Raw genomic sequence first — 222,278 nt, forward strand, 5'->3', positions numbered from 1 at the left:
TCAGCACGTAGTCGATATATTCGGCGGTACGATCGCCCGGGCGGATGCCGGGGATGAAGCCGCCATGCTTCTTCAGGTTATCGGCCGTGTCCTTCGGATTGAAGACGATAGCCGTATAGAAGAAGGCGAAGAAGGCGATGAGGCACGCATAGAGCACCATGTAGAGCGGCTGACCGTGGCCGAGGGCAGCAACAATCGATGTTGCCCAGGCAGGCATCGCCGTCGTGCTGGCAAAGCCTGCAACCGTCGCCGGCAGTAGCAGCAGCGAGGATGCGAAGATCGCCGGAATAACGCCCGAAGTGTTCAGCTTCAGCGGCAGGTGCGACGTGTCGCCCTGGAACATGCGGTTGCCGACCTGACGCTTTGGATACTGGATCAGCAGACGGCGCTGCGCACGTTCGACGAAGACGATGACGCCGATGACGGCGATCGCAACGACGATGACGGCCAGGATAAGCGTCGTCGACAGTGCACCGGTGCGGCCGAGTTCCAGCGTACCGGCAAGAGCGGTCGGCAGACCTGCCGCGATGCCGGCGAAGATGATCAGCGAGATGCCGTTGCCGATGCCGCGCGAGGTGATCTGCTCACCAAGCCACATCAGGAACATGGTGCCGCCGAGCAGCGTCAAAACGGTCGAAATGCGGAAGAACCAGCCCGGATCGACAACAAGGCCATTGCCACTCTCGAGACCGACGGCAATGCCGTAGGCCTGCAGCGCGCCGAGGATTACCGTGCCGTAGCGGGTATACTGGTTGATGATCTTGCGCCCCTGCTCGCCTTCCTTCTTCAGGTTTTCGAGCGCCGGCACGACCGAGGTCATGAGCTGCACGATGATCGAGGCGGAGATGTAGGGCATGATGCCGAGCGCGAAGATCGCCATGCGCTGCACGGCGCCGCCCGAGAACATGTTGAAGAGGCCGAGAATGCCGCCGGCCTGCCCCTGAAATGCCTGGGCATAGGCCTGCGGATTGAGGCCTGGAAGCGGGATATGGGTGCCCAGCCGGTAGACGAGGAGAGCTGCCAGTGTGAACCACAGGCGCTTCTTAAGATCCTCGGCTTTGGCGAAGGTAGAAAAATTGAGGTTTGAAGCCAGTTGTTCCGCTGCAGAAGCCATGCGTTTCTCCGCGCTACCAATTCCGGGCGCTCTCGAGTCGGCCGGCACCAGAATCAGTATGAATTTCTTTTAAAAACCGGGCTTCGGATGGATCGCTGGCGCAACCCGATGCCTCACCCTCGTTTCCAGTCTTACCGCCCCGACGCGGATGCGTTCAAGAAGGTTTTTGTGAGGCTCACATATGGGAGCAAAATCGCCCGGTGTGAAGCACCCCGGGCGATATATCATCAGTTTATTATTCTGCCGCTGCGGCAGAAAGAAGCGTTACCTTGCCGCCAGCCTTTTCGATCTTCTCGACGGCAGACTTGGAAGCGCCTGCAACTTCGAGCGTGATCTTGGCCTTGAGATCGCCATCGGCGAGAACGCGAACGCCGTCCTTGGCGCGGCGGATGACGCCGGCGGCCTTCAGAGCAGCTGCATCAACGGTCGCCTTCGCGTCGAGCTTTCCGGCATCGACGGCAGCCTGGATGCGTGCCAGCGATACGACAACGTAGTCGGCTGCGAAGATGTTGTTGAAGCCGCGCTTCGGCAGGCGACGGTAGATGGGCATCTGACCGCCTTCGAAGCCGTTGATGGCGACACCCGAACGGGACTTCTGACCCTTTACACCGCGACCGCCGGTCTTGCCGGAGCCCGAGCCGATACCGCGGCCGAGGCGCTTGCGGCTGTGGGTAGAGCCTTCGTTATCCTTGATTTCATTGAGTTTCATGAGCGTTACTCCGGTCTCACTTCTCGTCGACAACGCGAACGAGATGCTGGACTGCACGGATCATCCCGCGAACAGCCGGAGTATCTTCCAGCGTGCGACGACGGTGCATCTTGTTCAGTCCGAGACCGATCAGCGTGCGCTGCTGGACGTCCGGACGGCGAATCGGGCTGCCGATCTGTTCGATCGTGACAGTCTTCGCTTCAGCCTTCTTGGTAGCCTTGGCCATTGGTCAGCTCCTCTTATTCTTCAGAGGCGTTGCCAGAAGCGGCACGGCGAGCCTGGAGCGTAGCATACTTGATGCCGCGCTGTGCTGCGATGTCCTTCGGGTGAACCTGGTGCTTCAGAGCGTCGAAGGTGGCGCGAACCATGTTGTAGGGGTTCGACGAACCGGTCGACTTGGCGACGACGTCGTGGACGCCGAGCGTTTCGAAAACGGCGCGCATCGGACCACCGGCGATGATACCGGTACCGACCTTGGCCGAGCGCAGCAGAACCTTGCCCGCGCCATGACGGCCATGAACGTCGTGATGCAGCGTACGGCCGTCACGCAGCGGTACGAAGATCATGTCGCGCTTTGCGCTTTCCGTAGCCTTGCGGATAGCTTCCGGCACTTCGCGCGCCTTGCCATGACCGAAGCCTACGCGGCCCTTCTGGTCGCCAACGACGACGAGAGCGGCGAAACCGAAGCGACGGCCACCCTTGACGACCTTTGCGACGCGGTTGATCGCGACCAGCTTGTCGACGAATTCGCTATCGCGCTCTTCACGGCTCTGGCGGTCTTCCCGCTGCGGCCTTCTTTCCTGTGCCATTGTCCTCTTCCTTTTTCTTTTCCGGGTGCAATCGGCAAACAAAACGAGGACCGCATCGGCTTCCCAGAGGGAACGATCTGCGGTCCGTGAAATCCGGCCGAGGCTTTTTGAAAGTCTCGGCCGGAAACTGATTAGAAGGTCAGACCGCCTTCGCGGGCTGCTTCTGCCAGGGCCTTGATACGGCCGTGATAGATGAAGGCGCCACGGTCAAATACGACCTCGGTGACGCCTGCCTTGGAGGCGCGCTCTGCAACCAGCTTGCCGACGAGGGCAGCTGCTGCGGTGTCGGCACCGGTCTTCAGAGAACCGCGCAGATCCTTGTCGAGGGTCGATGCCGCGGCAAGCGTCTTGCCGGCAACATCGTCGATGACCTGTGCGTAGATGTTCTTCGACGAGCGATGAACCGACAGGCGCGGACGGCCATTGGCCACCGACTTGAGATGACGGCGCACGCGGTTGGCGCGACGTGCAAGTGCTTCTTTCCTGCTAGCCATTTCGCGTGATCCTTACTTCTTCTTGCCTTCTTTGCGGACAATCCGCTCTTCGGCATACTTGACGCCCTTGCCCTTGTAGGGTTCCGGACCGCGGTATTCGCGGATTTCGGCGGCAACTTGACCGACCTGCTGCTTATTGATGCCGGTGACGACGATTTCCGTCGGCTTCGGCACAGCGATCGTGATGCCCTGCGGCGGCTCATAGACCACGTCGTGGCTGAAGCCGAGAGCCAGTTGCAGGTTCTTGCCCTGCATAGCGGCGCGGTAACCAACGCCGTTGATTTCGAGCTTGCGCTCGTAGCCGTCCTTGACGCCCTTGAAGATGTTTTCGATCATCGTGCGGGACATGCCCCACTTCGAACGAGCATCCTTCGTCTGGGAAAGCGGCATTACGACGACCGCATTGTTTTCGAGCTTGACGCTGATTTCATCATTCGCGACGAAAAACAGCTCGCCCTTCGGGCCCTTAGCGGAAACCTTCTGGCCATCGACCGTAGCCGTGATCCCAGCAGGCACCTGAACGGGCTTCTTACCGATACGAGACATGTTTCTATCCTGTCTGTTCGCTATGGAGACCCTGCCCTGTCTTAGAAGACCGAGCAGAGAACCTCGCCACCAACGTTCTGTTCGCGAGCCTGGTGATCGGCCATCACGCCCTTCGGGGTCGAAAGGATGGTGATGCCGAGGCCGTTCGCGACCTGCGGAATGGACTTGACCGAGACATAAACCCGGCGGCCCGGCTTGGACACACGGCCGATCTCGCGGATCACCGATGCGCCTTCATAGTACTTGAGTTCGATGTTGAGCTCGGACTTGCCGTTGCCGAAATCGACGACGGAGTAGCCACGGATGTAGCCTTCGGCCTGGAGCACATCGAGAACACGCGCACGGAGCTTGGAAGCAGGTGTCGAAACCGACGACTTGCGACGCGAAGCACCGTTGCGGATGCGGGTGAGCATATCGCCCAACGGATCAGTCATTGTCATCTAACCTGCTCCTTACCAGCTCGACTTGACGATGCCCGGCACCTTGCCGAGATTGCCCAGTTCGCGCAGCGCGATACGCGACATACGCAGTTTACGGTAATAAGCGCGCGGACGACCGGACACTTCGCAACGGTTGCGAATGCGGGTCTTCGATCCGTCGCGCGGCAGGGATGCCAGCTTGATCGAGGCCTTGAACCGCTCTTCGATCGGAAGAGCCTGGTTCATGATGATCGCCTTCAGAGCTGCACGCTTGGCAGCCTGGTTTGCGACCGTATTACGGCGGCGCTTGTTCTTTTCAACTGCGCTTGTCTTCGCCATGTCAGGTTCCTTTTCTACGCTCGTCGTTACGGTTAGTGACGGAACGGGAAGCTGAACTCCGTGAGGAGCGTGCGAGCTTCGTCGTCGGTCTTGGCCGTCGTGCAAACGATGATGTCCATGCCCCACATCTGATCAACCTTGTCGTAGTTGATTTCAGGGAACACAATGTGCTCCTTGATGCCCATGGCGAAGTTGCCACGGCCGTCAAAGCTCTTCGGGTTCAGGCCGCGGAAGTCGCGAACGCGCGGAAGCGCGATGTTGACCAGGCGATCCAGGAACTCGTACATGCGGGCGCCGCGCAGGGTTACCTTTGCGCCGATCGGCATGTTTTCGCGGACCTTGAAGCCTGCGATGGAGTTGCGTGCACGGGTGATGACCGGCTTCTGGCCAGCGATGGCAGCCAGGTCGGCAGCAGCAACGCTCGGCTTCTTCGAGTCAGCCGTGGCTTCGCCAACACCCATGTTGATTACGATCTTGTCGAGCTTCGGGATCATCATCTCGTTCGTGTAGGAGTACTTCTCCTGCAGCGCCTTGCGGATCCGCTCAACATATTCCTTCTTGAGCCGCGGCTCGTACTTTGCCTCAGCCATCGATCACATCTCCCGAACGCTTGGCCACGCGGACCTTCTTGCCGTCAACAACCTTGAAACCGACGCGGGTCGGCTTGCCGTCCTTGTCGACGATTGCGACGTTGGACAGGTGGACCGGAGCTTCCTTGGAAATGATACCGGCTTCCTGGGTCTGCGTCTGGCGCTGGTGGCGCTTCACGACGTTAACGCCGCGAACGACGGCGCGATCTTCCTTCGGCAGAACCTGGAGCACTTCGCCAGTGCGGCCCTTGTCCTTGCCTGCGAGCATGACGACCTTGTCGCCCTTACGAATCTTCTGCATCGTTCTCGCTCCTTACAGTACTTCGGGAGCCAGCGAGATGATCTTCATGTGGTTCTTAGCGCGCAGTTCGCGCGGAACCGGTCCGAAGATACGGGTGCCGATCGGCTCTTTCTTGTTGTCGATGAGGACTGCTGCGTTGGTGTCGAAGCGGATGACGGAGCCATCCGGACGACGGATGTCCTTGGCGGTGCGAACGACAACCGCCTTCATCACGTCACCCTTCTTCACACGGCCGCGCGGAATAGCTTCCTTGATCGAAACGACGATGACGTCGCCGATCGAGGCATACTTGCGCTTCGAGCCGCCCAGCACCTTGATGCACATGACACGACGTGCGCCGGAATTATCCGCCACGTCGAGGTTTGTTTGCATCTGAATCATATCAGGTCGCCTTCTTGTTCTTACCGGAATGGTTGGGCAAAGCCCCCTCTTCCGGCTTATGAAAAATGTCTGCCGGCCGCTCGTCACAAGGACAGCGAAAACACGGCAATAGCTTGAATAGCGCGGGGTAGATCGTTGCCAGGGTGGTTTCCCAAACGGGACCTTCCGTGCGCTCAAAGCAAAAGAACGCCCGGCATTCGAGCGTTCCGACGCTGCTTCATACAGAAATTTCCGCGAGACGCAAGGCCTCGCGCGAAATTCTTACTTCACCTGGGCGGAAACGACCGTCCAGCGCTTGTCCTTGGAGATCGGTGCGCACTCCTCGATGGAGACGATATCGCCGATCTTGTACTGGTTGTTTTCGTCGTGAGCCTTGTACTTCTTGGAGCGACGAACGGTCTTCTGCAGCAGCGGATGAGCGAAACGACGCTCAACACGAACTACGACAGTCTTCTCGTTCTTGTCACCAACCACGACGCCCTGCAGAATGCGCTTCGGCATGTTTTTCTTCCTTTAAGCCTTTGCTTCTGCCGCCTTCTGGCGGGCAATGGTTTTGACGCGTGCGATGTCCTTGCGGACTTCGTTGATGCGCGAGGACTTTTCCAGCTGGCCGGTTGCCTTCTGGAAGCGCAGGTTGAACTGCTCCTTCTTCAGGTCAGCAAGCTTGTCCTTGAGCTGGTCGGCCGTGAGGCCGCGTACTTCTTCGGCTTTCATCGTGCCTTCTCCTTACTCTGCGATGCGCTGAACGAAGCGCGTCTTGACCGAGAGCTTGGCCGAGCCGAGGCGGAGCGCTTCACGCGCGATTTCCTCGGAGACACCGTCGATCTCGAACATCATACGACCGGGCTTGACCTTGCATGCCCAGTATTCCACGGAACCCTTACCCTTACCCATACGGACTTCGGTAGGCTTTGCGGTTACCGGTACGTCCGGGAACACGCGGATCCAAACACGGCCGGCGCGCTTCATGTAACGCGTGATCGCGCGGCGGGCCGCTTCGATCTCACGTGCGTTAACGCGGTTCGGCTCCTGAGCCTTCAGGCCGAATTCGCCGAAGGCCAGGTCAGAACCGCCCTTGGCTACGCCCTTGATGCGGCCCTTGAACTGCTTGCGATACTTAGTACGCTTTGGCTGCAACATTTTCTAACTTCTCCGAGCTTATCTTTCGCCAGCGCTAATTACGCGTTGTCGCGTTCGCGGCGACGATCGCCACGGTCGCGTTCGCGGCTTGCCGGGCCCTGTGCGTCGCCTTCCAGCGCGCGGCGTTCGGAAGCCATCGGATCGTGCTCAAGGATTTCGCCCTTGAAGATCCAGACCTTGATGCCGCAGATACCGAATGCGGTTTCGGCTTCAGCCGTACCGTAGTCGATGTCAGCGCGCAGGGTGTGCAGCGGAACGCGGCCTTCGCGGTACCATTCCGTACGAGCGATTTCTGCACCGCCGAGACGGCCGGCGCAGGTGATCTTGATGCCTTCGGCGCCAAGACGCATCGCAGACTGAACGGCGCGCTTCATGGCGCGGCGGAAAGCCACGCGGCGCTCGAGCTGCTGGGCGATCGACTGAGCAACGAGCGTTGCGTCGATTTCCGGCTTGCGCACTTCAACGATGTTGAGGTGCGTTTCGGAGTTCGTCATTTCCGACAGCTTCTTGCGGAGCTTGTCGATGTCGGCGCCCTTACGGCCAATGATCAGGCCCGGACGGGCCGAGTGGATCGTGACGCGGCACTTCTTGTGCGGACGTTCGATGACCACCTTTGCGATACCAGCCTGCTTCAGTTCGCTCATGATGAACTTACGCATCTTCAGGTCTTCGTGCAGGAGCTGGCCGTACTCGGCATTGTCCGCAAACCAGCGGCTATCCCAGGTACGGTTGATGCCAAGACGGAAACCAATCGGATTGATTTTCTGACCCATTATGCGGCCTCCTCTTGTGCCTGCACTTCACGAACGACGATCGTCAGGTGAGCGAACGGACGTTCGATACGCGATGCGCGGCCGCGGCCGCGAGCGTGGAAGCGCTTCATGACGATCGACTTGCCGACATAGGCTTCGGCGACGACGAGGGCGTCGACGTCGAGGTCATGGTTGTTCTCGGCGTTGGCGATCGCAGATTCGAGCGTCTTCTTGACGGCGCCTGCGATGCGCTTGCGGGAGAATTCCAGCTCGGCGAGTGCACGATCGACCTTCTTGCCGCGGATAGCCGCGGCAACCAGGTTGAGCTTCTGTGGGCTGACGCGGAGCGTACGGGCGACTGCTTGCGCCTCGTTGTCCTTCAGCCGGCGTTCGGCTTTTGCCTTGCCCATTGTTACTTCCTCTTTGCCTTCTTGTCCGCGCCGTGACCGTAGTAGGTACGGGTCGGAGAGAATTCACCGAATTTGTGGCCGACCATGTCTTCGTTGACGCTGACCGGAACATGCTTGCTGCCGTTGTAGACGCCGAAGGTGAGACCGACGAACTGCGGCAGGATCGTGGAGCGACGGCTCCAGATCTTGATTACTTCTGCACGTCCGCCTTCACGAACCTTCTCAGCCTTCTTGAGAAGATAGCCGTCAACAAACGGACCTTTCCATACTGAACGAGCCATTGAGGACTTCCTCTCTTACTTCTTGCGCTGATGACGCGAACGCATAATGAACTTGTCGGTCGACTTGTTCGACCGGGTGCGCTTGCCCTTGGTCGGCTTGCCCCAAGGGGTCACCGGATGGCGACCACCAGAGGTACGGCCTTCACCACCACCGTGCGGGTGGTCGACAGGGTTCATGACGACACCGCGGTTGTGCGGACGCTTGCCGCGCCAAACGGTACGACCGGCCTTGCCGTCGTTGATGTTGGCATGATCGGGGTTGGAAACGGCACCGATTGAAGCAAGGCAGATGCCATTCACGAGGCGCTGTTCGCCAGAGTTCAGGCGAAGGATAGCCATACCTGCGTCACGGCCGACGAGCTGTGCGTAGGAACCGGCGGAGCGAGCGATCTGGCCACCCTTGCCCGGCTTCATTTCCACGTTATGGATGATGGAGCCGACCGGAATGTACTGCAGCGGCATCGTGTTGCCAGGCTTGACGTCGACAGCCTTGTCGGAAGCGATGACCTTGTCGCCGGCAGCAAGACGCTGCGGAGCAATGATGTAGGCCTGCTCGCCATCGGCATAGCTGATGAGCGCGATGAATGCCGTACGGTTCGGGTCGTATTCGATACGCTCGACCGTGCCTTCAACGTCGAACTTGCGACGCTTGAAGTCGACCAGACGGTAGCTGCGCTTGTGACCGCCGCCGATGAAGCGGGCAGTGATGCGGCCGAGGTTGTTACGGCCGCCGCTCTTGGTCAGACCTTCGGTCAGTGCCTTAACCGGCTTGCCCTTGTAGAGCGAGGAGCGATCAACGATGACCAGCTGACGCTGGCTCGGGGTCGTCGGATTGAAAGTTTTCAATGCCATCTTTTTATTCCTCAGAGACCGGTGGAGACGTCGATCGACTGGCCTTCAGCCAACGTCACGACAGCCTTCTTCACGTCCTGCTGCTTGCCGACAAAACCGCGGAAACGACGGGTCTTGCCCTTGCGCAGCAGGGTGTTGACGGCCGTGACCTTGACGCCGAAGAGCGCCTCGACTGCAGCCTTGATTTCCGGCTTCGTCGCCTTCTTGGCGACATTGAAAACAACCTGGTTGTTTTCCGATACCAGCGTGGACTTTTCGGTGATCGCAGGAGAAACGATCACATCGTAGTGGCGAAGATCGGTCACTTGAATCGCTCCTCTAGCGCTTCAACGGCAGCCTTGGAAAGCACGAGCTTGCCGCGGCGGACGATGTCGTAAACGTTGATGCCCTGGATCGGCAGAACATCCACGTTCGGGATGTTCTGGGCCGCGAGCTTGAAGTTGCCGTCGAGCTCGGCGCCGCCAATGAAGAGGGCGTTGGTCAGGCCCAGCGACGCGAATACGCCGGCGAGAGCCTTGGTCTTTGCTTCCTTGGCGACGAGATCATCGATGATGATCAGTTCGTCAGCCTTGATCTTGGCAGAAAGCGCGTGGCGCAGGCCGAGTGCGCGAACCTTCTTCGGAAGGTCGTGCTCGTGGCTGCGAGCGACCGGGCCGTGGGCCTTACCACCGCCGCGGAACTGCGGAGCGCGAGCCGAATGGTGACGAGCGCGGCCCGTACCCTTCTGCTTGTACATCTTGGCGCCGGTGCGCGAAACGTCCGCGCGGCCCTTTGCCTGGTGCGTGCCCTGCTGCTTCTTCGCAAGCTGCCAGCGAACTACGCGGGCAAGGATGTCTTCGCGGGGCTCGAGACCGAAAATCGCATCAGAAAGGGAAACCTTCCCAGCGTCTTTTCCCTCGAGGGTCTTGACGTTCAATTCCATTGGTCTGGCTCCCTTACTTCGCTGCCGACTTGACGGCGTCGCGCACGATGATCCAGGCACCCTTGGAACCGGGTACTGCACCCTTGATCAGGATCAGACCGCGATCTTCGTCGGTCGAAACCACTTCAAGGTTCTGCGTCGTCACGCGCGTCTGGCCCATGTGACCAGCCATCTTCTTGTTCTTGAAAACCTTGCCCGGATCCTGGCGCGAACCCGTCGAACCATGCGAGCGGTGCGAAACAGACACACCGTGCGTGGCGCGCAGACCGCCGAAGCCGTGGCGCTTCATGGCGCCGGCAAAGCCCTTACCGATCGTCGTGCCGGTGACATCGACGAGCTGACCAGCAGCAAAGTGACCAGCCTTGAGCTCAGTGCCAATGTCGAGCAGGTTGTCTTCCGAAACACGGAATTCCTGCAGCTTGGCCTTCGGCTCAACGTTTGCGACGGCGAAGTTGCCGCGCATGGCCTTGGACGTGTTCTTTACCTTGGCCTGGCCAGCACCGAGCTGAAGCGCGGTATAGCCATTCTTTTCTACGGTGCGCTGGGCTACGACCTGGCAGCCATCCAAACGCAGTACCGTTACCGGGACATGCTCGCCGGCGTCGTTGTAGACGCGGGTCATTCCCACCTTCTGTGCAATCACACCTGAACGCATCGGTTCAATCCTTCCAACTCAGCTCGAGCAAGCTCAGAGCTTGATCTCAACATCGACACCGGCGGCGAGATCGAGCTTCATCAGCGCGTCTACCGTCTGCGGGGTCGGGTCTACGATGTCGAGCAGGCGCTTATGCGTGCGCATCTCGAACTGTTCGCGGCTCTTCTTGTCGATGTGCGGGGACCGGTTGACCGTAAACTTCTCGATGCGGGTCGGAAGCGGAACGGGGCCCCGGACGCTTGCACCGGTGCGCTTCGCCGTCGACACGATCTCGCGCGTGGAAGCATCGAGAATCCGGTGATCGAACGCCTTCAGGCGAATGCGGATATTTTGGCCGTTCATTCGACGTTATCCTTGTGTTTGTTTTCCTCATGTCTCTCAACAAGACACGGGTTGTTCTTTCTTCCTAAGGCGGACCACCGGTTTCAAAGATCGAGAGGGCGCCGACAGCGGCGTCCCTATCCAGTCTTCAGGGCCTTTTAGCCCACCTTATTGGTTGTTGTAGTCGCCGCCTCGTTATCCAAAGCGGTACGCAAATCGCGCTCGCGCGCCATTTGCAACATTTCTGTGTAATAAGCAAGCGGCTTGCGCCGCTTGCATCATAATAATGTCATCGAATCGGCTGCCCGCCGGAGCAGCCGAAGGAATTATTCGACGATAGCAGCGACGATGCCTGCACCGACGGTGCGGCCGCCTTCGCGGATGGCGAAGCGAAGCTTTTCTTCCATCGCGATCGGAACGATCAGCTCGACGTCAACCGTGACGTTGTCGCCAGGCATGACCATTTCCGTGCCTTCCGGAAGCGTCACGATGCCGGTGACGTCCGTCGTGCGGAAGTAGAACTGCGGACGGTAGTTCGTGAAGAACGGCGTATGACGGCCGCCTTCTTCCTTCGTCAGGATATAGGCTTCGGCCTTGAACTTCTTGTGCGGCTTGACAGAGCCCGGCTTGCACAGAATCTGGCCACGCTCGACGCCGTCACGGTTCACACCGCGAACCAGAGCACCGATGTTGTCGCCAGCCTGGCCCTGGTCGAGCAGCTTGCGGAACATTTCAACGCCGGTCACCGTCGTCTTCGACGTCGGACGGATGCCGACGATCTCGACTTCTTCACCAACCTTGATGATGCCACGCTCGACACGGCCCGTCACAACCGTACCACGGCCGGAGATCGAGAACACGTCTTCGATCGGCATCAGGAACGGCTGGTCGATCGGACGCTCAGGCGTCGGGATGTAGGCGTCAACCTGAGCCATCAGCTCGCGGATCGCGTCTTCGCCGATCTTCTTGTCGCTGTCTTCAAGAGCTGCAAGGGCCGAACCCTTGACGACCGGGATGTCGTCGCCCGGGAAGTCGTAGGACGACAGGAGTTCGCGAACTTCCAGTTCGACGAGCTCGAGCAGTTCGGCGTCGTCAACCTGGTCGACCTTGTTGAGGAACACGACAATCGCCGGAACGCCAACCTGGCGGGCAAGCAGGATGTGCTCGCGCGTCTGCGGCATCGGGCCGTCAGCAGCCGAGCAAACCAGGATCGCGCCGTCCATCTGCGCCGCACCCGTGATCATGTTCTTCACATAGTCAGCGTGGCCGGGGCAGTCGACGTGCGCATAGTGACGGTTGGCCGTCTCATACTCGACGTGAGCCGTCGAAATGGTGATGCCGCGTGCCTTTTCTTCCGGCGCTGCGTCGATCTGGTCATACGCCTTGAATTCACCGAAGTACTTCGTGATCGCTGCCGTCAGAGACGTCTTGCCGTGGTCAACGTGGCCGATCGTGCCAATGTTGACGTGCGGCTTGTTGCGCTCAAACTTACTCTTTGCCATTTTCGGCTCTCCATTCTTTGGCCCCGAGGGGCGCTAATTCTTGTTGTCGGTCAATTGGTATTCCGGTCACTTCTGACCGGAATACTTTGCCTGGATTTCGGTCGCGACGTTCGACGGGACCGGCGCGTAGTGGTCGAAGGTCATCGTGTACTGTGCGCGGCCCTGCGACATGGAGCGCAGGTTATCGACGTACTTGAACATGTTCGCCAGCGGAACGTTGGCGCTGATGACGATCGCGATGCCGCGCTGTTCCTGACCCTGGATCTGACCACGGCGCGAGTTCAGGTCGCCGATAACGTCACCGACGTAATCTTCCGGGGTGACGACTTCGACCTTCATCATCGGCTCGAGGAGCTGAGCGCCGGCCTTCTTTGCCGCTTCACGGAAGCAAGCGCGGGCTGCGATTTCGAACGCCAGGACCGACGAGTCAACGTCGTGGAAGGCGCCGTCGACGAGCGTCGCCTTGACGCCGAGCATCGGGAAGCCAGCCAGCGGACCGGAGGACAGAACGCTTTCGATACCCTTCTGAACGCCCGGGATGTATTCCTTCGGAACAGCACCACCGACGATCTTGGATTCGAACTTGAAATCTTCGCCATCCGGGTTCGGTTCGAAGATGATCTTGACGCGCGCGAACTGGCCGGTACCGCCGGTCTGCTTCTTGTGCGTGTAGTCTTCTTCGGTCTGGCGCGTGATGGTTTCGCGGTAAGCAACCTGCGGCGCACCGACGTTTGCTTCAACCTTGAACTCACGACGCATGCGGTCGACGATGATGTCGAGATGCAGTTCGCCCATGCCGGCGATGATCGTCTGACCTGATTCCTGGTCCGTCTTCACGCGGAAGGACGGATCTTCGGCTGCCAAGCGGTTGAGCGCGAGGCCCATCTTTTCCTGGTCGCCCTTGGACTTCGGCTCGATAGCGATCTGGATGACCGGCTCCGGGAACTCCATGCGCTCGAGGATAACCGGCTTCAGCGGGTCGCACAGCGTGTCACCCGTAGTGGTTTCCTTGAGGCCTGCGAGAGCAACGATGTCGCCTGCAAAGGCTTCTTCGATATCTTCACGCGAGTTGGAGTGCATCTGCAGCATGCGGCCGACACGCTCACGCTTGTCCTTGACAGTGTTCAGAACGGAAACGCCCTTTTCGAGCTTGCCCGAATAGATGCGGGCGAAGGTCAGCGAACCGACGAAGGGGTCGTTCATGATCTTGAACGCGAGCATGGAGAGCGGCTCGGAGTCATCTGCATGACGCTCGATTTCGGCTTCGGTCTTGAAGTCGATGCCCTTGATCGCGGGAATGTCGAGCGGCGATGGCAGGTAGTCGACAACGGCGTCGAGCAGCGGCTGAACGCCCTTGTTCTTGAAGGCGGTGCCGCAGAACATCGGATGGAACTTGACGTCGATCGTGCCGCGACGAACGAGTTCGCGGATCTTGTCGTTGTCCGGCATGACACCTTCGAGGTAGGCTTCCATCGCAGCTTCATCGATTTCGACAACCGTCTCGATCAGCTTTTCGCGATATTCTTCAGCCTTGGCCTTCAGGTCGTCCGGGATCTCAACGACGTCCCACTGGGCGCCGAGAGATTCGTCGCGCCAGATCAGAGCGTTCATCTCGACCAGATCGACAACGCCCTTGAAGTCGCTTTCAGCGCCGATCGGCAGCTGCATGACGACGGCGGTGGCGCCGAGACGGGTCTTGATCATTTCGACAGAGCGGTAGAAGTCCGCACCGGTCTTGTCCATCTTGTTGCAGAAGATCATGCGCGGAACATGATACTTCTCAGCCTGGCGCCAGACGGTTTCGGTCTGCGGCTCAACACCAGCGTTGGCATCGAGCAACGCGATGGCGCCGTCGAGAACGCGCAGCGAACGCTCGACTTCGATGGTGAAGTCGACGTGGCCGGGGGTGTCGATGATGTTGAAGCGGCGGGTCTTGCCGTCACGGCCCTTCCAGAAGGTCGTGGTCGCAGCGGACGTAATCGTGATGCCGCGTTCCTGCTCCTGCTCCATCCAGTCCATCGTGGCTGCGCCATCGTGGACTTCACCGATCTTGTGCGACTTGCCGGTGTAGTAAAGGATACGCTCGGTCGTCGTGGTCTTGCCGGCGTCGATGTGCGCCATGATACCGAAATTGCGGTAGTCTTCGATCTTATATTCGCGAGCCATAATGGACTGCCTTTCGATATCGTTCGGGATTACCAGCGATAATGCGAGAACGCGCGGTTGGCGTCTGCCATCTTGTGCGTGTCTTCGCGCTTCTTAACCGCGGAACCGCGATTGTTGGATGCGTCGAGAAGTTCGCCCGAAAGACGATCGATCATGGTGGTTTCATTGCGCTTGCGAGCGGCAGCGATCAGCCAGCGAATAGCAAGAGCCTGACGGCGCTCCGGACGAACGTCGACCGGAACCTGATAGGTCGCACCACCGACGCGGCGCGAACGGACTTCTACGTGCGGAGCAATGTTGTCGAGCGCGGAATGGAAAACCGTCAGCGGTTCCTGCTTCGACTTGTTCTGCACGGAGTCAAATGCGCCGTATACGATGCTTTCAGCGACAGACTTCTTGCCGTCCAGCATGATGGCATTCATGAACTTCGTAACAACGAGGTCACCGAACTTCGGGTCCGGATTGATCTCGCGCTTTTCTGCTTTATGACGTCGGGACATACTTCTCGTCTCTTCAACTGTTAAGGCGCTCTACCACGCGGAGGACCTCGCGCAGCGCCGGGATTTCACGTTCAAGCCTATCCGGGCGGTATCGCCCGGGGCGAAATTACTTCGGACGCTTCGCACCGTACTTGGAACGGCGCTGCTTGCGGTTCTTGACACCCTGGGTATCGAGAACGCCGCGGATGATGTGGTAACGGACACCCGGAAGGTCCTTGACGCGGCCGCCACGGATCATAACGACGGAGTGTTCCTGAAGGTTATGACCTTCGCCGGGAATGTAACCAATGACTTCGAAGCCATTGGTCAGGCGGATCTTTGCGACCTTACGCAGAGCCGAGTTCGGCTTTTTCGGCGTCGTGGTATAAACGCGGGTGCAAACACCGCGCTTCTGCGGGTTCTCCTGGAGAGCGGGAACCTTATTACGCTTTACGTTCGCCTGACGAGGCTTGCGGATCAGCTGGTTTACGGTAGGCATTCAACCATCCCTTACGTTTGTCTCAGTACCCTTGCGGGCTCGAACTTCGCCGTTTCCGGCATTGCCACACATATTTTCCCTCAATGCGCAAAATATGGCCCGATCCGCTTCCGCAGATGGACCACATAGAGCAGAGGACGCAAAAGGTGCGTCATGCGTGCAGCATCATGACTTCAACGTGCGTTTAGAACCTTGTTTGAGGCGATCTTCAGGGCGCGTCGCCCCGAACAGCCAAACCTCACATGGGATCCGATGGCGGGCGTACTACTGGTTTCCGCCCTGCTCGTCAAGGCCGGTTAAGAAATAATCTCCGGCACCAAGGCGCCAGAAGCCCTGGAAACGCGTTGTTTCGAGGCTCTCTAGTTGGATTGAGGCCGCCCGGCAAGATAAACTTGGGCATTGCGGCAAAAACAGATAGGAATCGGTGACTGCAGATATCAAGCCCCTATATGGATTCTGCATAGTGCGATTCTCAGAGAGCCGAAGGACAATAGGATGATCGGGACACCGGATAACGATAACAATTTCGACGGGCCGATGATCTTCATCATCATCGGTAAAGGCTACGAATCCGATACGAGCGAGGGTGTGGATCTGCACGTCATGTTGAAGGCCCCCGATGATGACAGCGCTGTGCGCGAGGCCTTGAACGCACTCGCCGAAGAGGGCTTCATCGAAGCCGATCTCGACCAGATCGGCATGCTGACCGAAGTGCCCTCCGAAGAACCGCATGCCTCAGCCTATCAGGGTGCACTCGAAGGCGAAGTCTCGATCATCCGCTTCAGTTAAGCCTGTATATAAAGAAGGGGGCCTGCGCACCGGCGCGGGGCCTCGCCCTCCTGCCCTCACCCCTCCATTCTGGTCGACATCAATGAGGGCGGCGAGCCCTTCATCTGCCTCGGCTATTTCGTCCCGACCACCATTGGGGCCATGCCACACAACTGCCTGACGTCCCACTCTCAGTGACATTCCCGGATAAGGAAAAGCCGCCCGGATTTCTCCGGACGGCTTCGTATGTCGAAATGCAGGGCTGCCTGTTATTCGGCAGCCGGGGCGTTTTCGTTTGCCATATCCTGCAACATCGGGGTTGCGGCGCCTGCACCCGAGCCCTTGCGGCGCTCTTCCAGGATTAGGTCGTCGCGAGCCGTCGCGATGCGGCGGATCTGGGTCATGGTGCCACCGGTACCGGCCGGGATCAGGCGGCCAACGATGACGTTTTCCTTCAGGCCCTGCAGGCCGTCGGTCTTGCCGGCGATCGCAGCTTCCGTCAGCACCTTGGTCGTTTCCTGGAAGGAAGCGGCCGAGATGAAGGACGGGGTCTGCAGCGATGCCTTGGTGATGCCGAGCAGAACCGGCTCGCCACGGGCAGGCTTCTTGCCTTCCTCGATGAGCTGGTCGTTGACGTCTTCCAGTTCGATGCGGTCGACATTGTCGCCGACGATATAAGTCGAGTCGCCTGCATCGGTGATTTCCACCTTCTGCAGCATCTGACGGACAATCACTTCGATGTGCTTGTCGTTGATGACAACGCCCTGGAGACGATAGACTTCCTGGATTTCGTTGACGAGGTAGGAAGCCAATGCTTCCACGCCCTTGATCGCCAGGATGTCGTGCGGAGCCGGGTTACCGTCGAGGATGTAATCACCCTTTTCGATATAGTCGCCGTCCTGAAGATGGAAGGGCTTGCCCTTCGGGATCAGGTACTCGACAGGCTCGACACCGTCTTCTGCCGGCTCGATGATGACGCGGCGCTTGTTCTTATAGTCGCGACCGAGGCGGATCGTACCATCGATCTCAGCGATGATGGCATGGTCCTTCGGACGACGGGCTTCGAACAGCTCTGCGACGCGCGGCAGACCACCGGTGATGTCCTTGGTCTTGGCGCTTTCCAGCGGAGAACGGGCAAGAACGTCACCCTGCGAGACCTTCTGGCCCGGCTCGACGGAGAGGATCGCATCGACCGAGAGCAGGAAGCGGGCTTCACCACCGCGGGACAGCTTCGCGACATTGCCGCTGGCATCCTTGATGACGATTGCCGGCTTCAGATCCGAACCGCGCGGGGTCGAGCGCCAGTCGATAACCTGACGCTTGGTGATGCCAGTGGATTCGTCGGTCGCTTCGAGAACCGAGAGACCGTCGATGACGTCTTCGAACTGAACCGTACCGGCCACTTCCGTCATCATCGGACGGGTGTAAGGATCCCACTCCGCCAGACGCTGACCGCGCTTGACCTTGTCGCCTTCGTCGACATGCAGCTTCGAACCGTAGGCGACACGCTGCGAAGAGCGTTCCACGCCACGCTCGTCCAGGATCTGGACGGTCATGTTGCGGCCCATGGCAACGAGGCTGCCTTCGGAGTTGCGCAATACGTTGCGGTTCTTGATCTGCACCGTACCTTCGTACGAGGCTTCCAGGAATGACTGGTCGACCACGGTTGCCGTACCACCAAGGTGGAACGTACGCATGGTAAGCTGCGTGCCCGGTTCGCCGATCGACTGAGCGGCGATAACGCCAACAGCTTCACCCATGTTGACCGGCGTACCGCGAGCAAGGTCGCGGCCGTAGCAGACCGAGCAAACGCCCGTCTGGATTTCGCAGGTCAGTGCCGAACGAATGCGGATCGACTGGATACCAGCCTTCTCGATCTCGGCGACATCGGGCTCGAGGATCATCTTGCCGGCATCGACGATACGTTCGCCGGTGACCGGATGGTCGATGTTGTCGAGAGCCGTACGGCCGAGGATGCGAGCGCCGAGCGAAGCAACGACCTGACCGGCATCGACGATGGCGGTCATGGTGAGGCCGGATTCGGTACCGCAATCGATGTGCGTGACGATGCAGTCCTGCGCGACGTCCACGAGACGGCGAGTCAGGTAACCGGAGTTTGCAGTCTTCAAGGCGGTGTCTGCCAGACCCTTACGGGCGCCGTGCGTCGAGTTGAAGTACTCGTTGACGGTCAGGCCTTCCTTGAAGTTCGAGATGATCGGCGTCTCGATGATTTCACCCGACGGCTTGGCCATGAGGCCGCGCATACCGCCCAGCTGACGCATCTGGTTCGGAGAACCACGCGCACCCGAGTGCGACATCATATAGATGGCGTTCATCGGCTTCTGGCGACCAGTCTTATCGTCGAACTCGACGGCCTTAATGCGGGCCATCATGTCTTCGGCGACCTTCTCCGTGGCCTTGCCCCAAGCGTCAACGACCTTGTTGTACTTTTCGCCCTGGGTGATCAGACCGTCGTTGTACTGCTGCTCGTATTCCTTCACCAGGTTTTCGGTGTCGGCAACGATCTTCGCCTTCGTTTCCGGAATGACCATGTCGTCCTTGCCGAACGAAATGCCGGCGCGGCAGGCATGGGTGAAACCGAGCTGCATGATGCGGTCGCAGAAGATGACCGTGTCCTTCTGGCCGCAGTGACGATAGACCGTGTCGATCATCCTGGAAATGTTCTTCTTAGTCATTTCCTGGTTGCAGATGTCGAAGGTCACCTTGCCATTCTTCGGCAGAAGTTCGCCGATGAGCAGGCGGCCCGGCGTCGTCTCATAGATCTTCGAGTAGGGCTTGCCGTCCTCACCGATCGACTTGAAGCGGCCGCGGATCTTGGTATGCAGCGTGACGACCTTGTTTTCGAGCGCATGATGCAACTCGCCGAGGTCTGAGAAGGCCATGCCTTCGCCCGGCTCGTTCTGGTTCACGATCGAGAGGTAGTAGAGGCCGAGAACCATGTCCTGCGACGGGACGATGATCGGCGCGCCGTTTGCCGGGTGCAGGATGTTGTTGGTCGACATCATCAGGACGCGGGCTTCGAGCTGGGCTTCGAGCGACAGCGGCACGTGAACGGCCATCTGGTCACCGTCGAAGTCGGCGTTGAAGGCGGTGCAGACGAGCGGGTGCAGCTGGATAGCCTTGCCTTCGACCAGGATGGGTTCGAAGGCCTGGATGCCTAGGCGGTGCAGCGTCGGCGCACGGTTCAGCAGAACCGGATGCTCGCGGATGACCTCGTCGAGGATATCCCAGACTTCTGGCTTTTCCTTTTCAACCAGCTTCTTGGCCTGCTTGACGGTCGAGGAGTAACCCTTGGCGTCGAGGCGGGCGTAGATAAACGGCTTGAAGAGCTCGAGCGCCATCTTCTTCGGCAGACCGCACTGATGCAGCTTCAGTTCCGGACCGGTCACGATGACCGAACGGCCGGAATAATCGACGCGCTTACCGAGCAGGTTCTGACGGAAGCGGCCCTGCTTGCCCTTGAGCATGTCGGACAGCGACTTCAGCGGACGCTTGTTGGCGCCGGTGATGACGCGACCACGACGGCCGTTGTCGAAGAGCGCATCGACAGATTCCTGCAGCATGCGCTTTTCGTTACGGATGATGATGCCCGGTGCGCGCAGTTCGATGAGGCGCTTCAGACGATTGTTACGGTTGATGACACGACGATAGAGATCGTTCAGATCAGACGTCGCGAAACGACCGCCGTCCAGCGGAACGAGCGGACGCAGATCCGGTGGGATCACCGGAACGACCTTCATGATCATCCATTCCGGACGATTGCCGGATTCCATGAAGTTCTCGACGATCTTCAGACGCTTCATCAGCTTCTTCTGCTTGAGATCCGACGTGGTGTCGGCAAGCTCGGAGCGCAAATCGCCAGCGATCTTTTCGAGATTCATCGATGCCAGCATCTCGTAGATGGCTTCCGCACCGATCATGGCCGTGAACTGGTCTTCACCATATTCGTCGACGGCGAGCATGTACTCTTCTTCCGTCAGGAGCTGGTGCTCCTTGAGAGCGGTGAGACCCGGCTCAGTGACGATGTAATGTTCGAAGTAGAGGACGCGCTCGACATCCTTCAGCGTCATGTCGAGCAGCGTGGAAATGCGTGATGGCAGCGACTTCAGGAACCAAATGTGGGCAACGGGAGCGGCGAGCTCGATATGGCCCATGCGCTCACGGCGAACGCGCGACAGCGTAACTTCGACGCCGCACTTTTCGCAGATGATGCCCTTGTACTTCATGCGCTTGTACTTGCCGCACAAGCACTCATAGTCCTTGATCGGTCCGAAGATGCGCGCGCAGAAGAGACCGTCGCGTTCCGGCTTGAACGTACGGTAGTTGATGGTTTCCGGCTTCTTGATCTCGCCGTAAGACCAGGAAAGAATCTTCTCCGGAGAAGCGATCGAAATCCGGATGGAATCGAAGTTCTGTGCAGGCACCTGCGGATTGAAAAGATTCATGACCTCTTGGTTCATGCCTGTCTCCTTCATGGGCGAAAGCGCCCTTAGCTTGCGAGGTTGGCGGCAAATTCCCGGGAGCCGCGCCATCGCTTAAACGACAATAACCGCAGAATGCGGCGGAGCGTTCCCTGCCCGGCCGACACGTTACGGGGCCATGGCGGGAACGGTGTGCGCTCTTCCAAAGAGCGCACACCCTATCAGTTGGTTATTCGGCAGCGTCCGGCAGCTGGCCCGCGGGCTGCACGTCCTCGACCTTGGAATTTTCGAGCTCGACCGAGAGACCCAGCGAGCGCATTTCCTTGACGAGAACGTTGAAGCTTTCCGGAATACCAGCCTCGAAGGTGTCGTCGCCACGGACGATCGCTTCGTAAACCTTGGTGCGGCCGGCCACGTCGTCCGACTTTACCGTCAGCATTTCCTGCAGCGTGTAAGCTGCGCCGTAGGCTTCAAGCGCCCAGACTTCCATTTCGCCGAAGCGCTGGCCGCCGAACTGTGCCTTGCCGCCCAGCGGCTGCTGGGTAACGAGCGAGTATGGGCCGATCGAACGAGCGTGGATCTTGTCGTCGACCAGGTGGTTCAGCTTGATCATATACATGTAGCCGACAGTAACCTTACGGTCGAAGGGCTCGCCGGTACGGCCGTCGTACAGAACCGACTGACCGGACTCGTGCAGACCTGCCTTCTTCAGCATCGAGGCAACGTCCGGCTCATGCGCACCGTCGAAGACCGGCGTTGCGATAGAGACGCCCTTGCGGGACTGTTCAGCCAGCTTGACGAGCGATGCATCATCGAAGTTGGCGACTTCGTCCTTGGCCTGGGAAGCATACACGTCCGTCAGCTCGCGCTTCAGGTCGGTGATGTCCATGGTCTTGCGATACTCTTCGAGCAGCTCGCCGATCTTCTTGCCCATGCCTGCGCAAGCCCATGCAAGATGGGTCTCGAGGATCTGGCCAACGTTCATGCGAGAAGGCACGCCGAGCGGGTTCAAGCAGATATCGACATGCGTGCCGTCTTCGAGGAACGGCATGTCTTCGACCGGAACGATGCGCGATACGACACCCTTATTACCGTGACGGCCTGCCATCTTGTCGCCAGGCTGGATCTTGCGCTTAACAGCGACGAAGACCTTGACCATCTTCATGACGCCCGGAGGCATTTCGTCGCCGCGCTGGACCTTTTCGACCTTGTCCATGAAGCGCTGTTCGAGGCGCGACTTGGATTCGTCGTACTGGCCGCGGAGTGCTTCGAGTTCGCTCTGGACCTTTTCGTCTTCGACGGCGAACATCCACCACTGCGAGCGGGGATATTCGGACACGACGGCGTTCGAGAGCTCGGTGCCCTTCTTGAAGCCCTTCGGGCCGGCAATGGAGGTCTGACCGCGCAGCATGTCGATCAGACGGCCGTAGACGTTACGGTCGAGGATCGCCTGTTCGTCGTCGCGGTCCTTTGCAAGACGCTCGATCTCTTCGCGCTCGATTGCCATCGCGCGCTCGTCCTTTTCAACACCGTGGCGGTTGAAGACGCGCACTTCGACGATCGTGCCGTACGTGCCGGGCGGCATGCGCATGGACGTGTCGCGTACGTCGGATGCCTTTTCACCGAAAATGGCGCGCAGGAGCTTTTCTTCCGGCGTCATCGGGCTTTCGCCCTTCGGCGTGATCTTGCCGACGAGGATATCGCCCGGCTGAACTTCGGCGCCGATATAGACAATACCGGCTTCGTCGAGATTCTTCAGCGCTTCTTCCGAAACGTTCGGAATGTCGCGCGTGATTTCTTCCGGACCAAGCTTGGTGTCGCGTGCCATCACTTCGAATTCTTCGATGTGGATGGAGGTGAACACGTCATCGGCAACGATCCGTTCCGACATCAGGATCGAGTCTTCGTAGTTGTAGCCGTTCCAAGGCATGAACGCGACGAGCGCGTTGCGGCCGAGAGCCAAGTCGCCCAGGTCCGTGGACGGACCGTCGGCGAGGATGTCGCCGCGGTTGACCACGTCACCGACGGTGACCAGCGGACGCTGGTTGACGCAGGTGTTCTGGTTCGAACGCTGGAACTTCTGCAGGCGGTAGATATCGACACCGGACTTGCCGGCTTCGAGGTCTTCCGTGGCGCGGATAACAATACGCGTCGCATCGACCTGGTCGACAACACCGCCGCGGCGTGCACCGATGGCAGCACCGGAGTCGCGGGCGACGACCGGTTCCATGCCGGTGCCGACGAACGGCGCTTCAGCGCGCAGCAGCGGAACGGCCTGACGCTGCATGTTCGAGCCCATGAGAGCGCGGTTGGCGTCGTCGTTTTCCAGGAACGGGATGAGGGCGGCAGCGACCGAAACGACCTGCTTCGGTGAGACGTCCATCAGGTTCATGCTGTCGCGCGGGGCGAGCATCACTTCGCCGGCGTGACGGCAGACGACAAATTCGTCGACGAAGGAGCCGTCCGAAGCCAATTCAGCGTTGGCCTGGGCAACGTAGTACTTCGCCTCTTCCATGGCGGAGAGGTAAAGCACGTCATTGGTCACTTTGCCATCGACGATGCGGCGGTACGGGCTTTCGATGAAGCCGTACTTGTTGACGCGTGCGAAGGTTGCCAGCGAGTTGATCAGGCCGATGTTCGGGCCTTCCGGCGTTTCAATCGGGCAAATACGGCCGTAGTGCGTCGGATGAACGTCGCGGACTTCGAAGCCGGCGCGCTCGCGGGTCAGACCACCCGGGCCAAGAGCCGAGAGACGGCGCTTGTGGGTGATTTCCGACAGCGGGTTCACCTGGTCCATGAACTGCGACAGCTGCGAGGAGCCAAAGAATTCGCGGACGGCCGCAGCAGCCGGCTTGGCGTTGATCAGGTCCTGCGGCATGACCGTGTCGATTTCGATCGAGGACATGCGTTCCTTGATCGCACGCTCCATGCGGAGCAGGCCGAGACGGTACTGGTTCTCCATCAGCTCGCCGACCGAGCGGACGCGGCGGTTGCCGAGGTTGTCGATGTCGTCGATCTCGCCCTTGCCGTCGCGCAGTTCGACGAGCATCTTGACCACGGCCAGGATGTCGTCCTTGCGCAGGATGCGAACGGTATCCTCGACGTTGAGGTCGAGGCGCATGTTCATCTTTACGCGGCCGACGGCGGAGAGGTCGTAACGCTCCGCATCGAAGAACAGCGAGTTGAACATGGCTTCGGCCGATTCCATGGTCGGCGGTTCACCCGGACGCATGACGCGGTAGATGTCGAACAGAGCGTCCTGGCGGTTCTCGTTCTTGTCTGCTGCGAGCGTATTGCGGATGTAGGCGCCGACATTGATGTGGTCGATGCCGAGAACCGGGATTTCGTCGAAGTGGTTGGCGAGGATGATAGCCAGCGTCTTCTCGTCGATTTCATCGCCGGCTTCGAGATAGATCTCACCCGTCTGGTAGTTGACGACGTCTTCGGCCAGGTAGTTGCCGTAGAGATCGTCGTCGGTCGCCTTGAGGGCCTTCAGACCCTTGTCGGAGAGCTGGCGGAGCAGACGCGGGGTCAGCTTCTTGCCGGCTTCGACAACGACCTCGCCGGTATCGGCGTCGACCATTTCGGTGATCGCCTTTGCACCCTTCAGCGTTTCCGGCTTGAAGGGAATGCGCCAGCCTTCGCCGTCGCGCTTGTAGAGCGACTTCGTGTAGAAGGTATCGAGGATTTCCTCGCCATCCATGCCGAGGGCCATCAGCAGCGACGTCACCGGAATCTTACGACGGCGGTCGATGCGGGCATAGACGATATCCTTGGCGTCGAATTCGATATCGAGCCAGGAACCGCGATACGGGATCACGCGGGCAGCAAACAGCAGCTTGCCGGAAGAATGACTCTTGCCCTTGTCATGATCGAAAAAGACGCCCGGCGAACGGTGCATCTGGGACACGATCACGCGCTCAGTGCCGTTCACGATGAACGTACCGTTGTTCGTCATAAGCGGCATGTCGCCCATGTAGACGGACTGTTCCTTGATGTCCTTGATCGACTTCGCGCCGGTATCCTCATCGATATCGAACACGATGAGACGGAGAGTAACCTTCAGCGGCGCGGCATAGGTCAGGTCGCGCTGACGGCATTCGTCGACGTCGAACTTCGGCGGTTCGAATTCATAGGACACGAACTCCAGCATGGAAGCGCCGGAGAAATCGGTGATCGGGAAAACGGACTTGAAAACAGCCTGAAGGCCCTCGTCGGGACGACCGCCCTTGGGCTCTTCAACCATTAGAAACTGATCGTAGGATGCCTTCTGAACCTCGATGAGGTTCGGCATTTCTGCGACTTCGGGGATTTTACCAAAAAACTTGCGTACGCGCCTGCGACCATTGAACGAAAGGGTCTGAGCCATCGTCGCTCCTTCAAAAATTGCATCCGGGCCTGCAACGGACGGGAACCGATGGCCAGTCGACCCCGTCAATCAATGAGTAGTTCAACCTCGTCCCACCTCCCGAGACGGCCAGGCCGGATTGCCTTGGCGCCTCGGTTCGAGACCATGCTCTTGAAGAACCCATTACCCAAAAGCCGTTTTCACGCGGCTTTTGGGTAATTCGTTCAGAAAAACGGCAAATGGGAGGCAGTAAATACCGCCTCCCAAGTGCAGTTCAAGATTACTTGACGTCGGCCTTTGCGCCAGCGTCTTCAAGCTTCTTCTTGATGTCAGCGGCTTCAGCCTTGGAAACGCCTTCCTTGACAGCCTTCGGAGCACCTTCGACGAGGTCCTTGGCTTCCTTGAGGCCGAGACCGGTGATGCCGCGGACTTCCTTGATGACGTTGATCTTGTTGGCGCCGGCATCCGTGAGGATGACGTCGAACTCGGTCTTTTCTTCTTCAGCCGGAGCAGCTGCACCGCCTGCACCACCGGCAACGGCAGCGACAGCTACCGGAGCAGCGGCGGAAACGCCCCACTTTTCTTCGAGCAGCTTGGAAAGCTCAGCAGCTTCCAGGACGGTCAGCGAGGAGAGGTCTTCAACGATCTTTGCGAGATCAGCCATTTTTCTAGTTCCTTTTGTTCGGTTCGAACTGTTGAGTATGTACAGCGAAAAACCGCCTTAAGCGGCTTCGTCCTTCTTGGCGTAGGCCGAGAACACGCGAGCAAGCTGGCTTGCCGGTGCTGCAACAACGCCTGCAATGCGGGTAGCCGGAGTCTGGATCATGCCCAGCAGCTTCGCACGCAGTTCGTCCAGCGAAGGCAGGGTCGCAAGCGACTTGACACCTTCGGCGTTCAGCGTTGTCGTGCCCATGGCGCCGCCGAGAACCACGATCTTGTCGTTGGTCTTGGCGAAATCCATGACGACCTTCGGAGCGGTGACCGGATCGGCGCTGTATGCAATGAGCGTCTGACCCTTGAAGAGATTGGACATCCCTTCCGCTTCCGTACCCTGAAGGGCAATTTTGGCCAGGCGGTTCTTCGCGACTTTGACGGTGCCGCCAGCAGCGCGCATCTTGGAACGAAAATCGTTCATCTGCGCGACTGTAGCACCAGCATAGTGGGCCACGACAACCGAGCCCGAAGCCTTGAAGACTTCGTTCAGTTCCGTGACGAATTCGCGTTTTTCCGCTCTTTCCACTGCCTATCTCCAGTTGGCGGGACCATTTGAACGGACCCGCCGGGTTGCCTTTTGCCTCCCGGGATCAGAAGCGATCCCAAGCGACGCTTGAGGATCCTGTCCCCTCGCGCTCCGCGCCACTTAAGGCAAGGAAGACACAAGGCATCCAAGGCTCGAACCGATTTCCTAGAAGCAGAACTTCATGCAATTCGGGTCTTACCCGTCTCATGCAGGCAAAAGTGATTAAGGGATAACCACCTGCAATCTCGGACAGGATTCCGGATTTCTCCGGAATATCCCGGCCCCTTACGAGGCCGGAATTCTTTACAATCGGACTGACGCCCGATGAAACTTAAGCAGCCGGCGCTGCGGTGACCGAGCCGACTTCGATCTTGACGCCCGGACCCATGGTCGAGGAGAGCGCTACGCGCTTGACGTAGTTGCCCTTGGCGCCAGCCGGCTTTGCCTTGATGACGGCGTCAGCGAAGGCGCGGATGTTTTCTTCCAGAGCCTTGGCATCGAAGGATGCCTTGCCGATGCCGGCGTGAACGATACCAGCCTTTTCGACGCGGAACTCGACGGCGCCGCCCTTGGAAGCCTTGACGGCACCAGCGACATCCATCGTAACCGTACCGACCTTCGGGTTCGGCATCATGCCGCGCGGGCCGAGAACCTTACCGAGGCGGCCGACGAGCGGCATCATGTCCGGGGTCGCGATGCAGCGATCGAAGTCGATCTTGCCGCCCTGGACGATTTCAACGAGATCTTCTGCGCCAACGACGTCTGCGCCGGCAGCCTTGGCTTCGTCAGCCTTGACGCCACGGGCGAAAACAGCGACGCGAACCGTACGGCCGGTGCCATTCGGCAGGTTGACGACGCCGCGGACCATCTGGTCTGCGTGACGCGGGTCAACACCGAGGTTCATCGAAATTTCTACGGTTTCGTCGAACTTCGCGACGGCACGTTCCTTGACCATGCCGATGGCGGTCGTCAGAGCGTAGAGCTTGGTCGGATCAACACCTTCGTTGATCTTCTGAGTGCGCTTGCCTGCCATGGTCTTAACCCACCACTTCCAGGCCCATGGCGCGGGCAGAGCCCTCGATCATCGCCATTGCACCTTCGATATCTGCTGCGTTCAGGTCCTTCATCTTGGCTTCGGCGATCGTCTTGATCTGAGCCTTGGTGAGGGAACCAGCCTTTGCGCCCTTGCCCGGCGTCTTGGAACCGGACTGGATCTTGGCTTCCTTCTTCAGGAAGTAGCTGACCGGCGGCTGCTTCATGACGAAGGTGAAGGACTTGTCCTGGTAATAGGTGATGACGACCGGGATCGGCATACCTTTTTCCATTTCCTGCGTAGCCGCGTTGAACGACTTGCAGAATTCCATGATGTTAATGCCACGCTGACCAAGTGCCGGGCCAATCGGCGGGGACGGGTTTGCCGATCCTGCCTTGACCTGCAGCTTGAGCTGGCCTGCAACTTTCTTAGCCATATCTCTCTGCCTTTCACTGACGGCCGGTCGCCCGGCCCTTGATGCCGGATCGCTCCGGCGGCTGCGGTTGCGTGGTTCGGATCCTTGAGGCCCGGCTAAGACCCCTCACCTTCCACGCGATGCGGCATTTGCCGCCCGGACATCAGCAAACACTTACCGATGCCCGATCTCGAAAAATCAAACCTTCTCGACCTGAGCGTATTCCAGTTCAACCGGGGTAGCGCGACCGAAGATCGACACTTCCACTTTCAGGCGGGAACGCTCTTCGTCCACATCCTGAACCGTGCCATTGAACGATGCGAACGGACCATCGGAAACGCGAACCTGCTCGCCGATTTCGAAGGTAACGGAAGCCTTCGGACGCTCGACACCTTCCTGAACCTGACCGAGGATGCGCTCGGCTTCAGAATCCGGAATCGGAACCGGCTTATTGTCAGAGCCAAGGAAGCCCGTGACCTTCGGCGTATTCTTGATCAGGTGATAGGCCTCATCCGTCAGGTTGGCGCGAACCATGACATAGCCCGGGAAGAACTTGCGCTCGGAATCGACCTTACGGCCACGGCGCACTTCCACCACCTTTTCGGTCGGCACGAGGATCTTTTCGAACAGATGCTCAAGCCCCTTCTGGCGAGCCTTGTTCTCGATGTCTTCAGCGACCTTCTTTTCAAAATTGGAATATGCGTGGACGATGTACCAACGTGCCGCCATTTTCATCTCCACCCGTATCAGTTGCCGGTATTGAGCACGTAGCTCAGCGCCCAGCCAATGAGCTGGTCGGCGGCAAAGAAAAACAGCGCAGCAAAAACAACCATAACAAGCACCATGACCGTCGAGATCATGGTCTCGCGGCGCGACGGCCAAGTAACTTTAGACGTCTCCGTGCGGACCTGCTGCAGAAACGCGAATGGATTGGATTTGGATGCCATCGACTGCCCACGCAATTACGGCGCGTAAAGCTGAAACTATCAGCCCCACGCACCGCGTGTCTGTTGAACCCTAAATAAACATCGATTTCCGAATACACAAGAGGGAAACCGCCGTTTAACGAAATTTGTTGCCATATACGCAATCCCCGCCGGAACGCTGCGTTCACGTCCGCGCTGTCCGTTCAAGGAAAATGGCAGGGGCAGAGGGGCTCGAACCCCCGACCTGCGGTTTTGGAGACCGCCGCTCTACCAACTGAGCTATACCCCTTTACGCTTTGCATTCAGCCGTTTGGCCTTGCGACCGTCAACCCCGTGTAAAGCATGGCGCTCCCTTTAAGACGGCGGCTCAGGATATGCAAGAGCGATTTTCGATTTTCAGAACCATTCTCCGCGAGCAATCGGAAGAAGCGGCTAACAATGGCGCATTTGGCGGTCTGACGCGAATTGAGCGCGTCAGGTCGCGACGCCTTTTCCAAGTGAAATCTCAAACTTTCACGTATTTGCGCCAGTCGTGCTCTTCCTTGAAGCCGAGCACTTCGCGAATCTTTCTATTAGACAGCAGGCCTTCATATTCGCCGATCTCGCGGGCGAAAGGCACGTTCGGGAAGAAGCGCTTGGCGAGTTCCTTCGATGGCGTGTTTGCAGAGACAGTGTCGTTGGCCGCGTTGAAAACCTGGAAACCCAACCCATCCTTCTGAATGCAGAGATGGACGATCTGGCCGAGATCGCGCGCATCGATATAGCTCCAGGCGATGCGCTTGCGCATTTCGGGATTGGCGAAATAGGTCGGGAACTTCTCGTACTCATGCGGCTCGATGACATTGCCGATGCGCAGAGCGTAGATATCAAAACCCGAACGTTCGGCAAAAGCGCGCGCCGTCTTCTCGTTCAAAACCTTGGAGAGACCGTAGGAATCCATCGGGTTGACATCATAATCTTCCTCGAGCGGGAACTGGTGGAAGTCCCGGTGACCTTCGGCAAAGCAGACACCGTAGGTAGTCTCGCTCGAGGCGACGATGATCTTCTTGATGCCGAGCTTCACCGCCGCCTCGATGACATTGTAAGTGCCCATCGTGTTGATGCGGAATGTCTCATTGTCGGGCCTGATGAGGATGCGCGGCACCGCAGCGAAATGCACGACGGCATCGAAGGGCTGCACGCCCTTCCCCGCATCCAGATCCGGAAAATCCCGATGCATGGAGAGCGCGTTGAACATCTGGCCGCTATCGGTGATGTCGGCGATGAGATTGGTGACGCCGGGGCTTTCCAGCGGCACGAGATCGACGTTGTGAACCTCGTAACCGGCATTGACGAGCCACGGCACGGCGTGGCGTCCGGCCTTGCCAGAACCGCCGGTGAATAGGATGCGCTTCTTCATGGAATATCCTCCGCGTCATGAAATCGGAGGCATAGATAAACTCTTCCGCGTGAAGAGCAAGCGAGCGTCTCGTCGGCAGGTTCAAACCTACCCCGGCCAGGCACTCCCACCGGAAGCACCTGTCCTGCCATTTCAATCATCGCCGGACGCCCCGGCGATTTGCTACGCAGTTACTTAATGACGCTTACTTCGTCTATCTGCGCGCCAGCTGCCTGAACTACTTCCTGTGGAATTGCAGCGATGAAAAACATCGTAAAAACATACATCGCGAAAATCGTCGCAACGAATGTGGCTTTGTGAATCATCCTACTCTCCTTTCTACAGGAAGGAGTCTGAACCAAAAATGCCGGATCACAAAACGCTTTCTGAACGTGAGATGAATAAATTGTCGCGTGAGCTAATTTTAACGATATTTTTACAACATCTCATGAACGGGCGGACAGTCATTAGAAACGAAAAAACCCCGCCGTTTCCAGCGAGGTTTTTCCTTAATCAGGGTTATCCCGAGATTACTCGACGATAGCAGCGACGATGCCTGCACCGACGGTGCGGCCGCCTTCGCGGATGGCGAAGCGAAGCTTTTCTTCCATCGCGATCGGAACGATCAGCTCGACGTCAACCGTGACGTTGTCGCCAGGCATGACCATTTCCGTGCCTTCCGGAAGCGTCACGATGCCGGTGACGTCCGTCGTGCGGAAGTAGAACTGCGGACGGTAGTTCGTGAAGAACGGCGTATGACGGCCGCCTTCTTCCTTCGTCAGGATATAGGCTTCGGCCTTGAACTTCTTGTGCGGCTTGACAGAGCCCGGCTTGCACAGAATCTGGCCACGCTCGACGCCGTCACGGTTCACACCGCGAACCAGAGCACCGATGTTGTCGCCAGCCTGGCCCTGGTCGAGCAGCTTGCGGAACATTTCAACGCCGGTCACCGTCGTCTTCGACGTCGGACGGATGCCGACGATCTCGACTTCTTCACCAACCTTGATGATGCCACGCTCGACACGGCCCGTCACAACCGTACCACGGCCGGAGATCGAGAACACGTCTTCGATCGGCATCAGGAACGGCTGGTCGATCGGACGCTCAGGCGTCGGGATGTAGGCGTCAACCTGAGCCATCAGCTCGCGGATCGCGTCTTCGCCGATCTTCTTGTCGCTGTCTTCAAGAGCTGCAAGGGCCGAACCCTTGACGACCGGGATGTCGTCGCCCGGGAAGTCGTAGGACGACAGGAGTTCGCGAACTTCCAGTTCGACGAGCTCGAGCAGTTCGGCGTCGTCAACCTGGTCGACCTTGTTGAGGAACACGACAATCGCCGGAACGCCAACCTGGCGGGCAAGCAGGATGTGCTCGCGCGTCTGCGGCATCGGGCCGTCAGCAGCCGAGCAAACCAGGATCGCGCCGTCCATCTGCGCCGCACCCGTGATCATGTTCTTCACATAGTCAGCGTGGCCGGGGCAGTCGACGTGCGCATAGTGACGGTTGGCCGTCTCATACTCGACGTGAGCCGTCGAAATGGTGATGCCGCGTGCCTTTTCTTCCGGCGCTGCGTCGATCTGGTCATACGCCTTGAATTCACCGAAGTACTTCGTGATCGCTGCCGTCAGAGACGTCTTGCCGTGGTCAACGTGGCCGATCGTGCCAATGTTGACGTGCGGCTTGTTGCGCTCAAACTTACTCTTTGCCATTTGAATGCTTCCTGTGGACGTAAATGGGTGACCCCGGCGAACCGGTTTAGTGCCGCCGTTTAAGGCTTTCGGCGAAATTGCGCAAGACTTAATTGCAGACGCCATTCTAGGCCTGTCAGCGCATATGGGCGATAATTCGCAACTCTCAAGGTGATTCGGCCGCGGCCTTCCCAAAACAACTGAAATCCCAAGGGAAATCGACAGAAGATCCGGGCTTGCATCTCATCCAAGCTCGAGCGGACGGTGCTCATTTTGGCTATCATCACGGGATGCCGGCAAAGCAAACCGTCCGGTTCGGGTGCGAACCGATACGATAAGTATTCGACGAGAGGGAAACAGATGGAGCGGGTAGCGGGAATCGAACCCGCGTATTCAGCTTGGAAGGCTGCTGCTCTACCATTGAGCTATACCCGCGGGATGGTCCGATCCAGTGACGAATGGTGGAGAGAGTTGGATTTGAACCAACGTAGGCTGAGCCAACGGATTTACAGTCCGTCCCCTTTAACCACTCGGGCATCTCTCCAGTCGTTTCGTCCGGATCGTGAGACCAAGTTCGTCAGACGTTGAAGCGTTGCCGCCCCGTCGTCTGCGCCGCGTATATGACCGGACGATTTCAGTCTGTCAACACGATGACAATGGAAAAGACAGGAAAAATTTCAACGCCTGTTGAAAGCCGGCATACGAAAGAGGGCCTATGCGGCAACAAGCGCCATCGTTATAAAGCCGCATGAGCAAAGATAACAAATCCGGCGGAAAGCCCGCCACCGACAAGTCCGCAAAGGACACGCATTACGCAACGCTCCGGCGCGCGCACCGCGACGCCAAGCGCGAGCGCGGTGAAATTCCGACCCCCGCACCACAGAAGCGCAAGCGCGGAGCGGACGACTGGAGGCCGCCGGCGCTCGCGCCCGATCAGGTTTTCCTTTACGGTCTTCATACCGTTCGCGCCGCGCTTGAAAACCCCGAGCGCAAGAACATCAAGCTGTCGGTGACACAAAACGCGCTTGCGCGACTGGAGATCAATCCGGACGCAATCGGCATTCCTGTCGAAGTGGTTTCGCCTCATGATATCGACAAGGTGCTCGACCCGGAGGCAATTCACCAGGGCGTGATGCTGGAAACGCGGCCGCTGCCCGTCCGGCGGCTGGAAGCGCTGAAGGACAGCCCGCTGCTTCTCGTGCTCGACCAGGTGACCGATCCGCACAATGTCGGCGCGATCATGCGCTCGGCAGTGGCGTTCAGTGCCGGCGCGGTTATCACCACCCAGAGACATAGTCCGACCGAATCCGGCGTGCTTGCAAAATCCGCATCCGGCGCCTTGGAACTCATACCTTATATACAGATCACCAATCTTTCCGATGCGCTCGGTGAGTTGCACAAGCTTGGCTTCTTTACCATCGGCCTCGATTCGGAAGGGCCGACGCCGCTTGAAGGCACTTTCTCGGGAGATCGGGTTGCCTTGGTGCTCGGTTCGGAAGGCAAGGGCCTGCGGCAGAAAACCCGCGAGACCGTCAATGCGCTCGCCCGTCTCGACATGCCTGGCGCCATCAAATCGCTGAACGTATCAAATGCCGCGGCGATAGCCCTCTATGCAGCACGCCTGCATCTGAAGGCATAGGTACAAGCGCCGGCTTTTCTCAGGCAGCGACCGCTAATATGTCGTGGAAACAGGCAAGGATTCCCGCGCTTGCGGTTGAACGCCTCTACTCATGGTCCATATTTGCCTTGGAAAAGCCGGCCGATCAATGCGCTCGGCGACACTTCTTTTCCAGGGGCGCAGGTAAGAAGGAAATCCGCATTATGGCACTTCGGCCGCTGATCTTCGGAGTTCTCTTCATCGCGGTCTTCGTCTTGATCATTCTGAGTATCATCTGGGTGGACAAATCGCACCCGATCCGGCAGCCGGACCCGCTGGCACCCACGGCGCCAGCAAATACCTCCCAGCCGGCCCAGTAGCCAACACGGAACCCTCAAAAGCCGTCCGACGTTTAATCCCCTCAAGACAAACAGGGATTTGAACGTTCATGCGTCTGATGATTGCCGTCGTTGCCGTCATGATAGTCTCGGTGCTCAGCATCGCGATCATGTCTCCGTCCGGTGCCGGACAGACCGGCAACGGCACCAAAATCGAATCGAGCGTGAACGAGGCCGCGCAGAAGTGAAACTTGATGTCAGATCGCTTTATCGAAAGAGGCGAAGGACGCGCAGGCTTTTGCCCCGATCGCTAGCTTGCCTTCCCAGTCACCGGAGTCCTGCTTGCCTACCTCTTTTACGATTCCGGCTCATTGGCTGACCACCAGTCAATAATATTTGCATACGGCAATTGGAGAACACGCGAAAATCCCGTCGCAAGACGTCAAGCTTGCGACGGGATTTGTTCGGATTCGAAAATGGCCAGTCTGCGTCAGCCCTCAGCCCCGATAGAGCCAATAGGGTCCACCCTGATGGCGCCGCCAATATTGACGTTCACGCCAGCGCTCTTCCTGCCACGGGCTCCAGCGGCGCTCATAGCCCCAGGCCGGGCGCCAGTAGCGACGTTCACGCCAATGGCGACGCTCGCCCCAGTCATAGCGATCATCCCAATCGCGATCATCACGATCGCGGCCTCCCCAATCCCGATCACCGCCGCGGGTCTGGATTACGTCGCCATGTAGCGAGATGGCTTGACGGTCGAGAGGGACAGCCGCAGCCGGGGCGACGGCGGAAAACAAAGTACCGGCCGAAAGGACGGCTGCTAGGAGAAAACTGGAGATCCTCATGGCTCACTTCCTCATTTCTGATGAAGTGAGAATGGCCGAGCGCGTCTGAATTGCCCCTGAATCGGCTCTTCAGTCTCTGTTCATATCATGAAGTTTGCCTGGAAAGATGGTGCCCCCGGCAGGGTTCGAACCCGCGACCCCCTGATTACAAATCAGGTGCTCTACCAACTGAGCTACAAGGGCAATGGCTGCGAAGTAGCAGATTCTGATCTTTTGTAAAGAAAATTTGGCTTATCCGGCGCCTCGATGAGGCTATCCACAGTCGGATATTAATTGGCGCTGCGGCCTGCTAAAACATGCCTCGCCCCACGCCGACCTGTTCCCGATCAAAATCGACGGCAGATTTATCCGCGCCTGGAGATCGTTCGAACTTCATCGCAACGCAAAACGTCTTGTCGTACAAGCCCTTTATCCTTTAGCTAGAGCAGCATAACAAAGGGCATTGCATGGGCCGTTCATTTCAGACGCTTTCTTTTATCGCCTCGCCGACCGCAGAAGCCCTCGCCGCGCGGGACGAACTGATTCGCCTCTATGGCGATGTCCCCGCCAATGAGGCCGATGTGATCGTCGCGCTCGGTGGAGACGGCTTCATGCTCCAGACGCTGCACAGCACGATGAACAGCGGTAAGCTCGTCTATGGCATGAATTGCGGCTCGGTCGGCTTTCTGATGAATGACTATAAGACGACAGATCTGCAGGACCGCATCTGTGCCGCTGTGGAAAATGCGTTTCATCCGCTGAAGATGACGACCACCAATGCCGACGGCAGCAAATCATCTGCGCTTGCGATCAACGAGGTCTATCTTTTCCGCCAGTCGTATCAGGCGGCGAAGCTCCGCGTGGAAATCGATGGACATGTGCGGCTGGAGGAGCTCATCTGCGACGGCCTGATGGTGGCAACCCCGGCCGGCTCCACCGCCTATAATCTTTCGGCCCATGGCCCGATTCTGCCGCTGGAGGCTCCCCTGCTTGCTATGACGCCGGTCAGCGCCTTCCGTCCGCGACGCTGGCGCGGAGCGTTGCTTCCCAACCGGGTGACTGTCGATATTGGCATATTGGAAGCCGACAAGCGGCCGGTAAATGCCGTGGCTGATAATACGGAGGTCAAATCCGTACTGCATGTGCGCATCGCCCAGTCCGAAGACATGACGGCGCGCATCCTTTCCGACCCCGACCGCTCCTGGTCGGACCGGATTCTGGCAGAACAATTCGAGGACTGAGACGATGGCGATGCGGCGAGCATTCATGGCGACGCTCATTCTGGCTGGTAGTATGACGGGAACGGCCGCAACTGCCGGGGCGCAGCCCGTTCACGACGACATCCTGCCGGCATCGATCATCTTTGCGACCAGCACCGGCTATTGGGAAGATGACGGGAACTCTCTGCCGGTGGAGCGCGCGCCGACAACCACGCAGAGCGTCAGCACCGAAGATGCCAAGCCGCAGCAGCGGCACGGCTACTACAAGCTCTTCGCCGTGCGCCAGCCTGACAAAACCTCCAAGGTCTATCTGCAACAGACCGAACTGAGTGAGGCCGGGCCTACTATCATCTCGACGGTCGAACTGCAGGAAATCAATGATCTCAAGCCCTACGTCACGGACATCCGGCCCGAGAATTCGAGCGGCATGATTAAGGAGCCGGGCCTTTTCGCCACAGTTTTCCTCAAGACTGATCCTGCAGCTGAATCCGACGGCTGGACGGTGCTGATCGATGAGTTCGGCGATATTACCGTGGAGAAAGCGACCAACTGAGCGTCGCGGGACGATCATCAAGGCCAGGCCATGAAACTCGGCTTTCGCGAAGGTGTTCTCCATGACGAGACACGCCCGGATTGGGAGGGGACCGGCCCGAGACCTGTCCGCTGGTCTCTCTGGTACCCGGCAGCCGAAGAGGCGGTTGAAACCGAGATTCCGGGACGAAGCTGGTTCCGGAGGGTTGCGGTCGCCCGTGATGCGCCCATTCGGCCGGCGGCAAAACCCTATCCGCTGGTCCTGCTGTCGCATGGGACCGGCGGCTCAGCCGCCGGGCTGGAGTGGCTTGCTCGCCGCCTGGTCAGGCAGGAGTTTATCGCGCTCGGCGTCAACCATCACGGCAATACCGGCGGCGAGCCTTATCGCGCCGAGGGTTTTGCCTGCCTCTGGGAGCGTGCGCCCGACTTGAGCCTCATGCTCAATCGCCAAAAAGACTGGCAGGATGATCTCGCCGGGCATTTCGACACCGACAGCGTGTTCGCCGCCGGATTTTCAGCTGGCGCCTATACGGTGATGCTGCTCCTCGGCGCTGTCGCGCAGTTCTCGCAATTCGAACAATCGAGGCTGAAGCCGGGAGGGCCGCGCGGTCCGATGGAGTTTCCCGACCTCGCGGATCATATTCCGTCGCTGCTTCGCACGAGCACGGTATTTCGCCAATCTTGGTCACGCATGTCGCAATCCTATCGCGACGACAGGATCAGGGGTGCGTTAGTCTGCGCGCCGGGTCGCTCCGTCCGCGGCTTCAGCGAGGAGAGCCTGAAAGCCATCCGTAGACCTCAGCTTATTCTGGTGGGCGATGCCGACAATACGGCCCCAGTGGAAGAATGTTCGTCGTGGCTGCATGCGCGCCTTCACCGAAGCGCCTTGAAAATCCTGCCGGGTGGCCTTGGACATTATGTCTTCCTGCCGGAAGGCACGGCATTGGGACTTTCCTTTGCGGAGCACTTGTTTACTGATCCGGCCGGGATAGAACGCGCCGATGTCCACGAGAAGATCGCCAATTTGGCGGGGGCGTTCTTTCACGACATCGATATTTCCGCAGACGCCTGAAAAAAGAAGAGCCCCGTCTCCGGGGCTCGCTGTGTCAGGCTGTCTCTGCTGCTCAGTCGATGTCATCCACGACGGCATCGGCTGCGCCGCTGATGCGGTGAGCGAGTGCTGCTTCCATAAATTCGTTCAGGTCGCCGTCGAGCACGTCGTCGGGAGCCGTGCTCGCAACGCCGGTGCGCAGGTCCTTGACGAGCTGATAGGGCTGCAGGACGTAGGAACGGATCTGATGACCCCAGCCGATGTCCGTCTTCGAGGCGGCTTCGGCATTGGCGGCCTCTTCGCGCTTCTTCAGCTCGGCTTCATACATACGCGCACGCAGCATTTCCCACGCCTTGGCGCGGTTCTTGTGCTGCGAACGCTCCTGCTGACAGGCTACGACGATACCGGTCGGAATATGCGTGATACGCACCGCCGAGTCCGTCGTGTTGACGTGCTGACCGCCGGCGCCTGACGAACGGTAGGTATCGATACGGCAATCGCTTTCGTTAATCTCGATATTGATCGAGTCGTCGACGACCGGATAGACCCAAATCGACGAGAAGGACGTATGGCGGCGCGCGTTGCTGTCGTAAGGCGAGATACGCACGAGGCGGTGTACGCCCGATTCCGTCTTCAGCCAACCATAGGCATTGTGACCCTTGATCAGCAGGGTCGCGGACTTGATGCCGGCTTCTTCGCCGTCATGCACTTCCATCAGTTCAACCTTGAAGCGCTGCCGCTCGGCCCAGCGGGTGTACATGCGCAGCAGCATGTTCGCCCAGTCCTGACTTTCCGTGCCACCCGCGCCGGAGTGAACTTCCAGATAGGTGTCGTTGCCATCGGCCTCGCCTGACAGCATCGCTTCGACCTGTCGGCGAGCAGCCTCGGCCTGCAGGCTTTTCAGTGTGTCCTCGGCTTCCTTGACGACGCTCTCATCGCCTTCCTCTTCCCCGAGTTCGATGAGCTCGATGTTGTCGGAGAGCTGCCGTTCCAACGTCCTGACGCCATTGATGCCGTCATCGAGCTGCTGGCGCTCGCGCATCAGCTTTTGAGCTTCCTGCGCATCGTTCCAGAGGTTGGGGTCCTCTGCCTTGTTGTTCAACCAGTCCAGTCGTCTTACCGCCTGGTCCCAGTCAAAGATGCCTCCTCAGCAGGGTGATAGCCTGCTTGGTTTCATCGACTACGTTCTGGATTTCCGCTCGCATTTTCCTGCTTCTTTGCCTCGGTATTCTGTCAGGCTGGTGACATAGAGACGCCAGCCACGGATGTAAAGAGCCGTGGCTGGCGCAATGGAGATCGGTCGTGATCAGAAAAGGCCGGGCGTGTTGGTCTGAACCGCCTGGTTTGCCTGCGGCGACGTGCGCAGGATTTCCTCCGGCGCCATCGTGCCATCCATTCCGATGACCGAGAGGCTGGTGGCGGGGCCGGTGCCGGGCTTGAAGGCTTCGATGATGGTGCCCGGTTCGCCGTCGACCGCGGCCATGCCGGTCTTGCGGTTGATCGCAACCATGTTCATGCCGGCCGGGACGACGAATTTCGATTCCGGCATGTCCTTGACGGCAGCCTGCATGAATTCGTTGAAGATCGGCGCCGAGAGGACGCCGCCGGTGCCGCCGCGACCGAGCGGAGCTGGCGTATCGAACCCCATGTAGAGGCCTGCGACCAAATCGGGCGTGAAGCCGACGAACCAGGCATCCTTCTCATCGTTGGTCGTGCCGGTCTTGCCGGCAACGTCACGGCCGTCGAGATTGACCTTGCCGGCAGCCGTACCGCGCTGGATGACGCCCTGCATCATCGAGGTGATCTGGTAAGAGGTCATCGGATCGAGAACCTGCTCACGGTTATCGACGATATTGGGTTCTTCCTGGCTCTGCCAGTCACCGGCATTGCAGCCTTCGCAAAGACGTTCTTCATGCCTGAAGATCGTCTTGCCGTAGCGGTCCTGAATGCGGTCGATCAGGGTCGGCTTGATCTGTTTGCCGCCATTGGCGATGACCGAGTAAGCCGAGACCATGCGCAGCACCGTCGTCTCGCCCGAGCCGAGCGACATGGCAAGCAGCGGCGGCATTTTATCGTAGATGCCGAAGCGTTCGGCATATTCGGCAACGATATTCATGCCGAGATCGTTGGCGAGGCGCACCGTCATCAGGTTGCGCGAATTTTCGATGCCCGAACGCAGTGTCGAGGGGCCGGCGACTTCGCCACCGTAGTTTTCCGGCTTCCAGACCTGGCCGCCCGAAACGATCTCGATCGGCGCGTCCATGATGACCGAGGCCGGCGTGTAGCCGTTGTCCATGGCGGCAGCGTAGACGAAGGGCTTGAAGGAGGAGCCCGGCTGACGCATGGCCTGCGTGGCACGGTTGAATTCCGACTGGGCGTAGGAGAAGCCGCCGACCATGGCAAGAACGCGGCCGGTCTTCGGGTCCATGGCGACGAGGCCGCCCTGCACCTTCGGCGGCTGGCGCAAACGATAGGAGCTCGAACCGTCACCACCGATCCGCTCGACATACACGACATCGCCTGCCGAGACGACGCCGACCGGCGATTTCGTCGTCTTGCGGTCGCCTGTGGCGGAGCGGAATGCCCATTGCATGTCCTTGGCGGCAATCGAGCCCCGCTCACGTACGTTCGAAACTTTGCCGCCGCCATCCTTTGGCGGCTGGAGGCCGATATCGACGCTATCGCTGGAGACGGCGAGTACGACCGCCAAGCGCCATTCAGGCACGTCGGAAAGGGCCGGGATGTCAGCGAGCGCCGGTCCCCAGTCACCCGACATGGCGATCTGCTTGATCGGGCCGTGGAAACCGCGACGCTCGTCATAATTGATCAGACCGTCCTGCAGCGCCTTTCGGGCCGCAAGCTGCATCTGCGGATCGAGCGAAGTTCGCACCGAAAGACCGCCCTCATAGAGCGCCTTCTCGCCATATTGGTCGATGAGCTGGCGACGGACGGCTTCGGCGAAGTAATCGGAGGCAAAAAGGGATGGGCCGCTGTTGCGGGCGGTGACGCCGAGCGGCTGCTTCTTGGCGTCCTCGCCGTCGCTCTGGCTGACATAGCCATTTTCGACCATGCGATCGATGACCCAGTTGCGGCGCGTGATGGCGGCATCGGGATGACGGAAGGGATGGTAATTCGCCGGCCCCTTCGGCAGCGAGGCGAGATAGGCTGCCTCGGCAATGCTCAGCTCGCTGACGGACTTATTGAAATAGGTGAGCGAAGCGCTGGCAACGCCGTAGGAATTCAGGCCAAAGAAAATCTCGTTTAGATAAAGCTCGAGAATCTTGTCCTTGCTGTATGCCTGTTCGATGCGGAAGGACAGGATCGCTTCCTTGGCCTTGCGCTCCATGGTCTGTTCGCTGGACAGAAGGAAGTTCTTGGCCACCTGCTGGGTGATGGTCGAGCCGCCTTGCGTCGGACCGCCGGTCAAATAGGCAACCACGGCGCGCATAAATCCGGTGATATCGATACCCGGATGCTGGTAGAAATTCTTGTCTTCGGCAGAAAGAAAGGCCGCCTTCACGCGGTCGGGCACGGCCTGGATTGGCAGGAACAGGCGCCGCTGCTTGGCATATTCGGCCATCAGCGCGCCGTTGCCGGCATGGACACGCGTGGTGACCGGCGGCTCGTAGCTGCTCAATACAGCATAATCCGGAAGATCCTTCGTGACGCCGGCAAGGTAAACGCCGACGACAGCCGCAGCGGCCAGGAAACCGACACACGCTATTCCGAAGAAATATCCAAGAAGTCTAACCATATTTTTTCAGCTACCGGTATTTCTAATCATTAGATCGGCGCAGCCGCACAATCGCACAGATCATATCTCTTTGCACGCTGCGCGGCTTACTCCATGCGCGTTGGCGCCACAAGCCGATTTCGTCTTGCTTGTGCGAAACATATAGACCGGAGTAACGGCGCGAATGTGAGCAAAATAGGGCTCGATCCGCCACTTTCCCCTTCCCTACCGGCGCGAGGTTCGGTTTCGGCCCGGGTGTCACTTCCGGGCCACGCCTGATCTAGCCGCCGTTAGCCATAAGGCCCGCGCGATAACGCTTCACTGCATCCGTCAACAGATCGGCCATCTTTCTGCGCCAGTTGTCGTCAAGCAGGAGCTTCTCGTCATCGACATTGGAGAGGAAGCCGAGTTCGAGCAGGATGGAAGGAACGTCCGGCGCCTGCAGCACACGAAAACCGGCATGACGATGTGGATTGTTGATCGTGCCCACCTGATCCTTGAAGGAAGCGAGTACATTTTCGGCGAGCGAGATCGAGAAGGCCTGCGTCTCCCGTCGCGTCAGGTCGAGAAGGATATCGGCGACTTCCGGCGGCTCGGCGACCGTTTCCTTGCCGGCGATCTGATCGGACAGGTTTTCACGTTCGGCAAGATCGGCGGCGAGCTTGTCCGAGGCCTTGTCGGAAATCGTGTAGACGGTCGAGCCGCGAATGTCCTTCTGTTTCAACGTATCGGCATGAAGGGAAATAAAGAGACCGGCGTGGTTTTGACGGGCGATCAGCACACGCTGCGAGAGCGAGAGGAACTCGTCGTCATCGCGCGTGAGGAAGGCCTTGATGCCCGGCTCCCTGTTCAAGCGATCGGCCAGGGCCTTGGCGAAAGCAAGCGTTACCTGCTTTTCTGCGGTCTTCGTATCGACGCCGATGGCGCCCGTGTCGATACCGCCGTGGCCGGCATCCACAGCAATGACGAAATCTCCAGGCGCGCTGTTTTCCGGCTGTGGAATGGCGCTCGTCGTCTGCGCCGCATCAGCCTCGTCGGTCCAGGACTGGGTTTTCACCAGTTCGGCGAACTTCTGTTTGTCGATCATCTCGGCATCGAGCACCAGCCGGTGGCTGTTGCCGTTCTCATCCGTCTGCACCTCGGCCATCGCGAGTTGAACCGGGCGCGCTGCCGTCAACACGATGCGCGCGCTTCCTTCTTCCATGGCGCCATAACGAATATCCTTGAACAGGCCGCGTGCTGCGAGGTCCTTGGCCGGAAAGCCGAAAGCTGTTGCCGGCAGGTCGACGACGATGCGCTCGGGATTGGCGATATAGTGGACGGAGAAACGCGGCTCACGGTCGAAATCAATGACGATACGGGTTCTGGCATCGTCGCCAACGATGCGCGCCCCGTAAGCCAGCAGGGGATCCTTTATATCGGCGGCACTGCCCGGAACTGCGCAAAGCGCCGCCAAAGCGAAAAGACACGCCGCAAAACTCAGTTTTCGCCCTGCGGACAATTCCGCCGCGATCCGCAACCTCTTAAACAATAGCCCGCCACACCCTATATATTTCCGCGATGGACTCGACATCGTCCCCGCCGACACCCGCTGAAGTCGAGCACGCATGCGCCGAGGCGCGAATCAGGGTCGCTTGTCCCCGAGCGTTTATGCGATGCGAAATCCATCAATATTATGGCACATTTGGCTTTTCCCTTGCTATTGTGACAGAGAAAACATACAACGAATTTTAGGGTAGAAGTGTTGACGGGATAGAGTCGCCGCGAGGCAGCCAGCCGCCCCCGGACCTGGCGCCACAACCGGTAATCGTCCGCCGTCTAATGCATTTCCGCCCGAGAACTGGATCCTGATTTTCCGGCTTCATGCTGGGATTTCATCGGTGGATCAGCCACCACGCTCTCAGGGAGCAAACTCATCGGACCCGAACTGGGTCTTCGTCATTGTCGATCACGCTTGGTTGTTGATGGTTTCGCAGCAGGTTTTATCTGAAGTGTACAGGCCCCGGAACGAAACGGTTCCGGCTGCTGTCTGGCTGCTGCCCTCCCCCTCGCACCAATCGCGACTTTCATTATCCGGCGCGGCCACGGCGGACCGCATTCTTCCTGTGTCAATAGCAGTCGGGAATGCGCTCTCGCGGCCTCGCCGAGGAGCTCAGCTTACATGGCAGACAAAATGCTTATCGATGCGTCTCACGAGGAAGAGACGCGCGTCGTTGTCGTTCGCGGGAACCGCATAGAAGAATTTGATTTCGAGTCGCAGCACAAGAAGCAAATCCGCGGCAACATTTATCTTGCAAAAGTGACGAGGGTCGAACCCTCGCTGCAGGCCGCCTTCGTCGATTACGGCGGCAACCGGCACGGTTTCCTGGCCTTCGCCGAAATTCATCCCGATTATTATCAGATTCCGCTAGCCGATCGTCAGGCCCTGCTTCGCGCCGAAGCCGAAGAGCATCGCCGCGACGAAGATGTCGAGCATGTCGAAACTGCTCCGCTGGTCGATCTGTCGACACAGGAACAGCCCGATATCGGTATCGTTCCAATCGAGCAGCCCGAAACAGCCGCTCCGGAAGTGGAAGCTGCCGCAGCTGAAGAACAAGCGCCCGTTGCTGAAGAAGCCCCTGCCAAGAAGCCCCGCGCCCGCCGCAGCCGCAAGAAGGTAGCCGAACCGGTCGCCGAAGAAGCAGCGGCACCGGAAGCATCCGAGGCATCTGTTGCTGACAATGACGACGAAGGTTCCTCCGGCGGCGAAATGGCCGCGATGGTCGAAACCGACTCCATTTCCGAAGACGTCGACGTCTCCAAGCGTCGTCACGATGATGACGACGACGATGATCACGACGACCATGGCGAAGAGGAAGTCATCGAATCGGTCGGCGCTGAAGATGCGATGGAAGAAGTTCCGGACCGGGTGCAGCGCAAGCCGCGCAAGCAGTACCGTATCCAGGAAGTCATCAAGCGCCGCCAGATCCTGCTGGTGCAGGTTGCCAAGGAAGAGCGCGGCAATAAGGGTGCTGCTCTCACCACTTATCTCTCGCTCGCCGGCCGTTACTCGGTCCTGATGCCGAACACGGCACGCGGCGGCGGCATTTCCCGCAAGATCACCAACCCGCAGGACCGCAAGCGGCTGAAGGAAATCGCCCGCATGCTGGAGGTGCCGCATGGCATGGGTGTGATCTTGCGCACCGCCGGTGCGAACCGCACCAAGGTTGAGGTCAAACGCGACTTCGAATACCTGATGCGCCTGTGGGAGAACGTCCGCACACTGACGCTCGCTTCCACCGCTCCTTGCCTCGTTTACGAGGAAGGCTCGCTCATCAAGCGCTCGATCCGCGATCTCTACAACAAGGATATCAGCGAGATCATCGTTGCCGGCGAAGAAGGCTATCGTGAAGCGAAAGACTTCATGAAGATGTTGATGCCGAGCCACGCCAAGGTGGTTCAGCCCTATCGCGACATCCATCCGATCTTTTCGCGCTCCGGCATCGAGGCTCAGCTCGACCGTATGCTGCAGCCACAGGTGACGTTGAAGTCGGGCGGCTACCTGATCATGAACCAGACGGAAGCTCTGGTTTCGATCGACGTCAACTCCGGCCGCTCAACCCGCGAGCATTCGATCGAGGATACGGCGCTCCAGACGAACCTTGAAGCAGCGGAAGAAATCGCCCGTCAGCTTCGCCTGCGCGACCTTGCAGGCCTGATCGTCATCGACTTCATCGACATGGAAGAAAAGCGCAACAACCGCGCTGTCGAGAAGAAGCTGAAGGAATGCCTGAAGAACGACCGTGCCCGTATCCAGGTCGGCCGCATCTCGCATTTCGGCCTTCTGGAAATGTCGCGCCAGCGCATCCGCGCTTCCGTTCTCGAATCGACGACGCAGGTCTGCTCGCATTGCGGCGGCACCGGTCACGTCCGTTCGCAGTCTTCTGTCGCCCTGCATGTGCTGCGCGGCATCGAGGAATATCTACTCAAGAACACGACGCACAATATCACCGTGCGCACGACGCCCGACATCGCGCTTTATCTGCTGAACCACAAGCGCCAGACGATCGTCGATTATGAAAGCCGCTTCGGTGTGGCGATCATCATCGATGCAGATGGCTCTGTCGGTGCGCAGCATTTCGCGATCGATCGCGGCGAGCCGGTGGAAAACCCGGTCAAGATCGAAAGCCTCTTCAATTTCGCAGCCATCCCGGATGACGATGACGACGATGTCGTTATCGAGCATGACGAGGAGGAAGACGAAGAACTGGAAGAAAAACCTGCCGTTGCCGAGCGCCCTGCTGCTCGTGCGGAGAGCGAAGGCGAAGGTGGACGCAAGCGCAAGCGCCGTCGTCGCCGCCGTGGCCGCAACGGCAATGCCGAACAGCAGATCGCCGCCGACGCCGTGTCCGGCGAGGCTGACGACAGCGATGAAGGCGAGGAAGACGGCAGCGAAGGTGATAGCGATGCCGTGGAAACACCGGCCGAGGCTCGCGCCGAAGGTGACGACTCCCAGCGCCGCAAGCGCCGCCGTCGCGGCAAGCGCGGTGGCCGCCGCAACCGCGGTGAAGAAGGCGCTGAAGCCGGCGCCGTTTCCGAAGGTGATCACGCTGACGAAGGCGACGACAGTGCAGCCGACGAGACTTCCGAGACCACGGTAGAAGTCATCGAAGCCGTCGCGGCCGAAGCGGTTGAAGATCAGCCGGCAATGGCCGCTGTCGAAGCTGGCGAAAGTGTCGTCGAAGAGGTCAAGCCAGCACGCGGCCGCGGCCGCCGCAAGGCTGCTGCTGCACCTTCACCGGTCGAAGAGCCCGTGATCGAAGTGCCGGTCGCCGAGACCACGACCGAAGCCGAGCCGGAAGCAGCGGAAGCGTCTGCAGATCTTGCAACCCCGGCACAGGAAGAGGCAAAGCCAGTCCGCGCCAACCGCGGATCCAATGTCTCGTCGTCCGAGCCGACCGTTACCTCGACCCGCACCGAGAGCGCGGAAGCGGAGGGCGAAGGCAAGCCGAAGAAGGCAGGCTGGTGGCAGCGCCGCGGCTTCTTCTGAAAGCTGTTTTTTGGCGATAAGTGACACGATCCGGCTGCGGCAACGCGGCCGGATTTTTTTGTCCATTGGAATGACGTGCCTTACCCTGGTAGCCGATCGGAAGAATGCCTGGGGCTAGAGTGTACGGCCGAACCAGACAGTGGTTTCGGATGGCGACACTAATGGCGGGACGAGACGCGTGAAGCCGCGCGAGGACCAGAAGCGGGCCGCCGTGATTTCCGTCATTAACCCCGAGATGAATGCCGCTCACGCCAGCCAGCATATCGGGCACGCAGAACTGGCCACCATTCGCGTTCCAGCCGTGCTTCGAAGGCGGCGTGTCATAGGCGCCAACGATATAGCCGGCAATGCCCTGCCCGTCCTCCACGACGACAGTCGCTTCGGGGCTCAACACCACCTAGGGCGCAGAATAGCTGTGGCCGATTAGCCTTGTGTCGCGATAGAGATGGCTCGATCCTGCCCGCCATCACCGGTCGCAAACGAGATGGCGTAGATCTGATCAGGATCGTCCTGCCGCGCGTTGCGGATCGGCAGCATTCACGCTGCCGGCGGATAGAGCAGGTCGACGATGTAGCTCGCGTCGAAACGGGAATCGAGCATGCCATAGGTGGAGCGCCAGCCACCCGCAAGACGGGTCTCAATGAAAGCGTCGGCGATGCGCCCTGCTCCAAGGCGATAAAGCTCGGCGGCGCCGGCAACGAGCGCCAGCTGCTCGACGAGAAGGCGAGCAGCGCCTTCATCCTGTTCACACAACGCGATTGCTGCGCGCAGCACATCGATCGTCTTCTTGCCGGCGGGGCCGAGATCACGCGCAAAGCCTGCAAAGACCGTCTCGAAGAGATCCTTGCCGCGGTTGAGTACGCGCAACACATCGAGCGCCATCACGTTGCCCGAGCCTTCCCAGATCGCATTGACCGGGGCCTCGCGATAATGGCGCGCGATCGGGCGCTCCTCGATATAGCCGCTACCCCCGATGCACTCCATCGCCTCATAGATCAGCGACGGGGCGATCTTGCAGCACCAATATTTGGCGACAGGCGTCATGACGCGGGCATAGGCGGCATCTTCCGCATTGCCGCGCGCCTTGTCGAAGGCATCGGCCAAGCGGAAGGAAAGAGCCGTGGCGGCAGCAACATCGAGCGCCATATCGGCGAGCACGCGGGTCATGATCGGCTGGTTGACCAGCATCTTTCCAAAGACGCTACGACCACGGGTATGGTGAACGGCCTCGGCGAGCGAAGCGCGCATGATGCCGGAAGAGGCCAGAGCGCAGTCGAGCCGTGTCAGCGTTACCATGTCGAGAATAGTGCGGATGCCGGCATCGGGACCACCGAGCAGGAAGCCGAACGTATCCGTGAACTCTACTTCGGAAGACGCGTTGGAGCGGTTGCCGACCTTGTCCTTCAGCCGCTGGAATTGCAGACCGTTGGCAGAACCGTCCTCGAGCAGACGCGGCACCAGGAAGCAACCCATGCCCTCCTTGGTCTGCGCCAGCATGATGAAGGCGTCGCTCATCGGCGCGGACATGAACCACTTGTGGCCGGAGAGCCGGTAAATGCCCTCGCTCACCTTCTCGGCCGCGGTCGTGTTGGCACGGACATCAGTGCCGCCCTGCTTTTCCGTCATGCCCATGCCGATCGTCACGGCGGATTTCTGCATGGCCGGACGGTTGGACGAGTCGTATTTGCGCGAGAGGATCTTCGGTGCCCAGTCCTTCTGGACTGCCGGTGAAGCCGAAAGGGCGGCAACGGATGCGCTCGTCATCGTCAGCGGGCAAAGATGGCCGGATTCGAGCTGCGCGGTCAGATAGAAACGGGCTGCGCGAATATGATGGGCCTGATCCTTGGCCTCCGTATCGGCCTGCGGGTCCCAGACCGAGGAATGCAGGCCCGACGCCATCGAACGGCGCATCAGCGCATGCCAGGCTGGGTGGAATTCGACGATGTCCAATCGCTCGCCGCGCGGGCCGTGAGTGCGCAGCTGCGGCGTGCCCTGGTTTGCCATGCGCGCCAGTTCCTGCGCTTCCGGCGAGGTGACGAAGCGGCCCATGTTTTCAAGGTCTTCACGGATGGCGCGCGGCAGCGAGGCGGTCAGGTCGACGATCAGCGGATCGGATCGATAGGCGTTGATTCCCGACCAGAGGCTCGGCTGGTTGAGTTCGGCGAGTTTATCTTCGGTCCGGTTTGCGGATGTCATTGTTCGCTTCTATTTCATGAGCCCGGCAAAGGGAAACCGGAAGTTCGTGATTCGCAGATTTCTGCTCTACAGCGCCGCGCGTCTTTTCAGACGCGTAGAGGACCCTGTAGCACTTTAAATTGCTGCATAGTTTTATCCTTAAATCGATTCCGATTTAAGGAATCATGCAGTAACGAGATTCGACGGAAAATGCATGGGGAACATAGGGATTTGTGTATAGGACGCGCTTGCCCCTTCCCCCCACACTCTTTATAGACCCCGCGAAGACAAGAAGAGGCAGGGTCATGGTCTTTTTCCCCCACCGCCACCTCATTGGCATCAAGGGCCTCACCGAGCAGGATATAACCTATCTTCTCGACAAGGCCGACGAAGCGGTCAAGATCAGCCGACAGCGAGAGAAGAAGACGTCGACCCTCCGGGGGCTGACGCAGATCAACCTCTTCTTCGAGGCGTCGACGCGCACGCAAGCTTCCTTCGAACTTGCCGGCAAGCGTCTTGGCGCCGACGTGATGAATATGTCGGTCGGCAACTCCTCGGTGAAGAAGGGCGAAACGCTGATCGATACGGCGATGACGCTGAATGCGATGCGGCCTGATGTGCTAATCATCCGCCACTCTAGCGCCGGTGCTGCTGCGCTTCTTGCCCAGAAGGTCTCCTGCTCCGTCGTCAATGCCGGCGATGGCCAGCATGAACATCCGACACAGGCGCTGCTCGATGCGCTGACGATCCGCCGCGCCAAGGGCCGGCTGTCGCGCATCATCGTGGCGATCTGCGGTGACGTGCTGCATTCGCGCGTGGCGCGCTCCAATATTCTGCTTTTGAATGCAATGGGCGCGCGTGTGCGTGTCGTTGCGCCGGCGACGCTGCTGCCGGCCGGCATCGCAGAAATGGGTGTCGAGGTCTTTCATTCGATGAAGGAAGGGCTGAAGGACGCCGACGTTGTCATGATGCTGCGGCTGCAGCGCGAGCGCATGTCGGGCGCCTTCGTGCCGTCGGTGCGCGAATACTATCACTTCTACGGCCTCGACGCGGAAACGCTGAAGGCAGCGAAGGAGGATGCGCTGGTCATGCATCCGGGACCGATGAACCGTGGCGTAGAAATCGCCTCCGAGGTCGCCGATGGTCCGCAGAGCGTAATCGCCGAACAGGTGGAGATGGGGGTCGCCGTGCGCATGGCCGTCATGGAAGCGCTGCTCGTTTCCCAAAACCAGGGACCCCGCACCGATGGAGTGGGCGCATGAGCAATCTCGTCCTCAAGAACGTCCGCATAATCGACCCCTCCCGCAATCTCGATGAGATCGGCACTGTCATCGTCAAGGACGGTCGCATCGTCGCGGCCGGCAAGGATGCACAAAACCAGGGCACTCCCTCAGGGGCTACCGTGCGCGATTGCACCGGCCTCGTCGCAACGCCCGGTCTCGTCGACGCCCGAGTCCATATCGGCGAACCGGGCGGTGAGTATCGCGAGACCATTGCCTCGGCAAGCCGCGCTGCGGCGGCGGGCGGTGTGACCTCGATCATTATGATGCCCGACACACACCCCGTTATCGACGACATTGCGCTCGTCGAGTTCGTCAAGAAGACAGCGCGGGATACGGCCGTCGTCAACGTCTATCCGGCAGCGGCCATCACCAAGGGGCTCGCCGGCGAAGAGATGACGGAAATCGGCCTATTGATGGAGGCTGGCGCCGTCGCCTTCACCGACGCGCAGGCCACCATATCCGATACACAGGTGCTGCGCCGGGTGATGACCTATGCACGCGAATTCGGCGCCGTCATTTCCTGCGCCACGCGTGACAAATATCTCGGCGCCAATGGCGTCATGCATGAAGGCCTGCTCGCAAGCTGGCTCGGCCTTTCGGGCATTCCGAAGGAAGCGGAGCTGATCCCGCTGGAGCGCGACCTGCGCATCGCCCAGTTGACCCGCGGCAACTATCACGCTGCGATGATCTCCGTTCCGGAATCGGTCGAGGCGATCGAACTTGCCCGCTCGCGCGGCGCGAAAGTAACCTGCGGTATATCGATCAACAACCTGGCGCTTAACGAGAACGACATCGGCGAATATCGGACCTTCTTCAAGCTCTATCCGCCGCTGCGCTCCGAGGATGACCGGGTGGCGATGGTGGATGCGCTGGCCAGGGGCGCGATCGATATCATCGTCTCCTCGCACGATCCGCAGGATGTCGATACCAAGCGACTGCCCTTCGGCGAGGCCGAAGATGGCGCAGTGGGCCTCGAAACCATGCTCGCCGCAGCCTTGCGGCTCTATCACAGCGAGCAGGTCAGCCTGATGCGGCTGATCGATGCGATGTCGACGCGGCCGGCGCAAATCTTCGGTCTCGATGCCGGCACCCTGAAACCTGGTGCCAGAGCCGATATCGCGCTGATTGATCTCGAAGAACCTTGGCTTGTCGCCAAGGACATGCTTCTTTCTCACTCGAAGAACACGCCGTTCGAGGATGCACGTTTCAGCGGGCGAGCCGTGGCAACCTATGTCAGTGGCAAGCTGGTTCACACATTGCAGGGCTGAGGGCCGCCCAGCGCTTGCAGGTGGCCTTTCGGCAGAGGATTGGGGAACAAAATGATATCTGATCTTGTCACCTGGCAGATAACGCTGCCACTGGCGCTTGCCGCGATCGTCGTGGGCTACCTGCTCGGCTCCATCCCGTTCGGCCTCATCCTGACGCGTGCCGCCGGCCTCGGCGATGTGCGAAGCATCGGCTCCGGCAATATCGGCGCCACAAATGTCCTGCGCACAGGCAACAAGAAGCTTGCGGCTGCAACGCTGCTGCTCGACGCGTTGAAGGCTGCCGTAGCCGCCTGGATCATGGCCTATTTCGCGGGTGAGGAAGCGGGCATCATCGCCGGTTTCTTCGCTTTCATCGGCCATCTCTTCCCCGTCTGGATCGGCTTCAAGGGCGGTAAGGGTGTCGCCACCTATATCGGCACACTTCTCGGTGTTGCACCGCTCATGGTCCTGCTCTTTGCCGCCGTCTGGCTGGGAACCGCCTTTATCACGCGCTACTCCTCGCTTTCCGCGCTGATCGCCATGCTTGTCATTCCGGTTGCATTGTGGATATTGGGCGACGAAAAGGTTGCGGCGATCATGGCGATCATGACCGTCATCTCCTATTGGAAGCACAAGGCCAATATTTCCCGCCTGATGAATGGCACGGAAAGCAAGATCGGGGCTAAGGGATAATGGACGCGCTCAGCGCAAAGCCAAAGGGAGTTGCGCTGACCGACAAGCAGAGGATCGCCTGGCTGCGGCTGATCCGTTCCGACAATGTCGGCCCTGCAACCTTTCGCGATCTCATCAATCATTTCGGCTCGGCGGAAGCGGCACTTTCCATGCTGCCGGAGCTTTCGGCGCGGGGCGGTGCCACACGCTCCATCCGCATCGCAACGGAAGCCGAGGCCTATCGCGAACTGGATGCGGCACAGCGCTTCGGCGCCCGTTTCGTCGGCATTGGCGAGCCTGAATATCCGCATGCTTTGCGCCAGATCGATGGCGCGCCGCCGCTCTTGGCGGTCAAGGGCGATCTTTCCGCGGCAAATCGGCCGGCCATCGGCATCGTCGGGTCGCGCAATGCCTCCATCAGCGGCTCGAAATTCGCGGCGATGATTGCGCGCGACTGCGGTCGGGCCGGCTACGTCATCGTCTCCGGGCTTGCCCGCGGCATCGATACGGCCGCCCATCGGGCAAGTCTTGGCACCGGCACCATAGCCGCCATGGCCGGCGGGCTGGATCAACCCTACCCACCTGAAAATGTCGGTTTGCTGGACGAGATATGGAATGGCAATGGCCTTGCCGTCAGCGAGATGCCTTTCGGCTGGGAACCGCGTGCCCGCGATTTCCCCCGTCGAAACCGCCTGATATCAGGCATTGCGCTTGGCGTCGTGATCGTGGAAGCAGCGGTTCGTTCCGGCTCGCTGATCACGGCACGAATGGCAGGCGAATTCGGGCGTCTGGTCTTTGCCGTGCCGGGCTCGCCGCTCGACCCGCGCTGTCAGGGCACGAACGGGCTTTTAAAAGACGGGGCAATGATCGTCACCTCACCCGAGGACGTCGTCGAGGCCTTGGCGCCGCTTTCCCAGCCCGATCTCTTCTCTCTGCCATCAGCCGAGGAACCAAGACGTGAGGGCGGCAAAATATCGCTTCCGCCCGATGAAACGGATCGCTCGCTCATCATCGATGCACTCGGTCCGACACCAGTGGAGGTCGACGACATCATCCGTCACACCGGTCTTTCGGCTTCCGCCGTCTATCTCGTTCTCCTGGAGCTGGATATGGCAGGCCGGCTTCACCGTCATGCCGGCGGATTGATTTCAATTTCCATGACCGACTGAGCCGCCATGCATGCGCGACTGCAGGTCCCCAGCCTCGACATAGGCCATTTCGATGAGATAACACAGCATCTCCGCCTGTTCGCGCTCTGCCATCTGGTGCAGTTCTCCAAGCATCTGACGGATGAAAGCAACGTTCTCGAGCGACGCCGCGCGATCGATGTCTTTTTCTGCAACGTTCAGCGCCATGATTGTCTCTGTGAAATCGGAGAAGGCTGCCTTACAAGGAGCCGAACCACCTTTCAAAAACGATAGCGCATCCATCCTGAATTGCAATAGTTTCAAAGTCTCTCATTGGTTGCGATGCCCGGCAAAGAGGTAAAATTGCAGCAAACCTCTTGACCACAGCGAATTCCCTGTCCATGTCGGAGGGCCGGTATTCATATTGCAGTACGTGTTGCGCCTGCCTGATTGCCGGATTGACATCTTTTTTAGAGAATCATCATGAATGTTGTAGTGGTGGAATCGCCTGCCAAGGCCAAGACGATCAACAAGTATCTGGGTCCAGGATACAAGGTGCTCGCCTCTTTCGGCCATGTGCGCGATCTGCCTGCCAAGGATGGATCAGTTCTTCCGGATCAGGATTTCGAGATGCTTTGGGAGGTGGATGGTGCCTCGTCAAAGCGCATGAAGGATATTGCCGACGCGGTGAAATCCTCCGACGGCCTCATCCTTGCGACCGACCCTGATCGCGAAGGCGAAGCGATCTCCTGGCATGTTCTCGACCTTCTGAACAAGAAGCGCGTCATCAATGGCAAGCCCGTCAAGCGCGTCGTCTTCAACGCCATCACCAAAAAGGCCGTGCTCGATGCGATGGCCGATCCGCGCGATATCGACGTCTCTCTGGTCGACGCCTATCTGGCGCGCCGCGCACTCGACTATCTCGTCGGTTTCAACCTCTCGCCAGTTCTTTGGCGCAAGCTGCCCGGCGCGCGTTCGGCCGGCCGCGTGCAGTCGGTGGCGCTGCGCCTCGTCTGCGACCGTGAATCCGAGATCGAGCGCTTCATTTCCGAAGAATACTGGAACCTCTCTGCGCTCCTGAAGACACCGCGCGGCGACGAGTTCGAAGCCAGGCTCGTTGCCGCCAACGGCAAGCGGCTGCAGCCGCGCTCGATCGGCAATGGCGAAGAAGCCGGCAAGCTGAAGGCTCTGCTAGAGGGCGCAAGCTATGTCGTCGAAAGCGTCGAGGCAAAGCCCGTCAAGCGCAATCCGGCACCGCCGTTTACGACTTCCACGCTGCAGCAGGCCGCCTCCTCCAAACTCGGCTTCTCGGCATCACGTACTATGCAGATCGCGCAGAAGCTCTACGAGGGCGTCGATATAGGCGGCGAAACTGTCGGTCTCATTACCTATATGCGTACGGACGGCGTGCAGATGGCACCCGAGGCGATTGATGCAGCGCGGCGCGCCATCGGCGAGCAGTTCGGCGATCGTTATCTGCCGGAAAAGGCCCGTTTCTACTCGACCAAGGCGAAGAACGCCCAGGAAGCACACGAAGCGATTCGTCCGACGGATTTCAACCGCTCACCCGATCGCGTGCGCAAATTCCTGGATGCCGACCAGATCCGCCTCTACGACCTGATCTGGAAGCGCGGCATCGCCAGCCAGATGGCATCGGCCGAGATCGAGCGTACGACGGCCGAAATCATCGCCGACAATAATGGTCAGAAGGCCGGCCTGCGTGCCGTTGGCTCCGTTATCCGCTTCGACGGCTTCATTGCCGCCTATACCGACCAGAAGGAGGATGGCGAGCAGAGCGACGACGCTGACGACGAGGATGGCCGCCTGCCGGAGATCAATGCGCGCGAGAACCTCGCGAAGCAGAAGATCAATTCCACGCAGCATTTCACCGAACCGCCGCCGCGTTACTCCGAAGCTTCGCTCATCAAGAAGATGGAAGAACTCGGTATCGGGCGTCCATCCACCTATGCCGCGACGCTCGCGACACTGCGCGACCGCGATTATGTGACGATCGACAAGCGCAAGCTGATCCCGCAAGCCAAGGGGCGTCTCGTCACCGCCTTCCTCGAAAGCTTCTTCACGAAGTACGTGGAGTACGACTTCACGGCAGATCTCGAAGAGAAGCTCGACCGGATTTCGGCTGGCGAACTCAATTGGAAGCAGGTTCTTCGCGACTTCTGGAAGGATTTCTTCTCGCAGATCGAAGATACCAAGGAACTGCGCGTCACCAACGTTCTGGACTCGCTCAACGAAGCGCTGGCGCCCCTCGTTTTTCCCAAGCGTGAAGACGGCAGCGATCCGCGCATCTGCCAGGTCTGCGGCACCGGCAACCTATCGCTGAAGCTCGGCAAATACGGCGCCTTCGTCGGCTGCTCGAATTACCCGGAATGCAATTACACCCGCCAGCTCTCCTCCGAGAATGGCGGCGAGGCCGAAGGGGTTGCACTGAACGAGCCAAAGAGCCTCGGCACCGATCCGACCACCGGCGAGGAACTCACGCTGCGTTCGGGGCGTTTCGGACCTTATATACAGCGCGGCGACGGCAAGGATGCCAAGCGCTCCTCGCTGCCCAAGGGCTGGAAACCAGAAGATATTGACTACGAGAAGGCGATGGCGCTGATTTCACTGCCGCGCGATATCGGCAAACATCCGGAAACCGGCAAGATGATCTCTTCCGGGCTCGGCCGCTATGGGCCGTTCCTGCTGCATGACGGCACCTATGCCAATCTGGAGAGCATCGAGGACGTCTTCTCGGTCGGCCTCAACCGCGCCGTGACGCTGATTGCCGAAAAGCAGGCTAAGGCGCCGGGCGGCAACCGCGGAACGCCGGCCGCGTTGAAGGAGCTGGGCGATCATCCTGACGGTGGTGCGATCACCGTTCGCGACGGCCGCTATGGTCCCTATGTCAACTGGGGCAAGGTCAATGCGACGCTACCCAAAGGCAAGGATCCGCAGACCATCACCGTCGAAGAAGCGCTGGCGCTGATTGCGGAAAAGGCCGGTAAGACGCCCGCTGCCAAGACCAAGGCTAAGACGGCTGCTAAGGCCAAACCAGTCGCGAAGCCGAAGACTGCGGCAGCCGAAGCCAAGACGACGAAGACTGCCGCAAAGCCGAAGGCAGCCAAGGCAAAAGCAGCGGCGAAAACGAAAAAGAGCTGAGAGTGGCCAGAGAACCGCGCGAGACTACGAGAGCCACGGGCAAGCGCCCGGGAAAGTTCGGACGCGCGAGCAGAGAAGCCGCGCCCGAGCCGCTGAATATCGTGCATGGCGCCCTGCCGCCGCGCGAGGTTATCCTGCGCTTCATTGCCGAGCATCCGCAGAAGGCTTCCAAACGCGAACTCGCAAAGGCCTTCGGGCTGAAGGGGGAAGGCCGCGTCGAGCTCAAGCATCTGCTTCAGGAGCTGGAGCAGGAAGGTATGCTGCAGAAGAGCCGCAAATCGCTGATCCGGCCGGGTGCCCTGCCGCCCGTCACCGTGCTCGACATTACCACGCGCGATAAGGACGGCGAGCTGATCGGCCGCCCGGCCGAATGGCCTGAGGATCAGGGTGTGGCGCCGGCCGTCGCCATCCGTCAGCAATCGCCTGCCGGCCGTCAAGGCAAGGGCAAGGCGCCTGTTGCCGGCATCGGCGACCGGATCCTCGCCAAGATATTCCCGGCCGTTGACCGTGGCGGCCCGGCCTATACGGCCCGCATCATCAAGGTAATCGACAAGCGGCGCGGCGCGACCATGGGCGTCTTCAAGGATGTGCCGGGTGGTGCCGGACGCCTGCTGCCCATCGATCGGCGCGGCGAAGAAATGGTGATCGACCCCGATTACAAGGGCGATGCCAAGGATGGCGATCTGGTCGAGGTGGAAATCGCCCGCCTTGGCCGCTTCGGACTCGCCCGCGCCAAGGTGCTGTCGGTCATCGGTTCCGTCGGTTCGGAAAAGGCGATCTCGATGATCGCCATTCATGCGCATGGCATTCCGCATGTCTTTCCGCCGGCGGTCGTTGCAGAAGCCGATGACGCCAAGCCTGCCACCATGTCGCATCGGGAAGACTGGCGCGACATACCGCTGATCACTATCGACCCGGCCGATGCGAAGGATCATGACGATGCCGTCTATGCCGAGGACGATCCATCCGAGGACAATGCCGGCGGCGTTATCGTCACCGTCGCGATTGCCGACGTCTCCTGGTATGTGCGACCCAACTCGCCGCTCGACCGCGAAGCACTGAAGCGCGGCAATTCGGTCTATTTCCCTGATCGTGTCGTGCCGATGCTGCCGGAGCGCATCTCCAACGATCTCTGCTCGCTGAAGGAAGGCGTTGACCGCCCTGCCCTTGCCGTGCGCATGGTCTTTTCGAAGGAAGGCCGCAAAATCGGCCACACCTTCCACCGCATCATGATGAAGAGCGCTGCCAAGCTCTCCTATCAGCAGGCGCAGGCGGCTATCGACGGCAAGCCCGACGACAAGACCGGCCCGATGCTAGAGCCGATCCTGAAGCCGCTCTGGCACGCCTACGAGACGATGAAGCGCGGTCGCGAGCGGCGCCAGCCGCTCGAACTCGACATGCCCGAGCGCAAGATCCTGCTGAAACCCGACGGCACCGTCGATCGTGTCTTCGTGCCGCCGCGCCTCGATGCACACAAGCTGATCGAAGAGATGATGATCCAAGCGAACGTCGCAGCTGCCGAGACGCTGGAGAAAAAGCGCCAGGCGCTGATCTACCGCATTCACGACTCCCCGACGCTTGCCAAGCAGGAAGTGCTGCGGGAGTTCCTCGCTACCCTCGGCATCTCGCTTGCCAAGGGCGGCAATGTGCGCGCCAACAGCTTCAACGGTATTCTCGCCAAGGCTGATGGCACGCCGCACCAGACCATGGTGAACGAAATGGTGCTGCGTTCGCAGAGCCAGGCAATCTACAGCCCTGACAATATCGGTCACTTCGGCCTGAACCTGATGAAGTATGCGCACTTCACTTCGCCGATCCGCCGTTATGCCGACCTCATCGTGCATCGGGCGCTGGTCGGTGCGCTCGGCTTCGGCGAAGGCGGCATCACGCCGGATGAGGAGGCAACACTCGACGATATCGCTGCCGAGATCTCCACCTTCGAACGCCGCGCCATGGCCGCCGAGCGAGAGACGGTCGATCGCCTGATCGCCCACCATCTTGCTGGTCGCATCGGCCAGGAATTCGACGGACGCGTTTCAGGCGTCACCAAATCCGGTCTGTTTATCTTGCTTCCGGACTATGGCGCTGATGGTTTCATCCCTATATCTACGCTCGGCACCGACTATTTCATCTATGACGAGGCGCATCAGGCGCTGACCGGGGAGAAAACCGGGCTCGGCTATCGTCTCGGCGACGATGTGACGGTGCGGTTGGCAGAGGCGATCCCGCTTGCGGGGGCCCTGCGATTTGAAATGCTGAGCGAGGGACGCAAGATGCCGACGGCTGTGCGCTCCTTCCACAAGGCGGGACGGCGCGACGCAAGCCGCGCTCGCAAAAAAGTCGGAACGAGGCCCCCGCGCGGTAGGCGTTAGTTCCGGAAAGGGAAGAACCATGAGCACACCGGCAGACGAGATCGTTCGCTACGGGGATACGTCCGGTGCCGAGCGGCCGCTCGGACGCTCCATCACGCGAGGCTTCTTGAATCGCTGTCCGGCCTGTGGCAGCGGCAAGCTATTTCGTGCCTTTCTCAAACCCGTCGATCATTGCGCCGCCTGCGGCGAGGCGATGTACCACCACCGCGCCGACGATCTGCCGCCCTATCTCGTCATCCTCGTGCTCGGCCATGTCGTCGTCGGCGGCTTCATGTTGACGGACATGACGTTCGTGCTGCCAGTCTGGGTGCATCTCGCCATTTGGGCACCGATCACCGTCATCACCGCGCTCGTCTCGATCCAGCCGATAAAGGGTGGCGTCATCGGCCTGCAATGGGCGTTGAGGATGCATGGTTTCGGCGGTGACGACGACGAACCGGACGATCACGACGCACCCGGCCGCCAAGCTTGAACACCTTCACCTTACAGACATATTTCGCGTGTAGTGGCAGCGGCCAGAGCGCCGTGGCCTGTAGCCGACTATCTGCAGTACATCGTCACGGTAATCATTTCTTGTACGGGGAACTCAAGAACTCGTCGGGAGACGCCGGAAATACTATGAAACCCTGCCCGTCACTTGGATTTGGCACGCCTATGTCTTTCTATGTGACACCAGACGGACGATTCGTCCGCATACTTCTCTAAGGATGGATAAATGTCTCAGCCGAAGAACGGCACACCGGGCGATGTCGAGGAAATCCATTGGCCTTCTCTGGTGGCAGCCGTCTCTTCCATTTCCGCTGTCGGCATAGCGATAGGCCTGGGACTGCCTCTTCTCAGCATCATTCTCGAAAAGCGCGGCATCTCTTCCACCCTTATCGGTCTCAATACCGCGATGGCCGGTATCGCGGCGATGGCGGCAGCGCCGATCACGACAAAGCTCGCGCATCAGTATGGCGTCGCACCCACCATGCTGTGGGCGGTGCTGATCTCGGCGCTGAGTGCGCTCGGATTCTATTATGCGCAGGATTTCTGGATGTGGTTTCCGCTGCGCTTCGCCTTCCATGGTGCTACGACCACGCTCTTCATCCTGTCGGAATTCTGGATCAACGCTGCCTCGCCACCTTCCAAACGCGGCTTCGTGCTCGGCATCTACGCAACGGTTCTTTCACTCGGCTTTGCCGCCGGGCCGCTGATCTTCTCGCTGCTCGGCAGCGAGGGCATCCTGCCCTTCCTAGTCGGCGCCTTCGCGATCCTGCTCGCTGCGATCCCGATTTTCATCGCCCGGCATGAGAGCCCGGTCCTGGACGAAAAGCCGGAGTTGCATTTCATGCGCTACGTCTTCCTAGTGCCGACCGCGACAGCAGCCGTCTTTATTTTCGGTGCGGTCGAAGCCGGCGGCCTCTCGCTCTTTCCGATCTTTGCCGTGCGGGCGCATTTCACCGAATCGCAGGCCGCCCTGCTTCTGACCATGATGGGTGTCGGCAACGTCATCTTCCAAATCCCGCTCGGGTTGCTTTCCGATAGCATCAAGGACAAGCGTCCCCTGCTCGTGCTCATGGCGCTTACCGGCTTCACCGGCACGATGATGCTGCCGATCCTCGTCAACAACTGGCTTCTCATGGCCGGGCTTCTGGTTTTCTGGGGCGGTTGCGTCTCCGGTCTCTACACTGTTGGACTGAGCCATCTCGGCTCGCGACTGACAGGTTCCGATCTTGCGGCGGCCAATGCGGCCTTCGTTTTCTGCTATGCCGTTGGCACCGTTGCCGGTCCGCAGGTGATCGGCGCAGCCATCGACGTTGCAGGAAACAACGGCTTTGCCTGGTCAATTGCTTGCTTCTTCGGGCTTTATGCTCTTCTCGCGGGCATAAGACTGCTTTTCCTCGGAAAGCGGGCTTGACTTTTCGGGCAAGATTCGTAGTTTCGCGCCAGAATTTGCCGTGGAGCCTATCCGGCTTTCCACGGCTTTCATTTTCTTAAAGGCAGGACGACCATGGCCAAGGCTACCACTATCAAGATCAAGCTTCTGTCGACGGCCGACACCGGTTTCTTCTACGTCACGACGAAGAATAGCCGTACGATGACGGACAAGATGACGAAGACCAAGTATGACCCGATTGCTAAGAAGCATGTCGAGTTCAAGGAAACCAAGATCAAGTAATTACTGGATCTCACGTTTTTTTAAAAAAAGCGCGCGCCTTCGGGTTGCGCGCTTTTTGTTTATGCCGGGCTCACGTAAGGTCAATGTTAGCGCAAACAGAAAAACGCCGCCCTTCCATCTTCGGGAAGGGACGGCGTTTTTATGAAAAGGGGGTCGGCCAGCAAGCAAAACGGCACGAGGAACCGTTTAAAGTTGCGTACCAGCCGACCGACCCCACGACCCAGGAGATGCGGCGGACCTGAGCATCATGGGGTATCGACAGCTCCTCCACCGGAGCGCTTTCTGTTCTGAGGCGATAATTTGCGCAAAAATGAAAGAAAATCAACAAATTCTTAATGATAAAATTTCAAGGCATGATTCTATGGTTAAAAGTCCAATTTTGGCACGTGTAAAGAACCGTGCAATTCTCTTTTACCAATCGGACAATATTTAATTTTACCAAGAATTTTACAAATATATTGCAATAACGCCATCATACCTGCCCTTACGTAAAGGGACGGCGTTACATCTGCTGAAATACGATTGACGCGGACAGATTGCTCGGGATGCACTTATAGTCCGCTCTTCTTTGCTCAATTCCTGCCTCTGGTTTTCGCGAGCAGGCGATACGTGTTATCAAAAGAAACGCGCTTTAAAGTCCATTTTGGGGCTATCGGGTTGAAAAATAAGCGGCCTTGTTGCAGCCATCAACATTAAATGTTCGTAAGGTTCAGCTAGCCCAGTGGATAACCGAACGCGGAATGTTATGAAACATCCTGTCGTCAGGCGGCTGAGGCCACGACGCGGTTGCGTCCGGTGTTCTTCGCCTCATAGAGTGCAAGGTCTGCCTGCTTCATGAGTTGGTCGGGCGTTATGACCGAAGCAATACGCGAAGATATGCCGAAAGAGGCCGTAATATTCAGCGTTTCGCCCGACGACTTCAGCAGGAAGGGCGTGCTTTCAACGGCCATGCGCAGGCGCTCGGCAACGGCCGCGGCGACTTCGGGCGAGGTGTCCGGCATGACGACGACAAATTCCTCCCCGCCGTAACGGCAGGCGAGATCGGCACCGCGGACGGTCGAGCGCACGCGGTTTGCAAATTCCTTCAGCACCTGATCGCCGCCGTCGTGGCCATAGGTATCGTTGACCTGTTTGAAGCGGTCGATATCCGTGATCAGAACCGAGAGCGGCCGGCCGCGGGCCATCGAACGGTTGAACAGCACATTGAGATGATTGTCGAGGTAACGGCGATTGTTGAGGCCGGTCAGCGGATCGGTGACTGCGAGCTCGATCGTCTGCTTGACATTGGCGCGCAGGCGGTCGTTGTAGCGCTTGCGCCGAATCTGCGTCAGGCTGCGGGCGACCAGTTCGTTCGGATCGACGGGGCGCACGATATAGTCGTTGACGCCAAGATCGAGTGCCCGGATGACCATGTTGTCGGCGCCCTGCTCGGTGATGATCAGGATCGGCAGGAAACGGGTCCGCTCCAGCGAACGGAACTGCGAGCAGAGCCGCAGCGGGTCGTAATCATCGAAATTGGCGTTGACGATAACGAGTTCGAAAGTGCTCTCGGCCGCTTCGAAAAGGGCAGCCTGTGGATCTGAAATGGCAACCACATCGGCGACAGGCTTCAGCGTCTTGATGATGCGCTCCTGCGAGTTGGCACGGCTGTCGACCAACAATACCTGGCCCGCTTCGTCTGAGCGTTCGTCGCCAGCATGCATCAGCTCATCCATGCCCATCGTCTGAGCGGTCTCGGCGCGCGTGCGCAGTTCGTCGCTCAGCGTCTTCAGGCGCAGCAGGCTCTTCACGCGGGAGATCAGCTGCAGATCGTTGACGGGCTTGGTCAAGAAGTCATCTGCACCGGCCTTCAGGCCGCGCACACGGTCGGCCGACTGGTCGAGCGCGGTGACCATGACGACGGGAATATGCGAGGTCTTAGGATTGGCCTTCAGCCGCTCGCACACTTCGAAGCCATCGATGCCGGGCATCATGATGTCGAGAAGAATGAGGTCTACCTGGTTACGGTCGCAGATCGCCAGCGCCTCGTAGCCGTCGGCGGCTGTCAGCACGTCGAAATATTCGGCCAGCAACCGCGCTTCGAGCAGTTTCACATTCGCCGGAATATCGTCAACTACCAGTATTCGCGCGGTCATTAATCTTTCCGATGCTCAGGCGTCGCCCAAATAAGTCTTGATCGTCTCAATGAATTTCGGAACGGAGATCGGCTTCGAGACATATGCCTCGCAGCCGCCCTGGCGAATCCGTTCCTCGTCGCCCTTCATGGCGAAAGCGGTGACTGCAATGACCGGGATCGCATGCAGTTCATCATCTTCTTTCAGCCATTTGGTGACTTCGAGACCGGACACTTCCGGAAGCTGAATATCCATAAGAATAAGATCGGGGCGGTGCTTGCGTGCAAGATCAAGCGCTTCCATACCGTTGCGGGTCTGGATCGTAGTATAACCCGAGGCCTCGATGAGGTCCCGAAAGAGCTTCATGTTGAGCTCGTTATCTTCTACAATCATTACCTGTTTGGGCATGACAAGCTGTCCCTACGTCCGCTCTTGAAGCCAGATGTCCCATGACAAGACATCAGCTGACAAATGGCTCCATGAAACCGATAGTGCAAGCTACCGGTATTTGGTTGAAAAAAAGGTAACTCGACCGCCGCAATGCAAAGCAATTTCAAGACTTCGAAACAACTTGCGGCGGCAGCCGATCCGCAAGAAACGGCTATCGCCGTCCTCGGTTGGCTGGCAAACGATCCGGATCTCTTCGGCCGCTTCCTGGCGCTGACCGGCGTCGAGCCGAGCCAAGTGCGCAACGCTATCAACGATTCCGGCTTTCTCGGCGGCATGCTGGATTTCCTCATGAACCACGAGCCGACCGCGATCGCCTTCTGTGAGGCGACAGGCACGACGCCGGAAGCGCTGACGGCTGCATGGCGCCACTTCTCTCCACCCGGCCTCGATTCCGGAGAATACTGATCGTGAACGACAGCGCCGAACTCGGCATCTCGCATATCCGGCTCGGCGACAGGCCGCTCATCGTCTGCGACGTCGATGATGTCGTACTGCAATTCATCGATCCCTTTCAGTTGTATCTGCAGAGCCTCGGCCACGAATTCCTGCCGCGCTCCTTTCATCTTCACGGCAATATCGTCTCGCTGGCCGACGGGCAGGTGCTTGAGGATCAGCACGTCAGCCGGCTGATCGCGGAATTCTTCGAGGCCCAGGAGAGCTGGCAGACACCCTTCGATCCGGTCGTGTCCATCCTTGAGCAGCTGTCCAGGAATGCCGACATCCTGTTCCTCACCGCGATGCCGCCGCAGTTTTCCGCCCACCGCCGCCGCCTGCTCGATAGCACCGGCCTAGCGTTCCCGATGCTTGCCAGCGAACAGCCGAAGGGACCGGTCGTGCAGGCGTTGCACGGCGGCCGCGACCTTCCAGTCGTCTTCATCGATGATATGGCGCACAACCTGCGTTCGGTGAAGGAGCATGTAGAGGATTGCCTGCTCATCCACCTCATGCCGGATTCACCCGTGCACCGTTTTGCGCCACCTGCCTCCGAGGACATCGCGCGAGCGCGAGACTGGGCGCATGCGGCCGAGCTGATCGACCGGCATCTTGCGGCAGACTCCATCAAACGTGCAAGTCCAGCCGCATAAGCGGCCGGCCATCCTTACGCCGCGCAATCGTCTCAAAACCGGCAGCGTCAAAGATCGCTGTCGAGCCGATGCAGAGCGTCACCGATTTCGACTGCTTCACATGGTCGATGGGACAGGCATCCAGCAGGCGTGCGCCCTCGCGGCGGGCGTATTCGACCGCGCCGGCAAGCATCCGGTGGCTCAAGCCCTTTCCGCGTAGCTTCGGCAGCAGGAAGAAACAGCTGATCGCCCAGATCGAGGGATCATGCGCATCACCTTCATCGACGGGCCGCGAAACTGTGCGCGACGAATTGAACTGGGGCACGTCATGACGCGGCCCGACCTGTACCCAGGCGACCGGCTCTCCTTCAGAATAGCAAAGAATGCCGGGCGGCGGCCCGGCCGCAATGCGCTCCTGCATATGGGCCCTACGCTCAGCGGGCTCCATCCTGGTGCGGACGGCATGCGGAAGGCGCAGCGCGACGCACCAGCAATTATAGAAGGCGCCCTGCGGGCCGAACAGCGTCTCGAAGTCGCCCCAGCGTTCGGCCGTGACAGGCTCGAAACGAAAATCGATATCCACGGCCAAGCTCTCCTCCCTCTCTTGAGACTCAAAAGCTTAGGGCGTAATGTTCCGATGTTCAACCTTTGTTCCCGCCATGGCGCCTGCATCTGACAAGACACCCGGCTTCTGTCGCGACTGCCTTGCCGAGCAGAAGGGAGAGGTGCGCCGTTGCCATGCCTGCGGCAGTCCCCGTCTTGTGCGCCACAAGGAGCTCTATGACCTGACGCTCGCGCATATCGATTGTGATGCTTTCTATGCGGCCGTGGAGAAGCGCGACAACCCGGAGCTCGCCGACAAGCCGGTGATCATCGGCGGCGGAAAGCGCGGTGTCGTCTCCACCGCCTGCTACATCGCCCGCATTCACGGTGTTCGCTCGGCCATGCCGATGTTCAAGGCGCTGGAAGCCTGTCCGCAGGCGATCGTCATCCCTCCCGACATGGAGAAATATGTAAAGGTCGGCCGGGAGGTCCGCGCGCTGATGCAGGAACTGACGCCGCTCGTTCAGCCGCTCTCCATCGACGAAGCCTTCCTGGAGCTAGGCGGTACCGAACGCCTGCATCATGATCCGCCCTCACGCACGCTGGCGAAGTTCGCCCGCCGAGTCGAAAAGGAGATCGGCATCACCGTCTCGGTCGGGCTCTCCTATTGCAAGTTCCTCGCCAAAGTCGCCTCCGATCTGCAGAAGCCGCGTGGCTTTTCCGTCATCGGGCGGGAGGAAGCCGTAGAGTTCCTGGCACCTCGTCCGGTGACGACCATCTGGGGCGTCGGCAAGGCCCTCGCGGCGACGCTCGAAGCTGATGGTATTCGCATAATCGGTCAGTTGCAGGGGATGGAAGAGAACGACCTGATGCGCCGCTATGGCAGTATCGGCCAGCGCCTCTCCCGTCTGTCTCGTGGCATCGACGACCGCGAGGTGCATATCAACGATCCCGCCAAGAGCGTTTCAGCCGAAACCACCTTCTTCGACGATATTTCGCGTTACGACGATCTCGTGCCGATCCTGCGCAATCTCTCCGAGAAAGTCTCCTGGCGGCTGAAGAAAAGCGGCATTGCCGGGCAGACGGTCGTACTGAAGATGAAAACGGCCGATTTCAAATCGCGTACCCGCAACCGCCGCCTGGAAGATCCGACTCAGCTTGCCGACAAGATCTTCCGAACCGGGGTCGAGCTTCTGGAAAAGGAAACGGACGGTACGAAATTCCGTTTGATCGGTATCGGCGTAACGGATCTCGGCGATGCCGGCCGCGCCGATCCGCCCGACCTCATCGACCATCAATCCGGCCGGCGCGCCGCGGCGGAAGCCGCCATGGACAAACTGCGTGACAAGTTTGGCAAAGGCACGGTCGAAACCGGCTATACGTTCGGCGGCAAGGGCAACCGGTAGCCCTTTGCTTCAGGCCGGCACAGTCTCCGCTTCCAGCAACGCGGCATTGCAATTCTTTACCGCCTGATCATGCCATGCTCGAATATTCCACGATCTTGTGATCGCCGCGCGATCGCCCATTCAAGCCTTCGTTAAACTTCGCGTGCTTAACTCCAGGCGTTTTTGTGCATGTGGTGTATTGCGTCATGTCTGTGCGTGTAAGCGTCCTTATCGGGTTGCTGTCGGCAACCGCTCTCGTTCATCCGGCATATGCGGCCGATCCACGCACGCTGCAGATATTCGTCTCCAAGGATAAGCAGTCGCTCGCCGTCTATGATGGCGCGGAGATCGTCGCGACCTCCAAGATATCGAGCGGCAAGGACGGGCATACCACTCCGAGCGGCATCTTCTCCGTCATCGAGAAGCAGAAGTACCACGAATCCAATATCTATTCGAATGCGCCGATGCCCTTCATGCAGCGGCTGACATGGTCCGGCATCGCACTGCACGAATCCAATTCCGTGCCGCGTTATCCGGCCTCGCATGGCTGCGTGCGCATGCCCGGCGGTTTCGCAAAATCGCTCTACAAGATGACCGAGATGGGCGTGCCCGTCATCATCACCGGCAGCGAGCTGACGCCCGAGCCAATCGATCATCCGACACTTTTCCGACCGGATCGGCCCGAGCCGGCGCCGCTGCTTTCCGACGTGGAGCTACGCCCAGCCATCGGCTATGCGAAGACGCAGGTGCAGGTTGCCATGAACGAGACGACGGTGGCCCTGCCGATACCGCTGATCCAGGCACCGGCACCCGCTGCGGAAACCTCGCCCATCAGCATGCTAATCACGCGCCGCACACAGCGTGAAAATGTCACGGACATCCAGACCCTCCTGAACCAGCTCGGCTTTGCCGCCGGCGAGCCTGACGGGCTGGCTGGCCCTGCGACCGTTCAGGCCATCAACGCCTTCAAGGCGCTCCGGCCGAAGGAATTCGCCCGTGATAAGGGCTTCATCACCGACGCTCTGATTAGAGAAGTTTACGCCGCGGCAGGTAAAGGCGAACCACCAAACGGCGTCATCATGGTGCGCCAGGATTTCAAGCCGCTTTTCGAGGCGCCCGTTACGATTACCGATCCCGGCCTCGCGCTTGGTACACATTTCTTCTCGCTGCATGCCGTCGACGAGGCGGCCGGCACGGCCGACTGGCTGGGCGTGACGCTAGAAAACAACCTGTCCCGTGAGGCGATGAAGCGGCTGGGCATTACCAATCAGGAAAGTTCCATTATCAGCGGCCGTCCCATCGCGACGGCGCTCAGTCGCATCTCGATATCAGAGGACGTTCGTCACCGGATCGACGCGCTGATCTCGCCCGGCTCGACGCTGACGATCTCGGATATGGGCCTTGGTCCCGAGACTACCGAAGGCACCGAATTCATCACGATCACCCGCGAAAGCTGACCTACCAGAGCTTCTCGCTGGCGCGTTCGTCGTAGTCTCGGCGAGCGGCGATGATCTTTGTCTGGTTCGCCTCCGTCCAGGCAACGAGCGCCTTGATCGTATCATGCAGCGTGCAGCCGAGCTCCGTCAGTGCGTAATCGACCCTCGGCGGCACCACTGGATAGACCGTCCGCACGATCAGCCCGTCGCGCTCGAGCTGGCGCAATGTCGTCGTCAGCATTCGTTGGCTGATGCCGTCGATGCTCTTGCGCAATTCGGTGAAACGCAGGGTGCGCTTTTCCAGCAGGGCAATGACCAGTAGCGACCATTTGTCGGCGATGCGATCGAGTATCTGGCGCACCTCGCACTCCTCCCGCGCATCCCACTGGTGGATGTCGTAGTCGCGGTCGGTGCTGCAGCAGTCACTCGGTGAGTTTGAAGTGCCTTCTTCCATGGGTTCGAACCATGCCTTATGTCAGACCTGGTTACAATAGGGAACCGAAGATCAATATGTAACCATTCTCGCTCTTCCCTACTTCATGGACAAGGAAATCATGATGTCTACAAGTCCTCCTCTGGCAGCGGATAGCGGAAGAATGAGCCTCGGTGCCGCCGGCATGCTCGCCGTTCTTTGCGGTGCGATCTTTCTCGAAGGCGTCGATGCGGCCATGCTCAACATCGCCCTGCCCTCGATCCGAGCCGAACTCGGCCTTTCGACCACAACTCTGAGCGCTGTGGTTTCGGCCTATGTTCTTGCCTATGCCGGCCTGATGCTACTTGGCGGGCGAGTCGCCGATATCTACGGCAAACGCAAGGTCTTCCTGACGGCGCTCACGGTGTTCCTGCTTTTCTCCGGGCTCGGCGGTTTTGCGACCGAAGGCTGGATGCTGCTGACGGCCCGCTTCGTGACCGGCGCGGCGGCCGCCTTCATGACGCCAGCCGGCCTCGCCCTCATTAACGGCAGCTTTCCCGAAGGACCGCAGCGCAATAGGGCGGTGCTCATCTATGCCGGCACCGCTTCCGCCGGCTTTTCGCTCGGTCTCGTCATCGGCGGGCTTTTGGCCGCCGTGGGCTGGCGCTGGGTGTTCTTCGCGCCCGTCATCTTCTCCGCCATCCTGCTTCTCATCGGCATGAAGCTGATCGTGGAGAAGAAGGAGAAGGACGCCCCACGTCAGAAATTCGACATCGCGGGCGCGGGAACGCTGACCGGCGCCATGCTGCTTGCCGCCTATACACTGACGCGACTGGAGCATGCGACCAACAATCTGAATTGGACGATTGCGGCGGCAGGGGCGAGCGTAGCGCTCTGGCTTGCTTTCATTCTTATCGAGCGCAATTCACGTGCGCCGCTGGTGCGCCTCGGGATATTCCGGTCGTCAGAACTGGTGCAATCGAACCTCGGAGCAATGCTTTTTACCGGCGCCTTCTTCGGCTTCCAGTTCATCGTCTCGCTGTACCTGCAGGAATTGCTCGGCTGGTCGTCCTTCCAAACCAGCCTCGCACTGATCGTCATTGGCATGGACGCCATTCTTGCCCCGCTGCTGACGCCCTTGCTCGTCGAACGCTTCGGGAATGGACGCGTAGTCCTCGGCGGCTTTGCTTTCGCTATCGCCGGCTACGCGCTCTTCCTGGGCATGGGCCTCGACTGGACCTATGCGGCCATGCTGCCGTCAATGGTGTTGCTCGGCCTCGCCTTCTCGCTCGGCTATGGACCGCTGACAATCATCGCGACCGAGGGTATTGCCGAAGACGAACAGGGGCTGGCAAGCGGCCTAGTGAACACCTCGTTCCAGTTCGGCGCAGCCTTGGGCCTGTCAGCCGTCAGCGCCGTTAGCACGCTTGCTCTCGGTGATGGCGACAGCCCGTCCGAACGGCTGGAAGCGCTACGGGCCGCCCTGATGGTGCCGGTCGGAGCGACGCTGATCGGCATGGCCATCATGGGCTTCGGCAGAGGCCGCTGTAAGGACGCCTCGTGCCGGCTGCAGGCCGGCTGAAAAGAAGGGCAACCGGGTTCGTCCCGGTTGCCCTGTTCGTCAGACGAGTTCGACGTCGACAACGCCGGGAGCCGCGCGCAGGGCGGCGGCGATCTCGGGTGTGATCCGGTACTTATCCTGCAAGACCACCTCGACTTCCCGCTTGCCTTCCTCCTTGATGACGATGAAGGAAACGAGGCCGTCACCCCTGGCGTTCAGATGCGCCGCGACGGCGCGCAGAGGACCGGAATCGCGGACGTAGACGCGTAGCGCCTTCTGCATCTGCAGCGATTTTTCTTCCAGCGACTGGATGGTCTGCAGACGCAGACTGACACCTTCCGGCCGCTCTTCGCCAATAGCGGTAATGACGAAGGATTTTCCAGGCTCCAGCACATCACGATACTGGTTCAGCATTTCCGAGAAGAGCACGGATTCGTACTGGCCTGAGGAATCGGAGAAGACGATGATGCCCATCTTGTTGCCAGTACGCGTCTTGCGCTCCTGCTTGGAAATCACCGTGCCTGCCAGTCGCCCGTTTGCCGCGCCCTGCTTCACGGCGGCGGAGAAATCGGCGAAGGTCTGCACACGCATCTTCTGGAGGATGTTGTTGTAGCTGTCGAGGGGATGGGCGGTCAGGTAAAAGCCCAGCACCTGGAACTCCTTGAGCAGGCGCTCGGAGGCAAGCCAGGGCGAGAACGGCGGCAGGGCGATCTTTTCCGGACCAGAGGACAACGCCCCGCCGAAAATATCCGACTGACCGCTCAGCTTGTTTTCCTGGGCACGCTGTGCATAGCCGAGCACGCGATCGAGGCCAGCGGAAAGCTGGGCGCGATCGAGATTGAAGCAATCGAAGGCGCCGGCATAGATCAGGCTTTCCAATACGCGGCGGTTGACCTGACGCGGATCGATGCGCAGGCAAAAATCCTCGATACTGGCGAAGGGCTTGTCGCCGCGCACTTCAACGATGTGATCGACGGCGGATTCGCCGACACCCTTGATGGCCGCAAGCGCGTAATAGATGCGGTTGTCGCCAGTCTCGAAATGGCGGAAAGAGGTCTGAACGGAGGGCGCAATGACTTCGATGCCGAGACGCTTGGCATCCTGCCGGAAGTCGTTGACCTTTTCTGTGTTCGACATATCGAGCGTCATCGAGGCGGCCAAGAATTCGACCGGATAATGCGCCTTCATGTAGGCCGTCTGGTAAGAGACGATCGCATAGGCCGCCGCATGCGACTTGTTGAAGCCGTAGTTTGCGAACTTTGCGAGCAGTTCGAAGATGTTATCGGCCTGCGGCTTCGAGACGCCGTTCTTGACCGCGCCATCGACGAAGCGCTCGCGCTGCTGGTCCATTTCCGCCTTGATCTTCTTACCCATGGCGCGACGCAGAAGATCGGCTTCGCCGAGCGAATAGCCCGACAGGACCTGGGCGATCTGCATCACCTGTTCCTGGTAAACGATAACGCCCTGCGTTTCCTTGAGCAGGTGGTCGATCATCGGATGGATCGATTCCAGCTCTTCGTCGCCATGCTTGCGCGCGTTGTAAGTCGGGATGTTCTCCATCGGGCCTGGACGATAAAGAGCCACGAGCGCGATAATGTCCTCGATGCAGTCCGGTTTCATGCCGATCAGCGCCTTGCGCATGCCGGCACTTTCAACTTGGAACACACCGACGGTCTCGCCGCGCGAGAGCATCTCATAGGTCTTCTTATCGTCGAGCGGGATCTTGGCGAGATCCACTTCGATGCCGCGCTTCTTGCAGAAGTCAACGGCGACCTTCAACACGGTCAGCGTCTTCAGGCCGAGGAAGTCGAACTTCACCAGGCCGGCCTGCTCCACCCATTTCATGTTGAACTGGGTGACCGGCATGTCGGAACGCGGATCGCGATACATCGGCACCAGCTTTGACAGCGGGCGGTCGCCGATCACGATGCCGGCGGCGTGGGTCGAGGCGTGACGATAGAGGCCTTCGATCTTCTGGGCAATATCAAGCAGACGCGCGACAACCGGTTCCTTGGCTGCTTCTTCCTGCAGCTTCGGCTCCTCCTCGATCGCCTTGGAGAGCGGCGTCGGGTTTGCCGGGTTGTTCGGCACCAGCTTGCAGATCTTGTCGACCTGACCATAGGGCATTTCCAACACGCGGCCGACGTCACGCAGTGCGGCGCGCGCCTGCAGCGAACCGAAGGTGATGATCTGCGCCACCTGCTCGCGCCCATATTTGCGCTGCACGTAACGGATCACCTCTTCGCGGCGATCCTGGCAGAAGTCGATATCGAAGTCCGGCATCGAGACGCGTTCCGGATTGAGGAAGCGTTCGAAGAGCAGCGAGAAGCGCAACGGATCGACGTCGGTGATGGTCAGTGCATAGGCGACCAGCGAGCCTGCGCCCGAACCGCGGCCAGGGCCGACGGGGATATCGTGCTGCTTGGCCCATTTGATGAAATCCGAAACGATCAGGAAGTAACCTGGGAACTTCATGCGCTCGATGACGCTGAGCTCGAATTCCAGCCGCTCGCGATAATCCTTCTCCTCGTAGCCGGCCGACATGCCGAGCGTGGCCAAACGCATGTCGAGCCCCTCCTGCGCCTGGCGGCGAAGTTCGAGCGCCTCGGCGCGTTCGGCCTCCTCAGGATCGGCGGTGGCGCCGGTGAAGCGCGGCAGGATCGGCTTGCGCGTCTTCAGTACGAAGGAGCAGCGCCGGGCGATCTCAACCGTATTCTCCAGTGCCTCAGGCAGATCGGCGAAGAGCTTTTCCATTTCGGCGCGGCTCTTCAGATAATGATCCGGCGAGAGGCGGAAACGGCTGTCGTCAGAGATGATGGCGTTGTGCGCTACAGCCATCAGTGCATCATGCGCGTCGTAATCATCACGCGTCAGGAAGAAGGCTTCGTTGGTGGCGACCAGCGGCAGGTCGTGCTTATAGGCAAGACCGATAATCTTCTGTTCGTGCCGCTTGTCATAGGTGCCGTGGCGCTGCAGCTCGACATAGAGTCGGTCGCCGAAGATGCGTTTCAGCGTCAGCAGCCGTGTCTCTGCCTGTGCGGCATGGCCGTCCTTGAGCGGCATATCGATGGGGCCGGTCGCAGCCCCCGTCAGGGCGATCAGACCGTCCGTACCGACCTCATCCAGCCAGGAGGAACGGATATGGATGGTCGAGTTGCCTTCGCCGCCGAGATAGGCGCGGCTGACAAGATCGACCAGCCGCTCGTAACCTGCGTCGGTGGCGGACAGAAGCACGATGGAAGGCAGCTTGACCAGCGCCTGCTGACCTCCCCGTTTTTCGGTTTCGAGGCCGTCTTCCATATCGATCGATACTTGGCAGCCGATGATCGGCTGCAGGCCCTCGTCCATCGCTTTCTGGGAAAACTCCAGGGCGACGAAGAGATTGTTGGTATCGGTAATAGCAATCGCCGGCTGCCCGTCGCCGGCTGCCTTGTAGAGGATCTTTTTGAGAGGCAGCGCGCCTTCGAGCAGCGAATAGGCGGAATGGACCCTCAGATGAACGAAGCCCGGCTTTCCGCCGATCGCACCTTGTTCCGCATCCGCCATGATATGCCTTTCAGATCACCTCAATGAAGAGCGCGTATTGTCGGCATTGAAGGCGATTCTGTCCAGAAAAAGTCCCGCTTCGGGACCGCATGGCTGCCATGCGATCCCCTGAATTCTTACATTGCCATGACGATCAGCGAGAAGCTCGCAATGAACATTGCGATGGAGGTGAATGCTGCGATATCACGGATCATGTCAGTCATTTGGCTCTCCTTTGCTCTTATGTTTTTAATTTGTTCCATGTATGTTCTGTTGTCAACAGGATTCCACCCCGCTTCTGCGGGGCATGGTTAACGTCGGAGTTGAGGAACGATGGACGTGCTGGAACTCAATAGCTTCATTGTCGAAGCCAAATCGCAGACATATGTCGCCGGTGCGAAGGCGCAGCCTTCCTATCGGATCGGCGCCCACGATCTTAGCTACAAGCGTGGTATCTGGCGCTATCTCGACAGCTATTTCGGCGGCACGGACTTTGCCGGCCAGGAAGTGGTGTGGCTAGAGGAAAAGCCGGTCTGGGCGATGAATTATTTCGGGAGGATCATTGAACCCGAGATCATCGATGCCGCTATCGCCGGCACCATCATTCGCGCCGCGCTGTCACAGCTCTACAGTCAGGGCCGTTTTCTCGGCGGCATGGTATTCGATCATGCGCTCGGACGTTACGTCGATACGAGCGATGGCGACTGCGCGCATTTCCGTGGACACGAATTCATCCTCGTGAATGATCGCAAGGCTTACGAGCTCGATTATCGCGGCGGGTTCATCGTCGCCTGACGATCAGAAATCCACGACCTTGCCGTCGGAAATCGTGACACGCCGGTCCATGCGCCCGGCGAGCTCATGGTTGTGCGTGGCGATCAGCGCAGCAAGACCGGACTGCCGTACCAGCGCTTCCAGCGCGTCGAAGACGTAGCTTGCGGTTTCCGGGTCGAGATTGCCGGTCGGCTCGTCGGCGAGAAGAAGGCTCGGCGCATTGGCGACGGCACGTGCGATCGCCACACGTTGCTGCTCACCGCCGGAGAGTTCGGCCGGGCGATGCGTGCCGCGATGGCCGATGCGCATATAATCCAGAAGCATCTTTGCCCGTTCGCCCGCCTCTTTCCAGGAGAGGCCGGCGATGAGCTGCGGCATCATGATGTTCTCCTGGGCCGAGAATTCCGGCAGCAGGTGATGGAACTGGTAGACGAAGCCAATCTCGCTGCGGCGGATCGCCGTGCGCTTTTCATCAGAGAGACCATCACAGGGGCGGCCGTTGATCGTCACCTCGCCGCCATCGGGATGTTCCAGCAGGCCGGCGACATGCAGCAGCGTCGACTTGCCTGTGCCGGAGGGGGCAACCAGCGCGACCATCTCACCGCTCGTCAGCGAAAAATCCGCACCCTTGAGGATGGTCAGCAGCGTTTCGCCCTGCCCGTAATGGCGCTCGACGCCCGAAAGCTTGAGAACGACGTTGCGTTTCATGAATGCGGCATTCCTTGGATTTGGCCTTGGATCGTGCATGACCTTGGATCCCGGCCTATTCGTAACGAAGGGCCTGGACGGGGTCGAGGCGGGAGGCGCGCCAGGCAGGGAAGATCGTCGCGATGAAGGAGAGCGTCAGCGCCATGACGACGACGGAAACCGTTTCGCTGATATCCATTTCGGCCGGCAGCTGGCTCAGGAAATAGAGCTGCGGGTCGAAGAGCACCGTGCCCGATACCCAGGAGAAGAACTGCCGGATCGACTCGATGTTGACGCAGACGAGAACGCCGAGCAGGACGCCGGCAATCGTGCCGACAATGCCGATTGCGGCCCCCGTCATAAAGAAGATGCGCATGATGGCGCCGGCGCTTGCACCCATGGTGCGCAGGATGGCGATATCGCTGCCCTTGTCCTTCACCAGCATGATGAGGCCGGAGATGATGTTGAGCGCTGCGACGAGCACGATCAGCGTCAGGATCATGAACATGACGTTGCGCTCCACTTCCAGGGCGGAGAAGAAGGTCTGGTTTCGCTGGCGCCAGTCGGTAATGAGGATCTGTCTGCCGGCCGCCTCTTCGACCTTGGGCTTGAGATTGTCGATGTCATCAGGGTTATTGACGAAGAGTTCGATCGACTGCACTAGTCCGTCGGCATTGAAATAGAGCTGTGATTCCTCGAGCGGCATGTAGATGATCGAGGAATCGTATTCTGACATACCGATCTTGAAGAGGCCGGAAATCTTGTAGGATTTGATGCGCGGATTGACACCCATCGGCGTCACATCACCTTCCGGTGACGTCAGTGTAATCAGGTCACCGACGCGCAATCCGAGCTGGTCGGCCATGCCCGTGCCAACGAGAACTCCGTCGCCCGCGGCAAAGCCTACCATATCGCCGGACTTGATGTTGTCGGAGACCGTCTTGAGCTTGCTCAGATCTTCGGCACGCGTGCCGCGCACCAGAGCACCGGTGCTGCCACCCGTCTGCGAAGAAGCAAGGACTTGGCCTTCCACCAGGGGCAGCGCCATCTTGATGCCGGGTACGGCTTCGAATTTCTTCACGAGATCGGCGTAATCAGTGAAGGGACCATCGACCGGCTGGATGATCATGTGGCCGTTGATGCCGAGGATGCGAGAGACGAGCTCCGTGCGAAACCCGTTCATCACGGCCATGACGATGATCAGCGTCGCGACACCCAGCATGATACCGACGAAGGAAAAGCCGGCAATGACCGAGATGAAGGCCTCCTTGCGGCGGGCGCGCAGATAGCGCCACGCCACGAGGCGTTCGAAGGTGGAGAATGGCTTGCCAGCCGGACCCAAGCCGGATTTTGAACTCCGGTCCACTGCTGCCTCTGCCATTTCGCCTCCGTCTTTCTTAAGCCACGAACCTATTGATCGCCGCCTCGATGGTCATCGTTTCACGGGCGCCGGTCTTGCGGTCCTTCACTTCCACTTCGCCGTTCGCGACTGCGCGCGGACCGGCAATGATCTGATACGGCACGCCGATCAGGTCGGCGGTCGCAAACTTGGTACCGGCGCGATCGTCCGTGTCGTCATAGAGCACATCCTTACCCGCCTTGGTCAGCGCTGCGTAGATCAGCTCGCAGGTATCGTCGCAGGCCTCGTCGCCAGCCTTCATGTTGATCACAACGACATCGAAGGGCGCAACGGACTCCGGCCAGATGATTCCGTTCTCATCATGCGATGCTTCGATGATGGCGGGAACAAGGCGCGTCGGCCCGATCCCGTAGGAACCCATGTGAACAAAATGTTCCTTACCGTCAGGACCCTGCACCTTAGCGCCCATCGGCTCGGAATATTTCGTACCGAAGTAGAAAATATGGCCGACTTCGATGCCGCGCGCAGAAAGACGCTCGCTTTCCGGAATGGCGTTGAAGGCTGCCTCGTCGTGCATCTCAGAAGTCGCTGCATAGAGCGACGTCCACTTGTCGAAGATCGACTTCAGGCCTTCAACGCTGTCGAAATCCGTGTTCTCCGAGGGAATGTCGAAATCGACGAAATCCTTATGGCAGAAAACTTCGGACTCGCCGGTCTCGGCAAGGATGATGAACTCGTGGCTGAGATTGCCGCCGATCGGGCCGGTATCGGCGCGCATCGGGATAGCACGCAGGCCGAGACGATCGAAGGTGCGCAGGTAGGCGGTGAACATCTTGTTGTAGGAATGCTCAGCGCCTTCGCGCGTCAGGTCGAAGGAATAGGCGTCCTTCATCATGAATTCGCGCGAACGCATGGTGCCGAAGCGCGGACGGATCTCGTCACGGAACTTCAGCTGAATATGATAGAGATTGAGCGGCAGATCCTTATAGGACTTGACGGAGGAACGGAAAATATCCGTCACCATTTCCTCGTTGGTCGGACCATAGAGCATCGGGCGGTCCTGACGATCCTTGATGCGAAGCATCTCTTTGCCGTAGGCGTCGTAACGGCCGCTCTCCTGCCAGAGCTCGGCAGACTGCAGCGTCGGCATCAGAAGCTCGATGGCGCCTGCGCGGTTCTGCTCTTCGCGGATGATATTGTTGACCTTGTCCAGCACCTTTTTGCCCAGCGGCAGCCAGGAATAGATGCCCTGCGACTGCTGACGTATCATGCCGGCGCGCAGCATCAGCCGGTGGGAGACGATTTCCGCCTCCTTGGGATTTTCCTTGAGGATGGGCACGAAGAAGCGGGACAGACGCATGGCGGATTCCGGTACAGTTGAGACGCCGCTTATACCCAAGCGGAATCGACGGTCTTTGTTAAAGATGAGAGCGTTCATAGCCGCTTCGCGGCAGGAAGGAAACCCGCGACCGGCGCGAGTGGCCTCCCGCAGACGCATGTTAGCGCCCATAAATTCAGAAAGCGCGAAAAAGCGCGTATTTATAAGGACTTGTAGGCAAATCTTGTCAACAGAAAAATTTTGCGCGAGTGTAGCAAAAATGCAAAAAAAGCTGATGACAAAGCACAATCTTTGAGCTAGTTTTAGCTCACAAAACAGGCAAGAAGGCTAAATTCTTGCCGAATTCGCGGTCAAGTCTTGGGAGGATCAGATCTTAGGCGCGCTCGTCGCTGCCCCGGCAACGGTTAAGGATCACGCGATACTTAAAACAAGGCTTTTAGCCTTGTTTTTTTTTGCTTTTTCGGCTCTCACTGCCCCTGAAAAACAAGCCGCCCTTCCCCTAGGTAAGCCCGCATTCCGTTAGGCAAGCTCTTTGCCTCACTTGCATGACGTGCGTATGACAAGTTTTTTCGGGGTTGCATTTACATCTGCTCAAAGTTCGAGCAAAAGCCATTCCTAATAGAAGCTAGGCCCTATTTGTGGAAGTGCGTCGAAGCCGAGACCGAAATAGGTAGAGCCGACATACCAGATCCCGTAGATGGCGCCTGAGATCAGTGTCGTCAGCGAGAAGACGAAGACCGGACGGAAGCGGGTCGGCGCGCTAGGCACGGTGCCAAGCACGATATCATTGTCATCCGCCTGAGTGCGCAGGCCGATCGGCAGGACCGCAAAAAGCGTGATCCACCAGATGATGAAATAGACTGCGAATCCCTGGAGGAAGGCCTGAAACATGTTGGTTCCCGTCGTATAGCGCCTTGGCGCTTCGTTTGCGTGCTTATAAGCGGGAATGACGGCCAATTCAAAGGCCGTGGACAATTTAGGTCACTCTGCCGCAGCGATCAGACCTGCTCCAGCTCGATGAGCGTACCGAAGAAGTCCTTGGGATGAAGGAAAAGCACCGGCTTGCCATGGGCACCGATTTTCGGCTCGTCGTTACCAAGGATCCTTGCTCCATCTGCCGCCAGTCTATCGCGGGCGGCTAGGATATCGTCCACCTCGTAGCAGATGTGGTGCATGCCGCCGGAAGGATTTTTCTCGAGGAAGGCGGCAATCGGCGAGGCGTCGCCGAGCGGTTCCAGCAATTCCACTTTGGTGTTCGGCAGTTCGACGAAGACGACCGTCACGCCATGTTCCGGCAGTGCCTGCGGCGCGGAAACCTTGGCACCCAACGTACCACGATAGCTTGCAGCGGCAGCGGCAAGATCCGGCACTGCGATAGCGATGTGGTTCACCCGGCCAAGCATCGGTCAGACCCTGGTGACGAAAACGGTGACGACGGGCTTCTTGCCCCAGGCATGATTTGCAGCGGCACGCACGGCGCGGCGAACGGCCTCCTGCACCATGTCGATATCCTTGCGGCGGGCACGTGGAATGCTTTCGATCGCGCCGATTGCGGCATCGAACAGAGCATCTTCCATATCCTCGCCCTCATCGTCATAGGCAGGCAGTCCGATGGCCACGAGATCAGGCTCGCCTATGATGTCGTAGCGGCTGTCGAGCACGATGCTGGCGGCGACGTGGCCGACATAGGCAAGCTTCTTGCGCTCACCGATCCCCATCTCATCAAAGTCGCCGATCAGCGACCCATCCTTGTAGATGCGGCCGTGCGGGGCCTCGTCGATCACCTCGGCAGGACCGGGCGCCAAGCGCAGCACATCGCCATTGCGCACACGCGGCACCATCGGGATGCCGGACTGTTCGGCAAGTTCCTTGTGTGCCGTCAGGTGCGTCGCCTCGCCGTGCACAGGCACAACGATCTTCGGGCGCGTCCACTCATACATCTTCTGCAATTCATTGCGGCGCGGATGGCCGGAGACATGCACCAGCGCCTCGGAATCGGTGATCACATGGACGCCTTGCTCCACCAGTCCGTTCTTGATGTCCTGGATCGCCTTCTCATTGCCGGGAATGGCGCGCGAGGAGAAGACGACAATATCGCCGGCGGCAAAGGCCACGTTGCGCATCTCATCGCGGGAAAGCTTGGCAAGGGCGGCGCGCGGCTCGCCCTGGCTGCCGGTCAGAATGACAACGACCTTGTCGCGCGGAATAAAGCCGTAATCCTCTTCGGAAATGAACGGCTTTATGCCCTCCATCAAGCCGATGTCCTGAGCAACATCGCACACGCGCTTCAGCGAGCTGCCGAGCAGCAGGACGTCGCGGCCAGCCGCTTCGGCGGCTTCGGCGATGGTACGGATACGGCCGACATTCGAGGAGAAGGTGGTGATCGCCACGCGACCTTCGGCATCTTCGATGATCTTGCGCAGGCTCTCCGAGACATCCTTCTCCGAGGGCGACACACCGTCGCGCAGCGCATTGGTGGAATCGCAGAGAAGCGCCAGCACCCCTTCATCACCGAGCTGACGGAAACGTATCTCGTCTGTCAGCGGCCCGAGCGACGGTTCGTGATCGATCTTCCAGTCGCCGGTGTGGATGACATTGCCGAGCGGTGTGCGGATCATCAGCGACATCGGCTCGGGGATCGAATGATTGACGGCCACACCCTCAATGCTGAAAGGGCCGGCATTGATCGTATCGCCCGCCTTGAAGATGGTCACCGGCACCTCGCCGATCGCATCCTTCTCGAAATTGCGCTTGGCTTCCAGGAGCCCAGCCGTAAAGGGCGAGGCATAGACCGGCACATTGAGGCCCGGCCAGAGATCGGCGAGAGCGCCGTAGTGATCCTCATGGGCGTGGGTGATGATGATCGCCTTGAGGTTCTTGCGCTCATTGGCGAGGAAGCGGATGTCCGGCAAGACGAGATCCACGCCCGGCAGATCCGGCCCCGGAAAAGTGACGCCGCAGTCCACCATGATCCACTGGCGATGATCGGAAGGACCGAAACCGTACAGTGCGAGGTTCATGCCGATCTCGCCGACGCCGCCCAGAGGCAGGAATACCAGTTCGTCCTGTTTCGCCATAATGTTTGTTTTTTCCACTATCCAAAGAATACATCGCCGGCCGCAATCGGCATCATCCTGCCTGTGCCCGTATCGAGCATCAACAGGCCATTATCATCAATTCCGGCGAAAAACCCGGAAATCGACCTGTCGGGCAAGTTCACAGTTATCTTTTCGCCAATACCACAGGCAACCGCACGCCATCGCGCAGTGATCTCGGCAATGCCCCGACCTTCGTCCCAGACATTCAGCGCCTCGGTCATGGAGGCAAAGAGATGGGCGAAGAGCTCCTCAGGCGAAGCTGCACTTCCCTGATCGCGCAGGCAAGTGACGGGATAGAGTGGGTTCTCGGGCATGACGGACACGTTGATGCCGATACCGATCACGACGGCATGGCGTCCATTCGCCAGCCGCTCCCCCTCGACGAGGATACCGCAGGTCTTCTTGCGTCCGATCAGGATATCGTTCGGCCACTTCACCTCCAGCGGCTCGGCGCCCGGCGGCAAGACGCTGCGGACGGCCTGATGAACCGCGACGGCGATTGCGAGCGGCAGGGAGGCAAGGCGCTCCATCGGTGCCGGGTCGATGAGGAGAAGAGAAGCGTAGAGATTGCCGCGCTCGGAAACCCAGGGACGGCCACGGCGGCCGCGGCCGCCGGTCTGCCTTTCGGCGGTCACCCAGAGGAGACCGGGGTCCCCTGCCCGCGCGCGGGCAAGGCATTCCGTATTGGTGGAGGACGTTTCCGACAAGGCCTCGTGCCTGACATCGCCGAGCGATATCCGGCGCCGCTTGTCGGAAGCCATCAGAAGAGCGTTGCCGCAGCGAGTTCGGCCGCGCCGCCGATCGGACCGCCGATGAGAACATAGGCGGCAACGAAGAGACCGGAGAGACCGAAGACGAGACGCATCGAGCCGGAGACACGAGCGAATTCGTCAGTCGCCTCATCAAACCACATCAGCTTGATGACGCGCAGATAATAGTAAGCACCGACGACCGACGCCAGGACGCCGATGACGGCAAGCGCGTAAAGCTTGGCCTCGATGGCGGCGACGAAGACGAAGTACTTCGCGAAGAAGCCTGCGAGCGGCGGAATGCCGGCGAGCGAGAACATTAGTGCGGTCAGAACCACAGCCATGAAGGGGTTCGTCGTCGACAGGCCAGCAAGATCGTTGACGTTTTCAACGACCGTGCCGTCCTTGCGGCGCATCGACATGATGATTGCGAAGGAGCCGAGCGTCATGACCATGTAGATCGCCATGTAGAGCATGACGCCGGTGACGCCCGTCTGGTTGCCGGCTGCGAGGCCGACCAGTGCATAGCCCATGTGACCGATCGAAGAATAGGCCATCAGTCGCTTGATGTTCTTCTGGCCGATCGCAGCAAAGGAACCGAGCAGCATGGAGGCAATCGAGATAAAGACAATGATCTGCTGCCACTCGGTCAGTATCGGCTGGAACGCGGTGATGACGATGCGGGTCATCATCGCCATGGCGGCAACCTTCGGTGCGCTCGCGAGGAACGCAGTGACCGGGGTCGGCGCGCCTTCATAAACGTCGGGCGTCCACATGTGGAACGGAACGGCCGAGATCTTGAAGGCGATACCGGCCAGGATGAAGACGAGGCCGAAGATCAGGCCGAGTGAACTTCCGCCTTCGACAGTCAGAGCCTGGGCAACGTCTGCGAAATGCGTGTGGCCGGTGAAGCCGTAGACCAAGGACATGCCATAGAGAAGCATGCCCGACGAGAGGGCGCCGAGGACGAAGTATTTCAGACCCGCTTCGGTCGACTTCACGCTCTCACGGTTGATCGCCGCGATGACGTAGATCGCCAGAGACTGCAGCTCGAGGCCGAGGTAAAGTGCAATCAGGTCATTTGCCGAGATCATCAGCATGATGCCGAGCGTGCAGAGCACGAGGAGAACCGGGAACTCGAACTTGTCGAGCTGGTTTTCCCTCGCCAGGCCCATCGACATGAACAGGGCGATGAACGAGCCGATCAGCGCCAGAACCTTCATGAAGCGTGCGAAACCGTCGGCGAGGTAGACACCGCCATAGGCGAGGCCGTCGCCCGGAACGAAGACCAGCCACAGTCCGGAGATCGCAATCACGATCATCGCCAGCACGCTGACGAGCGGACCGGACCGCTCGCCCGAGAAGACGCCGATCATGAGCAGGACGAGCGCACCGATCGCGAGGATGATTTCCGGCGCGGACAGGTACAGGCTCAGGGATATTGTTTCAGCGGTCATGTCCTAAAATCCCGTCATTTCATCGACAGCGCAACATTCTGCGCTGCCTGCACTGCGGCCGAATAGCTGTTGATCAGATGGTCTACGGAAGCTGCGGTCGCATCGAAGACCGGAGCCGGATAGACGCCGAAGAAGATCGTGAGCGCGATCATCGGGTAGAGAATGATCTGTTCACGCGGCGAGAGGTCGAGCAAAGCCTTCAGCTTTTCCTTCTCCAGTGCGCCGAAAATAACCCGGCGATAGAGCCAGAGCGCATAGGCGGCCGAGAGGATAACACCGGTTGCGGCAAAGAGCGCAACCCAGGTATTGGCTCGGAAGGCGCCGATCAGGGTGAGGAATTCGCCGATGAAGCCCGAAGTGCCCGGCAGGCCGACATTCGCCATGGTGAAGACCATGAAGGCGACGGCGTATTTCGGCATGTTGTTGACGAGGCCGCCATAGGCCGCGATCTCGCGGGTGTGGGTGCGGTCATAGACGACGCCGACGCAAAGGAAGAGCGCGGCGGAGACAATGCCGTGCGACAGCATCTGGAAGATCGAACCCTGCAGACCCTGTGCGTTGGCCGCAAAGACTCCCATCGTCACGTAGCCCATGTGGGCAACCGAGGAATAGGCGATCAGCTTCTTGATGTCGTCCTGCATCATCGCAACCAGCGAAGTGTAGATGATGGCGATTACGGACATGGCGAAGACGAGTGGCGCGAAATAGTCTGATGCGACCGGGAACATGCCGAGCGAGAAGCGGATCAGACCGTAGCCGCCGAGCTTCAGGAGTACGCCTGCCAGGATGACGGAACCGGCCGTCGGCGCCTGGACGTGCGCGTCCGGGAGCCAGGTATGAACCGGCCACATCGGCATCTTCACCGCGAAGGAGGCAAAGAAGGCCAGCCACAGCCAAGTCTGCATCGCCGGCGGGAATTTGTAGTTCAGAAGCTGGACGATATCCGTCGTGCCGGCCTGCCAGTACATGGCCATGATGGCAAGCAGCATCAACACGGAGCCGAGCAACGTGTAGAGAAAGAACTTGTAGCTCGCATAGACGCGGCTAGCACCACCCCAGACGCCGATGATCAGGAACATCGGAATGAGGCCGCCTTCGAAGAAGACGTAGAAGAGAACGATATCGAGCGAGACGAAGACACCGACCATCATCACTTCGAGGATGAGGAAGGCAATCATGTATTCCTTCACCCGCTTCTCGATCGAGAGCCAGCTTGCGAGCACGCAGAAAGGCATCAGGAAGGTCGAAAGGATGATGAACAGCATGGAGATGCCGTCGACGCCGACATGGTAGCCGATGCCAGTGCCGAGCCAGTTATGCTGCTCGATCATCTGGAAGCCAGGATTGGCGTTGTCGAAACCGATCCAGATGAAGAGCGACAGGATGAAGGTGAAGACCGTGGTGATCAAAGAGATCCACAGCACGTTCTTACGGCCGTTCTCGGTTTCGCCGTTCATCAGCAACAGGAGCACCACGCCGACGAGCGGCAGGAAGGTGACCGTTGAAAGAATGGGCCAATCGGTCATCAGAAGGAACTCCCGAGCATCATCCAGGTAACGAGCGCCGCAACGCCGATCAGCATCGCGAAGGCATAGTGATAGAGGTAGCCGGTCTGCAGGCGTACGACGCGATCGGTCACGTTGACCACGCGGGCAGCGACGCCGTTCGGACCGTAGGTATCGATGACGCCGACATCACCCTTCTTCCACAGGAAGTTGCCGAGCGCCTTGGCCGTGCGGACGAAGAGGAAGTCGTAGAGTTCGTCGAAGTACCACTTGTTGAGCAGGAACTGGTAGAGCACACGATGCTGCTGAGCGAGCTTACGCGGCGTCGAGGGCGACCGGATGTACATATACCAGGCGGTCACGAAGCCGAGCAACATGGCGATGAAGGGGCTGAGGCTGACCCAGGCCGGAACGTGGTGGAATTGTTCCACCAGCTCGTTTTCGGCGCCAGTGAAGAGCGCGCCCTTCCAGAACTCGGCATATTCTTCGCCGTAGAAGCGGCCTTCAAAGAGCACGCCGGCAAATACTGCGCCGATGGCGAGGAGGTAGAGCGGCACCAGCATGACCTGCGGCGATTCGTGGACGTGATGCATGACCTCATGCGAAGCGCGTGGCCGGCCATAGAAGGTCATGAAGATCAGGCGCCAGGAATAGAAGCTCGTGAAGAGAGCGGCAATGACCAGCAGTGTGAAGGCGAAGCCTGCAGCCGGCGAATGCGACGCGTAGGCAGCCTCGATGATGACGTCCTTCGAGAAGAAGCCTGCAAAGCCGACCGGGGTGAAGGGAATGCCAACACCGGTGATCGCCAGCGTGCCGATGATCATCATCCAGAACGTCATCTTGATGTGCGGACGCAGGCCACCCATGTAGCGCATGTCCTGCTCGCCATCGACGGCGTGAATGACCGAACCGGCGCACAGGAACAGCAGAGCCTTGAAGAAGGCGTGGGTGAAGAGGTGGAAGATTGCCGCGCCATAGGCACCGACGCCGAGAGCAACGAACATGTAGCCGAGCTGCGAGCAGGTCGAGTAGGCAATGACGCGCTTGATGTCGTTCTGCACGAGGCCGACGGTCGCGGCGAAGAAGGCAGTGATCGCACCGATGATCGTCACGACGACAAGCGCATCCGGCGAGTGTTCGAAGATCGGCGACATGCGGGCGACGAGGAAGACACCAGCGGTAACCATGGTTGCGGCATGGATGAGAGCCGAAACCGGCGTCGGGCCTTCCATGGCGTCCGGAAGCCAGGTGTGCAGCAGGAACTGCGCCGACTTACCCATCGCGCCCATGAAGAGCAGCAGGCAGGCGCCTGTCAGCGCATGAGCCTTGTCAAGATGCATGCCGAAGAGGTTCAACACGACTTCACCGGCCGCACCGCCACCTTCCGCTGGAGCGAAGGTCGCAGCATTGGCGAAGATCGTATCGAAGTTGATCGAACCGAACAGCACGAAGACGGTCGCGATGCCGAGCACGAAGCCGAAATCGCCGACGCGGTTGACGATGAAGGCTTTTATTGCCGCGGCCGATGCCGAGGGTTTCTTGTACCAGAAGCCGATCAGCAGATACGAGGCCAGACCAACGCCTTCCCAGCCGAAGAACATCTGGGCAAGGTTGTCGGAGGTCACCAGCATCAGCATGGCGAAGGTAAAGAGCGAGAGATAGGCGAAGAAGCGCGGGCGGTGCGGATCGGTATGCATGTAACCGATCGAGTAGATGTGCACCAGCGTCGAGACCGTGTTGACCACGATCAGCATGACCGAGGTCAGCGTATCGACACGCAGCGACCAGGATACGTCGATCCCGCCGGACTGGATCCAGCGCAGAACCTCGACCTTGATAGCGCCTTCGGGATGGCCGAGCGCAACCGTGAAGAAGACGACCCAGGAGAGAACGGCGGCGATGATCATCAGGCCGCTGGTGACATATTCCGACGCCTTGGCACCAATCGCGCGGCCGAAGAGGCCGGCGATGATCGCGCCGATCAGGGGAAGGAAGACGATAGCCTTATAGAGGAACATGAGCCGCTCAGCCCTTCATCATATTGACGTCTTCGACCGCGATCGAACCGCGGTTGCGGTAGAAGACAACGAGAATTGCGAGACCGATCGCCGCTTCAGCAGCAGCAACGGTCAGAATGAACAATGCGAACACCTGGCCGACGATGTCGTTGAGGAACGACGAGAAGGCGACCATATTGATGTTGACCGACAGCAGGATCAGTTCGATCGACATCAGGATGACGATGATGTTCTTCCGGTTCAGGAAGATGCCGAACATGCCGATGGTGAAGAGGATGGCGCTGACCGTGAGATAATGGGAAAGTCCGATGACCATGTTCTTTTCTCCTTGACCTCTCGGTTCAGTTCACGCCCTGGCCCGCCTTGACCTTGACCACCTCGACGGCGGTCGCGGGCGTACGGGCAACCTGGCGGGAAATATTCTGCCGCTTGATGTTGGTGCGGTGCTTCAGCGTCAGCACGATTGCGCCGATCATGGCGACCAGCAGGACCAGACCGGCGATCTGGAAGAAATAGACGTAATTCGTGTAGAGCACGTCGCCGAGTGCGGCCGTATTGGTACGTTCGGTGAGCGCCGGGATCGGCATGGCGACCGTCTTGGCGACCTCGGGCGAGATCGCGCTGCCGCCGATCACGACGATCAGTTCGGCTGCGAGAATGAGGCCGATCAGCGCGCCGATCGGCGCATATTCGAGGACACCGGCGCGAAGCTCGGCGAAGTCGATGTCGAGCATCATCACCACGAAGAGGAAGAGAACCGCGACCGCGCCCACATAAACGACAAGCAGGATCAGCGCCAGGAATTCGGCACCCAGCAACAGGAAGAGACCGGCCGCATTGAAGAACACCAGGATCAGGAACAGAACCGAGTGAACCGGGTTCTTCGCCCAGATGACCATGAACGCCGACGCTATCGCGACAAAGGCGAAAAGATAGAAAAATAGAGCCTGCAGACCCATGTTGGTGCCTTTTTCATCTTCCCCCGGGCAGCCGGGAGTTTCCCTGCCCGATAGGACTTCACACAGCTTACGCCGGCAAAGCCCCGGTGCATGTTGACCGCAGCGGGCAAAGCGCCCTTCCGCGGCATTTCAAATTTCAATCAACGGTACGGCGCGTCCATCGCGATATTGCGAGCGATTTCACGCTCCCACCGATCGCCGTTGTCGAGCAGCTTCTGCTTGTCGAAGTAGAGCTCTTCGCGAGTTTCGGTGGCGAATTCGAAATTCGGGCCTTCGACAATCGCATCGACCGGACATGCCTCCTGGCAGAAGCCGCAGTAGATGCACTTAACCATGTCGATGTCATAACGCACCGTGCGGCGGGTGCCGTCATTACGGCGTGGGCCGGCTTCGATGGTGATCGCCTGAGCGGGACAGATTGCTTCGCACAGCTTGCAGGCGATGCAGCGCTCTTCACCGTTGGGATAGCGGCGCAGAGCATGCTCGCCGCGGAAACGCGGGCTGACCGGACCTTTTTCGAACGGGTAATTGATCGTCGCCTTCTGCTTGAAGAAATAGCGCATCGACAGGAAAAAGGCGCCGACGAATTCCTTGAGGAAAAGCGAGTTGATGGAGGCGGATAGGCTTCCCATCTTCAATCTCCAATTTTGCCGGAAACGAGGTTGGACATCAGCCTGCCCATCCCGTCAGTTTCAGCACGAATGCAACGATGACGACCATGGCGAGCGACAGCGGAAGGAAGACCTTCCAGCCGAGACGCATGAGCTGGTCGTAGCGGTAACGGGGCACGAAAGCCTTGACCATGGCGAACATGAAGAACACCAGGCACGCCTTCAGCATGAACCAGATGATGCCAGGCACCCAGTTAATGAGCCAGAAATCGACCGGAGGCAGCCAGCCGCCGAGGAAGAGAATCGTCGTCAGCGAACACATCAGCACGACGGCCGCATATTCGCCGAGCATGAACATCATATACGGAGCCGAGCCGTATTCCACCATGAAGCCGGCGACGAGTTCGGATTCTGCTTCCGGCAGATCGAAAGGCGGGCGGTTCGTCTCGGCGAGCGCCGAGATGAAGAAGACGACGAACATCGGGAACAGCGCCAGCCAGTGCCAGTCGAGGAACGAGTTCGGCAGGCCGATCATCGTACCGAGGCCGGTGCGCTGGGCATTGACGATATCCGTCAGGTTCAGCGAACCGACGCAGAGGAGAACGGTGACGATGACGAAGCCGATCGAGACTTCGTAGGACACCATCTGCGCGGCGGAGCGCAGCGCACCGAGGAACGGATACTTCGAATTCGAAGCCCAGCCGCCCATGATGATGCCGTAAACCTCGAGCGATGAGATCGCGAAGATGTACAGAATGCCGACGTTGATATTGGCGATCACCCATCCGTCGGCGAGCGGCACGACTGCCCAGGTCGACAGCGCCAGGAGCACAGTGACAAGCGGGGCGAGCAGGAAGATTGCCTTGTTGGCGCCGGCCGGAATGACCGGTTCCTTGAATACGAATTTCAGAAGGTCGGCAAAGGACTGGAACAGGCCGAAGGGACCGACGACGTTCGGACCGCGGCGCAGCTGAACGGCGGCCCAGATCTTGCGATCGGCAAGAAGAACGTAGGCGATGAAAATCAGCAGGCAGACGAGCAGCAGCAGCGACTGACCGATCATGATGATCGCCGGCCAGACATAGGTCGAGAAGAAAGAATCCATGAGTTCCTGCCCTTACTCTGCCGCGACTTTGAAATTGTTGCGGGCCAATGCCGAGCACTCGGCCATGACAGCCGAGGCACGCGCTATCGGGTTCGTCAAATAGAAGTCTTTGACCGGCGACGCAAACCCGGATTTGTTCATCTTACCGGCTTTTTTCGCCAGTGCGGCAATTTGGGCGCTGTCGCCCTCAGCGATCTCGTCGATGGCCGCAAAATGCGGGAATGCCGCATAGAGCTTGGCGCGCAACTCGCTGAGAGAATCAAAGGAAAGTTTCTTGCCGAGCACATCGGAAAGGGCGCGAATGATAGCCCAGTCCTCGCGGGCGTCGCCCGGTGCGAAACCGGCGCGGTTGCCCATTTGGACGCGGCCTTCGGTATTGACCCAGGTGCCGGACTTTTCGGTGTAGGCAGCGGCCGGCAGAATGACGTCCGCGCCATGTGCGCCATTGTCGCCGTGCGAACCGATATAGACCGTGAATTTCGCAGCCTTGGCCGAGAAATCGAGCTCATCTGCACCGAGCAGGAAGAGCACGTCCATCGCCTTCAGCATTTCGGCGGCATTGACGCCCTTGGCGCCCGGGACGAAACCGAGATCAAGGCCGCCGACGCGGGATGCAGCAGTGTGCAGCACGGCAAAACCGTTCCAGCCTTCAGCGATTGCACCGACATTGACGGCGAGCTTGGCAGCCGTTGCGAGAACGCCAGCGCCATCCGTGCGGGTCAAGGCGCCCTGGCCGATGATGATCATCGGCTTGGAAGCCTTGGAGAGGACTTCGGCGAAGGCGTGGCCGCCATCGAGAATATCCTTCAGCGTATCCGGACCAGCGCCAAGGTAGTCATACTTGTAGCGCATCTCGCCGCCCTCCCCGATCACACCGATCGGGAAGCCGCCGCGACGGTAGCGCTTGCGGATACGGGCGTTCAGGATGGCAGCTTCAAAGCGCGGGTTCGCGCCGATGATGAGCAACGCGTCGGCCTGTTCGATGCCCGCGATGGTCGGGTTGAAGAGGTAGCTCGCACGGCCGAGCGACGGATCAAGTGCCGCCCCATCCTGGCGACAGTCAAGATTCTCGGAACCGAGCGATTTCACCAGTTCGGAAAGGGCATACATTTCTTCGACCGAAGCGAGGTCACCGGCGATCGCACCGATCTTGTCGCCGGACGTTGCCGAAACGGCGGCCTTGATGGCGCCGAAGGCTTCGCTCCAGGTTGCCGGCTGCAGGCGGCCGTCCTTGCGGACGTAAGGACGGTCGAGGCGCTGTGTCTTCAGGCCGTCCCAGACGTGGCGGGTCTTGTCGGAAATCCACTCTTCGTTCACAGCTTCGTTGACGCGCGGCAGGATGCGCATGACTTCGCGGCCACGCGTATCGACGCGGATCGCGGAGCCGACGGCGTCCATAACGTCGATCGATTCGGTCTTGTTCAGCTCCCACGGACGCGCCGTGAAGGCGAAGGGCTTGGAGGTCAGAGCACCGACCGGGCAGAGGTCGACGACGTTGCCCTGCAGCTCGGAGGTCATGGCCTGCTCGAGATAGGTGGTAATCTCGGCGTCTTCGCCGCGGCCGATCAGGCCGAGCTCGGAGATGCCGGCAACCTCTGTCGTGAAACGGACGCAGCGCGTGCAGTGAATGCAGCGGTTCATCACCGTCTTGACGAGCGGGCCAATATATTTGTCTTCGACGGCGCGCTTGTCTTCCTGATAGCGCGAGGTGTCGATGCCGAAGGCCATGGCCTGGTCCTGCAGGTCGCATTCGCCGCCCTGGTCGCAGATCGGGCAATCGAGCGGATGATTGATGAGCAGGAATTCCATCACGCCTTCGCGGGCCTTCTTGACCATCGGCGTGTTGGTGAAGACTTCCGGCAGTTCGCCGTTCGGGCCGCCGCGGATATCACGCACGCCCATGGCGCAGGAAGCCTGCGGCTTCGGCGGACCGCCCTTAACCTCGACGAGGCACATGCGGCAATTGCCGGCAACCGAAAGGCGCTCATGGAAGCAGAAGCGCGGAACTTCAGCACCAGCCTCTTCGCACGCCTGCAGCAGCGTGAAATGATCCGGAACTTCGATCTCGTTGCCGTCAATCTTCAGTTTAACCATCGTCACTCAGTCCTGTTTCCCATTCGCCGGGTACCGGCAAACAAACCTATTTTTGCAACATCCATATTGCCAAGGCGGTCATTTCATTCCGTCCTGGCGCTGGTATTGCCCAAATTTTCCTTCGCCGGTTCCGAGACCCGAAACCCGCCAGCGGCATTGCGATCCGGAGCCCCTGCCCCACTGATCGATCCGCCATTCCTCCGGCCGTCACATGTGGCCGGAAATCTAGTTCTTCCTGCGACCCCGCGTCGCCAGTACCTTCGCCTGGCCGACCCAATCGTCGCGGAGGATGCGGCCTTCGAAGCCGAGTTCGGCATCCAGGCTCGCAATGTCCTGATCGCTCCAGGCGGCGATATCGGCGAAGGCGCGGATACCTCTTGCGTTCAGCACCTGTTCGAGCTTCGGACCGATGCCGGCGATCAGCTTGAGGTCATCAGCCTTCCTGGACCTTGCGGCCGGCTTGCTCTTGGCAGCCGCTACCGGCTTGGTATTCTTCTCCGCCGGAGGCTTGGTGGAAACTACCGTCAGCTTCGGCTTTGCCACCTTGCGTGCCGGCTCGGTCTTCTCAGCTGGCCGGCGGATATTTTCCGGACGGATATCGATTTCCGGCACTTCTTCGTCCGGCGGCGTTTCGTCGAGTGCTGCGGCTGCCATGTTCGCCGTTTCGAGTGCACCCTGCAGCGCGCCGAAGAAAATGCCGGCCATCTGTGTGGAAAGGCCGAAACCGATCGCCGTTGCCGCGGCAAATGCCGCAGCTGGGTGGGCCATTAGCGGATGAATAGGCATTACACGCGCATTTTCCAGCATACCGGCAGCAAGTCGGCCGAAGTCAGCCGCGAAATCGGCTGCCCCTTCCCTCACCTTGCTATCGGATGTGCTGGTCGTCATGCGCTTACTCCGCCGCCTCCAGAACCGCCCCATGATCGAGGGCATTGGCCGTGTACTGGTCGATACGGGCTTCGATTTCCGGACGGAAGTTGCGGATCAGACCTTGGACCGGCCATGCGGCAGCGTCGCCGAGCGCACAGATGGTGTGGCCTTCGATCTGCTTGGTGACCTGGAACAGCATGTCGATTTCGCGCTTCTGCGCGTTGCCGCGGGCCATACGCTCCATCACGCGCCACATCCAGCCCGTACCTTCGCGGCATGGTGTGCACTGACCGCAGCTCTCATGCTTGAAGAAGGCCGAGATGCGGGCAATCGCTTTGATGACATCGGTGGACTTGTCCATGACGATCGAGGCGGCCGTACCGAAGGAGGAGCCGACAGCGCGCAGGCCATCGAAGTCCATCGGGCAGTCGATGATGTCCTTGGCCGGAACGATCGGGCACGATGCGCCACCCGGAATGACGGCGAGCAGGTTGTCCCAACCGCCGCGGATGCCGCCGGCGTGCTTGTCCACCAGTTCGCGGAACGTAATGCCCATGGTTTCTTCGACTGTGCACGGGCGGTTGACGTGGCCCGAGAGCATGAAGAGCTTGGTGCCGACATTGTTTGGACGGCCGAAGGACGAGAACCAGCCGGCGCCACGGCGCAGAATGGTCGGAGCAACGGCGATCGATTCGACGTTGTTGACAGTCGTCGGGCAGCCGTAGAGACCCATATTCGCCGGGAACGGCGGCTTCAGGCGCGGCTGACCCTTCTTGCCTTCAAGGCTTTCGAGCAGTGCGGTCTCTTCTCCGCAGATATAAGCGCCGGCGCCGTGATGGACGTAGATATCCATGTCCCAGCCGAGCTTGTTGTTCTTACCGAGAAGACCGGCATCATAGCATTCGTCGATTGCAGCCTGCAGGGCTTCGCGCTCGCGGATATATTCGCCGCGCACATAGATATAGGCGGCATTGGCGCCCATGGCGAAGCTTGCGACCACGCAGCCTTCGATCAGCGTATGCGGATCGTTTCGCATGATGTCGCGGTCCTTGCAGGTGCCGGGCTCCGATTCGTCGGCATTGACGACGAGGTAATGCGGGCGGCCATCGCTCTGCTTCGGCATGAAGGACCACTTGAGGCCCGTCGGGAAGCCTGCACCGCCACGACCGCGAAGGCCGGAAGCCTTCATCTCGTCGATGATCCAGTCGCGGCCCTTTTCCAGGATCTGCTTGGTACCATCCCAGTGGCCGCGGCTCATCGCGCCTTTCAGGGACTTATCCTTGAGGCCGTAGATGTTGGTAAAGATGCGGTCTTTATCTTGCAGCATGTCTCACACCTCTTACCGCGGCTTCTTACCGAAGACCTTGATATATTCCGCTTCGCCGCCCTTGGCGAGCGCCTTGGCCTGCTTGACCCAGTCGTCACGCTCGATGCGGCCGCGGAAATTCAAGAAACCATCGACCCATTCACGTTCAGCCTTCTTCCAGCCCGCGATCTGCGCGAAGGTGAAGATGCCGATCTCATGCAACGTTGCCTCGATCTTCGGACCGACACCGGAGATCATCTTGAGATCGTCGGGAGCGGCTGGCTTCTCGATGCCTGCCGGGCGATTCTTGTCGGTCAGCGACGGTTTGACAGCGACATCAGCGGCAGGCTTTGGGGCCGGCTCGGAAGCGGCAGTGCCCGACAGAGGCTGAACTTCGGCAGCCTTCGCATTCTTGGCCGATGCCTTGGGCGAGGTTGCCGGCGTCTTCAGCGACTGATTGGTTTCAGCGTCGGTGCTCTTCGGACGAGCGGCCTCGGAAGGAGGAACCGGTGCGCCGTCGGCCGGTGCCTTTGCCGGGGTTTCGTCAACCCAGGTGCGCGTGACGGGAACGTCGTCCAGAAGCGTCGTCGGCCCGCCTTCGGGAGAAGAGAGGTGACGATCGATCTGCGGACCGACCTTGACGCTCGCGCCGTTACCGGCAGCAAATGCATCGATGATCTCTTCCAGGCGCTCCGGCGTCAGGTCCTCATAGGTATCCTTGCCGATCATCACCATCGGCGCGTTGACGCAGGCCCCGAGACATTCAACCTCTTCCCAGGACAGCGTGCCTTCGGCATTGCGTTCGAAAGGATGCTGATGAATCTTGCTGCGGCAGACGCCCATCAGCTTTTCCGAGCCGCGCAGCATGCAGGGCGTCGTGCCGCAAACCTGCACGTGAGCGCGGGAACCAACGGGATGGAGCTGGAACTGGGTGTAGAAGGTCGCGACCTCGAGGACACGGATATAGGCCATGTCCAGCATGTCGGCGACCTTTTCGATCGCCGCGCGGGTGACCCAACCATCCTGCTCCTGCGCACGCATCAACAGCGGAATGACCGCGGACTGCTGACGGCCTGCGGGATATTTCTGAATCGTCTTTTCCGCCCAGACCGCGTTTTCATCGCTGAAAGCGAATGCGGCCGGCTGGAATTGATCTTCGGCTAATCGACGAACGGACATTCTTCCTCACGCCTTGTCAGTTTAGCGTTCCACACCGCGAAGCAGTCAAAGACTGCATTTCACAGGCATAGGCCGACTGGTCTTTTTGCATAAATACCACAAACTTGCCGCCGTTTGGCACGGCGGCCTTGATCTGATAGCCCTTGGACAAAAGCTCGCCCATGGACGACTGCTCCGCCGGCGGCTGCGCCTCATCGTGGCCCAGCGGCGTGCCGAGCTTGCCCGCTTCCTGCGCGAAAGCGCCGGAGGCTGCAAAGAGAATGGCAGCTGCGAGCGGCAGAGCCTGCATTACCGGTCCACCTCGCCGAACACGATGTCGAGCGAGCCGAGAACGGCCGCGACGTCGGCGAGCTGGTGGCCACGGCACATGAAGTCCATCGCCTGCAGATGCGCATAACCCGGAGCGCGGATCTTGCAGCGGTAAGGCTTGTTGGTGCCATCGGAGACGAGATAGACGCCGAACTCGCCCTTTGGCGCTTCGACGGCGGCATAAACTTCGCCGGCCGGAACGTGATAACCTTCGGTGTAGAGCTTGAAGTGGTGGATGAGCGCTTCCATCGAACGTTTCATCTCGCCGCGCTTCGGCGGAACGACCTTGCCGTCGATCGAGGAGAACGGTCCCGTCTTGGCATCACCGAGCAGGCGGTTCACGCACTGCCTCATGATCTTCACGGATTCGCGCATCTCGATCATACGGATCAGGTAACGATCGTAGTTGTCGCCGTTCTTGCCGACCGGAATGTCGAACTCAAGATCCGAATAGCATTCATAGGGCTGCGCGCGGCGCAAGTCCCAGGCAGCGCCCGAACCACGCACCATGACGCCCGAGAAGCCCCAGGCCCAGCAATCTTCGAGCGCGACAACGCCGATATCGACGTTACGCTGCTTGAAGATACGGTTGCCAGTCAGAAGGTCGTCGATATCGTCGAGCTTGCCCGGGAATTCGTCGCACCAATTGCCAATGTCCTGCACGAGCTGTTCCGGCAGATCCTGGTGAACGCCACCCGGTCGGAAATAAGCCGCATGCATGCGCGCACCGCAGGCACGCTCGTAGAACACCATCAGTTTTTCGCGCTCTTCGAAGCCCCAGAGCGGCGGCGTCAGCGCGCCGACGTCCATGGCCTGCGTGGTGACATTCAGGAGATGCGACAGGATGCGGCCGATTTCCGAATAGAGAACGCGGATGAGCTGGCCGCGGATTGGGATCTCGATGCCAAGCAGCTTTTCGACGGCCAGCGCATAGGCATGCTCCTGGTTCATCGGCGCAACGTAGTCGAGGCGATCGAAATACGGAACGGCCTGCAAATACGTCTTGGTCTCGATCAGCTTTTCGGTGCCGCGATGGAGAAGACCGATATGCGGGTCGACGCGTTCCACAATTTCGCCGTCAAGCTCCAGGACAAGACGAAGCACACCGTGCGCCGCCGGATGCTGCGGTCCGAAATTGATGTTGAAGTTGCGGACATTATGTTCGGTCATGCTGCGTGCTCCATGCCAAACGCGGTGCCAATCAAGCGAATAGCGAATGGCGAATAGCGAGTAGTTTCGTTCAGTATCATCACTTCTCCTGGAGACTCCGTATTAGCGCGCGAATCATTCGTCCGATCTCGTCGCATTTTCCGGTCATCTGCCTGAACTCACTCTCGTCGATCATGCTGATGCGGTGAGAGATGAGCATATGCGTTTCCAATTCCTTTAACGAACCCTGGGAGATCCGCAGAAACTGAATGAAGCTTCCCGTGACTTCACGTCCGTGCCCTTCAGCGATATTGGCTGCGATAGAAGTCGCCGCCCTGCGTATCTGAGCTGTCAGACCGTAAACCTCTTCTTTCGGGAATCTTTTGGTTAGCTGATAACAATCCACCGCGAGATCGATTGCCATCTGCCATACCTTAAGGTCTTTATAAGAGTTTATCGTCTGAGCGCCCTTCCAACTATTCGCTACTCACTATTCACTATTCGCTTTACTGCTTCGCTTTTTCGTCGCCGGGCAGCACGTATTCGGTGCCTTCCCAGGGCGACAAGAAGTCAAAGTTTCGGAACTCCTGCTTGAGTTCCACCGGTTCGTAAACGACGCGCTTTGCCGCATCGTCGTAGCGAACTTCGACGAAACCGGTCGTCGGAAAGTCCTTGCGCAGCGGATGACCTTCGAAACCATAGTCGGTCAGGATGCGGCGCAGGTCCGGATGACCGGTAAAGAGCACGCCGTACATGTCCCAGGTCTCGCGCTCGAACCAATCGGCGCCCGGATAAACGGCACAGGCAGATGGAACCGGCGTATCTTCGTCGGTCGCCACCTTCACACGAATGCGCAGGTTCTTCTTCGGCGACAGGAGGTGATAGACGACGTCGAAGCGCTGTTCGCGCTGTGGCCAGTCGACGCCGCAAATATCCGTCAGGTTGACGAATGCGCACTTAGCATCGTCGCGCAGGAAGGTCAGCAGCGGGATCAGATTGTCGCCAGTCGTCGTCAGCGTCAGCTCGCCATACTTAAGCTGCGAGGCGGCAATCAGATTGCCGCGCGCTTCCGAAACGTAGGACGAAAGCTCTGTGAGGGCTTCGCTCATAATTTTCTGTCCTTGCCCTTAGCGTTCGATCGTGCCGGTGCGGCGGATCTTCTTCTGCAGCAAAAGCACGCCGTAAAGCAACGCTTCTGCCGTGGGGGGACAGCCCGGCACGTAGATGTCGATTGGCACGACGCGGTCGCAGCCACGAACAACCGAATAGGAATAGTGATAGTAGCCGCCGCCATTGGCGCACGAGCCCATGGAGATGACGTAACGCGGCTCAGGCATCTGGTCGTAGACCTTGCGGAGCGCAGGCGCCATCTTGTTGGTCAGCGTGCCGGCGACGATCATGACGTCCGACTGGCGCGGCGAAGCGCGCGGAGCGAAACCGAAGCGCTCGACGTCGTAACGCGGCATGGAGAGCTGCATCATTTCAACAGCGCAGCAGGCAAGACCGAAGGTCATCCACATCAGCGAGCCGGTACGAGCCCAGTTGATCAGCTCGTCGGTCGAGGTGACGAGAAAACCCTTGTCGGCGAGCTCATTGTTGATCTCGCCGAAAAACGCATCGTTGCTGCCGATCGGCTTACCAGTCGAGGGATCGATGATCCCCTTCGGCTGTGGCGCGACGAGCGTCTGATTGCCAGCGGGGACTACTCCCATTCCAGGGCTCCCTTCTTCCATTCATAGATAAAGCCGATGGTCAGCACGAGAAGGAAGACCATCATGGACCAGAAGCCGAACCAGCCGATGGCACCGAAGGAAACGGCCCACGGGAAGAGGAAGGCGACTTCAAGGTCGAAGATGATGAAGAGAATCGACACGAGGTAGAAGCGGATGTCGAACTTCATGCGGGCGTCGTCGAATGCGTTGAAACCGCATTCGTAGGCCGAAAGCTTTTCCGAATCAGGCGCCTTGAAGGCAACGGCAAACGGCGCAATGAGCAGCGCCAGGCCGATAACGAGCGCGATACCGATGAAAATAGCGATCGGAATATAGGAACTGAGCAGTTCAGTCATCATGTTCATCCCTGCTTGCGGGCGGCGCCGGGCGGCGCGACTGGGCAAATGCCCGACAAGCGAACGTGCGTTGCAACAAGCCGTGGTTAGCGCAGCCAGAGCCCCGGCGCAAGACTTTTACAGAAGCTATTCGAACAGTGTGGGACGGACTTTATCAAGCAGATGCAACGATGTCGCGACAAATCCCGCAAAGTTGCTGAAGGCCGCATGGCTGACCCTCGGAAATTGCATGGCTTTTCGGAAGAAATGGCGCGAGTGACGGGGCTCGAACCCGCGACCTCCGGCGTGACAGGCCGGCACTCTAACCGACTGAGCTACACCCGCGCACTGGACCTTTCGGACCTTGAGGATAACACGAAACCGGATCCGCGGCGACGATTTGCCGCCTGCTCAAAAGTGGCGCGAGTGACGGGGCTCGAACCCGCGACCTCCGGCGTGACAGGCCGGCACTCTAACCGACTGAGCTACACCCGCACTCTTTTAAGCAATCCGGTGCCTGAGCACCCCCTCCGAACGGGCTGGCCGTTTGGATGAGCGGCTAACTAAGGGGTTCGCCTTTTAGTGTCAAGCAGGTTTGGAGACAAAACCATGACAGTCCTGAAATTGTTTCGGAAAGCCTTTGCCAATCTTCCGCCGGACCCCAGATCCGCATCCAGGGCACAACCGCTCCCCTGCCGCTGCGGCAGGTCGTTGCTTGGACTTCACGACCCTTCCGCCGACGGATGAACTTTTCCACAGGCTGGCAAGTATAAGCTTGCCGAAAGCCATTCCCGCGCGCGGCGCTCGCGCCCTTCGCCGAATCATACCGCACGGTCACCCCTGTGAAAGCTGCGTCGTCTCAGGCCTTGCCAGCATATTGCTCGTCACTGACCTGCTCCAGCCACTCGGCGACGCTGCCGTTCAAAGCTTCCTGGATGGCGATATGGCTCATGGCCGTCTCTGCACTTGCCCCATGCCAATGCTTCTCGCCCGGCGCGAACCAGACGATGTCGCCGGCACGGATTTCCCTGATGTCCCCGCCCCAGGTCTGCGCGAGCCCTCTGCCTGACGTAACGATCAGCGTCTGCCCGAGGGGATGGGTGTGCCAGTTCGTGCGCGCGCCGGGTTCGAATGTTACGTGGGCGGCCTGCACGCGGGCTGGATCCGGCGCATCGACAAGCGGATCCAGCCGTACTGAACCGGTGAAATAGTCAGCCCGACCTTTGGTGGAGGGGCGCGAGCCTGCGGTCTTGATATCCATGATTTTTCCTGTTCCTCCATCGTCTGCGGTTGAAGCCGTCCCGGACGAGGATATTTGATCGCAGCAGACGAGCCAAGCGGCATCGGCGATTGCCGCCCCACCCGGCGCCTGCTACTGCGAGGGCCTTTTATTACGAACGGAGGATTTTTCATGAAACATCATGCTTTCGGCCGCCTGCCCTTCACCGTCACCGATGTCGGCTTCGGTGCCTGGCAGATCGGCGGCTCCTGGGGCGATGTCAGCGAAGCGGACGGCCGGGCCGCGCTGAACGCCGCACTTGATGCCGGTATGACCTTCATCGACACCGCCGACGTCTATGGCGATGGCCGCTCGGAAAAGATCATTGCCGACGTGCTGAAGGCGCGTGGTGGCGAGCGCCCGATGGTCGCAACCAAGGCCGGCCGTCGTCTCAACCCTCATGTCGCCAGTGGCTACAACAAGGCCAATCTCGAAGGCTTCATCGACCGTAGCCTCAAGAACCTGCAGGTGGACAGCCTCGACCTCGTGCAGCTTCACTGCCCGCAGACCGAGGTGCTCTACCGCCCCGAAGTCTTCGCAGGCCTGGACGAGTTGCAGAAGGCCGGCAAGATCAAGGGTTATGGCGTCAGCGTCGAGAAGGTCGAGGAAGCCCTGAAGGCAATCGAATATCCCGGCGTCGTCAGCATCCAGATCATCTACAACATTTTCCGTCAGCGTCCCGATCACCTGTTCTTTAGCGAAGCCCGCCGCAAGAACGTGGCGATCATCGCCCGCGTGCCGCTCGCAAGTGGTCTGCTCTCCGGCAAGATCACCCGCGACACGAAGTTCGCCAGCGACGATCACCGCAATTTCAACCGCCATGGCGAGGCCTTCGATGTCGGCGAGACCTTCTCGGGCGTACCCTTCGAGGTCGGTCTGCAGGCGGTCGAAGAAGTGCGCAAGCTCGTCCCCCAAGGCGCCAGCATGGCTGCCTTTGCACTGCGCTGGATCCTAATGGCGGACGCCGTCACCGTCGTCATTCCCGGCGCACGCAATGCCGAACAGGCTAAGGCGAACGCGGCCGCTGCCGACCTTGCGCCGCTCTCTGCCGACGTCATGGCTGCGACGCGTGAAATCTATGAGCATCTGATCGCGCCGCATGTGCATCAGCGCTGGTAAGCCCTGACCGACCCCTCACGGTCGGTAAAGTTCAAACAGAAAAGGCCGGGCACGAGCCCGACCTTTCCATTTCAAGGGGACGATAGATCAGTTGGTGGCGGTCAGGTTGACCGGGAAGAACAGGGTCTCGCCCGAGGAATCGCTGACACCGTCATTGTCGGTCACCGCATAGGGCTTGCCCGATGCGTCGAAGGCGAAGCCTTCCAGCTTGTCGAGAACGTAGCCGTTGGTTGCCGACTTCAGGTCGCCGATGAAATCATGGGCTTCCGTCTTCTTGACGACAGGCAGTTCACCGCCGAGCTTGGCCGGCTTCAGGTCCGATATTGCGACCTTGTAGAGCTTCTTTAGCTTGGCTGCGTCGCCGATAAGGTTGTCGCGCTCGATGATGTACACACTGTCACCTTGCGCGCTGATTTCGGAAAGGCCCACCCAGCCGCTCTCGCTCTTGTCGAGGGGGTACCGTACGGCGCCCCATTCCTTCTTCTTCGGGTTATAGGAAACGAGCTTGACGAAGCCTTTCTCGTCGTCGTTCCACTCGCGCTGAACGGCCATCCAGAGCGTCGCATCGTCGCCGGTGCCGACGATCGTCACGCCTTCGAAGCCATAGCGGATTTCGTTGGCGAGCAGTTCTTTCGGCAAGGCGATCTCAGTCTTGATGTCGCCCTTGGCCGTGAGGTTATAGAGCGCATGAGGAACGAGGCGCTCGGTATAACCTTCCGAAGCTAGCCAGAAGGAGCCATCCGAAGCAACGGCGATGCCTTCGATGTCGAGCTTCTGGGCCGGGGCTCCGTCACGCTTGACGACGAGCGCATCGGTGATGACGGCCGGCTTCTTGGTGGTATCGATCGTGTAGATCGTCGGCTGCGAGCCGAGGACGCTGTCGCTGACGGCATAGAGCATGCCCGGTTTGCCCGGAACGGCCGCAAGACCCGAAAGGGCTGCGAAGCCGATCGGGTTGCCGTCCTTTTCAGCGGATACGATCTGAGGGTAGGCCTTCTCGCCTTCGCTGCGCTCGTAGATCATGACGTGCGAACGCGGACCACCGTCTTTGCCGAGGTCGAGTTCGTTGGCAGTCGCCAGCAGGTTGCGCTGCGGAATGGCGATAGCGCCTTCCGGGGACGTGCCCGACGGCAGGATCTGCAGCAGCTGCGGGTCGGCACCCGTATCCTTGTAGACGCCGACGACGGAAGCGCGCTCGGCGAGCAGGAAGAACAGGTTATCGTCGCCGAATTTGGCGGCTTCGAGCCCTTCCGGCTCGACGCCCTTCGATGAGGAGCGACCTTCCGGATAGTGGCCGACAGAGGCAACGGCGCGCTCGAAGGAACTGCCCGATTCGAAGAGAACCTTACCGGTCTTGTCGAAGATGGTGAAGCCGCGCGAGCCGCCTTCATAATCGCCCTCGTTGGCGACGACGAGACGGTTGTCATCCAGCCATTTCACGGCGTCGGGCTCGCGCTTGACGCTCTTCTTCTCGCCGGTGAACTTCAAGGCGCCGTCACGCTTGGTATCGATGCCGGTGAGGTCCACGGTGCCGGCGGAGAAGTGCGTCTTCACCGTGCCTGTCGCACCGTCGAGAATGATGATCTCGTTGTTTTCCTGCAGCGTGAGAGCGATTTCGTTCTGGCCGTTGAAGGAAACGAATTCAGGCTCCGGATCTTCCGGTGCAATACCCGCGAGGCCAGTGAGAGCGACATGCTTGATCGTGCCGCAATCGACGGTGCCGTCGGTCTTGACCTGGAAGACGACGAGGTCGCCTGCCGGCATCTGCGGGATCTTGCCATCGTTGACCTCTTCGTCGCGCTCGTTTTCGATCGCGATGGTGCCGAGTGTCCTATCCTTGTTGAGGGCAATCGAATCGGGCTGACCGCCGAGATCGCAGCTCGCGTCGATCTTCTTCGTGGCGATATCGACGATCGCCAGACGACCGGACGGCTTCTGCTTGCTTTCACCGGTGTTGACCGCGACGAGCGCCTTGCCGGCTGCAGTCGTGACCGAGGTCGGCTCGCCATCCATCATCAGCGCGCCGCCGGCCTTGGGGGCCTTGGCGTCGGTGATATCGATGAACCCGATCGCGCCGAGCGGGCTGTCGCTATAGATCAGCATATTGCCATCCTGCGAAGCGGTGACGATTTCGGCAGAAGTGGCCGAAAGCTTGTCCTTGCCGGCCGGCAGGTTGGTTGCGACCGGGAAAGAGGCGATGCGGTTGAAAACCGGTTCAGCCGTTGCCGGGAAGGCAACGGACGTGAGAAGCACGGCAGCGAGGGCTGCCTTGCGTGAGTACGACGTCATTGAAAATCCCCCAATGTCGAAAAATCGAACAGAGGTTTTTTGCGGGACTGGCATGACAGAGACATGACAGGCTGCGACATTTTGTACAGCTTGCGTCAGCTCGTTTGCTTCTCCCGACGCATTTCGTTGCGCATGATGAAAAGCGAGGCACCGAGAATGAGCGCGGCGCCGAGCCACAGATAACCGGCCGGCGCATAACCGAAGAAAATCCATCCGGCGAGCACGTTCAACGGGAGTTTCAGGTCGTCGAAGGGCTGTACATAGGCGGCGTCAGCACTGGCATAGGCAAGGGTCAGCAGATATTGCGCCACGACCGTCAGGAGGCCGGCCAGAAGAAAGAGAGCAAGCGTTGCTGCTGTCGGCGCGGCAAAGCCTGCGGCAAGTGCCAGACCGCCATTGATCGGCGTCAGCAGCACCAGCAGCCAGACGGTGATCGTCTCGGGCTTCTCGATGCCAGTCAGGCTCTTGGTGATCAGCGAGGAGGCTCCCCAGAGCACAGCTGAGACGACCGGCAGGAGCGCTGCCCAGGTAAAGCTGTCGGACCATGGCTGGAGAATGATCATCGCACCGGCAAATCCGACACCCGTCGCCGTCCAGCGGGCAGCGCCGACCCGTTCGCCGAGGAACAGGCGCGCGCCGAGAATGATGAAGAAGGGAGAGGTCATGACAAGCGCGATCGCCTGCCAGATCGGCACCGAAGCCAGGCCGGAGACCCATGCCTGGACGCCGAGCGCGGCAAAGGCAACGCGCACGACATGGCGCCACGGATGGTCCGTGCGCATGGCCGAAAGGCCAGCCCTGCGCAGGAAGGGCAAGGAGAAAAGGAAGGCAAAGCCGTATTGCCAGAAGGCTGCGGAAGCCGCCGGAAAGGCGAGCGTCATGGCCAGCCACTGGGTGACGACATTGAGGAGCGAGAAGGCAACGCCTCCGAGCACCATAAAGGCTGCACCGGCAAGGGCGCGCGAATACGGCATTGCAAGGGAACTCTGATTCATGTCTTCCATCCAATAGGGATCACATAAATCAGGACGCATGAGGCAATGACACGCAAACGCCAGCAGTCCCCTGCCCGCGCGCGGCCATGCTCATTCTCTTTCATCCGGACTTTAACCGTCGGCTCCGGAATTGCACCGGATCTGCTGACCCTTCCTTCGCCCACGGCTTCGGAAGGCGCTCGCGGACTTGGGCCAAGGCCCTTACCGCCGGTGGGGACTTTCACCCCGCCCTGAGAACATCATGGTCGTAAAACAAAGGGCTGCGTGCGGCAAGCGGCAAAACAAAAAGGGGTCCGGCGATGCCGAACCCCTCAAAATCCTGCGCGGCCGTTCTCGTTTGCGGCCGGCGGACTATCTCGTATCAGCCGTTGACGGCGTCCTTCAGGCCCTTGCCGGGCGTGAACTTCGGCACGTTGCGTGCCGGAATATCAACCTCGGCGCCGGTCGACGGGTTACGGCCCTTCGTGGCAGCGCGATGAGAAACCGTGAAGCTGCCGAAGCCAGCGAGGCGGATGTCGCCCTTGTTCTTCAGTTCAGCCTGCACAACGTCGAAAACTGCGTCGACGGCAGATGCTGCGTCAGACTTCGTCAATCCAGCCTTTTCGGCTACTGCAGACACGAGTTCATTCTTGTTCATGTTTCCACCCCTTTCTAAATGGTTTGAAACAACTCAATCTGTAAGCTAGGCGCGGAAATCGCTTTCATCAGGCCCGCCGGGAACTCAAAAACCCTGCAAATCAAGGAAAAGCAAGCGGCTACATGACGTTTTCACAAAAAAGGCCGGCGTTTCCGCCGGCCTTTTTTCCGATTTGCAACATTAGGGCATAAATGTGGCAGCCAAGCCTCAATGAGCTATGGTCGCACCCGCATCGTCGAGTCCTTCAACGGTAGCGATGACAGGCGTGTCGACAGTGCCATCCCACTCGATCGGCTCTGGGCGACGGACCAAGGCATGCTTGATGACTTCGCCCATGCGGGAGACCGGGATGATCTCCATGTTGTTCTTCACGTTGTCAGGGATCTCAGCCAGATCCTTGGCGTTCTCTTCCGGAATCAGCACCTTCTTGATGCCGCCGCGCAGTGCCGCAAGCAGCTTTTCCTTCAGGCCGCCAATCGGCAGGACACGGCCGCGCAGGGTGATTTCACCCGTCATTGCCACATCCTTGCTGACCGGAATACCGGTCATGATCGAGACGATCGCCGTTGCCATAGCGACACCGGCCGATGGACCATCCTTTGGCGTGGCGCCTTCCGGCAGATGCACGTGGATGTCGCTCTTGTCGAAGCGCGGCGGTTCGATGCCGAAGTCGACGGCGCGCGAGCGGACATAGGAGGCCGCTGCCGAGATCGATTCCTTCATCACTTCCTTCAGGTTGCCGGTGACCGTCATGCGGCCCTTGCCGGGCATCATGACGCCTTCGATCGTCAGCAGCTCGCCCCCGACCTCCGTCCAGGCAAGACCCGTGACAACACCGATCTGATCTTCGCGTTCGGCTTCCCCGTGACGGAAGCGCGGAACGCCCAGATAGTCATGGATGTTCTCGGCCGTGACATGAACCGACTTCGTCTTACCCTTGATGATCTCGGTGACCGCCTTACGGGCAAGCTTCATCAGTTCGCGTTCGAAGCTACGGACACCGGCTTCGCGTGTGTACTGCTGGATGACCGCCATCAGGGCGTCGTCGCTGACCGAGAATTCAGTCGGCTGCAGCGCATGCTCCTTGATGGCCTTCGGCAGCAGGTGCCGCTTGGCGATCTCACGCTTTTCATCTTCGGTGTAGCCGGCGATACGGATGATTTCCATACGGTCCATCAGCGGAGCCGGGATGTTCAGCGTATTCGCCGTCGTGATGAACATCACGTCGGACAGATCGTACTCGACTTCCAGGTAGTGGTCCATGAAGGTCGAGTTCTGAGCCGGGTCGAGCACCTCGAGCAGAGCCGAAGACGGATCGCCACGATAGTCCTGGCCGAGCTTGTCGATTTCGTCGAGCAGGAAGAGCGGATTGGACTTCTTTGCCTTCTTCATCGACTGGATGACCTTGCCGGGCATCGAGCCGATATAGGTGCGGCGGTGACCGCGGATTTCGGCTTCATCACGAACGCCGCCGAGAGCCATACGGACATACTCCCGGCCGGTCGCCTTGGCGATCGACTGGGCGAGCGACGTCTTGCCGACGCCCGGAGGGCCGACGAGGCACAGGATCGGACCCTTGATCTTGGTGGCACGAGCCTGGACTGCCAGATACTCGACGATGCGCTCCTTGACCTTGTCGAGGCCAAAATGATCGGCTTCGAGGATCTTCTCGGCATTGTTGAGATCGGCCTTGATCTTCGACTTCTTGCCCCAGGGAATACCGAGCAGCCAGTCCAGATAGTTGCGCACGACGGTGGCTTCGGCCGACATCGGGCTCATCTGGCGCAGCTTCTTCAGCTCGGCGTCAGCCTTTTCGCGGGCTTCCTTGGACAGCTTGGTCTTGGCGATGCGCTCTTCCAGTTCGCTCATCTCGTCGCGGCCTTCCTCGCCGTCGCCGAGTTCCTTCTGGATCGCCTTCATCTGCTCATTCAGGTAGTACTCGCGCTGGGTCTTCTCCATCTGGCGCTTGACGCGCGAGCGGATACGCTTTTCGACCTGCAGGACCGAAATCTCGCCTTCCATGAAGCCGAGCGCCTTTTCCAGGCGAGCCTTGACGCTGGTGGTTTCCAGCATCTCCTGCTTTTCGGTGATCTTGATCGACAGGTGCGAAGCGACCGTATCGGCGAGCTTGGAATAGTCGTCGATCTGGCTGGCCGCACCGACAACCTCGGGCGAAATCTTCTTGTTGAGCTTTACGTAGCTTTCGAATTCCGACACGACCGAACGCGACAGAGCTTCCAGCTCGACCGGATCGTCATGCGGCTCTTCGAGCACATGGCCAAGGGCCTCGTAGAAATCTTCGCGGCTCGTATAGGTATCGATCTCGGCGCGTGCGCGGCCTTCGACCAGAACCTTTACGGTGCCGTCGGGCAGCTTCAGGAGCTGCAACACGTTTGCGACAGTACCGACGCGGTGGATCGCGGACGGATCCGGGTCGTCGTCGCTCGCGTTGATCTGTGTGACGAGCATGATCTGCTTATCAGAACCCATGACTTCTTCGAGCGCACGGATCGACTTTTCCCGCCCAACGAACAGCGGCACGATCATGTGGGGGAAAACCACGATGTCGCGCAGGGGGAGAACAGGATAGGCGGTGCTGCTCGCTACAGACGTTTTCTTCGTCATTTTTATTCCTTTCCATCGTCCCGTTACCGGGCTCTTTGGTGCGGCCGCTGGGTCCGGCCGGCACTCTCACTTGCTCTTACAAGTGGAGGTTCTGACTACGCTTTTCAAGCCACGTTAACGCTCGCGTTCCACGGTTGTGACAGCTTTATTACAATGGAACGCTAACACAATGATGCGCCTGACTGGAGCGACGCTTACCATTTCCGAACCGCCTAAAATAGCAACGCCAGCAACACGCTACGGAATCACAGCATCATTGCCAAGGGGCATCGAATGCGCAATATCGGCAAAAGCTGTTTTCAACCTTGCCCGCAACTATTAACAGCGCCCGGCACCCGTTTTCAAATAGAAAGGGGCCAGCGCAAGGCAAGCCCCTTAAAATTACGGTCTCAACTCACGCTTCAGGCCGAAACGTTTGTCTTCTCGTCCTGGCGATCGGCGTAGATATACAACGGGCGGGCCGAACCGCGTGCGACCTCTTCGGAGATGACGACTTCGCGCACGCCTTCCAGTGCCGGCAGTTCGAACATCGTGTCGAGCAGGATCTTCTCCATGATCGAACGCAAGCCGCGTGCGCCGGTCTTGCGGACAATCGCCTTGCGGGCGATTTCGCGCAGCGCATCTTCGTGGAAGGTCAGTTCGACGTCTTCCATCTCGAACAGGCGCTGATACTGCTTGATCAGGGCGTTCTTCGGCTCGGACAGGATCTGGATCAGCGCATCCTCATCGAGGTCCTCAAGCGTTGCCAGAACCGGCAGACGGCCGATGAATTCCGGGATGAGGCCGAACTTGACCAGATCTTCCGGCTCCAGCTCGCGCAGCACTTCGCCGACACGGCGGTCGTCGGGTGCCTTGACCGTCGCGCCGAAGCCGATCGAGGTTTTCTCGCCGCGGGCGGAGATGATCTTGTCGAGACCTGCGAAAGCGCCGCCGCAGATGAACAGGATGTTGGTCGTATCGACCTGCAGGAATTCCTGCTGCGGATGCTTGCGGCCGCCTTGCGGCGGTACGGAGGCTACCGTGCCTTCCATGATCTTCAGAAGCGCCTGCTGCACGCCCTCGCCCGATACGTCGCGGGTTATGGACGGATTGTCGGACTTGCGGGAGATCTTGTCGACCTCGTCGATATAGACGATGCCGCGCTGAGCGCGCTCGACGTTATAGTCCGCAGCCTGCAGAAGCTTCAGGATGATGTTTTCGACGTCTTCACCGACATAGCCGGCTTCGGTCAGCGTGGTCGCATCGGCCATCGTGAAGGGAACGTCGATGATGCGAGCGAGCGTCTGGGCAAGATAGGTCTTGCCGCAGCCGGTCGGGCCGACCAGCATGATGTTCGACTTCGCCAGTTCGACATCGCCATTCTTGGAGGCGTGCGCGAGACGCTTGTAGTGGTTGTGAACGGCGACCGACAGGATCTTCTTCGCCTGGCGCTGGCCGATGACATATTCGTCGAGGACCTTGATGATGTCCTGGGGCGTGGGAACGCCGTCACGGGACTTGACCATCGAGGACTTGTTCTCCTCGCGGATGATGTCCATGCACAGTTCGACGCATTCATCGCAGATGAACACGGTCGGTCCGGCAATAAGCTTCCGGACTTCGTGCTGGCTCTTTCCGCAGAACGAACAATAGAGGGTGTTCTTGCTGTCGCCGCCGTTGCTGCCGCTGACCTTGCTCATATCACTTTCCTTCCAGCACGCCGCATTTCCAACGCGAAATCGCGGTCCACTCAATCAGCTCCCTGACAGCGCTCCCTACCCGGAGTTCCTGCCGACAAGGGCTTCAGGGGGTACGAACCGGGCCCAATCAATCATGTCCGGGTACCGGCGGCAACGAATTCCCCTTCGAATGCCGAATGCTATGTCATAAAAATTCAACATAGCATTAATAGCTACTATTAGCGTCTCCGCCGCCAGTTGAAACCCCTTGTTCAATCACAAATGGGATAGAACTGTGGCAGCGAAAACACCATCCCTATTAATTACTAGGCCTGATCGCCTTCGATTTCGATGCGCGATGTCAGAACCTTGTCGATGACGCCCCAGGACTGCGCCTCGTCCGCATCCATGAAATGGTCACGATCGAGGGTCTTTTCGACTTCCTCATAGGTGCGGCCTGTGTGCTTCACATAGACTTCGTTGAGGCGGCGCTTCATCTTCAGGATGTCGCGGGCGTGACGCTCGATATCCGATGCCTGACCCTGGAAACCGCCCGAAGGCTGGTGGACCATGATGCGGGAATTCGGTGTGGCAAAACGCATATCCTTGTGGCCTGCGGCCAGAAGGAGCGAGCCCATGGAAGCGGCCTGACCGATGCACAGGGTCGAGACGGCCGGCTTGATGAACTGCATCGTATCGTAGATCGCCATGCCGGCGGTGACGACACCACCCGGCGAATTGATGTAGAGCGCGATTTCCTTCTTCGGGTTTTCGGCCTCGAGGAAGAGAAGCTGAGCGCAGACGAGTGTCGCCATATGGTCCTCGACAGGGCCCGTCAGGAAGATGATGCGTTCCTTGAGCAGGCGCGAATAGATGTCGTAGGAGCGTTCACCGCGATTGGTCTGTTCCACAACCATCGGCACGAGTGCCATAGCGGTATCGACTGGGTTTCTCATGTGCGTCCTTTTAACGTCTTTCCGGCGAATGCCGGGAATCAAAGAAAAATGCCTTGTCTCTACATAGAGTGTCCCAGCCCCCCTCTTCAAGACACGCATAAGGATAACGTTAAGAAGCGAGCGCGGCATATGGCTTTGTCATTCCCCATCCCGTTTCTTCCAAACGCCTGTTAACGGCGAGGGTTCGCTTTTGCCTCTCACAGGTTTTCTCCGTGACAGGATGAAGGAAGGCTTACCGTATTCGAGACATTTTGCGGTCATTTAATCGGTCGGAAAGCTTACCGGCAGATATGCGGATCGCAGATTTGTGCCATTAATCAAACAGCGAGCTTCTTCGGCAAGAATGCAGGCAACACTCAAGGGGTTGCTGCTGTGTTCAATGTCACTACAGGTTTGTCCATCTGGTGCTCCGAAGCCCTGACGCTCGCTCTGATTCTGTTCGTGGCCTGGCGCCACAACCGGAAAAGCGCCGCCTATCTTTTTTGGGGGCTCGGCTTCCTGTTCAGCGGCGTCGGCTTTGCGCTCGCTGCAGCCCGCGGCGAAATCCCCAACCTCCTTTCCATTGAAATCGGCAATGCCGTCGCTCTGCTCGGGCAAAGTGCCTGGGTCGCCGGCTTCCTGGCGCTCGACCGCAAGAAGATGGAGTGGTGGGCGCTGCTGCCGCCGGCAATCTGGCTCGCAGGCGTCTTCCTACCGTGGATCAACGAGGTTTATTCCAACCGCGTCATTCTCTACAATCTCTCCTCCGCGACCGGCGCCACTGCGCTTGCCATGGCGGTCGCCGCCGGCGACATCCATCGCGAACGCACGCGCATCAAGCTGATGGCGATTTTCGTGCTGCAGGCCTTACTCTGCTTCGGCGTGGCGCTGACAATGGCGCTCACTCTGCCTTCAGATCGAGACGCGATCAATTTCGGCGGCGCAGCCGCCATGGCCACCGCCTTCCTGCTCATCATCGCTTTCGCGCTCACTTGCCGCCTCATCATGGAACGGTCGGAACGCCACCTGCGCTTCCTGACGCTCACGGATTCGCTGACGGGCGTGCTGAACCGCCGCGGCCTGCTCGGCTATTTCGACAAGATCCAGAATAAGGCGCACGAAGATCAGCACCAGGTCGGTGTCATCCTCTTCGACCTCGACCATTTCAAGCGCGTCAACGACCGCTTCGGCCATCAGTCGGGCGATGCGGTGCTGACCGCCTTTGCCCACCTTGCACGCCAGTATATTCCCAACAATATCTTCGGCCGCATGGGCGGCGAGGAATTCGCAGCCATCGTGACCGTCCGCGACCAGACGGAAGCGGAAGCGCTGGCGGAATCGATCCGCGCTGAATTCTGCCGCCTGCCGGTCAGCACCGGCGAGGCACTGATCCCCGCCACCGTCAGCGTCGGCATCGCGTTGTCCTCGGCGATCGAGGCCAATATCGACCGGATGGTATCGGCCGCCGACCGGGCGCTCTATTCAGCGAAGGCTGCCGGCCGCAACTGTACGGTTGTCTTCGGCGAGGAAGAGACCGCTGCGCCGGCGCCGGGCGAACCGAACATGCACGCCGGCGAACTCGTGCCGACCCTCGACGACCAGGTAGAAGCACTGCGCCGCATGGGGGTCCTCTCGCGTGCAGGTTAAGTGCCCATCTTTCCGAGGCCACGCAAATCCGCTAAGCCTCTGGCCATGATGATACCGCCCTTTCTCAAGATCGATCCTGCAATCCGCCATGTGTCGCTCGACGGCAGCGACCCGGCTTTCTACAGCAACCCGAACGCGGTCTATGCAGCGCTTCATGCCCATTGTCCCACCTTCTACTGGGAACAGCAGAAGCAGTGGTTCGTCACCAGCTATGATCACGTAAATGGACTGCTGCGCGACCGCCGCTTCGGCCGGCAGATCCTGCATATCGCCAGCCGCGAGGAACTCGGCCTGCCTGAACCCGAGCCGCATCTCGCCGCCTTCGATCTCGCCGAGCGTTATTCGCTGCTGGAACTGGAGCCGCCGGAACACACGCGGCTGCGCACCCTCGTCAACCGCGCCTTCGTCTCGCGACATGTCGAGAAAATGAAGCCGGAAATCGAAGAGCTCGCCAATAGGTTGATCGACGGCTTTGCTGACCGGGGTGAAGTCGAGCTTCTCTCGGCCTTTGCCGATATCATTCCAGTGACGATGATCGCCCGCATGATCGGCATTCCCGAAGAAATGGGGCCGCAGTTGCTCAGGTGGTCGCATGCCTATGTGCGCATGTATATGTTCGGACGCACCCGCGCGGACGAGGATGCCGCCGAGCAGGCGGCGCGGGAATTTTCCGATTACGTCAAGACTGTCGTTGCCGAGCGCCGTGCCGAACCGCGCGACGACCTCTTGACCCACATGATCCATACCGAGCACAAGGGCCAGTACCTTACGGAAGACGAGCTCGTCTCGACGGCCATCGTGCTGCTCAATGCCGGCCATGAAGCGACGGTTCACCAGATCGGCAATTCCGTGCGCATCATTCTGGACAGCGGTTATGATCCGGCCGAGCTTTTCCGCGACGAGACCGCCACCGAGCGCACCGTCGAGGAGTCGTTGCGCATCTGCGCGCCCGTTCATATATTCCAGCGCTGGGCGCTCGAACCCGCCGAGATCGACGGCGTAGCGTTCAAGCGCGGCGACAAGATCAGCATGATCCTGGCCGCCGCCAATCTCGATCCGGCCAAATTCAGCGATCCCCTCACCTTCAGGCCTGACCGTAACGAGGCGCCCAACCTCTCCTTCGGCGCCGGCATCCATTTCTGCATCGGCGCGCCTCTGGCGCGCCTGGAACTCAACATCGTGCTGCCGATCCTTTTCAAGCGCCTGCCGGGTCTGAAGCTTGCGAAGACGCCCGTCATCAAGGACGTCTATCACTTCCACGGCCTCGATCGCCTGGATCTCGTCTGGTAAAGCAGCGGTCCGACACCTGAAAGTAAAAAGGCCGACACGCTCTTCGCGTGCCGGCCCTTTCTGTTCCGAAAGGGAAAGGCGTATCAGCCGTAGCGGCCAGTGATGTAGTCCTCGGTGCGCTTGATTTTCGGCGACTGGAAGATCTGCGCGGTCGGGCCGTATTCGATCAGCTCGCCCAAATACATGAAGGCGGTGTTGTCGGAGATGCGGCTTGCCTGCTGCATGTTGTGGGTGACGATGACGATCGTGAACTCGCCCTTCAGCTGTGCGACCAGTTCTTCGACCTTGGCGGTCGAGATCGGGTCGAGGGCCGAGGTCGGCTCGTCGAGAAGCAGGACTTCCGGACGCAGCGCCACGCCGCGGGCAATGCAGAGGCGCTGCTGCTGACCGCCTGAAAGGCCGAGGCCACTGCCCTTCAGCTTGTCCTTGACCTCATCCCAGAGGGCGGCCTGACGCAGTGCCTGCTCGACGCGGATATCCATATCGGCCTTGTTAAGGCGCTCATGGTGGCGAATGCCGTAGGCGATGTTGTCGTAGATCGACATCGGGAACGGCACAGGCTTCTGGAATACCATGCCGACGCGGGCGCGCAGCTCGTTCATCGAGAAGCCCGGGTCGAGAATATTCTTGCCGTCGAGCTTGATCGAGCCGGTGGCGCGCATCTTCGGATACAGCATGTAGATGCGGTTCAGGATGCGCAGCAGCGTGGACTTGCCGCAGCCGGAGGGACCGATCAGGGCGGAGACCTGACGCTCAGGGAAGCTCAGGCTCACATCTTTGATCGCGTGCGCGTCGCCGTAATAGAAATTGACGTTTTCGAGAGCGATCTTGTCTTTAGCCATGGGCTTTTCGGACTTGCTGGCAGTTTCGAAAGTGTCTTGGGACTGAAGCATCATTTCCCACCTTTTCGGTTCAGGACGGAGCGCGATACGACGCTCAGGATTAGAACGACAGCCGTCATCACGAAGGCGCCGGCCCACGCGAGATTCTGCCATTGCTCATAGGGGCTCATAGCGAACTGGAAGATGACGACCGGAATGTTCGCCATCGGCTGCGACATATCCAGGCTCCAATACTGGTTGTTCAGAGCGGTGAACAGGAGCGGCGCGGTTTCGCCTGAAATGCGGGCGATGGCGAGCAGGATACCGGTGAGGATACCCGTAGAGGCAGCGCGATAGAGGACGTTGAGCGTGACCTTCCAGCGCGGGATGCCGAGCGAGAGTGCGGCTTCGCGCATGACATCCGGAACCAGCCGCAGCATCTCGTCGGTCGTGCGCACGACGACCGGCAGAAAGATGAAGGCGAGCGCGATGCCGCCGGCAAAGCCGGAGAAACGCGCCGTCGGGCGGACGACGAGTTCATAGACGAACAGGCCGATGATGATCGACGGAGCGGAGAGCAGGATATCGTTGACGAAGCGGATAACCTCGCCGAGCTTCTTGCCGCGGGCAAATTCCGACAGATAGGTTCCTGCCAGCACGCCGATTGGCGTGCCGATGATGACAGCCAGAACGACCATTAGCAGGCTGCCCATGAAAGCGTTGGCGAGACCACCGCCATCTTCGCCAGGCGGCGGGGTCATTTCCGTGAGAAGCGTGGGGCTCAGCGCCGCCAGGCCATGTACCAGCGTCGTCCAGAGGATCCAGACCAGAAAGACGAGGCCAAGGACGGTGGCGATGCCGCAAAGCGTCAGCGCGATGATGCTGCCAATCTGGCGGCGGCGGTAGAGAGAACCTGAATAGGTAGCCATGGTTACTCTCCCCTCTGTCTTGCCATGCGCACGAGCATGAGCTTGGCGGCTGCCAGAACAATGAAGGTGACAACGAAGAGGATGAGGCCAAGGGCTGCGAGCGACGACCTGTAAAGGTCATCGGAAGCCTCGGCAAACTCGTTGGCGAGCGTCGCGGCAATCGAAGTACCCGGCTCCATCAGCGACACCGCGATGTTATGGGTGTTGCCGAGTACGAAGGTCACCGCCATGGTTTCGCCGAGCGCGCGGCCGAGGCCAAGGAAGATGCCACCGACGACGGCGGTGCGGGTGTGCGGAATGACGATGTCGCGCACCACTTCCCATTTGGTCGACCCCAGCGCATAGGCCGATTCCTTCAGCTGTGCGGGAACGACCAGGAAGACGTCACGCATGACCGAAGAGACGAAGGGAATGATCATGATCGCCAGCACGATGCCGGACGTCAGCATGCCAATGCCGAGCGGGGCGCCGGAGAACAGGGCGCCGATCACCGGGATCGGGCCGAGCCAGTCGATCAGCACCGGCTGGACGTAATCGGACATGAAAGGAGCGAACGTGAAAAGGCCCCACATGCCGTAGATGATCGAGGGAATGCCGGCGAGGAGCTCGACGGCGCCACCGATCGGTCCACGGACGGAGCGAGGCGCAACTTCAGTAATGAACACTGCAATACCGAGGCTGACGGGAACGCCGATGATCATGGCCAATGCGGAGGTAACCAGGGTGCCATAAATCGGCACGAGTCCCGCAAACTGCTGGGCAACCGGATCCCATTCCGTGCCGGTCAGGAAGCCGAAGCCGAAGGTGCGGAAGGCAAGAAGCCCGCCCATGGCCATGGAGATCGCCGCTGCCAAAAGGGCGGCAAGAACAAACAGGCCGCAGCCCAAAACTATCCAGTAAAAAATACGATCGCCTGCGGCGCCATCGCGGCGTTTAACGCCCGCGGTGTTGGCGGGCAGCGATGCCATTGCTTCGCTCATATCCGTACGCTCTGCTGCTTTGAGGGGGTGTCAAAGGCATTCGGGGCGGAAAGCCAAGCTTCCCGCCCCGACCGCAGTTTCGTCAGGATCAGCCCTTGAAGGAGGCCGTCCAGTAGTCTTCAATCTGCTTCACGAGAGAGTCCGGAAGCGGGACGTAATCGAGCGACGAAGCTTCCTTCTGACCCTTTTCGAGAGCCCACTTGAAGAAGGCGAAAGCAGCCTTGGACCGAGCAGCGTCCTTCGGCTCCTTGTACATGATGGCCCAGGTGGTCGCCGTGATCGGCCAGGCCTTTTCGCCCGGAGCGTTGGTCATGATCAGGTAGAAATCCTGAGCTTTGCCCCATTCTGCGCTAGCAGCGGCAGCGGAGAAGCTTTCAGCGTTCGGCTTCGGATACTGGCCGGCAGCGTTCTGGACGAGAACGTAAGGCAGCTTGTTCTGCAGGGCGTAGGCGTATTCGACGTAACCGATCGAGTCCTTAACGCGGGTGACGTAAGCAGCAACGCCTTCGTTGCCCTTGCCGCCGATGCCGACCGGCCAGTTGACGGCGGTGCCTTCACCGACCTTGGACTTCCAGTCCGGATTGACCTTCGAGAAGAAGTTCGTCCAGTTGAAAGAGGTGCCCGAGCCGTCCGAACGGTGAACAACGGCGATCTGGCTGTCGGGCAGCTTCAGGCCCGGGTTTAGGTCGGCGATGGCCTTGTCGTTCCACTTGGTGACGTTGCCGAGGTAGATGTCAGCGAGAACCTTGCCCGAGAGTTTCAGTTCGCCCGATTTGATGCCCTTGACGTTGATGACGGGAACGATGCCGCCGACAACGAGCGGGAATTGGCCGAAGCCGCCAGCCGTCAGATCTTCCGGCTTGAGCGGGGCGTCAGAGGCGCCGAAGTCAACCGTTGCAGCCTTGATCTGGGCGATACCGCCACCCGAACCGATCGACTGATAGTTCAGCTTGTCACCGGTTTCCTTGTTGTAGTCTGCCGACCACTTCGAAAGAACCGGATAGACGAAGGTGGAGCCAGCGCCGGTAATTTCGGCAGCAGAAGCCGAGACTGCCAGAGCGGCAACCAGGCCAGCGCCGAGGCAGGCCGAAAGAAGTTTCTTGGTGAGCATTCGCGACTCTTCCCTGATGGAATGAAAGGACGACAAGGCTCGGCGCCATGGAGGGGGTGTCCACTATCGAGGGCGCTGATTTCCTCGTCACGGGAAGGGGGCTAGGCGTCTATTATTACAGTTTGATGACAGTTTGTGACATCGAAGCAGAATGCAAAGGTGTGCATAAGTTGCTGAAGTCACTGAGTTTCCGAATGAATCGCGCGTTAACAAAGTCTTAACGAGGAGGTGCGGCCCGAATGCCGCAGGACTGCGGTTGATTGCCGCAGCCCTTTTAGGAAATGTCGCAATCAGGATTTCGAAATGCCGTAACGGACGGCCGGCTTGTCGTGAGAAAGGTTCGGGCCGAGGCTGTGGCGAGCAGCCGTGAATGCGTCGAAATCGGCGACTTCAGGCAGCGAGGGAATGGTGATCAGTTCTTCCTGGTCGAAGCCGGCGAGAGCGGCATCCACCATATCCGTCACATCCATCACCATGGACGGTGGAAAGCGGTCGAAGGAGCCGCCGACACGCTCGAAGATCTCGGTACGGGTCAGCCCCGGCAAGACTGCCTGGAACTTGACGCCCTTCGGGCCGGCTTCGGCATTCAGCGCATGAGTCAGATTCAGTACGAAGGCCTTGGTGGCGCTGTAGGTGCCGTTGAAACGCTCGGGGATGAAGGCAACGACGGAGGCGATGTTGATGACTGCGCCCCTGCCGCGTTCGGCAAAGGTCTGGGCGGCAGCAACGGCAAGCCGGTTTGCGGCGATGACGTTCAGTTCGATCATAGTTTCGAGATAGTCGATGTCGTCTTCGAGCAGCGTGCCCTTCGGGCCGATGCCGGCATTGTTGACGAGAAGCGTGATGGCCTCATCTGCACGCAGGCGCTGTTCGACCTTGCGTACATCCTCACGCTTGGTGAGATCGGACGGCAGCACATCCACCTTGATGCCCTGCTCTGCCGAAAGCTTTTCAGCAAGCGCATTCAGGCGCGTGACGTCGCGAGCGACGAGCAGAAGATCGTAGCCGCGTTTAGCAAGCCGGTCGGCATAGGTTGCGCCGATGCCCGAAGAGGCGCCGGTAATAAGGGCAGTTCCGGGAGTAGAGGCAGACATGGTTCCATCCTTTCGCGATTGGAATTTACTGGCATATGCCACTATATGAGGAAGAAAGCCGATCTTGCGCAAGAGGCGCAATGAAAAATAAACGGCAGCTGAGATTGACGGCCCGTCGATATGCTGGAGACATCGGCCGCAGGAGAATGGTGATGAATGAACGGACGAAGAGCTTCGAAGGCTGGCAGGTCTGCAGCAATAGTGCGCTGAAGCGCGCGACACGGCAGCTCGGTCAGCTCTATGACGACCTCATCGATGCGAGCGGTCTCAGGGGCACGCAATATACGCTGATGACGCAGATCCACATGAATTCCGGTTCATCGCTGAAGGTTCTGGCCGAGAGCATGGTGATGGACTTGTCGGCCCTCGGCCACACGCTAAAGCCGTTGATCCGCGACGGAATGGTGGAACTCGTGCCCGACGGGAAGGACCGCCGCGTCAAGCGCGTGAAGCTGACGGAAGCAGGCATCGAAAAGTGGCAGGAAGCGACCCGGCTCTGGCGGGAGGCGCACGAACGCTTCGAGCGCCTCTTCGGCGAGGAGCAGGCAAAGGCGCTGCGCGACACACTGAACCTGATCGCCTCGAAGGATTTCGCCGGCCGTTTCCGGGCCGGCTCGGACAAAGACTGATGACGCGACGTTAGAGGCGGACCACATAATCCTTGCGAGTCGTTTCAACGACTTCCCAGGTTCCCTTGAAGCCCGGTCTGAGGATCAGGCGGTCGCCGGCTTTGAGATGAATGGGCTCGCCGCCGTCTTCGGTGACGATGGAGTGGCCGGAGAGGATGCTGAAATATTCCCATTCCTCATAGACAATACGCCATTTGCCCGGTGTCGCCTCCCAGATGCCCGCGTAGAGACCGCCTTCGGCCTCTTCGAGATTCCAGGTGCGGAATTGCGGATCGCCGGAAATGATGCGCTCTGCAGCGGGAGCACCCAATTCCGGTTCGAGGCTCTTGATCTCGAAGGGGATCGCGTTTGCCATGGTCACCCTGTTCCTCAATGTCCTTCGCAGGCGCATGGCGTGTCGCCCCGGCGCAGTATTAGCACAAATGGATATATGTGCGAGAGCCTTGCTCTATGGGACAATGCCTGCCTTAAACCACAAGGGAGGCATCCATGAAGCCTTTTTGTGCCGCATTGACGATTTGCATGCTGTTCGGCATGTCGCCAAGTCGCTACATCTCCCTTCCAGGTTATGCGTTCAGGACGGACCCAACTTGCCACCGCACCGTCTCCAAACTCCAGTTTGATAGGAGATGCGATTGGCCGAGGATCGGGATAAAGGACTTTTCGCCACCGAACCAGTTTGGCATCTGGCTCTGAGAGGCTAACAAGGCACAGGCGGTCGCCGCTTTTGCCTGACATATGCTATACATCGCCCCAGCGTTTAAATTCTCAGACGGAGGGGGAGCCGATCTGGCGAAACTTGCATAAGCCACTGCAAAAAGCGCCTCGTTCCGCCCCCTACATCTCCGCATTCCCTGCCCTCAATAGGGTCCTAAGCACTGGCGACGGGGGCCGTAATAAGGCTGGTAGGTGTTGTCGAATGCCCTGTACGAACGATATCGCGCATAGCACCAACGCACGTGGCTGCCTCCTGCGTAGTAGGCCGAAGGTGCATATCGATACGGCCGGTAATAGTAAGGCTGGTAATAGCTATAAGGCCGGCCGTAATAGCCGTAGGGAGAGCCATAATACGTGTCATAGTACGAGCCGTAATACGGCTGTGCCAACGCGCCACCAATAATCGTACCAAGAGCTAAGCCACCCAAGGCCAAGCCCCAGTTTGATCCATGGTGATGGTGGTAACCACCGTGATAGCCGCCGTTCCAGTGGCCATCCCCTCCGTGACGCCATTGCACGGGCTCTACCTGTTGCTGTACTTCGATCCTGGGTGGGTTAATTGCCGGAAACGCCTGAGCTGGCGTGACGCCGGGAACAACTATGACCAAGCCGAACGCTGCCGTGGCTAGCTTATTCATGACTGTTCTCCTCTGCTCCAAATGGCGGAAATTTTCCTCCCCGCCGCCTGAACTAAAGGTGAACGCAATATGACGACAAACGTTCCGCAGAGCCATCGAATGACCTATGCCGTGCGGAGACCTGACTGATTTTTATATCGTTGCAGAACGTCTCGAAGAAGGAGATTACCAGAGCGGCCTTCGATGGTAATTGTCTCGCGCCCGAACGGGAATCCGAGCGTGTGTCGGATTTCCTCAACATCGCGGTTCAGAGATCCAAATAGCCTAGACGAAACGCGGCTTGACGATCCCTGACAGCATGGAACGCGGTCAGAAAGAACGGCCCGGATTTGGGTGCCGATGAGTTCTGTGGGCCGTAAGTCTGATGCTGGTTCACTTCTCCCTGACCGAGAGAGTTCCGTCGACATTGAGGTCTGGCGGCGCTTCGTGGACGAGCGAAAAGGAAATAATGCCTGCCTCGCTCGCAGCCCGCAGCAAAGCCTGCCGGAACTGTTCAGGACCGACTTCGCCGGTGATTGCGTCGACGCAGGCCTTGACGGCAATAACGTACTCCTCGCCATCGTCCGAGGGCCAATCCTGGAGAAGAACGCGCGCGGCGCCGGCGAGATTTCGGACCACCGTGCGCGTTTGCTTGCCATGAAATTTGAGACCGATCGGCGCAAAGGCCGAAAATCTATTCGTGGTCATGCCCTCAACCCCAGTCCTTGAGCAAACACTCATACACCAATATGCCACGGTCGTAGTTTCAACATTTATAATTGAGTTTCACAGGATGCGATCCGGTCGCTTCGGCAGCTTCGGCGAAATCGGCATTTGTGGATCGCCTGAGCGCCCGCCGCGTGGCAGCTGCGATGATGTGTTCGATCGCAAGATAACTTTCAAGCCGCCGACCGCCGATGCTGATCGTCTCGTCGACAAGCTCAGTGTGGGCACCTTCGAGAGCATTGCCGTTGTTATTGCGCCGCGACCACCTCGATCTCCAGCAGCCAGGCGGAATCGACGAGCTCGGCGACGACGAGCGTGGAGGCCGGAAGCAGCGCGCCCAGATATTCGCTGCGAACTTCGCGATTGACTGCCAAATAACCGCGATCGGCGATATAGGTGTTGATCTTGACGATGTCCGATTTGCCCATACCCGCGGCCCAGAGTTGGGCATCGATGTTCAGCCACACCTGCCGCGCCTGCGCGGCAAAATCCTCCGGGATCGCCTGCCCCGACAAGACCGGAACCTGGCCGCTGACGAACAGCAACCTTTCGAAATTCTCCAGCCTCACGGCCTGGGAGTAGCCGCGCGGCTGGGGCGCATCCAAGGCATTGATCGCTTCCCGTTTCATCTCTTCCTCACACCCTAAACGCACCAAAAAGCGTTTCTTGTTCGACAACATATCAGATTGAAGTCCGATTTTAACATCGGCCGCCAGCCCCTTGGACAATCGTCACCTGGAGAACCCTTGTAAACGGTGGAAAATACAATCGAGAACTGGATTTGCGAACCACGTCCATCCACACCGAGGCCGCGTCGTGTGGCTCTCCATCGCTTTAATGGTGATCGTTCTGGAAGCCGCGATCCTCGATGGAAATCAACGACGCGCTAAAGTCGAAAACCGGTTGGTCACATCGCTCTGCTTGCATCGCCGCAGCTGTCGCAGAACGGGACAGGCCGATAGGTGTCTGGCCAATGCTGCCATGGCTGAAGTCCAGTGATTGGAGCCGGCTGACCTGCCCGCACGGGGGTGCCTTCAATTGGGCATGCGGGCAAATCAACCGTTACTGCATTTTAGAACGTTGCCACGGGCTGCCCAATCCCCCAGATATCGGGTGACAATACTGCCTCGGGCGCCGGCACACCCGTTTACGAAGAAGAAAGCCATTTAAATTAGGATGGGCGCATAAACTGTTCCATGGGGACCGTTATGCCAGCCAACGACAACCGCCCAGTCAGCCCCCCTCCTCTGCTCGACGCGAAGGAGCTGGAAGAGATAATTAGGAGGTCCAGCAGTATCAAAGAAATGCTGGATGCGGCTGTCGATGCCGTGCGACGACGAGCAGAACTTCAGAAGCGGTGAAGGCCACTCGCTAGAATAACGCGAAGCCTTCGAAGAGGCAGGCGTGACGGGAGCCGTATGTTCAAGGCCAATCGGTCACTTTGCTTACGAAAAACCAGGCACCAGCAATAGCTATCAGGTTGCGGTTCATGTGATCCTGAATGATCGGCTCGCAGATCACTATCCCGAACAAAGCATCCGAGAGCGTGGATGTTCGCGCTTGCCGATGCCGTTAACATGGTCGTCCATCCGTAAGTTCAGAGGATGCTTTCCGCGCTGCTCGACGTGTATCGTCCGCAGTAAGAACGTCACGATTTCGATCGAGGGGCCCGATCCCTTACTTTTCCTTTTTTCGTGCGGTCGAACGAAATTGCCGCCCGGCTCTATTCGAACCGGACGCTGATCCTATGCCCGACAAATGTCGTCTGCGAGTTACAACGTTTGCTGCGAACAACGCTCAGATCTTCGACAGCGACTGCTCGAGATCGGCAATGATATCCTTCACATCCTCGAGGCCGACGGAAAGGCGCACCACATCTGGCCCTGCGCCAGCGGCGCTCCTTTGCTCGTCGGTGAGCTGCCGGTGTGTGGTGGAGGCAGGGTGGATCACCAGGGAGCGCGTGTCACCGATATTAGCGAGATGCGAGAAGAGCTCCAGACCCTCGACGAGCGTCTTGCCGGCCTCGTAGCCGCCCTTGACGCCGAAAGTGAAGACAGAGCCCGCGCCCTTCGGCGAATAACGCTGCTGCAGAGCGTGGTTCGGGTCGTCATCGAGGCCCGCATAGTTCACCCAGGTGATCTTGGAATGAGCCTTCAGCCATTTGGCAACATCAAGCGCGTTGTCGCTGTGGCGCTGCATGCGCAGCGGCAGCGTCTCGATGCCGGTCAGGATCAGGAAAGCGTTGAAGGGCGAGATTGCCGGGCCAAGATCACGCAGGCCGAGCACGCGGCAGGCGATCGCGAAGGCGAAATTGCCGAAGGTCTGGTGCAGAACGACGCCATTATATTCAGGGCGCGGGCTTGATAGCATCGGATAGTTGCCGGTCTTAGACCAGTCGAAGGTGCCGCCATCGACGATGATGCCGCCCATCGAGTTGCCGTGGCCGCCGAGGAATTTTGTCAGCGAGTGCACGACGATATCGGCGCCGTGCTCGATCGGCCGGATGAGATAAGGTGTCGCCATGGTGTTGTCGACGATCAGCGGCAAATCATGGCGGTGGGCGACTTCGGCGATCGCGGCTATATCGACGAAGGTGCCACCGGGGTTGGCAAGACTTTCGACGAAGATCGCTCTCGTCTTGTCATCGATCTTGCTCTCGAAATCATCAGGACTTTCCGGATCGGCCCAGCGCACCTGCCAGCCGAAATTCTCGAAGGCGTGACCGAACTGGTTGATCGAACCGCCATAGAGACGGCGGGCAGCGACGAAATTCTCGCCGGGACGCATCAGTGTATGGAAGACAATCATCTGTGCGGCATGGCCGGAGGCGACGGCAAGCGCTGCCGTGCCGCCCTCAAGCGCTGCAACGCGTTCCTCCAGAACCGCCTGCGTGGGGTTCATGATGCGCGTATAAATATTGCCGAACTGCTGCAGGCCAAACAGGGCTGCGGCATGGTCGGCATCGTTGAAGACGAAGGCCGTCGTCTGGTAGATCGGCGTTATGCGCGCGCCGGTCGCCGGATCGGGCTGGGCTCCGGCATGAATCGCCAGCGTATTGAATCCCGGATCGTTTTTGGCCATGTCGTCTTCCTACCCTGTTGTTGAACAGGGCGATCATAGCCACTCGAAGGCGAAAGTTAACCGCGATCTTTTTCAACCTTGGCACGTTCCGGGGAAAATCCGTCCTGCCGGATGGCGTCAGCCGAGAAGACGCGGATATTCAATAGCCGGGCAATGGTTCATCACAACCTTGATGCCGCCGGCTTCCGCCTTGGCGGCGGCTGCATCATCACGCACGCCGAGCTGCGCCCATACAACCTGCGGGCGGGGCTCTAGCGCCAGCGCCTCGTCCACAACGTCTCCAAGATATTCGGAGGCACGGAAGACATCGACCATGTCGATCGGCTCGGGAATGTCAGCAAGCCGGGCATAAACGGTCTGGCCGTGGATCTGCTTGCCGGCCTGCCCGGGATTGACGGGAATGACCTTGTAGCCGCGCGACAGCAGGTAACTCATAACACCATTGCTCGGCCGAGCCGGATTGGGCGAAGCCCCCGTCAGCGCAATGGTTTTCACGGATTTCAGGATCCCGGAGAGATAGTCGTCGGCATAGGCATCGTGATTCATATCTGGCTTTCCCGGAAACAGATTTCATGTTTGCCGGTCATTGAAACCGGCGGCTTGTTTCAACGTATATATAGGTGCCGGAAAATATCAGGGAGAAATTGTGCCGTGAAAAAAATCGCCCTTACCCTCGCGCTCGTGCTAGCCGCCTCGCCGGCGCTTGCAATCTCGCGCTACAATCCGCTTGCCATGAGCTGCCAGAGCGTACGGGCGGCAATCCATAACGAAGGCGCCGTCATCTTTCGCTACACTTCGCCGCGAGGCCTTCCGCTCTATGACCGCTACGTGCGCAACAGCAGCTACTGCGACGCGACCGATTATGCGGAATGGACAAGCATTCCTTCCAAGGACAATCCAAGATGTCGGGTGCTGAACTGCCAGAATATGGACAACCTAGACGGGATGATGTTCATTCCACACTATAGCCTCTAGTCGGTATCCAATCGGAATTACGGATGTTAGCGGTCCTTTCGCATCTGCGAAAGGACCGATGTTCAATTTGCAGCTACAGAAATTCCAATCAAAATTCCTTTTAGTTGTGAATTTATAATCATTTCAAAGTTATAGAATAATGTCTATATTTCAGCATCATAGGGTCCCCGACATTTCCTTGAATAAAAAGACTTTCACCTTCCATGCATAATTTGATCGCGTTATGTTCACGCGTCCATTAGAGACATCTCATAGTTGAGTGAGGTGGGCGCGATTGAACGTATTTCGAGCGCACGCAGAAATTGCCACAACTATGGGCAATTGTTCGCCAGATCGATCCATGCTATCCGAAATTTGAACATGCCGGTACGGCGGTGCCTTAAATCGCGCAAACACAGGTTGTCATTTTAAGGTCCGTTCTAAACGGGAAAGCTGTAGTGTTTTCCCATGTCTTGTTGCACTGCTCCGGAACATTCATCTTGGCTCTCGACGTCGTTCTTCTCGTCCTTTTCGGTGCTCTTCTGCATGCGACATGGAATGCGATCATCAAAGCCGGCACCGATAAGTCGCTTGATGCTGCGCTGATCTCGGCGGGCGGTGCGGTCGCATCGGTGCCTTTCCTTCCGCTGCTACCTTTGCCGCAACCACAGGCCTGGCCCTTTATCGGCGCCTCCGCCATCCTACAGTTTGCCTATTTCCAGCTGGTCGCCGCAGCCTATCGGGCGGGCGATATCGGCCTCGTCTATCCATTGATGCGCGGCGGCGCTCCACTGCTGATCGTCGCGACCAGCGGCTTCATCCTCGGCGAAAATCTAACGGGTGGGGCGATTATCGGCACGATGACGATCTGCGCCGGCATTATGACACTTGCCTTCGAAGCTCGCCATGGCAGCCGCCACGCCATTGTGCTCGCCCTGATGAATGCCTGCGTCATCGCCACCTATACCTATGTGGATGGTATCGGCGCACGGCTTTCCGGCAATGCGGTTTCCTATACGCTCTGGATGTCGTTGCTGCCGCCGGTTCTGCTGTTCGCCTGGGCGATCTCGCAGCGTGGTCTGCCGACCGTCGGCAAACATATCCGCCGCAACTGGTGGCGGGGGCTGATTGGCGGCGCAGGCTCGATTGCCTCCTATGGGCTGGCGCTCTGGGCGATGACGAGGGCACCGGTCGCGACGGTGGCGGCGCTGCGCGAAACCGCCATCCTTTTTGCTCTCGTCATCTCGGTTGTGGTGCTGAAGGAAAAGGCCAGCGTCTGGCGCTATCTCGCCGGTGTCATCATCGCGCTCGGCGGACTGATCCTGAAGCTCGCCTGATCACTCGTCCTTCCATTCGGGCGTGCGCTTGCCAAGGAACGCACTGATCCCTTCCTGTGCATCGCCGGTCAGCATGCTGTCGACCATGATGCTTGCGGCATAATCGTAGGCTTCCGCAATCGGCATCTCCAATTGCCGGTAGAAGGCTTCCTTGCCGATCCTCAGAGCCTGCGGCGATTTCGAGGCGATGACGGAAGCATATTTGCTGACCACCTGCGTGAGATACTGCTTCGGCACTATACGGTTGACGAGACCGAAGTCCTTGGCAGTGGAGGCGTCAATCGTTTCGCCTGTCAGCAGCATTTCCATTGCCTGCTTGCGATGAGCGGCGCGCGAGACGGCAACAGAAGGCGTCGAGCAGAAAAGGCCGATGTTGACGCCCGGCGTGCAGAAGGTGGACGTATCCGTGCAGATCGCGAGATCGCAGCTCGCAACAAGCTGGCAGCCTGCGGCCGTCGCGAGACCGTCGATCTCTGCAATGACCGGCTTCGGCAGGCGAGTGATCTCCAGCATCAGGTCGGCGGCCAGCGCAAAGGTTTCCTCGAAGAAGGCGACGCCACCATCCTCGTCGGCGCGATGAGCCGTCAGCTCCTTCAAGTCATGACCGGCGGAAAAAACGTTGCCGGTCGAAGCGATGACGACGACACGCACATTGTCGTCGCCGCCGGCCCCCTGAAGTTCGCCCATCAGCGTTTCCATCATCGATATCGACAGGACGTGGGCCGGCGGATTGTTGAGCGTCAGACGCAATATGCCGCCGGAAAGCTGGCGAAGCACCAGGGCGCCCTCGCCCGAATTGTTGTTGTCCTTGCGGAAGGATACGATCTCGGCCATGGCATAGTCCTGTGTGCTGTCTCCGTTCGGCTCTTGTGCCATAAGGGTGCGGCGATTTCGAGCCGAATACGGCGCAGCAGTGCCTATGAAGGGTAAAACTTCGAGCTTTCGGGCGCATTAAAGTGAGGTATGTCAATACCTCATCTCTAAATAACTGTTTTTGCTTGTTTATTTTTCTTGTTGCCGAAAGCGTTTGTATTGACCCTATAGGTGATTGCCGTTATAAGCCGCGCCAGAAATGCAGCCTCTCGGGGCTGCTTTCTTTTTGGTCGTCTTATGGCTGACCAAAGCCAAGCAACAAGAAACGCCCCTTCGCCTTCGGGCATGGGGATCCAAGAGAGAGTAACAATTATGGTAACCTTCTCCCAGAAGCCTGCAGAGGTGGAGAAGAAGTGGGTCGTCATCGACGCCGAAGGGCTCGTCGTCGGTCGTCTCGCTTCCATCATCGCTATGCGTCTGCGTGGCAAGCACAAGGCAACTTTCACGCCTCACGTTGACGACGGCGACAACGTTATCGTCATCAACGCTGAAAAGGTCGTTTTCACCGGCAAGAAGTATTCTGACAAGGTTTACTACTGGCACACCGGTTATGCAGGCGGCATCAAGGAGCGTACCGCTCGTCAGATCATCGAAGGCCGCTTCCCGGAGCGCGTCCTCGAGAAGGCTGTTGAGCGCATGGTTCCGCGCGGTCCGCTCGGCCGTCGCCAGATGAAGAACCTGCGCGTTTACGCCGGCCCGAACCATCCCCACGAAGCACAGCAGCCGACCGTCCTCGACGTCGCAACGCTGAACAAGAAGAACGTAAGGAGCGCCTGATAATGGCTGACCTTTCCTCCCTGAAGGATCTCGGCACGTCGTCGGAAGCTGCTGTTGCCGCTCCGGCTCACGTCCGCAAGGTCGACTCGCTTGGCCGCTCCTATGCGACCGGCAAGCGCAAGGACGCCGTCGCCCGCGTTTGGGTCAAGGCCGGCTCCGGCAAGATCATCGTCAACGGCAAGGACTTCACGGCTTACTTCGCCCGTCCGGTTCTGCAGATGATCCTGCGTCAGCCGATTGTCGCGGCTGCCCGTGACGGCCAGTTCGACATCATCGCAACCGTTGCCGGCGGCGGCCTCTCCGGCCAGGCCGGTGCTGTTCGCCACGGTTTGTCCAAGGCACTCACCTACTTCGAACCGGGCCTGCGCTCGGTCCTGAAGAAGGGTGGCTTCCTGACCCGCGACAGCCGCGTCGTTGAACGTAAGAAGTATGGTAAGGCCAAGGCCCGCCGTTCGTTCCAGTTCTCGAAGCGCTAATCGCTTTCTGGATATGCTTTCATGGAGGCCGGGCTCACGCCCGGCCTTTTCTTTATTCCGGCTTGTTGAAGAAGGCTTCGAGCCGATAGCCGTCCGGATCGATGACGAAGGCTGCATAATAGAACTGCCCGTAATCCGGGCGGATGCCGGGCGAACCGTTATCCTCGCCGCCATTGGCAAGGGCTGCGGCATGGAAGGCTTTGACAGCCTCCTCGCTCGTGGCAACAAAGCAAAAATGCAGGCCAGAGCCGCGATCTGCCGGCACCGGGCGCTCCACTTCGCTGACCCAGAAGGCCGGCCGTTCGGCGCCATATCCCATCGTTCCATCGAAATTCGACAGCCGCTCGTAACCGAGCGGTGCCAGTGCCGCGTCGTAGAATTGGCGTGATCTCTCGAGGCTTTTTACCCCGATTGAAATGTGATCGAACATTGCCCGTGGCTCCTTCCTGGTTCGGTCGGCGCAGCTTCTTGGAAGCAATTTGCGAAGTCAACGCATTGGCGATCACCTATTGTCGTCGATGCCCGACACTGGTAAAGCGGTACCATATTCAGACCAGACAAGACAGGACCTGAGATGGGAGCCACCCCGTCCGCAGACAGATTCGCCGCAGCAACCTTTTGATGTTGTTGCGGCATCTGTCCGACCAATCCACACAGTGATGAGAAGGCAGATCGCCGTCGAATGAACTCATTCGAGCGGATGAATATCCATGCCTTCCGAAAACAGAAACTGGACTTGCTCCCTGCCGGCCGCGCTGCTGCTGCTGGCGCCCTTCGATATCCTAGCCTCGCTTGCCATGGATATCTATCTCCCCGTCGTTCCGAAGATGCCTGAAGCACTCGGCACCTCGGCGACAGTCGTTCAACTGACGCTGAGCCTTTACATGCTCATTCTTGGTGCCGGACAGATGCTCTTCGGGCCTCTGTCGGACCGGATCGGTCGGCGCCCAGTGCTGCTTGGCGGCGCACTGCTGTTTGCGGCTTCCTCACTGCTGCTCGCAGCCACCTCGTCGGCCGCACTATTCCTCATGCTGCGACTGCTGCAGGCGACAGGCGCGTCGGCGGCACTTGTGGCGACCTTTGCAACGGTGCGCGACATCTATGCCGTAAGGCCGGAAGGCGCCGTCATCTACAGCCTGCTTGGCGCGATCCTCTCCTTCGTGCCAGCGCTTGGACCGATCGCCGGCGCACTGGTTGCCGATCATGTCGGATGGCGTGCCATCTTCCTGCTGCTCAGCGGGCTGATGGTCGCAGCGATCCTCAATGCGCTGCGGGGCTGGCACGAAACGAGACCTGAGACATCGGCCAAGACGCCGATCAGCATAGGCACGATCCTGGCGAATGCACATTTCTGGACCTACACGACAGGCTTCAGCGCGGCGATGGGAGCCTTCTTCGTATTCTTTTCCACCGCACCTCGTGTGCTCATCGATCATGCCGGTTTTTCGGGTCTCGCCTTCAGCCTCTCCTTTGCCACGGCAGCGGCGGTGATGATCATCTCAGCACGTTTCGCTGGCCGCTTCGTCGCACGATGGGGAATGGCCGGTAGCCTCGCCCGCGGCATGGGCATGCTTCTTGTCGGCGCATTGTTCCTCGGCATCGGTGAAGTGCTGCTTGCTCCATCGTTCGTCAGCTTCGTCCTGCCCATGTGGATCATTGCTGGCGGTATCGTGCTGACGACCGCGGTCACAGCGAACGGTGCGCTGGCGGCCTTTGGCCAAACAGCCGGAACGGCTGTCGCGCTCTATTTCTGTGTCGAAAGCCTTATCGTCGGCTGCGTCGGCACGCTCTTCGTGCTGCTACTGGACGGCAATACGGCATGGCCGCTCGCCGGCTATTGCACGATGATGAGTATCATCACCCTGCTTGCGTTACGCCTCATCCGCGCTCGCGGCTGAGACCAAAAGGGCGGCGGAGAAGATCCGCCGCCTTGCCCTGAAATGTGATTCCTTGAAATCTGTCAGAAGCTCACCTACCCCTTCCTATAGTGACAAGGAACCCGCACATGTCGACCGCCCAGCCCTCGCCCTTCGCCGCCACACCCGAGCCTCCATATTACATCGTTACCTTCTCCTCTATTCGCACCAAAGGCGATAACGGCTACGGCGCCATGTCCGATCGGATGGCGGAGTTGGCGTTGCAGCAGCCGGGCTGTCTGGGGGCCGAAAGCGCCCGAGATGCCGATGGCTTCGGGATCACCAATTCCTATTGGGCGGATGAGGAAAGCCTGAGGGCCTGGAAGCAGGTGGTGAGCCATCTGGCCGCCCAGCGGCTTGGCCGCGAGCGCTGGTACAAGCAATATAAGGTTCGCATTGCGCGGGTAGAACGCGCCTATGAATTCACCGCGGAGGAAGGTCCTGACCATGGCAAATAAGTCAATCGACCATGCCTTCACCGCACAGAGCCTGACATCGATCGCCTCCGACCCGACCTTTGCCGGCGCGCTTTCCTTCATGCGCCGCCGCTTCACCAAGGATCTGACCGGCGTCGATGCCGTCGTCTGGGGCATCCCTTTCGATGCGGCGACCTCTAACCGGCCAGGCACACGCTTCGGGCCGCAGGCGATCCGCCGGGCGTCGGCGATCTTCGACAATGATCCACAATATCCGTTCCAGCGCGATCTCTTCGCCGAGATGGCCGTCATCGACTATGGCGACTGCCTGCTCGACTACGGCAATCATCAGGATACGCCCGCCGCCATCGAGCGGCAGGCGGGCGCCATCCTCGACAGCGGCGCCTTCCTGCTCACGCTCGGCGGCGACCATTATGTCACCTGGCCGCTCTTGAAGGCGCATGTCGCGCGGCACGGCCCGCTGGCGCTCGTGCAATTCGACGCACATCAGGACACCTGGTTCGACGAAGAGCGGCGTATCGACCACGGCTCCTTCGTGGCGCGTGCGGTGCGCGCCGGCCTTATCGATCCCGACCGTTCGATCCAGATCGGCATCCGCACCCATGCGCCCGAGGATTTCGGTATTCACATCCTCTACGGTCATCAGATCGAGGAAATGAGCGCTAGCGATATCGCCTCTGCAATCATCACCCATACGAAGGGCTCGCCCGCATACCTGACCTTCGATATCGATTGCCTGGATCCGGCCTATGCGCCCGGCACTGGCACGCCGGTTTCGGGCGGCCCTTCCAGCGCGAAAATTCTCTCCACATTGCAGCGGCTGAAACAGCTCGATGTCAGAGGCGCCGACGTCGTCGAAGTCTCTCCGCCCTATGATCACGCCGATATCACCGCCATTGCGGGGGCGACGGTCGCGATGTATATGCTGGGCCTCCACGCCGAACGGCGCGCGACGGCAATTTGAATGCCGTTATCAAATTGATTCAACTTCGTGGCAAACTGATTCCGGAAACAACCCGAACCCGCTGAAAGTGCAGGATAATCATGGCAGCAAAGATCTTCATCGATGGCGAAGCTGGAACGACGGGTCTGCAGATCCGCGAGCGTCTGGCGGAACGTCGCGATCTTGAGCTGCTGTCGATCCCGACTGAAAGCCGTAAGGACAAGGCCGTGCGCGCCGCCCTGCTGAACGAAGCCGATATCGCCATCCTTTGCCTGCCTGACGATGCCGCGAAGGAAAGTGTCAGCCTGATCGAGAACGGCAGCACCAAGGTGATCGACGCTTCGACGGCTCATCGTGTCGCAGAAGGCTGGGCTTATGGCTTTCCGGAAATGAGCAAGGAACAGGCCGGTATCATCGCCTCGGCCAAACGCGTCGCCAACCCCGGCTGCTGGCCGCAGGGGCCGATCGCCATGCTGCGCCCGCTGATCGAAGCCGGTCTGGTCCCGGCCGATTTTCCCGTCACGGTCAACGGCATCTCCGGCTATTCCGGCGGCGGCCGTACGATGATCGAGGACTACGTCGCCAAGGGCGAGGATGCGCCCGAATACATGCCTTACGGCCTGACCTTCAAGCACAAGCACCTGCCGGAGCTGCAGCGTTATGCCAAGCTTGGACGCGTGCCGTTTTTCCAGCCGGTCGTCGGCAATTTCGCGCAGGGCATGGTCGTGACCGTGCCGCTGCAGCTCTCGCATCTGCCGAAAGTGCCGAAGGGCGCCGACCTCCACGCTGCGATCGCCGATTATTATGCCGGCATCAAGGGCTTCGTCGAGGTCGCTCCCTTCGAAGCCTCGGAGCGCACGCCGGAACTCGACCCGGAAATCTACAACAACACTAACCGCATGCGCCTGCACGTCTTTGCCAATGACGATGTCGCGCAGGCGCTGCTAGTCGCCGTCTACGACAATCTCGGCAAGGGTGCCTCGGGCGCCGCCGTACAGAACATGGACCTGATGCTGGGCGTCTGACATCAGGCATTTGCCTGTTTCAGACGATTTAACGAAGACAGGGCGTCCTGCCCTGTCCTTCCATCCGGAATGCGGAGCCGACCGATGACGCTCGAAGCGGTGCTGACCGGCCTGCGCGCCTGGTTTGATGCCGCGCTGCCCGATCACGGCATCTCCGCGCTGATCGCCTTCGCTTTCGTGGCTGGCCTGGCGCGCGGCTTTTCCGGTTTCGGCGCAGCGCTCATCTTCATACCGTTGGCTGGTGCCGTCATCGGGCCGAAGCTCACTTCCCCCGTGCTGCTCTTGATCGACGGGCTTGCCACACTCGGCATGATCCCTGCCGCCTGGCGAGCCGCGGACAGGCAGGAGGTCTTCACAATGGCCGTTGGCGCAGCAATTGGGGTCCCCGCCGGAACAGCAGCGCTGGCGCTTTTGGATCCGCTCGCCCTGCGCTGGGCCATCTCAGGCATTGCGATCGGTTTGCTGGCACTGCTTATTTCCGGCTGGCGCTATCACGGCAGGCCGGTGGCACCGCTCACTGCCGCAATCGGCCTCATCGCCGGCCTCTTCAGCGGTGCGGCACAACTCGGCGGTCCGCCTGTGGTCGCCTATTGGCTCGGGGGTGCCAGCAACTTCACCCGTGTGCGTTCGAACGTCATTCTATACTTCTCGATCTCCACCATCTTCAGCTTCGTCAGCTATTATTTCGGCGGTCTCTTCGTCTCCGCGGTCTTTGCGCTGACGATCACCACACTGCCGGCGTACGCGGTCGGCCTCTGGAGCGGTTCAAAACTGTTCGGGCTCGCGAAGGAAAGCACCTTCCGCATGGCCTGCTACATCCTGATTGCGGTCTCGGCGATCGGCGGCTTGCCCGTCTTCGACAGTCTGCTTCGATAGCGCCCGACTACGATTGCCCGCCCGCCACGAAGGCCATACACTCCCCTGCGAGGGGAATTTCATGATATCGGTTCTGATTGGCATTGCCATCATCGGAGGAACGACCGCAACCGTGCTTGCGGCCTATTATGTCATGTATCTGGTCATGGGCGGTGACCCGGGCGGGCGAGACAGGGAACTGGCAAGTTCTGTCATCACCCGCATTGCCAGCCTGCACGCACTGATACTTGCCCTCGTTTTCGCGCAGGAAATGATTGAATATCAGGCCTTGCGGACGGAAAGCGCGGTGGAAAGCAATGCGGTCGGCGATGTTTTTTATGATGCCGAGCGCTACGGTCCGGAGGCGCAAGCACCGATCCAGAGGGCGCTGAAAGACTATGTCCGCATCGTCATCGAGCAGGAGTGGAGCGAACTCGGGCGCACCGGCGAGCTTTCTTCGGCAGCGTGGGATCAGTGGAACATCGCCTATCTGAAGATTCTCGAACTGGCTCCCACCAATGCCAAGCAGGAGAGCCTGCGCAGCCACATGCTCGAAGAGATCCATATGATCTCGGAATCCCGCGACCGGCGGGAAAACAGCGGCACCGACTCCCTTAGCCCGATCTTCTGGTTCGCGGCGGTTTCGGGTGTGATCTTCACCGCCATCGGCTACTACCCTTACGCGCCCGACGGCCGCAACCTGCTGCTGCTATCGATCTTCGGCATCTTTACCGGCATCATCCTCTTCTTCATCTATGCCTTCTCCAATCCCTACAGTCCGCCCGCCACGCTCTTCCCGACAGCCTTCGAGCGATTGCAGGAGGAGATCAGCGGACCTGATCCGTGAGTAGAACCGATTGCAATCGCGGCCACATGCAAAAGCCTATCGCCTTGCGCTGCATTTTGCGGTAGAAGCAGCACGCTGAAAGCGACATCGGCGCTGCCTGATTAGCGCGCTACCCATTGTTCCGTCCCAACGGGAGGCATTCATGAAAACGATCCTGAGCAACCAAGAAAACAAGATCAACACTCAGGATATCCGTCTTCATGTCCAGTTTGCTTTCACGCGCGAGGAAAAACCCGCCGCGTCTTAACCTTAACTTCTCAACCGCCTCACAGCCCCAAAACAGGCGTCGGCTGCGCCTGTACAAGTTCTTGTCCTATTTCCGGCCGCATCTTCCGCTGCTCATGGCGGATATCGGCTGCGCCATCGTCGTCGCTGCTGCGGCGGTGGCCTTGCCGCTCTGCGCCAACATCGTCATGAGCCAACTTATCGAGCTCAAGGATATCTCTTCGGCCTATTGGCAGATCCTCGGTATGGGCAGCCTTATGCTGGCCATCGTGGCGATCGAGACAGCCGCCATCTTCTTCGTCGATTATCGCGGCCACATGATGGGCGCGCATATCGAGGCCAATATCCGGCAGGAACTGTTCGACCATTGCCAGAAGCTGTCCTTCGGCTTCTACGACCGGCACCGGACAGGACAATTGATGAGCCGCATCGTCGGCGATTCGTTCTGGCTCGGCGAACTCTTCCATCACGGGCCGGAAGACTTGCTGATCGCCATGCTCAAATATAGCGGCGCCATGGCGGTGCTGGTCTTCATCGATCCGCAGCTTGCATTTCTGATCCTGCTTCTAACGCCTTTTGCCGTGGCCTATGCGCTGCACTTCAACCGGCGCATGAGCCGTGCGCTCGATGCGAGCAAGCAGGAGATCGCCGCCGTCAATGAAAGAGTTGAGGATGCGCTGGCGGGTATCCGCGTCGTCCAGTCCTTTGCCAACGAAGATCTGGAGCGGAAGCGCTTTGCCGTCCTGAACAGGCGCTTCCTTCAGAGCCGCGCCGACGGCTATCGCAGCGAAGCCTGGTTCTCTGCCGGCGCGGAGACCTTCGCCCAAATCATCACGCTTCTGGTCATCATCCTCGGCGGGCTGCGCATCCTTGCGGCGGAGCTCACCATTGCCGATCTTCTGACCTTCCTGCTCTGCGTTGGCGTCCTGGTCGATCCGGTCAAGCGCATGGCCAACCTCGCCCGTCTTTGGCAGGAGGGCTATACGGGCTTCGTGCGGGCGATGGAGATCCTGGAGATCGACCCCGACGTGGTGGATCGCCCTTCGGCCGGCGAATTGCACGCGCCGAAGGGAGAGATCCGGCTCTCGCATGTCGATTTCAGCTACGAGGACGGCGCGGAAGTGCTGAGCAATCTGTCGCTGACAATCCGGCCGGGCGAATTCGTCGCACTTGTCGGCCCGTCTGGTGTGGGCAAGAGCACGCTTTGCGCGCTGCTTCCGCGCTTCTACGATGTCACCGGCGGTTCGATCGAAATCGACGGCACCGATATCCGCGATGTAACGCTCGCCTCGCTGCGCCGCCATCTCGGCGTGGTGCAGCAAGATGTCTATCTCTTCGCCGGCACGGTCGCGGATAACCTGCGTTATGGCCGTCCAGATGCGACGGACGAAGAGGTGGAAGCTGCGGCCCGCGCTGCCCATGCACATGAATTCATCATGGCATTGCCGCTGGGCTATCAGACCGATATTGGCCAGCGCGGCGTGAAACTGTCGGGCGGGCAGCGCCAGCGGCTGACGATCGCCCGCGCCTTCCTCAAGAACCCGGCCATCCTCATCTTCGATGAAGCGACGAGCGCGCTCGACAATGAAAGCGAGCGTGCCGTGCAGCAGGCCTTCCTGACGCTTGCCAAGGGGCGCACGACCCTCGTCATCGCGCACCGTCTTTCGACGATCCGCCATGCCGACCGTATTCTGGTGCTCACCGGTGACGGCATCGTCGAGGAGGGCAATCACGACAGGCTGATGGAAAGCGGCGGCATCTATGCCAATCTCTATGGGCTGCAGGCCAGTATCTGAGGACTGAGACGACGACATGCGGAACGATTCGGCAGACGAGACCTGAATTGTTCCGCAAATCGATCAACTAATAGTTCTATTCAGCCGGAGGAAGGAACATCATGACAGTGCTGCGCATCGTCCCGAATATCGCCACCGATTCCATTGAAGAGGTGGGAAATTTCTATTCAAAGCTGTTCGACCTTAATATCGTCATGGATCATGGCTGGATCGTCACCCTTGCGTCCGACCAGCGAGCACTCACCCAGATCGGAATCGCGACGGAAGGCGGATCGGGAGCCGCTGTGCCCGACATTTCGATTGAAGTCGATGATGTGGACGAGATCTATCAACGCGCTGTGACGGGCGGGCATGCGATCGTATATGGGCCGGCCGACGAGCCCTGGGGCGTTCGTCGTTTCTTTATTCGCGATCCCAGTGGAAAGCTGCTGAATATCCTCTCCCATGCGGGCTGATGAGGCTGCGCCTGTTCCTCGCGAACATTCTGACCGGTCAACTGCTGGCCATTTCGGTCTTTGTCGGAAGCTGGTAGCGGTATCCACTCAATAGGTGCATGGGCGATTGTTGCTCGGACGGAAACCGCCGGCGCAGGCCGGGTTGAGCGACGTATCCTCGCCATAGTCATACCGTTCCGTCGATGTGCAGCCCGAAGCAATTGCGGAAAGCGCGATCAGCACGCCGGCCATTACGAACGTGCGAAATCTGCTCATCTGAACACCCCCGTCATAGGATCGCCCATACGCCAGATCATAATCTAGCATGTCACGGCGAAAACAAGCGAGGACTTATCGCATTGATCTCGTTCACTCTTCTGCGATCCGGGAGCAGCTGCCCCCTGCTCAGTCGCGCTCGGCGATAACAGTTGTGCGGGAATATTCGCCGTAAAAACCGCGCCAGTTGGCGACGGCAAAACCGAAGACAACGAGGGCACCTGCCTGGTGCAGCAGGCCCCAATGCAAGGGCACCTCGAGCAGCAGCGTCGTGATGCCGATCGCCGCCTGGATGGTGACGAGCGCAAAGAGCACTACAGTTCGGCGCGCATGGGTGGTCCAGGATGCGGCGCGCAACGCAATCACCATGTTGACGAGCGCCAGCGCAAAGAGCGTATAGGCCCCCAGACGGTGGATGAACTGCACCGTCTTCGGGTTCTCGAACAGATTGATCCAGAACGGCTGCTGGATGAAGAGATCCGAAGGCACGACGGCGCCATCCATCAGAGGCCAGGTATTATAGGTGAAGCCCGCGTCGAGGCCGGCCACCAGCGCGCCGAGATAGATCTGGAAGAGCGAGAAGATGGCGATCGCAGCAGCCCAGCGGTGGGAATTCTTCGTCGGCGCCGGATCGTCCGCATGCGGCGAGAGCCCACGCATGATCCACATGCAGGCGGCGAAGATCAGGCAAGCCATGACGAGATGAGTGGCAAGGCGGTATTGGCTGACGTCGGTACGCACCGCAAGGCCGGAGGAGACCATCCACCAGCCGATGAAGCCCTGCAGGCCGCCGAGCGCAAGAATGCCGGCGAGCGGCCAGCGCAGGCGCTTCTCAATCCGGCCGGTCGCCCAGAAAAAGATCAGCGGCAGTGCGAAGATCACACCGATTCCGCGGGCGATCAGCCTGTGTGCCCATTCCCACCAAAAGATGCCCTTGAACTGCTCCACGGTCATGTCGCTGTTCAGTTGCTGAAATTCGGGGATACGCTGGTAGAGCTTGAATTCCTCTTCCCACTCGGCAGCGTTGAGCGGCGGGATGACACCGTGGATCGGCTTCCATTCGGTGATGGAGAGACCGGAATTGGTAAGCCGCGTCGCGCCGCCCACCAACACGAGACAGAAGAGCGCCAGAAGCACGAAACCCAGCCAGATGCGAACCGCGCGGCGGTTATTGTTCTGCCTACGCACCTCAGTGCGGATCGCCTGCTCCGGGCTCAGGTTCGCGACGGCCATGATCTCTCCTTTTATCCGGCAGTTGATTTGCCCCACCGGCTGATGCAAAACAAGCCCCGAACCTTTGCGGCATGCCGTCGCGCCGGCTCAGTCCCATCCGTTCGAAAGTTATACGATGCCCGTCCGCCTTCGCAAATTCATCGGCACGATCCTGATCATCATCCTCGTGCTTTTCTATGCGATTGTGGCCAATACCATCGCGGTCGCGACGCTCGGCAATGCACCCTGGTGGGGGCATCTGCTTTACTTCGCGCTCACCGGCCTGCTCTGGGTGCTGCCAGCCATGGTCATCATCAAGTGGATGGCCGGTCCGAAACAGCAGTAGGACCCGATTAACGGCGGGATAACCCTGATCTGCGGAAAACCTCGCCCTGACGCGGCCGTTAAACCAAATATACGTCTGCCCGCTCTAGCTTCCTCTGCAGCAATCTCTCGACCGGAGAAAAAACCGTGCAGACGCAGAGGCTCGATGTCCTTGAACAACCGTTCGACGCTGTGGCGCAAGCCGAAGCCGGCATTTCCCGGCTGCGACAACTCAGCGTGAAACTCGCCATGGCCGAACTCGACATCCAGCTTTTCGACAGAATGGAGCCACTCGAAGAGGAATGGCGCGCGTTTGAACGCGACAACCTTTCCTCGCTGCACCAGAGCTATGATTGGTGCGCAGCCTGGGTGGCCGCCTTCCGCCGTCCGCTCGCCATCCTGCGCGGCACGAGCGGCGGCCAAACCGCCTTCATCCTGCCGGTGGAGATCGTCGCCTTGCGCGGTGTGCGGATCGCCAAATTCATCGGCGCTGATCACAGCAATATCAATACCGGCCTCTTCTCGCAGGCCTTTGCCGAAAACAGCGAGAAGGTGGATCACCAACACCTTGCCGACCACCTTCGTGCAGCACTCGCCGGCAAGGCCGATCTGCTTCTCCTGCAGAACATTCCACTAGAGTGGCGCGGCCGCCGCAATATGCTTGCCGGCCTGCCCTTGGTGCAGAACCAGAACCATGCCTACCAGCTCCCGTTCCTCGATACGTTCGAGAAGACGTTGCAGCAGCTGAACGCCAAGAGCCGACGCAAAAAATTCCGGGCGCAGAGCCGGCGGCTCGAAGCCATCGGCGGCTTCGATTATATCGCGCCGGAAACGTCCTCGGAGCAGCACGAACTGCTCGACATGTTCTTCCGTCTGAAAAGCGCCCGCTTCGCCTCGCTCGGCCTGCCCGATGTTTTTGCGGATACGGAAACCAAGGCCTTCCTGCACGGCCTGATCGACAGGGGGAATGGCGACAATTTCGGCCTGCGGATGCGTGCCCTTCGCCTGAAGGGCGACTATGAGGGGCGCATCGCCGCGCTGTCGGGAATTTCCCGGAAGGGTGACCATGTCATCTGCCAGTTCGGCGCGATTGATGAGGATTTGGTTGCGGATACCAGCCCCGGCGAATTCCTCTTCTGGCAGATGATCTCAAGCCTGCATGACAAGGGAGTGGCACTCTTCGATTTCGGCCTCGGCGATCAGACCTACAAGCGCTCCTGGGCGCCGGTCGAAACGGATCATTACGATGTCGTTTTGCCACTCTCCGGCGTCGGCATCGCAGCCGGTGCGGCGCACCGGGCGATCACCCGCGGCAAGGCCTTCATCAAGGCCCGGCCTGCTCTCTACAAATTCGCCCAGAACATCCGGGCGAAAGCCGGGTAAGTAGGCCGCGCAAAAGTGCCCGGCGGCAGCTTAAAGGATCAGGCCGCGTGGCGCGCGGGGCTGCGCATCGCGGCCTCTTCACCACCCGACATCAAAACCACCCGCTCGTAACCGGCGCTCTGGAAGTTCTGCATCAGGCCGACGAAAGCACTCTCGTCGATCTCCGGTAGCGACAGGATGACCTCGATTTCCTTGCTGCGCGTCAACCGCGAAACGCCCGCAACATCGGCCGCGCCGCATTCCACGAGCACAATATCGTAAGCAGAGGACAGTGCATCGAGCAGCAGCGAGAGCCTGTCGACGCCCCGCATCGCGCGGCGCACGTCGCTGACACCCTGCGGGATCAGATGCGCATCGGAAAGCCGGTCGCCGTGGATCGTCTCGCCGAAGGCGGCCTCGCCGCAGAGCAGATCGGTGACGCCGAGTGCCTCGGGATTCTCGGCCATCAATTCGGTCGGATAACCCGAGCCCGTCATGTCGATCAGGATCACGCGGCGTCCGTCATCGGCGAGCAACCGCGCCAAGGCAACGGTTGCAGCAGAGCCATTGTCACCGGTCGGAGATATGGAAACAGCAAGCGGTGCGCGGCTGTCGGCGAGATAGGTCGCGACAGAGGAGACGGAGAATTCGTTTTCGTCGACAGGCGGTTCCTCGGCCGGCTCAGCTTCCGGCTCCTCATCATCGATGGCTGCCGTCAACATGCTGGGCGTGACAAGCTTTGCGGCGGGAGTGGGGGCAGTTCCCGCAGGAATGGGGGCCGCGTTGCCCTGCCCATCTTCCTCCACCCTGTCTTCGATCATGCGAGGTTCGACCGGGCGAAGCGCGCGGCCGCTGAAGAGTTCGGAGAGCATGATGACGATCGCGCTCATGATGAATGTCGCGACGGCGGCAACGATGACGATCGGCACGACCTTCGGGAAATAGGGATCGACCTGCTCGATCGCCTTCGAAACGATACGGGCGTCTGCCGGACTGGAATTGCGGTCGGCGCGGGAAGCAGCCTCGCGATAACGAACGAGATAGGTTTCGAGAAGCTGGCGCTGGGCGTTTGCCTCACGCTCCAGCGCGTTCAGGCCGACTTCGTCCTCGCCTGCCTTGGCACTATTGGCCTGCAGCCTGTCGGACTGCTGCTCCAGCTCCTTTGCGCGCAGATCGGCGACCTTTGTCTCATTCTCGATACTTGCCAGAATCTTCTGCGTTTCCTGGCGGATCTGCGTGCGGATATCGGCAAGCTGGGCCCGCAGACTCTTCAGCCGCGGATGATTGTTGAGCAGACTCGTCTGCAGGTCCGAGATCTGCGACTGCAGGCCGGATTCAGTTGCCTTCAGGCGCTGAATCGACTGCGAGGACATGATGTCGGGCAGCGTGTCGGAAGCTTCGCCCGATGACAGCGCATTGCGCACGGCCTGTGCCCTCGCCTCGGCATTCGCTTTGTCGGTGCGCACGCGGGTAAGCTCCACGGAAATATCGTTGAGCTGCTGTGCGGGAAAGGTCGTCGTGCCATTGGTCTGCAGCAGACCATGAGTGGTGCGGTAGTCGGCGACCTTCTTCTCCGCCTCGTTCACCTTCTGGCGCAGGCTGTCGATCTCCGGTTCCAGCCAGCGAGTGGCTTCCGAATTGGAATCGAGCTTGGCACCGCTCTGGACCGCGAGATAGACTTGTGCCATGGCATTCGGAATGCTGGCGGCGAGCTTGGGATCTTTCGACGTGAAGGTGATACCGATCACTCGCGAACCGGGGACCTGATAGACCTGCAGCCGCTCGGTGAAGGCGTCAATGACGCGCTCCTCCGGCGGATTTTCGAGCGGGTTCTTCTTCAGGTGGAGCTTCACCAGGATATCGCCGAGTGCCGAACCGTTCGCCGCGTCATCGAATTCCGGCAGGTTGTAGAGCTTCAGATTGCTGATGACCTGCTTGATGAGGTCGGCCGATTGCAGAAGCTGCACCTGGCTCGCGATGTTCAGCTCGTCGAGCAGCGGTCCGGCATTGGCGTCAGTCGTCTGTGTATTGGCGAAGGCTGGAGCCCGCGGCTCGATGAGAAGACGCGTTTCACTGCGATATTGCGGCGAGATCATCTTGGCGCCGGCAAAGGCAACAGCCGCACCCAATGCGGTGATCGACAATATTCTCAGACGACGTGCCCAGACCGCGCGCGCAAGCTGGCCGAGGTCGATGTCCACATCCTGATCACTCGCTACGCGGGACATGCTCATACTCCGATACAAACTGCCTCAAGCGTAAACGATCATGGTAACTCAACGGTTAATGGCAATTCCCATCTCAAATGAGGTGCCTCCGATGAAGGAATTGCGGAAATCGGCGGATTTTTTACCAGGCATTAACCCTAATAGATCGATAACGGCTCGACTGAATTATCTTCCTGCGAGCAACCCGGATGCCCTTCGTCCAGCCCAAAATCCTGATGGCTATGAGCCTGGCCGCCACAATGGCTGCATTGGCGGGCTGCACCACCTATCAGCCTGCGCCGAAGGCCTTCAATCAGGCAACGATCCAGCCTTATTCGCTCGACAGCGGCGACCGCCTGCGCATAACAGTCTTCGATCAGGCGACGCTGACCAACACCTATACGGTGGATCAGGCCGGCTATATCGCATTCCCTCTTATCGGCCAGGTTCCTGCCCGCGGCCGCACCTTGCAGCAGCTCTCCGGCCAGATCGCCCAGAAGCTGCAACAAGGCTATCTGCGCGATCCCGACGTCACCATCGATGTCGACCGGTATCGTTCCATCTTCATCATGGGCGAAGTTGGTCAACCCGGCCAGTACGCCTACGTGCCCGGCATGACTGTGCAGAATGCCATTGCAGTCGCTGGCGGCTTTACCAGTCGCGCCAATCAGAGCATGGTCGACGTCACGCGCAAGATCAACGGACAGGTATTGACGGGTCGCGTCAATATTTCGGGCCCGATCGTCGCCGGCGATACGATCTATGTCCGCGAACGGCTCTTCTAGCCGATGGCAGAGCAGAGGCCTCTTCGCATCCTTCACTGCTTCAGGTCGCCGGTCGGCGGAATCTTCCGTCACGTCCGGGACCTGGTGGAGGAGCATAGCCAGGCGGGTCACGAGATCGGCATCATCTGCGACAGTTCGACTGGCGGCGAATACGAGGACCGTCTTTTCGACGATATCCGCCCCTTTCTTTCGCTCGGCCTGACGCGCATTCCTATACGGCGCTCGATCAGCCCGTCAGATGCCATGGTGCTCTGGAACACATTCAAGGAAATCAGGAGCTTGCGGCCGGATGTGCTGCATGGGCACGGCGCCAAAGGCGGCGTGCTCGCGCGGCTTGCCGGCTCAGCCCTGCGGGTCAACAGGTATCGCGTAGCCCGCCTCTATACCGCGCATGGCGGAAGCCTGCACTATTCGCGCGCCTCCCTGCTTGGCCAGTTCGTGCTGCGCATGGAACGGCTGCAGGAATATTTTACCGATGCGCTGGTCTTCATCTGCGAATATGAGCGACAGACCTATTCGACCAAAGTGGGTCGGCCGCTGGTCAAGAACCGGCTGATCTATAACGGCATCGGGGCGCGGGATTTTTCTGACGTTCCGACGCGCTCCGATGCAGTGCACTTCATTTATGTCGGCATGCTGCGCGACCTCAAGGGTCCCGATCTCTTCATCGATGCATTCGCCAAGACCGAGCGCCTGCTCGGGCGACCGCTTTCGGCGCTGATGATCGGCGACGGACCGGACCGCGATCGATACCGCGAAATGATGGTCGAGCGCGGCCTCGGCAAGCGCATCGGCATGCTACCGGCCATGCGCGTGAAAGAAGCCTTCGCCATGGCGCAGAATCTCGTCGTTCCCTCCCGGGCCGAAGCCATGCCCTACATAGTGTTGGAAGGGCTTGGTGCGGGCAAGACCGTGATCGCCTCGCGCGTCGGGGGCATTCCCGAGGTACTCGGCGCCGATAGTCCCGCTCTGGTGACACCGGGAGATTCCGACGATCTGGCGCGGGTGATGGCCGAGGCCCTGACGGTACCCGGCTGGCACGACAAGGTCATGCCCTCTCCCGACGCGGTCCGATCGGTCTTCTCTGCGCCCGTCATGGCCGGCGAGGTGCTGAAACTCTACCGGGAACTCGTAAATCCCGTTGCGGCACAGGCAATCCGGGCCGCCTCGTAAAAGTTTTTTAGGGGCTTCATGTTATCCCGCTCACATCAACGAGCGATGAAGCCCCATGAACAAGCTGGAAAAGAGCGGACAGTTCGACGTGGAAGTCCTGCGCAAGCAGGTCTCCGACACAGAGACGCGCGGCGAGGCCTACACATCTGCGGTCGGCGAAACGCCTGATATCAATCCCTATGCCCGTCAGATTGCCGAACAGTTTCGTGATGGAACCTATTCGCCTGCCATCATCATCGGCCAGTTGCGGCTGCTGGAATTCCTCACACAATTCGTCATCGGCCTTGCCGCCTTCTATTTCGCGCCCGGCGATGGCAACGACACCTTCCTGACGCGGGCCGTCACGGCGGCGATCGTTTCGGCATTGACCGTCGTGGCACTTCAGTTCGCCGATGCCTATTCCATTCCGGCGCTCAGAGCCCGCGTGCGATATCTGCCGCGTGCGGTCGCAGCGTTCGCCATCGCGTTCGTGCTGACGGCAGGCGTTTTCTCGCTCTTCCTCGGCCTCGGTACTGCGACTGCGGCATCCTATGCTATCTGGTTTATTGCAGGCACGCTCTTCCTGGTTGTCGAGCGCTTCCTGGTGGCACAGGGCATACGCAACTGGGCGCGCAACGGCATCATGGAACGCCGCGCCGTCATCGTCGGCGGCGGCGAACCCGCCAAGGAACTGATCCGTATGCTGGAGCAGCAGGCGGATAACGATATCCGTATCTGCGGCATTTTCGACGACCGCGGCGAGAAGCGCTCGCCGATCATGGTCGCCGGCTATCCGAAGCTCGGCACGGTGAGTGAACTCGTCGAATTCGTGCGGATGACGCGCATCGACATGCTGATTATCGCCCTGCCGCTGTCTGCCGAAGCACGCATCTTCGAACTCTTGAAGAAGCTCTGGGTGCTGCCGGTCGACATCCGTCTTGCGGCCCACGCCAATCGCCTGCGCTTCCGTCCGCGTGCCTATTCGCATGTGGGCGCAGTGCCGATGCTCGACATCTTCAAGAAGCCGATCCGCGACTGGGATTCCGTTGCCAAGCGCGCTTTCGATATCTTCTTCGCCACCATCGCTCTCTGCCTGCTCTGGCCCATCATGCTGGCGACGGCGATCGCCGTGAAGGCGACTTCGGAGGGGCCGGTCTTCTTCATGCAGAAGCGTCATGGCTTCAACAACGAGATGATCAACGTCTTCAAATTCCGCTCGATGTACGCCAACATGGGCGATCCGACGGCGCGGGCTGCCGTCACCAAGGGCGATCCGCGTGTCACCCCTGTCGGCCGCTTCATCCGCAAGTCCTCGATTGACGAGTTGCCGCAGCTCTTCAACGTGCTGAAGGGCGAACTTTCGCTGGTCGGCCCGCGCCCGCACGCCGTGCTGGCTCAGGCGCGCGACCGCGCTTTCGCCGATATCGTAGACGGCTATTTTGCCCGCCACCGCGTCAAGCCCGGCGTCACCGGCTGGGCGCAGATCAACGGCTGGCGCGGCGAAGTGGACAATGACGAGAAGATCAAGTTTCGCACTGCGTACGATCTCTATTACATCGAGAACTGGTCGCTCTGGTTCGACCTCAAGATCCTGTTCCTGACGCCGATCCGGCTGCTCAACACGGAAAACGCCTATTGAGCGCCGTCGCCGCCTCCCATCCGCGCGTGGCCCAGCCGCAACGGCTGACGCTGCGTCTCATCGGCTCGGCGGCGGTCGCTTTCGGGGTCTTTCTTTCCGGCTTCGTCATCGATGAACCAGCACCTTATGAGTTGTGGATGGCAGGGCTGATCGGCCTCTGGTTCATACTCGGCCTGAAGATATCCCGCACGACCGCGCCGCTGATGGCACTGCTGCTCACCTTCAACATCGGCGGCATGCTATCGCTCACGCAGATGCGGGATCTGGCGACCGGCCCGATGTATATTGCCGTCTCCACTTTCCTGGCGCTGACCTCCATCTTCTATGCTGCGATCATCGAGGACAGCCACAAGCGGCTGCCGCTGATCTTCAATGCCTGGAATTTTGCGGCTGTCATCACTTCCCTTCTGGGCATCCTCGGCTATTTCCATGCCTTTCCGGGCTCGGAAGTCTTCACACTTTACGACCGCGCCAAGGGCGCCTTTCAGGATCCGAACGTTTTCGGGCCCTTCCTCGTGCCGCCGGGCCTTTACCTCGTCCATGGCATTCTCGCCGGCAATCTCAAGACGTCACCGATCAAGGCGGGAGCGCTGCTCATCCTGGCGCTCGGCATCTTCCTTTCCTTCTCGCGCGCGGCCTGGGGGCTTTTCGCCTTTGGGGTGGTAGTGCTGATCTTCATCATGCTGCTGAAGGAACGCAGCGGCGCGTTCCGACTGCGGGTGCTGGTCCTGTCGCTGGGCGCGATCATTCTGATGGTGGCCGCGCTTCTGGTCGCGCTGCAGGTTCCCAAGGTCAGCGAGCTTTTCTCCACCCGCGCCCAACTCGTGCAGCAATATGACGGTGAGCACCTTGGCCGTTTCGACCGCCATCGCATCGGCTTCCAGATGATGATGGAACGGCCGCTCGGCATTGGTCCGCTGGTTTTCGGCACCATGTTTCCGGAAGACGAGCACAATATCTGGCTGAAATCGCTGACCACTTATGGCTGGCTGGGCTTCATCAGCTATGTCGGTATGCTGTGCTGGACGCTTTATCTCGGCTTCCGCAATATGCTGCTCGACCGGCCATGGCAGCCCTTTCTCATGGTCGCCTGGATTTCCGTTCTCGGTCATGCTGCAATCGGCAACGTGATCGATATCGACCACTGGCGGCATGTCTATCTGTTGTTCGGCATCGTCTGGGGTTGTGCTGCGCTGGAAGTTCGCCACCAGCGCTCAGGCCGCTCACAAAGACTTGAGAAGTTCGGTAAAAGCGCTAAATTTCCCGCATGATTACAGGGACACAGATACGCGGCGCACGCGCCATGATCGGCATGAGCATCGAGGACCTCGCGGCTCATGCAGGACTTTCCGTCGAAACAATCCAGGCGCTGGAAAACGGCGAATGGACGGGCGAAACGCGCGCCACGATCGACGTGCGCAACACACTGGAAGCGCATGGCATCATTTTCATCGCCAGCGGGAACCAGGACGAAGGCGGCCCTGGCATACGCCTGCGCGCCCGCAGTTCCAACGATGACGGCATAAGGCCGGAAAACCTCAACGCTGCCAACGACGACTGACGGAACCGCCCGATCTCTGAGCTATCCCGTTGGGGACAGCCTGTGTCTAAGACCGCCAGGAACGGTGTAAAGAGCGAGCAGAACCGAGCTTCAAAGATAGGTCTTGGCGAGAACGGTCAGCTTGCCGCTGTCCTTCACGCCCTGCTTGTAAAGCTGAATGAGGGCCGCGCCGATCCGGTCGGCTTCCGGCGTGCGGGGAGCGATGCCACCGTCATCGCAAACCCGGCTTAGAACCTGCGACAGCAGGTCGATATCTTCCGAAAAGAGCGGTAAATCCTGGGGGTGAACTGACGATTTCAACATCGCGCCACATTTCCCTTAGAGGGCACAACGCATCATCATTGTTGCGCAGCCGACGCCCTCCCTGCCAGCCTCATTCGCATTATGCGCGTAGCCCCAGATTTTAGCAACCGCGTAATCATTTCGCCGGGAACAATCTTCTGCCTCATGCGTTGCGGGCGGTTTTAGGAATGAAATGGATGGAGCCGTGAGCGAAAAACGCTTCCCCTCGCCCATGAGAACTAAATTTCCAAGCAGCAGCTTCATTGTCGCAACCGCCTGGGAAGCAGTTGAATATCTCAAACGGTGGCCCGCCAAGCGTGGCCGCAAACATCGCATAGCTCAGCACTGCCTTGATGGACTGAGAAGCGTATGTGCAGCCCAGGTCTCATTCGCGAAGGCTGCTAGGACCGCCGACCTACTGGTGTAAGAACTGAACGGCCGGTCAGAATTCAGCTTAGAATTTCACCCGGCCAGCTGCTGCGTAAAGCTGCGATTGGTTGAAGCCTTCGACAATTACCTTGGCGCCGACTTCGGCCACGTGTGTTTCGGCGAGCTCCGCAAGCGCAAGAGCAACCTCCCCTTCCGGCCAGCCAGCGTTCACAGCCTCAACGGAGAGGGCCTTGAATGCAGCAGCAAGGCTCTGCCGGCAATCCTGTTTGTTATTGCAGATCGTCATAAGCCCGAAATTAAGCTTTCCCACGATTTCTCTTCTTTACACGCTCAGCAGCAGAAAGGCGATAAATTCCAATCACAAATTTGGAATAACGCGGACATCCGCTTCATTCATAGTTATATGTCAGATAAACATGAAATAAATTACCGCTCAAATCGGAAATATTATGGAAAATATTAATAGAATAGTTTACCTTAAATTTAGCATATAAAGAATCGCAACCGAAAATCTATATTCGGCTCGAAAAATGCCGCATCAGCTTAGCGCAGAATCTTTGGAAGGACGGAAGGGTCTCCATTCCGCACCGACATGCGCAAGGATTTTTGCCACCTTGCATACACTTTTTTCGGTATTCATTGCCGGGTTATAAAGGCTCCGGGCCGTACCGAGGGAGACAGGACAAAGCTATCCCTTGGATAAATTCCGTTTTATCATCGTGACGGCATTTTTCCCTTGCGTCCAAAAACCGAAAAGTCTAACAGAAGCAAGCCGTTTCGGCAGGTCGGGGCGTAGCGCAGCCCGGTAGCGCACTTGACTGGGGGAACGATCCCCTCACTCCTGATTTCCCTTTCTCTTCAATGCATTACTCCCATGCTGTTCAGTAGCCGTGGGACTTTTGGTGGGACTCGATGTCGCCTCCAGAGCCTGCCTCAAGTCATCATCGAGCGCGTGGGCGTATTTCGCTGTGGTGGCGACATCGGAGTGTCCGAGAAGCCTTTGAGCAACGCGCAGGTTGGACTTACGCAGTACGCGTGTAGCGGCGGTGTGGCGCGTATCGTGGAAGCGGAAGTTTACCACGCCAGCGGCCGGAACGGCGCGACGCATCGCGCTCTTCAGTCCGGACTCCGTCAACGGATACCGCTTGCCGCGAACCTGCTTCAGCGTCTTGCGCGTCCGCCAGGCGACAAAGGTGAAAACCTTCACTGGATGATTATGGCGCTGCGCCCAGAGGATCTCATAGGTTTCCTCTGACATCGGGATCGTTCTCGACTTTCCACCCTTCCCTGTCACGGTGAAGCGGCGGGAGAAGAAATCGACGTGCGGCCATTCGAGACCCAAGATCTCCATACGCCTGCAGCCATTGAGGAAAGCGAACCGGACGGCGTCTTCATAGCCGCGACCGAGTTGCTCCATGATGGCGCTCTCCTCTTCAGCCGACGCCTCCCGCACTCGCTCCTGCGGCTCCTTCAGCATATGCTCGCCGAAGTTCACCTCACCTACCTGAATTTTCCATACGTTCTTTGCCCGCAGGACGATCTCGCGCAGCGGCTGGGTGCAGGTTCGGTTGACAGTGGCAGGGCTGACGAGCTTGCCCTCGTGGATCTTGCCATCCTTGTGCTTGCGGCGAACCCTCTCGCCTCGGCGCTTTGCGACCAGGCTGGCGACGCGCGGATCGTCGATCGCGCGCAGATCGGTCGCTCCACCGATGTTCTGCTGTAGCCAGTCGAGGTTTTTTAGGACGGTATCGCGGTTCTTGTGATGCTGCCCGATCTCGTGAAACCAGCGTAGCGCCGCCATTTCGAAAGACATCGTATTGGCCTCAACCGTTGAGGCCGCAGCCATCAGCGCTTTGGCTGATGCCCGCTCCCGCTCCTCGAAGGCTTTTGCGTCTCTCTTCTTAGTTTCTCGCGTATCGCCAGAAAATCGACGGCCCCCGACGATGAAATCGTAGGAGTATGTTTCCTTACCGGGACGTTTGTAGACGGACATGATGTCTTGGCCTGCCGTTCCTTGAATTCGTTCAGATCATCCTGGGTGTAGCGGCGGGTTGCGCGTTTTGTCCCGCGCCCCACGTTAATCCACCGCACAAGACCATCGTCGGTCAAGTCCCGCAGCTGGCGCGTGGAGATCTTGAGCTGCGCTGCGGCTTCGTCTGGGGTGAGAAGATCGAGCGGGCTCACCTCACACCTCCTCGCAAGCCATCGCCGCGCGGCGGGCTTCCCACTGACGCAGGATATTCCGCTTGCGCGTGACGAGCTGCAGATGCTCGGGCTCGGGCCGAACGCATAGGCGGTTGCGGCAGTAGTGGTCGATTTCCTTCTTGCCGGGGATGTAGCCGTGCTCGTTGGTCCACATGACCAGATGCACAGCAACCGTCTGCCCCCCCAGGCTCATGCGCGGATAGCCGGCGCCGCGACCTCCCTTTCCAGAGTCCGAGCCGGTCCAGATCCAGCAGCCCGTCTCCTCGTCGATACGGACACGAGCCATGATCTTTTCGCGGATCTTGTCGCGGCGGCTCATTGCAGCACCTGCCTTGATTGATCCGGCAGGGCTATGACCGCATCGGCAGCTTTGCTCGGCGCGCCAATACGTTCGTTGAACATCCTTTCGCCTGCATCAGTGATTTCGAAGTCGTGCTGTCCATGCAGCCGCACGAAGGGGCCGCCAGCCATCGTCAAAGCTGTGAAAACGAGCTTGACCTTAAGAGCATCCGGCAATGCGTCGGATCGCATCAGCTCAAGACGATTGACACGCGATGCTCCCGTGCGCTTGGCGCGCAGCAGGAGGTCGAGAACGCACCATTGGATGTCGCTCAAATTGTCAGCCATCGCTGCCCTCCATCCTCTGTGCAGCTGTTGGGCGGAGATGCGGGCGGAAACGAATGTCAGCTTCAATTGGGAGGTTTGGGTTGCCCAAAAACAAGGATGGACCGAACGTGTGCATCAGGTCCCAAAGCTGGAACGACACGCGACCTTCTTCGTCTTCCACTCTCGGAACGTATGGGCCAACAGTGGGGACGCGACGGCGCAGCTCGTCATGTCTTTCTGCCAAGATGCGCCGGCCTTCGTCCGTTAATCTGACGCTGACGCTCTCATTGAAGTTCATTTCCATGACCAGATCGGCGCTCACGTCCCCACCTCCCCCTGTGAGGGCGGTAGGGGCCGGCGCTCGACATAAAAGCCGAACATCGGGACCGGAAAGACGTACAGGCGGCGCTTGGTGCGATCGTAAAACGCACCAATCCACAGGTCGTACCAAGCGAAAATCGGCTTAACGCGCATCAGTCGTACCCCCACGATTTGGCAATGGCGACGAAGCGGTCATACTTCGGCCGATCAGGGTGAAGAGGGCCGACAGGGCAGCCGGAAAGTTGAGAGATGGGAGTACCCAGCGGCTCGTCAGGATCACGCGATGAGGCAAAAGAAATGCAGACGTCATCGTCGCAGGAGCAATGCCCATCGATCCATTCGTACGGCGCGCTTTCGCCACATTCGACGCAGAAATAATCCTGATCGCCGCGCTCGTACTCATAGTCAGGGTGCTCGCAGCAGGTTGGGCAGATGGCCGCTCCGGGATTGTCCAGAGCCCACGAGATTATGCCCTCTCGCTTCCGGCAGACACGGCACGGCGGGCCATCATGGCCGACCCTGATCTTGATGCCAGGAACATAGAAATCTAGGCCGAAATGCAAGCGATGGACGCTAGGCTTCCAATGCCAAAAGAAAGTACGGCTGACCTCGATCATGGCTGATCTCCAATGAGGGGAGACGGGGCCGAAGCCCCGCCAGGTTACTTTCCGATTGTTTCGGATGTCTTGACCGCGCAAATCGCGTTGGCGGCGTTGCAGGCAGCCTGAGAGAAGCGCAATGCGTCTTCCGACTTTTCGGCTTTAGCTGCCTTATCGATCAAAGCTTCGACTTCTTTGCTCTTGTCATTCATCGGGTTCTATCTCCGAATTTGCCCGCGTTGAGGGACCGGAAAGCAGCGCGCGGGCGTCACTCTTTTCCGGTATCGGTGCAACAACGGCTGCGCGGTCGAGGCGCTCGATTTCGGCGATGATGAGGGCGGCGGCGCGGACGAGATCGCGGCGGCGATCCTTCGGCTTCCACCACGAAACGTGCCAGCTATCCGGCCAGAGATACGGCGGCCTGATGCGAACACCGTTGGCGTGGCTTTCGTCGCTGCGAGCTTTCAGCGCATACGCAGCGGCGGCCTGCGCCATGCTGCCATCCGTGTGCCGATCGTCATGGGCTGGCGTCCAGCCCTCAACCTCGACCTGGCGCCGGCGCTCGGCGGCAACATCGAGCAAAGCGGTCCCAAGCATTTGTGGAACGGGCGGTGGGGTGGCAGCGGACTTGAGCGCCTGAATAGCCTCCCACGCTGCGAACGGATCTGTGCCTTCGCCTACGTCCTCAGCGATCTTCAGCAGCTCATCGCGATACGCCTCCAGTGGAATATCGGAGCTGTCGCCGTACCGAAACCTGTCTGCCGCGCCACCTTCGACCTCGTCGCCGGTTTCGAGGTCAACGACTGGCGAGCCTTCGAGGCATGCGGCGTGGCATATGCCCATCTCAATGTCGGTCGCGCAAATATCGGAACGCTTCAGGGGCTCGGCGCAGATCGGGCATTGATCAACATCGTCGCCGACTGACTCGCTCTCTTCGATGATCGCTATCTCGCCGGCACAGAAGGCGCGCAGCATTTGGCCGGCGGTATAGAGCGGCTCGCCCTTGGCGTCGCGCTCGTGGACCGGTTGACGTGACAGGTATAGTTCGGCTGTAGCGATCACTTTTGAGGTAGTCATGAAATCCTCCATGTGCGGAAGTCCTCTACGAGCAGGCGCCATTGCTCGGCGGCGGCCTCGTCGCTACGGACTTCCTCGCGGCTGCGAATGCCGAGAAGCGACAGGACGTTCGCAACTGCCTGGTCGTCGCTCATCGGATGGGAAAAGCCTTTCTGCTCGTGCAGAAAGATCTTGAAAGCGGGCTCTCGGCAGCTAATCGCGAACTGCAGCGCGTCGTGCATCTCGGCCAGCTGATGACGGGTGGCGGCGGTCATCACGCGCCGCCTTTCAAAGGCAAGACAATTCCGGTAGCGGCATCAATCCGCAGAAGGTGCAAGGGGCACGTGATCACCCCCTCAACAACTGGCTGATCGGCCAGCGATACCGGACGATGCGGGCATATCCACCCGCGGCCATCACGTTTTGCCTGCCGCCCTACCCACTCATCTACGTGGCATTTCCATTGAGGGCTATTGCCAACTTCGACAGCCTCATTGATGTCCTCAATGAGGCCAGGCACTGCTGGATTCGTGGCTCTTTTGCAAAGCAACTTCTTCCAAACAGGAGTGGGCAATCCGTCCGGATTGCATTGTCGATTGATTTGCAGCGGAGAGCCCCAGGCGCTGCGCCAATATGCTCGTTTGCTGTACTCATTACCGCCTGGCGACGGCATGAAGCGCGCGTCGAGATGATAATGGTCGTGAACGAAATTGAGACAGTGCCGGTCATTGTGCTTCGGACCTATCACCGGCCAGGCGGCAATCTGGTCGTACCAGGCGCCTGTGACGGTAGGCACGAGATAATATCTCCCGACTTCCGCCGGTTGCGTCAGTTCGTCGATGCGCTGGATCACGCGTCCTTCTCCTCGATCGTGCGCTCCAGCATGCGGCGCAGCGGGCGGTCGACCGTGCTGCAGCCCATGGCGTCGATGACGCTGATCAAAGCGCTGCACAGGCTGATGACGACTTCATCGCTGATGAAATCCCCTGGATCTTTGCCGTCGCCGAGCGCGGCTACCTTGGCGATCTGCAAGAGGAGGCCGGCGGACATGATGTTTTCGACGGCGTCGTCGACGAGGCGGCGACCAAGGGTGGCGGCGGCTTCTTCGGCCGCTGCGTTGACGGCGTCGTGTTCGGTCCCGCCGACGATCTGCAGGGAAATCTGCGGGCGAACGTGGCTCATGGGGAACTGGACGAGGTTATCCATCAGAGATCCTTTGCGATTTCTTCGGCCTCGGCGCGATCGGTGCGCTTGAGGCCTGCCGCGAGTCCGGCGGCATAGACGACTGCTAAGAGGGCCACGCCGCAGGTGAGTGCGGTCATCAGGCAGAAGACGAAGATCGCCTGGCCTTCTGTGACGAGCGGACTGGCAAACTCGGTCACGGCGTCACCTGCGCGGCGGCGGCAATGATCAGGAGGAATGGGATGGTGAAGAGCGCGATCGCTTCCAGCGCCTCCTGCTGCTCGCGGCGCATGCGGGCGCATTCCAGCACCTGCGTTTCGATGTCTCCGGACAGGCGGCGTTCCTGGAGCGTATGGATCGCGATCTCGTTCAGCGGCAGAAATGGTGTGAAGTAGTTCATCGGCGTCATCCTCAGGGCAGATCGTCGTCATCGACGTCTGACGCGATCTGCGACTGCGGGCGATAATCGACGGGGCGAATGGGGCGCGGATCGACGCCATAGCCGCGATAAGCCATGTCACGCACAACCTCTTCGGTTGCCGGGCGGATCGCATAAAGCGCGGATGTCCCATAAAACTCGGTGACCGATTCGCCATCCGAAACGGGAATATCCACGCGCAGCATCTTGCCGCCAGCAAGCTCGACTTCCTTGGCGTAGCCAGGGCGCTTTCGGTGCCCCATCAACTCGACGATTGCCCAGCTTTCGAAGACTTCGGACGTCATGAAACCCTCCTGTCCATCCGCTTCGGAACCCGCTCCGTTCCTGGTCGGAGCGGTGACCGAAACCGGATCGCTTCAGGCGACGCGGCGAGTCGAAGAGGCGGCGAAGATGCGAGCGGCCTCGTCGGCATTCCGTTCGATCTGCTCGTCGGTGTAGCCCAGGCGCTTATATTCGCGATGCGTCAGGCCTTCGCCGCGCTCAAGGGCGTGGTTGGCCATCTCGCCAGCGATGTTGCGAACGGTCACGGGGTTATAAGCGGTTGCTGTCTGCATGATCCTGCTCCTGAAATCCCTCCCTGCTCCTGCGCGGCCCGCCGCCGGCCACAATGAGCGTGGACCGGCGGCGTCTCTGCGCGCCTTGTCCCGACGAGGGAGGAGGATCATCGGGACGGGGAATGATTATGCGGAATCATTTCCGCAGTCAAGAGGAATGGGGAAGCAATTCCGCAAACTATGTTCAAGGTTTGGCGTTGATGGGGAATTAAGCAGGAGCTACAGCACTGATTCGCAGGTGCTTTTTCGCGCCGAGAAGGGCGCAAAGAAAAACGGCGCAGCCATAGAGCCCGCGCCGTTTGCATTGCTGGATAGTGTGGAAGTTGGCTGCCGACCCGGCGTTTTAGATGCCGTAAATCTCGTTAAATGTGAGAACCTTATGCATGTGCATGATCGTCGATCTGGCGATCTGAATTTCCGCCTTGGGGTTGTGCTTCAAGATGGTGACCCATTCGGCATTACGCTTGAGGAAGATGCCAAGTGTAGCTTCGTAATGCCCTTCGGCGTCCTGCTTCACCTGGATCACCACGGCGTCGCCAGTGCGCACCGGCTTGTCGGGGTTGATGAAAAGCAAGTCGGCCGGCGAAAACTGCGGGACCATTGATTCGCCCTCAACATAGAGCGAGTAGATATTACGGGCATGCATCAAGGTGGGTGGCCGCCTCACATAATCGACCGGGTCTAGATCGAGCTTGAACGCTCCTCGCAGGTGTGAACCTGCTGCTGTTCCCATAACCGGCACATCCTTCGGCATTTCGAAGGGGGCAGGAAGGGGAACGGATGCGGCGCGCAACTCGCTCGATTTCACGGTCGCTTTCGGATCGTCCTCATTGAGCAACCATAATTCGGTAGTTTCAAGAGCGTCTGCAAGTTTTTTGACAGTCTCCAGCGATGGCTGCTGGTCGCGATTGTCCAGAAGTTTGCGCACGGTTGAACGGTCGAGGCCTGCTTTGTTAGCGGTGCTCGACGGGTTCATATTGAGGGCTGACATCCGCTCTTTGATGCGGTCCTGAATGGTTCTAGCCATGTGCGGAATTTTATCCGCGATTTGTGGAAAAGTCATGCGGAACGAAATCCCTTGACAATGCGGAACTGATTCCGCATTTTCTGCGACCATGAACCTAAGAGAACAGCTCATCGCCGTTTCTGACGAATATGCTCGCGCTCGTGGCATAGGCCGACAGCGCGTTTCGACGATCGTCTTGAACCGTGGGTCCACGCTCGATCGCATTGCTGATGGCAAGAGCGACGTGAACACGGTGACTTTCGAGAAGGCGATGCTCTGGTTCTCGATGAATTGGCCAATCGGTGCGGAATGGCCGGCGACCGTGCCTCGTCCTTCCGCCGAGAGGGAGGCCGCATGATGTGTTCCCCGGTGCATGGGTTCCTGGCCGTTCTCCATGCCAATTGGCGCCGGACTGGCGGACTGCGTTTAGCGTCCGGCGCCTTCTTTCTTTCTGTCGGGTTGGAGGAGTTTGGACGTCCTCGCCGGTCTCATAAGCCGGAGATCGCGGGTTCGAATCCCGCACCCGCAACCAGTTTTGTATGTGCTCCGTCATGTGGGCCTCCGTGATCTGCTGACGGGCTGAGTACTCACATTTTCCGCACCCGTCCCGCGATGGGAAAAACAACGCCGGTTTCCCGGCGGTGACAGGCTTTTGCTTTTCTGAGGGTATCATGAGCGACGCAATCCATAACCGGCTGAAGGCAGCGCAGCGCGATCTCATCGACGAGGTTGGCGGCATCGAGCGCGCCGCGAAGATTTCGGAATATGCCAAGAGCACGGTCGGGCGTTGGCGCAACCCGCGCGATCCAGAACTGATGCCGATGATGGCCGTCATCCGGCTCGAAGGCGATTGCGGGCGCGCGTTCGTGACTGAGGTTATGGCCGGTGCGAACGGTCGCGACCTTTCCGACAACATTCCTGCCGACGCTGCGATCGTCTCCGATCTCCTGTCGGCGCACGCGGATGTGACCATGCGGTTTGCTGAGCTGGGGCAAGTGACGGCCAGAGCTTTTTCCGATGGCGTCGTGACGCCTGCTGAAGCTGACGAGATGGACCGCAAGGCCGCAGAAGTCGACGACGCGGTCGAGGAGGAGCGGCGGGTACTTGCCAGCGTCAAGGCCAAGGGCGGCGCGGCTGCAGCCCTTAAGATCGTCGGGGGCAAGTGATGCGCGGCGTGAAGGCTGAAGGATACGTCGTCGACCCGCCGATCGGGCGCGATGCCCATAATCTGCTTTACCGGGCTAACCGGTTTTACCGGATGCACCGCGCTGCCTATCCACTGGCGCTCGACAGCGACCAGCGTGGCGCCGAAGTCGCGGTTGCCGGCGGCTATGCCGAGCGCCTGCTCGATGATCCGCATTTCGTGCGGGTCACGCAGAAGGGGAGGCTCTACCTCCAAGCCGTGATGAGGGCGCACTGATGGCCGCTCATCACCGCCTCGTCGGCATTACGATCAATGTTCCGGAAAAGGCCAAGCAGACGCTCGATCGTCAGGCGAAGGAGCGCGGTATCGCTTCGTCACTCTGGGCGGGGCAGATTTTTGATATGGGCTTTGCAGCTGTCTGCGCTCGCGAGAAGAGCATGCCGGTTGCAGATGGTGATCTGGACGCGATCGTCGGCGCGACGCTGCTGCTCTGGTCCGGTCAGAAGTGGTCGACTGCAGATATCGCCAAGGGCCTCGGAGTGCCGGAGCCTACCGTCATCCGCATTCTCGATGGCTGGAGGCAATATCGACGGGGGATGCAGCGATGAACGCTCTCGTCGTCCCCTCGGAGCATGAGCTTATAGCCTCGATCGAAACTGCGCGGGCATTGTTCAATGCAGGTGACCTCGATCTGGCGCTAAAGATCGCATCCGTCACCTACGATCAATCCAAGTCCGTCGCAGGTTCTGCGGAGCGCGTGAAGGCCTCGCGCGAGGTCGTCGATAAAGCGCGGCGAATGCAGGCGGAAGCGCTGAAGATCGAAAGCCTTTGCTATGTCGCGATGGCTGACGCCGTCGACAGCGCGCAGGCAAAAGGCGAGATCTCTCGCGGCGGCCGTCCGAAAACCGTTTCTCAAGAGAACGGTTTTACGCTCGAAGAAATCGGGATCGACCGCAAGCAACTGCATTCCGCGCGGCAGCTGCGTAATGCCGTTCGTGCCGATCCGGAACTCATCGACCGTGTCGTCGAGGCGCGTCTTGCGGAAGGGCTGGAGCCGACGCGGACTGCGCTGAAGAAAGAGGCCGGTCACGCGATCGGCACGAAAACCGCGACCAAGGAAGAGCGCGGCGACGATCTCTATGAGACGCCGATCGAGGCCATGCGCACGCTGCTAGCTCTGGAGAGCTTCAGCCTGGCCGTACGGGAACCGAGTGTCGGTCGGGGCGCGATCATGCGACCGCTCGAAGCTGCGGGCTATGATGTGCTGATTTCCGATCTCGTCGACCGCGGCGTTGTAACGGAGCATGGGGAGTGCCAGGGCGTCGGCGACTTCCTCAAATCTTCAGGGCCGTCGAAACTCTATTCGGTCGGGCCGGATATCGTCACCAACCCGCCCTATGGCGTCGCCAATGCCTATGCGGCGCATGCGCTGCGCGAGCATCGCCCAGGCAAGATGGCATTGTTGCTGAACCTGAACTTTCTTGCCGGGTTCGAGGATGCCGACCGTTGCTTCGTCATGGATCGCAACCCGCCGAGCCGCGTCTATGTGTTCACGCGGCGCCTGCCGATGATGCATCGCGACGGCTGGACCGGAAACAAGGCATCAAGCCAGATGAATACCGCGTGGTTCGTTTGGGAGCGGAACCACGATGGAACCTATGGGAATGGCTTCCCGGCACTAATCCGCGTGGATTGGGAGCAATATCAGGATGCAGATCCGCTTGCGCCAGGTGAAGGTGTTCATGCCGACCCTATCATTTTCAGCGATGAGGAAGATTTCACGCGCGACACGCCGCGCAAGACGCTCGACGAGCGGATCGAGGAAGAATTCTCCCGCTCGCTGATCTGGATGAAGCACATGGAGCCTTTCGACGACGTCGCATTGCGGCGCGGTGTTGGGCTTCGGCCATCCGTCGCCTCTGCGCTGATCGACGCGTTCGCGGCACAGGGCCTCATTGAGCGACAGGAAGACGGCAGGTTCCTGCCGACCGGCGCAGGCCTGAACATGATCGCCACCGTTGGCGCGGTCGATATGACCAAGCAGCTCAAGGCGGGTGTGCCGATTGCCGAGGTGCTCGCATGATCGAAGGCGCCGATTTCTCATCCGAGATGCTGAAGGGATTCCTTCGCGCCCGCGTCGAAATGGCCGGATATAACGCTGTCTTCCCCGGCCAGCACGCGAGCACGAAGAAACAGCGACCTGCCTTCGATGCCGCGCGCAAGGCGGAAATGGAGCACATTCGCAAGCGGGCAGGCGTGACGGTCGTGCAATTCGATCTCGCTTGGATGGGGCGGGCGCTCTCCGTACAGCCGCGCGAGAAGCTATGGAGGGCGCTTGGTGTCGATCTCGATCTATACGGCGTGAAGCTCGTCGATTACGGCAAGTGGGAGAAGATCCAATGACCGGCCTTCAGAATGCCCGCGATCCTTCTCGCGCAGACTACGACTTCCGCAAGTTCGCCGCAGCACTGAAGCGCAAGTTCTATTCCGAGCCGAACCTCGCGATGCGTCCGCTCGCCAGTGAGATAGGCGTGACGATCAACGATATTTCGCGCGCGATGGGCGGACAGATGGTTTCCGTTGGCAAGGTGATCGCGCTTTGCCGGTGGCTCGGTGTGCCTGTCGAGCATTTTTACTTGGAACCGGAATTGGATTTAAAATCAACCTGTTCCACTAGATCAAACGTGAAACACGAAGCCCGGGAGGGGCGGCATTGAGCGCGCTTCTCCCGATCGTCGAACAGCTTGCCGATGCGGTCAATCATGCTGAGCGAGCGGAATGGCTCTTTGCCTGCCCGTACGGCGTGATGAACCGCGAGCACATGAGCATACGGGTGATCCTTCAGAGGTCGGGGCTTCTGGCGGGTGTCGCCTATCTCGAAGCCGTCCTGTCGCTAACGAACGCGAAGCGACTGCCGGACGGCACACTTCCACAAACCATTGTCCTGCCGGTGCATATCGCCGCGCTGGATTTGAGGCAGGAGGCGCAGGCGGGCGCCGAGGGGGCGAATTGAGCGGGCCACGGTTCTCGATCATTCCAGCGTGGATCATCACAGACGGTCGGCTCAAGGGCAGCGACTTGCGCGTTCTGTGCCTGCTAGGGACTTACACGAATAAGGAAGGCTGGTGCCGGCGCAGTCAGGTCAAAATGGCCGACCAGCTCGGCTGCGGCCGCTCGACGGTGCAGGATTCGCTGAAGCGTCTCGCCGATATCGGCGTCGTGGAGAAACAGGAAGTTGCGAGCGCGGACGGCCGAGACAGCGCGCATTGGTACCGCGTGGTGCTCGATCGTGTCGTCGAGAGCAATGCGTTTGCTGCATGGGACGATGAAGACGAAAAGGAATTCGGTCCTATCGATGGCATTGAAAAGGGCACCCCCCCTGCCGGTATACCGGCACCCCCTGCCGGTCCTAGACCGGCACCCCCTGCCGGTTCTGGACCGGCACCTATTAACGACAGTAATTTAACTCCCCCTGAGGAACGAAGGGAGAGAGAGCGCGAGCGTGAGGATGAAGGGGAAGAAAATCCCAAGGGGATAGAGCGGCGCTTTAGGGCGTGGTTTGCGAAAATGCCGGGATACCTTGACGACAGCGAACCGAATGCACGCCGGGAATGGAATGCACTGACGCCCGCCCAGCGTACCGAATGCGAGCAGATGACGCCGATATGGCTGGAGGAACGCAAAAAGCTGGGCCGAACCAAGCCGGTCGCGGCCTCTACCTATCTCTCCGAACGCCGATGGGAGCGTTTGCCAGACCAGGTCAAGACGGCTCACGAGAAGGCCAAGGCGCAGGAGGAACGTGTCACTGTAGCGCCATACGGCCATATCTGGTCAGCGATGCGGATGATGGCTCTGCTCAAGGGGCCGAAGCCTGTAGAGCTTCCCGATGATCTGCTGCCGCTGACTGCGCGCACCTTCGAGATCCACCGCCGTATCAGCGAGAGCAAGGGGCTGGCCTTCTTGGCGGAGCGCGGGATTGTGATCGACGGCAAGGATCTCGTCTTCCCTGATGACTTCCGTGAGCAGGAATATCGTCGCCGCATACAGCTTGAGGGATATCCGGAGGTGAACCGCCTGAACAAGATGGCAACTGAACGGACGCGCGATCAGGTCGATAAGCGCTTCGCTGCTTTGGCTTCGCTCTGCGAGTTCGTTCCTTTGGGCTCGCCGACATTCGAGCGCTGGCGTGATTACCACGAGCAGATGCATTGGCCTCCAGTGCCTGAACCAGATCCGAAGCATCTGGCTGGCGTGTGGTTTCCAAAGGGCGGGCCGGAAGGCCTTGGTGAATTCGAACTAGCCGCACGCGCGGCACTAGGAATGGAGCGGGGCGATGATGCTGAATAGGGTGACAATGATGCATAATGGGATTGAGGTCGATGTTACCCGCGCTCTGCCTGCGATGGATAAGACGGTCGCAAGGTCGCGAATCAATGAAGCGAATTTGCATGCGGCTTCGTCAGATATGGTCGTTGCAAAGCCAAAGGCTGCGAAATGGTACTGCTTACAGGTGATGACGGGTCGCGAGTTCTCTGTGGAAAAACAGCTTGATGACGCGAACATTGAGCATGTCTCTCCACGTGAGCGGGTGGTTTTCGTCAAGAGAGGCCGCAAGATCGATGGAGAACGGCTGTTCTTTCCTGGTTACATTCTAGTCCATTGCCGGCCGTCTGCTGAGGCTTTTCATGGTCTAAGAAGGATTAGGAACGTCATCGATATCGTTGGGAATGGCGGTCGGTATCACGTTGTTTCGGAAAAGGATGTGAATGTTTTCAAAGATATGGCTGCCGTTGCAGTGCCGCGCGTGGCTACTGACAAGACATTGGTCGAAGGTGACACGGCATCTATTACCTTCGGTCCTTTCAAGGGATTTGATTGCATTATTCTGGCTCTGAAATGGTCTCGGGAGGCTAGGGCGAGGGTTCAACTTTCAGTGTTCGGAAAGGATTTTGAGATTGAGAGCATGCCTCTTGCTTTTCTCAAAAAGCTGTGAGAGTCATCTTCGCAACGGACGAGCCGATTGGCATCCCCTCCGATCCCTCTGGACAAGATCCAGAGGCAGAGCAGGCAAACAGCCTCAGGGACAAATGCAGCCGGCCCCAGCTTGAAAGCCTCAGATGAGAGGCACCGATTCAAGCCAAGTGCTACTGCTATGAGATGACGACAGGCGACCTCCGGGTCGCCTTTTTCATTCAAGGGTTATGGCACGCAAGCCCAAAGCCTTCCGCATCAGTGGACGCCCAACTGCAGAGCAGAACGAGCGGGAATATGATCGGAACCGATATCGCAATCAGGCTGGCCGCGATCTATACACCACGGCTCGTTGGCGGGCTGAGCGCGCAGACTTCCTGGCGCAGCCAGAGAACCAATTCTGTGTGAGGTGCCAAGCGGTGGGCATCCTCAATGCAGGTCACCTGACAAAGGACGGCCGACCGCAGACCAACCCGAGGCGCATGTTCCTCGTGGTGCACCACTCGCAGCGACACTACGGCAATCCGGAGGTCTTCTGGGACCGGAGCAAGTGGCAGGCCGTTTGCCCTGACCACCACGACGGCGACATCCAGGCCGAGCAGTCGGCAGAGGCCAAGCGCCTCATCGAACGCATGCAGATGGGGGGCGGGTCAAAAGTCTAGCGGTCCGAGGGCCCTTACCGACGGGTGCGCAACCTTTTTTCTCCGCGAAATTGGCGGAATTATTTTTTTCTCACGCCTGATGAACGGAGGGCGAGCACATGACCCGTGGCCGCAAGCCCGATACAGACGAACAGCAGGCCGCAAAGGGCAATCCGGGCAAGCGTCTTTCGCAGAAAGAGGTAGAGACCGCCCGCACCAAAGCGCCGATACCAGTGACGGTTGGGAAGATCCGCCCGCCAAAATGGCTCAAGCGGAGCCGCAAGGCGACTGAGGTTTGGAATGACCTCGCGCCGCAGCTTGAGCGCCTCAATCTCTTGAGCAATCTCGATGCCAGCCCGTTCGCTCGATATTGCCGCTATGTCGTCGAGTGGATTGCAGCTGACGTCACGGTGCAGAAAGAGGGCACCTGGTTCAACGGCAAGGACACGAATGGAAACGAGACGAAGAAGCGGCACCCTGCCTTCGTTGCGGTACAGCAGCTCGAAAAGATGCTCGGCGATATGGAGGCCAGCTTCGGCATGCGACCGGATACGCGCTACAAAATCATGCGCGATCAGGCGGCTGCTCACGGCCTCGGCAATCTGCCGCTCTGGGGCGACCAGCAGCCGCTTCAGCCATCATCGTCAGCTGCAAACGAGGATGCGCCGCCCGCAGCTGCTGAGCCAGCCGACCTGATTGGCATCCTTGGCGGGATGAATTCCCCTCCGCCGGAGCGGATGAATTGACCGATGGAAAGTGTTTCCGCCGGCGCAATTCAGGCGGCCGCCGGTGCGCTGCTTTGGCCGAAGCCGGAATGGGTCAAAGAGGCGGTCGCGAAAGGCTGGGAGTGGGTCGGCATTGCGTGGGAGCGTTGTTCGTGCGTTCCTGGCGCTTGGTTCGATGAGGCAAAGGCAGAAAAGGCCGTTCAGCTTTTTCCGCAGGTTTTCCGCCTCACCGATGACCGATTTGCGGGCAAGCCTTTTAAGCTGGCCTTCTGGCAGCAGTGCATCGTCCGTCTTCTTGTCGGTTGGAAAGCTCCAATCGACATCATCGACGAGCAGACCGGTGAGACGAAGTATGAGCATGTGCGGATCTTCCGCCGTCTCATGCTCTGGATACCGCGCAAGAACGGGAAGTCTGAATTTCTAGCGGCGCTGGCGCTGCTGTTCTTCATCCTTGATGGCGTCGTAGGCGGTCAGGGGTACGTTTTCGCGAAGAACGAGGATCAGGCCAAGATCATCTTCAACAAGATGAAGGCCATGATCAGCATGTCGCCGCAGCTCGGCGATACGCAAGTCTTCAAAAAGTCGATCTACATTCCGAAGATCCGGGCGCTGTTCGAGCTTCTATCGGGCAAAGCGGAGGGCAAACACGGCAAATCGCCTACAGTCATTGCGGGCGACGAAATGCACGAGTGGGAAACGCCGGATGTGGCGAACTTCCTGCGGCAGGGTACCGGTACCCGCCTTGAGCCGATCGAGCTTTATGCATCGACTGCTGGGGTGAAATCGAACCGGACGGGATGGGATCTCTGGGAAGAGAGTGTTTCCATCCTTGAGGGTCGCATCGACGATCCAACGACGTTAGTCGTGATCTTCGCACTCGATCCTGACGATGATTGGGCTGACGAGGCAAATTGGCAGAAGGCAAACCCATCTCTCGGGATTTCGCCAACCCTGCAGTTTCTCCGACGCGAAGCCGCAATCGCAAAAGATAACCCTCGGGCCGAGGCGCACTTTCGCTGCTACCACGCAAATCAGTGGATTGACGCTGTTGTACGCTGGCTGAACCTGAAAAAGTGGGATGCCTGCGCCGCCGACAAGAAGATTTGGCGCCGTTGGCGAGACGGCGAGGGTCTGAAAGGTCGAAAGTGCTTCGCGGCGATCGACGTTTCGTCGAGCGATGACTTGACCGCCTTGGTTCTGGCCTTTCCGCCCGACGAGACGTGTGATCGCTGGATTATCACGGCCCGCTTTTGGGTTCCTGAAGACACTGTTGCGCGACGCTCGAAGCAGGATCGGGTCTCATACGACCGATGGGTCAAAGACGAGGCTCTGGAGGTGACGCCCGGAGACTACGTCGACCAGAACTTTGTTCAGCATGCGCTTGAAAATGCCATGTCCATGTTTGACGTATCGCTCATCGGTTACGACCCGTGGAATGCGACAAAGCTCTACACCGACATGGTGAAGGACGGCGTTGATGAAGAACGTTTCCTGAAAATGCGACAAGGCATCCCCACCCTCGGCGAGCCCACGAAGCTCTTCGAGCGCTTGGTAGTCTCTGGAAAGCTTGATCACGGCGGCCATCCAATCCTGCGCTGGATGGCGGGAAACGTGGCCGTAAAGTTCGATGATAATCTGAACTACGCTCCGACCAAGAAAAAGAGCGCCGAGAAAATCGACGGCATTGTCGCCGGCGTAATGGCGGTTGGTCTGACCCTCGCTGACGACGTCTACGTGCCCGACATGGGCGAATACCTCAAGAAACCGGTGATGTCTGCATGACGATCTTCGACGGGATTTTTGGCCGAAGGAAAGTGAAGCTCACCGAGCCCGCGAGCTGGCATACGGATACGGGAACGTGGTCAGGAAAGGCCACCTCTCCTGACGCGGTTCTGCAGTTGGCAACGGCTTGGGCCTGCATCCGCCTCAACGCGAGAACGATGAGTTCTTTGCCGCTCAAGGTGCACTCCAAGAAGACCGGTGAGGTTGACACCTCTCATGTTCTCTATCCGCTGCTGCATGACACGCCAAATGCCGACCAGACGGCTATGGAATTCTGGGAGGGCATCTACGCGTGTCTGAATCTTCGCGGCAATGCCTATGCTGAAAAGGTCTTTAGCGGTGATACGCTGGTTGCGCTCGATCCGATGGACCCGGATTGCACGACGGTCTATCGCTCATATGACGGATCACGGCGATATCGCTACACGAACCAGAAGACCGGGGTGCAGTCGGACTGGGGTGAAGACAAGGTATTTCATCTGCGCGGCTTTGGTGCGGGCGGGATGATGGGGCTTTCGCCTATTGAGTATGGCCGGCAGACTTTAGGCACGGCTCTTGCCGCTGATGAAGTCGCAGGCCGAACCTTTGGCGAGGGACTTCATATTTCTGGCTTCGCTGAAGATCAGCCAGGCGCGAAAACAACGCAGGAACAGCGTGAGCAGCTGGTTTCTCTGTTCGACAAGTTTTCCGGTTCTAAGCGGACGGGAAAGGTTATGCCTTTGCCTCCCGGATTCAGCTTCAAGGCGCTGAACATGAACCCGGAAGACGCGCAGTTGCTTCAGACGCGCGGCTTTCACGTCGAGGAAATCTGCAGATGGTTCGGCACTTTTCCTATCCTGATCGGCCACGCCGCCCAAGGCCAAACGATGTGGGGAACGGGTGTGGAACAGATCAACCTTGCATGGTTGACGCTATACCTTGGCCCTGAGCTTCAGCGGGTCGAGCAGGCCATCGAAAAGCAGCTTATGACGCCTGAGCAGAGAACGAAGGCGTACGTCGAGCACAACGTTGATGCTTTGCTGCGCGCCGATAGCGCCGGCCGCGCCGCCATCATGTCCGTACAGGCCCAGAACGGCCTCAAGACACGAAATGAGCTGCGCAAGAAGGAAAACGACCCTCCATTGCCAGGCGGCGACATCCTGACCGTACAGTCGAACCTCGTCCCGCTCGAAATGCTGGGGAAGGTTCCGACGACGCCAACACCAGACGGCTTCGGCACCATGAAGCCAAGGCCCAAGCCTCAACCTGCTGACGATAAGTAGGAGCCTTCCCATGCACTACCTGCGTATTTTGGCGGCCTTCGCGGGTCAGCCATGGGCGATGCAACCTGAGAAATTGGAGATCATCTCCAGCTTTCTCATGTTCAAGGCGCGCGGCGGATCTTTTACCGCAGAAGAGGTCCAAGCCAGAATTGGCGACTCGCGCAATCCGGATCGCGTTGAACCGCAGGCCGGTATCGCGATATTGCCTGTTCACGGCGTCATCTCGCAGCGGATGGCAATGATGCAGGACGTGAGCGGCGGCGGCGGAACTTCGACAGAGGCCTTGTCGCAGCTCTTCAGGGCAGCCTTGGCCGACGAAGGCGTGAAGGCCATCGTCTTTTCGCATGATAGCCCTGGCGGCGGCACATACGGCGTTGATGAACTGGCCGCCGAGATCCGCAATGCTCGCGGGATAAAGCCAATAATCGCGCAGGTCGACAGCTTGTCCGCGTCGGCGTCCTACTATCTTGCCTCGCAGGCTGATGAGATCGTGGTGACGCCTGGAGGAGAGGCAGGGTCGATCGGCGTCTACTCCGTGCACGAGGATATCTCGAAGCTGCTCGAAAAAGAGGGCGTAAAACCCACTCTCATCCGTGCCCAGCATGGGATCTACAAGGCAGAAACAGCAAACATCAGCCCGCTTTCTAGCGACGCGCGCGATTTCCTTCAGCAGCGCGTCAATCTCGCCGAAGAGGCCTTCATCAACGCGGTCGCCGCCGGCCGGCGCGTTTCGACCGCCACGGTTCGCGACAATTTTGGCAAAGGTCGGATTTTTGGCGCGCAGGAGCTGGTCAAGCGGGGCATGGCCGATCGGATCGGCACCATGCAGGACACTTTGCACCGCCTCGGTGTCTCTTCGCCAAAGATGGGCGCATCTGCAAATTCCCGGCGCATGTTTGCCGCCGGCGAGACGCCCCCGCTTTCACAGATCGAGGATGTCCTGCGCGAGGCAGGCTTCCCCAACGCACTTGCGACCGCATTCGTCTCTCGCGGCAAGGGCGCGCTCCAGAGTGATTCTGGGCCGGAGACGCGGAAACTGTCACCCGATGCGAAAGCATCTCTCGATCAATTCCTGTCCAGATTGGGCAAATAGGAAACTCCATCATGGATAAAGAATTTCAGGATCTGCTCGCGAAGCTGACGGTTCGCGACGATGAGCTTAAGGCGCTCGTCGAAAAGGCGAACAATGAAGCCAAAGCGGCTGGAAATGTCGCGGCCGACACCAAGAGCGCAATCGAGAAGATCGTCGAAGGCAATGCCGCTATTCATGCGCGTCTGCTCGAACTTGAGCAGAAGGCCGCCCGCCGTGCTGGCGGTGACTTCGACCTGCTGAAGTCGACCGGTGAAAGCTTCACCGACAGTGAGGCATTCAAGAAGCTTGCCGCCGACCAGCGTGGCACGGCTCGCATGGCGTTCAAGTCGATCACTATGAACGCCGCCGTTTCCAGCATTACCAGCTCACCGACAGGCACCGGCGGCGTCGGGAATGCCATCGCTCCGGATCGCCTTGCCGGCGTGATCACGCCTCCAAACCGGCGCATGACCATCCGCAGCCTGCTTATGCAGGGTCGCACCGGCTCCAACCTGATCCAGTACGTTCAGGAAACTGGCTTCCAAAACATGGCGGCGCCGGTTGCTGAATCCGCGCTCAAGCCGCAGTCCGACCTGTCGCTCGACCTTGTCGATACGCCGGTTCGGACCATCGCGCACTGGTTTAAGGCATCGGTCCAGGTTCTTGCGGATATCCCACTCCTGCAGTCCTATATCGACGGCCGCGCTCGCTATGGTCTGGAATATCAGGAGGAAGTGCAGCTTCTTGCGGGTGACGGCACTGGTCAGAACCTTGAGGGCCTCATTCCTCAGGCGACTGCTTTCGATACCAACCTCCTCAAGGCCGATGACCAGCAGGTCGATATTCTGCGCCGTGCCATCCTGCAGGTCCGTATCGCCGAATACGCAGCGTCCGGCATTGTGCTCAATCCCAATGATTGGGCCGATATCGAGACGCTGAAAGACGCCAACGGCCGTTACATTTTCGGCAATCCCGGCACCAACCTCCAGCCTCGCATGTGGGGTCTGCCGGTCGTCGACACCAACGCAATGCCGGCAGGTCACTTCATGGTCGGCGCTTTCAACATGGCGGCGCAGGTATTCGATCGCGAAGATGCGAACGTCCAGGTCTCCACGGAGGACGGCGACAACTTCGTCAAGAACATGGTGACGATCCGGGCCGAAGAGCGTCTCGCGCTGGCGGTCTTCCGTCCGCAGAGCTTCGTTTACGGCGCGTTCTAAGAGGTGCTTAAGGGCCGGCTTGGGCCGGCCTTTCTTTCCCACGGGATTTTTCGGTCATGTCCAAGACTATCGAGACTATAGTCCTTAAGCCGCACCTGGCGCCCAATGGCGTGATCGTGCAGAGGGGCGAAACCATCACCGTCGACGAGAAGCGATACAAGCAGCTCGTCAAGAAAGGCTATGTTCCGAACCCCGACTCCTCTGACGAAGAGGAAGTCGACGAGCCCGAGGGCGAGCCTGGAGCAATCACCAACAAGAAGTTCGAGAAGCGGCGGTCGAAGATCGCCGGCAAGAACATCGACGAATAACCCTCTCGCGGCCGCTAGCCGCCAATGGAGATCAACATGCGACGTTTCAAGGTTCCCGTCACGACTGACGGAAGCGGCAACGCCACGGCCTACAGCCCTCGCCTCGCCGGCAAGATCCACAGCATTCAGTATGTGAAAGATGGCGCGAACGCCTACACGGACGGCGTCGACTTCACAATTACCGCCAATGATACCGGTGAGAACATCTGGACCGAAGCCAATGTTAACGCCTCCGCCGTCCGCTATCCGCGTGCGCCGACGCATACGCAGGCTGGTGCTGCGGCTCTCTTCGCCGCCGGTGGCACGCCTGTCCTCGACAGAATTGGTGTCGTTGACAAGCTCAAGATTGTTCTTGCGCAGGGCGGCGCAAACAAAACTGGCGCTTTCCATATTCTCGTCGACTGAGGTCTTGCCATGCTCGTTCGGGTCGTTATTCCCCCAAGTCCGATCGTTTTGCCTGAGGACATTGCCGGTGTTGATGCCGGTGATACGTTCGTCGAGGCCATGATCGCTGCTGTGACGGGGGAAATAGACGGCCCGGACGGATGGCTTGGCCGCTGCCTCGGAGAGCAGACGCTTGAGGCTGCACTTGGATGCTGGCCGCGTTCGCCGGTACGTCTTCCGTACCCTCCCGTGATTGCGGTCGAAGAGGTCCGCTACTTTGATCAGAGTGGGACGGAAGTCTCTCTGTCAGACGGTAGTTTCCAGTCTGCAAATGGCCTCCTTTGGCTTGTCGACGGATTTTCTGTGCCCTCGCTCGCCTCGCGTCCCGATCCGATCGTAATCAGGTACCGAGCCGGCTACGACGAAAACGCGGTTGATGAAGGCGGAACTGGGCAGATTCCAGCCCAGGTAAAGCAGGCGATCATATTATCCGTGCAGCATCTGCGTTCTCTTGGCAAAGATGATCTGTTTCTCCGCGCCGAAGAGGTCGAGGGTGTTGGCCGAACGGAATATACGGTCTCTGAGCAGGCTGGAAATATCATCAGGCAAGCTTCTGATCGCCTTCTCGCCGGTCTGCGGATCTACGCATGACACCTGATCACGCCATCGCCCAGCTCGACGACCAGCTGCTGAAGCACGGGGAAGACATTCTCCTGAGTCGCAGGGTCAGCGGCGGCCCTGATGCGGAGGTGACGTGTCGTGCCCTGGTGCGAGGTATCAGGGCGGAACAGATCGTTGGCACGATTACGCAGCTCGACCTGAACGTCATCATTTCGCCGACGCAGATCCTGACAGCAGGTTGGCCAAGCGGTGATCCGCCGGCGCCAGGTGCTGTCGATCCGCGGTTGCCGAGGGTGGCAGATTTCCTGGTGATCAAGGGCCGTGAACGCCAGGTAAAGATGTCCGATCCAATTTACCTGCATGGGCAGTGGGTGCGCTGCAATCTTGTGGTAGCGGGCTGATGGCTTCGTCCTTCGACTTCTTCGATCGCGACCTGAAACTTGCGACGCAGGATCTTGAGCCCGCCGCCATTCGCTCGGCGCTGGCGAGCTTTGCCAAGCAAAGCGTTGCGGAGGTGATTGCGTCTGGCCGCGCGTCGCCGACCTATAACAGGTACGTCAATGGCAGGCCGGGGCTGAAGGAAGAGGCCGTCGAGCTGCCGGGACCTATCGTTTATGAGTTTGCGCTCTGGGATGCGGTGATCAAGTTTGCGCTCAACGAGCTGCGCATGCGGTCGCCAGTCAAGAGCGGAAGATTTCGGGAATCGTTCATCGTCCTGGCGAACCAGAGGCTCGTTACAGATTTCGATAGCATAGATCCCGACGCCGAGGTCATCATCACGAATTTTCAGCCTTATATCCGCAAGGTCGAGGCCGGGGTGATCGGAAACCGGAAGCGCAATCAGGTCTTCGACGCAGCCAAGCGAGCGCTTGCAAGTGCCTTCGGTGCTGGCGGCGGCCGTAATTCGGCCGGTGCCTTCGTCTTCGAAACGCGGTGGCTCGAGGTGCGAGCGGGCGTTCATGCGGGGATGCCGTACATTCTGAAGGGTTCTCAAGGCCGCCGCAAAGACCGGCAGGCTGGCCAGTCGATCACCTATCCGTCAATCATCATCAACCAGGCGGCCTGATGTCCAGCTTTGCCACGTTCAACGCGTTCCGTACTCGCCTCGCCGACTGGACGGCGACGCCCGTCATATTCGAGAACGAGTTTGCCCAGGATCTGCTGGAAAAGAACACTCAGGCCTTCGTCTATGTCGAGATCTTCGGCGACAGCTACGACCAGGACAGCGTCGGAGCGCCGGGCAGCAACATGTTCCTCGAAGAGGGCGTCACATGGATGCACGTCATGACGCGTTCCGGCAAGGGAAGCGCACAGGCGCGCCAATATGCAGACCAGCTGCTGAACCTCTTTCGCGAGCAGCCGATCGGCGAATTGTTCATGCCGCAGATGTCGATTGGTGCAGGCGATCCTGGGCATGACTTTCCGAACTATTTCTCGATCGCGGCCATCATCCGGTGGCGTCGCCGAGACATTACCAATCTCGGCTAACGGAATTCCGGCTCTGCCGGTTGCCTTATCCGCGCCTTAGGCAAGCGCGCCCGCCAACGTCTGAGACGTGGGCAATCCCTTGGATGGAGCCTTTAAAATGACGGTAGCTGACGGCAGTCAGGTACGGCTGGCCGATGTCTCGGAAGCGACCATCGGCACGACGCCTGCCAATCCTGTTTTCCAGATCATGCGCTATGTGAACTCGGAAGTTCGCATCAGCAAGCAGACGGACACGCCGAACGAGATCCGCGCCGACCGTAACGTCGCCTCGATCGTCGATGTCGGTCGTTCCGTGCAGGGACCGATCAACACGTTCCTGTCGTTCGGCACGTTCGACACATGGCTGCAGCGTCTGCTCTGCTCCACCTGGAATGCCGACGTCCTGAAGAACGGTGTGCAGCAGCAGGCGGCGACGCTCGAATTCTTCTACGAGCAGGGCGCGACGGACAGCTACATCCGTTACCAGGCCTGCCGCTGGGATACGCTCGCGCTAGCCTTGCGCGCCCGCCAGTCGGTACAGGCGAACTGGGGCATCAGGGGTATTCGTTCGCCGGACCCGACGAATGCGATCATTGCCGGCGCCACCTATACACCGGCGACGGTAACGCCAGTTTTCAATGCTGGCCTGAACGTTTCGGCGCTCTCGTTCACCGGTCTCGCCAATGCTCCCAAGGTGCAGGCGATGACCATGAACATCGCCAACAACGTCTATCAGAACGACGTCCTCGGCAATTACGAGCCCTATAGCCATGGCCTCGGCCGCTTCGAGGTGACGGGTTCGCTGACGACGTATTTCGAGACGGTCGACGCCTATCAGGCCATCCTCGATCACGACGATGTCGCCATTTCCACGACGCTCCTGGATGCCTTGGGCAACTCCTACGTCATCCAGCTTCCGAAGACGAAATTCCTCGACGGCGGCCCCACGGTCGCAGGCAACGGTCAGGCAGTCATGATCGAAGTTCCCTATCAGGCCTACTTCGACGCGACGGCCGGCGCCTCGATCGTGATCACGCGCGACGCGGCATAACCAAATCGCCAGCGCACGCCTTTCCGCGCTGGCGTACCGGGCGGTGAGCAGCGTCGGGACTGCTCACCGCTCACCTTTCCCGAAATCCCGATCCATGGAGCCCCTTATGAGTGTTGTTAAGATTGCATCCCTGCGTGCCGACCTGAAGCGTGAGGCGGAAGGCGATTGGGTGCCCTTCCCGGACTGGGGCGGCGGTGTGCAGTTCAACGTATCGTCCCTGCATCTGCCGGCGTTTCAGACGGCGCGCGATGATCTCCTGTTGCGGATTGCCCGGCAGGCCAACCAGCCGAAGCCGAAGGCGGGCGAGGAAGCGCCGCCGAAGCTCGATCTAAAGGTCGAACTCGGCAAGCTTTATGCCACGCACATTCTGCACGACTGGAGCGGCCTTGACCTCGAATATTCGCCTGCGACGGCGATGGAGATCCTCTCCGATCCGGAATATCGGAACATCGTCGCGGCCGTGGAGTGGTGCGCCGCTAAGCTCTCCGAAGTGAATGTCGAATTCATCGAGGACGAAGCAAAAAACTCCGGAAAGCCTTCCGCAGCCGCATAAGCGGGCCGAAGGCGCCACCAGAAATGCTCGAATGGCTCGCCGAGCTGTTCGAGCAGGAACCGGACAAGGAATGGCTGAGGCCGCGCCAACCGACAGTGTCGGACGATTTCGACCCGCAGGCATGGCATGCCATGTATTTCGAGGCCTTCGACGCCCTGCAATATGATCGCTTCTATGGTGCGATGGGTGGCGAAGGACCGATCTATTATACGGCTCTCAGCCAGTATGCCCGCGATCACGGCATTACCGGCGATCGGCTGAAGCGGTTCCATGTTTTCATGAATGCGATCGACGGCGAATGGCTGAAGATCCAGCGCGAGCGCTCCGAAGCCGCCGAGGCCGAGCGCAAGAAGAAAGCGGCGCAGCAATAGGGCTGCGCCATCCTTCCACGAGGCGGTATCTTGGCTAACGTTGAAGTCCGTACGCTCCGCGTCTCGGCAGAGATGGATGCGAGCAAGTACACTGCTGGCGCGCAGGAAAAGGTCAATGCCGATGACCGCATGCGGCAGGCAGGTAAAGGCCTCGGTGATTCCTTCACCGAGAACGAGCAGAAGATCAGCAATTCCGGCAATGTGCTGTCGAAGCTCTCTCGGCAGTATATCGACGGCTATGCCAATGCCCAGCGCTTCAACCAGGCGATCAACCAGCTGACGCGCGGTGTTGAGACCGGCAAGATCCAGATGACGGAAGCGTCCGCCATCCTCGACGGCGTCTATCGTAAATATGGCCTCATGGCTGATGCGGCGAAGATTGCCGAGCGCGGGCAGACTGAACTTGCGAAGGCCGTCCAGCTTGCGAACGCTCGCCTCGAACAGCAGACCAAGGTCAACAGCGGCGGCGCGGCCAACGATAACGAAGCCCAGTATCGACGTCAGAACCTTGGCTTTCAGCTGCAGGATATTGGCGTCTCGCTCTATGGCGGCATGCCGGTCACGACGGTTCTTGCCCAGCAAGGTTCGCAGATTCTGGGCCTTTATGCCGGCGCCGGTGGCGTCAATGCTGCTCTGAAGGATTTTCAGGCCATCCTTGCCGGCCTGGTGCGCTATGTCGCGCCATTCGCGGCGGCCGGCGTTCTCGCCTACGGTGCCTACAAGATCTTCGCGGCAAACACGGTCGAGGCAAAGCTTGCCGTTGACGACATGACGAAGGCGCTGGCGGCGCAGGCTCAACCCATGAGCGCAGTGCAGTCGCAGCTGACCGAACTGCAGAAGCTTCAGAGCGAATACGCCAAGGCGCTCAATACCACTGCGCGCACGCATGATGTGGCCTCGGCCGCGATCGTCGCCAACACCCAAAAGGAATACGAGGCCAAGCGCGCGCTTCTCGAAATCGAGCTGAAGCGGCAGGAGGCGGCGCGCGCCGTCGCCCAGTCCGAGCTGGAAATCACCGGGCTGCGCCTCAAAAGCGCAATCGCCCAGCAGGTTACGACCAACCTGGATCTGGAGCGGCAGGGCTTCTCCGATCCACGCATCGGCCGTTTCGTCCAGGTTCCGGACACCATTACAGGTCTCCAGAAGACCCGTGATGTGCTGGCAAACAACGAACTCACCGACAAGGTGAAAGAGCTTCGGGCAAATCTCAGCCTGACAGATATCGCGCTGCAGAAGCTGCGTGAGGGGCTCGGGCTGGTCGGCCCTGCAGCTTCCGGCCAGGTCGGTGCTATCAACGAGCTGTCAAAGGCGCTCAAGGAGCTACAGGAGGTCGGCAAGGCCGCGCTTTCGCCGGCCGACGAGGCTGCGCGCCGCGCCATGGCTGCGGTTCCCGTCGTCAACGGCATTCTCGACGAGGAGAGCCGCCGCAGGGTGCTCGCTGCGCAGCGCGCGGCACAGCGGCGGCTGGATAACCAGAACCCGACGATCACCAATGGCGACGGCGTTCGCGTGGCTGTTCCCACTCCAACGCAGCGACCGAATGTCGAACTTGAGGGGCTTCCAGGGGATGCCAAGACGCAGAAATCAACTGCCGAAGCTTATCGCGACCTGGTGAAGAATGCGCGCGACCGCATCGAGCAAATGGAACTCGAGGCGAAGGTAGCGGGCGAAACCGGTATTGCCGCCGAAAAGATGCGCATGCAGCTCGATCTTCTGCAGCAAGCGCAGGACAAGGGCCGCACGGTCACGGCGGCGCAGCGGGCGGAAATTGAGAAACTCGCGGAAGCATACGGCAGGGCTGCGACAGAGGCGGCCAAGGTGCGCCTCAATGCCGATCTGCGCTTCGAGCGCGAGCAAATCTTTCGCACGTCCGGCGATCAGGAAATCGCTTCACGCCTTCGCGGCGCCGGCTTGCCGGTCGATCTAAGTTCGCAGGAAGCGCAGATCATGCGCGACAACATGCGTATCGAGGAGCTTCGAGCCGGGGTGAAGGGATTCTTCACTGATTTCCGTGATGGGCTCACGCAGGGCGACAGCTTCGGCAAGGCCCTCGGTGATGCTGTCATTAATGCGCTCACAAATGCCGTCAATAAGCTAAGCGAGCGATGGATCGACCAGCTGGTCAACTCACTCCTCGGCGGTGTCTCTGGCGGCGGCCTGCTGTCTAAGGTCGGCGTTGGTTCGATCGCAGCCAATGACAATGTCGGTGCTGCGCCGGTTGTCCCGGTAACCCGCGCGCCATTGGGCGATATCACCTCCTACGCGGCCGCCATTAAGTCGATCGAGAGCAGCGGCAACTATTCAGCCCTTGGCCCTTTTACTGCGACCGGCGACCGTGCCTATGGCGCGTATCAGGTCATGGGCGCCAATGTGGGGCCGTGGACCAAACAGGCGCTCGGCTATTCGCTTTCGCCATCTCAGTTCCTGGCGAGTCCGTCCGCGCAAGATGCAGTCTTTAACGACAGGTTCGGCAGCTATGTCGGAAAGTACGGGGCCTCAGGTGCGGCGCAAGCATGGTTCGGCGGTCCCGGTTCGGTCGGTCGCGGCGCATCGTGGGCCGATCAGTTGGGCACGACCGGGACGCAGTATGTCGACAAGTTCAACGCCTCTCTGTCTCGCCTCTCTGGCACGACCGACGTAACAAGCGCTGGCTTCAAGGGCATCAATCCGGCCCTCGGATCTGCGGCGCAAGGTCTCAACCAGTTCGGTAGCGGCGTCGGTACGCTCGGTCAGAACCTTGCGAACGCCTTTCCGGCGGCGCCGTCGTCGGGCGGCGGGCTGTTCAGCAAGTTGTTCGGCGGTCTGTTTGGCGGCGGGCTGAATGCATTTGGCACGTCCGTGCTCGGTACTTCCGCCCAGTTCGCCGGCGCGTGGGCACGCGGCGGTATCGGCCTCTATGCCAGCGGCACGGACTATGCGCCAGGCGGTCTTGCAGTCGTGGGCGAAGGCGGCCGGGAACTGGTCAACCTTCCGCGCGGCTCTCAGGTCATCCCGAACCACAGGACTGAAGCGATGCTTTCGGGCGTCGGCGGTGGATCGCCCACGACCGTGATTTTCAAGCCGAACATCATCAACAACAATGGATCGAACGTGCGGACAGAGCGACGCGACACAAACGACGGGCCTCAGTTCGATATCATCATCGACGAGGCGGTCGCCAACAATATGAGCACGCCAGGATCGCGTTCGCGCCGTGCCGTGAAGTCACAGTGGGGCCTCTCTGAAACGTTGGCGCGCCGATGACCGTTCCAGTATGGCCCGCCACCTTGCCACAGGTGTTTCTGCGCGACGGCTATGATGCGCAGGGCGCCGACAATCTGATCGCCTCCAGTGTCTCCATCGGTCCTGCCAAGGTTCGTCGGCGCACGACGGCGGCCGTCAAGCCGTTGTCCGGTTCGATGATCATGTCGAGCACGCAGTTTCAGGTGCTTGTCGATTTCATCGAAAACGACATCGCCGACCGCGCGAAGGCCTTCACCTTCCCTGATCCGCATGGCGGCGCGCCGCTCTTGGTTCGAATGACGCAGCCAATCAAAGAGGCCTCTGTCGGTGCGGATTGGCGCATCCAGATCGTTCTGGAGGTACTGCCATGAGCCGCGATGTCAGCGCCCGCTTTCGCAGTGCGGTCTATGCGCAGGAGACGGACGAGGTTCCGATCTGCCTTCTGACCGTCACGCATGAAAGCCTGTCGGAGCCGATCTTCATCTCCAGCGATCCGACCACTCGGCTTTCCGATGATCCCTTGCTCTACGGGACGGAAAGCCGCGGCGAGCAGTTCATCTTCCTGCCGTTCGAATTCACGCTGGCGGACGATGTAAGCGATAGCGCGCCAAAGGTGGCGCTCACGATGGATAGCATCGACCGGTCGCTCGTGCCGATCCTACGTTCCTTCGCAACGCCGCCGAGCGTCAAGCTGGAAATCGTCCTGGCTTCCGATCCCGATATCGTCGAGATCACCATGCCGGTGCTGCAGATGTCGGATGCGACGATCGAGGACAAGTATATCTCGACCAATGTCGTCGCCGACGGCCTGATCAACGAACCGCATCCCGCTCGGCAGTTCACGCCTGGCAGTTTTCCGGGGCTGTTCTGATGGAGCGGTTCATCGGCATTCCCTACCGGCCGCACGGCAGAGACTACGACGGCGCAGATTGCTGGGGCATCCTCTATCTCTATTACCGGGATGTGCTCGGCCGGCAGATCCCATCCTATTCCGCCGAGATGCGGGAGCTGGAGTTTCACCGGCGCGAGATCGCGCGGCTGATCATTGCCGAAAAAGGCAATCATTGGGCAGAGGTCGCCACACCGGCGCCAGGTGATTGCGTGCTGATGCGCGTCGGCCGCGATGAAAGCCATGTCGGCGTCTTCATCGGTGGCGACCGCATGCTTCATTCCGAGGGGCCGCACCCCTCACAGATCGAACGGATGGGCGATATGCGCTGGCGCAATCGCATCGTCGGGTTTTTCAGGTATCTCCCATGCTGACAGTCCGCAATGCGGATGCTGAGATCATCGCCCCTGGCGAGCGGGTTGACGTCTATATGCGTCGGTCGCCGCTCCGTCAGCAGCGCGATCACATTCAGGTGCCGGCGGGCCTGTCGATCGACGAGATTATCGGCTGCTGCGGGCTTGAGCCTGTGCGGCTGCATGTGAGCATCAGCGGCCACGTGATCGAGCCGCAGAACTGGGCGCGTGTTCGCGTCAAGCCTGGCGTCTCTGTCGTTATCGTCAAAGTGCCTGGCAAGGGAGCGCTGCGCGCGATCGCGGGGCTCGTCGTGGCGCTCTTTGCTGCTGTGGTGGCTCCATGGCTGGCGACTGCGGTGTTTGGACTTACGGCCGGAACGACTGCCTTCAGCGTCGCCACCGGCCTGATCGGAGCCGGCATCTCGATTGCCGGGTCTCTGCTCATCAACGCGCTCTTCCCGGTGGCAAAGCCTGATTCCCTGCCGGACACGAAGCCGCTCTATTCCATCGGCGGCGCGCAGAACCAGGCGGCGCAATATGGCGCCATACCTGAGATCTTCGGCGTTCACCGGATCTCGCCGCCCTATGCCGCCGGTGCCTATACCGAGCTGGAGGGGGACGATCAGTATCTCCGCATGCTCTTCGTCGTCGGTTATGGCCCGATCAACATTTCCGACCTGAAGATCGGCGAAACCGCGATCAGCAAGTTCGAAGATGTCACTTACGAGATCATTGCCGATCATACGGTGACGCCCGTCACCCTCTACACCAAGCCTGTCTATCAGGAGGATGTTTCCGTCCTTCTCGACGGGCCGACAGGTTGGGTGCAGCGTACCACGGCCGACAACGTCGATGTCATATCGGTGGACGTAAGCGCGCCGAACGGCGTCTATCGCGTCAAGGCGAAGGATGGTTCGCGCGTCAATTACACGGTCACGGTTGCGGTCCAATACAAGCTTTCGTCCAGCTCCGCCTGGCTGAACATGGGCACGATCGATCTCACTTCGAATTCGCCGCAGGCAGTTCGGCGCACCCTGGCTGTGTCCGTGGCGCGCGGCAAATACGATATCCGTCTCAGCAAGTCGTCGCCAGACTATAGCGGCGGCAAGGATACCGTGGCCGAGACCGTTTATTGGACGGCCGTTCGCGGTCGCCGCAATGACCCGGTCATCAGCTTCCCGAAGCCGTTGACGCTGATCGCCATGCGCATTCGTGCGACCGGCCAGCTGAACGGCACGGTCAACACGCTCAACTGCATCGCCAGCCCGAAAATTCGCGCTTGGAATGGCAGCGCGTGGGTTCCGGGTCAGGTCACGCGCAACCCTGCTGATCACTTCCGCCAGGTGCTGCAGGGCAATGCCAATGCCCGCCCGGTTGCCGACGTCATGATTGACCTTGCGAGCCTGCAGGATTGGCACGCCTACTGCGCCGCGAACGGCTTCACGTTTGATTTCGTCGCGAGTGAACAGATGTCGGTCTACGATCGGCTGACGCAGATCGCTGCGGCCGGCCGTGCCGCCGTGTCGTTCCGCGATGGGCGATGGGGCGTTGTCTGGGATATCGCGGATTCGCCCATCGTCCAGCATTTCACGCCGCGCAACTCGAAGAACTTCTCCTCAGTTCGGGCCTACGCGGATCTTCCGCATGGCTGGCGGGTCAAGTTCATCAACGGCAAGAACGGCTACCTCAACGATGAGCGCGTCGTCTATGACGACGGCTATACGGTCAGCAATGCCACCAAGTTCGAAGGCATCGATTTTCCCGGCGTTACCGATCCTGATCTGATCTGGAAACACGGCCGCTATCACATCGCCCAGCTGCGGCTGCAGCGTGAGACCTATACTCTCGATACCGATTTCGAGCACCTGGTCTGCACGCGTGGCGATCGCGTGCGCGTCAACCATGATGTCGTCCTCTGGGGCGCAGGTGCTGCGCGCGTCAAATCCGTCACCGCTTCGCCGGCTGGCGTCGTTCTCGACGACACCATGACGATGCAGGCGGGCAAGACCTATTCGATGCGGTTCCGGCTGGCGAATGGCTCCTCGATCGTGCGCACGATCGCCGGCGTCGACGGCGAGTTTAACGCCTTCACGTTTGCCGATACCGGCGCGCTGCCATCGCCTGGAGATCTCGCCCTCTTTGGCGAGAATGGCTTTGAAAGCGTCGTGCTCCGCGTCAAGAGCATCATGGCGCGGCAGGATCTCTCTGCACGGCTGGAGCTGGTCGACGACGCGCCCGGCATCATGCAGGCAGACAAGGGAACGATACCGCCGTTCCAGACCGGAATTGCACCGATACCAGACTACCGCGCTTCCGCGCCGACCGGCCTCGACTATTCGGAGACGATCTGGACGACAAATCCGGCGACCTCGGAAATCGATCTCGTGTGGCAGGCGCCGGTCATTGGGGCTGCGGCCTCCTACATCGTGCAGTTTCGCCGGTCTGGTGACGACGCGTGGATCACCGTGCCGAGCGTGAGTGCGCCGGCCGCCAAACTCGTCGATCTTGCTTCTGGTGTCTACGACGTGCGCGTCAGGGCGATCTTCTCCAACGGCGACCTTTCCGGCTTCGCAACCGGCTCGTTCGTCTGCGCGATCTTTGCCTCCAATCCCGCCGATGTCACCGATTTCCGTGTCGCCATCAGCGGCGATGTCGCGATGCTGCAGTGGGATGCGCAGACCGATCAGGCGGTTTCTCATTTCGAGATCCGGTTCTCCCCGGCGCTCACCGGCGCCACCTGGCAGGCGGCGTCGCAGCTCCGCGAGCGCGTCTTGGGAGCGCAGGCGCAAGTACCTGCGATGGTGGGGACATACCTGATCAAGGCGGTGAGCTTTGCGGGGCTGATGTCGATCAACGCAGCGCTTATCGTCAGCTCGGTCAATCCGCTCACGGCATTCAACGCCGTCGAGGCGCTCGACGAGGCTCCAGCCTTCGCCGGCAGTAAAGACGGCGTTATCAAGGTTGGCAGTGAATTGCGCCTCGATACCGCAAGCGATCTCTTTGCGCTGGTCGATTGGTTTTCCGTCGAGGATTACTTCCTGTCGCTCGGCGGCTTCCTGAGCGAAGGCGTCTACGATTTCGCCGACATCATCGATCTCGGCGAGGTCTACACCTCGCGTGTGAGTGCCAATATTGCCGCATTTGGATTGGTTGCCAGCCTCGACCTGTTCAACCGCGCGGACTGGTTCGACGTCCCGGACTATTTTGGTCTCGCGTCCGACGCTCTGTGGAACGTGCGCGTCGAGGTATCCTCGACGACTGACGATCCGGCCGGATCGCCGGTCTGGACGGATTGGGCGCAGCTGGTCACGGCCGATGTGTCTGCGCGCGCCTATCGCTTACGCGCCCGGCTTCTGTCGTTCCAGTTCGATGTTACCCCTGTCGTGCAGGGCCTCTCCGTGACCGTCGATATGCCGGATCGGGTGATCGCCGAAAACGACCTGGTCGTTACGACGAGCGGTCGCTCAATCAGCTTTTCGCCGCCCTATTACGAGCTGAGCGGCGTGTCGATCGCAGCCCAGAACATGGCGACCGGCGACTATTACGAGATCACCGGCAAGACCAATGCCGGCTTCCACATCGTCTTCAAAAATGCTGCGGGCGCGCCGGTTTCCCGGACGTTCGACTATGTTGCAAAGGGATATGGTTACATCCAATGACACAGGCGACAATCTTCAGCGTCCCCCTCGTTGGTCCGTCTTCGCCGAGCGAAATGGCGTTGCGCATCGACGACAATCTGAAAGCGATCCGTAGCGCCCATTCCGGGACCGGGCGGCCTTCCTATGCCGTCGCGGGGACGACGTGGATATCGACCGCAGAAGCCGGAAAGTTGAAGTGGTACGACTTCGACGGAACGGTCGACCACTTGACCAAGACGCTCGATCTCGCCACGGGCGAAATTACCTATGGCGACGGTACCAACGCTGACGGGACTGCGGCGGCGATCGCGGCTGCACTTTCTGATCCGACATACCTGCAGGCGCTGAAATGGCGCTCGAAAGCCATAGGCGAGCGATATGAGGTCGATACCAGTAAAGCCGGCGCTGAAATCCCGCCGTCCAACACGGCGGACACAGTTTGGATCGAGCTGACCGCCGGGCTGACTGGTGTCGGTGGTTTCAACAATGGGAAGCTCACCAGTGAGAGCATCTCCGGCACAGTGCCGCTGGTCGTTGCGACGGCTGTCGTGTCCTTCGGCGCGTCGCCGATGAACGGCCAGACAATTGATCTGCTCAACACGGAAGGCCGCATCGCTCGACCGTCTACGTCACCCGGCACAAAGCAAAACGACGCCTTTCAGAGCCATAGAGTGAACAACCTGATAGCTGATATCTCCAGTTCCTCAGGCGGCACTAACATAGCGCTGTCAACCTCTCCCTCTATTGGAGCATCGCAGTCGGGGCCGCTCGGGACATCGAGCATGAGCATAACGACCGATGGCGTGAACGGCACTCCACGCGTCGCCAACGAAACCCGAATGAAGAACGTTGGCATCAAAGCCTACATGAGGATCGCCTAATGCCATACGCAGCAAACGGACGCGTCGCGCAGGATATTTTTCCCGGCGCTATCGAAATCACCGAACAGCAATATGCCGCAGCGATCGATGGGATCGTCAACGGAATGGTGGTTTCGATCGACGGCGGCTTTTCCGTCAAGCAGCCGGAAAAGCCTGCTGAGCCGGAAATGCCGCAGCCGACAATCAATGAGGTCAAGGCGCAGCTGCGGGCACGGTTGGACTATGCGGCCGAGGCCGAGCGCCTCAAATACATCACGCCCGGCGCCGGGCAGGCCATGACCTATCAGGCGAAGGCGGCCGAGGCGAAGGCTTACCTTGACGCTGGAAATCCTGATGCAAGCGACTTCCCGCTGCTCTCGGCCGAGGTCGGCATCACCGCCGACAGTATCGAGGGCGTCGCGCAGATCGTCGCCGGCGCCTATGCGCAGTGGCAGGTGATCGGCGCGGCGATCGAGGCGGCCCGCCTCGGCGGCAAGGCTGCGATCGACGCGGCCAATGACGCCGACGCAGCGCAAGCCGCATTCGATGCCGTGACCTGGCCGTCGCCGGCAAGCTGATCGCCCAATTTGCGCCTTAGGCAAGCGCATCCGCCAACGTCTGATGACGTGGGCAATCCCTAGAGATGGAGCCCTTCAATGACGGTAGCTGACGGCAGTCAGGTCCGCCTTGCCGATGTCCCCGAAGCGATCATCGGCACGACGCCCGCCAATCCTGCTTTCCAGATCATGCGCTATGTGAGCAGCGAAGTTCGCATCAGCAAGCAGACCGATATTCCGAACGAAATCCGAGCCGACCGAAACGTTGCCTCGATCGTCGATGTGGGCCGATCGGTGCAGGGTCCGATCAACACGTTCCTGTCATACGGAACCTACGACAAGTGGCTTGAGCGCCTGCTCTGCTCGACATGGAGCGGCGATGTCCTGAAGAACGGCGTCATCCAGCAGGCGGCGACGCTGGAATTCCTTTACGAACAGGGCGCGGTCGACAGCTACGTTCGTTACCAGGCCTGCCGGTGGAACACGCTCGCCTTGACGCTGCGGGCTCGCCAGTCGGTCCAGGCGAACTGGGGCATCATGGGCATCCGATCGCCGGACCCCACGAATGCCATTCTCGCCGGCGCCACCTATGCGAACCCGACGACGACACCGGTTTTCAATGCCGGTCTGAACGTCTCGGATATTTCCTTTGACGGCCTCGCCAATGCGCCGAAGGTGCAGTCGCTGGTGTTGAACATCGCCAACAACATCTATCAGAACGATGTCGTCGGCAGCTATGAGCCCTATAGCCATGGCCTCGGCCGGTGTGAGATCTCGGGCACCATCAGCACGTATTTCGAGAACACGGATGCCTATCAGGCGATCCTCGACCATGCGGACGTCGGTATCTCGACGACGCTCATGGACGCGGCCGGCAACTCATACGTCATCGATCTGCCACGCACGAAATTCCTCGACGGCGGCCCGACAGTCGGAGGGAACGGCCAGGCGGTGATGATCGAAGTTCCGTTTCAGGCCTACTTCGATCAGACCGCCGGCGCATCGATCGTCATCACGCGTATCCCTGGTGGCATCGCGCCTGCAGGGCCTTCCCTCGACTTCTCTTCTCCCAACAACTCCCAGTACATCGGACAGGTGATCTAATGGCTCAGGTACCCCAGATTACAGTTAAGGACGCAAGCGGTTCTCCGGTCGACGTCGCAACGATCACCGCACTTGTGGCGCTGATGGGCGACACAACGGCCAATCCTCCAGCCACTTCCGAGCTCGGCCGGCTGAAGACAATCGCCGATGCGTTGGCCGGTCTCCTCAGCGTCAACCAGGTGAGCGTCGCGCATGACGTCACCGCGACCTTCACCCGCCAGCCGAACGCCACGCCCTACAATGCCGGCGCCGTGGTCGGTGCTGCGGCTGCTGCGCTGACCTTCACTGCGGCCGGCAAGGCCGGCGGCGCTGCGGCGCTGATCAATGGCGTCTCACTCAAGATCAATGCAGCAACCTCGCCGGCGACTGCGTGGCGCTTGCACCTCTACACGGTGACCCCTCCGTCGGCGCCATCCGATGCAGCGATTTTTGACCTGCCTTCTGGCGATCGGTCTTCCTACCTCGGATATATCGACATTCCGGCCGCCGTCGATCTCGGCTCTACCTGCTACATCGAGGTCAATAATATCGGTAAGCAGGTGAGGCTCGCGAGCGGCAACTGCTACGGTCTATTGCAGGCAATATCCGGCTACACGCCGGGTTCGGGCGACGTCTACGAGATTACGCTGCACACGGTCGAGGGCTGATCCATGGCCATAAACAATCGTTTGCGACGTATCCTGCAGACGGCCGCCGCAAAAAAGGGCGGTGGGGTGGTGGTGCCGACCAATTTTCAGGTCGTGACCACATACAATGGCCTTGCCAGTGTCAAATATCCGGGCACGACAGGCGGCAGAACCGATGTGCAGCTTCAAATGCGTTCGGGTCACTATCTTGGCGCCGCCGGCGTCAAGCGCTGGAAGATCGGGCAAGGAGCGTACGTCGCGCCGCAGAACAACAATAACGGTGATCAGGCGGTCGGAAACAGCTTCAATTATGAAGCTGCGCTCGAACGGGTAACTGGCGGGGCGCTGAACGCTCATGCGCAGTTTTCCGGGGCCAACACCGTGACTGTGGCAGACAATGCTGCCCTCGTCCTCAGTGACGAATTCGCGCTCGATGTCTCGGCTGATGATGAAATCTTCTCGCGCCAAGGCATCGTCATCGGGGCAGCATCGCAAAACTTCCCGCAATCCGTTCGATCCGGGCAAGACGGCACACGCGTCCTTTCGCCCGCAACAGCAAGCCAGATAGGCGGTACCGGTGCGCTCACCACGCCCAGCGGAGGCACGACGACCAGCGTCTCTGCATGGCCGCTCGTTCTCGGCGTCCCTGACAAGCCCCAGATGGCGGTTCTCGTAATCGGCCACAGCATTGCAGAAGGTCAGGGAGAGACCAGTGTCCCGAACGGCACATCGAATTCTGGCCCCTATAGACGGGCATTTTGGAATGTTGATGGTCATCACATCCCATTCGACTTCCATGCCGTCAGCGGTAGGAGTTTTGCTGGATACACGCCAGTGACATCCCCAAACCCCAGAAGCAGGTGGCCTTATTGCACCCACGCCATTATAGACCTCGCCCGGAATTCGATGGGCTTAGGCATCGCCGGTCTTAAGGCCGCGACGGTTGACCTGATCAACGAGCTGAGGGCGACGATTGGACCGTACGGTAAGAGGTTGCATGTATCCGTTACGTGCCCAATCCCTTCCACCGCTTCGAGCAACTGGATCGATGCTGCAAGTCAAAATCCAAACGCCGGCTTCGAAAATGGCGGCACGCGCGATCAATATGTGGCTTGGATAAAAGGATTTTGCGACGGTCTTATCGACGACTACATCGATTATTCTTCAGTGGTCGAAGATCCGACGGACCATACGAAATTTCTCACCAATGGAACTGCCAACTGGCCTACGACTGACGGGACGCATCCGACGTCGAACCTTTACGGCCCGATGAGCGGTATCGTGGTCGACTGGGTAAGGCGACAGGTGCCAATCCCGTCAATCTGACTCTTTACGTGATGGGGCGCTTGGCGCCGAAGAGTTTGCCAATGGCAGTCATTGCTGCGTGCAGGATGGATGCTGTGATAGTCGGCTTCTTGATCAGCGGCGGCAGGCCCATCTTGAGCCGCGATTTCGGCGTCAGGAGAACGGTGTCTCGCATCGTCCATCCATCTCCCAGTCGGATATCGACTAGACCAAGCTCGGCGGCCTGCCAGACGACAGGATCTTCTGACAGGCCGACATTGACGATCTCTCCGTCATTGTCGGTGAGGACGCGCAACAGCTGGTCCGTGTCTTTGAATGGATGTGGAATGACTTCTTCTGCGCTCGCGCCCATTGAGCCTGCCCCTAAGCCAACGCCTTAACCCATAGGCTGCATATCAGGTTGAGAATTTCACGTAAATGGAGAAAAGAAATGATTGACTATACTGCTACCGGATTGCCGCTCCATCATCGAGCGCGCTCGGGTATTATTACCGCGCTACCGTAATCAAGTAACAGCGCCAAATCGATCAACTTGCTGGAAAGCCAGTTATAGAATTGAGCGCGTGTAAAGGACGGTCGTCCAGCAACGTGAATCCGAAGTACCGCTGGGCCCTTTGGAACATGTTAGGTAACTCAGCTAGATCTGCGTCTCTTCGTTTGGATGCGAGGTAGAGGACATTTCCAGCACTTGGCCAAACTTCATAGAGCGAATGATCTTGTGCGAATAGTTTCGAGTCTATGCGTAGACGGGGCGATGAGAAAGTATGGAAAGCGATTTTCCCGGCTGCGAATGTTGTGCTTTGATGAAGCGTTGGCTCTGGCGAATCGACAAAAGTTGAGCCTGCACGTCGCCAGCTTCTGCCCTTCCACAAAGTTCCTTCATAGGGAGCCATCCAGACGGTCCACCCGCTCGGTGGCAATCGGGTCTCCATAAAAGCGCGACGCTCTTCGGGAGTTGAGGTTATCAGCTTTGGCTCTGCTTGTTCCCATATGTACGTGAACATTACGGCCCAGGTCGCCAGTAATTCTCGATCGGCAGGTTCGAGGTCGGCGGATTCACCGATAATAAGCTTGGAAAGGTTTGGCTTCACACGATTTTGGATCTCACTCATCCAACCGTTGTTGCACTGTTGGCATACCACACGCAGCCTTTGAGAGTGCGGGTCACCCGGTCGATTGACTTTTCCTTTGGTACTTTCAAAAGCCGAGCCGCTGACAATGTTCACATTATGATTGGTTTTTGCGTATGTCCGCGGAATATATTCCCGTAGCCAGTCTGCCCAAATGTGCTCTTTTGAGAGAGGGGCGCTGCCGCAGAATATGCAATGTCCTTTTTTCTGTTCTTTCTTTGCCATTCAATGCTCCGACAGAGTCCTGTAGACTGTAATCCCGGCACGTCAAGACGTAGCTCAGCGATAGAGCGCTAAGCATTGCTTAGAGGTCGATTGGTTTAAACCCATCCGGAAGACGTGTCGGGGCCCCTATAAATCGCACCCAACCATGCGCTTGAAATTTAGTCTAGTCCCGCGCTACTGCGCCCACCGCCCTCTCATCAAATTGCGATAAAGCAACTATCAGTTTTGAAGGTTGAAAAGCGCTATTGGGGCTGATCTTATCCGCGAGCAGATTCACATCGGGGGTTACTATGACAACTACTACGCTGGTTGACGCTCACAGCGATTACTTCTCTTTTTATGAGTCCGATACAATTTTTGGAAATGTCTTGTCTAACGACGCGCCTTACGTCTGGGGGACGCAGCTCAACTATCTCGACCATCAGTTGATTAACGGCAAAAGAGCCGGCGCGATCACCGACGTCGCCGGTGAGTTCGGAATCTTTCATGTAAAGCTCGACGGTTCTTTCACATACACTCTCAACGAGGACGCAAAAGCGGCTCTGCTTCCCGGTCAAACCTTGACGGAAAATTTGATGTACAAGATGTCCGACGGGGGTGGGGCATACGGACGTTGCCTGGCTCAAACTGGATATCAACGGGCATGCCGACCCTGTGGCTGACAAGGTTCTGGATTTCGAAGGAGCTGTAAACCTCAGCGACTACGAAGGTTTCAGATTTAATTTTGAGGGCGGTAATGACCCCTACCTTGAGGCGAACAAACCTGGGATGAAGGGTGCCGATGGAAATATTGCAACCGCCATGACAGGCATGGGCTTTCAGAGGGCAGACGGTCAGGCCTTCGACCTGCACAGTTTGGATTTTGGCTTCACGGGCGGAGCAGTCGGAGTTAGTGCCTTTGCCTACACTGCGGATGGTAAGTGGTTGCAGTATTATGTAGACGATATGCCGGCCAACAACATGAACCACATTACCCTTGACTGGAGCAATGTGGTTTACGCGGGCATCTCAGTGAACAACGACGGTACAATTGAGGTTTCTGTCGATAACATCCATATCGGCAGCCACGACGGCCTCTTCGTGTAACTCCTCGGCGTTGCTCTCCGAGCCAAAAGACCGGCCGTAGGCCGGTCACCTACCACCGCCCTATCATCAAAGGATAGGGGCCTAATCCCCTTCTAAGCCGCCTCTCGCAGGCGGCATTTTCATATCCAACATCGGAGACGTATATGAACATCGTGCCGAACTGGCGACGCGTGGTCGCTATTTCTTTGAGCTTCTGGATGCAGATCTTCGGTGTCGCCGTTCTGCTCTATCCGGAGGTAAAATTCCGCTGGACCGAACAGGATAGCGATCCTGTCTTCTTTTGGTGGGCGGGTCTCCTGCTCCTGCTGGCGGGCATCATCGGCCGGCTCTTCGAGCAGAGCGATTCGAAGTGGCGCGAGTGGGCGCGTATCGGCGGCGTCGCGGGACTTCTGTTGGTCATTGCCTACCTTTGCACGTCGACCGTTCGGGCCGCAGAGGCGCCCCCGCCGATCACCTCGGCAACTGAACAGCAGACGCTCGATATTGCCGTGCCGTTCATCCTGAAGAAGGAAGGCGTACGCCTGGTCGCCTATCTCGACGGCGGTGGCGTCGCGACGATCTGCGGCGGCCTGACCTCTGCATCCGGGATCGATGTCTATATCGGTATGCCGGCGATGACGATGGAAGAGTGCCTTCGCCATATGCGAATTAAGGTGGCTGAGTATCGCCGTGGCCTGCACCGTTATTTCAACGCAACGACACTTCAGACAAGGCTACCGGCGACCAGAGACACCGCCTACACCTCTCTCGCCTTCAATGTCGGGATAGGGACGGCTGGCAAAAGCACCGCCGTGCGGCGGCTGAATGCGGGGCAGATTGCCGATGGCTGCGAGGCAATCACCTGGTTCAACAAGGACGGCGGCAGGGTGATCCGAGGGCTCTTCGAGCGGCGGAAGGACGAGAAAGCCCTTTGCCTGATGGGGCTCTGATGTTCACTAACATCTCCGACCTGATCAAGATCCCGGTCGCCATTTTTGCCGGCATGATGATCGCATCCATTTTCCTCGTGATTACTTACGAGGGGATCAGCCTGCCGCTCATCGGCCAGGTTATCGATGGTCGGGTATCTACGGAAGTAAAGGCCGCCACGTCCACGATGGTCACGACCTTTGAACGTGATGCGATAGCCGCCCAGCTTGCCGAGACGGAGCGAATGCTGTCCGAAGCGAACAGAACGGCCGCCAACGCCAGAGCACGCGCTGACGATACGCAACGGGCAAAACAGGCAGCGGACGCACGCATTGCGCAGCTCGAAGCTGAAGCCAAGCCTAATCAAAAGCTGTCGCGTCCAAATGAGGAGGATTACCGATGGGTAGACGAGCACTGATCCTCCTGCCGATCGCGCTCCTGTTGATGAGCGCGAAGGGCTGCCAGACGCTTGAAGCACGAGCTGAGAAGGCCGCAGAGACCAAGGGGCAGGCCACGGCTACGCGGCCTCGCCTTGATCTTCCTGAAGCCTGCACGACCCATATGGAGCGGGTGAAGCTGCGGGATGAGCCTTGGGTGATTTTTCGCCAGCGCTGGGAAGTTGCGGCCGACAATCGCGATCGGCAGGCCGATGACTGCCAAGCATTCGAAGACGACTACAATTCGCGCCTCGGCGCCAAATAGGAGGGCTTCGATTGACAACGCCTTATGTCGGCCCCGGCATCTGGATACGCATCCAGCATCGCTTTGGTCCTCGCATGATGGAATGGTTCATGGGCTTCCACACCGCCATGTTGGGAGCTGTCCTGCTGTCGTCCGATCGTCTGTTCGATCAGGCGGAATTGGCAGGTTTCCGGGCTCTGTTTTCGAGTGAACATCTGCTGGGCTGGATCATGCTCCTGCTCGGCATTCTCAGGACCATAGGTCTCGTTATCAACGGGGCTCGAAAGGACGTGACGCCTGTCATCCGGCAGGTGTCTGCAGGCATAGGCTGCCTCATCTGGGTCGGCATCACATATTGCTATGCATCCTCCAACCTCGTGAGCACTTGGCTCGCCATTTATCCGCTGTTTGCGGTCGGCGAGCTGGTCAATATCAATCGCGCCGCGCACGACCAGGGGGAAACGAGATATGGAAAAACTGGCTGATCTGCCACCGACTGCACTCATTACCCTCGGAGTCACGCTGGCGATCATCTTTGCGGTTCGCTACCTCGGCTTGGCCGCCGGCGAGAAAACAGGACCGGAAAACAAGGCGCCCGTCGCGGCCGTCATCGTCGACCCGACTGCGCTGATAAAGGCGACGGCCGCCGTCGAGGAGCATACCGAAGCCATCCGGCAACAGATCAAGGTCGGCGAGGAAATCGCCGAACACCTCAAGTATCTCGGCGTCGAGCTGGATCGCATCCGCGAAGAGATGCGCATCAGGCGCGAGATCGAGCGCGCTCGGTAATCTCGTTAACGCTCATGAATCTTCTTGAGCGCGTCGTGATGCTCTTCCGCCCTGCGCGAAGCCTCGCGCGGGGTTTCTTCCCATCCCTGCTGCGGCATGATGCGCTTGCGCACCCACGCCTGAAAGCCGCCATTCCACCGCCATAGGCCAATCTTGCTAGAGGTTGTCGTGTCCAACTGGATGCGGCCAACGACATCCTCACCATCATAGCCCTGAAAGTCCTGGCGGCCTTCGCCTTCCCATGTCTCTCGCCATTTATATTTTGGCTGATATTCGTTGGTCATAGCTGGCGGCTTGGCCCGTTGATCCTGTTGCTCTGCACCTTGAGTGAAGCGCTGAGGACCACAATCCCGAGAGCCTCACTGAATTCGCTCGTGCCAGGTCCACCTACAGAATAGCGGCGAATCACGTCACCCGTGACGGATGTCAGCAGTCGTTCGTTTCTTGCTGCCCCATTGTAGGCCGATATTTCCCAGCGGTTCTCCGGCTTCGATAGAAACCGCCAGCGGACAATGTAATTTTCGAACAGGCGGATTTCATCGAAACGGCTCATGGGCCGCTATATTGTTCGTCGCAGACAAGCGGTCAATCCCGGCTAAATGCTTGCATCGAATTGGATCGCATTGAAGCGATCGGCGACCATTCGTCCCGAGTTCAGCCTTGGATGCACATAGATGCCGAGGAAGACGGACGCGCTTTTCCAATCCCCCGCCTCCATGGCAGTCCTGATATCGGTGCCAAGCTCGATCGCCGTCGTGGCGAAGGTATGTCGGCCGCAAAGGTGGCTCGATTTATAGCTGATATCCGCTCGCCGGCAGACTGCTTTGATCCGTTCATTGACCGAATGCCGGTTGGTGAACCGGAACACGCGATCCTCATCCCCAGCTTCTCCCCTCAGATCTCGCAGCCGCGCGGCCATCTCATCCGTGAGGTGGCGCAGCGAATTGCGGCCTGTCTTCGTTTTCACGAGCAGTGCTCGACGAGCCGCGAGATCGACATCTCTCCACCTCAGATCAATCGCCTCGCTCACCCTGGCGGCCGTTTGCGCCATGAACAGCACAAGCGCCGCGAGATGCGGCAACCGATCCTTCGTGCACTGCCTGATGAAGGCATGCATCCACACGGCCGACGCCGGCTGTCTCGGCTTCGCCGGATCTTCCTTCAGCTTCTTGATCCGGATGAGGTTGCACCATCCTCGATCGTAGCCGTGATTGATGACCGCGCGGGCCGGCGTGAGCGCCTGGCGGTTGCGGGTCGCGTTGCTCTGTGTCGGAAAGAGCGTGATCGCCATCTGCCTCACGTCGAACGGATAGATCGAGGCGAGCGGACGGTTGCCAAAATATTCGATGATCGGATCGATGAAGCGGCAGTCTCCGCCATGCTCTATGTAACTGGCGGCAGCTTCGGCGAACGTCTTCTCGCTGAGGATGGGCGTCGCAGTCGGCGCCCATGTCTGAACAATCTGATGCGTCATGTATCCCTCCAACTCTGTACTTCTGGAGCTATTTTCGGCTGGACACATTGCCGAAAAATATAACGAATACGTGGAAAGGTTCGTGGTCCAGAGCGGACCTAACTATATTGATTTAACTCGCTTTCCGCTTCCCGGTCCTGGGCACCACCTATACGTCGTCTTCATCGTCTGGCTCTTGGGTGGGGTCGTAACGCCGCATGTCAGGATCGTCACCATTTGCGATATTCAGATAGCGATCCATGATTTTACGCTCTTCCTGGCTCGGCGCCCTCCCCTGCAGTTTACGAACCCAAGCATCATATATTTCTATTGCTGTCTCTGGCTTCATCTCTCGCCTCTGGTTTGACCGGAACAAACCGGAACATCGCGTGGGACTCTCGTGGGACTGTTTGCTCCCACCAGTGCATTTTCCCGCCATATGTTCCATATTTATTCCGGCTTGCCCTATTTTCCTCTTGCGCTCTGATTGGCGATTTCATAAAGGAAACAAGCCGTTTCGGCAGGTCGGGGCGTAGCGCAGCCCGGTAGCGCACTTGACTGGGGGTCAAGGGGTCGCTGGTTCGAGTCCAGTCGCCCCGACCATTTAATCCCTTGAAATCTCAGTCATAATATCAGGACGATTTGACATCCGGTCGATGGCTCAAAATGACGCTCCGTGCCGCCGAGCTATGGCCGGTGATATTTTAACCGCTCCACACTCTGCTTGAATTGCCCTAGTGCAATGTACCCCATCGGGCATCCCACTCAACGCCTTCTGAGAGTTCGATCAGGATCTCACTCGCCCCATGCAGGTGGCTGCGGGCGATTTGGAGCGCGGCGGACGGTTCCATCTCCTCGCCGGGAAAAACGCTGTCATCCTTACCCTGGCTCGTCACCTTGCGGACGAAACCGCGGATCTCCTCACCGGAATGGTAAAGCTTGATGACCAGATCGCCCGGCTTTTCCTGACCTTTTTGAAGGCGTCGATAAATAGCCAATCTATCCTCCTGCGCACGGCAATCAGCCGAGTACGTTGAGCCCGCAACCGGTCACCTTTGTTCAAACGTGCCGGTCAGAGAGGCTTCCGCGATCGTGTGTTTCTGTGCCTCCCGCCACATCGCCTGGATGCCCGCCGAAGGCGGGATTGACAGGCTCGGCACATCGAGCGCCGCCAGTCTGAAGTGGTAGTGATGTATGCCGTGGCCCTTGGGCGGCTGGGGACCATCATAGCGGCCATTGCCGAAATCGTTGTCGCAAAAACGCGGCCCTCCATTCGGTGCCGTGTCGCTGCTTTCCGGCAAGGCGTTGCGGTCACCCGGTATGTTGAAGACGCCCCAATGACGAAAAGTTCCGTTCGGCGCATCCGGATCTTCGACGATGAGCGCAAAGCTCCGTGCCGCGTCCGGTGCTCCGGCCCATGTAAGAGGTGGCGCGATGTTTTCGCCGAGCCGCGTATACTTGATCGGAATAGCTACCCCGTCAGCGAAAGCGGAACTCGTGAGTGTGAATGACATGAAGGCCTCCTTAGGCGGTCAGGACCGGCAATGCCTGTTTGCCGTTCCACAATCTGAGGATTGTTTCAAACCTACACGTCCAACATGGGCCGGGCGTCAAAGTTCCCGCTTCGACCGTGCTTGATCGATGAACAGGGAACCTTTTCCGGCAGATGTTGTTCGAATGTCGAGAAACCTGTCCTTACCCACAACCTGAAAGGAAATGCGATGCGCGCCGTCCGCATTCATCGCTTCGGCGGTCCCGAGGTTCTAAAAATCGAGACGGTGGACGAGCCGATCCCCGCCGGTCACGAAGTTGTCATCCGCGTTCTTGCCGCAAGCGTCAATCCGGTCGACGCCAAGATAAGGGAGGGTAAATACCCTGTCGTAACGGAGAAGGAACTTCCCCATGTGCTCGGCCGTGACGTCTGCGGCGAGATCGCCGATCTCGGCGATGAGGTTGCCGGCTTCCTAATGGGCGATCAGGTATTCGCCTTCCTGTCGCCGAAAAACGGCGGGTATGAGGAATTCGTAATTGCCGGATCAAATGAAATCGCGATGAAACCGAAATCACTCGATCCGATCACCGCCGCCGCTGTACCACTCGCCGGCATAACCGCATGGCAGGGTCTCTTCGATCACGGCGATCTGCGGCCCGGCCAGCGCGTATTGATCCATGGTGGGGCGGGCGGCGTCGGCCACCTTGCCATTCAATTTGCCAAGGCCCGCGGCGCTTGGGTCGCGACGACGGTATCAGGCACAGACAAGGCCTTCGTCGAAGACCTGGGCGCCGATCAAGCCATCGACTACAAGAGCGAGCGTTTTGAAGACCAGGTCGAACCGGTCGATCTCGTCTTCGACCTCGTCGGCGGCGACACTCAGCAGCGTAGCTTCGATCTCATCAAGCCGGGCGGCGCTCTGATATCGACCCTGACGGAACCCGATGCCGCAGGGGCCGCCCAGCGAAAGATCCGCGTCGGACGCTACACCGCCCAGCCGAGCGGCGCTCAATTGCAGGAGATCGCCGATCTGATTGACGAGGGAAAGGTCAAGGTCGTCGTCGACAAGACATTTGATCTCGGCCAGGTCGCAGAGGCACAGAAAGCCCTTGAGAACACCCATGTTCGCGGAAAACTCGTTCTTCGCGTGCTTGGGTGAACATGCGCACCGAAATGTCCTGAGCTTCGTGCCGAATTGCGACTGCGCCATCTGAGGATTCCACGCAGACTTGCCGGATACAGGAGGTCTCTCATGAACCTAATCCGCGACCGCGACCGCATGGTGGAGCAGCATCTTATCCGCCGCGGTATTCGGGACAAAACCGTCGCCCGCGCAATGCGCATCGTACCGCGGGAGATGTTCGTAGATCCCGGCTTCGAAGAATTCGCCTATGAAGACGCGCCGCTTTCAATCGGCCAGGGCCAGACGATCTCGCAGCCTTTCATTGTTGCGCTGATGATCGAGAAGGCCGATCTCGATGCGGGAGACAAGGTGCTCGAAGTCGGCACCGGCTCCGGTTATGCGGCCGCAGTCGTCAGCCGCATAGCAAGACATGTCTACACTCTCGAACGACATGAAGCGCTTGCCCAACAGGCGCGAGAACGTTTTGCCCGGCTTGGTTACAGCAATATCGACGTTCGCATCGGCGATGGCAGCAAGGGATGGCTCAAGGCAGCTCCTTTCGACGCAATCATCGTCTCGGCCGGGGCGCCGGAGGTACCCCCCTCTTTGAAAGAACAGCTCGATCTTGGTGGACGATTGATCATCCCCGTCGGCCGCAACGACCAGCAGCGTCTCAAGCGCATTACTCGCATCAGCGCGGACGCATTCGAAGAAGAAGATCTTGGTGGCGTACTCTTTGTTCCACTGATCGGCGAGGATGCGTGGACGGCGGCGCATCCGCTCTATACCCCTGCCGCGCGGACCGAAAGAACGCCCGCGCAACTGATCTCAGACACCGCCGAGACATTTTCGTCAGTTGATGACGAAAGCTTCACACGGCTCTTCGATCGCTTTGCCGACAGCCGGGTCGTCCTTCTCGGTGAATCTACCCATGGCACGGCCGAATTCTACCATGCGCGCGCCGCCATCAGCCGGCATCTGATCGAGCGCCACGGCTTCGACCTGATCGCGGTCGAAGCTGATTGGCCGGATGCAGCAGCCGTCGATCGGCTGATTACCGGGCGAGATTTTCCGCAGGGCCGCTCCTTCGAACGTTTCCCCGCCTGGATGTGGCACAATGCGGAATTCGTCGAGTTCGTTCGGTGGATGCGTGCGGAAAACGCCCGGCGGCAGGCATCGCGAGTGGATGCCATCCGCTTTTATGGGCTCGACCTCTACAACATGACGGAGTCCATCCGCATGGTGATCGATTATCTCGATCGCGTCAGTCCTGATGCCGCCGTGGTCGCCCGTGAACGCTATGGCTGCCTCAGCCCCTGGCAGAACAATCCTGTGACCTATGGGCGCGCGATTCTGACCGACGCCTATAAATCCTGCGAGGAGGCCGTAGCGCAACAATGCCAAGAGCTTCTAACCAGGTCTCTCGGCGAGAGTGATAGCGATGATGATGGTTTTCTTGACGCGACACAGTCAGCAAGGCTTTTGGCAGCGGCAGAGCGATATTACCGCATCATGTATTATGGCGGCTCTAAAGCCTGGAACCTGCGTGACACCTACATGGCCGAAACCATCGAGCATCTCCTCGATTTCCATGGGCCGGACGCCAAAATGATCGTGTGGGCGCACAATTCTCATATCGGTGACGCGCGCTTTACCGAGATGTCCGCCGCGCGTGATGAACTCAATCTCGGCCAGCTCTGCCGGCAGCGTTTAGACGGCATGACCAGCCTCATCGGCTGCGGCACACATTCCGGCGAAGTTCTGGCGGCAAGCAACTGGGACGGGCTGGCCGAGAAGAAGAAGATCAATCCGGCACTTGCGGACAGTTACGAGGATCTGTGTCATCAAGTCGGAAAGGAACGGTTTTTCCTCGATTTCGACCGCAACCAGGATCTCCATGCAGGACTTATCGATCGACGGCTTCAACGTTTCATCGGTGTCATCTACAGGCCGGAAACCGAACGCCTGAGCCACTACATGCTGACCTCCCTGCCCCAGCAATACGACGCCTTCCTGTGGTTCGACGAGACCCATGCCTTGACGCCGCTCTACCGGCAAAAAGCTGCCGGAGGCAGTCAGGAAACCTTTCCCTTCGGTCTTTGACGAGTGACAGGCTCATCAAAGTCGCGATCGATTGCCTAGCAGAGATCGGGAAGGCGTGCATCGGCGCTGCCCTCAGCGTGATTCATCCGTCCATATGCGACGCTGGCCGCGGTAGATGTATTGACCGGAGCCTTGGCGCATGTTGTCACGATAATAATCGCGACGATTGCGGTTGCGGTCGTCGCCGGCGCAGCGCTCAGGAAAGCGGCGGCAATCCTGGCGGTTTTGGCGATCGACGCGCGGATTTGTCGGATCGACAACCATTGCATTACCGGCAAGCATTGCTAAAGCTAGGGCAAGCGCAACCCTGATCATTTTACTCTCTTCGATTTCCTGCAGACCGTTACCGTTGCCTGGAGTTTACCATATGCTGCCAAGCCGCTCACTTCTCATCGGCGTGATCGTGACGCTGGCGTCCTCGCATATCGCATTGGCAGAAAACGTCCAGTTCCGAAACGCCAGGGAAAATGAGATCCGTCAGCTCCTGAAGGGCGCCAGCGACCTGCAGAGGGCCCCGAACGGGTATGAATACCGCAAGGGCAATCCGAACGGCTACAAGATTTCGAATGGCCAGATCTGCGTTCTTTTCCCCAACAAGCAGACGGACTGCATCACCATCAAGACGGATGGCAAGGTGCTGCAGATGATCGACAATCTGGGCAATCGCATCAGGCTCTGAGCCTTGCCGGTCTTTGTCCTACCACCGGACCGAATCCATCCAGCGGGCAGATCCATGTCGGGTGTCGGCTATAAATTCTGCCCCCTCACCGCCAACTTTATAGGGCCGACAAAACAAGCTTTCCATCCGGCGCCACACGCGACTGCCAGGAGGCATAATTGGAAATCGTGAAATGCGGCGTCTCGAAGGGCGTCGTATGGGTTTCGGTAATGACGGCAACATCGGCACCAGCGGCTTCACCGGCGAGAATACCGGCAACCGCATCCTCGAAGACCAGGCAGCAAGCCGGATCGACGTCGAGACGGCTGGCACCCAGCAGATAACATTCCGGACTGGGCTTGCCTGCCGATACTTCCTCACCACTGACGATCATTTTCGGCATTGGGATACCCGCGGCCGCCATACGGCGGCGAGCGAGTTCGATGGGCGCGGAGGTGACGATACCCCAGCGGTCGGTCGGGAGCCCATTCAAGAAGCTGATGGAACCTGGAATCTCGATGATGCCCTCGAAATCCTCCATCTCCTCTTTCAGAAGAAGCTTGGCCTCAGCGATCGGATCAACACCGGGAAGACCGAGCTGACGGATGGCATCGGCTGCGCGAACGCCATGAATGGTCTTGAGAAGGACTTCAGGTTCGAAACCGTGGCGGATAGCCCATTCGCTCCAGACGCGCTCAACAACGGCGATGGAATTCAGCACCGTGCCGTCCATATCGAAGAGGAAGGCATCATAGGTCTTGCCGAGAACGCGATGAGATGAGGACACAGGATGTTCCTTGCGAAGCGGGGCGTCGGGCCTCCGCGACTAACCGAGAGCGGAAGCGGCGTCAACCTAAAACACGTCGCCAAACGTGCGCGGTTTCGAGATGAGGACATGTCAGACAAAGAGCGGAAACGCAGCGGCGAAGATCGCTATCGCTTTAGTCGTTGACCTCGGGATGGGTGACGCTCCTCACATCCGCAAGCCCGCGCGCGGCATCGCGATTGCCGGTTGCGGCCGCAGCCTCGAAAACTCGCGTAGCATCGCCATACATCTTCAGATTCATGTAGCTGTAGCCGCGCAACACCATGAGGTCGACGCGCTCCCGCTGCAACTGGGCGCGCTGGTCGAGATAAATGAGCGCTTCACGATAGCGGCGGCCTTCGAAGGCGGCAAGCGCGCGATCGGCAAGGATTGCAACCTGCAGCTCGGAGGCACGGTCGCGGCTCTGAGGTGCTTTGGTGGCTGCGATCGCAGCGTTGTTTGAAAGGCCTACGCGCAAATAGGCGAGGCTCTGGCCGTAAGCGGCATCCTCACGTTCCTTACGCACTGGACTTGCCAGCGCAGCCTCGAAAGCCTTCACCGCCTCCATCGGCCTGTTGATGTCCATCAGGCACCAGCCGCGCGCCAGCGCATCGCCGGGGCGGAGGCGGGCGGGATCAACGGTCGTGGAGCAGCCTCGAAACTCGCGCGGGCCGCGCTCGACCGCAACGGTCTGCATGACCCGCTCGGACCTTGCCGGTGCAACTGGCTGCGGCTGCGCTTGCGAGGGCTGAGATTGAAATTGCGCTGGGGGCCGAAGCGCCGGACCGCTCTCGGTCGGCGCAGTCTGGGCTTTGGCTGCAGCAGCTTGAGCTGCCGGCGGTTGCTCGACCACCGGGCCTGGGGCCGGCAATGGAGCGTTGGTTCGGGAAGCGGCAGACACGTCGTTCAAGGTGGCTATACGCGGCGAACGACCAGCCCAGAGACGCTGGATTTCCGCCACGCCGGCCCGATCATTCAACTGCTGGCGGGTAACGGCAAGCCCGTAGGCTGAGGGTTCGTCATCCGGCTTCCAGCGTAGTCCCGTCTCGAACCAGCGGGCAGCCGTCTGGAATTGGTTCAACGAACGGGCATACCAGCCGAACTGCTGGGCCGTGGGAACGTATTTCTGCTCGATGACCGCAGCCGCGATGCGGCCGAGCACATCCTCGCTCAGATCAGCCGGCGGCTGCAGTGCCATCAGATTGGCGGTCGCGGCAAGATAAGTGGCGGTTGCATCCTTGGAATCGTCGCGCCATTTATACATGACATCTTCCGCTTCCTGCGGAGATTTGCGGGCGATAAGAGCCAGCGCCAGGCCCTGCGAAGCAGCGGCCGAATCTTGCTTCTCGTGGGCGATGCGGAACCACTTTTCGGCATCCGCGTCGTTGTTGCGGCGAAGCTGATACCAGCCGAGCAGCAGCGCGTCTGAGGGCAGCTGCCGCTCTTCGGCAAGCTTTTCGACGCGAGAAATATAATCCGGAGCGACGTCAAGCTTAGCGTCGTCATTACCATCGGCCACAAAGCGGCGGGCGAGATCGTCACGCAGGCTGTCGAACTCCCTGGCGCCACTGGCGTCGGCAGGCTTTTCAAGGGAAAGCAGCGCCTGCATCGGACCGTATGGAAGAAGAGCAGCCGCCTTCTGGATCGTCGCCAGACGTTCGGCCGGCTCAGTGCAATTCTTCAGAATGTAGGTATAGGCATCCTGCCCGCGTTGCTGCCTGTTCGTGCCAACAAAAGCTTCGGCGACACGCCAGAGCACATCTATCTCGGCACAAGTCAGCAGGCTCGGCGTTTCGGCCGCGATATTGACGACCGTCGCATATTGCTTGAGATCGGAGGCATTGATCAGTCGGGCGCGGGATTCAGCGACATCGAGGCGATCGAGCAGGTCCGCCGGCGGTTGCCAACCGTTTTCGCCAGCCTGACGGTCGGCGATCACCTTGCGCAGCTCGGCGTACCGGCCCTCCGAATAAAGCCGCCACATGTTTTCGAGCTGCCGGTCACCATTTTGTGGGATAGCGAGCGGATCGGCAGGCGGCACCCAGTTCGGATAGAGCGCCTGAAGGCGGGAGATTTCCGCCTGCAGGCGGAGCTTGTCGCCTCGGGTTGCGAAATAACGAAGGGCACTTTCATCAACGACCGGCTGCTCCGCCGCGCCAGCCTGTGGAGGATTACTGGGTGTCGTAGCGGCGTCCGCCGCCGTCGATATCGTAGCTGGCGGGACGGCCGGAACCGGTGCTGTTTGGACGGGCGAACTCGGCGTCTGGTTCGTTGAAGGCGGATTTGCCGGAGGCGGGGTCGTCTGGGCAACGCTTTCGGTCCGCTCTGAGGAATCAACCTGTCTCGCCGCCTGGATTCGGTCCGAAACGGCCTGCACGTCAACAGGCTGATGATCGCTGTCCGGCCCCTTGATGCGGCCCATCATCATCATCTCGGGCGTCCTGCCACCGAAGCCGAAACGTTCCTGCAATGCTTCGCGGTCCTTCAGCCCAGTGATGAGCGTCGCCACGAAAGCTACTGTCGTGACTGCCACGAGAGAAGATTTCACAAACACTCTGGATGCTTCTCCCCGACATAGGCCAGCCCCAAAAGCTGAAGCGTTGATGGATAATAATAGACAGGTGCAAATTGCAGCGCTTCGGCCGGCAGCTTCGTTCCGTCCAATACACAGGCTACAACGTGGTTAATAATTTCATAACCAGGGTCGGAAAGCTCCGTCTTCGACCGCCCGGTGGACAGATCAATGGTGGCTGGCAGGCCGTTTGCGGCCATGCCTTCCTTGAGGCGCGTCAGCAGTGCCCCATCGGTCACGCCGCCTCGGACCAGATAGAGCGGGATCCGGATCGCGTTATAGCCGAACTCCGCGTCGAAACCTTCGGCCGGCTGCGGTTGGCGCTTCAAGCTCACCCATTCGGCGGGCAGCTTGCGCGGGCCGAACTGCATGGCCTTAAGCAGCGAGAGACCATCATCGGCGAGTTTCTGCCATCGATCGGAAGGTGCAAGTGCCGCCATGACGGGAAGCGCTTCATAGATCCAATAGGATGGGTTGATAACGGGACCATCATCACGATCCGCGCCAGCAAAGCCTTCCGCACCGGGCATCAGCAGAGTACGGCCAGCAAAATCGACCACGGTCTCAGACAGTGTCGACTGCGCCAGGCGGGTGGCCGCTGTGATATAGTCGGCGCGGTTCCAGGCGGAGCCAGCCAGCGCAAGCGCATAGGCAATCAGTATGTCGCCATCGGAAGCATTGTTGCTATCAGTCACATGGGGGGTGGCGGATGGATCCCATTTCCAGACCGCAAGTCCATCGTTGCGCAACAATAGTTCTGTGCGGGTAAAGTACCAGATCTGCTCGAAATCGGCTGGGCTTGCAGCAAGGTAGGCAAGCAGCAGACCATAGCCCTGGCCTTCGCTATGGCTGATGTTGCCGTTGCCATTGTCGACGATGCGGCCGCTCGGATCGAGGAATTTCGCCTTGTAGGCTGTCCAGGCCTCGCCGCTGATCCGCGGCTGCTGAGCAAAGGCTGGTTCACTGGCGGATGCCAACATCATCGTGCCTGCGAGCAATATGGTGGCCCAGCCCTTCATTCCGACCTGCCGAGCTTTAAGAGCATCCTGGAAGTGGCGAGACCAATCAGCAGCGACAGGACGACCAAAAGGAAAGAATAGGAAAGAATATTGGTCGAAAGCCAGTTAGCCGCGATCAGGCGGTAGTTAACAATCGACAGGCCGTCAGTGGGCACGAAATCGAAGCGCGTGACCGGCACGCTCTCGATCTTGCCGGTGAGGCTGGAATAGGTGGTGACATGGCCCGCAATCTGCGGCCAGTTCATCTGGGCCGTCAGGGAACTCAGCCCCTCGCGCAGGTCCTTGGCCGAGGGCGCTGTCACCACAGTCCACGTACCACCACCAGCCGGGCTCTTGCCCTGGGCGACCATCAGAGACGCCGCATTCGATGGCGTGAATACTTGTTCGGCATTTGGTACGAACTGCAGTGAGCCGGCAGTGATGTCGAAGCTGCGGCGCAGCCATTCGCGGAGCGCTTCTATGCGCCCCTGCAGCGCACCGCCGCTGATGCGCGAACGCCACTCCTCCAGCGCTTTACTATTGTCGATTTCCGTCGGCTGCGAATCCGTTACCGGCCGCCAGGAGGCCTGGCTGGCTGTTGCGACATTGACCTGTGTGAGCGCCGTTGCCGGCATCTGCGAAATCGAGCCGATAAAAATCGCGTTGCGGTCCCCTATCACACCCGGCGAGGCCACCGTTTCCATCGCGATCGGATGGCCCGCCATGATCGCGAGTTGGCCTAGCAGGGTCGCAGTGGCAGAAAGCGTGTCGGCATCGGTGCGATCGATGAACAGCGGCGTCGGGTCTGGACTGCGTCCATAGGGGTAGGATGTGCCGGCCATGGCCGCGAGGTTCGGTCGCTGCCCGACGCGCGCGAAATCCGGCATATGGAATTTAGACGTATCGAAAAGCGCAAAACGCGGCGTAGGCGACGCGGTCGCGCCGGGGACGCAGGCAGCATCGTCATCGGTCATCAAAACTGCTTCTATGGCGATCGAATTCAGCCCAGGCTTGAAATGCCGCATGGTCACGCGGATCGGAAGCTGACGGACAATCCCGCCATTGGTCGTCGCGATCGGCACGGTGGAGGCAATATTGCCGTTCACGTAGACATCGATATGGCTGCCGGGAAGTACCTTGCTGGAATAGGCGGCATCGAGCAGGATTTTCGCCTCACCATAGGCATTGGCATAAAAGTCAGCCGGCACGCCGATATTGAAGCCGGTGCGAAAGCGGCGGCCGGAAAAGTCGATGGTCCGCAAGCCGAGCTGCGAAAACGGAATACTCGCATCAGAAAAGAAAAGCGGCGCGTCAGGCGCTGTCCAGCGCTGAGTAGTCAGCACGTCGCGACGAACCTCAGGGGCGCGGTCGGTCGGAGACACGATAGTATCGATCGCCGTCGAAACCGCCTGCCAGGATGGACCGCTGATCAACAGGACGGGCGAACCACTGCGGGGGTCAATGACAAAGGCCGCAAGCGGCGCGCTTTCAGCGCCCTGGGGAAGGCTGGGGAAGATCGGACGCAACTCAGTGGCGGTACCGACGAAAACAGCCATCTTGCCGGGACCACCTGCTGGCGGAGAGGCGGCACTAAAGGCAAAAACCTGGTTCGGCATGCCGCTCAGGAGCGACAGGCCCTGCGTCAGACGCAGAAGCGGTTTGGTGGTACCGGGTTGCTCCATCGCCGGAACGACCAGATCAAATTCCGTCTTGCCCGCGCCATCGACACCGATGGCGCGGATCGCATCCGTGCCGGAAAGCTGGCCGGCATCGCCGCCGGCAAAGCTCAGATAGGTGCCGGCCGGATCGATGTTCGACCAGAGCTCATAGGTGGAGTCGATGCTGCAATCCGTGCGGTGGCGTTGATTAGCCTCGAAGGTGACGAGATTGGCACCGGGTTGGAGGAGACCCGGAGGAACATCGAAGCTGACTGCCGAAGGACTGTCGGGCGAACCGACCTGCTGCTGACCGATGATACGGTTGTTGATGAAGACGGTCAGCTGCGATGCTTCGGGAGCGACGACGATGGCGTTCTGATAGGTGAAGGTGAACCGCGCCTTTGCCGCCGCCTGCTCCCTTGTCAGATAGATCGACCATGACCTGCGGTCGTACTCACCACCAAGGCCGAGATCGGAGAAAGGCACGATATAACGCCTGGAATCGCCGGTCTGTGGAGCGGCCGCGGCAGGACGGACGACAGGGGTGGCCGACTGCGGCTGGGCCTGGACCGGGTTGGAGGGCACCGCCGGCGCGGATTGAGGTGAAGGCGAAGGGGCTGCGGGAATGACGCTGACCGGCGGCGCTGCGGTCGTAGGTGCCTGACTCTGCGCGGGCGCGGAAGGCTGCACCCTCTGCGGGGCAATCGTCTGCGGAACGACGGGAACGGGGGCCGATGCCGGCCGGGAAGGCTGCGCGGGCTGGGTCGGAAGCGTCAGGCGCGGCTTTGCCGGCGGCGCACCCGCCGGGCGCTCACCGGACATGTCGAACGGAGCGGTCTGCGCAAAAGCGAGAACCGATGTGCCGATCAGAAGAAGGGAGGCAGCGAAGAACTTTCTCATCCGGCGTTCGCCTTTGCCGTCTGCTGCTGTCGATGCTCCTCACGCTCCGGCCGCATGCTGCGGAAGAAATAAACCAGGCCACGGCTCGTCTGATAGAGCGAGAGGCCGAGGAACCAGATGGTGCCTCTGATGAGGCCCGGATTACGGCGGCGCGAGATCTGGAACTGCGTCCATTGATCCGAATTGGCAAAGATCAGGTCGGCGATCAGGCGGTGATCCAGCGCGCTCTTGGGCTGATATTGGCAGCCGACATTGGTGATATCGCCCGACGGTTCGATGTTGCGGACGATGAGCGGCAGGGTTTCGAGATCGGCGCCGCTATAGGGGCGGAAGCGGATCTCACCAAGCGTTCCAACCTGCACCGCATCGAAATGCTTGCTGAAGATGTGCAGGCGCGCGCCGTGGACGGAAACGTCCTCGATCGAGGCGGTGTACCATTGGTCGCCGACACCGAATTCACAGCGACGATTAACGCGCACGCGCCGCGAGGATGCCCTTTCCCCTCGCTCCGAGACCACGCCGAGCGCGCAGCCGGCAAGGATCAGGTTGATGATATTCCAGCCGCCGACGACGAGCGTGACATCGGCCTTATAGGGTTCGGCGTAAATCTTATAGATGGTGATCGCAACGGCGATGATCTGCACCGCGAAGATGACGAAGAAGGGCCTGCTGATTTCCGACAGGCGGCTGACGGCGATGGATTCGTCCTTGGCGGTGACCTTGAAGGTCGGCTTGCGCGGATTGAGCATTACCGAGACGACCGCCGGCAACAGGTGAACCGTCTGCACATACTCATAGAGTTCGGAAATCCACGGCCAGCGGAACGATCCGTAGAGATAGTTCTGCATCATCAGGTTCACGATCATGTAGGCGAGCGTATAAGCCAGGAACTCACCGCCTGAGGCCGTGAAGATCTCAAGATCGAAAAACAGGTAGAAGAGCGGCGCGAACAGGAAGATCGTACGGGGGAACGGGAACAGCCAGAACAGCGACGAAGACATATAGCAGAGGCGTTGCGGCAGCGAGAGGCCGCGCTTGAGCAGCGGAAAGCGAAAGCGCAGGATCTGCATCATGCCCTGCGCCCAGCGGCTGCGTTGGCCGATGAAGCTTGCGAAAGTCGCAGGCTGCAGACCTGCGATCAGCGGTTTGTCGAGATAGATGCTGTTCCAGCCGGCGCCGTGAAGGGCAAGAGCGGTCTCGCAATCCTCGGTGATGCTGACACCGCTGAAGCCGTTCGTGGATTGCAACGCGCGGCGGCTCAAGACTGCCGCCGAACCGCAGAAGAAGGCGGCGTTCCACTTATCGAGGCCACGCTGGATGATGCCGTAGAACATTTCGTTCTCGCTCGGCATCTTGTCGAACGTGCGCAGGTTGCGCTCCAGCGGGTCCGGATTGATGAAGAAATGCGGCGTCTGGACCAGGAATAGCTTCGGATCGTCGTCGAAATAACCGACGGTTTCGAGGAGGAAGTCGCGCGCCGGCGCATGATCTGCGTCGAAAACGGCGATCAGCTCTCCGCTCGAGTGCTGCATGCCGTTATTCAGGTTGCCGGCCTTGGCATGTTCGTTGCGGTCGCGTGTCAGGTAATTGACATCGAGATCGATGCACAACTGCTTGAGCTCGTGATGGCGTGCTGCGGCAGCCTGCGCCTCGATCAGCTTGCCGGAATTTCGCTTCTGTAAGGTCCCCCCGTCATCCAGCAGCCAGACATGCAGCTTGTCGGCCGGGTAGTCCATCGCCTTGGCGGCGGCGAGGGTATTTGCCAGCAGGTCGGCCTCTTCGTTATAGGACGGGACGAAGACGTCGACATGCGGGAAGCGCTCGAGCTTGGCGGCGCGCGACGGGCGCGGCGGCAACGGCGTGGCGATGATGAAGAGCGACAGCGCCAACATCATCACGCTGTACATTTCAGCGAGATAGAGCAGCAGGCCGGGAATGAAGTTTTCGAGCTGGTTGACAGGTGGCAACGTATTGGTCGTGCGCCAGTAGACATAGCGCAGAACAATGGACGTACCGAAGGCGAGCGCCACCAAACGCCATGTGCCTTCCCACTTCAACACCTTGATGAGTGCCATGAGCGTGACGACGGTGATGCTGGCGATGAGCTGGGTCTGCAGATTGACGGGCAGCGTGATCAGGGCGATCACACAGAGCGAGACCAAAGCCCATATGAGAACACTGCCAGCCTTACGCATAAACGTTCCTTCGAAATGGCTCGCCCTGCGCTCCCGCGCATTGGGGCTATTTGCTATTCCCGGCAGTCGGCCGTCATGGCCGCATCACCTATACAATCAGGCGAAGGCACGGTCACACCGATCGGCCTTGCCGTTTGTTGGATCATTGCCGGCGCCTCTGACGAGCGTTCTATCGCATTCGTCTGCGTGTCGTCATTTGGCAGCGGCACGCGCGGTCCGACAGGTGCTTGCGACACTGGCGCCCCTGCTGCGGCATACGGCTGCACACGACGCACGGCCACGGTCCGCTGCTGGCGAACCACGGCCGGAGCAGGCTCATAACCGATCGGCATGGTATTCGGGCGATAACCGCCCTCGTCGGGATAAATTGGCGCGCCGGTCTGACCGAGCGTTGGATTGGCCGGCGGCGGAGCGCCATAGGGATTCCAGATATCGCCATCGAAAGTACCGGTGACGGTATAGCCGTAGACGATACCGAGAAGCTGGCGCTCGGTGGCGCGGGCATCGCAGAGGCGCAGACGAATCTGGATCATGCCGAAGTTGCGCGCTTGCGTGTGGGCTGACTGGCTGGAGCGAATCTGCTGCCAAGCATAGACGCAGGTATCACCGGCGCGGCTGCGGCCAGAAGCATAGCCAAAGGGACCGTAACTATTTTGAAGGAAGGTAGCTGATGTTGCCATCGGAACGCCGGGGACCGAACGCGCCATCTCGCGGGCAATATCCCCTTCCCGGATCATCCTATAGGTATCGTTGCCGGCGCCGGGATTGGCACCGGTCGCGCCGAGAAATTGCGCCTTTAAGAAATTCTGGCCTTGAACCGATGAAGAGGTGAAGAGCGATATCGTCTGTTCCACACCATTTCCGCGTTTTCGCTCAACGACGCTGACGATCGACGGCCCTCCTGGAGGCGGCAGGACCAACGCCTTTTCCGGCTCCACAGTCTCAGGCCCGGCAGGCCGACGCACTCCCCCTGTCGACGTGCAGCCAGTCATCATGGCCGCAACTGCCACCAGCGATATCGTCTTCAGAAAATGCATATCCTGGCCGTTGCTATCGTATTTTTAATCTCCGCCTGAAGGGACAGAGAGCGACGAATTTGCGAATCAACAACCCCGATGTCGTTCATCATGAACAAACGATGCCCATGGTTAACAAATGGTCAACACCTTACCCATAGTCGTACCTAGAAAAATCCGCGATGCCCCACCTCCGCGGATGAGGTCTCGATCTTGTCCGGCTTGCTTCGCTCCTCGGAGGATATGGGAATGTGAGGCGCCCCCGCTGAGGCGAGAAGGATCAAGCTCGCCGGACGATCAGACCGATTGCAAGTGGGGCACCGCCACGCAGGAACTATGAAGCATGGCTGGCGTTCTTTCTGATGGCTGGGTAGGAAAAGGAGAATATCCATGCGCAAGACCATGCTGGCCGCGGCCGCCCTCATGCTGACCGCAAGCTCCGCCTTCGCGCAGAGCAGCGTCATCGTTACCGACCCGGCCCAGACCGGTTCGACCGTTGTGCTTCCGGGGGAAGTACGCACCTACGTGATGGAGCAGAACACTCCCTCCGTCGTCTATGACGGCGACATTACCGTCGGCGCCACGCTTCCCGATACCGTGGAAGTCCATCCCGTCCCCGACGCGGATGGCTACGCCTATACGGTCATCAACCAACGCCGCGTGATTGTCGAGCCGCAGACGCACCGTATCATTCAGGTTCTGGAATAGGGCTTTCGGCAAGGCGATGAGGCCTTTCCCGCCTCATCGCCATTTCCCAGAGCAGGTGTCGATGCGGCCCGGAACGAGAAATTCGACGCGGCTATCCTCGCATAACGCCGGTTCGCTACCGGTCGCAACTGCTTGAAGCGTCTGGCAAGTCCCATGTCTTTGCGACGAGCTCCGAACTCGAAAAAGTGCTGAAGATTTGCAGATCTAAGGTGAAACTCGATCGTTGAGATTCGCTTCACGCTTTAGGTTCCTGTTTCACGCATGTCCTTAACCGCAAACCCGCTGCGCATTCTGCGCGACATGCCTTAGCGCACCTGATCGAGCAGGCGCTTGCATTCCAGGAGATCGTAAAGCGCTTCCTGGAGAAGCGCACGATCCTCCTTGCCGACGCTCGACTTGCCAATCGAGATTTCCGGCTGATCATCCTCGCCGCTGACGAAATTGAAGAAGCGGCGCGTGATCGGCGGTTTGGCGCGGCCGACGATCTGGTCCTCTTCCGCCATAGCGATGCGCGGTTCACCTGCGACCGTATCGTTGACGTTGGCGGCAAGCGCTTCGACGCTCGCCAGATCGCCATGACCGACCGCGACGACAAACTTGTTGCCGTTTGTCTTCAAGAGCTTCTGCACGCCCTTGATCGTATAACCATGATCGTAGAGAAGATGGCGAATGCCCTTCAAAAGATCGACATCTTCCGGCCGGTAATAACGCCTGCCGCCGCCACGTTTCATCGGCTTTATCTGCGGAAAGCGGGTTTCCCAAAAGCGCAGCACATGCTGCGGCAGGTCGAGATCATCAGCAACTTCGCTGATGGTGCGAAAGGCATCCGGGCTCTTGTCCAACGTCATACTGCTACGCGACCTCGCGGATCGATCCAAACGGCGACTCATCATATTTCAACGGTTTGGAGCCGCGAATTCAAGTCACGTCTTCGCGTTGCACACAGCCGGAGGAGCTATGCGGCAAAAAATTCCGTTCAACGGGAAGAAGATGATCAGGCAGCCGGGTTTTGCGGCTTGGCTTTGCCCTTACGGGCAAGGTGGGACTTGAGAATGCGCGTCTTAAGCACATTCGAGGCCTTGAAGGTCATGACGCGGCGGGGCGAAATCGGAACTTCCTCGCCGGTCTTCGGGTTACGGCCGATGCGCTCGTTCTTGTCGCGCACCTGGAAGGTTGCGAAGGATGAGAGTTTGACGGTCTCGCCGCGCACGATGGCGTTGCAGATCTCGTCGATAACCGTTTCGACGAGCTCAGCAGATTCTGTCCGGGAGAGACCGACCTTTCGAAAAACGGATTCCGCCAGGTCTGCTCGCGTCACTGTCTTTCCGGTCATGGTTTCCCCGCCAAATAGAAGATATTTTTTGAAAGCGCCCGAAGAGTATTTGTCTTGTGCCTTACGGTCAAGCTCTTGTTCGCCGCCAGTTTTTTAGGATTCGTGCCTACCAGCGCAGCAAAACTGCGCCCCAGGTGAAACCACCGCCCATCGCTTCCAACATCACGAGGTCGCCCTTCTTGATGCGTCCGTCGCCGGCAGCCGTCGCAAGTGCCAACGGAATAGAGGCTGCGGACGTGTTGCCGTGAAGATCGACAGTAACGACAACCTTTTCCAGGGCAATGTTCAGTTTTTTTGCCGAACCGTCGATGATGCGGCGATTAGCCTGGTGGGGGACCAGCCAGTCGAGATCCTCTGATGTCGTTCCGGTCGAATCGAAAGCTGCCTGGATAACGTCGGTAATCATACCCACAGCATATTTGAAGACCTCGCGGCCTTCCATGCGCAACTTGCCGACCGTACCCGTCGAGGACGGACCGCCATCAACAAAGAGCTTGTCCTTGTGAGAGCCATCGGAACGCAGATGCGCGGTCAGCACGCCGCGGTCAGCCGTCGTTCCCTCGCCTTCGGCTGCTTCCAGCACGATCGCACCAGCGCCGTCGCCGAAAAGCACGCAAGTCGTGCGGTCATTCCAATCGAGGATGCGGGAGAAGGTCTCGGCGCCGATCACGAGCACGCGCTTGGCGAGCCCGCCGCGTATATAGGCGTCAGCGGTGGTAACCGCATAAACGAAGCCGGTGCAAACTGCCTGAACGTCAAAGGCAAAGCCATGTGCCATGCCGAGACGGTTCTGGATGTTGACTGATGTCGCCGGGAAGGTGTTGTCAGGCGTAGAGGTCGCACAGATGATCACATCGATATCATCAGGCGTCAGACCGCCGTTTGCCAGCGCGGCACGCGCTGCCGCCTCGCCGAGCGACGCCGTGGTTTCGTCGTCACCGGCAATGTAGCGCTGCCGGATGCCGGTGCGCTGGACGATCCATTCGTCCGACGTATCGACGATACCTTCCATTTCGCGATTGGTCATCACGCGTTTCGGCAGCGCTGCCCCGAAACCACGAACCACTGATCGGATCATATTGCTTGAACCCCGTTGCTCACGCGGCTTCCGGCCCCATCGGGGGCAGCCGCTTGGCATGATATTTCTTGAGATCGTTTTCTATTTTCTGGGTCAGGCCATTCTTGGCCATGTCATAACCGACTTCGATAGCCGCGGCGATGCCTTCGGCATTCGCCCCACCATGGCTCTTGATGACAATGCCATTGAGCCCGAGAAACACGCCGCCATTCACCTTACTCGGATCGAGCTTCTCACGCAGCATGTCGAAGGCGCTCTTGGCGAAAAGATAGCCGATGCGGGCAAGCAGCGTGCGCGACATGGCGGCGCGCAGATAGGCGCCGATCTGGCGTGCCGTACCTTCGGCCGCCTTCAGCGCGATATTGCCGGAGAAACCTTCCGTCACCACCACGTCGACTGTGCCTTTGCCGAGATCGTCACCTTCGACGAAGCCGAAATATTCGAGCGAATCGAGATTGGCTTCGCGCAGCAGGCGACCGGCTTCCTTGACCTCTTCCTGGCCCTTGATTTCCTCGACGCCGACATTCAGCAGGCCGACGGTCGGGCGTTCCAGTTCAAAAAGCGCGCGCGCCATGGCGCCACCCATGAGGGCGAAATCCATCAACTGCTGGGAATCGGCACCGATCGTGGCACCGACATCGAGCACGATGCTCTCGCCCTTTATCGTCGGCCAAATGGCGGCGATTGCTGGGCGTTCGATATTGGCCATCGTGCGCAGACAGAACTTGGCCATCGCCATAAGCGCGCCGGTATTGCCGGCAGAAACGGCGACATCGGCCTCGCCCGACTTCACTGCTTCGATGGTGCGCCACATGGTGGAGACATAGCGGCCGCGGCGAAGCGCCTGGCTCGGCTTCTCCTCCATGCTGACGGCAAGCTCGCAATCGTGAAAGACAGATCTTTCCCTCACCTTGGGAAACTTCGCCAGAACCGGGTCGCACTGTTCCTTGATACCGTAAAAGACGAAGGAAATATCCGGATGCCTGTCCAGCGCCTTGGCAGCGCCGGGGATGACAACCTGGGGACCAAAGTCGCCACCCATGAGGTCGAGAGATATTTTGATCACGCGTCCCTGATCCTTTTTTTTCGCCTGAGGGGGCGAAATTTCGGCCAAAATACCGGTTTTGGCGTCGCTTACAACTGAATTATATCAAATGCCAGAGAGGCTTCAGTCCTTTTTCCAATCCTTGAGCGCAGCGAATGCAGAGGGCTTTCCGTCATTTTCGCCCGTATCTTCGATATGCGCTTGGAACTCCACGCCTTCCTTGCGCGGATAAGGATCAATAGCGAGTGCCGCGAATTCCGCGACAATCTCGCCGGCGTCGATCGTATCGCCGGTAAAGGTTTCCGGCAGGTCGGGACCGTCGGGATCGAGTACCATTTCGCCGGCATCATTGGCGGGATGACGGGCAAGCTTAGAATTTTCAGGCACGAATATCTGTTCGAACGTCTCGTCGATCTCCGATTCGACCGGCTCGAGCGTGACGACGCAGGACTGGACGATCTTCACCTGGACGCGCCCTTTGACGCGTATGCCGTCGCGTTTCCACCTGTTGATCTGCAGATCGGCATGGAGATTATCCACCGACACGACATTCCAGCTTTCGGCCAGCGCCTTCAGTTCATCTTTGTCAGCGGTGACGCGGACCTCGACAGGATTGGCGGAGATATGGCCGACCTTGACCGGGTAGGAAAAGGGAATCGCGTTCAGATCTTTCTTCATGATTCTACTCCTCAGGCGACCTCAGGAATCGTCGCCGAGCCGGTAGCGATCGCTTCTTCTGCAATGGCCGACAAGTGGACCTCTGCCGCCAACATCCATTGTGCCAGCCCGGTCATGTCGGCAGGCTCAGCCGCTCCCGGATAGATATTGCGCTGAAGGGCTGCGGAAAGAGTGACAGCATCGCCTGCATCCATCGCCTTCGAATAGGCTTCCAGCCGGCCGTAAAACATGCCCGCAAGCTTCTTCATGCGCTTCGGCACGCTGTTGTCGCCGATGCCGAGTTCACGAATCGAATAGTCGATATCCTGGAAAAATGCGTCGACGATTTCCTGGGCGATTTCCTGGCCACTCGTCCCGGATGTGCGGGTGCGGCGGAAATACAGAATCATGACGATCGACAGCATCTCGAAGCGGCCCATGACGGTGTCGGGCACATTCAGGCGCTCATAAAGCTCCGGCATGCGGGCGGCAGCCGTCAGCGTTGCATATTGCCGATCGACGATCGCCTGATTGCTGTTTCTCTTACCGAAGAGCCCGAAGATCATTTGTTTTTTCCGGAAATGCCTCATTCTTGGCACCGAGCGACGCCGGGCCTTGTTGCATGATTTCGAAAGCTGGTTTACCGAAGCAGGCGCGAATTGCAATGCTGTTCGTGGCCGGTTTCGGGACAGGTGCGCTCCGGTGCACGACGAGGCAGATCGGGAGAATTCGACCCCGGAATGGCCACAATGGTTTTGCAGGAGGGAGCACGCAGTGTTTGGAATGGCTGCTATCGATACTCAAGGGAGTAGATGTCGTTGAATAAACGGTATTTCAAGTCTGATAAGAAATTCTTCAGCAATGCGGCCATTGCCATCATCATCGCCTCCGCCACCGCCCTCTCCAGCTGCCAGACGAGCACCGTACTGAACGGCGGCTATATCGTCGACGAGCAGTCGTTGGCGCTGGTGCCTGAAGGATCCAGCCGTGAGCAAGTGCTGCTGTCGCTCGGTACGCCCTCGACCACGGCAACATTTGACGGGGAAGTCTTCTATTATATCTCGCAGCGCCGTCAGCGCTCGATGGCATTCCAGAAGCTGCGCGTCACCGACCAAAGCATTCTCGCCATCTATTTCGATAAGGACGGCGTCGTCACCCGCCGCGCCAACTACACCCTGAAGGACGGCAAGGTGTTTGACACGATTTCGCGCGTTACGCCGACTGGCGGGCGCGAACTCACCTTCCTGCAGCAGATGCTGTCTGGCGGCAGTGCAGCAAATGCGGCCAAGAGCCTCTTCGGTGGCGGTGCCGGCGGCACGCCGCAGAACCCATCCAGCCTGCGCTAAGGCAAGCTGTTTCTCATACAAAAAACCCGCCGGAGCGATCCGGCGGGTTTTTTCATCTCTTCAAAGTGGTTCAGCTTGCAAGAATCGCCAGCAGCAGCAGCGCCACGATATTGGTGATCTTGATCGCCGGGTTGACGGCAGGACCTGCCGTATCCTTGTACGGATCGCCGACAGTATCGCCCGTTACGGAAGCCTTGTGGGCCTCGGAACCCTTCATGTGGCGCACGCCGTCCTTGTCGACGAAGCCATCTTCGAAGCTCTTCTTGGCGTTGTCCCATGCGCCGCCGCCCGAGGTCATCGAGATTGCTACGAAGAGGCCGTTGATAATAACGCCGAGCAGCGATGCACCAAGGGCTGCAAAGGCGGATGCCTTGGAGCCCGAGATAACGAGCACGCCGAAATAGACGATGACAGGCGCCAGGACCGGCAGCAGCGACGGAATGATCATTTCGCGGATCGCCGCCTTGGTCAGCAGGTCGACCGCCTTGCCGTAGTCAGGCCGTTCCTTGCCTTCCATGATACCGGGTTTTTCGCGGAACTGCTTGCGCACTTCCTCGACGATCGCGCCGGCAGCACGACCGACGGCGGTCATGGCAATGCCGCCGAAGAGGTACGGAATCAGTCCGCCGAACAAGAGACCGGCCACGACATAAGGGTTCGACAGATCAAATGAGATCGTGCCGATATTCTGAAAATACGGATACTGGTCGGGATGCGAAGCGAAATATTGCAGGTCGTTCGCATAGGCAGCAAAGAGGACCAGAGCGCCGAGACCGGCCGAACCGATTGCATAACCCTTGGTAACGGCCTTCGTCGTGTTGCCGACGGCATCGAGCGCGTCGGTCGATTTGCGCACCTCCGGTGGCAAGTGGGACATTTCGGCAATGCCGCCGGCGTTATCCGTGACCGGACCGAAGGCATCGAGTGCGACGATCATGCCGGCAAGGCCGAGCATGGCAGTGACCGCGATGCCGATGCCGAACAGGCCGCCGAGCTGATAAGTGGCAAGAATGCCGCCGACGATGACCAGTGCCGGAAGTGCCGTCGATTCCAGGGATACCGCGAGGCCCTGGATGACGTTGGTGCCGTGGCCGGTGACCGACGCCTGGGCAATCGAGACGACCGGGCGCTTGCCGGTCCCGGTGTAATATTCGGTGATGACGACGATCAGCGCCGTGACGATGAGGCCGACGAGGCCGCAGACGAAGAGCCTCGCGCCGGTTACGTCGAACCCGGCCACCTGGCCAAGTGAACCCCAGCCGACAGTCATCGAGGTTGCAGCACCAAGACCGATGATCGACAGAAGGCCGGTGACGATAAGGCCCTTATAGAGGGCGCCCATGATCGAGCCGTTCGGGCCGAGCTTGACGAAGAACGTGCCGATGATCGAGGTGATGATGCAGGCGCCGCAGATTGCCAGCGGATAGATCATAGCCGACTGCAGGATAGGCGCGCCGGCAAAGAAGATCGCCGCCAGAACCATGGTCGCAACGACGGTCACCGCATAGGTTTCGAACAAGTCTGCCGCCATGCCGGCGCAATCGCCGACATTGTCGCCGACGTTATCGGCAATGGTGGCCGGATTGCGCGGATCATCTTCCGGGATGCCCGCCTCGACCTTGCCAACGAGATCGCCGCCGACATCGGCACCCTTGGTGAAGATGCCGCCGCCGAGACGAGCAAAGATAGAGATCAGCGATGCTCCGAAGCCGAGCGCCACGAGTGCGTCGACGACGTCACGCGAGCCATTTTCATGGCCGAGTACGACTGTCAGCATATAATAATAGATGGAAACGCCGAGCAGCGCGAGGCCGGCGACCAGCATGCCGGTAATCGCGCCTGACTTGAAGGCAATGTCCAGGCCGGCCTTGAGGCTGGCGGATGCTGCCTGGGCGGTGCGCACGTTGGCGCGGACGGAAACATGCATGCCGATGAAGCCGGCAGCACCCGAGAGGACTGCGCCGATCAGGAAACCGATCGCGGCCGTGGCGGAAAGGAGCAGCCATGCTGCAATGAAAACAACAATGCCTACGATGGCAATAGTTCTATACTGGCGCGTCAGATAGGCCTGGGCGCCCTCGCGGATATAGCCCGCGATCTCCTGCATGCGGCTGTTGCCCTGGTCGGCAGCAAGCACCGACCGGGTTGCCCAGATGGCATAGACCACCGAGAGCAGGCCACATGCGATTACCAATAAAAGAATGGTCATTCGCTCTTTCCTCCCATAAGCCGGAGCTCACTCCTTCTCCGGCGACGAATGCTGCTGAATCGACTCCTCTCCACAGAAACGCCCAGCAGGCGAACGGAGATTGCGTGGTCGACAACGTCGCGTCAAGACTACAAAACTTCAAAAGCCTTGCAGTTCCGCAGAAAGAAAGGGAGGGATTGTTTGGTGGCTAAGTGCCTATTTCTTCTGATCGCCGCGCACCTGCTTGGCGATGCGGTCCAGGACGGCATTGACGAGCTTCGGCTCATCATCATCGAAGAAGGCGCGGGCAATCTCGACATACTCGGTGACGATGACGGCGACCGGCACGTCCTTGCGGTCGACGAGTTCGAAGACGCCGGCACGCAGGATGGCGCGGACAGTGCTGTCGAGACGCGACAGCGCCCAGTCATCCTGCAGGGCAGAGGCGATCAGGGGGTCGAGGCGAAGCTGGTCGCGCACGACGCCCGAGACGATCGAACGGAACCAGCCCGCGTCGGCCTTCAGATAAGTCGCGCCGTCGATTTCCTGGCCGAGGCGATGCGCCTCATATTCCGCCACGATTTCCAAAACGCCGGTGCCGCCGATATCCATCTGATATAGAGCCTGCACAGCCGCAAGGCGCGCCGCGCCCCGCTGGTTGGCAGCCTTGACCGGTCGTTCGGTATTTTCGTCGCTCATTCTTTATGCACCCAACTTCTTCTTCAGCTCGATCATGGTGAGAGCTGCACGGGCGGCGAAACCGCCCTTGTCCTTGTCCGAACGGCGCGCACGCGCCCAGGCCTGTTCGTCGTTCTCGACGGTCAGGATACCGTTGCCGATGGCAAGGGACTCGCTGACGGCGAGATCCATGAGAGCGCGCGAGGATTCGTTCGACACGATGTCAAAATGATAAGTCTCGCCGCGAATGACCATGCCGAGCGCAACGAAACCGTCATACTGCGTACCGTCATTATCGGCGCCATCGAGCGCCATGGCAATTGCCGCCGGAATTTCCAGCGCGCCGGGCACAGTAACGACGTCGAAAGTGGCGCCGGCCTCTTCGAGAGCCACGGTCGCGCCTTCCAGAAGAGCATCGGCCATGTCGTCATAGAAACGTGCTTCGACGATCAAAATATGGGGAGCGGTCTCTCTCGGCATGGGTCACCTACGTTTGGAGGGGCATTTTCCACTCGGGCAGGCGCGGTCAAAACACGCCTTCGAGCGAATGGCAAGCAAATTCGGGAGGCGCCTCGAAAGGAAAGACAAAATATACGCAATGGGATAGCAGGCGGTGCCGTTCAGTGGCGCAAGTAGGCTCAGAACATGCTTAGCCGGGTGACGCAATAACGGCAAATCCAAGGCAAATTTCGTGAAGAATTATTAATGCATTTTCAGTGACTTAGGCCATTGAAAGGGGAATGCTGCAGTGCCAGATCCCAATCGTAACGCAGACGATCCCCTCATTGACAGCCGACCGTCACAGCAGACGAAAGGATACCATCATGAACCGCGTTGCTAAAATCGCTATTGCCGCCGCTTTCTCCTCCCTTGCATTTGCCGGCGTCAGCCGCGCAGAAAGCCTCGGTATGAATACCGCTCAGGGCATCGAACAGACGCTTCGTACCTTCCAGGGCAACTTCAATGTTCAGCCGGTCTATAACTGGCGCAATCTCGATGATGAGAGCACCGGTCCGCGCTCCGTCCTTCAGCGTCCCCAAAGCGCTGTCCACGCCATCCAAGCCTCCATCGACGCCAACAGATCGCTGGCACGCAAGCTCAACGATGATGGTGTCAATGTTCGTAACGTGGTGAACGCCGAGCAGGCCGCAGACGGCAGCATTACGTTCTACGTTCGCTAAAGCTGCCAACTTGGGAGGCGAGCATGGGCGGCTGATCTCCTCACCGACCATGCTGCCATTTTCTGGTTGCATTTTCAGCCAGATGGGATTGTCTTCCCGCAAAAAGGAGGACTCTATGGCGATGAACGCAAAGCCTGTCATCAATACGGCCGATCTATCCCTTGATCACTGGACCAAGGGAAAGCTCTTCGAAAGCCGCGATGCGTCCTTCGGAAAGGACCTCGGGCTTGCCAATCTCGGCATCAGCTATAATGAAGTACCATCGGGCAAGTGCGGCTGTCCCTTCCACAATCATCATGTCGAAGACGAGCTCTTCTACATTATCGAAGGTACGGGCGAATATCGCTTCGGCGATCAGCGCTATCCGATCAAACAGGGCGACGTCCTTGGCGCGCCGGCAGGTGGCCCGGAAACGGCACATCAGATCATCAATACCGGATCAACGCCGCTGATCTATTTGGGTTTATCGACGAAGGCGAAGACTGAAATCTGCGAATATCCCGATTCCGGCAAATTTCTCGCCAAGACCAACCGCGACGGCGGTTCCTTCCGCCATATCGGCCGGGGCGAGAATGCGCTCGATTACTGGGAAGGTGAACCCGGCTCCTGATGTCCACCCCATCATCGGAACACGTTTCAAGGCCCCTTATTCATGATCGATATTCCGACACTGGAGACCGGACGGCTCATCCTGCGCGCGCATCGGCGTGACGACTTCGACGCGCATTTCGAACTTTGGCGAGACGAAGATGTCGTGCGCTTCATCAGCGGCGTGCCCTCCACCCGAGAGCAGAGCTGGGCACGGCTGCTGCGGATTGCCGGCATGTGGCACCACATGGGCTTCGGCTTCTTTGCAATCGAGGAGAAGAAAAGCGGCCGCTTCATCGGCGAAGCGGGCTTTCTCGAAGCCAAACGGGAGATGCAGCCGCCGATCGAAGGCACGATGGAAGTCGGCTGGGCGCTGATGCCGTCCGCCCATGGCAAGGGCTATGCCACCGAAGCGCTGAAGGCGATCATCGGCTGGGGCGAGGAGACGTTTCCGGGGCGGCCGATGACCTGCATCATCAACCCGGACAATGCGCCGTCACTGAAGGTTGCCGAAAAGCTGGGCTTTAAGGAAATGGCGCGGACGGACTACAACGGCCCGATCATTCAGTTTTCGCGTTAGGCCGATGCGGTCGGAAACTCGGCGAGGCGAGCGGCATAACGCGCCATCGTATCGACCTCGAAGTTGACGAAGTCGCCTGCCTTGCGCTCGCCCCAGGTGGTGACCTCAAGCGTGTGGCGGATCAGGAGTACATCGAAATCAGTGCCTTCAACGGCATTGACGGTCAGCGATGTGCCGTCGAGTGCGATGGAGCCCTTGGGTGCCACGAATTTGGCGAGATGGTTGGGTGCGCGCAGACGGAAGCGCGTGGCATCACCCTCCTCCGTCACCGAGAGGATCTCGGCCTTGCCGTCGACATGGCCGGAGACGATGTGACCGCCGAGCTCGTCGCCGATCTTCAGCGAGCGTTCGAGATTGATGTGACTGCCCGGCTGCCAGGTGGAAACGGTGGTGAGGCGCAGTGCCTCTTCCCATGCCTCGACTTCGAACCAGCGGCCATTGCTACCTTCCTGCGGCAGGCCGGTCACGGTGAGGCAGATACCGGAATGGGAGATCGAGGCGCCCATATCGATGGTCGCCGGATCGTAATTCGTCGCAACACGGAGCTTGATGCCCTCCTTCAACGGCGAAACGGATTCGATCGTGCCGATATCAGTGACAATTCCGGTGAACATCAATTCTCTCTTTCGTATTCATCCAGGCGATCCGCGCCGAATATATAAGTGCCCCTATGGGCAAAACCGGATGGTATGTCGGTTGTCTGCAACGGGGATTCAATACCGCCCTCGCCGATGACGACAGGCGCCTCATAGAGCTGGATGCGATCGACAAGACCTGCTTCAAGAAAAAGCCTCGCAGTCTTTGCGCCGCCTTCGACCAGAAGCGAGGAAATACCGCGCGTGGCAAGCGCCGGCAGCAGGACTTCGGGGTGGTAGGGATTGCAGTAGAGGATCTCGACGCCGGCGGCTTCGAGCGCGGTGCGGCGGGAGTCCATCTCTGTGGGGTTGGCGGGTGAAATACCCCCCTCGGACCCTAATGGCGACACTTCCTCACTCGCCACCACGATAACAGGCACTTCCCGCGCCGTCTCGACGAGCTTGCTCGTCAGCGGCAGCGCCAGCATAGGGTCGAGCACGATACGAACAGGCGATTGCGCCTCAAGGCCCGGTGTCCGCACCGTCAGCAGCGGATCGTCAGCAATCGCCGTGCCGATGCCGACAAGAATGGCATCGGTTTCGGCCCGCAGCGCCTGCACCTGGGCGCGGGCTTCCGGACCTGTGATCGCCACCTGCCCTACCCCTTCCCTACCGATCATGCCATCGGCGGAAACGGCAAGTTTGAGAGTCACATAGGGGCGGTTTTTCGTTTGGCGGGTGAGATAGCCAGCAAGCGATTGTCGGCCCTCCTCCTCCAGCACGCCCGTCGTCACCTCGATGCCGGCATCGCGCAGCATGGAAATGCCGCGGCCGGACACTCTGACATCGGGATCGGTCACGCTGATGACGACGCGGCCGACGCCATAGGCGATCAGGGCCTCGGCGCAGGGCGGCGTCTTGCCGTGATGCGAGCAGGGCTCGAGCGTGACGTAGGCCGTCGCACCGCGGGCAAGTTCGCCCGCCTCGGCGAGCGCCTGCGGCTCGGCATGCGGGCGCCCGCCCAGTGCAGTCACGGCGCGGCCGACAATGGCGCCATCGCGAACGATGACGCAGCCGACGGAGGGATTGGTGGACGTCTGGCCCGTATGCCATCGCGACAGGCGGATTGCGGCGGCCATGAAGCGTTCGTCCTCAGGCTGAGCGATCCCCTCGCCCATGATTATACGTCCAGTGGATCGCCGGCGATCTTGGCGTTCAGCTCGGCGATCAGTTTTTCGAAATCCTCGGCATGCGAGAAATCGCGATAGACCGAGGCGTAGCGCACGAAGCCGACATCATCGAGGCTCTTCATGGCTTCGAGGACCTGCAGACCGATCTGCTCGGAGGAGATTTCCGTCTCGCCCGAACTTTCCAGCCGGCGCACGATACCGGAGACGGCGCGCTCGATACGATCACGATCGACGGGGCGTTTGCGCAGCGCCACGTCGAAGGATCGAACCAGCTTGTCACGATCGAAAGGAACCCTGCGGCCGGTCTTCTTGATGACCATCAGCTCGCGCAGCTGCACGCGCTCGAAGGTTGTGAAACGGCCGCCGCAATCCGGACAGATGCGACGGCGGCGGATGGAGGTATTATCCTCTGCCGGGCGGGAATCTTTGACCTGAGTGTCTTCCGAACCGCAATACGGGCAGCGCATGCCTTCTCCTTCAGCATCGGCCCGAAAATCGGTATCGATTTTCGGAAAGTCTAATGCGCATATTCAAAGAGTTAAAGCGTGTGCGCCCGAACGGGCGCACGGGGCGCTCTAGCCCATATAATCATACATGGGGAAGCGATCGGTCAAATTCAGCACCTTACCGCGGACAGCGGCCTCGACGGCGGCATTGCCCTCGTCAGAATTGGCAACCTTCAGGCCATCGAGAACTTCAACGATAAGATTACCGATCTCGCGGAATTCGGCTTCCTTGAAGCCGCGCGTCGTGCCAGCCGGGGCGCCGAGGCGCACACCGGAGGTGACGAAAGGCTTTTCGGGATCGAAGGGAATGCCGTTCTTGTTGCAGGTGATGTAGGCGCGGCCGAGGGCTGCTTCGGCGCGCTTGCCGGTTGCGTTCTTCTTGCGCAGGTCGACCAGCATCAGATGGTTGTCCGTGCCGCCGGAGACGACATCAAGGCCACCAGCGACAAGGGTTTCAGCAAGCGCCTTGGCGTTCTTGACGATCTGAGCGGCATAGTCCTTGAACGACGGCTGCAGAGCTTCACCGAATGCGACTGCCTTGGCGGCGATAATGTGCATCAGCGGGCCGCCCTGAAGGCCGGGGAAGACAGCCGAGTTGAATTTCTTGGCCAGATCCTCGTCATTGGTGAGGATAACGCCGCCGCGCGGGCCGCGCAGAGACTTGTGAGTCGTGGTCGTAGCAACATGGCAATGCGGGAACGGCGACGGATGCACGCCACCGGCAACGAGACCGGCGATATGGGCCATGTCGACCATCAGATAGGCGCCAACCGAGTCAGCGATCTCGCGGAAACGCTTCCAATCCCAGATACGGGAATAGGCGGTGCCGCCGGCGATGATGAGCTTCGGCTTGTGTTCCTGAGCCTTGCGCTCGACTTCATCCATATCCAGCAGGTTGTCGCCGTCGCGAACGCCGTAGGAAACGACGTTGAACCACTTGCCGGACATATTGACCGGCGAACCATGCGTCAGGTGACCGCCGGAGTTGAGGTCGAGGCCCATGAAGGTATCGCCCGGCTGCAGCAGCGCCAGGAATACGGCCTGGTTCATCTGCGAACCGGAGTTCGGCTGAACGTTGGCGAAGTTGACGCCGAAGAGCTTCTTGGCGCGTTCGATCGCGAGTTCTTCGGCGATATCGACGAACTGGCAGCCGCCATAATAGCGCTTGCCTGGATAACCCTCGGCATATTTGTTGGTCATGATGGAGCCCTGGGCTTCCAGAACGGCGCGGGAAACGATGTTCTCGGACGCGATCAGTTCGATCTCATGCCGTTGACGACCGAGTTCCTTTCCGATCGCGCCGAAGATTTCCGGATCGACGTCTGCAAGCGAACGATTGAAGAAGGATTCGGTGGAAGCATTGGTCATGAGCGGGCTCCTACGGTGGAATGCGGCAAGGTATTAGCGTTCCGCAGATGCGAGGGCAATACGAAGAACGACATTTGCTGGGCTAAGCGCGCGGGGACAGCACTTTGCGTTGGGCATGGCCTAGCTGAAATGAAAAAGCCGCGCACTTGGCGCGGCTTTCGAGATCGTTTGCTGTCCGGATTACTGGACCGGCTGCTCCATGCCGGCGGTCGTGTCGAGTGCCAGTTCGGCATTGCCGTCCATCTGGTAGATGTCGTCGCGGAACTGGACGACGCCGTCAGGCATGCCCCAGGCGGAGATGTAGACGAAATAAACAGGAACTTCGACGGCAAGCTTGATCGGCGTGTTGACGCCGCTTGCGATCACCTGCTCCATCTGCTGACGGCTCCAGCCAGGAGTCTCGCGCAGCAGCCAGGTCGACAGGTCGCGCACGTTCTGGACGCGTACGCAGCCCGACGATTCGAAGCGCATGAGCTTGTTGAACAGGCCCTGCTGCGGCGTGTCGTGCATATACTCGCCGTTCTTGTTGTAGAAGTTGATCTTCGTGGAGGCCATGGCGTTGATC

The 222,278-nt window shown here is 59.4% G+C and carries 234 protein-coding genes, 8 tRNA genes, 2 pseudogenes and 1 riboswitch (2 of these 245 only partly in view); of the genes and pseudogenes, 98 read left to right on the plus strand and 146 right to left on the minus strand.

Going from position 1 to position 222,278, the window contains the following annotated elements; translation table 11 throughout:
- The 26 genes from secY to rpsL form a co-directional block, all read right to left on the minus strand.
- Positions 1–1,114, minus strand: the 5' portion of a protein-coding gene (secY, locus tag FHX08_RS09325; RefSeq protein ID WP_132651246.1) for a preprotein translocase subunit SecY. It extends 227 nt beyond the left edge of the window; 1,114 of the gene's 1,341 nt are visible here — the first part of the coding sequence; it begins with the start codon at positions 1,112–1,114; its stop codon lies off the left edge, out of view.
- Positions 1,115–1,349: 235 nt separating this feature from the next.
- Positions 1,350–1,823: a 50S ribosomal protein L15 gene (rplO, locus tag FHX08_RS09330; protein WP_132651245.1), complete on the minus strand. Its 474-nt coding sequence runs from the start codon at positions 1,821–1,823 to the stop codon at positions 1,350–1,352.
- Between the two features lie 16 nt (positions 1,824–1,839).
- Positions 1,840–2,049 (minus strand): 50S ribosomal protein L30, encoded by a 210-nt coding sequence (rpmD, locus tag FHX08_RS09335; RefSeq protein ID WP_007812887.1) that lies wholly within the window; start codon positions 2,047–2,049, stop codon positions 1,840–1,842.
- 13 nt (positions 2,050–2,062) lie between these two features.
- Positions 2,063–2,632, minus strand: coding sequence for a 30S ribosomal protein S5 (rpsE, locus tag FHX08_RS09340; RefSeq protein ID WP_112572295.1), 570 nt, complete (start codon positions 2,630–2,632; stop codon positions 2,063–2,065).
- A gap of 131 nt (positions 2,633–2,763) precedes the next feature.
- Entirely contained in the window at positions 2,764–3,126 is a 363-nt protein-coding gene (gene rplR / locus FHX08_RS09345) for a 50S ribosomal protein L18 (RefSeq protein WP_132651244.1), read from the minus strand.
- Positions 3,127–3,138: 12 nt separating this feature from the next.
- Positions 3,139–3,672, minus strand: coding sequence for a 50S ribosomal protein L6 (rplF, locus tag FHX08_RS09350; protein ID WP_132651243.1), 534 nt, complete (start codon positions 3,670–3,672; stop codon positions 3,139–3,141).
- Between the two features lie 41 nt (positions 3,673–3,713).
- Positions 3,714–4,112: a 30S ribosomal protein S8 gene (gene rpsH, locus FHX08_RS09355; RefSeq protein WP_112572299.1), complete on the minus strand. Its 399-nt coding sequence runs from the start codon at positions 4,110–4,112 to the stop codon at positions 3,714–3,716.
- A 12-nt stretch (positions 4,113–4,124) separates the two neighbouring features.
- On the minus strand, positions 4,125–4,430 hold the full coding sequence (gene rpsN, locus FHX08_RS09360; RefSeq protein ID WP_018115514.1) for a 30S ribosomal protein S14: 306 nt from the start codon (positions 4,428–4,430) through the stop codon (positions 4,125–4,127).
- A 32-nt stretch (positions 4,431–4,462) separates the two neighbouring features.
- The gene (gene rplE / locus FHX08_RS09365; protein WP_132651242.1) at positions 4,463–5,020 is read right to left on the minus strand and encodes a 50S ribosomal protein L5; all 558 of its coding nucleotides are present in this window, start codon (positions 5,018–5,020) and stop codon (positions 4,463–4,465) included.
- On the minus strand, positions 5,013–5,321 hold the full coding sequence (gene rplX / locus FHX08_RS09370; RefSeq protein ID WP_132651241.1) for a 50S ribosomal protein L24: 309 nt from the start codon (positions 5,319–5,321) through the stop codon (positions 5,013–5,015). The genes rplE and rplX overlap by 8 nt, the downstream gene beginning before the upstream one ends.
- Before the next feature lie 12 nt (positions 5,322–5,333).
- A complete protein-coding gene (gene rplN, locus FHX08_RS09375; RefSeq protein WP_003573790.1) occupies positions 5,334–5,702 on the minus strand; it encodes a 50S ribosomal protein L14 in 369 nt (122 codons plus the stop codon).
- A 261-nt stretch (positions 5,703–5,963) separates the two neighbouring features.
- Entirely contained in the window at positions 5,964–6,203 is a 240-nt protein-coding gene (rpsQ, locus tag FHX08_RS09380; RefSeq protein WP_132651240.1) for a 30S ribosomal protein S17, read from the minus strand.
- 12 nt (positions 6,204–6,215) lie between these two features.
- Positions 6,216–6,416 carry a 50S ribosomal protein L29 gene (rpmC, locus tag FHX08_RS09385; RefSeq protein ID WP_007531673.1) on the minus strand — a complete coding sequence of 67 codons (201 nt, stop codon included), beginning with the start codon at positions 6,414–6,416 and terminating at the stop codon, positions 6,216–6,218.
- 12 nt (positions 6,417–6,428) lie between these two features.
- The gene (gene rplP, locus FHX08_RS09390; RefSeq protein ID WP_003573792.1) at positions 6,429–6,842 is read right to left on the minus strand and encodes a 50S ribosomal protein L16; all 414 of its coding nucleotides are present in this window, start codon (positions 6,840–6,842) and stop codon (positions 6,429–6,431) included.
- 38 nt (positions 6,843–6,880) lie between these two features.
- Positions 6,881–7,615: a 30S ribosomal protein S3 gene (gene rpsC / locus FHX08_RS09395; RefSeq protein ID WP_132651239.1), complete on the minus strand. Its 735-nt coding sequence runs from the start codon at positions 7,613–7,615 to the stop codon at positions 6,881–6,883.
- Positions 7,615–8,004 carry a 50S ribosomal protein L22 gene (rplV, locus tag FHX08_RS09400; protein ID WP_112572307.1) on the minus strand — a complete coding sequence of 130 codons (390 nt, stop codon included), beginning with the start codon at positions 8,002–8,004 and terminating at the stop codon, positions 7,615–7,617. The genes rpsC and rplV overlap by 1 nt, the downstream gene beginning before the upstream one ends.
- A gap of 2 nt (positions 8,005–8,006) precedes the next feature.
- Entirely contained in the window at positions 8,007–8,285 is a 279-nt protein-coding gene (rpsS, locus tag FHX08_RS09405; RefSeq protein ID WP_007531666.1) for a 30S ribosomal protein S19, read from the minus strand.
- Between the two features lie 15 nt (positions 8,286–8,300).
- Positions 8,301–9,137 (minus strand): 50S ribosomal protein L2, encoded by an 837-nt coding sequence (gene rplB, locus FHX08_RS09410; protein WP_132651238.1) that lies wholly within the window; start codon positions 9,135–9,137, stop codon positions 8,301–8,303.
- Between the two features lie 11 nt (positions 9,138–9,148).
- Positions 9,149–9,442 (minus strand): 50S ribosomal protein L23, encoded by a 294-nt coding sequence (locus FHX08_RS09415; RefSeq protein WP_132651237.1) that lies wholly within the window; start codon positions 9,440–9,442, stop codon positions 9,149–9,151.
- Positions 9,439–10,059 carry a 50S ribosomal protein L4 gene (rplD, locus tag FHX08_RS09420; RefSeq protein WP_132651236.1) on the minus strand — a complete coding sequence of 207 codons (621 nt, stop codon included), beginning with the start codon at positions 10,057–10,059 and terminating at the stop codon, positions 9,439–9,441. The genes FHX08_RS09415 and rplD overlap by 4 nt, the downstream gene beginning before the upstream one ends.
- A 13-nt stretch (positions 10,060–10,072) precedes the next feature.
- Positions 10,073–10,714: a 50S ribosomal protein L3 gene (gene rplC / locus FHX08_RS09425; protein WP_132651235.1), complete on the minus strand. Its 642-nt coding sequence runs from the start codon at positions 10,712–10,714 to the stop codon at positions 10,073–10,075.
- Between the two features lie 33 nt (positions 10,715–10,747).
- Entirely contained in the window at positions 10,748–11,056 is a 309-nt protein-coding gene (rpsJ, locus tag FHX08_RS09430; RefSeq protein WP_003547547.1) for a 30S ribosomal protein S10, read from the minus strand.
- 305 nt (positions 11,057–11,361) lie between these two features.
- The gene (gene tuf, locus FHX08_RS09435) at positions 11,362–12,537 is read right to left on the minus strand and encodes an elongation factor Tu (RefSeq protein ID WP_112706399.1); all 1,176 of its coding nucleotides are present in this window, start codon (positions 12,535–12,537) and stop codon (positions 11,362–11,364) included.
- Positions 12,538–12,603: 66 nt separating this feature from the next.
- Complete coding sequence (gene fusA / locus FHX08_RS09440) at positions 12,604–14,703, minus strand: elongation factor G (RefSeq protein ID WP_132651234.1); 2,100 nt, start codon at positions 14,701–14,703, stop codon at positions 12,604–12,606.
- Between the two features lie 29 nt (positions 14,704–14,732).
- Positions 14,733–15,203 carry a 30S ribosomal protein S7 gene (gene rpsG / locus FHX08_RS09445; RefSeq protein ID WP_112571934.1) on the minus strand — a complete coding sequence of 157 codons (471 nt, stop codon included), beginning with the start codon at positions 15,201–15,203 and terminating at the stop codon, positions 14,733–14,735.
- A gap of 106 nt (positions 15,204–15,309) precedes the next feature.
- Entirely contained in the window at positions 15,310–15,681 is a 372-nt protein-coding gene (gene rpsL, locus FHX08_RS09450; RefSeq protein WP_003547537.1) for a 30S ribosomal protein S12, read from the minus strand.
- Between the two features lie 495 nt (positions 15,682–16,176).
- On the opposite strand from rpsL, the gene FHX08_RS09455 reads away from it, so the two are divergent.
- Entirely contained in the window at positions 16,177–16,470 is a 294-nt protein-coding gene (locus FHX08_RS09455; protein WP_132651233.1) for a transcriptional regulator, read from the plus strand.
- A gap of 248 nt (positions 16,471–16,718) precedes the next feature.
- On the opposite strand, the gene rpoC is transcribed toward FHX08_RS09455, so the two are convergent.
- From rpoC to FHX08_RS09520, 14 genes are all read right to left on the minus strand, one after another.
- A complete protein-coding gene (gene rpoC / locus FHX08_RS09460) occupies positions 16,719–20,930 on the minus strand; it encodes a DNA-directed RNA polymerase subunit beta' (RefSeq protein ID WP_132651232.1) in 4,212 nt (1,403 codons plus the stop codon).
- A gap of 190 nt (positions 20,931–21,120) precedes the next feature.
- Positions 21,121–25,260: a DNA-directed RNA polymerase subunit beta gene (rpoB, locus tag FHX08_RS09465; protein WP_184327092.1), complete on the minus strand. Its 4,140-nt coding sequence runs from the start codon at positions 25,258–25,260 to the stop codon at positions 21,121–21,123.
- A 259-nt stretch (positions 25,261–25,519) separates the two neighbouring features.
- Positions 25,520–25,903, minus strand: a complete 384-nt coding sequence (gene rplL / locus FHX08_RS09470) for a 50S ribosomal protein L7/L12 (protein ID WP_112571942.1) — start codon at positions 25,901–25,903, stop codon at positions 25,520–25,522.
- 57 nt (positions 25,904–25,960) lie between these two features.
- Positions 25,961–26,479, minus strand: a complete 519-nt coding sequence (rplJ, locus tag FHX08_RS09475) for a 50S ribosomal protein L10 (RefSeq protein WP_132651230.1) — start codon at positions 26,477–26,479, stop codon at positions 25,961–25,963.
- 331 nt (positions 26,480–26,810) lie between these two features.
- Positions 26,811–27,512 (minus strand): 50S ribosomal protein L1, encoded by a 702-nt coding sequence (rplA, locus tag FHX08_RS09480; protein WP_132651229.1) that lies wholly within the window; start codon positions 27,510–27,512, stop codon positions 26,811–26,813.
- A 4-nt stretch (positions 27,513–27,516) separates the two neighbouring features.
- On the minus strand, positions 27,517–27,948 hold the full coding sequence (gene rplK / locus FHX08_RS09485; protein ID WP_037110089.1) for a 50S ribosomal protein L11: 432 nt from the start codon (positions 27,946–27,948) through the stop codon (positions 27,517–27,519).
- Positions 27,949–28,125: 177 nt separating this feature from the next.
- The gene (nusG, locus tag FHX08_RS09490) at positions 28,126–28,656 is read right to left on the minus strand and encodes a transcription termination/antitermination protein NusG (RefSeq protein ID WP_007817111.1); all 531 of its coding nucleotides are present in this window, start codon (positions 28,654–28,656) and stop codon (positions 28,126–28,128) included.
- Between the two features lie 17 nt (positions 28,657–28,673).
- On the minus strand, positions 28,674–28,874 hold the full coding sequence (gene secE / locus FHX08_RS09495; RefSeq protein WP_112571949.1) for a preprotein translocase subunit SecE: 201 nt from the start codon (positions 28,872–28,874) through the stop codon (positions 28,674–28,676).
- Between the two features lie 192 nt (positions 28,875–29,066).
- Positions 29,067–29,142: transfer RNA gene (locus tag FHX08_RS09500), tRNA-Trp, on the minus strand.
- A 216-nt stretch (positions 29,143–29,358) separates the two neighbouring features.
- On the minus strand, positions 29,359–30,252 hold the full coding sequence (locus FHX08_RS09505; RefSeq protein WP_132651228.1) for an NAD(P)-dependent oxidoreductase: 894 nt from the start codon (positions 30,250–30,252) through the stop codon (positions 29,359–29,361).
- Positions 30,253–30,422: 170 nt separating this feature from the next.
- Positions 30,423–30,557 carry a hypothetical protein gene (locus FHX08_RS31860; protein ID WP_281026248.1) on the minus strand — a complete coding sequence of 45 codons (135 nt, stop codon included), beginning with the start codon at positions 30,555–30,557 and terminating at the stop codon, positions 30,423–30,425.
- Positions 30,558–30,761: 204 nt separating this feature from the next.
- Positions 30,762–31,937, minus strand: a complete 1,176-nt coding sequence (gene tuf, locus FHX08_RS09510) for an elongation factor Tu (protein ID WP_112706399.1) — start codon at positions 31,935–31,937, stop codon at positions 30,762–30,764.
- 340 nt (positions 31,938–32,277) lie between these two features.
- Positions 32,278–32,351: transfer RNA gene (locus FHX08_RS09515), tRNA-Gly, on the minus strand.
- Between the two features lie 24 nt (positions 32,352–32,375).
- A tRNA-Tyr gene (locus tag FHX08_RS09520) sits at positions 32,376–32,460 on the minus strand.
- 204 nt (positions 32,461–32,664) lie between these two features.
- Here FHX08_RS09520 and rlmB point away from each other — a divergent pair.
- The 3 genes from rlmB (at position 32,665) to FHX08_RS09535 (ending at position 34,099) form a co-directional block, all read left to right on the plus strand.
- Positions 32,665–33,555, plus strand: coding sequence for a 23S rRNA (guanosine(2251)-2'-O)-methyltransferase RlmB (gene rlmB, locus FHX08_RS09525; protein WP_132651227.1), 891 nt, complete (start codon positions 32,665–32,667; stop codon positions 33,553–33,555).
- A 182-nt stretch (positions 33,556–33,737) separates the two neighbouring features.
- Entirely contained in the window at positions 33,738–33,893 is a 156-nt protein-coding gene (locus FHX08_RS09530; protein WP_165911822.1) for a hypothetical protein, read from the plus strand.
- Between the two features lie 68 nt (positions 33,894–33,961).
- A complete protein-coding gene (locus FHX08_RS09535) occupies positions 33,962–34,099 on the plus strand; it encodes a hypothetical protein (protein WP_165911821.1) in 138 nt (45 codons plus the stop codon).
- Positions 34,100–34,348: 249 nt separating this feature from the next.
- Here FHX08_RS09535 and FHX08_RS09540 read toward each other — a convergent pair whose 3' ends face one another.
- Together FHX08_RS09540 and FHX08_RS09545 are read right to left on the minus strand one after the other, a co-directional pair.
- Complete coding sequence (locus tag FHX08_RS09540) at positions 34,349–34,696, minus strand: hypothetical protein (protein WP_132651226.1); 348 nt, start codon at positions 34,694–34,696, stop codon at positions 34,349–34,351.
- Between the two features lie 107 nt (positions 34,697–34,803).
- Positions 34,804–34,879 (minus strand) — tRNA-Thr (locus tag FHX08_RS09545).
- Between the two features lie 263 nt (positions 34,880–35,142).
- Between FHX08_RS09545 and FHX08_RS09550 the strand changes: the two genes are divergently transcribed.
- The 3 genes from FHX08_RS09550 to FHX08_RS09560 are packed head-to-tail and all read left to right on the plus strand — an operon-like array spanning position 35,143 to position 37,498.
- On the plus strand, positions 35,143–35,916 hold the full coding sequence (locus FHX08_RS09550; protein ID WP_132651225.1) for an NAD kinase: 774 nt from the start codon (positions 35,143–35,145) through the stop codon (positions 35,914–35,916).
- Between the two features lie 4 nt (positions 35,917–35,920).
- Positions 35,921–36,448, plus strand: coding sequence for a hypothetical protein (locus FHX08_RS09555; RefSeq protein WP_132651224.1), 528 nt, complete (start codon positions 35,921–35,923; stop codon positions 36,446–36,448).
- A gap of 30 nt (positions 36,449–36,478) precedes the next feature.
- Positions 36,479–37,498: an alpha/beta hydrolase family protein gene (locus tag FHX08_RS09560; protein ID WP_132651223.1), complete on the plus strand. Its 1,020-nt coding sequence runs from the start codon at positions 36,479–36,481 to the stop codon at positions 37,496–37,498.
- A gap of 52 nt (positions 37,499–37,550) precedes the next feature.
- On the opposite strand, the gene prfB is transcribed toward FHX08_RS09560, so the two are convergent.
- The 3 genes from prfB to FHX08_RS09575 form a co-directional block, all read right to left on the minus strand.
- Positions 37,551–38,682, minus strand: a protein-coding gene (prfB, locus tag FHX08_RS09565; protein ID WP_165911820.1) for a peptide chain release factor 2 whose coding sequence is annotated in 2 segments (ribosomal slippage) — positions 37,551–38,612 and positions 38,614–38,682 — 1,131 coding nt in all. Because the reading frame shifts where the segments join, the coding sequence is not laid out codon by codon here.
- Positions 38,683–38,783: 101 nt separating this feature from the next.
- Positions 38,784–41,231, minus strand: coding sequence for a penicillin-binding protein 1A (locus FHX08_RS09570; RefSeq protein ID WP_132651221.1), 2,448 nt, complete (start codon positions 41,229–41,231; stop codon positions 38,784–38,786).
- Positions 41,232–41,490: 259 nt separating this feature from the next.
- Positions 41,491–42,783, minus strand: coding sequence for an N-acetylmuramoyl-L-alanine amidase (locus FHX08_RS09575; RefSeq protein ID WP_409527392.1), 1,293 nt, complete (start codon positions 42,781–42,783; stop codon positions 41,491–41,493).
- A 588-nt stretch (positions 42,784–43,371) separates the two neighbouring features.
- On the opposite strand from FHX08_RS09575, the gene FHX08_RS09580 reads away from it, so the two are divergent.
- Entirely contained in the window at positions 43,372–46,239 is a 2,868-nt protein-coding gene (locus FHX08_RS09580) for a ribonuclease E/G (protein WP_184327093.1), read from the plus strand.
- A gap of 537 nt (positions 46,240–46,776) precedes the next feature.
- Here the strand turns inward: FHX08_RS09580 and FHX08_RS09590 are convergent.
- The gene (locus FHX08_RS09590; RefSeq protein ID WP_132651218.1) at positions 46,777–48,435 is read right to left on the minus strand and encodes an acyl-CoA dehydrogenase family protein; all 1,659 of its coding nucleotides are present in this window, start codon (positions 48,433–48,435) and stop codon (positions 46,777–46,779) included.
- Positions 48,436–48,719: 284 nt separating this feature from the next.
- On the opposite strand from FHX08_RS09590, the gene FHX08_RS09595 reads away from it, so the two are divergent.
- From FHX08_RS09595 to dprA, 4 genes are read left to right on the plus strand one after another with little or no spacing between them, the layout of a single operon-like run.
- A complete protein-coding gene (locus FHX08_RS09595; RefSeq protein WP_037096295.1) occupies positions 48,720–49,676 on the plus strand; it encodes an aspartate carbamoyltransferase catalytic subunit in 957 nt (318 codons plus the stop codon).
- Positions 49,673–50,965: a dihydroorotase gene (locus FHX08_RS09600; RefSeq protein WP_132651216.1), complete on the plus strand. Its 1,293-nt coding sequence runs from the start codon at positions 49,673–49,675 to the stop codon at positions 50,963–50,965. The genes FHX08_RS09595 and FHX08_RS09600 overlap by 4 nt, the downstream gene beginning before the upstream one ends.
- A 51-nt stretch (positions 50,966–51,016) precedes the next feature.
- Positions 51,017–51,637 (plus strand): glycerol-3-phosphate 1-O-acyltransferase PlsY, encoded by a 621-nt coding sequence (plsY, locus tag FHX08_RS09605; protein ID WP_132651215.1) that lies wholly within the window; start codon positions 51,017–51,019, stop codon positions 51,635–51,637.
- Complete coding sequence (gene dprA, locus FHX08_RS09610; protein ID WP_132651214.1) at positions 51,637–52,785, plus strand: DNA-processing protein DprA; 1,149 nt, start codon at positions 51,637–51,639, stop codon at positions 52,783–52,785. The genes plsY and dprA overlap by 1 nt, the downstream gene beginning before the upstream one ends.
- On the opposite strand, the gene FHX08_RS09615 is transcribed toward dprA, so the two are convergent.
- Positions 52,765–52,971, minus strand: a complete 207-nt coding sequence (locus FHX08_RS09615) for a hypothetical protein (protein ID WP_132651977.1) — start codon at positions 52,969–52,971, stop codon at positions 52,765–52,767. The two genes, dprA and FHX08_RS09615, sit on opposite strands and share 21 nt — an antisense overlap.
- Positions 52,972–53,226: 255 nt before the next feature.
- Between FHX08_RS09615 and topA the strand changes: the two genes are divergently transcribed.
- From topA to rpmG, 5 genes are all read left to right on the plus strand, one after another.
- Entirely contained in the window at positions 53,227–55,902 is a 2,676-nt protein-coding gene (topA, locus tag FHX08_RS09620; RefSeq protein WP_132651213.1) for a type I DNA topoisomerase, read from the plus strand.
- Positions 55,903–55,904: 2 nt separating this feature from the next.
- Positions 55,905–58,274 (plus strand): ribonuclease R, encoded by a 2,370-nt coding sequence (gene rnr / locus FHX08_RS09625; protein ID WP_132651212.1) that lies wholly within the window; start codon positions 55,905–55,907, stop codon positions 58,272–58,274.
- A gap of 19 nt (positions 58,275–58,293) precedes the next feature.
- A complete protein-coding gene (locus FHX08_RS09630; protein WP_132651211.1) occupies positions 58,294–58,746 on the plus strand; it encodes a DUF983 domain-containing protein in 453 nt (150 codons plus the stop codon).
- A gap of 243 nt (positions 58,747–58,989) precedes the next feature.
- Complete coding sequence (locus tag FHX08_RS09635; RefSeq protein WP_132651210.1) at positions 58,990–60,174, plus strand: MFS transporter; 1,185 nt, start codon at positions 58,990–58,992, stop codon at positions 60,172–60,174.
- Positions 60,175–60,267: 93 nt separating this feature from the next.
- Entirely contained in the window at positions 60,268–60,435 is a 168-nt protein-coding gene (gene rpmG, locus FHX08_RS09640; protein ID WP_003587245.1) for a 50S ribosomal protein L33, read from the plus strand.
- Between the two features lie 761 nt (positions 60,436–61,196).
- On the opposite strand, the gene FHX08_RS09645 is transcribed toward rpmG, so the two are convergent.
- Entirely contained in the window at positions 61,197–62,570 is a 1,374-nt protein-coding gene (locus FHX08_RS09645) for a PleD family two-component system response regulator (protein ID WP_132651209.1), read from the minus strand.
- A gap of 15 nt (positions 62,571–62,585) precedes the next feature.
- Complete coding sequence (locus tag FHX08_RS09650) at positions 62,586–62,957, minus strand: response regulator (protein ID WP_132651208.1); 372 nt, start codon at positions 62,955–62,957, stop codon at positions 62,586–62,588.
- A 132-nt stretch (positions 62,958–63,089) separates the two neighbouring features.
- Here FHX08_RS09650 and FHX08_RS09655 point away from each other — a divergent pair, with 132 nt between their 5' ends.
- Both FHX08_RS09655 and FHX08_RS09660 read left to right on the plus strand, forming a co-directional pair.
- A complete protein-coding gene (locus FHX08_RS09655; RefSeq protein WP_132651207.1) occupies positions 63,090–63,404 on the plus strand; it encodes a DUF3572 domain-containing protein in 315 nt (104 codons plus the stop codon).
- Entirely contained in the window at positions 63,359–64,084 is a 726-nt protein-coding gene (locus tag FHX08_RS09660) for a hypothetical protein (protein ID WP_246698293.1), read from the plus strand. The genes FHX08_RS09655 and FHX08_RS09660 overlap by 46 nt, the downstream gene beginning before the upstream one ends.
- On the opposite strand, the gene FHX08_RS09665 is transcribed toward FHX08_RS09660, so the two are convergent.
- Positions 64,059–64,646 carry a GNAT family N-acetyltransferase gene (locus FHX08_RS09665; RefSeq protein ID WP_132651205.1) on the minus strand — a complete coding sequence of 196 codons (588 nt, stop codon included), beginning with the start codon at positions 64,644–64,646 and terminating at the stop codon, positions 64,059–64,061. The genes FHX08_RS09660 and FHX08_RS09665 overlap by 26 nt on opposite strands.
- 76 nt (positions 64,647–64,722) lie before the next feature.
- Here FHX08_RS09665 and FHX08_RS09670 point away from each other — a divergent pair, with 76 nt between their 5' ends.
- Positions 64,723–66,012 (plus strand): DNA polymerase IV, encoded by a 1,290-nt coding sequence (locus tag FHX08_RS09670; RefSeq protein ID WP_132651204.1) that lies wholly within the window; start codon positions 64,723–64,725, stop codon positions 66,010–66,012.
- 185 nt (positions 66,013–66,197) lie between these two features.
- Positions 66,198–67,448: a L,D-transpeptidase family protein gene (locus tag FHX08_RS09675; RefSeq protein ID WP_184327095.1), complete on the plus strand. Its 1,251-nt coding sequence runs from the start codon at positions 66,198–66,200 to the stop codon at positions 67,446–67,448.
- A 1-nt stretch (position 67,449) separates the two neighbouring features.
- On the opposite strand, the gene FHX08_RS09680 is transcribed toward FHX08_RS09675, so the two are convergent.
- Positions 67,450–67,881, minus strand: a complete 432-nt coding sequence (locus FHX08_RS09680; RefSeq protein WP_132651202.1) for a helix-turn-helix domain-containing protein — start codon at positions 67,879–67,881, stop codon at positions 67,450–67,452.
- Between the two features lie 142 nt (positions 67,882–68,023).
- Between FHX08_RS09680 and FHX08_RS09685 the strand changes: the two genes are divergently transcribed.
- The gene (locus tag FHX08_RS09685) at positions 68,024–69,421 is read left to right on the plus strand and encodes an MFS transporter (RefSeq protein ID WP_245508201.1); all 1,398 of its coding nucleotides are present in this window, start codon (positions 68,024–68,026) and stop codon (positions 69,419–69,421) included.
- Positions 69,422–69,460: 39 nt separating this feature from the next.
- On the opposite strand, the gene dnaE is transcribed toward FHX08_RS09685, so the two are convergent.
- Entirely contained in the window at positions 69,461–72,946 is a 3,486-nt protein-coding gene (dnaE, locus tag FHX08_RS09690) for a DNA polymerase III subunit alpha (RefSeq protein WP_184327096.1), read from the minus strand.
- A 312-nt stretch (positions 72,947–73,258) separates the two neighbouring features.
- Between dnaE and FHX08_RS09695 the strand changes: the two genes are divergently transcribed.
- Positions 73,259–73,720, plus strand: coding sequence for a DUF5680 domain-containing protein (locus FHX08_RS09695; protein ID WP_132651200.1), 462 nt, complete (start codon positions 73,259–73,261; stop codon positions 73,718–73,720).
- A gap of 3 nt (positions 73,721–73,723) precedes the next feature.
- On the opposite strand, the gene FHX08_RS09700 is transcribed toward FHX08_RS09695, so the two are convergent.
- The 27 genes from FHX08_RS09700 to FHX08_RS09830 form a co-directional block, all read right to left on the minus strand.
- Positions 73,724–74,407 carry an ABC transporter ATP-binding protein gene (locus tag FHX08_RS09700; RefSeq protein ID WP_132651199.1) on the minus strand — a complete coding sequence of 228 codons (684 nt, stop codon included), beginning with the start codon at positions 74,405–74,407 and terminating at the stop codon, positions 73,724–73,726.
- A gap of 55 nt (positions 74,408–74,462) precedes the next feature.
- The gene (locus FHX08_RS09705) at positions 74,463–75,767 is read right to left on the minus strand and encodes a lipoprotein-releasing ABC transporter permease subunit (RefSeq protein WP_132651198.1); all 1,305 of its coding nucleotides are present in this window, start codon (positions 75,765–75,767) and stop codon (positions 74,463–74,465) included.
- A gap of 16 nt (positions 75,768–75,783) precedes the next feature.
- Positions 75,784–77,106: a proline--tRNA ligase gene (gene proS / locus FHX08_RS09710; RefSeq protein WP_132651197.1), complete on the minus strand. Its 1,323-nt coding sequence runs from the start codon at positions 77,104–77,106 to the stop codon at positions 75,784–75,786.
- Positions 77,107–77,700: 594 nt separating this feature from the next.
- Positions 77,701–77,976: a DUF1467 family protein gene (locus tag FHX08_RS09715; protein WP_132651196.1), complete on the minus strand. Its 276-nt coding sequence runs from the start codon at positions 77,974–77,976 to the stop codon at positions 77,701–77,703.
- A gap of 107 nt (positions 77,977–78,083) precedes the next feature.
- Positions 78,084–78,488, minus strand: coding sequence for a methylmalonyl-CoA epimerase (mce, locus tag FHX08_RS09720; protein ID WP_132651195.1), 405 nt, complete (start codon positions 78,486–78,488; stop codon positions 78,084–78,086).
- A 3-nt stretch (positions 78,489–78,491) separates the two neighbouring features.
- The gene (locus tag FHX08_RS09725; protein WP_184327097.1) at positions 78,492–80,162 is read right to left on the minus strand and encodes a ribonuclease J; all 1,671 of its coding nucleotides are present in this window, start codon (positions 80,160–80,162) and stop codon (positions 78,492–78,494) included.
- A gap of 17 nt (positions 80,163–80,179) precedes the next feature.
- Positions 80,180–80,944, minus strand: a complete 765-nt coding sequence (locus FHX08_RS09730; RefSeq protein WP_184327098.1) for a biotin--[acetyl-CoA-carboxylase] ligase — start codon at positions 80,942–80,944, stop codon at positions 80,180–80,182.
- Positions 80,944–82,389, minus strand: a complete 1,446-nt coding sequence (gene nuoN / locus FHX08_RS09735; protein ID WP_132651192.1) for an NADH-quinone oxidoreductase subunit NuoN — start codon at positions 82,387–82,389, stop codon at positions 80,944–80,946. Before nuoN ends, FHX08_RS09730 begins: the two co-directional genes overlap by 1 nt.
- 14 nt (positions 82,390–82,403) lie before the next feature.
- Entirely contained in the window at positions 82,404–83,915 is a 1,512-nt protein-coding gene (locus tag FHX08_RS09740) for an NADH-quinone oxidoreductase subunit M (protein ID WP_132651191.1), read from the minus strand.
- Positions 83,915–85,912: an NADH-quinone oxidoreductase subunit L gene (gene nuoL / locus FHX08_RS09745; RefSeq protein WP_132651190.1), complete on the minus strand. Its 1,998-nt coding sequence runs from the start codon at positions 85,910–85,912 to the stop codon at positions 83,915–83,917. Before nuoL ends, FHX08_RS09740 begins: the two co-directional genes overlap by 1 nt.
- Positions 85,913–85,919: 7 nt before the next feature.
- Positions 85,920–86,228 (minus strand): NADH-quinone oxidoreductase subunit NuoK, encoded by a 309-nt coding sequence (gene nuoK, locus FHX08_RS09750; protein WP_132651189.1) that lies wholly within the window; start codon positions 86,226–86,228, stop codon positions 85,920–85,922.
- Positions 86,229–86,253: 25 nt separating this feature from the next.
- Positions 86,254–86,871, minus strand: coding sequence for an NADH-quinone oxidoreductase subunit J (locus FHX08_RS09755; protein ID WP_132651188.1), 618 nt, complete (start codon positions 86,869–86,871; stop codon positions 86,254–86,256).
- 140 nt (positions 86,872–87,011) lie between these two features.
- Positions 87,012–87,503, minus strand: a complete 492-nt coding sequence (nuoI, locus tag FHX08_RS09760) for an NADH-quinone oxidoreductase subunit NuoI (RefSeq protein ID WP_132651187.1) — start codon at positions 87,501–87,503, stop codon at positions 87,012–87,014.
- A gap of 37 nt (positions 87,504–87,540) precedes the next feature.
- Entirely contained in the window at positions 87,541–88,587 is a 1,047-nt protein-coding gene (gene nuoH / locus FHX08_RS09765; protein WP_132651186.1) for an NADH-quinone oxidoreductase subunit NuoH, read from the minus strand.
- Between the two features lie 12 nt (positions 88,588–88,599).
- Positions 88,600–90,681: an NADH-quinone oxidoreductase subunit NuoG gene (nuoG, locus tag FHX08_RS09770; RefSeq protein WP_132651975.1), complete on the minus strand. Its 2,082-nt coding sequence runs from the start codon at positions 90,679–90,681 to the stop codon at positions 88,600–88,602.
- Between the two features lie 225 nt (positions 90,682–90,906).
- Positions 90,907–91,569: a 5' DNA nuclease gene (locus FHX08_RS09775; protein WP_184327099.1), complete on the minus strand. Its 663-nt coding sequence runs from the start codon at positions 91,567–91,569 to the stop codon at positions 90,907–90,909.
- Positions 91,570–91,573: 4 nt separating this feature from the next.
- Complete coding sequence (gene nuoF / locus FHX08_RS09780; RefSeq protein ID WP_132651184.1) at positions 91,574–92,878, minus strand: NADH-quinone oxidoreductase subunit NuoF; 1,305 nt, start codon at positions 92,876–92,878, stop codon at positions 91,574–91,576.
- Positions 92,879–92,890: 12 nt separating this feature from the next.
- Positions 92,891–94,036: an NADH-quinone oxidoreductase subunit E gene (locus tag FHX08_RS09785; RefSeq protein WP_132651183.1), complete on the minus strand. Its 1,146-nt coding sequence runs from the start codon at positions 94,034–94,036 to the stop codon at positions 92,891–92,893.
- Between the two features lie 16 nt (positions 94,037–94,052).
- Positions 94,053–94,325 carry a hypothetical protein gene (locus FHX08_RS09790; protein ID WP_132651182.1) on the minus strand — a complete coding sequence of 91 codons (273 nt, stop codon included), beginning with the start codon at positions 94,323–94,325 and terminating at the stop codon, positions 94,053–94,055.
- Positions 94,325–95,515, minus strand: a complete 1,191-nt coding sequence (locus tag FHX08_RS09795) for an NADH-quinone oxidoreductase subunit D (protein ID WP_132651181.1) — start codon at positions 95,513–95,515, stop codon at positions 94,325–94,327. Before FHX08_RS09795 ends, FHX08_RS09790 begins: the two co-directional genes overlap by 1 nt.
- A gap of 79 nt (positions 95,516–95,594) precedes the next feature.
- On the minus strand, positions 95,595–95,918 hold the full coding sequence (locus tag FHX08_RS09800) for a four helix bundle protein (RefSeq protein ID WP_210288186.1): 324 nt from the start codon (positions 95,916–95,918) through the stop codon (positions 95,595–95,597).
- Positions 95,919–96,000: 82 nt separating this feature from the next.
- On the minus strand, positions 96,001–96,603 hold the full coding sequence (locus FHX08_RS09805; protein ID WP_132651179.1) for an NADH-quinone oxidoreductase subunit C: 603 nt from the start codon (positions 96,601–96,603) through the stop codon (positions 96,001–96,003).
- Positions 96,604–96,621: 18 nt separating this feature from the next.
- Positions 96,622–97,206, minus strand: a complete 585-nt coding sequence (locus tag FHX08_RS09810) for a NuoB/complex I 20 kDa subunit family protein (RefSeq protein WP_112566273.1) — start codon at positions 97,204–97,206, stop codon at positions 96,622–96,624.
- Positions 97,197–97,562, minus strand: coding sequence for an NADH-quinone oxidoreductase subunit A (locus FHX08_RS09815; RefSeq protein WP_008521906.1), 366 nt, complete (start codon positions 97,560–97,562; stop codon positions 97,197–97,199). The genes FHX08_RS09810 and FHX08_RS09815 overlap by 10 nt, the downstream gene beginning before the upstream one ends.
- Before the next feature lie 247 nt (positions 97,563–97,809).
- A tRNA-Asp gene (locus FHX08_RS09820) sits at positions 97,810–97,886 on the minus strand.
- Between the two features lie 73 nt (positions 97,887–97,959).
- Positions 97,960–98,036, minus strand: a tRNA-Asp gene (locus FHX08_RS09825).
- 364 nt (positions 98,037–98,400) lie between these two features.
- Positions 98,401–98,802 (minus strand): cupin domain-containing protein, encoded by a 402-nt coding sequence (locus FHX08_RS09830; RefSeq protein WP_132651178.1) that lies wholly within the window; start codon positions 98,800–98,802, stop codon positions 98,401–98,403.
- Between the two features lie 150 nt (positions 98,803–98,952).
- On the opposite strand from FHX08_RS09830, the gene FHX08_RS09835 reads away from it, so the two are divergent.
- Positions 98,953–99,939, plus strand: a complete 987-nt coding sequence (locus FHX08_RS09835) for an aldo/keto reductase (RefSeq protein WP_132651177.1) — start codon at positions 98,953–98,955, stop codon at positions 99,937–99,939.
- A gap of 87 nt (positions 99,940–100,026) precedes the next feature.
- On the opposite strand, the gene FHX08_RS09840 is transcribed toward FHX08_RS09835, so the two are convergent.
- The 6 genes from FHX08_RS09840 to clpP form a co-directional block, all read right to left on the minus strand.
- A complete protein-coding gene (locus FHX08_RS09840) occupies positions 100,027–102,228 on the minus strand; it encodes an esterase-like activity of phytase family protein (RefSeq protein WP_132651176.1) in 2,202 nt (733 codons plus the stop codon).
- A gap of 95 nt (positions 102,229–102,323) precedes the next feature.
- A complete protein-coding gene (locus tag FHX08_RS09845; protein WP_132651175.1) occupies positions 102,324–103,223 on the minus strand; it encodes a DMT family transporter in 900 nt (299 codons plus the stop codon).
- An 88-nt stretch (positions 103,224–103,311) separates the two neighbouring features.
- Positions 103,312–103,465: riboswitch (FMN riboswitch) on the minus strand.
- A 119-nt stretch (positions 103,466–103,584) separates the two neighbouring features.
- A complete protein-coding gene (hupB, locus tag FHX08_RS09850; protein ID WP_003558438.1) occupies positions 103,585–103,860 on the minus strand; it encodes a DNA-binding protein HupB in 276 nt (91 codons plus the stop codon).
- A 207-nt stretch (positions 103,861–104,067) separates the two neighbouring features.
- Positions 104,068–106,485, minus strand: coding sequence for an endopeptidase La (gene lon, locus FHX08_RS09855; RefSeq protein WP_132651174.1), 2,418 nt, complete (start codon positions 106,483–106,485; stop codon positions 104,068–104,070).
- Positions 106,486–106,886: 401 nt separating this feature from the next.
- On the minus strand, positions 106,887–108,164 hold the full coding sequence (gene clpX / locus FHX08_RS09860) for an ATP-dependent Clp protease ATP-binding subunit ClpX (RefSeq protein ID WP_132651173.1): 1,278 nt from the start codon (positions 108,162–108,164) through the stop codon (positions 106,887–106,889).
- A 305-nt stretch (positions 108,165–108,469) separates the two neighbouring features.
- Positions 108,470–109,099 carry an ATP-dependent Clp endopeptidase proteolytic subunit ClpP gene (gene clpP / locus FHX08_RS09865; RefSeq protein WP_132651172.1) on the minus strand — a complete coding sequence of 210 codons (630 nt, stop codon included), beginning with the start codon at positions 109,097–109,099 and terminating at the stop codon, positions 108,470–108,472.
- 372 nt (positions 109,100–109,471) lie between these two features.
- Between clpP and FHX08_RS09870 the strand changes: the two genes are divergently transcribed.
- Together FHX08_RS09870 and FHX08_RS09875 are read left to right on the plus strand one after the other, a co-directional pair.
- Complete coding sequence (locus FHX08_RS09870; RefSeq protein ID WP_132651171.1) at positions 109,472–110,725, plus strand: diguanylate cyclase; 1,254 nt, start codon at positions 109,472–109,474, stop codon at positions 110,723–110,725.
- Positions 110,726–110,770: 45 nt separating this feature from the next.
- Positions 110,771–112,015: a cytochrome P450 gene (locus tag FHX08_RS09875; RefSeq protein WP_132651170.1), complete on the plus strand. Its 1,245-nt coding sequence runs from the start codon at positions 110,771–110,773 to the stop codon at positions 112,013–112,015.
- A gap of 83 nt (positions 112,016–112,098) precedes the next feature.
- Here FHX08_RS09875 and pstB read toward each other — a convergent pair whose 3' ends face one another.
- The 5 genes from pstB to FHX08_RS09900 form a co-directional block, all read right to left on the minus strand.
- Entirely contained in the window at positions 112,099–112,857 is a 759-nt protein-coding gene (pstB, locus tag FHX08_RS09880) for a phosphate ABC transporter ATP-binding protein PstB (RefSeq protein WP_245508200.1), read from the minus strand.
- Positions 112,858–112,907: 50 nt separating this feature from the next.
- Positions 112,908–113,765: a phosphate ABC transporter permease PstA gene (pstA, locus tag FHX08_RS09885; protein WP_132651168.1), complete on the minus strand. Its 858-nt coding sequence runs from the start codon at positions 113,763–113,765 to the stop codon at positions 112,908–112,910.
- Positions 113,766–113,767: 2 nt separating this feature from the next.
- Complete coding sequence (gene pstC / locus FHX08_RS09890) at positions 113,768–114,745, minus strand: phosphate ABC transporter permease subunit PstC (RefSeq protein ID WP_132651167.1); 978 nt, start codon at positions 114,743–114,745, stop codon at positions 113,768–113,770.
- A gap of 88 nt (positions 114,746–114,833) precedes the next feature.
- The gene (gene pstS / locus FHX08_RS09895; RefSeq protein ID WP_132651166.1) at positions 114,834–115,856 is read right to left on the minus strand and encodes a phosphate ABC transporter substrate-binding protein PstS; all 1,023 of its coding nucleotides are present in this window, start codon (positions 115,854–115,856) and stop codon (positions 114,834–114,836) included.
- Between the two features lie 290 nt (positions 115,857–116,146).
- Positions 116,147–116,950: an SDR family NAD(P)-dependent oxidoreductase gene (locus tag FHX08_RS09900; protein ID WP_184327101.1), complete on the minus strand. Its 804-nt coding sequence runs from the start codon at positions 116,948–116,950 to the stop codon at positions 116,147–116,149.
- Between the two features lie 152 nt (positions 116,951–117,102).
- Between FHX08_RS09900 and FHX08_RS09905 the strand changes: the two genes are divergently transcribed.
- Complete coding sequence (locus FHX08_RS09905) at positions 117,103–117,579, plus strand: MarR family winged helix-turn-helix transcriptional regulator (RefSeq protein WP_132651165.1); 477 nt, start codon at positions 117,103–117,105, stop codon at positions 117,577–117,579.
- Positions 117,580–117,589: 10 nt separating this feature from the next.
- Here FHX08_RS09905 and FHX08_RS09910 read toward each other — a convergent pair whose 3' ends face one another.
- The 6 genes from FHX08_RS09910 to FHX08_RS09935 form a co-directional block, all read right to left on the minus strand.
- Complete coding sequence (locus FHX08_RS09910; RefSeq protein WP_132651164.1) at positions 117,590–117,934, minus strand: cupin domain-containing protein; 345 nt, start codon at positions 117,932–117,934, stop codon at positions 117,590–117,592.
- Positions 117,935–118,439: 505 nt separating this feature from the next.
- Positions 118,440–118,934 (minus strand): BA14K family protein, encoded by a 495-nt coding sequence (locus FHX08_RS09915; RefSeq protein WP_132651162.1) that lies wholly within the window; start codon positions 118,932–118,934, stop codon positions 118,440–118,442.
- A gap of 372 nt (positions 118,935–119,306) precedes the next feature.
- Complete coding sequence (locus tag FHX08_RS09920; protein ID WP_132651161.1) at positions 119,307–119,621, minus strand: DUF982 domain-containing protein; 315 nt, start codon at positions 119,619–119,621, stop codon at positions 119,307–119,309.
- Between the two features lie 266 nt (positions 119,622–119,887).
- A complete protein-coding gene (locus FHX08_RS09925; RefSeq protein WP_132651974.1) occupies positions 119,888–120,268 on the minus strand; it encodes a RidA family protein in 381 nt (126 codons plus the stop codon).
- A 1,168-nt stretch (positions 120,269–121,436) separates the two neighbouring features.
- Entirely contained in the window at positions 121,437–122,720 is a 1,284-nt protein-coding gene (locus tag FHX08_RS09930) for an O-acetylhomoserine aminocarboxypropyltransferase (RefSeq protein WP_132651160.1), read from the minus strand.
- A 117-nt stretch (positions 122,721–122,837) separates the two neighbouring features.
- Positions 122,838–123,266, minus strand: a complete 429-nt coding sequence (locus tag FHX08_RS09935; protein ID WP_184327102.1) for a CoA-binding protein — start codon at positions 123,264–123,266, stop codon at positions 122,838–122,840.
- A gap of 105 nt (positions 123,267–123,371) precedes the next feature.
- Here FHX08_RS09935 and FHX08_RS09940 point away from each other — a divergent pair, with 105 nt between their 5' ends.
- Positions 123,372–123,695 (plus strand): hypothetical protein, encoded by a 324-nt coding sequence (locus FHX08_RS09940; RefSeq protein ID WP_132651159.1) that lies wholly within the window; start codon positions 123,372–123,374, stop codon positions 123,693–123,695.
- A 479-nt stretch (positions 123,696–124,174) separates the two neighbouring features.
- Positions 124,175–125,011, plus strand: coding sequence for an EamA family transporter (locus tag FHX08_RS09945; RefSeq protein ID WP_132651158.1), 837 nt, complete (start codon positions 124,175–124,177; stop codon positions 125,009–125,011).
- On the opposite strand, the gene FHX08_RS09950 is transcribed toward FHX08_RS09945, so the two are convergent.
- The gene (locus FHX08_RS09950) at positions 125,012–125,845 is read right to left on the minus strand and encodes an enoyl-CoA hydratase (protein ID WP_132651157.1); all 834 of its coding nucleotides are present in this window, start codon (positions 125,843–125,845) and stop codon (positions 125,012–125,014) included. It lies immediately after the preceding gene.
- Between the two features lie 351 nt (positions 125,846–126,196).
- On the opposite strand from FHX08_RS09950, the gene rplM reads away from it, so the two are divergent.
- Positions 126,197–126,661: a 50S ribosomal protein L13 gene (gene rplM / locus FHX08_RS09955; RefSeq protein ID WP_132651156.1), complete on the plus strand. Its 465-nt coding sequence runs from the start codon at positions 126,197–126,199 to the stop codon at positions 126,659–126,661.
- A gap of 2 nt (positions 126,662–126,663) precedes the next feature.
- On the plus strand, positions 126,664–127,137 hold the full coding sequence (gene rpsI / locus FHX08_RS09960) for a 30S ribosomal protein S9 (RefSeq protein WP_132651155.1): 474 nt from the start codon (positions 126,664–126,666) through the stop codon (positions 127,135–127,137).
- Positions 127,138–127,189: 52 nt separating this feature from the next.
- Here the strand turns inward: rpsI and FHX08_RS09965 are convergent, their stop codons facing one another.
- Positions 127,190–127,567 carry a VOC family protein gene (locus tag FHX08_RS09965; RefSeq protein WP_132651154.1) on the minus strand — a complete coding sequence of 126 codons (378 nt, stop codon included), beginning with the start codon at positions 127,565–127,567 and terminating at the stop codon, positions 127,190–127,192.
- Between the two features lie 280 nt (positions 127,568–127,847).
- Here FHX08_RS09965 and cml point away from each other — a divergent pair, with 280 nt between their 5' ends.
- The 8 genes from cml (at position 127,848) to FHX08_RS10005 (ending at position 135,636) form a co-directional block, all read left to right on the plus strand.
- Entirely contained in the window at positions 127,848–129,035 is a 1,188-nt protein-coding gene (cml, locus tag FHX08_RS09970) for a CmlA/FloR family chloramphenicol efflux MFS transporter (protein ID WP_132651153.1), read from the plus strand.
- A 107-nt stretch (positions 129,036–129,142) separates the two neighbouring features.
- A complete protein-coding gene (locus FHX08_RS09975; RefSeq protein ID WP_132651152.1) occupies positions 129,143–129,511 on the plus strand; it encodes an antibiotic biosynthesis monooxygenase family protein in 369 nt (122 codons plus the stop codon).
- On the plus strand, positions 129,501–130,454 hold the full coding sequence (speB, locus tag FHX08_RS09980) for an agmatinase (protein WP_132651151.1): 954 nt from the start codon (positions 129,501–129,503) through the stop codon (positions 130,452–130,454). The genes FHX08_RS09975 and speB overlap by 11 nt, the downstream gene beginning before the upstream one ends.
- Before the next feature lie 80 nt (positions 130,455–130,534).
- The gene (gene argC / locus FHX08_RS09985) at positions 130,535–131,458 is read left to right on the plus strand and encodes an N-acetyl-gamma-glutamyl-phosphate reductase (protein ID WP_132651150.1); all 924 of its coding nucleotides are present in this window, start codon (positions 130,535–130,537) and stop codon (positions 131,456–131,458) included.
- 84 nt (positions 131,459–131,542) lie between these two features.
- Complete coding sequence (locus tag FHX08_RS09990; protein WP_132651149.1) at positions 131,543–132,334, plus strand: sulfite exporter TauE/SafE family protein; 792 nt, start codon at positions 131,543–131,545, stop codon at positions 132,332–132,334.
- Between the two features lie 61 nt (positions 132,335–132,395).
- Positions 132,396–133,160: a DUF4239 domain-containing protein gene (locus tag FHX08_RS09995; protein ID WP_132651148.1), complete on the plus strand. Its 765-nt coding sequence runs from the start codon at positions 132,396–132,398 to the stop codon at positions 133,158–133,160.
- Positions 133,161–133,360: 200 nt separating this feature from the next.
- Positions 133,361–135,181 carry an ABC transporter ATP-binding protein gene (locus tag FHX08_RS10000; protein ID WP_132651147.1) on the plus strand — a complete coding sequence of 607 codons (1,821 nt, stop codon included), beginning with the start codon at positions 133,361–133,363 and terminating at the stop codon, positions 135,179–135,181.
- A 101-nt stretch (positions 135,182–135,282) separates the two neighbouring features.
- Complete coding sequence (locus FHX08_RS10005; RefSeq protein WP_132651146.1) at positions 135,283–135,636, plus strand: VOC family protein; 354 nt, start codon at positions 135,283–135,285, stop codon at positions 135,634–135,636.
- A gap of 87 nt (positions 135,637–135,723) precedes the next feature.
- Here the strand turns inward: FHX08_RS10005 and FHX08_RS10010 are convergent, their stop codons facing one another.
- Both FHX08_RS10010 and FHX08_RS10015 read right to left on the minus strand, forming a co-directional pair.
- Positions 135,724–135,891, minus strand: a complete 168-nt coding sequence (locus FHX08_RS10010) for a hypothetical protein (RefSeq protein WP_165911819.1) — start codon at positions 135,889–135,891, stop codon at positions 135,724–135,726.
- 129 nt (positions 135,892–136,020) lie between these two features.
- Positions 136,021–137,124: a COX15/CtaA family protein gene (locus FHX08_RS10015; RefSeq protein ID WP_132651145.1), complete on the minus strand. Its 1,104-nt coding sequence runs from the start codon at positions 137,122–137,124 to the stop codon at positions 136,021–136,023.
- A gap of 115 nt (positions 137,125–137,239) precedes the next feature.
- On the opposite strand from FHX08_RS10015, the gene FHX08_RS10020 reads away from it, so the two are divergent.
- Together FHX08_RS10020 and FHX08_RS10025 are read left to right on the plus strand one after the other, a co-directional pair.
- Positions 137,240–137,449, plus strand: coding sequence for a DUF2842 domain-containing protein (locus FHX08_RS10020; protein WP_132651144.1), 210 nt, complete (start codon positions 137,240–137,242; stop codon positions 137,447–137,449).
- 125 nt (positions 137,450–137,574) lie between these two features.
- Positions 137,575–138,810, plus strand: a complete 1,236-nt coding sequence (locus FHX08_RS10025; protein WP_132651143.1) for a GNAT family N-acetyltransferase — start codon at positions 137,575–137,577, stop codon at positions 138,808–138,810.
- A gap of 38 nt (positions 138,811–138,848) precedes the next feature.
- Here FHX08_RS10025 and FHX08_RS10030 read toward each other — a convergent pair whose 3' ends face one another.
- Positions 138,849–141,017 carry a GumC family protein gene (locus FHX08_RS10030; RefSeq protein WP_132651142.1) on the minus strand — a complete coding sequence of 723 codons (2,169 nt, stop codon included), beginning with the start codon at positions 141,015–141,017 and terminating at the stop codon, positions 138,849–138,851.
- 188 nt (positions 141,018–141,205) lie between these two features.
- Here FHX08_RS10030 and FHX08_RS10035 point away from each other — a divergent pair, with 188 nt between their 5' ends.
- Genes FHX08_RS10035 through FHX08_RS10055 form a run of 5 tightly spaced genes read left to right on the plus strand, consistent with a single transcriptional unit; the run spans position 141,206 to position 146,133 of the window.
- The gene (locus tag FHX08_RS10035; protein WP_132651141.1) at positions 141,206–141,781 is read left to right on the plus strand and encodes a polysaccharide biosynthesis/export family protein; all 576 of its coding nucleotides are present in this window, start codon (positions 141,206–141,208) and stop codon (positions 141,779–141,781) included.
- A gap of 3 nt (positions 141,782–141,784) precedes the next feature.
- The gene (locus FHX08_RS10040; RefSeq protein ID WP_132651140.1) at positions 141,785–142,954 is read left to right on the plus strand and encodes a glycosyltransferase family 4 protein; all 1,170 of its coding nucleotides are present in this window, start codon (positions 141,785–141,787) and stop codon (positions 142,952–142,954) included.
- Positions 142,955–143,009: 55 nt separating this feature from the next.
- Positions 143,010–144,572 carry an undecaprenyl-phosphate glucose phosphotransferase gene (locus FHX08_RS10045; protein WP_184327103.1) on the plus strand — a complete coding sequence of 521 codons (1,563 nt, stop codon included), beginning with the start codon at positions 143,010–143,012 and terminating at the stop codon, positions 144,570–144,572.
- A complete protein-coding gene (locus FHX08_RS10050; protein ID WP_132651138.1) occupies positions 144,569–145,843 on the plus strand; it encodes an O-antigen ligase in 1,275 nt (424 codons plus the stop codon). The genes FHX08_RS10045 and FHX08_RS10050 overlap by 4 nt, the downstream gene beginning before the upstream one ends.
- Complete coding sequence (locus tag FHX08_RS10055; protein ID WP_132651137.1) at positions 145,840–146,133, plus strand: multiprotein-bridging factor 1 family protein; 294 nt, start codon at positions 145,840–145,842, stop codon at positions 146,131–146,133. Before FHX08_RS10050 ends, FHX08_RS10055 begins: the two co-directional genes overlap by 4 nt.
- Before the next feature lie 90 nt (positions 146,134–146,223).
- Here the strand turns inward: FHX08_RS10055 and FHX08_RS10060 are convergent, their stop codons facing one another.
- Positions 146,224–146,436, minus strand: coding sequence for a hypothetical protein (locus FHX08_RS10060; protein ID WP_132651136.1), 213 nt, complete (start codon positions 146,434–146,436; stop codon positions 146,224–146,226).
- Between the two features lie 172 nt (positions 146,437–146,608).
- Between FHX08_RS10060 and FHX08_RS10065 the strand changes: the two genes are divergently transcribed.
- Positions 146,609–146,842 (plus strand): DUF982 domain-containing protein, encoded by a 234-nt coding sequence (locus FHX08_RS10065; protein WP_184327104.1) that lies wholly within the window; start codon positions 146,609–146,611, stop codon positions 146,840–146,842.
- 27 nt (positions 146,843–146,869) lie between these two features.
- Here the strand turns inward: FHX08_RS10065 and FHX08_RS10070 are convergent, their stop codons facing one another.
- From FHX08_RS10070 to FHX08_RS31420, 16 genes and pseudogenes are all read right to left on the minus strand, one after another.
- Positions 146,870–147,091, minus strand: a complete 222-nt coding sequence (locus FHX08_RS10070; RefSeq protein WP_132651973.1) for a hypothetical protein — start codon at positions 147,089–147,091, stop codon at positions 146,870–146,872.
- 549 nt (positions 147,092–147,640) lie between these two features.
- Positions 147,641–148,798: a site-specific integrase gene (locus FHX08_RS10075; protein WP_246698294.1), complete on the minus strand. Its 1,158-nt coding sequence runs from the start codon at positions 148,796–148,798 to the stop codon at positions 147,641–147,643.
- Between the two features lie 23 nt (positions 148,799–148,821).
- Positions 148,822–148,989: pseudogene (locus tag FHX08_RS31865) on the minus strand (helix-turn-helix domain-containing protein); the annotation flags it as partial.
- A 1-nt stretch (position 148,990) separates the two neighbouring features.
- Entirely contained in the window at positions 148,991–149,329 is a 339-nt protein-coding gene (locus FHX08_RS10085) for an HNH endonuclease signature motif containing protein (protein ID WP_184327107.1), read from the minus strand.
- Complete coding sequence (locus tag FHX08_RS10090; protein ID WP_184327108.1) at positions 149,326–149,637, minus strand: hypothetical protein; 312 nt, start codon at positions 149,635–149,637, stop codon at positions 149,326–149,328. The genes FHX08_RS10085 and FHX08_RS10090 overlap by 4 nt, the downstream gene beginning before the upstream one ends.
- A complete protein-coding gene (locus tag FHX08_RS10095; protein WP_184327109.1) occupies positions 149,630–149,938 on the minus strand; it encodes a hypothetical protein in 309 nt (102 codons plus the stop codon). The genes FHX08_RS10090 and FHX08_RS10095 overlap by 8 nt, the downstream gene beginning before the upstream one ends.
- A gap of 151 nt (positions 149,939–150,089) precedes the next feature.
- Positions 150,090–150,554 carry a hypothetical protein gene (locus FHX08_RS10100; protein ID WP_184327110.1) on the minus strand — a complete coding sequence of 155 codons (465 nt, stop codon included), beginning with the start codon at positions 150,552–150,554 and terminating at the stop codon, positions 150,090–150,092.
- 186 nt (positions 150,555–150,740) lie between these two features.
- A complete protein-coding gene (locus FHX08_RS10105) occupies positions 150,741–151,613 on the minus strand; it encodes a hypothetical protein (RefSeq protein WP_184327112.1) in 873 nt (290 codons plus the stop codon).
- Positions 151,610–151,867, minus strand: a complete 258-nt coding sequence (locus tag FHX08_RS10110; protein WP_184327113.1) for a hypothetical protein — start codon at positions 151,865–151,867, stop codon at positions 151,610–151,612. Before FHX08_RS10110 ends, FHX08_RS10105 begins: the two co-directional genes overlap by 4 nt.
- Positions 151,867–152,445, minus strand: a complete 579-nt coding sequence (locus FHX08_RS10115) for a Rieske (2Fe-2S) protein (RefSeq protein ID WP_184327115.1) — start codon at positions 152,443–152,445, stop codon at positions 151,867–151,869. Before FHX08_RS10115 ends, FHX08_RS10110 begins: the two co-directional genes overlap by 1 nt.
- The gene (locus FHX08_RS10120) at positions 152,442–152,798 is read right to left on the minus strand and encodes a hypothetical protein (protein ID WP_184327117.1); all 357 of its coding nucleotides are present in this window, start codon (positions 152,796–152,798) and stop codon (positions 152,442–152,444) included. Before FHX08_RS10120 ends, FHX08_RS10115 begins: the two co-directional genes overlap by 4 nt.
- The gene (locus FHX08_RS10125; protein WP_184327118.1) at positions 152,798–152,974 is read right to left on the minus strand and encodes a hypothetical protein; all 177 of its coding nucleotides are present in this window, start codon (positions 152,972–152,974) and stop codon (positions 152,798–152,800) included. The genes FHX08_RS10120 and FHX08_RS10125 overlap by 1 nt, the downstream gene beginning before the upstream one ends.
- Positions 152,971–153,174 carry a hypothetical protein gene (locus tag FHX08_RS10130; RefSeq protein ID WP_184327119.1) on the minus strand — a complete coding sequence of 68 codons (204 nt, stop codon included), beginning with the start codon at positions 153,172–153,174 and terminating at the stop codon, positions 152,971–152,973. The genes FHX08_RS10125 and FHX08_RS10130 overlap by 4 nt, the downstream gene beginning before the upstream one ends.
- Positions 153,175–153,185: 11 nt before the next feature.
- The gene (locus FHX08_RS10135) at positions 153,186–153,497 is read right to left on the minus strand and encodes an acetyltransferase (RefSeq protein WP_184327120.1); all 312 of its coding nucleotides are present in this window, start codon (positions 153,495–153,497) and stop codon (positions 153,186–153,188) included.
- Positions 153,498–153,569: 72 nt separating this feature from the next.
- On the minus strand, positions 153,570–153,767 hold the full coding sequence (locus FHX08_RS10140; RefSeq protein ID WP_184327121.1) for a hypothetical protein: 198 nt from the start codon (positions 153,765–153,767) through the stop codon (positions 153,570–153,572).
- Positions 153,768–154,110: 343 nt separating this feature from the next.
- The gene (locus FHX08_RS31420; protein WP_246698295.1) at positions 154,111–155,169 is read right to left on the minus strand and encodes an XRE family transcriptional regulator; all 1,059 of its coding nucleotides are present in this window, start codon (positions 155,167–155,169) and stop codon (positions 154,111–154,113) included.
- A 56-nt stretch (positions 155,170–155,225) separates the two neighbouring features.
- Here FHX08_RS31420 and FHX08_RS10150 point away from each other — a divergent pair.
- From FHX08_RS10150 to FHX08_RS10320, 35 genes are all read left to right on the plus strand, one after another.
- Positions 155,226–155,305, plus strand: a tRNA-Met gene (locus FHX08_RS10150).
- Positions 155,306–155,444: 139 nt separating this feature from the next.
- A complete protein-coding gene (locus FHX08_RS10155) occupies positions 155,445–155,939 on the plus strand; it encodes a hypothetical protein (protein ID WP_184327122.1) in 495 nt (164 codons plus the stop codon).
- Between the two features lie 8 nt (positions 155,940–155,947).
- The gene (locus tag FHX08_RS10160) at positions 155,948–156,193 is read left to right on the plus strand and encodes a hypothetical protein (protein WP_184327123.1); all 246 of its coding nucleotides are present in this window, start codon (positions 155,948–155,950) and stop codon (positions 156,191–156,193) included.
- The gene (locus tag FHX08_RS10165) at positions 156,193–156,525 is read left to right on the plus strand and encodes a hypothetical protein (RefSeq protein WP_184327125.1); all 333 of its coding nucleotides are present in this window, start codon (positions 156,193–156,195) and stop codon (positions 156,523–156,525) included. Before FHX08_RS10160 ends, FHX08_RS10165 begins: the two co-directional genes overlap by 1 nt.
- Positions 156,522–158,000, plus strand: a complete 1,479-nt coding sequence (locus tag FHX08_RS10170) for a hypothetical protein (RefSeq protein WP_184327126.1) — start codon at positions 156,522–156,524, stop codon at positions 157,998–158,000. Before FHX08_RS10165 ends, FHX08_RS10170 begins: the two co-directional genes overlap by 4 nt.
- Positions 157,997–158,320 (plus strand): hypothetical protein, encoded by a 324-nt coding sequence (locus FHX08_RS10175; RefSeq protein WP_184327127.1) that lies wholly within the window; start codon positions 157,997–157,999, stop codon positions 158,318–158,320. The genes FHX08_RS10170 and FHX08_RS10175 overlap by 4 nt, the downstream gene beginning before the upstream one ends.
- Positions 158,317–158,634 carry a hypothetical protein gene (locus FHX08_RS10180; RefSeq protein WP_184327129.1) on the plus strand — a complete coding sequence of 106 codons (318 nt, stop codon included), beginning with the start codon at positions 158,317–158,319 and terminating at the stop codon, positions 158,632–158,634. Before FHX08_RS10175 ends, FHX08_RS10180 begins: the two co-directional genes overlap by 4 nt.
- Positions 158,631–158,930: a hypothetical protein gene (locus tag FHX08_RS10185; protein ID WP_184327130.1), complete on the plus strand. Its 300-nt coding sequence runs from the start codon at positions 158,631–158,633 to the stop codon at positions 158,928–158,930. The genes FHX08_RS10180 and FHX08_RS10185 overlap by 4 nt, the downstream gene beginning before the upstream one ends.
- Positions 158,927–160,264: a helix-turn-helix domain-containing protein gene (locus FHX08_RS10190; protein ID WP_184327131.1), complete on the plus strand. Its 1,338-nt coding sequence runs from the start codon at positions 158,927–158,929 to the stop codon at positions 160,262–160,264. Before FHX08_RS10185 ends, FHX08_RS10190 begins: the two co-directional genes overlap by 4 nt.
- Positions 160,251–160,910 carry a transcription termination/antitermination protein NusG gene (locus tag FHX08_RS10195; RefSeq protein WP_184327132.1) on the plus strand — a complete coding sequence of 220 codons (660 nt, stop codon included), beginning with the start codon at positions 160,251–160,253 and terminating at the stop codon, positions 160,908–160,910. Before FHX08_RS10190 ends, FHX08_RS10195 begins: the two co-directional genes overlap by 14 nt.
- Positions 160,911–161,307: 397 nt before the next feature.
- On the plus strand, positions 161,308–161,550 hold the full coding sequence (locus tag FHX08_RS10200; protein WP_184327133.1) for a hypothetical protein: 243 nt from the start codon (positions 161,308–161,310) through the stop codon (positions 161,548–161,550).
- Between the two features lie 98 nt (positions 161,551–161,648).
- The gene (locus tag FHX08_RS10205) at positions 161,649–162,275 is read left to right on the plus strand and encodes a phage terminase small subunit P27 family (protein WP_184327134.1); all 627 of its coding nucleotides are present in this window, start codon (positions 161,649–161,651) and stop codon (positions 162,273–162,275) included.
- Between the two features lie 3 nt (positions 162,276–162,278).
- Positions 162,279–164,036, plus strand: a complete 1,758-nt coding sequence (locus FHX08_RS10210) for a terminase large subunit (RefSeq protein WP_184327135.1) — start codon at positions 162,279–162,281, stop codon at positions 164,034–164,036.
- The gene (locus tag FHX08_RS10215) at positions 164,033–165,298 is read left to right on the plus strand and encodes a phage portal protein (protein WP_184327137.1); all 1,266 of its coding nucleotides are present in this window, start codon (positions 164,033–164,035) and stop codon (positions 165,296–165,298) included. The genes FHX08_RS10210 and FHX08_RS10215 overlap by 4 nt, the downstream gene beginning before the upstream one ends.
- A 10-nt stretch (positions 165,299–165,308) precedes the next feature.
- Positions 165,309–166,391 carry a S49 family peptidase gene (locus tag FHX08_RS10220; RefSeq protein ID WP_184327138.1) on the plus strand — a complete coding sequence of 361 codons (1,083 nt, stop codon included), beginning with the start codon at positions 165,309–165,311 and terminating at the stop codon, positions 166,389–166,391.
- Positions 166,392–166,402: 11 nt separating this feature from the next.
- Positions 166,403–167,590 (plus strand): phage major capsid protein, encoded by a 1,188-nt coding sequence (locus tag FHX08_RS10225; protein WP_184327139.1) that lies wholly within the window; start codon positions 166,403–166,405, stop codon positions 167,588–167,590.
- Between the two features lie 56 nt (positions 167,591–167,646).
- Positions 167,647–167,898, plus strand: a complete 252-nt coding sequence (locus FHX08_RS10230) for a hypothetical protein (RefSeq protein ID WP_184327141.1) — start codon at positions 167,647–167,649, stop codon at positions 167,896–167,898.
- A gap of 36 nt (positions 167,899–167,934) precedes the next feature.
- Positions 167,935–168,303, plus strand: coding sequence for a hypothetical protein (locus FHX08_RS10235; RefSeq protein WP_184327142.1), 369 nt, complete (start codon positions 167,935–167,937; stop codon positions 168,301–168,303).
- Positions 168,304–168,312: 9 nt separating this feature from the next.
- Entirely contained in the window at positions 168,313–168,933 is a 621-nt protein-coding gene (locus FHX08_RS10240; protein ID WP_184327143.1) for a hypothetical protein, read from the plus strand.
- Positions 168,930–169,304 (plus strand): hypothetical protein, encoded by a 375-nt coding sequence (locus FHX08_RS10245; RefSeq protein WP_184327144.1) that lies wholly within the window; start codon positions 168,930–168,932, stop codon positions 169,302–169,304. Before FHX08_RS10240 ends, FHX08_RS10245 begins: the two co-directional genes overlap by 4 nt.
- A complete protein-coding gene (locus FHX08_RS10250) occupies positions 169,304–169,969 on the plus strand; it encodes a hypothetical protein (RefSeq protein ID WP_184327145.1) in 666 nt (221 codons plus the stop codon). Before FHX08_RS10245 ends, FHX08_RS10250 begins: the two co-directional genes overlap by 1 nt.
- Positions 169,969–170,391, plus strand: coding sequence for a hypothetical protein (locus tag FHX08_RS10255; RefSeq protein WP_184327146.1), 423 nt, complete (start codon positions 169,969–169,971; stop codon positions 170,389–170,391). The genes FHX08_RS10250 and FHX08_RS10255 overlap by 1 nt, the downstream gene beginning before the upstream one ends.
- A gap of 97 nt (positions 170,392–170,488) precedes the next feature.
- Complete coding sequence (locus FHX08_RS10260) at positions 170,489–171,421, plus strand: phage tail tube protein (RefSeq protein ID WP_184327147.1); 933 nt, start codon at positions 170,489–170,491, stop codon at positions 171,419–171,421.
- Positions 171,422–171,527: 106 nt separating this feature from the next.
- On the plus strand, positions 171,528–171,974 hold the full coding sequence (locus FHX08_RS10265) for a hypothetical protein (RefSeq protein ID WP_184327148.1): 447 nt from the start codon (positions 171,528–171,530) through the stop codon (positions 171,972–171,974).
- Between the two features lie 23 nt (positions 171,975–171,997).
- Positions 171,998–172,345 carry a hypothetical protein gene (locus tag FHX08_RS10270; RefSeq protein ID WP_184327149.1) on the plus strand — a complete coding sequence of 116 codons (348 nt, stop codon included), beginning with the start codon at positions 171,998–172,000 and terminating at the stop codon, positions 172,343–172,345.
- Positions 172,346–172,375: 30 nt separating this feature from the next.
- Positions 172,376–175,588: a phage tail length tape measure family protein gene (locus FHX08_RS10275; protein WP_184327150.1), complete on the plus strand. Its 3,213-nt coding sequence runs from the start codon at positions 172,376–172,378 to the stop codon at positions 175,586–175,588.
- Positions 175,585–175,938, plus strand: a complete 354-nt coding sequence (locus FHX08_RS10280) for a hypothetical protein (protein ID WP_184327151.1) — start codon at positions 175,585–175,587, stop codon at positions 175,936–175,938. The genes FHX08_RS10275 and FHX08_RS10280 overlap by 4 nt, the downstream gene beginning before the upstream one ends.
- On the plus strand, positions 175,935–176,438 hold the full coding sequence (locus tag FHX08_RS10285; RefSeq protein ID WP_184327152.1) for a DUF1833 family protein: 504 nt from the start codon (positions 175,935–175,937) through the stop codon (positions 176,436–176,438). Before FHX08_RS10280 ends, FHX08_RS10285 begins: the two co-directional genes overlap by 4 nt.
- Entirely contained in the window at positions 176,438–176,830 is a 393-nt protein-coding gene (locus tag FHX08_RS10290) for a C40 family peptidase (RefSeq protein ID WP_184327153.1), read from the plus strand. The genes FHX08_RS10285 and FHX08_RS10290 overlap by 1 nt, the downstream gene beginning before the upstream one ends.
- Positions 176,824–180,468: a host specificity factor TipJ family phage tail protein gene (locus tag FHX08_RS10295; protein WP_184327154.1), complete on the plus strand. Its 3,645-nt coding sequence runs from the start codon at positions 176,824–176,826 to the stop codon at positions 180,466–180,468. Before FHX08_RS10290 ends, FHX08_RS10295 begins: the two co-directional genes overlap by 7 nt.
- A 59-nt stretch (positions 180,469–180,527) precedes the next feature.
- Positions 180,528–181,328 carry a hypothetical protein gene (locus FHX08_RS10300; RefSeq protein ID WP_184327155.1) on the plus strand — a complete coding sequence of 267 codons (801 nt, stop codon included), beginning with the start codon at positions 180,528–180,530 and terminating at the stop codon, positions 181,326–181,328.
- Positions 181,328–181,885: a hypothetical protein gene (locus FHX08_RS10305; protein ID WP_184327156.1), complete on the plus strand. Its 558-nt coding sequence runs from the start codon at positions 181,328–181,330 to the stop codon at positions 181,883–181,885. The genes FHX08_RS10300 and FHX08_RS10305 overlap by 1 nt, the downstream gene beginning before the upstream one ends.
- A gap of 78 nt (positions 181,886–181,963) precedes the next feature.
- Entirely contained in the window at positions 181,964–182,968 is a 1,005-nt protein-coding gene (locus tag FHX08_RS10310; RefSeq protein ID WP_184327157.1) for a phage tail tube protein, read from the plus strand.
- The gene (locus FHX08_RS10315) at positions 182,968–183,615 is read left to right on the plus strand and encodes a hypothetical protein (RefSeq protein ID WP_184327158.1); all 648 of its coding nucleotides are present in this window, start codon (positions 182,968–182,970) and stop codon (positions 183,613–183,615) included. The genes FHX08_RS10310 and FHX08_RS10315 overlap by 1 nt, the downstream gene beginning before the upstream one ends.
- Before the next feature lie 3 nt (positions 183,616–183,618).
- Complete coding sequence (locus FHX08_RS10320; RefSeq protein WP_184327159.1) at positions 183,619–184,920, plus strand: hypothetical protein; 1,302 nt, start codon at positions 183,619–183,621, stop codon at positions 184,918–184,920.
- Between the two features lie 4 nt (positions 184,921–184,924).
- On the opposite strand, the gene FHX08_RS10325 is transcribed toward FHX08_RS10320, so the two are convergent.
- Both FHX08_RS10325 and FHX08_RS10330 read right to left on the minus strand, forming a co-directional pair.
- Positions 184,925–185,251 (minus strand): hypothetical protein, encoded by a 327-nt coding sequence (locus FHX08_RS10325; RefSeq protein ID WP_184327160.1) that lies wholly within the window; start codon positions 185,249–185,251, stop codon positions 184,925–184,927.
- Positions 185,252–185,426: 175 nt separating this feature from the next.
- Complete coding sequence (locus FHX08_RS10330; protein WP_184327161.1) at positions 185,427–186,254, minus strand: hypothetical protein; 828 nt, start codon at positions 186,252–186,254, stop codon at positions 185,427–185,429.
- A gap of 290 nt (positions 186,255–186,544) precedes the next feature.
- On the opposite strand from FHX08_RS10330, the gene FHX08_RS31425 reads away from it, so the two are divergent.
- The 7 genes from FHX08_RS31425 to FHX08_RS10360 all read left to right on the plus strand — a co-directional run bounded on the left by FHX08_RS31425 (position 186,545) and on the right by FHX08_RS10360 (position 189,719).
- Complete coding sequence (locus tag FHX08_RS31425) at positions 186,545–186,916, plus strand: VCBS domain-containing protein (protein WP_246698296.1); 372 nt, start codon at positions 186,545–186,547, stop codon at positions 186,914–186,916.
- On the plus strand, positions 186,909–187,340 hold the full coding sequence (locus tag FHX08_RS31430; protein WP_246698297.1) for a hypothetical protein: 432 nt from the start codon (positions 186,909–186,911) through the stop codon (positions 187,338–187,340). Before FHX08_RS31425 ends, FHX08_RS31430 begins: the two co-directional genes overlap by 8 nt.
- Positions 187,341–187,483: 143 nt before the next feature.
- The gene (locus FHX08_RS10340) at positions 187,484–188,269 is read left to right on the plus strand and encodes a lysozyme (protein ID WP_184327162.1); all 786 of its coding nucleotides are present in this window, start codon (positions 187,484–187,486) and stop codon (positions 188,267–188,269) included.
- On the plus strand, positions 188,269–188,667 hold the full coding sequence (locus FHX08_RS10345) for a hypothetical protein (RefSeq protein WP_184327163.1): 399 nt from the start codon (positions 188,269–188,271) through the stop codon (positions 188,665–188,667). The genes FHX08_RS10340 and FHX08_RS10345 overlap by 1 nt, the downstream gene beginning before the upstream one ends.
- Positions 188,649–188,951 carry a hypothetical protein gene (locus tag FHX08_RS10350; protein WP_184327164.1) on the plus strand — a complete coding sequence of 101 codons (303 nt, stop codon included), beginning with the start codon at positions 188,649–188,651 and terminating at the stop codon, positions 188,949–188,951. Before FHX08_RS10345 ends, FHX08_RS10350 begins: the two co-directional genes overlap by 19 nt.
- An 11-nt stretch (positions 188,952–188,962) precedes the next feature.
- The gene (locus FHX08_RS10355; protein WP_184327165.1) at positions 188,963–189,415 is read left to right on the plus strand and encodes a hypothetical protein; all 453 of its coding nucleotides are present in this window, start codon (positions 188,963–188,965) and stop codon (positions 189,413–189,415) included.
- Positions 189,399–189,719, plus strand: a complete 321-nt coding sequence (locus FHX08_RS10360; protein ID WP_184327166.1) for a hypothetical protein — start codon at positions 189,399–189,401, stop codon at positions 189,717–189,719. The genes FHX08_RS10355 and FHX08_RS10360 overlap by 17 nt, the downstream gene beginning before the upstream one ends.
- Positions 189,720–189,724: 5 nt before the next feature.
- Here FHX08_RS10360 and FHX08_RS10365 read toward each other — a convergent pair whose 3' ends face one another.
- Genes FHX08_RS10365 through FHX08_RS10375 form a run of 3 tightly spaced genes read right to left on the minus strand, consistent with a single transcriptional unit; the run spans position 189,725 to position 191,193 of the window.
- Entirely contained in the window at positions 189,725–190,003 is a 279-nt protein-coding gene (locus FHX08_RS10365; RefSeq protein WP_184327167.1) for a hypothetical protein, read from the minus strand.
- Entirely contained in the window at positions 190,000–190,272 is a 273-nt protein-coding gene (locus FHX08_RS10370) for a hypothetical protein (RefSeq protein ID WP_184327168.1), read from the minus strand. The genes FHX08_RS10365 and FHX08_RS10370 overlap by 4 nt, the downstream gene beginning before the upstream one ends.
- A 42-nt stretch (positions 190,273–190,314) precedes the next feature.
- The gene (locus tag FHX08_RS10375) at positions 190,315–191,193 is read right to left on the minus strand and encodes a tyrosine-type recombinase/integrase (RefSeq protein ID WP_184327169.1); all 879 of its coding nucleotides are present in this window, start codon (positions 191,191–191,193) and stop codon (positions 190,315–190,317) included.
- 505 nt (positions 191,194–191,698) lie between these two features.
- Between FHX08_RS10375 and FHX08_RS10380 the strand changes: the two genes are divergently transcribed.
- Positions 191,699–191,775: transfer RNA gene (locus FHX08_RS10380), tRNA-Pro, on the plus strand.
- A gap of 131 nt (positions 191,776–191,906) precedes the next feature.
- On the opposite strand, the gene FHX08_RS10385 is transcribed toward FHX08_RS10380, so the two are convergent.
- The gene (locus FHX08_RS10385; RefSeq protein WP_132651134.1) at positions 191,907–192,170 is read right to left on the minus strand and encodes a hypothetical protein; all 264 of its coding nucleotides are present in this window, start codon (positions 192,168–192,170) and stop codon (positions 191,907–191,909) included.
- 51 nt (positions 192,171–192,221) lie between these two features.
- Positions 192,222–192,686 (minus strand): YbhB/YbcL family Raf kinase inhibitor-like protein, encoded by a 465-nt coding sequence (locus FHX08_RS10390; protein ID WP_132651133.1) that lies wholly within the window; start codon positions 192,684–192,686, stop codon positions 192,222–192,224.
- A 207-nt stretch (positions 192,687–192,893) separates the two neighbouring features.
- Here FHX08_RS10390 and FHX08_RS10395 point away from each other — a divergent pair, with 207 nt between their 5' ends.
- Both FHX08_RS10395 and FHX08_RS10400 read left to right on the plus strand, forming a co-directional pair.
- Complete coding sequence (locus FHX08_RS10395) at positions 192,894–193,823, plus strand: NADP-dependent oxidoreductase (protein ID WP_184327170.1); 930 nt, start codon at positions 192,894–192,896, stop codon at positions 193,821–193,823.
- 93 nt (positions 193,824–193,916) lie between these two features.
- Complete coding sequence (locus FHX08_RS10400; RefSeq protein WP_132651131.1) at positions 193,917–195,890, plus strand: protein-L-isoaspartate(D-aspartate) O-methyltransferase; 1,974 nt, start codon at positions 193,917–193,919, stop codon at positions 195,888–195,890.
- 72 nt (positions 195,891–195,962) lie between these two features.
- Here FHX08_RS10400 and FHX08_RS10405 read toward each other — a convergent pair whose 3' ends face one another.
- Positions 195,963–196,205, minus strand: coding sequence for a hypothetical protein (locus tag FHX08_RS10405; RefSeq protein ID WP_184327171.1), 243 nt, complete (start codon positions 196,203–196,205; stop codon positions 195,963–195,965).
- Positions 196,206–196,257: 52 nt separating this feature from the next.
- On the opposite strand from FHX08_RS10405, the gene FHX08_RS10410 reads away from it, so the two are divergent.
- A complete protein-coding gene (locus FHX08_RS10410) occupies positions 196,258–196,569 on the plus strand; it encodes a hypothetical protein (protein ID WP_132651129.1) in 312 nt (103 codons plus the stop codon).
- A 97-nt stretch (positions 196,570–196,666) separates the two neighbouring features.
- On the opposite strand, the gene FHX08_RS10415 is transcribed toward FHX08_RS10410, so the two are convergent.
- The 6 genes from FHX08_RS10415 to bcsN all read right to left on the minus strand — a co-directional run bounded on the left by FHX08_RS10415 (position 196,667) and on the right by bcsN (position 206,713).
- Positions 196,667–197,335, minus strand: coding sequence for an HAD family hydrolase (locus FHX08_RS10415; RefSeq protein WP_132651128.1), 669 nt, complete (start codon positions 197,333–197,335; stop codon positions 196,667–196,669).
- A 154-nt stretch (positions 197,336–197,489) separates the two neighbouring features.
- Positions 197,490–199,901, minus strand: a complete 2,412-nt coding sequence (locus FHX08_RS10420) for a cellulose synthase (RefSeq protein ID WP_184327374.1) — start codon at positions 199,899–199,901, stop codon at positions 197,490–197,492.
- Positions 199,898–200,944, minus strand: coding sequence for a glycosyl hydrolase family 8 (locus FHX08_RS10425; RefSeq protein ID WP_132651127.1), 1,047 nt, complete (start codon positions 200,942–200,944; stop codon positions 199,898–199,900). Before FHX08_RS10425 ends, FHX08_RS10420 begins: the two co-directional genes overlap by 4 nt.
- A complete protein-coding gene (locus FHX08_RS10430; RefSeq protein WP_132651126.1) occupies positions 200,941–203,481 on the minus strand; it encodes a cellulose biosynthesis cyclic di-GMP-binding regulatory protein BcsB in 2,541 nt (846 codons plus the stop codon). The genes FHX08_RS10425 and FHX08_RS10430 overlap by 4 nt, the downstream gene beginning before the upstream one ends.
- Positions 203,478–205,676 carry a UDP-forming cellulose synthase catalytic subunit gene (bcsA, locus tag FHX08_RS10435; RefSeq protein ID WP_132651125.1) on the minus strand — a complete coding sequence of 733 codons (2,199 nt, stop codon included), beginning with the start codon at positions 205,674–205,676 and terminating at the stop codon, positions 203,478–203,480. The genes FHX08_RS10430 and bcsA overlap by 4 nt, the downstream gene beginning before the upstream one ends.
- A 53-nt stretch (positions 205,677–205,729) precedes the next feature.
- On the minus strand, positions 205,730–206,713 hold the full coding sequence (gene bcsN, locus FHX08_RS10440; protein WP_184327172.1) for a cellulose biosynthesis protein BcsN: 984 nt from the start codon (positions 206,711–206,713) through the stop codon (positions 205,730–205,732).
- A 369-nt stretch (positions 206,714–207,082) separates the two neighbouring features.
- Between bcsN and FHX08_RS10445 the strand changes: the two genes are divergently transcribed.
- Complete coding sequence (locus FHX08_RS10445) at positions 207,083–207,400, plus strand: DUF1236 domain-containing protein (protein WP_132651123.1); 318 nt, start codon at positions 207,083–207,085, stop codon at positions 207,398–207,400.
- Between the two features lie 305 nt (positions 207,401–207,705).
- Here the strand turns inward: FHX08_RS10445 and FHX08_RS10450 are convergent, their stop codons facing one another.
- From FHX08_RS10450 to FHX08_RS10475, 6 genes and pseudogenes are all read right to left on the minus strand, one after another.
- Complete coding sequence (locus FHX08_RS10450) at positions 207,706–208,248, minus strand: MerR family transcriptional regulator (protein WP_132651122.1); 543 nt, start codon at positions 208,246–208,248, stop codon at positions 207,706–207,708.
- A gap of 146 nt (positions 208,249–208,394) precedes the next feature.
- Positions 208,395–208,733, minus strand: coding sequence for an integration host factor subunit alpha (locus FHX08_RS10455; protein WP_132651121.1), 339 nt, complete (start codon positions 208,731–208,733; stop codon positions 208,395–208,397).
- A gap of 106 nt (positions 208,734–208,839) precedes the next feature.
- The gene (locus tag FHX08_RS10460; RefSeq protein WP_132651120.1) at positions 208,840–209,811 is read right to left on the minus strand and encodes a beta-ketoacyl-ACP synthase III; all 972 of its coding nucleotides are present in this window, start codon (positions 209,809–209,811) and stop codon (positions 208,840–208,842) included.
- A gap of 19 nt (positions 209,812–209,830) precedes the next feature.
- Positions 209,831–210,877, minus strand: a complete 1,047-nt coding sequence (plsX, locus tag FHX08_RS10465; protein WP_132651119.1) for a phosphate acyltransferase PlsX — start codon at positions 210,875–210,877, stop codon at positions 209,831–209,833.
- Positions 210,878–210,979: 102 nt separating this feature from the next.
- Positions 210,980–211,534 (minus strand): YceD family protein, encoded by a 555-nt coding sequence (locus tag FHX08_RS10470; RefSeq protein ID WP_132651118.1) that lies wholly within the window; start codon positions 211,532–211,534, stop codon positions 210,980–210,982.
- Positions 211,535–211,545: 11 nt separating this feature from the next.
- Positions 211,546–212,137, minus strand: a pseudogene (locus FHX08_RS10475) (ubiquinol-cytochrome C chaperone family protein).
- A gap of 188 nt (positions 212,138–212,325) precedes the next feature.
- Between FHX08_RS10475 and FHX08_RS10480 the strand changes: the two are divergent.
- On the plus strand, positions 212,326–212,859 hold the full coding sequence (locus tag FHX08_RS10480; protein ID WP_132651116.1) for an outer membrane protein assembly factor BamE: 534 nt from the start codon (positions 212,326–212,328) through the stop codon (positions 212,857–212,859).
- Positions 212,860–212,929: 70 nt separating this feature from the next.
- On the opposite strand, the gene FHX08_RS10485 is transcribed toward FHX08_RS10480, so the two are convergent.
- From FHX08_RS10485 to FHX08_RS10495, 3 genes are all read right to left on the minus strand, one after another.
- Positions 212,930–215,068, minus strand: a complete 2,139-nt coding sequence (locus tag FHX08_RS10485; protein WP_132651115.1) for a sodium-translocating pyrophosphatase — start codon at positions 215,066–215,068, stop codon at positions 212,930–212,932.
- Positions 215,069–215,263: 195 nt separating this feature from the next.
- On the minus strand, positions 215,264–215,746 hold the full coding sequence (nusB, locus tag FHX08_RS10490) for a transcription antitermination factor NusB (RefSeq protein ID WP_132651114.1): 483 nt from the start codon (positions 215,744–215,746) through the stop codon (positions 215,264–215,266).
- Between the two features lie 3 nt (positions 215,747–215,749).
- On the minus strand, positions 215,750–216,205 hold the full coding sequence (locus tag FHX08_RS10495) for a 6,7-dimethyl-8-ribityllumazine synthase (RefSeq protein ID WP_132651113.1): 456 nt from the start codon (positions 216,203–216,205) through the stop codon (positions 215,750–215,752).
- Between the two features lie 344 nt (positions 216,206–216,549).
- Between FHX08_RS10495 and FHX08_RS10500 the strand changes: the two genes are divergently transcribed.
- The 3 genes from FHX08_RS10500 to FHX08_RS10510 all read left to right on the plus strand — a co-directional run bounded on the left by FHX08_RS10500 (position 216,550) and on the right by FHX08_RS10510 (position 218,074).
- On the plus strand, positions 216,550–216,906 hold the full coding sequence (locus FHX08_RS10500) for a hypothetical protein (protein WP_132651112.1): 357 nt from the start codon (positions 216,550–216,552) through the stop codon (positions 216,904–216,906).
- 115 nt (positions 216,907–217,021) lie between these two features.
- Positions 217,022–217,516, plus strand: coding sequence for a cupin domain-containing protein (locus FHX08_RS10505; RefSeq protein ID WP_132651111.1), 495 nt, complete (start codon positions 217,022–217,024; stop codon positions 217,514–217,516).
- Positions 217,517–217,558: 42 nt separating this feature from the next.
- Positions 217,559–218,074 carry a GNAT family N-acetyltransferase gene (locus FHX08_RS10510; RefSeq protein WP_132651110.1) on the plus strand — a complete coding sequence of 172 codons (516 nt, stop codon included), beginning with the start codon at positions 217,559–217,561 and terminating at the stop codon, positions 218,072–218,074.
- Here FHX08_RS10510 and FHX08_RS10515 read toward each other — a convergent pair.
- The 5 genes from FHX08_RS10515 to FHX08_RS10535 form a co-directional block, all read right to left on the minus strand.
- Positions 218,071–218,688 carry a riboflavin synthase gene (locus tag FHX08_RS10515; RefSeq protein ID WP_132651109.1) on the minus strand — a complete coding sequence of 206 codons (618 nt, stop codon included), beginning with the start codon at positions 218,686–218,688 and terminating at the stop codon, positions 218,071–218,073. The two genes, FHX08_RS10510 and FHX08_RS10515, sit on opposite strands and share 4 nt — an antisense overlap.
- Positions 218,688–219,827, minus strand: a complete 1,140-nt coding sequence (gene ribD, locus FHX08_RS10520) for a bifunctional diaminohydroxyphosphoribosylaminopyrimidine deaminase/5-amino-6-(5-phosphoribosylamino)uracil reductase RibD (protein WP_132651108.1) — start codon at positions 219,825–219,827, stop codon at positions 218,688–218,690. Before ribD ends, FHX08_RS10515 begins: the two co-directional genes overlap by 1 nt.
- A gap of 2 nt (positions 219,828–219,829) precedes the next feature.
- The gene (gene nrdR, locus FHX08_RS10525; RefSeq protein ID WP_132651107.1) at positions 219,830–220,306 is read right to left on the minus strand and encodes a transcriptional regulator NrdR; all 477 of its coding nucleotides are present in this window, start codon (positions 220,304–220,306) and stop codon (positions 219,830–219,832) included.
- 108 nt (positions 220,307–220,414) lie between these two features.
- Positions 220,415–221,713 (minus strand): serine hydroxymethyltransferase, encoded by a 1,299-nt coding sequence (gene glyA / locus FHX08_RS10530; RefSeq protein ID WP_132651106.1) that lies wholly within the window; start codon positions 221,711–221,713, stop codon positions 220,415–220,417.
- Positions 221,714–221,893: 180 nt separating this feature from the next.
- Positions 221,894–222,278: the 3' end of a murein L,D-transpeptidase gene (locus tag FHX08_RS10535; RefSeq protein ID WP_132651105.1), read on the minus strand. The gene runs 917 nt beyond the window's last position; 385 of the gene's 1,302 nt are visible here — the last part of the coding sequence; the start codon falls outside the window, past its right edge; the stop codon is at positions 221,894–221,896.

Source organism: Rhizobium sp. BK529, from assembly GCF_014194105.1.
Lineage (GTDB): Bacteria > Pseudomonadota > Alphaproteobacteria > Rhizobiales > Rhizobiaceae > Rhizobium.

What these genes read in the sequence shown, in the direction of transcription:
- rplO (WP_132651245.1), bottom strand. Translation starts at nt 1,823, where the DNA reads ATGAAACTCAATGAAATCAAGGATAACGAAGGCTCTACCCACAGCCGC.
- rpmD (WP_007812887.1), bottom strand. Translation starts at nt 2,049, where the DNA reads ATGGCCAAGGCTACCAAGAAGGCTGAAGCGAAGACTGTCACGATCGAA.
- rpsE (WP_112572295.1), bottom strand. Translation starts at nt 2,632, where the DNA reads ATGGCACAGGAAAGAAGGCCGCAGCGGGAAGACCGCCAGAGCCGTGAA.
- rplR (WP_132651244.1), bottom strand. Translation starts at nt 3,126, where the DNA reads ATGGCTAGCAGGAAAGAAGCACTTGCACGTCGCGCCAACCGCGTGCGC.
- rplF (WP_132651243.1), bottom strand. Translation starts at nt 3,672, where the DNA reads ATGTCTCGTATCGGTAAGAAGCCCGTTCAGGTGCCTGCTGGGATCACG.
- rpsH (WP_112572299.1), bottom strand. Translation starts at nt 4,112, where the DNA reads ATGACAATGACTGATCCGTTGGGCGATATGCTCACCCGCATCCGCAAC.
- rpsN (WP_018115514.1), bottom strand. Translation starts at nt 4,430, where the DNA reads ATGGCGAAGACAAGCGCAGTTGAAAAGAACAAGCGCCGCCGTAATACG.
- rplE (WP_132651242.1), bottom strand. Translation starts at nt 5,020, where the DNA reads ATGGCTGAGGCAAAGTACGAGCCGCGGCTCAAGAAGGAATATGTTGAG.
- rplX (WP_132651241.1), bottom strand. Translation starts at nt 5,321, where the DNA reads ATGCAGAAGATTCGTAAGGGCGACAAGGTCGTCATGCTCGCAGGCAAG.
- rplN (WP_003573790.1), bottom strand. Translation starts at nt 5,702, where the DNA reads ATGATTCAGATGCAAACAAACCTCGACGTGGCGGATAATTCCGGCGCA.
- rpsQ (WP_132651240.1), bottom strand. Translation starts at nt 6,203, where the DNA reads ATGCCGAAGCGCATTCTGCAGGGCGTCGTGGTTGGTGACAAGAACGAG.
- rpmC (WP_007531673.1), bottom strand. Translation starts at nt 6,416, where the DNA reads ATGAAAGCCGAAGAAGTACGCGGCCTCACGGCCGACCAGCTCAAGGAC.
- rplP (WP_003573792.1), bottom strand. Translation starts at nt 6,842, where the DNA reads ATGTTGCAGCCAAAGCGTACTAAGTATCGCAAGCAGTTCAAGGGCCGC.
- rpsC (WP_132651239.1), bottom strand. Translation starts at nt 7,615, where the DNA reads ATGGGTCAGAAAATCAATCCGATTGGTTTCCGTCTTGGCATCAACCGT.
- rplV (WP_112572307.1), bottom strand. Translation starts at nt 8,004, where the DNA reads ATGGGCAAGGCAAAAGCCGAACGCCGGCTGAAGGACAACGAGGCGCAA.
- rpsS (WP_007531666.1), bottom strand. Translation starts at nt 8,285, where the DNA reads ATGGCTCGTTCAGTATGGAAAGGTCCGTTTGTTGACGGCTATCTTCTC.
- rplB (WP_132651238.1), bottom strand. Translation starts at nt 9,137, where the DNA reads ATGGCATTGAAAACTTTCAATCCGACGACCCCGAGCCAGCGTCAGCTG.
- rplD (WP_132651236.1), bottom strand. Translation starts at nt 10,059, where the DNA reads ATGGAATTGAACGTCAAGACCCTCGAGGGAAAAGACGCTGGGAAGGTT.
- rplC (WP_132651235.1), bottom strand. Translation starts at nt 10,714, where the DNA reads ATGCGTTCAGGTGTGATTGCACAGAAGGTGGGAATGACCCGCGTCTAC.
- rpsJ (WP_003547547.1), bottom strand. Translation starts at nt 11,056, where the DNA reads ATGAACGGCCAAAATATCCGCATTCGCCTGAAGGCGTTCGATCACCGG.
- tuf (WP_112706399.1), bottom strand. Translation starts at nt 12,537, where the DNA reads ATGGCAAAGAGTAAGTTTGAGCGCAACAAGCCGCACGTCAACATTGGC.
- fusA (WP_132651234.1), bottom strand. Translation starts at nt 14,703, where the DNA reads ATGGCTCGCGAATATAAGATCGAAGACTACCGCAATTTCGGTATCATG.
- rpsG (WP_112571934.1), bottom strand. Translation starts at nt 15,203, where the DNA reads ATGTCCCGACGTCATAAAGCAGAAAAGCGCGAGATCAATCCGGACCCG.
- rpsL (WP_003547537.1), bottom strand. Translation starts at nt 15,681, where the DNA reads ATGCCTACCGTAAACCAGCTGATCCGCAAGCCTCGTCAGGCGAACGTA.
- FHX08_RS09455 (WP_132651233.1), top strand. Translation starts at nt 16,177, where the DNA reads ATGATCGGGACACCGGATAACGATAACAATTTCGACGGGCCGATGATC.
- rpoC (WP_132651232.1), bottom strand. Translation starts at nt 20,930, where the DNA reads ATGAACCAAGAGGTCATGAATCTTTTCAATCCGCAGGTGCCTGCACAG.
- rpoB (WP_184327092.1), bottom strand. Translation starts at nt 25,260, where the DNA reads ATGGCTCAGACCCTTTCGTTCAATGGTCGCAGGCGCGTACGCAAGTTT.
- rplL (WP_112571942.1), bottom strand. Translation starts at nt 25,903, where the DNA reads ATGGCTGATCTCGCAAAGATCGTTGAAGACCTCTCCTCGCTGACCGTC.
- rplA (WP_132651229.1), bottom strand. Translation starts at nt 27,512, where the DNA reads ATGGCAGGCAAGCGCACTCAGAAGATCAACGAAGGTGTTGATCCGACC.
- rplK (WP_037110089.1), bottom strand. Translation starts at nt 27,948, where the DNA reads ATGGCTAAGAAAGTTGCAGGCCAGCTCAAGCTGCAGGTCAAGGCAGGA.
- nusG (WP_007817111.1), bottom strand. Translation starts at nt 28,656, where the DNA reads ATGGCGGCACGTTGGTACATCGTCCACGCATATTCCAATTTTGAAAAG.
- secE (WP_112571949.1), bottom strand. Translation starts at nt 28,874, where the DNA reads ATGGCATCCAAATCCAATCCATTCGCGTTTCTGCAGCAGGTCCGCACG.
- FHX08_RS09505 (WP_132651228.1), bottom strand. Translation starts at nt 30,252, where the DNA reads ATGAAGAAGCGCATCCTATTCACCGGCGGTTCTGGCAAGGCCGGACGC.
- FHX08_RS31860 (WP_281026248.1), bottom strand. Translation starts at nt 30,557, where the DNA reads ATGATTCACAAAGCCACATTCGTTGCGACGATTTTCGCGATGTATGTT.
- tuf (WP_112706399.1), bottom strand. Translation starts at nt 31,937, where the DNA reads ATGGCAAAGAGTAAGTTTGAGCGCAACAAGCCGCACGTCAACATTGGC.
- rlmB (WP_132651227.1), top strand. Translation starts at nt 32,665, where the DNA reads ATGAGCAAAGATAACAAATCCGGCGGAAAGCCCGCCACCGACAAGTCC.
- FHX08_RS09530 (WP_165911822.1), top strand. Translation starts at nt 33,738, where the DNA reads ATGGCACTTCGGCCGCTGATCTTCGGAGTTCTCTTCATCGCGGTCTTC.
- FHX08_RS09535 (WP_165911821.1), top strand. Translation starts at nt 33,962, where the DNA reads ATGCGTCTGATGATTGCCGTCGTTGCCGTCATGATAGTCTCGGTGCTC.
- FHX08_RS09540 (WP_132651226.1), bottom strand. Translation starts at nt 34,696, where the DNA reads ATGAGGATCTCCAGTTTTCTCCTAGCAGCCGTCCTTTCGGCCGGTACT.
- FHX08_RS09550 (WP_132651225.1), top strand. Translation starts at nt 35,143, where the DNA reads ATGGGCCGTTCATTTCAGACGCTTTCTTTTATCGCCTCGCCGACCGCA.
- FHX08_RS09555 (WP_132651224.1), top strand. Translation starts at nt 35,921, where the DNA reads ATGGCGATGCGGCGAGCATTCATGGCGACGCTCATTCTGGCTGGTAGT.
- FHX08_RS09560 (WP_132651223.1), top strand. Translation starts at nt 36,479, where the DNA reads ATGAAACTCGGCTTTCGCGAAGGTGTTCTCCATGACGAGACACGCCCG.
- FHX08_RS09570 (WP_132651221.1), bottom strand. Translation starts at nt 41,231, where the DNA reads ATGGTTAGACTTCTTGGATATTTCTTCGGAATAGCGTGTGTCGGTTTC.
- FHX08_RS09575 (WP_409527392.1), bottom strand. Translation starts at nt 42,783, where the DNA reads ATGTCGAGTCCATCGCGGAAATATATAGGGTGTGGCGGGCTATTGTTT.
- FHX08_RS09580 (WP_184327093.1), top strand. Translation starts at nt 43,372, where the DNA reads ATGGCAGACAAAATGCTTATCGATGCGTCTCACGAGGAAGAGACGCGC.
- FHX08_RS09590 (WP_132651218.1), bottom strand. Translation starts at nt 48,435, where the DNA reads ATGACATCCGCAAACCGGACCGAAGATAAACTCGCCGAACTCAACCAG.
- FHX08_RS09595 (WP_037096295.1), top strand. Translation starts at nt 48,720, where the DNA reads ATGGTCTTTTTCCCCCACCGCCACCTCATTGGCATCAAGGGCCTCACC.
- FHX08_RS09600 (WP_132651216.1), top strand. Translation starts at nt 49,673, where the DNA reads ATGAGCAATCTCGTCCTCAAGAACGTCCGCATAATCGACCCCTCCCGC.
- plsY (WP_132651215.1), top strand. Translation starts at nt 51,017, where the DNA reads ATGATATCTGATCTTGTCACCTGGCAGATAACGCTGCCACTGGCGCTT.
- dprA (WP_132651214.1), top strand. Translation starts at nt 51,637, where the DNA reads ATGGACGCGCTCAGCGCAAAGCCAAAGGGAGTTGCGCTGACCGACAAG.
- FHX08_RS09615 (WP_132651977.1), bottom strand. Translation starts at nt 52,971, where the DNA reads ATGGCGCTGAACGTTGCAGAAAAAGACATCGATCGCGCGGCGTCGCTC.
- topA (WP_132651213.1), top strand. Translation starts at nt 53,227, where the DNA reads ATGAATGTTGTAGTGGTGGAATCGCCTGCCAAGGCCAAGACGATCAAC.
- FHX08_RS09630 (WP_132651211.1), top strand. Translation starts at nt 58,294, where the DNA reads ATGAGCACACCGGCAGACGAGATCGTTCGCTACGGGGATACGTCCGGT.
- FHX08_RS09635 (WP_132651210.1), top strand. Translation starts at nt 58,990, where the DNA reads ATGTCTCAGCCGAAGAACGGCACACCGGGCGATGTCGAGGAAATCCAT.
- rpmG (WP_003587245.1), top strand. Translation starts at nt 60,268, where the DNA reads ATGGCCAAGGCTACCACTATCAAGATCAAGCTTCTGTCGACGGCCGAC.
- FHX08_RS09645 (WP_132651209.1), bottom strand. Translation starts at nt 62,570, where the DNA reads ATGACCGCGCGAATACTGGTAGTTGACGATATTCCGGCGAATGTGAAA.
- FHX08_RS09650 (WP_132651208.1), bottom strand. Translation starts at nt 62,957, where the DNA reads ATGCCCAAACAGGTAATGATTGTAGAAGATAACGAGCTCAACATGAAG.
- FHX08_RS09655 (WP_132651207.1), top strand. Translation starts at nt 63,090, where the DNA reads ATGCAAAGCAATTTCAAGACTTCGAAACAACTTGCGGCGGCAGCCGAT.
- FHX08_RS09660 (WP_246698293.1), top strand. Translation starts at nt 63,359, where the DNA reads ATGGCGCCACTTCTCTCCACCCGGCCTCGATTCCGGAGAATACTGATC.
- FHX08_RS09670 (WP_132651204.1), top strand. Translation starts at nt 64,723, where the DNA reads ATGGCGCCTGCATCTGACAAGACACCCGGCTTCTGTCGCGACTGCCTT.
- FHX08_RS09675 (WP_184327095.1), top strand. Translation starts at nt 66,198, where the DNA reads ATGTCTGTGCGTGTAAGCGTCCTTATCGGGTTGCTGTCGGCAACCGCT.
- FHX08_RS09680 (WP_132651202.1), bottom strand. Translation starts at nt 67,881, where the DNA reads ATGGAAGAAGGCACTTCAAACTCACCGAGTGACTGCTGCAGCACCGAC.
- FHX08_RS09685 (WP_245508201.1), top strand. Translation starts at nt 68,024, where the DNA reads ATGAGCCTCGGTGCCGCCGGCATGCTCGCCGTTCTTTGCGGTGCGATC.
- dnaE (WP_184327096.1), bottom strand. Translation starts at nt 72,946, where the DNA reads ATGGCGGATGCGGAACAAGGTGCGATCGGCGGAAAGCCGGGCTTCGTT.
- FHX08_RS09695 (WP_132651200.1), top strand. Translation starts at nt 73,259, where the DNA reads ATGGACGTGCTGGAACTCAATAGCTTCATTGTCGAAGCCAAATCGCAG.
- FHX08_RS09700 (WP_132651199.1), bottom strand. Translation starts at nt 74,407, where the DNA reads ATGAAACGCAACGTCGTTCTCAAGCTTTCGGGCGTCGAGCGCCATTAC.
- FHX08_RS09705 (WP_132651198.1), bottom strand. Translation starts at nt 75,767, where the DNA reads ATGGCAGAGGCAGCAGTGGACCGGAGTTCAAAATCCGGCTTGGGTCCG.
- proS (WP_132651197.1), bottom strand. Translation starts at nt 77,106, where the DNA reads ATGCGTCTGTCCCGCTTCTTCGTGCCCATCCTCAAGGAAAATCCCAAG.
- FHX08_RS09715 (WP_132651196.1), bottom strand. Translation starts at nt 77,976, where the DNA reads ATGTTTCAGGCCTTCCTCCAGGGATTCGCAGTCTATTTCATCATCTGG.
- mce (WP_132651195.1), bottom strand. Translation starts at nt 78,488, where the DNA reads ATGCTTGGCCGGGTGAACCACATCGCTATCGCAGTGCCGGATCTTGCC.
- FHX08_RS09725 (WP_184327097.1), bottom strand. Translation starts at nt 80,162, where the DNA reads ATGGCGAAACAGGACGAACTGGTATTCCTGCCTCTGGGCGGCGTCGGC.
- FHX08_RS09730 (WP_184327098.1), bottom strand. Translation starts at nt 80,944, where the DNA reads ATGGCTTCCGACAAGCGGCGCCGGATATCGCTCGGCGATGTCAGGCAC.
- nuoN (WP_132651192.1), bottom strand. Translation starts at nt 82,389, where the DNA reads ATGACCGCTGAAACAATATCCCTGAGCCTGTACCTGTCCGCGCCGGAA.
- FHX08_RS09740 (WP_132651191.1), bottom strand. Translation starts at nt 83,915, where the DNA reads ATGACCGATTGGCCCATTCTTTCAACGGTCACCTTCCTGCCGCTCGTC.
- nuoL (WP_132651190.1), bottom strand. Translation starts at nt 85,912, where the DNA reads ATGTTCCTCTATAAGGCTATCGTCTTCCTTCCCCTGATCGGCGCGATC.
- nuoK (WP_132651189.1), bottom strand. Translation starts at nt 86,228, where the DNA reads ATGGTCATCGGACTTTCCCATTATCTCACGGTCAGCGCCATCCTCTTC.
- FHX08_RS09755 (WP_132651188.1), bottom strand. Translation starts at nt 86,871, where the DNA reads ATGGGTCTGCAGGCTCTATTTTTCTATCTTTTCGCCTTTGTCGCGATA.
- nuoI (WP_132651187.1), bottom strand. Translation starts at nt 87,503, where the DNA reads ATGGGAAGCCTATCCGCCTCCATCAACTCGCTTTTCCTCAAGGAATTC.
- nuoH (WP_132651186.1), bottom strand. Translation starts at nt 88,587, where the DNA reads ATGGATTCTTTCTTCTCGACCTATGTCTGGCCGGCGATCATCATGATC.
- nuoG (WP_132651975.1), bottom strand. Translation starts at nt 90,681, where the DNA reads ATGGTTAAACTGAAGATTGACGGCAACGAGATCGAAGTTCCGGATCAT.
- FHX08_RS09775 (WP_184327099.1), bottom strand. Translation starts at nt 91,569, where the DNA reads ATGACGACCAGCACATCCGATAGCAAGGTGAGGGAAGGGGCAGCCGAT.
- nuoF (WP_132651184.1), bottom strand. Translation starts at nt 92,878, where the DNA reads ATGCTGCAAGATAAAGACCGCATCTTTACCAACATCTACGGCCTCAAG.
- FHX08_RS09785 (WP_132651183.1), bottom strand. Translation starts at nt 94,036, where the DNA reads ATGTCCGTTCGTCGATTAGCCGAAGATCAATTCCAGCCGGCCGCATTC.
- FHX08_RS09790 (WP_132651182.1), bottom strand. Translation starts at nt 94,325, where the DNA reads ATGCAGGCTCTGCCGCTCGCAGCTGCCATTCTCTTTGCAGCCTCCGGC.
- FHX08_RS09795 (WP_132651181.1), bottom strand. Translation starts at nt 95,515, where the DNA reads ATGACCGAACATAATGTCCGCAACTTCAACATCAATTTCGGACCGCAG.
- FHX08_RS09800 (WP_210288186.1), bottom strand. Translation starts at nt 95,918, where the DNA reads ATGGCAATCGATCTCGCGGTGGATTGTTATCAGCTAACCAAAAGATTC.
- FHX08_RS09805 (WP_132651179.1), bottom strand. Translation starts at nt 96,603, where the DNA reads ATGAGCGAAGCCCTCACAGAGCTTTCGTCCTACGTTTCGGAAGCGCGC.
- FHX08_RS09810 (WP_112566273.1), bottom strand. Translation starts at nt 97,206, where the DNA reads ATGGGAGTAGTCCCCGCTGGCAATCAGACGCTCGTCGCGCCACAGCCG.
- FHX08_RS09815 (WP_008521906.1), bottom strand. Translation starts at nt 97,562, where the DNA reads ATGACTGAACTGCTCAGTTCCTATATTCCGATCGCTATTTTCATCGGT.
- FHX08_RS09830 (WP_132651178.1), bottom strand. Translation starts at nt 98,802, where the DNA reads ATGGATATCAAGACCGCAGGCTCGCGCCCCTCCACCAAAGGTCGGGCT.
- FHX08_RS09835 (WP_132651177.1), top strand. Translation starts at nt 98,953, where the DNA reads ATGAAACATCATGCTTTCGGCCGCCTGCCCTTCACCGTCACCGATGTC.
- FHX08_RS09840 (WP_132651176.1), bottom strand. Translation starts at nt 102,228, where the DNA reads ATGACGTCGTACTCACGCAAGGCAGCCCTCGCTGCCGTGCTTCTCACG.
- FHX08_RS09845 (WP_132651175.1), bottom strand. Translation starts at nt 103,223, where the DNA reads ATGAATCAGAGTTCCCTTGCAATGCCGTATTCGCGCGCCCTTGCCGGT.
- hupB (WP_003558438.1), bottom strand. Translation starts at nt 103,860, where the DNA reads ATGAACAAGAATGAACTCGTGTCTGCAGTAGCCGAAAAGGCTGGATTG.
- lon (WP_132651174.1), bottom strand. Translation starts at nt 106,485, where the DNA reads ATGACGAAGAAAACGTCTGTAGCGAGCAGCACCGCCTATCCTGTTCTC.
- clpX (WP_132651173.1), bottom strand. Translation starts at nt 108,164, where the DNA reads ATGAGCAAGGTCAGCGGCAGCAACGGCGGCGACAGCAAGAACACCCTC.
- clpP (WP_132651172.1), bottom strand. Translation starts at nt 109,099, where the DNA reads ATGAGAAACCCAGTCGATACCGCTATGGCACTCGTGCCGATGGTTGTG.
- FHX08_RS09875 (WP_132651170.1), top strand. Translation starts at nt 110,771, where the DNA reads ATGATGATACCGCCCTTTCTCAAGATCGATCCTGCAATCCGCCATGTG.
- pstB (WP_245508200.1), bottom strand. Translation starts at nt 112,857, where the DNA reads ATGGCTAAAGACAAGATCGCTCTCGAAAACGTCAATTTCTATTACGGC.
- pstA (WP_132651168.1), bottom strand. Translation starts at nt 113,765, where the DNA reads ATGGCTACCTATTCAGGTTCTCTCTACCGCCGCCGCCAGATTGGCAGC.
- pstC (WP_132651167.1), bottom strand. Translation starts at nt 114,745, where the DNA reads ATGAGCGAAGCAATGGCATCGCTGCCCGCCAACACCGCGGGCGTTAAA.
- pstS (WP_132651166.1), bottom strand. Translation starts at nt 115,856, where the DNA reads ATGCTCACCAAGAAACTTCTTTCGGCCTGCCTCGGCGCTGGCCTGGTT.
- FHX08_RS09900 (WP_184327101.1), bottom strand. Translation starts at nt 116,950, where the DNA reads ATGTCTGCCTCTACTCCCGGAACTGCCCTTATTACCGGCGCCTCTTCG.
- FHX08_RS09905 (WP_132651165.1), top strand. Translation starts at nt 117,103, where the DNA reads ATGAATGAACGGACGAAGAGCTTCGAAGGCTGGCAGGTCTGCAGCAAT.
- FHX08_RS09910 (WP_132651164.1), bottom strand. Translation starts at nt 117,934, where the DNA reads ATGGCAAACGCGATCCCCTTCGAGATCAAGAGCCTCGAACCGGAATTG.
- FHX08_RS09915 (WP_132651162.1), bottom strand. Translation starts at nt 118,934, where the DNA reads ATGAATAAGCTAGCCACGGCAGCGTTCGGCTTGGTCATAGTTGTTCCC.
- FHX08_RS09920 (WP_132651161.1), bottom strand. Translation starts at nt 119,621, where the DNA reads ATGACCACGAATAGATTTTCGGCCTTTGCGCCGATCGGTCTCAAATTT.
- FHX08_RS09925 (WP_132651974.1), bottom strand. Translation starts at nt 120,268, where the DNA reads ATGAAACGGGAAGCGATCAATGCCTTGGATGCGCCCCAGCCGCGCGGC.
- FHX08_RS09930 (WP_132651160.1), bottom strand. Translation starts at nt 122,720, where the DNA reads ATGGCCAAAAACGATCCGGGATTCAATACGCTGGCGATTCATGCCGGA.
- FHX08_RS09935 (WP_184327102.1), bottom strand. Translation starts at nt 123,266, where the DNA reads ATGAATCACGATGCCTATGCCGACGACTATCTCTCCGGGATCCTGAAA.
- FHX08_RS09950 (WP_132651157.1), bottom strand. Translation starts at nt 125,845, where the DNA reads ATGGCCGAGATCGTATCCTTCCGCAAGGACAACAACAATTCGGGCGAG.
- rplM (WP_132651156.1), top strand. Translation starts at nt 126,197, where the DNA reads ATGGTAACCTTCTCCCAGAAGCCTGCAGAGGTGGAGAAGAAGTGGGTC.
- rpsI (WP_132651155.1), top strand. Translation starts at nt 126,664, where the DNA reads ATGGCTGACCTTTCCTCCCTGAAGGATCTCGGCACGTCGTCGGAAGCT.
- FHX08_RS09965 (WP_132651154.1), bottom strand. Translation starts at nt 127,567, where the DNA reads ATGTTCGATCACATTTCAATCGGGGTAAAAAGCCTCGAGAGATCACGC.
- cml (WP_132651153.1), top strand. Translation starts at nt 127,848, where the DNA reads ATGCCTTCCGAAAACAGAAACTGGACTTGCTCCCTGCCGGCCGCGCTG.
- FHX08_RS09975 (WP_132651152.1), top strand. Translation starts at nt 129,143, where the DNA reads ATGTCGACCGCCCAGCCCTCGCCCTTCGCCGCCACACCCGAGCCTCCA.
- speB (WP_132651151.1), top strand. Translation starts at nt 129,501, where the DNA reads ATGGCAAATAAGTCAATCGACCATGCCTTCACCGCACAGAGCCTGACA.
- argC (WP_132651150.1), top strand. Translation starts at nt 130,535, where the DNA reads ATGGCAGCAAAGATCTTCATCGATGGCGAAGCTGGAACGACGGGTCTG.
- FHX08_RS09990 (WP_132651149.1), top strand. Translation starts at nt 131,543, where the DNA reads ATGACGCTCGAAGCGGTGCTGACCGGCCTGCGCGCCTGGTTTGATGCC.
- FHX08_RS09995 (WP_132651148.1), top strand. Translation starts at nt 132,396, where the DNA reads ATGATATCGGTTCTGATTGGCATTGCCATCATCGGAGGAACGACCGCA.
- FHX08_RS10000 (WP_132651147.1), top strand. Translation starts at nt 133,361, where the DNA reads ATGTCCAGTTTGCTTTCACGCGCGAGGAAAAACCCGCCGCGTCTTAAC.
- FHX08_RS10005 (WP_132651146.1), top strand. Translation starts at nt 135,283, where the DNA reads ATGACAGTGCTGCGCATCGTCCCGAATATCGCCACCGATTCCATTGAA.
- FHX08_RS10010 (WP_165911819.1), bottom strand. Translation starts at nt 135,891, where the DNA reads ATGAGCAGATTTCGCACGTTCGTAATGGCCGGCGTGCTGATCGCGCTT.
- FHX08_RS10015 (WP_132651145.1), bottom strand. Translation starts at nt 137,124, where the DNA reads ATGGCCGTCGCGAACCTGAGCCCGGAGCAGGCGATCCGCACTGAGGTG.
- FHX08_RS10020 (WP_132651144.1), top strand. Translation starts at nt 137,240, where the DNA reads ATGCCCGTCCGCCTTCGCAAATTCATCGGCACGATCCTGATCATCATC.
- FHX08_RS10030 (WP_132651142.1), bottom strand. Translation starts at nt 141,017, where the DNA reads ATGTCCCGCGTAGCGAGTGATCAGGATGTGGACATCGACCTCGGCCAG.
- FHX08_RS10035 (WP_132651141.1), top strand. Translation starts at nt 141,206, where the DNA reads ATGCCCTTCGTCCAGCCCAAAATCCTGATGGCTATGAGCCTGGCCGCC.
- FHX08_RS10040 (WP_132651140.1), top strand. Translation starts at nt 141,785, where the DNA reads ATGGCAGAGCAGAGGCCTCTTCGCATCCTTCACTGCTTCAGGTCGCCG.
- FHX08_RS10045 (WP_184327103.1), top strand. Translation starts at nt 143,010, where the DNA reads ATGAACAAGCTGGAAAAGAGCGGACAGTTCGACGTGGAAGTCCTGCGC.
- FHX08_RS10055 (WP_132651137.1), top strand. Translation starts at nt 145,840, where the DNA reads ATGATTACAGGGACACAGATACGCGGCGCACGCGCCATGATCGGCATG.
- FHX08_RS10060 (WP_132651136.1), bottom strand. Translation starts at nt 146,436, where the DNA reads ATGTTGAAATCGTCAGTTCACCCCCAGGATTTACCGCTCTTTTCGGAA.
- FHX08_RS10065 (WP_184327104.1), top strand. Translation starts at nt 146,609, where the DNA reads ATGGATGGAGCCGTGAGCGAAAAACGCTTCCCCTCGCCCATGAGAACT.
- FHX08_RS10070 (WP_132651973.1), bottom strand. Translation starts at nt 147,091, where the DNA reads ATGACGATCTGCAATAACAAACAGGATTGCCGGCAGAGCCTTGCTGCT.
- FHX08_RS10075 (WP_246698294.1), bottom strand. Translation starts at nt 148,798, where the DNA reads ATGTCCGTCTACAAACGTCCCGGTAAGGAAACATACTCCTACGATTTC.
- FHX08_RS10085 (WP_184327107.1), bottom strand. Translation starts at nt 149,329, where the DNA reads ATGAGCCGCCGCGACAAGATCCGCGAAAAGATCATGGCTCGTGTCCGT.
- FHX08_RS10090 (WP_184327108.1), bottom strand. Translation starts at nt 149,637, where the DNA reads ATGGCTGACAATTTGAGCGACATCCAATGGTGCGTTCTCGACCTCCTG.
- FHX08_RS10100 (WP_184327110.1), bottom strand. Translation starts at nt 150,554, where the DNA reads ATGATCGAGGTCAGCCGTACTTTCTTTTGGCATTGGAAGCCTAGCGTC.
- FHX08_RS10105 (WP_184327112.1), bottom strand. Translation starts at nt 151,613, where the DNA reads ATGACTACCTCAAAAGTGATCGCTACAGCCGAACTATACCTGTCACGT.
- FHX08_RS10110 (WP_184327113.1), bottom strand. Translation starts at nt 151,867, where the DNA reads ATGACCGCCGCCACCCGTCATCAGCTGGCCGAGATGCACGACGCGCTG.
- FHX08_RS10120 (WP_184327117.1), bottom strand. Translation starts at nt 152,798, where the DNA reads ATGGATAACCTCGTCCAGTTCCCCATGAGCCACGTTCGCCCGCAGATT.
- FHX08_RS10130 (WP_184327119.1), bottom strand. Translation starts at nt 153,174, where the DNA reads ATGAACTACTTCACACCATTTCTGCCGCTGAACGAGATCGCGATCCAT.
- FHX08_RS10135 (WP_184327120.1), bottom strand. Translation starts at nt 153,497, where the DNA reads ATGACGTCCGAAGTCTTCGAAAGCTGGGCAATCGTCGAGTTGATGGGG.
- FHX08_RS10140 (WP_184327121.1), bottom strand. Translation starts at nt 153,767, where the DNA reads ATGCAGACAGCAACCGCTTATAACCCCGTGACCGTTCGCAACATCGCT.
- FHX08_RS31420 (WP_246698295.1), bottom strand. Translation starts at nt 155,169, where the DNA reads ATGGAGAACGGCCAGGAACCCATGCACCGGGGAACACATCATGCGGCC.
- FHX08_RS10155 (WP_184327122.1), top strand. Translation starts at nt 155,445, where the DNA reads ATGAGCGACGCAATCCATAACCGGCTGAAGGCAGCGCAGCGCGATCTC.
- FHX08_RS10165 (WP_184327125.1), top strand. Translation starts at nt 156,193, where the DNA reads ATGGCCGCTCATCACCGCCTCGTCGGCATTACGATCAATGTTCCGGAA.
- FHX08_RS10170 (WP_184327126.1), top strand. Translation starts at nt 156,522, where the DNA reads ATGAACGCTCTCGTCGTCCCCTCGGAGCATGAGCTTATAGCCTCGATC.
- FHX08_RS10175 (WP_184327127.1), top strand. Translation starts at nt 157,997, where the DNA reads ATGATCGAAGGCGCCGATTTCTCATCCGAGATGCTGAAGGGATTCCTT.
- FHX08_RS10180 (WP_184327129.1), top strand. Translation starts at nt 158,317, where the DNA reads ATGACCGGCCTTCAGAATGCCCGCGATCCTTCTCGCGCAGACTACGAC.
- FHX08_RS10195 (WP_184327132.1), top strand. Translation starts at nt 160,251, where the DNA reads ATGATGCTGAATAGGGTGACAATGATGCATAATGGGATTGAGGTCGAT.
- FHX08_RS10205 (WP_184327134.1), top strand. Translation starts at nt 161,649, where the DNA reads ATGACCCGTGGCCGCAAGCCCGATACAGACGAACAGCAGGCCGCAAAG.
- FHX08_RS10210 (WP_184327135.1), top strand. Translation starts at nt 162,279, where the DNA reads ATGGAAAGTGTTTCCGCCGGCGCAATTCAGGCGGCCGCCGGTGCGCTG.
- FHX08_RS10215 (WP_184327137.1), top strand. Translation starts at nt 164,033, where the DNA reads ATGACGATCTTCGACGGGATTTTTGGCCGAAGGAAAGTGAAGCTCACC.
- FHX08_RS10220 (WP_184327138.1), top strand. Translation starts at nt 165,309, where the DNA reads ATGCACTACCTGCGTATTTTGGCGGCCTTCGCGGGTCAGCCATGGGCG.
- FHX08_RS10225 (WP_184327139.1), top strand. Translation starts at nt 166,403, where the DNA reads ATGGATAAAGAATTTCAGGATCTGCTCGCGAAGCTGACGGTTCGCGAC.
- FHX08_RS10230 (WP_184327141.1), top strand. Translation starts at nt 167,647, where the DNA reads ATGTCCAAGACTATCGAGACTATAGTCCTTAAGCCGCACCTGGCGCCC.
- FHX08_RS10235 (WP_184327142.1), top strand. Translation starts at nt 167,935, where the DNA reads ATGCGACGTTTCAAGGTTCCCGTCACGACTGACGGAAGCGGCAACGCC.
- FHX08_RS10240 (WP_184327143.1), top strand. Translation starts at nt 168,313, where the DNA reads ATGCTCGTTCGGGTCGTTATTCCCCCAAGTCCGATCGTTTTGCCTGAG.
- FHX08_RS10245 (WP_184327144.1), top strand. Translation starts at nt 168,930, where the DNA reads ATGACACCTGATCACGCCATCGCCCAGCTCGACGACCAGCTGCTGAAG.
- FHX08_RS10250 (WP_184327145.1), top strand. Translation starts at nt 169,304, where the DNA reads ATGGCTTCGTCCTTCGACTTCTTCGATCGCGACCTGAAACTTGCGACG.
- FHX08_RS10255 (WP_184327146.1), top strand. Translation starts at nt 169,969, where the DNA reads ATGTCCAGCTTTGCCACGTTCAACGCGTTCCGTACTCGCCTCGCCGAC.
- FHX08_RS10260 (WP_184327147.1), top strand. Translation starts at nt 170,489, where the DNA reads ATGACGGTAGCTGACGGCAGTCAGGTACGGCTGGCCGATGTCTCGGAA.
- FHX08_RS10265 (WP_184327148.1), top strand. Translation starts at nt 171,528, where the DNA reads ATGAGTGTTGTTAAGATTGCATCCCTGCGTGCCGACCTGAAGCGTGAG.
- FHX08_RS10270 (WP_184327149.1), top strand. Translation starts at nt 171,998, where the DNA reads ATGCTCGAATGGCTCGCCGAGCTGTTCGAGCAGGAACCGGACAAGGAA.
- FHX08_RS10280 (WP_184327151.1), top strand. Translation starts at nt 175,585, where the DNA reads ATGACCGTTCCAGTATGGCCCGCCACCTTGCCACAGGTGTTTCTGCGC.
- FHX08_RS10285 (WP_184327152.1), top strand. Translation starts at nt 175,935, where the DNA reads ATGAGCCGCGATGTCAGCGCCCGCTTTCGCAGTGCGGTCTATGCGCAG.
- FHX08_RS10290 (WP_184327153.1), top strand. Translation starts at nt 176,438, where the DNA reads ATGGAGCGGTTCATCGGCATTCCCTACCGGCCGCACGGCAGAGACTAC.
- FHX08_RS10295 (WP_184327154.1), top strand. Translation starts at nt 176,824, where the DNA reads ATGCTGACAGTCCGCAATGCGGATGCTGAGATCATCGCCCCTGGCGAG.
- FHX08_RS10305 (WP_184327156.1), top strand. Translation starts at nt 181,328, where the DNA reads ATGCCATACGCAGCAAACGGACGCGTCGCGCAGGATATTTTTCCCGGC.
- FHX08_RS10310 (WP_184327157.1), top strand. Translation starts at nt 181,964, where the DNA reads ATGACGGTAGCTGACGGCAGTCAGGTCCGCCTTGCCGATGTCCCCGAA.
- FHX08_RS10315 (WP_184327158.1), top strand. Translation starts at nt 182,968, where the DNA reads ATGGCTCAGGTACCCCAGATTACAGTTAAGGACGCAAGCGGTTCTCCG.
- FHX08_RS10320 (WP_184327159.1), top strand. Translation starts at nt 183,619, where the DNA reads ATGGCCATAAACAATCGTTTGCGACGTATCCTGCAGACGGCCGCCGCA.
- FHX08_RS10325 (WP_184327160.1), bottom strand. Translation starts at nt 185,251, where the DNA reads ATGGGCGCGAGCGCAGAAGAAGTCATTCCACATCCATTCAAAGACACG.
- FHX08_RS10330 (WP_184327161.1), bottom strand. Translation starts at nt 186,254, where the DNA reads ATGGCAAAGAAAGAACAGAAAAAAGGACATTGCATATTCTGCGGCAGC.
- FHX08_RS31425 (WP_246698296.1), top strand. Translation starts at nt 186,545, where the DNA reads ATGACAACTACTACGCTGGTTGACGCTCACAGCGATTACTTCTCTTTT.
- FHX08_RS10340 (WP_184327162.1), top strand. Translation starts at nt 187,484, where the DNA reads ATGAACATCGTGCCGAACTGGCGACGCGTGGTCGCTATTTCTTTGAGC.
- FHX08_RS10345 (WP_184327163.1), top strand. Translation starts at nt 188,269, where the DNA reads ATGTTCACTAACATCTCCGACCTGATCAAGATCCCGGTCGCCATTTTT.
- FHX08_RS10350 (WP_184327164.1), top strand. Translation starts at nt 188,649, where the DNA reads ATGGGTAGACGAGCACTGATCCTCCTGCCGATCGCGCTCCTGTTGATG.
- FHX08_RS10360 (WP_184327166.1), top strand. Translation starts at nt 189,399, where the DNA reads ATGGAAAAACTGGCTGATCTGCCACCGACTGCACTCATTACCCTCGGA.
- FHX08_RS10365 (WP_184327167.1), bottom strand. Translation starts at nt 190,003, where the DNA reads ATGACCAACGAATATCAGCCAAAATATAAATGGCGAGAGACATGGGAA.
- FHX08_RS10370 (WP_184327168.1), bottom strand. Translation starts at nt 190,272, where the DNA reads ATGAGCCGTTTCGATGAAATCCGCCTGTTCGAAAATTACATTGTCCGC.
- FHX08_RS10375 (WP_184327169.1), bottom strand. Translation starts at nt 191,193, where the DNA reads ATGACGCATCAGATTGTTCAGACATGGGCGCCGACTGCGACGCCCATC.
- FHX08_RS10390 (WP_132651133.1), bottom strand. Translation starts at nt 192,686, where the DNA reads ATGTCATTCACACTCACGAGTTCCGCTTTCGCTGACGGGGTAGCTATT.
- FHX08_RS10395 (WP_184327170.1), top strand. Translation starts at nt 192,894, where the DNA reads ATGCGCGCCGTCCGCATTCATCGCTTCGGCGGTCCCGAGGTTCTAAAA.
- FHX08_RS10400 (WP_132651131.1), top strand. Translation starts at nt 193,917, where the DNA reads ATGAACCTAATCCGCGACCGCGACCGCATGGTGGAGCAGCATCTTATC.
- FHX08_RS10405 (WP_184327171.1), bottom strand. Translation starts at nt 196,205, where the DNA reads ATGATCAGGGTTGCGCTTGCCCTAGCTTTAGCAATGCTTGCCGGTAAT.
- FHX08_RS10410 (WP_132651129.1), top strand. Translation starts at nt 196,258, where the DNA reads ATGCTGCCAAGCCGCTCACTTCTCATCGGCGTGATCGTGACGCTGGCG.
- FHX08_RS10425 (WP_132651127.1), bottom strand. Translation starts at nt 200,944, where the DNA reads ATGAAGGGCTGGGCCACCATATTGCTCGCAGGCACGATGATGTTGGCA.
- FHX08_RS10430 (WP_132651126.1), bottom strand. Translation starts at nt 203,481, where the DNA reads ATGAGAAAGTTCTTCGCTGCCTCCCTTCTTCTGATCGGCACATCGGTT.
- bcsA (WP_132651125.1), bottom strand. Translation starts at nt 205,676, where the DNA reads ATGCGTAAGGCTGGCAGTGTTCTCATATGGGCTTTGGTCTCGCTCTGT.
- bcsN (WP_184327172.1), bottom strand. Translation starts at nt 206,713, where the DNA reads ATGCATTTTCTGAAGACGATATCGCTGGTGGCAGTTGCGGCCATGATG.
- FHX08_RS10445 (WP_132651123.1), top strand. Translation starts at nt 207,083, where the DNA reads ATGCGCAAGACCATGCTGGCCGCGGCCGCCCTCATGCTGACCGCAAGC.
- FHX08_RS10450 (WP_132651122.1), bottom strand. Translation starts at nt 208,248, where the DNA reads ATGACGTTGGACAAGAGCCCGGATGCCTTTCGCACCATCAGCGAAGTT.
- FHX08_RS10455 (WP_132651121.1), bottom strand. Translation starts at nt 208,733, where the DNA reads ATGACCGGAAAGACAGTGACGCGAGCAGACCTGGCGGAATCCGTTTTT.
- FHX08_RS10460 (WP_132651120.1), bottom strand. Translation starts at nt 209,811, where the DNA reads ATGATCCGATCAGTGGTTCGTGGTTTCGGGGCAGCGCTGCCGAAACGC.
- FHX08_RS10470 (WP_132651118.1), bottom strand. Translation starts at nt 211,534, where the DNA reads ATGAAGAAAGATCTGAACGCGATTCCCTTTTCCTACCCGGTCAAGGTC.
- FHX08_RS10480 (WP_132651116.1), top strand. Translation starts at nt 212,326, where the DNA reads ATGTCGTTGAATAAACGGTATTTCAAGTCTGATAAGAAATTCTTCAGC.
- FHX08_RS10485 (WP_132651115.1), bottom strand. Translation starts at nt 215,068, where the DNA reads ATGACCATTCTTTTATTGGTAATCGCATGTGGCCTGCTCTCGGTGGTC.
- nusB (WP_132651114.1), bottom strand. Translation starts at nt 215,746, where the DNA reads ATGAGCGACGAAAATACCGAACGACCGGTCAAGGCTGCCAACCAGCGG.
- FHX08_RS10495 (WP_132651113.1), bottom strand. Translation starts at nt 216,205, where the DNA reads ATGCCGAGAGAGACCGCTCCCCATATTTTGATCGTCGAAGCACGTTTC.
- FHX08_RS10500 (WP_132651112.1), top strand. Translation starts at nt 216,550, where the DNA reads ATGAACCGCGTTGCTAAAATCGCTATTGCCGCCGCTTTCTCCTCCCTT.
- FHX08_RS10505 (WP_132651111.1), top strand. Translation starts at nt 217,022, where the DNA reads ATGGCGATGAACGCAAAGCCTGTCATCAATACGGCCGATCTATCCCTT.
- FHX08_RS10510 (WP_132651110.1), top strand. Translation starts at nt 217,559, where the DNA reads ATGATCGATATTCCGACACTGGAGACCGGACGGCTCATCCTGCGCGCG.
- FHX08_RS10515 (WP_132651109.1), bottom strand. Translation starts at nt 218,688, where the DNA reads ATGTTCACCGGAATTGTCACTGATATCGGCACGATCGAATCCGTTTCG.
- ribD (WP_132651108.1), bottom strand. Translation starts at nt 219,827, where the DNA reads ATGGGCGAGGGGATCGCTCAGCCTGAGGACGAACGCTTCATGGCCGCC.
- nrdR (WP_132651107.1), bottom strand. Translation starts at nt 220,306, where the DNA reads ATGCGCTGCCCGTATTGCGGTTCGGAAGACACTCAGGTCAAAGATTCC.
- glyA (WP_132651106.1), bottom strand. Translation starts at nt 221,713, where the DNA reads ATGACCAATGCTTCCACCGAATCCTTCTTCAATCGTTCGCTTGCAGAC.